The 230,686-nt window shown below is 59.9% G+C and carries 191 protein-coding genes, 6 tRNA genes and 1 riboswitch; of the genes, 103 read left to right on the forward strand and 94 right to left on the reverse strand.

Annotated elements, in window-relative coordinates; genetic code table 11:
* Window positions 1-176 precede the first annotated feature (176 nt).
* The 6 genes from ACI2KB_RS03215 to ACI2KB_RS03240 form a co-directional block, all read right to left on the reverse strand.
* Window positions 177-1,343 carry a lactonase family protein gene (locus ACI2KB_RS03215; RefSeq protein ID WP_404631293.1) on the reverse strand — a complete coding sequence of 389 codons (1,167 nt, stop codon included), beginning with the start codon at window positions 1,341-1,343 and terminating at the stop codon, window positions 177-179.
* 254 nt (window positions 1,344-1,597) lie between these two features.
* Window positions 1,598-1,888 (reverse strand): DUF5629 family protein, encoded by a 291-nt coding sequence (locus tag ACI2KB_RS03220; RefSeq protein WP_404631295.1) that lies wholly within the window; start codon window positions 1,886-1,888, stop codon window positions 1,598-1,600.
* Between the two features lie 89 nt (window positions 1,889-1,977).
* Entirely contained in the window at window positions 1,978-3,303 is a 1,326-nt protein-coding gene (locus tag ACI2KB_RS03225; protein ID WP_404631297.1) for an MFS transporter, read from the reverse strand.
* A gap of 155 nt (window positions 3,304-3,458) precedes the next feature.
* A complete protein-coding gene (locus ACI2KB_RS03230; RefSeq protein WP_404631299.1) occupies window positions 3,459-5,039 on the reverse strand; it encodes an aldehyde dehydrogenase (NADP(+)) in 1,581 nt (526 codons plus the stop codon).
* A 248-nt stretch (window positions 5,040-5,287) separates the two neighbouring features.
* Window positions 5,288-6,280, reverse strand: a complete 993-nt coding sequence (araD1, locus tag ACI2KB_RS03235; protein WP_404631301.1) for an AraD1 family protein — start codon at window positions 6,278-6,280, stop codon at window positions 5,288-5,290.
* 54 nt (window positions 6,281-6,334) lie between these two features.
* Complete coding sequence (locus ACI2KB_RS03240) at window positions 6,335-7,648, reverse strand: MFS transporter (RefSeq protein ID WP_404631303.1); 1,314 nt, start codon at window positions 7,646-7,648, stop codon at window positions 6,335-6,337.
* 221 nt (window positions 7,649-7,869) lie between these two features.
* Here ACI2KB_RS03240 and ACI2KB_RS03245 point away from each other — a divergent pair, with 221 nt between their 5' ends.
* From ACI2KB_RS03245 to ACI2KB_RS03275, 7 genes are all read left to right on the forward strand, one after another.
* On the forward strand, window positions 7,870-9,618 hold the full coding sequence (locus ACI2KB_RS03245; protein ID WP_404631305.1) for an IlvD/Edd family dehydratase: 1,749 nt from the start codon (window positions 7,870-7,872) through the stop codon (window positions 9,616-9,618).
* A gap of 81 nt (window positions 9,619-9,699) precedes the next feature.
* The gene (locus ACI2KB_RS03250; RefSeq protein WP_404631307.1) at window positions 9,700-10,416 is read left to right on the forward strand and encodes a FadR/GntR family transcriptional regulator; all 717 of its coding nucleotides are present in this window, start codon (window positions 9,700-9,702) and stop codon (window positions 10,414-10,416) included.
* Between the two features lie 250 nt (window positions 10,417-10,666).
* Complete coding sequence (locus ACI2KB_RS03255) at window positions 10,667-11,905, forward strand: alkaline phosphatase family protein (RefSeq protein WP_404631309.1); 1,239 nt, start codon at window positions 10,667-10,669, stop codon at window positions 11,903-11,905.
* A 467-nt stretch (window positions 11,906-12,372) separates the two neighbouring features.
* Window positions 12,373-13,620 (forward strand): HlyD family secretion protein, encoded by a 1,248-nt coding sequence (locus ACI2KB_RS03260; RefSeq protein WP_404631311.1) that lies wholly within the window; start codon window positions 12,373-12,375, stop codon window positions 13,618-13,620.
* Window positions 13,617-14,879 carry a hypothetical protein gene (locus ACI2KB_RS03265; protein WP_404631313.1) on the forward strand — a complete coding sequence of 421 codons (1,263 nt, stop codon included), beginning with the start codon at window positions 13,617-13,619 and terminating at the stop codon, window positions 14,877-14,879. The genes ACI2KB_RS03260 and ACI2KB_RS03265 overlap by 4 nt, the downstream gene beginning before the upstream one ends.
* Before the next feature lie 2 nt (window positions 14,880-14,881).
* Window positions 14,882-17,041, forward strand: a complete 2,160-nt coding sequence (locus ACI2KB_RS03270) for a glycosyltransferase family 2 protein (RefSeq protein WP_404631315.1) — start codon at window positions 14,882-14,884, stop codon at window positions 17,039-17,041.
* A gap of 203 nt (window positions 17,042-17,244) precedes the next feature.
* Entirely contained in the window at window positions 17,245-18,690 is a 1,446-nt protein-coding gene (locus ACI2KB_RS03275; protein ID WP_404631317.1) for an efflux transporter outer membrane subunit, read from the forward strand.
* A 136-nt stretch (window positions 18,691-18,826) separates the two neighbouring features.
* On the opposite strand, the gene ACI2KB_RS03280 is transcribed toward ACI2KB_RS03275, so the two are convergent.
* The gene (locus ACI2KB_RS03280; protein ID WP_404631319.1) at window positions 18,827-19,519 is read right to left on the reverse strand and encodes a sensor histidine kinase; all 693 of its coding nucleotides are present in this window, start codon (window positions 19,517-19,519) and stop codon (window positions 18,827-18,829) included.
* A complete protein-coding gene (locus ACI2KB_RS03285; RefSeq protein WP_404631321.1) occupies window positions 19,516-21,120 on the reverse strand; it encodes a response regulator in 1,605 nt (534 codons plus the stop codon). The genes ACI2KB_RS03280 and ACI2KB_RS03285 overlap by 4 nt, the downstream gene beginning before the upstream one ends.
* A 449-nt stretch (window positions 21,121-21,569) precedes the next feature.
* Here ACI2KB_RS03285 and ACI2KB_RS03290 point away from each other — a divergent pair, with 449 nt between their 5' ends.
* Window positions 21,570-23,210 carry a methyl-accepting chemotaxis protein gene (locus ACI2KB_RS03290; RefSeq protein WP_404631323.1) on the forward strand — a complete coding sequence of 547 codons (1,641 nt, stop codon included), beginning with the start codon at window positions 21,570-21,572 and terminating at the stop codon, window positions 23,208-23,210.
* A gap of 502 nt (window positions 23,211-23,712) precedes the next feature.
* On the forward strand, window positions 23,713-25,362 hold the full coding sequence (gene mqo, locus ACI2KB_RS03295; protein WP_404631325.1) for a malate dehydrogenase (quinone): 1,650 nt from the start codon (window positions 23,713-23,715) through the stop codon (window positions 25,360-25,362).
* 147 nt (window positions 25,363-25,509) lie between these two features.
* On the opposite strand, the gene ACI2KB_RS03300 is transcribed toward mqo, so the two are convergent.
* Together ACI2KB_RS03300 and ACI2KB_RS03305 are read right to left on the reverse strand one after the other, a co-directional pair.
* A complete protein-coding gene (locus ACI2KB_RS03300; protein WP_404631327.1) occupies window positions 25,510-26,004 on the reverse strand; it encodes a GNAT family N-acetyltransferase in 495 nt (164 codons plus the stop codon).
* A 246-nt stretch (window positions 26,005-26,250) separates the two neighbouring features.
* A tRNA-Arg gene (locus ACI2KB_RS03305) sits at window positions 26,251-26,327 on the reverse strand.
* Between ACI2KB_RS03305 and ACI2KB_RS03310 the strand changes: the two genes are divergently transcribed.
* From ACI2KB_RS03310 to ACI2KB_RS03320, 3 genes are all read left to right on the forward strand, one after another.
* Entirely contained in the window at window positions 26,300-26,869 is a 570-nt protein-coding gene (locus ACI2KB_RS03310; protein WP_404631329.1) for a hypothetical protein, read from the forward strand. The genes ACI2KB_RS03305 and ACI2KB_RS03310 overlap by 28 nt on opposite strands.
* A 48-nt stretch (window positions 26,870-26,917) precedes the next feature.
* Window positions 26,918-27,115, forward strand: a complete 198-nt coding sequence (locus ACI2KB_RS03315) for a PA3371 family protein (protein ID WP_404631331.1) — start codon at window positions 26,918-26,920, stop codon at window positions 27,113-27,115.
* A 445-nt stretch (window positions 27,116-27,560) separates the two neighbouring features.
* The gene (locus ACI2KB_RS03320; RefSeq protein WP_404631333.1) at window positions 27,561-27,884 is read left to right on the forward strand and encodes an Arc family DNA-binding protein; all 324 of its coding nucleotides are present in this window, start codon (window positions 27,561-27,563) and stop codon (window positions 27,882-27,884) included.
* A gap of 127 nt (window positions 27,885-28,011) precedes the next feature.
* Here ACI2KB_RS03320 and mgtE read toward each other — a convergent pair whose 3' ends face one another.
* Window positions 28,012-29,454: a magnesium transporter gene (gene mgtE, locus ACI2KB_RS03325; protein ID WP_404631335.1), complete on the reverse strand. Its 1,443-nt coding sequence runs from the start codon at window positions 29,452-29,454 to the stop codon at window positions 28,012-28,014.
* Window positions 29,455-29,776: 322 nt separating this feature from the next.
* Here mgtE and ACI2KB_RS03330 point away from each other — a divergent pair, with 322 nt between their 5' ends.
* Window positions 29,777-30,271 (forward strand): DUF4124 domain-containing protein, encoded by a 495-nt coding sequence (locus ACI2KB_RS03330; RefSeq protein ID WP_404631337.1) that lies wholly within the window; start codon window positions 29,777-29,779, stop codon window positions 30,269-30,271.
* Window positions 30,272-30,313: 42 nt separating this feature from the next.
* On the opposite strand, the gene ACI2KB_RS03335 is transcribed toward ACI2KB_RS03330, so the two are convergent.
* The 7 genes from ACI2KB_RS03335 to ltaE form a co-directional block, all read right to left on the reverse strand.
* Window positions 30,314-30,390 (reverse strand) — tRNA-Arg (locus ACI2KB_RS03335).
* 135 nt (window positions 30,391-30,525) lie between these two features.
* Window positions 30,526-30,602, reverse strand: a tRNA-Arg gene (locus ACI2KB_RS03340).
* Between the two features lie 107 nt (window positions 30,603-30,709).
* A tRNA-Ser gene (locus ACI2KB_RS03345) sits at window positions 30,710-30,800 on the reverse strand.
* Window positions 30,801-30,862: 62 nt separating this feature from the next.
* The gene (gene csrA / locus ACI2KB_RS03350) at window positions 30,863-31,051 is read right to left on the reverse strand and encodes a carbon storage regulator CsrA (protein ID WP_002554426.1); all 189 of its coding nucleotides are present in this window, start codon (window positions 31,049-31,051) and stop codon (window positions 30,863-30,865) included.
* Between the two features lie 182 nt (window positions 31,052-31,233).
* The gene (locus ACI2KB_RS03355) at window positions 31,234-32,466 is read right to left on the reverse strand and encodes an aspartate kinase (protein ID WP_404631340.1); all 1,233 of its coding nucleotides are present in this window, start codon (window positions 32,464-32,466) and stop codon (window positions 31,234-31,236) included.
* A 93-nt stretch (window positions 32,467-32,559) separates the two neighbouring features.
* On the reverse strand, window positions 32,560-35,184 hold the full coding sequence (alaS, locus tag ACI2KB_RS03360) for an alanine--tRNA ligase (RefSeq protein WP_404631342.1): 2,625 nt from the start codon (window positions 35,182-35,184) through the stop codon (window positions 32,560-32,562).
* A gap of 144 nt (window positions 35,185-35,328) precedes the next feature.
* Window positions 35,329-36,333, reverse strand: coding sequence for a low-specificity L-threonine aldolase (ltaE, locus tag ACI2KB_RS03365; protein WP_404631344.1), 1,005 nt, complete (start codon window positions 36,331-36,333; stop codon window positions 35,329-35,331).
* Between the two features lie 181 nt (window positions 36,334-36,514).
* A riboswitch (FMN riboswitch) is annotated at window positions 36,515-36,674 on the forward strand.
* Between the two features lie 125 nt (window positions 36,675-36,799).
* Here ltaE and ACI2KB_RS03370 point away from each other — a divergent pair.
* Complete coding sequence (locus ACI2KB_RS03370; protein ID WP_404631346.1) at window positions 36,800-37,294, forward strand: 6,7-dimethyl-8-ribityllumazine synthase; 495 nt, start codon at window positions 36,800-36,802, stop codon at window positions 37,292-37,294.
* A gap of 120 nt (window positions 37,295-37,414) precedes the next feature.
* On the opposite strand, the gene astE is transcribed toward ACI2KB_RS03370, so the two are convergent.
* From astE to acs, 14 genes are all read right to left on the reverse strand, one after another.
* The gene (gene astE, locus ACI2KB_RS03375; RefSeq protein WP_404631348.1) at window positions 37,415-38,422 is read right to left on the reverse strand and encodes a succinylglutamate desuccinylase; all 1,008 of its coding nucleotides are present in this window, start codon (window positions 38,420-38,422) and stop codon (window positions 37,415-37,417) included.
* 21 nt (window positions 38,423-38,443) lie between these two features.
* Window positions 38,444-38,731, reverse strand: coding sequence for a topoisomerase II (locus ACI2KB_RS03380; RefSeq protein ID WP_404631350.1), 288 nt, complete (start codon window positions 38,729-38,731; stop codon window positions 38,444-38,446).
* A 78-nt stretch (window positions 38,732-38,809) separates the two neighbouring features.
* The gene (astB, locus tag ACI2KB_RS03385; RefSeq protein ID WP_404631352.1) at window positions 38,810-40,156 is read right to left on the reverse strand and encodes an N-succinylarginine dihydrolase; all 1,347 of its coding nucleotides are present in this window, start codon (window positions 40,154-40,156) and stop codon (window positions 38,810-38,812) included.
* A gap of 173 nt (window positions 40,157-40,329) precedes the next feature.
* The gene (astD, locus tag ACI2KB_RS03390) at window positions 40,330-41,799 is read right to left on the reverse strand and encodes a succinylglutamate-semialdehyde dehydrogenase (protein ID WP_404631354.1); all 1,470 of its coding nucleotides are present in this window, start codon (window positions 41,797-41,799) and stop codon (window positions 40,330-40,332) included.
* On the reverse strand, window positions 41,796-42,821 hold the full coding sequence (gene astA, locus ACI2KB_RS03395; protein WP_404631356.1) for an arginine N-succinyltransferase: 1,026 nt from the start codon (window positions 42,819-42,821) through the stop codon (window positions 41,796-41,798). The genes astD and astA overlap by 4 nt, the downstream gene beginning before the upstream one ends.
* A 129-nt stretch (window positions 42,822-42,950) precedes the next feature.
* A complete protein-coding gene (gene aruF / locus ACI2KB_RS03400; RefSeq protein WP_404631358.1) occupies window positions 42,951-43,982 on the reverse strand; it encodes an arginine/ornithine succinyltransferase subunit alpha in 1,032 nt (343 codons plus the stop codon).
* 176 nt (window positions 43,983-44,158) lie between these two features.
* Window positions 44,159-45,379 (reverse strand): aspartate aminotransferase family protein, encoded by a 1,221-nt coding sequence (locus ACI2KB_RS03405; protein ID WP_404631360.1) that lies wholly within the window; start codon window positions 45,377-45,379, stop codon window positions 44,159-44,161.
* A gap of 322 nt (window positions 45,380-45,701) precedes the next feature.
* Complete coding sequence (argR, locus tag ACI2KB_RS03410; protein ID WP_404631362.1) at window positions 45,702-46,685, reverse strand: transcriptional regulator ArgR; 984 nt, start codon at window positions 46,683-46,685, stop codon at window positions 45,702-45,704.
* Window positions 46,686-46,835: 150 nt separating this feature from the next.
* A complete protein-coding gene (locus tag ACI2KB_RS03415; RefSeq protein ID WP_404631364.1) occupies window positions 46,836-47,600 on the reverse strand; it encodes an ABC transporter ATP-binding protein in 765 nt (254 codons plus the stop codon).
* A gap of 21 nt (window positions 47,601-47,621) precedes the next feature.
* Window positions 47,622-48,734: a succinylglutamate desuccinylase/aspartoacylase family protein gene (locus ACI2KB_RS03420; RefSeq protein WP_404631366.1), complete on the reverse strand. Its 1,113-nt coding sequence runs from the start codon at window positions 48,732-48,734 to the stop codon at window positions 47,622-47,624.
* A gap of 1 nt (window position 48,735) precedes the next feature.
* On the reverse strand, window positions 48,736-49,434 hold the full coding sequence (locus ACI2KB_RS03425) for an ABC transporter permease (protein WP_404631368.1): 699 nt from the start codon (window positions 49,432-49,434) through the stop codon (window positions 48,736-48,738).
* Window positions 49,431-50,120 (reverse strand): ABC transporter permease, encoded by a 690-nt coding sequence (locus tag ACI2KB_RS03430; protein ID WP_404631370.1) that lies wholly within the window; start codon window positions 50,118-50,120, stop codon window positions 49,431-49,433. Before ACI2KB_RS03430 ends, ACI2KB_RS03425 begins: the two co-directional genes overlap by 4 nt.
* 90 nt (window positions 50,121-50,210) lie before the next feature.
* Window positions 50,211-50,987: an ABC transporter substrate-binding protein gene (locus tag ACI2KB_RS03435; protein ID WP_404631372.1), complete on the reverse strand. Its 777-nt coding sequence runs from the start codon at window positions 50,985-50,987 to the stop codon at window positions 50,211-50,213.
* A 684-nt stretch (window positions 50,988-51,671) separates the two neighbouring features.
* The gene (gene acs / locus ACI2KB_RS03440) at window positions 51,672-53,627 is read right to left on the reverse strand and encodes an acetate--CoA ligase (protein WP_404631374.1); all 1,956 of its coding nucleotides are present in this window, start codon (window positions 53,625-53,627) and stop codon (window positions 51,672-51,674) included.
* A gap of 451 nt (window positions 53,628-54,078) precedes the next feature.
* Between acs and ACI2KB_RS03445 the strand changes: the two genes are divergently transcribed.
* Window positions 54,079-54,345 (forward strand): DUF2790 domain-containing protein, encoded by a 267-nt coding sequence (locus ACI2KB_RS03445; RefSeq protein WP_404631376.1) that lies wholly within the window; start codon window positions 54,079-54,081, stop codon window positions 54,343-54,345.
* Window positions 54,346-54,471: 126 nt separating this feature from the next.
* Here ACI2KB_RS03445 and ACI2KB_RS03450 read toward each other — a convergent pair whose 3' ends face one another.
* Window positions 54,472-56,028: a sigma-54-dependent transcriptional regulator gene (locus ACI2KB_RS03450; protein ID WP_404631378.1), complete on the reverse strand. Its 1,557-nt coding sequence runs from the start codon at window positions 56,026-56,028 to the stop codon at window positions 54,472-54,474.
* 277 nt (window positions 56,029-56,305) lie between these two features.
* On the opposite strand from ACI2KB_RS03450, the gene phhA reads away from it, so the two are divergent.
* The 12 genes from phhA to ACI2KB_RS03510 all read left to right on the forward strand — a co-directional run bounded on the left by phhA (window position 56,306) and on the right by ACI2KB_RS03510 (window position 65,856).
* Window positions 56,306-57,109 carry a phenylalanine 4-monooxygenase gene (gene phhA, locus ACI2KB_RS03455; RefSeq protein ID WP_404631380.1) on the forward strand — a complete coding sequence of 268 codons (804 nt, stop codon included), beginning with the start codon at window positions 56,306-56,308 and terminating at the stop codon, window positions 57,107-57,109.
* Between the two features lie 15 nt (window positions 57,110-57,124).
* Complete coding sequence (locus tag ACI2KB_RS03460) at window positions 57,125-57,481, forward strand: 4a-hydroxytetrahydrobiopterin dehydratase (RefSeq protein WP_404631382.1); 357 nt, start codon at window positions 57,125-57,127, stop codon at window positions 57,479-57,481.
* Window positions 57,482-58,678, forward strand: a complete 1,197-nt coding sequence (locus ACI2KB_RS03465; RefSeq protein WP_404631384.1) for an amino acid aminotransferase — start codon at window positions 57,482-57,484, stop codon at window positions 58,676-58,678. It abuts the gene before it with no gap.
* Between the two features lie 203 nt (window positions 58,679-58,881).
* The gene (locus tag ACI2KB_RS03470; protein WP_404631386.1) at window positions 58,882-59,475 is read left to right on the forward strand and encodes an NAD(P)H-dependent oxidoreductase; all 594 of its coding nucleotides are present in this window, start codon (window positions 58,882-58,884) and stop codon (window positions 59,473-59,475) included.
* Window positions 59,472-59,996 (forward strand): DUF2867 domain-containing protein, encoded by a 525-nt coding sequence (locus ACI2KB_RS03475; RefSeq protein WP_404631388.1) that lies wholly within the window; start codon window positions 59,472-59,474, stop codon window positions 59,994-59,996. The genes ACI2KB_RS03470 and ACI2KB_RS03475 overlap by 4 nt, the downstream gene beginning before the upstream one ends.
* Window positions 59,997-60,035: 39 nt before the next feature.
* Window positions 60,036-61,226 carry an AfsA-related hotdog domain-containing protein gene (locus tag ACI2KB_RS03480; protein WP_404631390.1) on the forward strand — a complete coding sequence of 397 codons (1,191 nt, stop codon included), beginning with the start codon at window positions 60,036-60,038 and terminating at the stop codon, window positions 61,224-61,226.
* Window positions 61,223-62,371 (forward strand): NADH:flavin oxidoreductase, encoded by a 1,149-nt coding sequence (locus tag ACI2KB_RS03485; protein WP_404631392.1) that lies wholly within the window; start codon window positions 61,223-61,225, stop codon window positions 62,369-62,371. Before ACI2KB_RS03480 ends, ACI2KB_RS03485 begins: the two co-directional genes overlap by 4 nt.
* An 11-nt stretch (window positions 62,372-62,382) precedes the next feature.
* Window positions 62,383-63,156, forward strand: a complete 774-nt coding sequence (locus ACI2KB_RS03490; protein WP_404631394.1) for an SDR family NAD(P)-dependent oxidoreductase — start codon at window positions 62,383-62,385, stop codon at window positions 63,154-63,156.
* Window position 63,157: 1 nt separating this feature from the next.
* Window positions 63,158-63,922 carry an SDR family oxidoreductase gene (locus ACI2KB_RS03495; protein WP_404631396.1) on the forward strand — a complete coding sequence of 255 codons (765 nt, stop codon included), beginning with the start codon at window positions 63,158-63,160 and terminating at the stop codon, window positions 63,920-63,922.
* A gap of 145 nt (window positions 63,923-64,067) precedes the next feature.
* Window positions 64,068-64,205 (forward strand): hypothetical protein, encoded by a 138-nt coding sequence (locus ACI2KB_RS03500; RefSeq protein WP_404631398.1) that lies wholly within the window; start codon window positions 64,068-64,070, stop codon window positions 64,203-64,205.
* Between the two features lie 80 nt (window positions 64,206-64,285).
* Window positions 64,286-64,465 (forward strand): hypothetical protein, encoded by a 180-nt coding sequence (locus tag ACI2KB_RS03505; RefSeq protein WP_404631400.1) that lies wholly within the window; start codon window positions 64,286-64,288, stop codon window positions 64,463-64,465.
* A 176-nt stretch (window positions 64,466-64,641) separates the two neighbouring features.
* Window positions 64,642-65,856 carry an MFS transporter gene (locus ACI2KB_RS03510; protein ID WP_404631402.1) on the forward strand — a complete coding sequence of 405 codons (1,215 nt, stop codon included), beginning with the start codon at window positions 64,642-64,644 and terminating at the stop codon, window positions 65,854-65,856.
* Window positions 65,857-65,905: 49 nt separating this feature from the next.
* Here the strand turns inward: ACI2KB_RS03510 and arfB are convergent, their stop codons facing one another.
* From arfB to ACI2KB_RS03550, 8 genes are all read right to left on the reverse strand, one after another.
* Window positions 65,906-66,319 (reverse strand): alternative ribosome rescue aminoacyl-tRNA hydrolase ArfB, encoded by a 414-nt coding sequence (gene arfB / locus ACI2KB_RS03515; protein ID WP_404631404.1) that lies wholly within the window; start codon window positions 66,317-66,319, stop codon window positions 65,906-65,908.
* An 11-nt stretch (window positions 66,320-66,330) separates the two neighbouring features.
* Window positions 66,331-67,755: an amino acid permease gene (locus ACI2KB_RS03520; protein ID WP_404631406.1), complete on the reverse strand. Its 1,425-nt coding sequence runs from the start codon at window positions 67,753-67,755 to the stop codon at window positions 66,331-66,333.
* Between the two features lie 373 nt (window positions 67,756-68,128).
* Entirely contained in the window at window positions 68,129-69,277 is a 1,149-nt protein-coding gene (gene rluB / locus ACI2KB_RS03525) for a 23S rRNA pseudouridine(2605) synthase RluB (RefSeq protein WP_404631408.1), read from the reverse strand.
* Between the two features lie 183 nt (window positions 69,278-69,460).
* Window positions 69,461-69,649, reverse strand: coding sequence for a DUF1289 domain-containing protein (locus ACI2KB_RS03530; protein WP_404631410.1), 189 nt, complete (start codon window positions 69,647-69,649; stop codon window positions 69,461-69,463).
* Window positions 69,650-69,887: 238 nt separating this feature from the next.
* Complete coding sequence (gene scpB, locus ACI2KB_RS03535; protein ID WP_404631412.1) at window positions 69,888-70,679, reverse strand: SMC-Scp complex subunit ScpB; 792 nt, start codon at window positions 70,677-70,679, stop codon at window positions 69,888-69,890.
* A gap of 11 nt (window positions 70,680-70,690) precedes the next feature.
* On the reverse strand, window positions 70,691-71,389 hold the full coding sequence (locus tag ACI2KB_RS03540; RefSeq protein WP_404631737.1) for a segregation and condensation protein A: 699 nt from the start codon (window positions 71,387-71,389) through the stop codon (window positions 70,691-70,693).
* A gap of 116 nt (window positions 71,390-71,505) precedes the next feature.
* Window positions 71,506-72,138: an L-threonylcarbamoyladenylate synthase gene (locus ACI2KB_RS03545; protein ID WP_404631414.1), complete on the reverse strand. Its 633-nt coding sequence runs from the start codon at window positions 72,136-72,138 to the stop codon at window positions 71,506-71,508.
* Window positions 72,139-72,151: 13 nt separating this feature from the next.
* Window positions 72,152-73,012: a PHP domain-containing protein gene (locus ACI2KB_RS03550; protein WP_404631416.1), complete on the reverse strand. Its 861-nt coding sequence runs from the start codon at window positions 73,010-73,012 to the stop codon at window positions 72,152-72,154.
* Window positions 73,013-73,077: 65 nt separating this feature from the next.
* Between ACI2KB_RS03550 and ACI2KB_RS03555 the strand changes: the two genes are divergently transcribed.
* The 6 genes from ACI2KB_RS03555 to ACI2KB_RS03580 all read left to right on the forward strand — a co-directional run bounded on the left by ACI2KB_RS03555 (window position 73,078) and on the right by ACI2KB_RS03580 (window position 77,425).
* Complete coding sequence (locus ACI2KB_RS03555; protein ID WP_404631418.1) at window positions 73,078-73,686, forward strand: septation protein A; 609 nt, start codon at window positions 73,078-73,080, stop codon at window positions 73,684-73,686.
* Window position 73,687: 1 nt separating this feature from the next.
* Window positions 73,688-73,987 (forward strand): YciI family protein, encoded by a 300-nt coding sequence (locus ACI2KB_RS03560; protein ID WP_404631420.1) that lies wholly within the window; start codon window positions 73,688-73,690, stop codon window positions 73,985-73,987.
* 241 nt (window positions 73,988-74,228) lie between these two features.
* Entirely contained in the window at window positions 74,229-74,648 is a 420-nt protein-coding gene (locus tag ACI2KB_RS03565; RefSeq protein ID WP_404631422.1) for a translation initiation factor 2, read from the forward strand.
* A gap of 7 nt (window positions 74,649-74,655) precedes the next feature.
* Window positions 74,656-75,333 carry a response regulator transcription factor gene (locus ACI2KB_RS03570; protein WP_404631424.1) on the forward strand — a complete coding sequence of 226 codons (678 nt, stop codon included), beginning with the start codon at window positions 74,656-74,658 and terminating at the stop codon, window positions 75,331-75,333.
* Between the two features lie 231 nt (window positions 75,334-75,564).
* Complete coding sequence (locus tag ACI2KB_RS03575) at window positions 75,565-76,002, forward strand: Spy/CpxP family protein refolding chaperone (RefSeq protein WP_404631426.1); 438 nt, start codon at window positions 75,565-75,567, stop codon at window positions 76,000-76,002.
* A 91-nt stretch (window positions 76,003-76,093) separates the two neighbouring features.
* A complete protein-coding gene (locus tag ACI2KB_RS03580; protein ID WP_404631428.1) occupies window positions 76,094-77,425 on the forward strand; it encodes a sensor histidine kinase in 1,332 nt (443 codons plus the stop codon).
* A gap of 149 nt (window positions 77,426-77,574) precedes the next feature.
* On the opposite strand, the gene ACI2KB_RS03585 is transcribed toward ACI2KB_RS03580, so the two are convergent.
* Window positions 77,575-78,132: a nitroreductase family protein gene (locus tag ACI2KB_RS03585; RefSeq protein ID WP_404631430.1), complete on the reverse strand. Its 558-nt coding sequence runs from the start codon at window positions 78,130-78,132 to the stop codon at window positions 77,575-77,577.
* Between the two features lie 174 nt (window positions 78,133-78,306).
* Between ACI2KB_RS03585 and ACI2KB_RS03590 the strand changes: the two genes are divergently transcribed.
* Window positions 78,307-79,761, forward strand: coding sequence for a TrkH family potassium uptake protein (locus ACI2KB_RS03590; protein ID WP_404631432.1), 1,455 nt, complete (start codon window positions 78,307-78,309; stop codon window positions 79,759-79,761).
* A 121-nt stretch (window positions 79,762-79,882) separates the two neighbouring features.
* Here the strand turns inward: ACI2KB_RS03590 and ACI2KB_RS03595 are convergent, their stop codons facing one another.
* Entirely contained in the window at window positions 79,883-80,890 is a 1,008-nt protein-coding gene (locus tag ACI2KB_RS03595; RefSeq protein WP_404631434.1) for an AraC family transcriptional regulator, read from the reverse strand.
* Between the two features lie 136 nt (window positions 80,891-81,026).
* Here ACI2KB_RS03595 and ACI2KB_RS03600 point away from each other — a divergent pair, with 136 nt between their 5' ends.
* On the forward strand, window positions 81,027-81,338 hold the full coding sequence (locus ACI2KB_RS03600) for an Mpo1-like protein (protein WP_404631436.1): 312 nt from the start codon (window positions 81,027-81,029) through the stop codon (window positions 81,336-81,338).
* Between the two features lie 56 nt (window positions 81,339-81,394).
* Here ACI2KB_RS03600 and ACI2KB_RS03605 read toward each other — a convergent pair whose 3' ends face one another.
* From ACI2KB_RS03605 to recQ, 6 genes are all read right to left on the reverse strand, one after another.
* Complete coding sequence (locus ACI2KB_RS03605; RefSeq protein WP_404631438.1) at window positions 81,395-82,207, reverse strand: UDP-2,3-diacylglucosamine diphosphatase; 813 nt, start codon at window positions 82,205-82,207, stop codon at window positions 81,395-81,397.
* Between the two features lie 122 nt (window positions 82,208-82,329).
* Window positions 82,330-83,229, reverse strand: coding sequence for a bestrophin family protein (locus ACI2KB_RS03610; RefSeq protein ID WP_404631440.1), 900 nt, complete (start codon window positions 83,227-83,229; stop codon window positions 82,330-82,332).
* A 112-nt stretch (window positions 83,230-83,341) separates the two neighbouring features.
* Window positions 83,342-83,638, reverse strand: coding sequence for a SelT/SelW/SelH family protein (locus tag ACI2KB_RS03615; protein WP_404631442.1), 297 nt, complete (start codon window positions 83,636-83,638; stop codon window positions 83,342-83,344).
* A 5-nt stretch (window positions 83,639-83,643) separates the two neighbouring features.
* Window positions 83,644-85,938, reverse strand: coding sequence for a FimV/HubP family polar landmark protein (locus ACI2KB_RS03620; protein WP_404631444.1), 2,295 nt, complete (start codon window positions 85,936-85,938; stop codon window positions 83,644-83,646).
* A gap of 124 nt (window positions 85,939-86,062) precedes the next feature.
* Window positions 86,063-86,497 carry a MarR family transcriptional regulator gene (locus tag ACI2KB_RS03625; protein WP_404631446.1) on the reverse strand — a complete coding sequence of 145 codons (435 nt, stop codon included), beginning with the start codon at window positions 86,495-86,497 and terminating at the stop codon, window positions 86,063-86,065.
* Between the two features lie 270 nt (window positions 86,498-86,767).
* Window positions 86,768-88,894 carry a DNA helicase RecQ gene (gene recQ, locus ACI2KB_RS03630; protein ID WP_404631448.1) on the reverse strand — a complete coding sequence of 709 codons (2,127 nt, stop codon included), beginning with the start codon at window positions 88,892-88,894 and terminating at the stop codon, window positions 86,768-86,770.
* A gap of 211 nt (window positions 88,895-89,105) precedes the next feature.
* Here recQ and ACI2KB_RS03635 point away from each other — a divergent pair, with 211 nt between their 5' ends.
* Together ACI2KB_RS03635 and ACI2KB_RS03640 are read left to right on the forward strand one after the other, a co-directional pair.
* Window positions 89,106-89,693 carry a UPF0149 family protein gene (locus tag ACI2KB_RS03635; protein ID WP_400597151.1) on the forward strand — a complete coding sequence of 196 codons (588 nt, stop codon included), beginning with the start codon at window positions 89,106-89,108 and terminating at the stop codon, window positions 89,691-89,693.
* 10 nt (window positions 89,694-89,703) lie between these two features.
* On the forward strand, window positions 89,704-90,117 hold the full coding sequence (locus tag ACI2KB_RS03640; protein ID WP_404631450.1) for a YbaN family protein: 414 nt from the start codon (window positions 89,704-89,706) through the stop codon (window positions 90,115-90,117).
* 198 nt (window positions 90,118-90,315) lie between these two features.
* Here ACI2KB_RS03640 and ACI2KB_RS03645 read toward each other — a convergent pair whose 3' ends face one another.
* Window positions 90,316-96,054 carry a retention module-containing protein gene (locus tag ACI2KB_RS03645; RefSeq protein WP_404631452.1) on the reverse strand — a complete coding sequence of 1,913 codons (5,739 nt, stop codon included), beginning with the start codon at window positions 96,052-96,054 and terminating at the stop codon, window positions 90,316-90,318.
* A gap of 419 nt (window positions 96,055-96,473) precedes the next feature.
* On the opposite strand from ACI2KB_RS03645, the gene ACI2KB_RS03650 reads away from it, so the two are divergent.
* From ACI2KB_RS03650 to ACI2KB_RS03660, 3 genes are all read left to right on the forward strand, one after another.
* Window positions 96,474-97,829 (forward strand): TolC family outer membrane protein, encoded by a 1,356-nt coding sequence (locus ACI2KB_RS03650; RefSeq protein WP_404631454.1) that lies wholly within the window; start codon window positions 96,474-96,476, stop codon window positions 97,827-97,829.
* A gap of 105 nt (window positions 97,830-97,934) precedes the next feature.
* Entirely contained in the window at window positions 97,935-100,082 is a 2,148-nt protein-coding gene (locus ACI2KB_RS03655; RefSeq protein WP_404631739.1) for a type I secretion system permease/ATPase, read from the forward strand.
* A 12-nt stretch (window positions 100,083-100,094) separates the two neighbouring features.
* Window positions 100,095-101,438 carry an HlyD family type I secretion periplasmic adaptor subunit gene (locus tag ACI2KB_RS03660; RefSeq protein WP_404631456.1) on the forward strand — a complete coding sequence of 448 codons (1,344 nt, stop codon included), beginning with the start codon at window positions 100,095-100,097 and terminating at the stop codon, window positions 101,436-101,438.
* A gap of 231 nt (window positions 101,439-101,669) precedes the next feature.
* On the opposite strand, the gene pap is transcribed toward ACI2KB_RS03660, so the two are convergent.
* Complete coding sequence (pap, locus tag ACI2KB_RS03665; RefSeq protein ID WP_404631458.1) at window positions 101,670-103,169, reverse strand: polyphosphate:AMP phosphotransferase; 1,500 nt, start codon at window positions 103,167-103,169, stop codon at window positions 101,670-101,672.
* Window positions 103,170-103,336: 167 nt separating this feature from the next.
* Between pap and mnmC the strand changes: the two genes are divergently transcribed.
* From mnmC to ACI2KB_RS03705, 8 genes are all read left to right on the forward strand, one after another.
* The gene (mnmC, locus tag ACI2KB_RS03670) at window positions 103,337-105,313 is read left to right on the forward strand and encodes a bifunctional tRNA (5-methylaminomethyl-2-thiouridine)(34)-methyltransferase MnmD/FAD-dependent 5-carboxymethylaminomethyl-2-thiouridine(34) oxidoreductase MnmC (RefSeq protein WP_404631460.1); all 1,977 of its coding nucleotides are present in this window, start codon (window positions 103,337-103,339) and stop codon (window positions 105,311-105,313) included.
* A gap of 330 nt (window positions 105,314-105,643) precedes the next feature.
* Window positions 105,644-106,312, forward strand: coding sequence for an ABC transporter ATP-binding protein (locus ACI2KB_RS03675; protein WP_404631462.1), 669 nt, complete (start codon window positions 105,644-105,646; stop codon window positions 106,310-106,312).
* Window positions 106,312-108,792: an ABC transporter permease gene (locus tag ACI2KB_RS03680; protein WP_404631464.1), complete on the forward strand. Its 2,481-nt coding sequence runs from the start codon at window positions 106,312-106,314 to the stop codon at window positions 108,790-108,792. Before ACI2KB_RS03675 ends, ACI2KB_RS03680 begins: the two co-directional genes overlap by 1 nt.
* Window positions 108,782-109,867, forward strand: a complete 1,086-nt coding sequence (locus ACI2KB_RS03685) for a lipocalin-like domain-containing protein (RefSeq protein ID WP_404631466.1) — start codon at window positions 108,782-108,784, stop codon at window positions 109,865-109,867. Before ACI2KB_RS03680 ends, ACI2KB_RS03685 begins: the two co-directional genes overlap by 11 nt.
* A 355-nt stretch (window positions 109,868-110,222) precedes the next feature.
* Window positions 110,223-111,995 carry an N-acetylglutaminylglutamine amidotransferase gene (locus ACI2KB_RS03690; RefSeq protein WP_404631468.1) on the forward strand — a complete coding sequence of 591 codons (1,773 nt, stop codon included), beginning with the start codon at window positions 110,223-110,225 and terminating at the stop codon, window positions 111,993-111,995.
* Window positions 111,996-111,998: 3 nt separating this feature from the next.
* Window positions 111,999-113,747 carry an N-acetylglutaminylglutamine synthetase gene (ngg, locus tag ACI2KB_RS03695; RefSeq protein WP_404631469.1) on the forward strand — a complete coding sequence of 583 codons (1,749 nt, stop codon included), beginning with the start codon at window positions 111,999-112,001 and terminating at the stop codon, window positions 113,745-113,747.
* Window positions 113,748-113,887: 140 nt separating this feature from the next.
* Entirely contained in the window at window positions 113,888-115,075 is a 1,188-nt protein-coding gene (locus ACI2KB_RS03700; protein ID WP_404631470.1) for an osmoprotectant NAGGN system M42 family peptidase, read from the forward strand.
* Between the two features lie 335 nt (window positions 115,076-115,410).
* Window positions 115,411-115,641 carry a YheU family protein gene (locus ACI2KB_RS03705; protein ID WP_404631471.1) on the forward strand — a complete coding sequence of 77 codons (231 nt, stop codon included), beginning with the start codon at window positions 115,411-115,413 and terminating at the stop codon, window positions 115,639-115,641.
* A gap of 24 nt (window positions 115,642-115,665) precedes the next feature.
* On the opposite strand, the gene csrA (ACI2KB_RS03710) is transcribed toward ACI2KB_RS03705, so the two are convergent.
* The 3 genes from csrA (ACI2KB_RS03710) to ACI2KB_RS03720 all read right to left on the reverse strand — a co-directional run bounded on the left by csrA (ACI2KB_RS03710) (window position 115,666) and on the right by ACI2KB_RS03720 (window position 117,274).
* Window positions 115,666-115,869 (reverse strand): carbon storage regulator CsrA, encoded by a 204-nt coding sequence (csrA, locus tag ACI2KB_RS03710; protein WP_404631472.1) that lies wholly within the window; start codon window positions 115,867-115,869, stop codon window positions 115,666-115,668.
* Window positions 115,870-116,069: 200 nt separating this feature from the next.
* Window positions 116,070-116,402, reverse strand: coding sequence for a YnfA family protein (locus tag ACI2KB_RS03715; protein ID WP_404631473.1), 333 nt, complete (start codon window positions 116,400-116,402; stop codon window positions 116,070-116,072).
* A gap of 59 nt (window positions 116,403-116,461) precedes the next feature.
* The gene (locus ACI2KB_RS03720; RefSeq protein WP_404631474.1) at window positions 116,462-117,274 is read right to left on the reverse strand and encodes an SDR family oxidoreductase; all 813 of its coding nucleotides are present in this window, start codon (window positions 117,272-117,274) and stop codon (window positions 116,462-116,464) included.
* Window positions 117,275-117,530: 256 nt separating this feature from the next.
* Between ACI2KB_RS03720 and ACI2KB_RS03725 the strand changes: the two genes are divergently transcribed.
* Window positions 117,531-117,689: a DUF3309 family protein gene (locus ACI2KB_RS03725; protein ID WP_404631475.1), complete on the forward strand. Its 159-nt coding sequence runs from the start codon at window positions 117,531-117,533 to the stop codon at window positions 117,687-117,689.
* Between the two features lie 67 nt (window positions 117,690-117,756).
* Here ACI2KB_RS03725 and ACI2KB_RS03730 read toward each other — a convergent pair whose 3' ends face one another.
* From ACI2KB_RS03730 to ACI2KB_RS03740, 3 genes are all read right to left on the reverse strand, one after another.
* On the reverse strand, window positions 117,757-119,415 hold the full coding sequence (locus ACI2KB_RS03730) for a cation acetate symporter (protein ID WP_404631476.1): 1,659 nt from the start codon (window positions 119,413-119,415) through the stop codon (window positions 117,757-117,759).
* The gene (locus ACI2KB_RS03735; protein ID WP_404631477.1) at window positions 119,412-119,723 is read right to left on the reverse strand and encodes a DUF485 domain-containing protein; all 312 of its coding nucleotides are present in this window, start codon (window positions 119,721-119,723) and stop codon (window positions 119,412-119,414) included. The genes ACI2KB_RS03730 and ACI2KB_RS03735 overlap by 4 nt, the downstream gene beginning before the upstream one ends.
* Window positions 119,724-120,095: 372 nt before the next feature.
* Window positions 120,096-120,953 (reverse strand): glycine betaine ABC transporter substrate-binding protein, encoded by an 858-nt coding sequence (locus ACI2KB_RS03740; protein WP_404631478.1) that lies wholly within the window; start codon window positions 120,951-120,953, stop codon window positions 120,096-120,098.
* 1,149 nt (window positions 120,954-122,102) lie between these two features.
* Here ACI2KB_RS03740 and ACI2KB_RS03745 point away from each other — a divergent pair.
* From ACI2KB_RS03745 to ACI2KB_RS03755, 3 genes are all read left to right on the forward strand, one after another.
* Window positions 122,103-123,401 carry a serine/threonine protein kinase gene (locus tag ACI2KB_RS03745; protein ID WP_404631479.1) on the forward strand — a complete coding sequence of 433 codons (1,299 nt, stop codon included), beginning with the start codon at window positions 122,103-122,105 and terminating at the stop codon, window positions 123,399-123,401.
* Window positions 123,394-124,197 carry a VacJ family lipoprotein gene (locus ACI2KB_RS03750; protein WP_404631480.1) on the forward strand — a complete coding sequence of 268 codons (804 nt, stop codon included), beginning with the start codon at window positions 123,394-123,396 and terminating at the stop codon, window positions 124,195-124,197. The genes ACI2KB_RS03745 and ACI2KB_RS03750 overlap by 8 nt, the downstream gene beginning before the upstream one ends.
* A gap of 219 nt (window positions 124,198-124,416) precedes the next feature.
* Window positions 124,417-125,271, forward strand: coding sequence for a pirin family protein (locus ACI2KB_RS03755; protein ID WP_404631481.1), 855 nt, complete (start codon window positions 124,417-124,419; stop codon window positions 125,269-125,271).
* Window positions 125,272-125,492: 221 nt separating this feature from the next.
* Here ACI2KB_RS03755 and ACI2KB_RS03760 read toward each other — a convergent pair whose 3' ends face one another.
* Both ACI2KB_RS03760 and ACI2KB_RS03765 read right to left on the reverse strand, forming a co-directional pair.
* Window positions 125,493-126,683, reverse strand: a complete 1,191-nt coding sequence (locus ACI2KB_RS03760; protein ID WP_404631482.1) for a patatin-like phospholipase family protein — start codon at window positions 126,681-126,683, stop codon at window positions 125,493-125,495.
* A gap of 64 nt (window positions 126,684-126,747) precedes the next feature.
* Complete coding sequence (locus ACI2KB_RS03765; protein WP_404631483.1) at window positions 126,748-127,680, reverse strand: lipid A biosynthesis lauroyl acyltransferase; 933 nt, start codon at window positions 127,678-127,680, stop codon at window positions 126,748-126,750.
* 156 nt (window positions 127,681-127,836) lie between these two features.
* On the opposite strand from ACI2KB_RS03765, the gene minC reads away from it, so the two are divergent.
* The 6 genes from minC to ACI2KB_RS03795 all read left to right on the forward strand — a co-directional run bounded on the left by minC (window position 127,837) and on the right by ACI2KB_RS03795 (window position 134,582).
* The gene (minC, locus tag ACI2KB_RS03770) at window positions 127,837-128,583 is read left to right on the forward strand and encodes a septum site-determining protein MinC (RefSeq protein WP_404631484.1); all 747 of its coding nucleotides are present in this window, start codon (window positions 127,837-127,839) and stop codon (window positions 128,581-128,583) included.
* Between the two features lie 197 nt (window positions 128,584-128,780).
* Window positions 128,781-129,593, forward strand: coding sequence for a septum site-determining protein MinD (gene minD / locus ACI2KB_RS03775; RefSeq protein WP_404631485.1), 813 nt, complete (start codon window positions 128,781-128,783; stop codon window positions 129,591-129,593).
* Window positions 129,593-129,847 (forward strand): cell division topological specificity factor MinE, encoded by a 255-nt coding sequence (gene minE, locus ACI2KB_RS03780; RefSeq protein WP_108235596.1) that lies wholly within the window; start codon window positions 129,593-129,595, stop codon window positions 129,845-129,847. Before minD ends, minE begins: the two co-directional genes overlap by 1 nt.
* A 119-nt stretch (window positions 129,848-129,966) precedes the next feature.
* Complete coding sequence (locus tag ACI2KB_RS03785) at window positions 129,967-130,602, forward strand: RluA family pseudouridine synthase (RefSeq protein ID WP_404631486.1); 636 nt, start codon at window positions 129,967-129,969, stop codon at window positions 130,600-130,602.
* A gap of 187 nt (window positions 130,603-130,789) precedes the next feature.
* Window positions 130,790-132,079 (forward strand): M18 family aminopeptidase, encoded by a 1,290-nt coding sequence (locus tag ACI2KB_RS03790; RefSeq protein WP_404631488.1) that lies wholly within the window; start codon window positions 130,790-130,792, stop codon window positions 132,077-132,079.
* Between the two features lie 313 nt (window positions 132,080-132,392).
* Window positions 132,393-134,582: a mechanosensitive ion channel family protein gene (locus ACI2KB_RS03795; RefSeq protein WP_404631490.1), complete on the forward strand. Its 2,190-nt coding sequence runs from the start codon at window positions 132,393-132,395 to the stop codon at window positions 134,580-134,582.
* A gap of 168 nt (window positions 134,583-134,750) precedes the next feature.
* Here ACI2KB_RS03795 and ACI2KB_RS03800 read toward each other — a convergent pair whose 3' ends face one another.
* Complete coding sequence (locus ACI2KB_RS03800) at window positions 134,751-135,665, reverse strand: glycine betaine ABC transporter substrate-binding protein (RefSeq protein WP_404631492.1); 915 nt, start codon at window positions 135,663-135,665, stop codon at window positions 134,751-134,753.
* A gap of 208 nt (window positions 135,666-135,873) precedes the next feature.
* On the opposite strand from ACI2KB_RS03800, the gene ACI2KB_RS03805 reads away from it, so the two are divergent.
* Window positions 135,874-137,910 (forward strand): FAD-dependent oxidoreductase, encoded by a 2,037-nt coding sequence (locus ACI2KB_RS03805; protein ID WP_404631494.1) that lies wholly within the window; start codon window positions 135,874-135,876, stop codon window positions 137,908-137,910.
* 151 nt (window positions 137,911-138,061) lie between these two features.
* Here ACI2KB_RS03805 and ACI2KB_RS03810 read toward each other — a convergent pair whose 3' ends face one another.
* Both ACI2KB_RS03810 and ACI2KB_RS03815 read right to left on the reverse strand, forming a co-directional pair.
* Window positions 138,062-138,841 (reverse strand): pyrroline-5-carboxylate reductase family protein, encoded by a 780-nt coding sequence (locus ACI2KB_RS03810; RefSeq protein ID WP_404631496.1) that lies wholly within the window; start codon window positions 138,839-138,841, stop codon window positions 138,062-138,064.
* A complete protein-coding gene (locus ACI2KB_RS03815; RefSeq protein ID WP_404631498.1) occupies window positions 138,831-139,547 on the reverse strand; it encodes a TetR/AcrR family transcriptional regulator in 717 nt (238 codons plus the stop codon). Before ACI2KB_RS03815 ends, ACI2KB_RS03810 begins: the two co-directional genes overlap by 11 nt.
* Before the next feature lie 117 nt (window positions 139,548-139,664).
* On the opposite strand from ACI2KB_RS03815, the gene ACI2KB_RS03820 reads away from it, so the two are divergent.
* From ACI2KB_RS03820 to ACI2KB_RS03830, 3 genes are all read left to right on the forward strand, one after another.
* A complete protein-coding gene (locus tag ACI2KB_RS03820; RefSeq protein ID WP_404631500.1) occupies window positions 139,665-140,645 on the forward strand; it encodes a LysR substrate-binding domain-containing protein in 981 nt (326 codons plus the stop codon).
* 328 nt (window positions 140,646-140,973) lie between these two features.
* Window positions 140,974-142,218 (forward strand): SRPBCC family protein, encoded by a 1,245-nt coding sequence (locus tag ACI2KB_RS03825; protein ID WP_404631502.1) that lies wholly within the window; start codon window positions 140,974-140,976, stop codon window positions 142,216-142,218.
* 9 nt (window positions 142,219-142,227) lie between these two features.
* Complete coding sequence (locus tag ACI2KB_RS03830; RefSeq protein ID WP_404631504.1) at window positions 142,228-143,370, forward strand: FAD-binding oxidoreductase; 1,143 nt, start codon at window positions 142,228-142,230, stop codon at window positions 143,368-143,370.
* Window positions 143,371-143,409: 39 nt separating this feature from the next.
* Here the strand turns inward: ACI2KB_RS03830 and ACI2KB_RS03835 are convergent, their stop codons facing one another.
* Window positions 143,410-144,129 carry a UTRA domain-containing protein gene (locus ACI2KB_RS03835; RefSeq protein ID WP_404631506.1) on the reverse strand — a complete coding sequence of 240 codons (720 nt, stop codon included), beginning with the start codon at window positions 144,127-144,129 and terminating at the stop codon, window positions 143,410-143,412.
* Between the two features lie 380 nt (window positions 144,130-144,509).
* On the opposite strand from ACI2KB_RS03835, the gene ACI2KB_RS03840 reads away from it, so the two are divergent.
* The 10 genes from ACI2KB_RS03840 (at window position 144,510) to ACI2KB_RS03885 (ending at window position 159,888) form a co-directional block, all read left to right on the forward strand.
* A complete protein-coding gene (locus tag ACI2KB_RS03840) occupies window positions 144,510-145,586 on the forward strand; it encodes an ABC transporter substrate-binding protein (RefSeq protein ID WP_404631508.1) in 1,077 nt (358 codons plus the stop codon).
* Window positions 145,587-145,756: 170 nt separating this feature from the next.
* On the forward strand, window positions 145,757-146,563 hold the full coding sequence (locus ACI2KB_RS03845) for an alkaline phosphatase family protein (RefSeq protein ID WP_404631510.1): 807 nt from the start codon (window positions 145,757-145,759) through the stop codon (window positions 146,561-146,563).
* Entirely contained in the window at window positions 146,560-147,402 is an 843-nt protein-coding gene (locus ACI2KB_RS03850) for an ABC transporter permease (RefSeq protein WP_404631512.1), read from the forward strand. Before ACI2KB_RS03845 ends, ACI2KB_RS03850 begins: the two co-directional genes overlap by 4 nt.
* Window positions 147,389-148,186: an ABC transporter permease gene (locus ACI2KB_RS03855; RefSeq protein WP_404631514.1), complete on the forward strand. Its 798-nt coding sequence runs from the start codon at window positions 147,389-147,391 to the stop codon at window positions 148,184-148,186. The genes ACI2KB_RS03850 and ACI2KB_RS03855 overlap by 14 nt, the downstream gene beginning before the upstream one ends.
* Window position 148,187: 1 nt before the next feature.
* On the forward strand, window positions 148,188-149,177 hold the full coding sequence (locus ACI2KB_RS03860; protein WP_404631516.1) for an ABC transporter ATP-binding protein: 990 nt from the start codon (window positions 148,188-148,190) through the stop codon (window positions 149,175-149,177).
* A gap of 174 nt (window positions 149,178-149,351) precedes the next feature.
* The gene (locus tag ACI2KB_RS03865; protein WP_404631518.1) at window positions 149,352-150,005 is read left to right on the forward strand and encodes an HAD family hydrolase; all 654 of its coding nucleotides are present in this window, start codon (window positions 149,352-149,354) and stop codon (window positions 150,003-150,005) included.
* A 136-nt stretch (window positions 150,006-150,141) separates the two neighbouring features.
* Entirely contained in the window at window positions 150,142-151,485 is a 1,344-nt protein-coding gene (locus tag ACI2KB_RS03870; protein ID WP_404631520.1) for a hypothetical protein, read from the forward strand.
* Window positions 151,436-154,672, forward strand: coding sequence for an RCC1 domain-containing protein (locus tag ACI2KB_RS03875; protein WP_404631522.1), 3,237 nt, complete (start codon window positions 151,436-151,438; stop codon window positions 154,670-154,672). Before ACI2KB_RS03870 ends, ACI2KB_RS03875 begins: the two co-directional genes overlap by 50 nt.
* A 169-nt stretch (window positions 154,673-154,841) precedes the next feature.
* Window positions 154,842-155,027, forward strand: a complete 186-nt coding sequence (locus tag ACI2KB_RS03880; protein WP_404631524.1) for a hypothetical protein — start codon at window positions 154,842-154,844, stop codon at window positions 155,025-155,027.
* 355 nt (window positions 155,028-155,382) lie between these two features.
* The gene (locus tag ACI2KB_RS03885; protein WP_404631526.1) at window positions 155,383-159,888 is read left to right on the forward strand and encodes a hypothetical protein; all 4,506 of its coding nucleotides are present in this window, start codon (window positions 155,383-155,385) and stop codon (window positions 159,886-159,888) included.
* Between the two features lie 39 nt (window positions 159,889-159,927).
* On the opposite strand, the gene ACI2KB_RS03890 is transcribed toward ACI2KB_RS03885, so the two are convergent.
* From ACI2KB_RS03890 to ACI2KB_RS03905, 4 genes are all read right to left on the reverse strand, one after another.
* Window positions 159,928-162,369: an autotransporter outer membrane beta-barrel domain-containing protein gene (locus ACI2KB_RS03890; protein WP_404631528.1), complete on the reverse strand. Its 2,442-nt coding sequence runs from the start codon at window positions 162,367-162,369 to the stop codon at window positions 159,928-159,930.
* A gap of 254 nt (window positions 162,370-162,623) precedes the next feature.
* A complete protein-coding gene (locus ACI2KB_RS03895; RefSeq protein WP_404631530.1) occupies window positions 162,624-164,618 on the reverse strand; it encodes a hypothetical protein in 1,995 nt (664 codons plus the stop codon).
* Between the two features lie 67 nt (window positions 164,619-164,685).
* Window positions 164,686-166,011 carry a hypothetical protein gene (locus ACI2KB_RS03900; RefSeq protein ID WP_404631532.1) on the reverse strand — a complete coding sequence of 442 codons (1,326 nt, stop codon included), beginning with the start codon at window positions 166,009-166,011 and terminating at the stop codon, window positions 164,686-164,688.
* A 161-nt stretch (window positions 166,012-166,172) separates the two neighbouring features.
* Window positions 166,173-167,135, reverse strand: coding sequence for an NAD(P)H-quinone oxidoreductase (locus ACI2KB_RS03905; protein ID WP_404631534.1), 963 nt, complete (start codon window positions 167,133-167,135; stop codon window positions 166,173-166,175).
* A 167-nt stretch (window positions 167,136-167,302) separates the two neighbouring features.
* Here ACI2KB_RS03905 and ACI2KB_RS03910 point away from each other — a divergent pair, with 167 nt between their 5' ends.
* Window positions 167,303-169,384, forward strand: a complete 2,082-nt coding sequence (locus ACI2KB_RS03910; protein WP_404631536.1) for a carboxy terminal-processing peptidase — start codon at window positions 167,303-167,305, stop codon at window positions 169,382-169,384.
* 271 nt (window positions 169,385-169,655) lie between these two features.
* The gene (locus ACI2KB_RS03915; protein WP_404631538.1) at window positions 169,656-171,428 is read left to right on the forward strand and encodes a bifunctional diguanylate cyclase/phosphodiesterase; all 1,773 of its coding nucleotides are present in this window, start codon (window positions 169,656-169,658) and stop codon (window positions 171,426-171,428) included.
* 157 nt (window positions 171,429-171,585) lie between these two features.
* Here ACI2KB_RS03915 and ACI2KB_RS03920 read toward each other — a convergent pair whose 3' ends face one another.
* The 4 genes from ACI2KB_RS03920 to ACI2KB_RS03935 all read right to left on the reverse strand — a co-directional run bounded on the left by ACI2KB_RS03920 (window position 171,586) and on the right by ACI2KB_RS03935 (window position 174,306).
* Window positions 171,586-171,960, reverse strand: coding sequence for a hypothetical protein (locus ACI2KB_RS03920; protein WP_404631540.1), 375 nt, complete (start codon window positions 171,958-171,960; stop codon window positions 171,586-171,588).
* Complete coding sequence (locus ACI2KB_RS03925; RefSeq protein ID WP_404631542.1) at window positions 171,957-172,301, reverse strand: helix-turn-helix domain-containing protein; 345 nt, start codon at window positions 172,299-172,301, stop codon at window positions 171,957-171,959. The genes ACI2KB_RS03920 and ACI2KB_RS03925 overlap by 4 nt, the downstream gene beginning before the upstream one ends.
* Before the next feature lie 340 nt (window positions 172,302-172,641).
* The gene (locus ACI2KB_RS03930; protein ID WP_404631544.1) at window positions 172,642-173,091 is read right to left on the reverse strand and encodes a YkvA family protein; all 450 of its coding nucleotides are present in this window, start codon (window positions 173,089-173,091) and stop codon (window positions 172,642-172,644) included.
* Window positions 173,092-173,517: 426 nt separating this feature from the next.
* Entirely contained in the window at window positions 173,518-174,306 is a 789-nt protein-coding gene (locus tag ACI2KB_RS03935) for an FKBP-type peptidyl-prolyl cis-trans isomerase (protein ID WP_404631546.1), read from the reverse strand.
* Window positions 174,307-174,686: 380 nt separating this feature from the next.
* On the opposite strand from ACI2KB_RS03935, the gene ACI2KB_RS03940 reads away from it, so the two are divergent.
* From ACI2KB_RS03940 to ACI2KB_RS03975, 8 genes are all read left to right on the forward strand, one after another.
* A complete protein-coding gene (locus ACI2KB_RS03940; protein WP_404631548.1) occupies window positions 174,687-175,739 on the forward strand; it encodes an ABC transporter substrate-binding protein in 1,053 nt (350 codons plus the stop codon).
* 11 nt (window positions 175,740-175,750) lie between these two features.
* Window positions 175,751-176,677, forward strand: a complete 927-nt coding sequence (locus ACI2KB_RS03945; protein ID WP_404631550.1) for an ABC transporter permease — start codon at window positions 175,751-175,753, stop codon at window positions 176,675-176,677.
* Complete coding sequence (locus ACI2KB_RS03950) at window positions 176,678-177,475, forward strand: ABC transporter permease (RefSeq protein ID WP_404631552.1); 798 nt, start codon at window positions 176,678-176,680, stop codon at window positions 177,473-177,475.
* A gap of 270 nt (window positions 177,476-177,745) precedes the next feature.
* On the forward strand, window positions 177,746-179,206 hold the full coding sequence (locus ACI2KB_RS03955) for an NAD-dependent succinate-semialdehyde dehydrogenase (protein WP_404631554.1): 1,461 nt from the start codon (window positions 177,746-177,748) through the stop codon (window positions 179,204-179,206).
* A 138-nt stretch (window positions 179,207-179,344) separates the two neighbouring features.
* Window positions 179,345-180,433 carry an ABC transporter ATP-binding protein gene (locus ACI2KB_RS03960; protein WP_404631556.1) on the forward strand — a complete coding sequence of 363 codons (1,089 nt, stop codon included), beginning with the start codon at window positions 179,345-179,347 and terminating at the stop codon, window positions 180,431-180,433.
* Between the two features lie 383 nt (window positions 180,434-180,816).
* Window positions 180,817-182,106, forward strand: a complete 1,290-nt coding sequence (gabT, locus tag ACI2KB_RS03965; RefSeq protein ID WP_404631558.1) for a 4-aminobutyrate--2-oxoglutarate transaminase — start codon at window positions 180,817-180,819, stop codon at window positions 182,104-182,106.
* Window positions 182,107-182,203: 97 nt separating this feature from the next.
* Window positions 182,204-182,890: a hypothetical protein gene (locus ACI2KB_RS03970; RefSeq protein ID WP_404631560.1), complete on the forward strand. Its 687-nt coding sequence runs from the start codon at window positions 182,204-182,206 to the stop codon at window positions 182,888-182,890.
* A gap of 47 nt (window positions 182,891-182,937) precedes the next feature.
* Window positions 182,938-183,429, forward strand: a complete 492-nt coding sequence (locus ACI2KB_RS03975; RefSeq protein WP_404631562.1) for an Lrp/AsnC family transcriptional regulator — start codon at window positions 182,938-182,940, stop codon at window positions 183,427-183,429.
* 126 nt (window positions 183,430-183,555) lie between these two features.
* On the opposite strand, the gene ACI2KB_RS03980 is transcribed toward ACI2KB_RS03975, so the two are convergent.
* The 4 genes from ACI2KB_RS03980 to ACI2KB_RS03995 form a co-directional block, all read right to left on the reverse strand.
* Window positions 183,556-184,284, reverse strand: a complete 729-nt coding sequence (locus ACI2KB_RS03980; RefSeq protein WP_404631564.1) for a cupin domain-containing protein — start codon at window positions 184,282-184,284, stop codon at window positions 183,556-183,558.
* Window positions 184,281-185,564 (reverse strand): NAD(P)/FAD-dependent oxidoreductase, encoded by a 1,284-nt coding sequence (locus ACI2KB_RS03985; RefSeq protein WP_404631566.1) that lies wholly within the window; start codon window positions 185,562-185,564, stop codon window positions 184,281-184,283. Before ACI2KB_RS03985 ends, ACI2KB_RS03980 begins: the two co-directional genes overlap by 4 nt.
* A gap of 182 nt (window positions 185,565-185,746) precedes the next feature.
* Window positions 185,747-186,454, reverse strand: coding sequence for an HAD-IA family hydrolase (locus ACI2KB_RS03990; RefSeq protein ID WP_404631568.1), 708 nt, complete (start codon window positions 186,452-186,454; stop codon window positions 185,747-185,749).
* A 141-nt stretch (window positions 186,455-186,595) separates the two neighbouring features.
* A complete protein-coding gene (locus ACI2KB_RS03995) occupies window positions 186,596-187,543 on the reverse strand; it encodes a LysR family transcriptional regulator (protein ID WP_404631570.1) in 948 nt (315 codons plus the stop codon).
* Window positions 187,544-187,690: 147 nt separating this feature from the next.
* Here ACI2KB_RS03995 and ACI2KB_RS04000 point away from each other — a divergent pair, with 147 nt between their 5' ends.
* Window positions 187,691-189,118: an aldehyde dehydrogenase family protein gene (locus ACI2KB_RS04000; RefSeq protein WP_404631572.1), complete on the forward strand. Its 1,428-nt coding sequence runs from the start codon at window positions 187,691-187,693 to the stop codon at window positions 189,116-189,118.
* A gap of 161 nt (window positions 189,119-189,279) precedes the next feature.
* Here the strand turns inward: ACI2KB_RS04000 and ACI2KB_RS04005 are convergent, their stop codons facing one another.
* The 3 genes from ACI2KB_RS04005 to ACI2KB_RS04015 all read right to left on the reverse strand — a co-directional run bounded on the left by ACI2KB_RS04005 (window position 189,280) and on the right by ACI2KB_RS04015 (window position 193,291).
* A complete protein-coding gene (locus ACI2KB_RS04005; RefSeq protein ID WP_404631574.1) occupies window positions 189,280-190,977 on the reverse strand; it encodes a GMC family oxidoreductase in 1,698 nt (565 codons plus the stop codon).
* Window positions 190,978-190,992: 15 nt separating this feature from the next.
* Window positions 190,993-192,045 carry an ABC transporter substrate-binding protein gene (locus ACI2KB_RS04010; RefSeq protein WP_404631576.1) on the reverse strand — a complete coding sequence of 351 codons (1,053 nt, stop codon included), beginning with the start codon at window positions 192,043-192,045 and terminating at the stop codon, window positions 190,993-190,995.
* A gap of 334 nt (window positions 192,046-192,379) precedes the next feature.
* A complete protein-coding gene (locus tag ACI2KB_RS04015; RefSeq protein ID WP_404631578.1) occupies window positions 192,380-193,291 on the reverse strand; it encodes a LysR substrate-binding domain-containing protein in 912 nt (303 codons plus the stop codon).
* Between the two features lie 111 nt (window positions 193,292-193,402).
* Here ACI2KB_RS04015 and ACI2KB_RS04020 point away from each other — a divergent pair, with 111 nt between their 5' ends.
* Window positions 193,403-194,482: a tartrate dehydrogenase gene (locus ACI2KB_RS04020; protein WP_404631580.1), complete on the forward strand. Its 1,080-nt coding sequence runs from the start codon at window positions 193,403-193,405 to the stop codon at window positions 194,480-194,482.
* Between the two features lie 109 nt (window positions 194,483-194,591).
* Window positions 194,592-195,518 carry a 2-hydroxyacid dehydrogenase gene (locus ACI2KB_RS04025; protein WP_404631582.1) on the forward strand — a complete coding sequence of 309 codons (927 nt, stop codon included), beginning with the start codon at window positions 194,592-194,594 and terminating at the stop codon, window positions 195,516-195,518.
* A 140-nt stretch (window positions 195,519-195,658) separates the two neighbouring features.
* On the opposite strand, the gene ACI2KB_RS04030 is transcribed toward ACI2KB_RS04025, so the two are convergent.
* Together ACI2KB_RS04030 and ACI2KB_RS04035 are read right to left on the reverse strand one after the other, a co-directional pair.
* Complete coding sequence (locus tag ACI2KB_RS04030) at window positions 195,659-196,117, reverse strand: REP-associated tyrosine transposase (RefSeq protein WP_404631584.1); 459 nt, start codon at window positions 196,115-196,117, stop codon at window positions 195,659-195,661.
* A gap of 248 nt (window positions 196,118-196,365) precedes the next feature.
* A complete protein-coding gene (locus tag ACI2KB_RS04035) occupies window positions 196,366-200,163 on the reverse strand; it encodes a molybdopterin-dependent oxidoreductase (RefSeq protein ID WP_404631586.1) in 3,798 nt (1,265 codons plus the stop codon).
* Between the two features lie 516 nt (window positions 200,164-200,679).
* Between ACI2KB_RS04035 and nirB the strand changes: the two genes are divergently transcribed.
* Window positions 200,680-203,238: a nitrite reductase large subunit NirB gene (gene nirB, locus ACI2KB_RS04040; RefSeq protein WP_404631588.1), complete on the forward strand. Its 2,559-nt coding sequence runs from the start codon at window positions 200,680-200,682 to the stop codon at window positions 203,236-203,238.
* Window positions 203,235-203,612 (forward strand): nitrite reductase small subunit NirD, encoded by a 378-nt coding sequence (gene nirD / locus ACI2KB_RS04045; RefSeq protein WP_404631590.1) that lies wholly within the window; start codon window positions 203,235-203,237, stop codon window positions 203,610-203,612. Before nirB ends, nirD begins: the two co-directional genes overlap by 4 nt.
* A gap of 318 nt (window positions 203,613-203,930) precedes the next feature.
* Here nirD and ACI2KB_RS04050 read toward each other — a convergent pair.
* Together ACI2KB_RS04050 and ACI2KB_RS04055 are read right to left on the reverse strand one after the other, a co-directional pair.
* Window positions 203,931-204,007, reverse strand: a tRNA-Asp gene (locus ACI2KB_RS04050).
* 20 nt (window positions 204,008-204,027) lie between these two features.
* Window positions 204,028-204,103, reverse strand: a tRNA-Val gene (locus ACI2KB_RS04055).
* A gap of 160 nt (window positions 204,104-204,263) precedes the next feature.
* Here ACI2KB_RS04055 and rdgC point away from each other — a divergent pair.
* A complete protein-coding gene (gene rdgC / locus ACI2KB_RS04060; RefSeq protein ID WP_404631592.1) occupies window positions 204,264-205,184 on the forward strand; it encodes a recombination-associated protein RdgC in 921 nt (306 codons plus the stop codon).
* Window positions 205,185-205,329: 145 nt separating this feature from the next.
* Window positions 205,330-206,292 (forward strand): bile acid:sodium symporter family protein, encoded by a 963-nt coding sequence (locus tag ACI2KB_RS04065; protein WP_404631594.1) that lies wholly within the window; start codon window positions 205,330-205,332, stop codon window positions 206,290-206,292.
* Window positions 206,293-206,466: 174 nt separating this feature from the next.
* Here ACI2KB_RS04065 and ACI2KB_RS04070 read toward each other — a convergent pair whose 3' ends face one another.
* Complete coding sequence (locus ACI2KB_RS04070; RefSeq protein ID WP_404631596.1) at window positions 206,467-206,949, reverse strand: GAF domain-containing protein; 483 nt, start codon at window positions 206,947-206,949, stop codon at window positions 206,467-206,469.
* The gene (locus ACI2KB_RS04075; RefSeq protein WP_404631598.1) at window positions 206,946-207,839 is read right to left on the reverse strand and encodes an ATP-binding protein; all 894 of its coding nucleotides are present in this window, start codon (window positions 207,837-207,839) and stop codon (window positions 206,946-206,948) included. The genes ACI2KB_RS04070 and ACI2KB_RS04075 overlap by 4 nt, the downstream gene beginning before the upstream one ends.
* A 102-nt stretch (window positions 207,840-207,941) precedes the next feature.
* Between ACI2KB_RS04075 and ACI2KB_RS04080 the strand changes: the two genes are divergently transcribed.
* Entirely contained in the window at window positions 207,942-210,263 is a 2,322-nt protein-coding gene (locus ACI2KB_RS04080; RefSeq protein ID WP_404631600.1) for an ATP-binding protein, read from the forward strand.
* A 90-nt stretch (window positions 210,264-210,353) separates the two neighbouring features.
* Here ACI2KB_RS04080 and ACI2KB_RS04085 read toward each other — a convergent pair whose 3' ends face one another.
* Window positions 210,354-210,839 (reverse strand): glutathione peroxidase, encoded by a 486-nt coding sequence (locus ACI2KB_RS04085; RefSeq protein WP_404631602.1) that lies wholly within the window; start codon window positions 210,837-210,839, stop codon window positions 210,354-210,356.
* Between the two features lie 86 nt (window positions 210,840-210,925).
* Complete coding sequence (gene msrB / locus ACI2KB_RS04090) at window positions 210,926-211,324, reverse strand: peptide-methionine (R)-S-oxide reductase MsrB (protein WP_404631604.1); 399 nt, start codon at window positions 211,322-211,324, stop codon at window positions 210,926-210,928.
* Between the two features lie 191 nt (window positions 211,325-211,515).
* Here msrB and ACI2KB_RS04095 point away from each other — a divergent pair, with 191 nt between their 5' ends.
* Both ACI2KB_RS04095 and htpX read left to right on the forward strand, forming a co-directional pair.
* The gene (locus ACI2KB_RS04095) at window positions 211,516-212,727 is read left to right on the forward strand and encodes a pyridoxal phosphate-dependent aminotransferase (RefSeq protein WP_404631606.1); all 1,212 of its coding nucleotides are present in this window, start codon (window positions 211,516-211,518) and stop codon (window positions 212,725-212,727) included.
* A gap of 282 nt (window positions 212,728-213,009) precedes the next feature.
* Window positions 213,010-213,897, forward strand: a complete 888-nt coding sequence (htpX, locus tag ACI2KB_RS04100; protein ID WP_404631608.1) for a protease HtpX — start codon at window positions 213,010-213,012, stop codon at window positions 213,895-213,897.
* Window positions 213,898-213,996: 99 nt separating this feature from the next.
* Here the strand turns inward: htpX and ACI2KB_RS04105 are convergent, their stop codons facing one another.
* The gene (locus ACI2KB_RS04105; RefSeq protein ID WP_404631610.1) at window positions 213,997-214,653 is read right to left on the reverse strand and encodes a thiopurine S-methyltransferase; all 657 of its coding nucleotides are present in this window, start codon (window positions 214,651-214,653) and stop codon (window positions 213,997-213,999) included.
* 105 nt (window positions 214,654-214,758) lie between these two features.
* Here ACI2KB_RS04105 and ACI2KB_RS04110 point away from each other — a divergent pair, with 105 nt between their 5' ends.
* Window positions 214,759-215,526 carry a DODA-type extradiol aromatic ring-opening family dioxygenase gene (locus tag ACI2KB_RS04110; protein WP_404631612.1) on the forward strand — a complete coding sequence of 256 codons (768 nt, stop codon included), beginning with the start codon at window positions 214,759-214,761 and terminating at the stop codon, window positions 215,524-215,526.
* Between the two features lie 87 nt (window positions 215,527-215,613).
* Here ACI2KB_RS04110 and ACI2KB_RS04115 read toward each other — a convergent pair whose 3' ends face one another.
* The gene (locus tag ACI2KB_RS04115) at window positions 215,614-217,281 is read right to left on the reverse strand and encodes a DEAD/DEAH box helicase (protein WP_404631614.1); all 1,668 of its coding nucleotides are present in this window, start codon (window positions 217,279-217,281) and stop codon (window positions 215,614-215,616) included.
* Between the two features lie 415 nt (window positions 217,282-217,696).
* Here ACI2KB_RS04115 and ACI2KB_RS04120 point away from each other — a divergent pair, with 415 nt between their 5' ends.
* Window positions 217,697-218,488 carry a crotonase/enoyl-CoA hydratase family protein gene (locus ACI2KB_RS04120; protein WP_404631616.1) on the forward strand — a complete coding sequence of 264 codons (792 nt, stop codon included), beginning with the start codon at window positions 217,697-217,699 and terminating at the stop codon, window positions 218,486-218,488.
* Between the two features lie 6 nt (window positions 218,489-218,494).
* Here ACI2KB_RS04120 and ACI2KB_RS04125 read toward each other — a convergent pair whose 3' ends face one another.
* Window positions 218,495-219,250, reverse strand: coding sequence for a spermidine synthase (locus ACI2KB_RS04125; protein ID WP_404631618.1), 756 nt, complete (start codon window positions 219,248-219,250; stop codon window positions 218,495-218,497).
* Window positions 219,251-219,414: 164 nt separating this feature from the next.
* On the opposite strand from ACI2KB_RS04125, the gene ACI2KB_RS04130 reads away from it, so the two are divergent.
* Window positions 219,415-220,761 (forward strand): class II 3-deoxy-7-phosphoheptulonate synthase, encoded by a 1,347-nt coding sequence (locus tag ACI2KB_RS04130; RefSeq protein ID WP_404631620.1) that lies wholly within the window; start codon window positions 219,415-219,417, stop codon window positions 220,759-220,761.
* Between the two features lie 98 nt (window positions 220,762-220,859).
* On the opposite strand, the gene ACI2KB_RS04135 is transcribed toward ACI2KB_RS04130, so the two are convergent.
* Both ACI2KB_RS04135 and ACI2KB_RS04140 read right to left on the reverse strand, forming a co-directional pair.
* On the reverse strand, window positions 220,860-222,092 hold the full coding sequence (locus ACI2KB_RS04135) for a winged helix-turn-helix domain-containing protein (protein ID WP_404631622.1): 1,233 nt from the start codon (window positions 222,090-222,092) through the stop codon (window positions 220,860-220,862).
* 236 nt (window positions 222,093-222,328) lie between these two features.
* Complete coding sequence (locus ACI2KB_RS04140; protein ID WP_404631741.1) at window positions 222,329-222,562, reverse strand: DUF1127 domain-containing protein; 234 nt, start codon at window positions 222,560-222,562, stop codon at window positions 222,329-222,331.
* Between the two features lie 97 nt (window positions 222,563-222,659).
* Between ACI2KB_RS04140 and ACI2KB_RS04145 the strand changes: the two genes are divergently transcribed.
* A complete protein-coding gene (locus ACI2KB_RS04145) occupies window positions 222,660-223,514 on the forward strand; it encodes a LysR substrate-binding domain-containing protein (protein ID WP_404631624.1) in 855 nt (284 codons plus the stop codon).
* Between the two features lie 3 nt (window positions 223,515-223,517).
* Here ACI2KB_RS04145 and ACI2KB_RS04150 read toward each other — a convergent pair whose 3' ends face one another.
* Entirely contained in the window at window positions 223,518-224,249 is a 732-nt protein-coding gene (locus tag ACI2KB_RS04150) for a sulfite exporter TauE/SafE family protein (protein ID WP_404631743.1), read from the reverse strand.
* Window positions 224,250-224,504: 255 nt separating this feature from the next.
* Between ACI2KB_RS04150 and ACI2KB_RS04155 the strand changes: the two genes are divergently transcribed.
* From ACI2KB_RS04155 to ACI2KB_RS04165, 3 genes are all read left to right on the forward strand, one after another.
* The gene (locus tag ACI2KB_RS04155) at window positions 224,505-224,978 is read left to right on the forward strand and encodes a MarR family winged helix-turn-helix transcriptional regulator (RefSeq protein WP_404631626.1); all 474 of its coding nucleotides are present in this window, start codon (window positions 224,505-224,507) and stop codon (window positions 224,976-224,978) included.
* Between the two features lie 287 nt (window positions 224,979-225,265).
* Entirely contained in the window at window positions 225,266-225,685 is a 420-nt protein-coding gene (locus tag ACI2KB_RS04160) for an organic hydroperoxide resistance protein (protein ID WP_404631628.1), read from the forward strand.
* A gap of 26 nt (window positions 225,686-225,711) precedes the next feature.
* On the forward strand, window positions 225,712-226,731 hold the full coding sequence (locus ACI2KB_RS04165; RefSeq protein WP_404631630.1) for an alpha/beta hydrolase: 1,020 nt from the start codon (window positions 225,712-225,714) through the stop codon (window positions 226,729-226,731).
* Between the two features lie 128 nt (window positions 226,732-226,859).
* Here ACI2KB_RS04165 and efp read toward each other — a convergent pair whose 3' ends face one another.
* Together efp and earP are read right to left on the reverse strand one after the other, a co-directional pair.
* Window positions 226,860-227,429, reverse strand: coding sequence for an elongation factor P (gene efp / locus ACI2KB_RS04170; RefSeq protein WP_404631632.1), 570 nt, complete (start codon window positions 227,427-227,429; stop codon window positions 226,860-226,862).
* 87 nt (window positions 227,430-227,516) lie between these two features.
* Complete coding sequence (gene earP, locus ACI2KB_RS04175; protein ID WP_404631634.1) at window positions 227,517-228,650, reverse strand: elongation factor P maturation arginine rhamnosyltransferase EarP; 1,134 nt, start codon at window positions 228,648-228,650, stop codon at window positions 227,517-227,519.
* Between the two features lie 113 nt (window positions 228,651-228,763).
* On the opposite strand from earP, the gene ACI2KB_RS04180 reads away from it, so the two are divergent.
* From ACI2KB_RS04180 to ACI2KB_RS04195, 4 genes are all read left to right on the forward strand, one after another.
* Window positions 228,764-229,156 carry a hypothetical protein gene (locus ACI2KB_RS04180; protein WP_404631636.1) on the forward strand — a complete coding sequence of 131 codons (393 nt, stop codon included), beginning with the start codon at window positions 228,764-228,766 and terminating at the stop codon, window positions 229,154-229,156.
* A 26-nt stretch (window positions 229,157-229,182) separates the two neighbouring features.
* Window positions 229,183-229,665 (forward strand): transcription elongation factor GreAB, encoded by a 483-nt coding sequence (locus ACI2KB_RS04185; RefSeq protein ID WP_404631638.1) that lies wholly within the window; start codon window positions 229,183-229,185, stop codon window positions 229,663-229,665.
* A 120-nt stretch (window positions 229,666-229,785) separates the two neighbouring features.
* On the forward strand, window positions 229,786-229,992 hold the full coding sequence (locus ACI2KB_RS04190) for a hypothetical protein (protein WP_404631640.1): 207 nt from the start codon (window positions 229,786-229,788) through the stop codon (window positions 229,990-229,992).
* A gap of 74 nt (window positions 229,993-230,066) precedes the next feature.
* Window positions 230,067-230,618, forward strand: coding sequence for a DUF1003 domain-containing protein (locus ACI2KB_RS04195; protein WP_404631642.1), 552 nt, complete (start codon window positions 230,067-230,069; stop codon window positions 230,616-230,618).
* Window positions 230,619-230,686: the final 68 nt, after the last annotated feature.

The following is a 230,686-nucleotide window of genomic DNA, read 5'->3' on the forward strand; positions in this document are numbered from 1 at the left end:
CGGTGTCGTGTTTCGTTTCAAGTCTTGACCGTCGTGGCCGTGGAATGAAAGTTACGCCCGAGACGCTTTCAGAAAAAATCTTTTCTGGCACTAGCCCATATCACGCCAATTAATACATGGCTGCAGCCCTTGATTTTCGGGGGCTGCAGCCTGCGTCAATGTGTCACTGGCAGTGTTCAATGGCTTAGAAAACGGAAATCCGAAGGGGAATCGACGTCGATTTTCTGCACGGTATCGCCCAGAAGACCGGTTTTAGGGTCGAAACGCACGGTGACGATCTGGTTGCTTTTCTGGTTGGCGATCAGCACGAAATGGCCGCTGGGGTCGAAAGCGAATTCCCGTGGTTCCTTGCCCTCCACAGAACGCCGCTGAATTTCCTTCAATTGGCCATTGCCGGCGTTGATGCTGAACGCCAACAGTTCGTTGACCTCTCCACGGTTGGCGACGTAGAGGAATTTGCCGTCTGGCGAGGTGTGCAGGCCACCGGCTGCGCGGTATTGCTGGCCCTCCAGTTTTGCCAGATCCACCAGTTGCGTGCGTTTGAACACGCCGTCCTTGTAATCGAACACGGCCACTTGCGCGCTCATTTCCAGGGTCAGCCAGGCGTGCTTGCCGTCTTTGCTGAACAGCAAATGGCGCGGGCCGCTGCCCGGTGGCAGGTCGACCGAAGGCACTTTCGCAGGTTTGAGGGGCTGGGTCTGTTTGGCGTCGTAGCTGAAGACAAACATCTTGTCGGCGCCCAGGTCCATGGCGATCAGGTATTTGCCGTCAGGCGTTGGGACCGCTGAGTGAACATGAGACGACGCCTGACGCTCCGGGTTGACCTTGCTGGCTTCATGAGTCGCGGTTTGCACGACGGGCGAGAGTCTGCCGTCTTTGCCTACAGGCACTACCGCCAGCGAACCGCCCGGATCGGGATGAACGGCGTAGTTGGCGACGAACAGGAAACGACCGTCAGCGCTCAGGTTGGAATGCGTCGGCTCCTCGCCTTTGCTCTCGATCTGGTTGATGAAGGAGACCGCGTGGGTTTTCGGGTCGATGGCGAAACTGCTGACCTTGCCCACCACGTCGGTCTGGCCGGGGCCGTTTTCATTGACGGCGAACAGATGGCGCTGGTCTTTGGAGAGGGTCAGCCAGGAGGGGTTTTCGCTTTTGATCACCTGACGCGGCGTGGCGTCGAGCTGGCCGGTCTGGGTATTGAAGCCATAGCGATAGATGCCTTCGCTTTTGCCAGCGGTGTAGGCGCCGACCAGCACGTCGTAATCGGTCATGGTATTGGCCTGAACGGAAAGAGCGGTAAGGCTGCTGGCGAGCACCAGCCAGGGCAGGAATTTGGGAGTCATGGGAGTGATCTCGTTGTTGGAGTTGTTGGCGCGTGGTTCACGCGGGAATCAGGGGTATGACAGCGGTTGGCGCAACGTAGTTGCCATTCAGGCACAGCGGAACTGTAGGAGCGTGCCTTGTCCCGCGGACGGCTGCGAAGCAGTCGCAAAATCATCGAACTCGATGTGCCTGAAACACCGCGTGCGTAGCTTTTACGACGACTGCGTCGCCGATCGTGGGCAAGCCACGCTCCTACAGGAATGGTGGCGGATGCTTATTCGTCTTCCTCGTCATCCCCCGCCGAGAACGCTTCGAGTACCACGATGCGGTGGTCGGCGTTGCCATCGTTGATGACCCAGCTTTGCAAGGTGCTATCGAATTCGGCGGCGTCTACCTGCGCCAGCGAGAAGCGCCAGACTTTGCGCTCGCGACCGTCCATGCTCTCGACCTGGAACATCTCGTCCAGCGTGAATTCGAAGGCGTGCAGACCGTCGATTTCCAGCATGCCGTGGGAGGTCAAGGCTGTTTGCAGGGCGGCGCGGAGGGTTTGGGAGGCGGTGGTCATGGCAGAAGTTCGCATCGGTTGAAAGCGCGAATGATAGGCCAAAAGACGCCGTCGTGTACGACCGGCGCCCGATGACCTTGACCGGTTGATCAGCCCTGCACAGCCTCCTTGGCGTAATACCGAGCCGGAATCCCCCAGACGATCAAGGCAATCGCCAGCACGCTCACGGCAAACAGGGCGAACAAAGCAGGCGTTGCCGTGCCGGTCAGGTCCTTGATCCGCCCCACCATGAACGGCGCGATGATGCCGCCGAGCTGGCCCAGCGAGTTGATCAGGGCGATGCCCGCTGCGGCGGCGATGCCCGTGAGGAAGCGTGGCGGGATGGTCCAGAAGATCGGCATCCAGGCGATGATGCCGGTCATGATCAGGGTCATACCGATCATCAACGGCAGCAGTTGCGCTGGCGCCAGCGCGCAGACCAGATAGCCGATCGCCGTGAGAGTCGCGCAGCCCGCCATGTGCCAGCGGCGCTCGCCATGACGGTCAGAACTGGCGCCAATCAGCAGGTTGCCGATCACCGCGCCCACGTAGGGGATGACCGTGAGCAGGCCGATGTTCATGGTGTCCACCACACCCGCGCTCTTGATCAGTTGCGGCATCCAGAACAACAGGCCGGTCAGGGCCATGACCAGGCACAGGTAGATCGCCGACATGACGTAGGTGGTCGGGTGTTTCCAGATATCTTTGACCTTCTGCGACGCAGCAGGCTGCGGCTCGCTGGCCATGCGCGACAGCACGACCTGTTTTTCCTGAGCGCTGAGCCAGGGTGCGTCTTCAATACGGTCTTTGACCAGCCAGAACACCACGCCGCCGAGCAGCACAGACGGAATGCCTTCCAGCAGAAACAACCAGCGCCACCCGGCCATGCCCATCACGCCATCGAAGTGACCGAGTATCAGCCCGGCAATTGGACCTCCCACAATCCCACACAGGCAAATGGAGCTTTTGAAGTAGGAATTGACCCGTGCCCGGCGCGTACTGGGGTACCACTGGGTGAAGAAATACAGCACGCCGGGAACGAAGCCCGCTTCCATCACACCGATCAGAAAACGCAGGGTGTAGAACCAGAATTCGGTCTGCACGAACATCATGCACGCCGATGCGATGCCCCAGGAGACCATGATCCGGGCGATCCAGATTCGCGCGCCGATCTTGTGCAGCAGCACGTTGCTGGGGACTTCGAAGAGGAAATAGCCGACGAAGAACAGGCTCGCGCCCAGACCGTAAACGGTTTCGCTGAAACCCAGATCGCTGGCCATTTGCAGCTTGGCGAAGCTGATGTTGACCCGGTCCAGGTAGGCGAACAGGAAGCAGCAGATGAACAGCGGCACGATACGCCAACTGACTTTGCGGTAGATGCGGTCTTCCAGGGCGTCGGAGTCGAGCTGTTCCAGCGGGATGGCGTTGGCGGTCATGGGGCGCACCTCGGTTATTGTTATGGCGGGTGTCGGTGTTTCAAGCGCTTGATGATCGTTCCCACGCTCCGCGTGGGAACGCATTGCGTCACCGGGACACGGAGCATCCTGAGCGGCATTCCCACGCGGAGCGTGGGAACGATCATGTAGCCGCGCTAGATGGCGGCGGTGGTATTCACCCCATCCACCAACCGCTGAATCCCCAGCGGGTTGGCGTTTTTCAGGGCGTCGGGCAAGGCGTTGTCGGGGTAGTTCTGGAAGCACACCGGGCGCAAATAGCGGTCGATGGCAAGCGTGCCGACCGACGTACCCCGAGCATCGGAGGTCGCCGGGTACGGGCCGCCATGAACCATCGAGTCCACCACTTCCACGCCCGTCGGGTAGCCATTGATGAGGATGCGCCCTACCTTCTGCTCCAATAGCCCAGTCAGTTCACTGAAGCGCTGCAAGTCATCGCCGTCCACCAACAAGGTCGCGGTGAGCTGGCCATGCAGACCGAGCAAGGCCTCAGTGAGCTGGGCCTGATCGGCCACTTCGACGACGATAGACGTCGGGCCGAAGACTTCCTCTTGCAACAATTCATCCCCTTCGAGCAACAGGCTGACATCCGCCTTGAACAACTGTGGATGGGCCTGATCGCCCTGCTGTTCGCTGCCTGCCAGATGCTCGATACCTGAGTGGGCATGCAGCGCTTTCAGACCCCGGCTGTAGCTGCCCAGCGTGCCTGCATTGAGCATGGTTTGCGGCGGCTGATCGTTGATCTGATCGGCAAGGCGTTTTTGGAAGTCGCTGAACGCAGGCGAGCGCAAGCCGATCACCAGGCCGGGGTTGGTGCAAAACTGCCCGCAGCCTTGCACGATGGAAGCGGCCAGTTCCGTGGCGATGTGTTCGCTGCGCAGGCCCAACGCCTGGGGCAGAACGATCACCGGATTGATGCTCGACATTTCCGCGAACACCGGGATCGGTTGCGGACGCGCGGCGGCCATGTCGCACAGCGCGCGGCCCCCCTTGAGCGAACCGGTGAAGCCAACCGCCTGAATCGCCGGGTGCTTGACCAGCCACTCGCCAACCCCACTGCCGTAAATCATGTTGAACACGCCTTTGGGCATGCCGGTCTTTTCGGCGGCGCGCAGCAAGGCGCCCGCAACGATTTCCGCTGTTGCCATGTGGCCGCTGTGGGCCTTGAACACGACTGGACATCCAGCGGCCAGCGCTGATGCGGTGTCGCCGCCTGCCGTGGAAAATGCCAGTGGAAAGTTACTGGCGCCGAACACCGCGACCGGACCGAGGCCGATGCGGTATTGACGCAAATCAGGGCGTGGGGCGGGCTTGCGGTCCGGCAGCGGCAAGTCGATGCGCGCACCGTAGAAATCGCCCCGACGCAGCACCTTGGCGAACAGGCGCATTTGCCCGGTCACCCGCCCGCGTTCACCTTGAATGCGCGCGCTGGGCAGCGCGGTTTCACGGCACACGGTGGCGATGAAATCGTCGTCCAGCGCGTCGATTTCGTCGGCGATGGCGTCGAGGAAGTGCGCACGCTTTTCTGCGCTCAGCGAGCGGTAGGCAGGATAGGCAGCAGCGGCGGCTTTGGCGGCGGCGTCCACCTCCTCCACCGTCGCTTGATAGAAGTCGTAGGGCAGGTTTTCGCCGGTGCTGGCGTCGACGCTGTAGACGATGATGGTGCCCGCAGCGCTGCGGGTGCCGTTGATGAAGTTGTGGCCAAGAATCTTAGACATAGGTCAGGTCCTGCGATGCAAGGTTGTCAGGCAAACGGCGGTCTGTGGGAGATTCCGTGTTAATTGGCCAACCGCTTTCGCCACCAAGGCGGCTCCCACAAGGATTACGCCGAATCCAAATCTCCAGTTCGACGCTGAACTTTGTGGGAGCCGGCTTGCTGGCGAAGGCGGTGTGTCAGGCACCGTCAACGCGACGGGCCGGCCGCATTCGCCAGCAAGTCGGCTCCCACAGGTCCCGCGCATACGTGTTAAAGCTGGGTAATCCCACCCGGCTCAAACACCGCTTCGGTCGCCGCAATGCCATTCATCAGCGGGGCACCGAACTCGCTCTGGCTGATTTCGAAATGATCCCCCGGCTGGGTCTTGATGCCATCCGCGAAGGACAGCGTCGCGGTGCCGAAGAAATGCACGTGCACGTCCCCCGGACGCAGGAACTGGCGGTATTTGAAGTGGTGGTATTCGAGGTTTTCCAGACTGTGGCACATGTTGGCCTCGCCGCTGAGGAACTCCTTCTCCCACAGCACTTGGCCGTCGCGCAGGATGCGACTGGTGCCCGCCAGATGTTGCGGCAGATCGCCCACGCGCAGCTCAGGGCCGAACGAACAGGCGCGCAGTTTCGAATGGGCGAGGTAGAGGTAGTTTTTGCGCTCCATGACGTGGTCGGAAAATTCGTTGCCGATGGCGAAGCCCAGTCGATACGGTTTGCCGTCGTTGCCGATCACGTAGAGGCCGCTCAGTTCGGGTTCTTCACCAGCGTCTTCTGAGAACGGCGGTTGCGGGAAGGCCTCCCCCGGGCGCACGACAATGCTGCCGTCGCCCTTGTAGAACCACTCCGGCTGCACCCCCGCTTGCCCCGCTGTCGGTTTGCCGCCTTCGATGCCCCATTTGAAGATGCGCATGGTGTCGGTCATGGCTGCTTCGTCAGTGCCGTGCTGGTGCATCTTGTCGCGTGCGGAAGCACTGCCCAGATGGGTCAAACCGGTGCCGCTGACCAGCAGGTGCGCCGGGTCCGGGTGGTCAAGCGGCGGCAGGATGCGTAGGTCAGCGCGCAGTTGCGAGTAATCGTGGCTGTCGCCAAGGCCCAGGCTGTCGACCTGTTCGGCCAGGGAAGTCTTTTTGTCGATGGCCGTCAGCGCCAGCTCGCGGGTGCTGGTCGCGCCCTGAATTTCCCGCACCAGCGCACCGTCGACCAGACCGACACGACGCTGGCCGTTACCCAATTCGAATTGAACCAAATGCATGTGAAGACTCCTCTTTATGAGCTATGCCACGCTCCTACAACGCGCGGACCACGGTTACCGCGAACGGGCGCTGGACGAAAATTCGCTTTCCGGCAATACGTGCTTGCGCTCCAACACGCGGTACACCACGCCGGTCAAAATCAACCCAAACACCATCACGCCCGCGAGGAAGTACAGACCGGTAGCCAGATTGCCGGTGATTTCCTTCAGCCAGCCGATGACGAACGGCCCAATGTAGCCGCCCAGGTTGCCCACCGAGTTGATCAGCGCGATGCCCGCAGCAGCACTGGCCCCGGCGAAGAAGCGGCCCGGCAGCGTCCAGAAAATCGCGGTGCAGGAAAACAGCGAGAATGCCACCAGGCACAGCGCCGCCAGTTGCAACACCGGGGCATTCAGGAAGGCGCTGAAGAACAGGCCCAACGCGCCGATCACATAAAGGAAAGCCAGGTGGCCGTAACGGTCATTCAGGCGGTCGGAACTGCGCGGCACGATCAACAGGCCGACGATGCCGAAGATATAAGGCACGGCGGAAACGAAGCCGGTCACCAGATCGCTGCCGCCAAACTGTTTGATCAAGGTCGGCAACCACAGGCCCAGGCCGTAAATGCTCAGGGTCACCGGAAGATAGAACAGCGCCAGCAGCAAAACCCGCGAGTCTTTCAAGGCATGCAGCGGGTTGCCATGGCGGGTCTGACCGTACTCTGCCAAGTCGCGTTGCAGCTCACCGGCCAGCCATTCCTTCTCGACGGGGTCCATCCATTTCACGTCTTTCGGGCCATCAGGCAGCCAGCGCAATACTGGCCAGGTCAGCAGGATCGCAGGCGCGCCGATGCACAGGAACAGCCACTGCCAGCCGTGCAGGCCGCCGATGCCTTCCATGCCCAACAGGCCACCGGAAATGGGACCTGTGATCATCATGGCGATGGGTTGCGAGAGGATGAACAGACCCAGGATCTTGCCGCGATGGCGCACCGGGAACCATTGGGTGATGTAGTAAAGGACGCCGGGAAAGAACCCCGCTTCGGCCGCGCCGAGCAGAAAGCGCATCACATAGAAACTGGTCGGGCCTTGAATGAAGGCCATGCCCATGGTGATCGCGCCCCACGTGATCATGATCCGCGCGAACCAGCGCCGCGCGCCGAAGCGTTCGAGCATCAGGTTGCTGGGGATTTCCAGCAGAAAGTAGCCAATGAAGAACAGCCCCGCGCCCAGACCGTAGGCCGCGTCGCCAATGCCGACATCTGCGCCCATGTGCAGTTTGGCGAAGCCCACGGCGGAGCGGTCCACGTACGCGATCAGGTACAGCAGGATCAGAAACGGGATGAGTTTCAAGGTGATGCGGCGAATAAGCCTGAGTTCCTGGCTCATGCAAGCGGTCTCCACGTTGTTTTTGTTATGGAAGGCTCGGGGATCGCCTCTGACTTCGTGTGTGCCGGTGAATAGCAATGCGCGGCTGGCAGGATCGTCCCTCGATGGTAGACGACTATATAGTATTACTATTTAACGTTTCAACACTTCACACCAAGCGTTTTTAGGCCTATTTTAGTCAGCACGATAAAAATTAAGTCTTACAATAAGAGTGCTGATTTATGTCTGATTCCCAGTCCAACAAAAAACCTGTCCTGCGTTCAGCCCAATGGTTCGGGACCGCTGACAAGAACGGCTTCATGTACCGCAGCTGGATGAAGAACCAGGGCATCGCCGACCATCAATTCCAGGGCAAGCCCATCATCGGCATTTGCAACACTTGGTCCGAGCTGACCCCGTGCAACGCCCATTTCCGCACCATCGCCGAGCACGTCAAACGTGGCGTCATCGAAGCCGGTGGTTTCCCCGTGGAATTCCCTGTTTTCTCCAATGGCGAATCGAACCTGCGTCCGACCGCCATGCTGACGCGTAACCTGGCCAGCATGGACGTGGAAGAAGCGATTCGCGGCAACCCCATCGACGGCGTGGTCCTGCTGACCGGTTGCGACAAAACCACCCCCGCCCTGCTGATGGGCGCCGCGAGCTGTGACGTACCGGCCATCGTCGTGACCGGCGGTCCGATGCTCAACGGCAAGCACAAAGGCAAGGACATCGGCGCCGGGACCATCGTCTGGCAGATGCACGAGTCCTATAAGGCAGGCCAGATCAGCCTCGACGAATTCCTCTCTGCCGAAGCGGGCATGTCGCGCTCGGCGGGCACCTGTAACACCATGGGCACCGCCTCGACCATGGCCTGCATGGCTGAAGCGCTGGGCACTTCGCTGCCGCACAACGCCGCCATTCCCGCCGTGGATTCGCGCCGTTACGTGTTGGCCCACATGTCCGGCATGCGCGCCGTGCAAATGGTCAACGAAGACCTGCGCCTGTCGAAGATCCTCACCAAACAAGCCTTCGAAAACGCCATCCGCGTGAACGCCGCCATCGGTGGTTCGACTAACGCGGTGATCCATTTGAAGGCCATTGCCGGGCGCATCGGCGTCGACCTGGAACTGGACGATTGGACCCGCATCGGGCGCGGCACGCCGACCCTCGTCGACCTGCAACCGTCGGGGCGCTTCCTGATGGAGGAGTTCTATTACTCCGGTGGCTTGCCTGCCGTACTGCGTCGCTTGGGTGAGAACAACCTGATTCCCAACCCCGAAGCCCTGACCGTAAACGGCAAAACCCTGTGGGAAAACGTGCAGAACTCGCCGATCTACGGTGACGACGAAGTCATCCGCGCCATCGACAATCCACTGGTGGCCGACGGTGGTATCTGCGTGCTGCGCGGTAACCTCGCACCGCTGGGCGCGGTGCTGAAGCCATCCGCTGCAACGCCTGCGCTGATGCAGCATCGCGGGCGTGCGGTGGTGTTCGACAACTTCGATATTTATAAAGAGCGAATCAACGACCCGGATCTGGACGTGGATGCCAACAGCATTCTGGTGATGAAGAACTGCGGGCCGAAGGGATATCCGGGCATGGCCGAAGTGGGCAACATGGGCCTGCCTGCCAAGCTGCTGGCTCAAGGCGTGACAGACATGGTGCGGATTTCGGACGCGCGCATGAGCGGCACGGCGTACGGCACCGTGGTCTTGCATGTCGCGCCGGAAGCCGCAGCGGGCGGTCCATTGGCGGTGGTGCGGGAAGGCGACTGGATCGAACTGGACTGCGCAACTGGCCGACTGCATTTGGACATTCCGCAGGAAGAGCTCGACGCTCGTCTGGCCGACTGGCAAGCGCCGCAGAACACGCTGATCGGTGGCTATCGCCAGTTGTACATCGACCATGTGATGCAGGCCGATCAGGGTTGTGATTTCGACTTCCTGGTAGGCACACGCGGATCGGAAGTGCCGCGGCATTCGCATTGATCACCGCTATCACGCAAACGCACCCTCACCGTAACTTGCTATGATGCGCCGCACTCATCGCTCAGGATTGCCTCGCGCCCCATGGATTACCGTAAGCCCTCAGACCGCAAAAGCATGCATTCGCGCATCGTTCAGGACATCGGCATGCAGATCGTCTCAGGCCGCTTCAAGCCTGACGACAAGCTCCCCGCCGAAGCACTGTTGTGTGAGGAATACGCGGTCAGTCGCCCGGTTCTTCGCGAGGCGACGCGGGTGTTGGTGGCCAAGGGGCTGGTGTATTCGCGTCCTCGCGTCGGCACCGTGGTCAAGCCGCGCCGCGAATGGCACATCCTGGACCCTGACGTGCTGCACTGGCTGATGCAAAGCTCGCCGCAAAACGAGTTCTTCGCCCTGCTCACCAGCGTGCGCAGCATCATCGAACCCGCTGCCGCTGCCCTCGCCGCTCAGCACGCCACCCCGGCTGAAGTCGCCGCCATTGGCGAGGCCTACGATCGCATGGCCGCTGCGCCGACCGTTGAAGACGTGCTGCAACCCGACCTGGATTTCCACAGCCGCATCGCCGACGCCACCCACAATGACCTGCTCGCGCACCTGTGCAACATGCTGTCGCTGGCACTGCGTGAGGCGTTGAAACACTCCAATCAGCGGCCGAACCTGCACGAACTGGCGCTGCCCCGACACAAGGCGATTCTCACCGCTATCGAAAACCGCGACGCCCTCGGCGCCCATCATGCGACGCTGGTGCAGCTGGACGATGCGCGCAATGCGTTGAATGTGGTGTTGGGGAAAGGTTTGTAGCCGCTCGACACATTACTTGTGGGCGTGAGCTTGCTCACGATGGCATAGGGTCAGTCATGTCAGTCACTGCCTCCGTGACGGCCAATCCCTAATCGTGAGCAAGCTCACGCCCACAGGGGAGAGTGCTGCCGCCCTCCCACCTCGCCAAATCTCCGCTATAACCAATAGATCCCGATCTTCAATCGACACGGACCCGTCGCCTATCCATGCCTTATTGCTCGCGACCTCAGTGCAAAAAATGAGGCTCAACATGTATCCGATCGCCAGGCTGTGCGGCATAGGCTTGCTTTTGGGGCTGTTGGCCGCGCTGCTGCTCAAAAACATGCTGATGGGCAATGACGTCGATTTTCACCGGCACAAAGCCTTGCTGATCGGCATCGACGGCGTGCAATACGAACAACTCAAACACGCCATCGAGGCCGGCAAAGCTCCGGTGATCGGCCAGTTCCATCCGGCGATGAGTTACACAGGCGGGATCGTCGGCAGTTCGACGCAACAACCCACCCTCAGCGGCCCTGGCTGGGCCACGGTGTTGACCGGCGCCTGGGCCAACCGTCATCGCATCTCCAGCAATGACAGCAGCCTGCGCAACAAAACGGACAGCCTGTTCAAGCTGATCAGCCTGTCCTCGCCGACTCGCCACAGCGCCAGCATCGTCAGCTGGAACCCCATCAACGACAACTTCGTCGACGACATCAGCGCCGGTTTCATCGAACTGGGAGTCAAGTGCGGCGGTGATGATCAGTGCGCCACTGACCGCACCGTTCAGGAACTGCGCACCGGCAATTTCGATTTCATTTTTGTGCACCTCGACCAACCCGACAGCGCCGGGCACGAGAACGGTTTCGGGCCGCATTATCAGGACGCGATCGTCCACTCGGATCAGCAAGTCGCGCAGATACTCGCCGCGCTGGGTCAGCGAGAGAAGGAAAATCCTGAAGAGGACTGGCTGGTGATCCTGACCACCGACCACGGCAGACGCCCACCGGACGGCTTCGACCACGGCGAGCAAAGCCGCAGCGAAAAGATCACCTTCATCGCCCTCAACAAGCCCGCCAACGCCGAACTGGCACAGCCCGTTCCCGACCCCATCGCGCCGGGGCTGGACGGCTTGTACGGCGTCGCCAGTGTGGCCGACATCACGCCCACCATTCTTGCCCACATGGGTATCAACAGCGACATCGATCGTTATGGCATCGATGGTGTGCCCCTGATCGGCCCGCTCGGCGTGCGGCAACTCACGGCCACGCTGAACAGCGCCAACCGCAGCGTCCTGTTGCAATGGCGGGTCAACGAAGGCAGCAAACAGCCATTGCGCATCTACCGCTCGGGTCAGTTGATCGCCAAACTCACCGACTCCTCCCATGAATACCTGGACAGCGACCTGCCGCAGCCCATTGGCCAGTTGAACTACACCGTCGTGCTCAATGACGTTCCTGTTTCGAGGCTGGTCTCTGAACCGGTGACCAAGCGCGGAGAAGCGCAATAACGGACCGGGTGCTTATATTATTTTCTGCTTAACACGAGGCCAATTAACCTTAAAACGCTTGATAGCCAGTCGCTGCAGCCGCCAATCGCTCTGCAAAAACGCTGAAAAATGAACAGGTTAGTTTTCGTTCCCTGAAGTGCCGACCACTCATCGCGTCAAAATCCCGTGTCGATTAACCGACGCCAATCTCTCAGCGCTCGCAGGTCATTGACACTAAAAGGCTTGGCGCCTAGCGTAGACCTGTGATCGTTTTCTCCTGCCTAGATCACTGCTGCTGTATTTCAACAAGACGGGACGTTGCCCAGCCTTCTCAGTCCTGCGCCTCACTCAAGAACGTCGTACATCGCCTTTGAACGGGCGAGGTTTTCGTATGCCCTGGTTTAGCTGTCGTCTAACTGACGCACTCATGACGCCTGTGCGCGTGGCTGCGAACCGATTTCTACACGCTTGGCCTTGAGGTGCTGGAGATGACCAACCTATCGGTCGAACCGATTGCGATGACGTCGGGCGTGCCCGCCAAACCGCAATTCTTCACGCTGTCGCTGCTTCCCCGTCTCGTGGGTTTCAGCGTGCTGTTTTTCATCGTCTGGCTGCTGTTTTCCACCTTGTTCATGCCGCTGATGTCGTCCACCGCTACGCGGGCGATCCTCAATGCGCCGGTGATTCTGCTGACCACCCCCATCGATGGCGTGGTCAGTTCGCTGACGATCAAGCCCGGCGAAGGCTTCGAGAAAGGCCAGACCATCGCCACCATCGAAAACCCTCGGGCCAATCAGGAAACCTTGCTGACCCTGCAAACCCGGCGCCTGACGCTGGAACAGCAACTCGCCTCGCTCAAAGGCCAGGCAGAACACGACCAACAGTTCTACGACGCGCTGGAGAAAACCAGCCAGCAATACCAGAAGGCCTATCGCACCCGGCAACAGTTCACACAGCGGGCCTTGAGGGCGGAAAGCGCGGCCGCAGATGCTCGGCTACAGGACGCCCAATCAACGGTGGCGCGCAATCTAGAGCTGTTCCGGCAAGGCGCGGTGAGCGAGGCGACAGTCGCCTCCTCCAAGGCTCAACTGGCGTCGTTGCAAGGGGCGGCGGAGTCGGTTCGCTCGCAGTTGCGCATCAACAGCGGCGATGCCTCGGCGGCCAGCGAGCAGGTGTACCTCGACCCCGATCAGTTGCGCCTTTACGACCTGCAGACTCAGATGACCACGCTGCAACTGAGCCTGGCCAATCAGGCCAAGCATCAGGCGACGCAACAGGAAGAACTGGACAACCTCAATCGCCTGATCGAGACCGAGCAGAATCGGGTCAGCCTTATGGCCGCCTACAACGTGATCGCCTACGCCCCCGGCACCGTACAGGAACTGGTCGCCCCCGAAGGCACGCTGGTACGCGCAGGCTCGACGCTGGTGAGGGCCACCCATTGCAATCAAAGCAACGTCATTGCCGTGTTTCCGGAACGCATGGCCAGCAAGATCACGCGCGACACCGTGCTGACCGTGGACGTCGCAGGCTTGAACCAGCCGCTTCGGGCCCACGTGACGCAATTACTGTCCAAACCCAGCGACACGCTATCGTCGAATTACAGCGTGCCCTTCCCCTTCGCCGAGCAGAATTCGGTGTACGTCGTCGGTGCGTTCGATGACGACCTGTCGGAAAACGAGCGAGCGCGTACCTGCAATCCCGGCAACTGGGTAACCGTCGAGGTGTCGCGATGAGACGTGCTGCTCTCGCCCGAATCGGGATGCTGTCCGGGCCACTGCTGTCGATGCTTTTCATCACCCCAGCTCACGCCGAACAGAGCCGCCCGCAACTGGAGCAGGTGACCTGCGCCGCCCTCGACCGCGCCGTGCAATCCCTCGCCGACGGCCCGGTTTTGCTGGCCAGTTACCCGGCGTTCGAAGGCCATCCTCCGGCGATCATCGCCTTGCGCGGTGTGGCGTTCACCTACGACAACGCACTGGCCAGCATCGCCCTGTTTGGCTGTGGCAAAGCGCTGTCAGCCAGCCGTATCGCCGACGCACTGGCCTACGCGACGGACAATGACCCCGACTATCACGACGGACGCCTGCGTAACGCATACGCGGCGGGACCGGTCAAACCCCATGGCCCGATTCTGCTGCCCGGCTATTGGAGTCAGGAACGCAATGCCTGGAATCAGGACGCCTATCAAGTGAGCAGCGCCACCGGCAACCAGGCCTGGGCTGCGCTGGCGTTGCTCGAAGCGTTCCGTCAGACCCAAGCCCCGCGCTACCTGCAAGCCGCCGAAAGAGTACTGCTGTGGACGCAACGCAACACCTACGACAGCCAGTCGCCAGCGGGCTTCATCGGCGGCTTTTACGGCTACCCGCCCAACCCCTTGCGCCAGGGCTGGAAATCCACCGAACACAACGTCGACCTCGCCGCTGCGTGGGCGGCGCTGGACCGCATCAACGCCAGTGCCGACAGCGCCGCGCAGGCGCAGATCGCGAGGGATTTCGTTGACAGCCAATGGGTCGCCACCGAAGGCCGCTTTCTGATCGGCACCCTGTCCGATGGCCGCACCGCCGAGCACCAGCGCTCAGGCCTCGATGCGCAGATCTGGCCGTTGATCGCGGTGAGCAACCCGTCCGCCGACTGGGCGCGGGTGTTCACCTTCATCGATCAGGCCCATCGCTTTGGCGCGGGCTATGGCTTCAGTCGCGATCCCGATGGCCTGTGGACCGAAGGCACCGCACAAGCCGCCGCCGTTGCACAGTTGACCGGCGCCACTGACAAGGCCAAACAGCTGTGGCCGGTATTGATGGCCCAGCGATCCGCCGACGGCTGGCTGTTCGCGACCCCGCAAGCGCAAATCAGCACGGGCCTTGCCATCGGTCCGGACTCCACCAGCAACGACTTTTTCTACTACCACCTGCCCCATCTGGGCGCCACGGCATGGGCAGCCATCGCGGCCAGCGGCGTCAACCCATTCACGGGCGCTCAGGAGGCGAACTGATCATGCACGCACTGGATTCGCTGCAACTGTGGCAACTGAATCTGGGCACGCTGGCCATGGTGCTGCTGTTCGCCAGCCTGACCCACCGCGACCAATGGCCCGCCCGTGCGGTGTTCGGAATCATGACCGGCCTACTGCTGATCAATTACGTGGTCTGGCGGGTGCGGGAAACGTTGCCGGACATTCACTCGGGGTTCGCCACACTATGGTCCTACACCTTCCTGTTCTTCGAATTGCTGGCGATCACCTACACGCTGGTGTCCATTGTCGTCATGTTGATGCGCAGCGATCACACGGCCACCGCCGACGCCGGAGAAAATCGGTTGCGCAGCGCAGGTCGGCACGTACCCGCTGTGGACGTGTTCATCTGCACCTACAACGAAGGCCTCGATGTGCTGGAGAAAACCATCATCGCGGCCAAGGCCATGGATTACCCCAACTTCAACGTCTGGGTGCTGGATGACACCCGCCGCGACTGGCTACGCGATTACTGCGCGCTGATGGGCGTGTACTACGCGCGACGCCCGGACAACAGCCACGCCAAGGCGGGCAACCTGAACAACGGCCTGCGCCAGTCCGAAGCCTCGACCAATGCGCCCTACATTCTGGTGCTGGACGCCGACTTCGCGCCGCAGCAGCCCATTCTGATGCGCACCTTGGGGCTGTTCGAAGACCCGAAAGTCGCACTGGTACAGACCCCGCAGTTCTACTACAACCCGGACCCGATCCAGCACAACCTCGGCTCGTCGACCTGTTGGGTGGACGAACAGCGGGTGTTCTTCGACGTTTTCCAACCGGCCAAGGATGGCTGGGATGCTGCTTTCTGCGTGGGCACATCCTTCGTGGTACGACGCGACCGGATCAACGAAATCGGCGGTTTTCCTACAGGCTCTGTCTGCGAGGACATCTACACCACCTACCGCCTGTTGCAACGCGGCTATGTCACTCGTTGGCTCAATGAGCGGCTGTCGATAGGCCTGTCCGCCGAGGGCCTGACCGAGTACATCAACCAGCGAGGACGCTGGTGCCTGGGCACGATTCAGGTGGCGTTACTGGAAGAGGGTCCATTGCGCGGGCGCGGCTACACGCTCAACGATCGCCTGCATTACATCCACGGCATGCTGCACTGGTTTTCCAAGCCGTTCATTTTGATGATGCTGATTTCGCCGATGCTCTACTGGTACTTCGGCATCGCGGGGTTCTACGCCAAACCGATGGACTTTCTGGCCTTCGGCATGCCCGCACTGATCGCCTTCTGGGGGTACGGCACCTGGGTGACCGATCGACGAACCCTGCCCATTTTCACCGAGGTCACGCAGATCGTCGCGTCGCTCGCGGTCACGGCAACCATCGTCAGCGCGATGATTCGCCCTTTCGGGCGGCCCTTCAAAGTCACGGCCAAGGGGCTGGACCGCACTAAAGCGATGGTCCACTGGAAGCTGTTCGGGTTCTTTTTCTTTCTCACGCTGTTTGCCCAGATCGGCGCGTTCACGGCGATTGCCACGGCGGATACCTTCGATGGCAACGTGCAGTTCAACCTGTGCTGGACGGTGGTGGCGCTGGTCTACAACGTGGCGACGCTGGTGGCCTGTGTCGACCGGCCACGGCTGCATGGCGAGGAGCGCTTTCCGTTCGTCAAACCGGCAGGGCTGCACCTGGCCGGGCGGATGTTCGCCGGGAAGCTGACCGACATTTCCATCAGCGGCGCTTCATTTGCCTGCGAGCATGCGGCGCGGATCCGGCCGGGGCTACGCGGCACGGTGTGGGTCAACAAGGTGGGGCGCGTACCGGTGGAGGTCAAACGCCAGACCGGGGACGGGCGCTTGGGCCTGCAATTCGTCGATCTGGATGAAAAGCTGCGCCAGCGCTTGGTTGGTCGCCTGTTCAGCGACGCCAACACTAACGTTGCGGGCAGGGCACAGCCGTCCGTGGCGTTCAGCAGCTTGTTGCGGCGCTCGTTGATTGGTGAGAAACGCCCACCTGCGTCACTGCGCGCTCGTCGCGGACGTCAGCAACGCAAACAGCGCAGGCCCATGCCCAGCTTCAAGACTGTGAACATGCGCCTGCCCGACGGGCCCGCACCCAGGATGTCGGCACCAAGGGGCGATCTTTGGTCGCTGCTGCTGGCGCCATTGCGGGCGTTGTTCGGGATGCGGTTGTAGAGATTCTGGGTCACCGTTTTTCGGATCACTGATGATCCCCTGTGGGAGCGAATTCATTCGCGATGGCGTCAGCACACCAAACAACACCTTGGCCTGACACTCCGCATCGCGAATGGATTCGCTCCCACAGGGGCTCAGTGCAATGCCGAACGCTACGCCACACGTTGAGATTGCAGGTATGTCATGCACACGAGAACACGCCGATGAACAGCCCATTGCCCCTCACCTGCCTCACCCTCCTCCTGCTCACCGGCTGCTCGCTGGAACCCACCTACGAACGCCCTGACACCCCCATCGACCAACAATGGCCAAGCAATACCCAAGGCGCTGGCGCCAGCGAATCGAAGCAGGCGTTTCAAGAAGACTGGCACACCTTCATCACCGATCCTCGTCTGCGTCAGATCATCGATCTGGCCCTTGAAAACAATCGCGGTCTGCGCCAATACGCGGCGTCGGTTGAGGAGTCCCGCGCCGGATCCGACGGTGCTCGCGCCTCGCTCTTCCCCTCCATTGGCGTCAACACCTACGCCGGGCGCAGCAAAATCCCGCCACTGGTGCGCACACAAGGCGGGGGCGTCAGCTCGGGGAGTATCGACAACACCTTTCAGGCCACTGCCGGTTTTACCTCGTACGAACTGGACCTGTTCGGGCGCCTGCGTAGCCAGCGCAATGCCGCCGATGCGCGCTTCGAAGCCAGCGAAGCGGACTACCAGACCGCACGCCTGGGCCTGATCGGTGAAGTGGCCAGCACCTGGCTGACACTGAAGGCCAACCAGACCCTGCTCAACCTGGCTCAAAGCACCTTCGAGGCCCAAAAGCACTACGGAGAGTTACTGCGCAGCAGCTATAACGCAGGCTCAACGGCGCGCATCGATGTGCATCAGGGCGATGCCATGACCAACACCGCCGCCGTGCAACTCAACACCTACCGCATGAAAGTCGCGCAGAACCTCAACGCCTTGCGCGTATTGGTGGGCCAGCCGATCCCGGATCATTTACTGCCCGTCGGTGATCTGGGCAAGACCCTGGCCACCGCTGACGTGCCTGCCGGTTTGCCATCGAGCCTGATTCAGCGACGCCCGGACATCATGGCCGCCGAAGCCTCGTTGCGCGCCGCCAATGCCGACATCGGGGCGGCCCGCAGCGCGTATTTTCCAACCTTGTCGTTGACCGGCGCCTTGGGCAGCCTCAGCGGGGACTTTTCAAAACTGCTGACCGGGCCTGCCGAGTTCTGGCAACTGGCGGCGGCAGGCTCGATGACCCTGATCGACGGCGGCCAGCGACGGGCCGTGGTGGACGCCGCCCACGCCCGCTATGACGCACGCACCGCTGCCTATGAAGGCACGATTCAGAATGCCTTTCGAGAGGCCGCCGACGCCCTGAACGCGCGACAGGAAATGCTCGGGCAGGTGGCGGCGCAGCAGCGTCTGGTTGAGGATTATCAAGAAGCCTGGCGCCAGTCGCGCCTGCGTTTCGAGGCCGGGCTGGACAGTTATTTCTCGACCATGGACGCCCAACGCTCACTGTTTGCGGCGCAGCAGGAATGGCTGAATCTGGAACTGGCGCGGGAGGTCAATCAAGTCACACTGTACAAGGCGCTTGGCGGCGGGTGGTTCCCACCGAAAATGAAGGTGGCGGATGCGAAGTGAAGGCTGATCGGCCACCGGAATCAGATCTGTGGGAAATTCTATGTTGGCTGATCAACTGCTTTCGTCGGAACGCCGCCCGCACCAAGCCGGCTCCCACAGCGATCGTATTACCAAGTCCCGGTACTACCGCGCCCAATCACGGCAAATAAACCTTGAACAACCCGCCGCCCAACTCTCCACCATTGGCGATTTCGATATGGCCGTGCACGCCCTTGCGCTGATGCTGCCGAGCAATGTTCGCTGCGAAATACAACCCCAGCCCGGTGCTGCCACTGCTCTGGTTGATGCCCAGCACGTAGTCGGTCTGGCGCTCGATCATGTGCTCGGGAAAGCCCGGGCCGTCGTCGTTGATGCTGATCACCAACTGCTCACCCACCTGCCCCGCCGAAATCAACACGTCCTTGCGCGCATAGCGAATGGCGTTGATCAATACGTTCGACACCACCGAGCCAATCAGCTCGCGGTCGAAGAAACCAGGCAGACCGAAGTCTTCCACCTCGTAACGCGCCACGATGCCACGGCTGGCGAGCACTTCCTCATGGAACGCCAGTTGCGCTTCGATGAAATCGTCCAATTCGTGGTAGTCCGGGCGCAGCGGCAGTTGATTCACGCCCAGTTTGTACAGCCCCAGCAACTGCACCAGCATGCCGTTCAGGTGCGCGAATTCGTAGTCGATCACGCCCTGTTCTGCCGTGCCACGCTGGGCCTCTGGCAATTGCCTGACCCATTGACCATGGGCCTGAATCAGCGAGGCCAGCGAGTTTTTCATGTCGTGGACGGTGGAGGCGATCACCATTGAGAAATCCAGCCCCTGTTCCTGATCCGTCATCCGCCGAACGCCTTGAGCCGCAATTTCTGATAACGCTCGTACCGAGGATCGGTCTCAGGCATTTTGCCCACCATTTTCAGGCTGTTCTGGCACTCTTGCAGGCTCGCCGCGTCGAGGTTCTGCACGCCCATGTGCAACAGCGATTGCGCCATGTTCAGCGCGATACTGATGTTCTTCGGTTGCAATGCCAGGCCCTGACGGAACAGGTCCTGAGCCTCGCCCAGTTTGCCTGCGCGATAACTGCGAATGCCTTGCATGTTCAGGTCGATGGCCGCCTTGCCTGCACTGAGGATTTCCGGGTCGTCGGTCTGTTTGGCGATGCTCTGCATGACCACCGGGTCGTCGCCGTAAATCTCTGCGCAGCTTTTCAGAATGCCCGCGCCCGCTGATTCCTGCCCCAACTGTTTGAGCTGCGACGCCACGGCGAGCGCGGCATCGGCGCTGAGAAACTGTTCCATGCCCTCCAGCCGGGCCATGGCCTGCTCGGTGAGTTTGGCGGCCATTTCCGGGTCGGAACTGACGACACTGGTGGCTTTCATCAGGCGTGCACGGACCTGAAGCCCCGCGTCGTCCGTATATTCCTTGGCAACCTCGCCCAAGGTCTGGTTGATCTCGACACGGGCGCGCGCATCCAGACCGCGATCGCCGCCCTTGCTGATCAACGCCTGCGCCAACCCCAGATTGGTTTCCGGGTCCTTGAAGCGAGAGAACTGACCTTGCGACACCGCCTGACGATAGGCTTTGGAGGCACTGTCGAAGTCCTGATTTTCCAGCGCCAGTTTGCCCAGCAGCCGCTGGCGACGCACCGCGTAGGGCGATAGACGCACCGCCTCTTCCAGCATTTTCTGCGCACGGCGGCTGTCGCCGCTGGCGATCAGCACATCGGCCAGGCCGTCGAACAACACGGGCATGGTGTTAAAGGCACGAATCGCGTCTTCATAAACGGTTTGCGCTTCGGCATTACGCCCACGCTTGAGCAACAGCTTGCCCAACGCCGAATAGGCCCACGGCTGTGGACGGTCGGCGAGAATCGATTTGAGAAAGGCTTCCAGCGGTTCGAACTGATTAAGATCTCGCAGTGCATCAGCCTTGTAACGCAGGCACAACGGCGCGAAACGTGGGTCCTGTTTGGTCAGGTTGACGCACGCGGCCAGCACTTCAGCAGGCTTGCCGCGATCCAGTGCCTGAAGAATCGGTTTGAGCAGGGTCTTGCGCTGCACGATCTTTTCCAGGCGCTGGGCCAGGCTCGCGCGGTTGAACGGCTTGGTCAGGTAGGCGTCAGGCTCCCATTCCAGCGCACTCATGACCATCGCCTGGCTGTTTTCGGCGGTGACCATGACGAACACGCTTTCGTGGCTGATGAGCCGGTCGGTCATCAGGTCTTCCAGAACTTGCTGACCGTTCTTCTTGCCATCCCCCAGGTTGAAGTCGTGAAGAATAAAGTCGTAACGCTTCTGCGAGCAGGCCTTGATCGCCTGCTCGCCGTTGTCTGCGGTGTCTACTTCCTTGACGCCCAACTCGCGCAGCATCGACCTGACCGAGCTACGAAAATCGGAGAAATCATCGACGATCAGAAAGGTTTTTTGGTTCCACGCCAGCATCGAGATTCCTGTCACGGGAGAAAAAATCAGCCCAGGGGCAATTACAAAACGGGTCAGCCATGCTGCCCGTTTCGGCGGGGCAGATGATAGCCAACATCAATTTGCCATCAAGCTATTTCATACCAGCTTTGGCCACTTGCGGTGCGACGAGACGCCGCTTGTCCGGGTTATCGGCGGCGATGGGGTAAAGCTTAGGTGATGGTTGCGGGAAAAAGCGACCTTCATACACAGATTTACCGATTCCTGCCGAGACCTTCTGTTGCAGGTCAAAAGCCATTACTGGGGTGATGATTGCGCAGTGATCGTGGATCCAAAATCCGCAAATAGCGCGTTAAATGATGGCGTTCATCGTAGTTATTTCAAAACGTGTAAAGTCCATCACGGCGCCGCCGATACGCAAGGAAAGCGGCCCCTGCGTCGCGACATCTCCTCCTGCCCGAGTACTGCCCATGTCCTGGCTCTCCCATCTGAAACTCAAGACCAAACTGTTGTCCGCTTTTTGTCTGTGTGCGCTGATCACGGTCGTGGTCGGTGTATTAGGCCAGGCTGGTATTTCGCGTCTGTACGACCTGTTTCAAGACACGGTTGAAAACAACATGTTTTCGATCACCAAAGTCGACTCGGTCAAAGCCAACGTGATCGCCACCAACCGCGACTTCTTCAAAGTCATCGGCCTGAGCGCCATCAAGGCCAGCCCGGAAGAAATCAACGCGGTCATTCAGTCGTTCAAGGAAAACCAGGCCCAGGCAGACACCGATTTCAAGGCCTATCGCAATACGCCGCTGGAAGCAGACGAAAAAGCGGCGGGCGATGATTTCGAACGGGATTGGGCAGCCTACGTCTCGGCTGCGCAGAACACCTTCGCCGTCATTCAGAGCGGCGATCTCGAACAGGCCAGCAAACTGGCCGCCAGCAGTGTCACCCCGACCTACCGCAAAACCATGGGCGAGCTGAAGATCATCATCGAATCCAACGCCCGTCAGGCTCGCGAATCCGCGCAAGCAGGTATCGAAACGGATCAGCAGGTCACGTGGATACTGATCGTCGGTTCGCTGATCGCGGTGATCTGCGCCATCGCACTGGGATTGATCGTGACCCGAATGATCACCCGCCCCATCTATCTCTCGGTGGACAGCGCCGCACGGGTGGCCAGCGGTGACTTGACTCAGGCCATCGCGGCGGGCGGCGAGGATGAAACCGGTCAACTGCTCAAAGCCCTGTCGAATATGCAGGGCAATCTGAAGAACACCGTGCAGCAGATTGCCAACGCCTCAGACCAATTGGCCTCCGCCGCCGAAGAGCTGACCGCCGTGACCGACGACAGCAGCCGTGGCTTGCAGCGCCAGAACGACGAAATCCAGCAGGCCGCGACCGCCGTCAACGAGATGACCGCAGCGGTCGAGGAAGTGGCGCGCAACGCCGCCAGCGCTTCGCAAGTCTCGACCCAGACCGCCAATGACGCACAGAAAGGGCAACAACAGGTGCAACAGGCTGTCGCGGCGATGAACACCATGACCGTGGAAATCAACGACTCGACCCAGCGCGTCGAAGCACTGGCGGGGCAGATTCGCGACATTACCAAAGTGCTGGACGTGATTCGCGGCATCGCCGAACAAACCAACCTGTTGGCGCTCAACGCTGCCATCGAAGCTGCCCGCGCGGGTGAGCAAGGCCGTGGTTTTGCGGTGGTGGCTGACGAAGTTCGTGCTCTGGCCGCGCGCACTCAGGCATCGACCGGTGAAATCGAATCGATGATCACCCTGGTGCGCAACGGCGCCGACGAAGCCGTGCAGGCCATGGGCAAGAGCCAGGCGATTGCCGTCAACACCCAGAGCCTGGCCACCGAGGCGGGGCTTGCGCTGGAGCGCATCAGCGAGGGCGTCAGCCAGATCAACGAACGCAACCTGGTGATCGCCAGCGCGGCCGAGGAACAGGCGCAAGTGGCCCGTGAAGTGGACCGCAACCTGGTCAACATTCAGGACCTCTCGGCGCAGACCGCTGCGGGCGCCAATCAGACCAGCGCATCGAGCCAGGAACTGTCGCGACTGGCGGTGTCGTTCAATTCGATGGTGGGCAAGTTCACCCTTTAGTTGAGGCGCTCGGCCTGGCTTCTGGCGGAAGGCCGTGGGAGCCGGCTTGCTGGCGAATGCGTTCACTCAACCCACACAGATAGATGTGAATGTTCAAACGCCTTCGCCAGCAAGCCGGCTCCCACAACGCGGTCGGCAATCCAACCCGGGCAAGCCATCTGTTTGCCACCTGTGACACATTGGCGTATTGACTAAATTGGCACATGTTTTGTCGTAAATAACATTTCAGGTACAATCGCCGCCCCTCGCAGATCACTTGGACCTGATGACCGAGTCCTGCGGGATATTTGTTGTTTACTCAAGCTGCTGAATCCAATGATCTAACAAGAAGCCAGCGCGGAGGGACACAGAACTCAAGGTCCGTTTCCATCGACCTTGAACCCTACCCTCGCCCGCCGGGCGCGACACCGGGCCTTCTCATACGTCGGAGCAGACGTGAAGCCTCGGGTATCGCCTCGACCAAGCGGCAGGCGGATAACGTTCTATCAACTGGATGCGTGCAATGATCAAAACGACGAGCAAGGCGCTGCTGGGCCTGGCAATTTCTTTGGGGATGCTTCAGGCACACGCTGCTGAAAGCAAAAAAGTGGACGTGCTGCTGATCGGCGGCGGCATCATGAGTTCGACCCTGGGTGTCTGGCTGAATGAGCTGGAGCCGGGCTGGTCGATGGAAATGATCGAGCGTCTGGACGGCGTCGCCGAAGAAAGCTCCAACGGCTGGAACAACGCCGGTACCGGCCACTCGGGCCTGGCCGAGCTGAACTACACGCCGGAAGACAAAGACGGCAAAGTCAACATCTCCAAAGCCATCGAGATCAACGAAGCGTTTCAGGTCACCCGTCAGTTCCTGGCCTGGCAGGTTCGCAGCGACGTGCTGAAGAACCCGCACTCGTTCATCAACACCACGCCGCACATGAGCTTCGTGTGGGGTGATGACAACATCAAATTCCTGAAAAAACGTTACGAAGCCCTGCAAGCGAGCCCGCTGTTCCGCCCGATGCAGTTCTCCGAGGACCACGCGCAGATCGCCAAGTGGGTCCCGCTGATGATGGAAGGCCGCGACCCTAACCAGAAGCTGGCCACCACCTGGACGCCAATCGGCACCGACGTCAACTGGGGTGAAGTCACTCGTCAATACGTGAGCGCCCTGCAGACCCGCCCGAACTTCAACCTGAAGCTCTCCACCGAGGTCGAGGACATCACCCGTAACGAAGACGGCAGCTGGCACGTCTCGTACAAGAACCTGAAAGACGGCACCACCAGCGGCACCGACGCCAAGTTCCTGTTCATCGGTGCAGGCGGCGGCGCGCTGAAACTGCTGCAGAAATCCGGCATTCCGGAAGGCCGTGACTACGCGGGCTTCCCGGTCGGTGGTTCGTTCCTGGTCACCGATAACCAGGACGTTGCCCTGCAACACATGGCCAAAGCCTACGGCATCGCGTCCACCGGCGCGCCACCCATGTCGGTTCCGCACCTGGACACCCGCGTGCTGGACGGCAAGCGCGTGATTCTGTTTGGCCCATTCGCCACCTTCTCCACCAAGTTCCTGAAAGAAGGTTCGTACCTGGACCTGTTCAGCAGCATGACCACCCACAACTTCTGGCCAATGACCAAAGTAGGCATCGAGCAGTACCCGCTGGTCGAGTACCTCGCCGGTCAGTTGATGCTGTCTGACGACGACCGCTTCAAAGCGTTGCAGGAATACTTCCCGCACGCCAAGAAAGAAGACTGGCGCCTGTGGCAAGCCGGTCAGCGTGTACAGATCATCAAACGTGATGCCGAGAAAGGCGGCGTGCTGAAACTGGGCACCGAAGTCGTTTCTTCTCAGGACGGCAGCATCGCTGCTCTGCTGGGCGCATCGCCAGGTGCTTCGACCGCTGCGCCGATCATGCTGAACGTGCTGGAAAAGGTCTTCAAGGACAAGGTCGCGACCCCTGAGTGGCAAGCCAAAATCCACCAGATCATCCCGAGCTACGGCACCAAGCTGAACGACTCGCCGGCCGCTGTTCAGCAGGAGTGGAACTACACCGCTGAAGTCCTGCAACTGGAAAAACCGCCGGTCATCGACCAGAGCGTTGGCACCAGCATCTCCAACGACACCGGTTCGACCAAGCCGCTGGAAAGCAAGCCTGCAAACGACATGGCGCTGTGATCTCGCCGCATCGATGATGCAGTGAACGCGAAGCCACGGGGCGCAAACCCCGTGGCTTTTTTTTGAGCATCGGTATCGCCTACGCCCTCCCCCTGCACGCGGTGCCGAATCGGTTGCCGAAGTCTTTCTACCGCACCGAGAGGTGAATCAGAGCGCGAGGGTGTAAAAGCGGGTATCGACCTTCATGAGAGGAAAACTGGACGGCAGGTGTTCGGGTTCGATCAACTCGAATCCGTGCTTTTCATAGAAACGATGGGCCGCGAGGAATTTGGCCGTCGTGCCCAGATAGATCGCGCGCACCCCGCGTGCCTTCGCTGCCTCGATCAGGCATTCGAGCAAACGCTTCGCCACGCCAAACTCCCGGCCACGCCACTCGGCCCCCACAAACATCTTGCGCAAGGCGACATCGCCATTGCCGATGTCTTTCATGCTGATGGTGCCGATCACTTCGCCTTGCGCACGCGCCACCCAGAAGTCGCCAGCACCCGCCTGGTAAAAAGACGGAATGTCCATGAGATCCGGCTGATCTTCCGCCGAGATCGCAATGCCGAACTCTTCGCGCTGAATGGGCACGATGAGCGCGACAATGCCCTGCTCGTCGCCTGGGGAATAACGTTCGATCGTAATGCTCGGCGAGGCCATGGAGTTTCCTTGAAGTGTTGGCACGTGTGAGTGCCCTATCATCGGCGATCAAGCCTAAAAACGATAGGGCAAAGGCATGATCTAGACACCTCGCACCAGCGTAGATCCGCCGAATCGAATGATGGGCAGCCGATTGGGCTTGACTGAACTGGTTGGACCACTTAGGGCCATCGAGCGAATCACTGAAGGGCAGAGGCCAGAGGTGTCGGCGTGAAAATGGGCGAGAGAAGTCAACAGGAGAAAGGGTGGTGTCCCAGGCGAGGTTCGAACTCACAACCTTCCCCTTAGGAGGGGGATGCTCTATCCAATTGAGCTACTGAGACACGGTGCCAACGCGCGGAATGGCGCTGGCGAGACGGCGAGCATGTTAACGGCAAGCCATTGTTTTGTCATGTCGTCATTGTCTTTTTGGGCTGTAGTCCGCCGGGCATTTGACTGGCACGAAAAGGTCATCATGCAAATTGCAATGGTGCAAAATGGCATCATTGCAAACTGCAATCCACAACACGATCATTTAAAACTTAACTTATTGATTTTTAAAATATTTTTTATTCAATTCGCTTGGCATGCGCACTGCATTATCACTCTCGTGCCCCCCCTTCATAGATCAATTCAAGCGAAGGTAATCGAGATGAACATCACGCTCTCCCTATTGAACGCCGCAGCCTTCGCCGCGTTGGTAGCCTTCCACTTTCAGGACGATGGCCGCAAAACCGAGAGCGTTGCCGTTCAGGCTCAACCGCATTTTCTGATCAAGCAGACCCCACGCTACGCCACAATCCCGAGCCTCCGTTCCGACGCCATGCTGGCCAACGATACCGACGAGGCCATTCCCGTCGAGCGTACCGAGCGCTGGGTGTTCTGATTCAACAACCTTCACTGAGTTGCCTGTTTGTCTTTTACGAGAACCGTCATGTCAAAAGCCGCTTTATCCTTTCTGATCCTGACCCTCATGGCGCTCGCCGCCGACCAATTACTCACGCCTTCAATGGAGCCATTCGGGATGATCGCCAAGACGTCTGCGGGCGTTTTTGCCTCGCTGTTCCTTTTGGCATTGGTTGCCGGGCGACGGATCAAATTTGACCCGGTGCTGCGTCAGGCAAAGCCCTAACTGGAGAAAAGTTCTACACTGTTCGCCCTGTTTCCCGCTGCCCGATCTGACCTTCTGCTCGCGTTATTGACTAGCTAACACCTCGCCGACAGACCCTTCGTCTCTTTCTTGGACGCTTTCTCGAATTTTTTCGTGGACAGTTCTACCCTGAAGACAGATAGCCATCATGGCGAAAACCCGCGTAATCTGTGGCTATCGCCCGGATAAGCGATACCTCGGAACTTTGCAAACCAGAACGCATTTCTGATAATTGGTGCTGGCTAAACGCCTTTATCTAGTTCAATATTTGTCACAGATTTGACGCCAAGGTTCCGACGGATTGATGCATGATGACGGACCTTTATGTTGGGCAGGTTGAACATTTCGCCGAAATGATAGTCAGACGATGACATCTCGCGGCCAAATGCATGAACCGCCTCCCTTTTGAACTAAATCGGTTAAATATATGAGCCCTATGAAACAGGCCAATTATTCCAGTCGCACAGCTGACAAGTTCGTTGTCCGTCTTCCGGAAGGCATGCGCGAGCGCATCGCCGAAGTCTCCAAGGACAACCATCGCAGCATGAACTCTGAAATCATTGCGCGCCTCGAACAAAGCCTGATTCAGGAAGGCGCCTTGGGTGACGAGCCTAAACTGCGTCTGGACAGTCCTGAACTGTCGCTGCATGAGCGCGAATTGCTGCAACGCTTCCGCCAGCTCGCTCATCGCCAGCAGAATGCTCTGGTGTCGCTGATTGCTCACGACACCAGCCTGGGCGACGAGGAATAAGCCCTCCCGGCCAACGACCAAAACAGCCAGCGTATCGCTGGCTTTTTTGTGCGCGTGTAAGCGCGCACCCGACTGTTGCGCCCAATAAAAAACCGCCCTGCTGGGCGGTTTGCTTTGTCTCACAACGTTAGAGCAGGAACAACGTCGCAAGCCCCAGGAAAATGAAGAAGCCGCCACTGTCAGTCATGGCTGTGATCATGACACTGGAACCCATCGCCGGATCACGCCCCAGCCGGGCCAGCGTCATCGGAATCAATACCCCCATGAAGGCGGCCAGCAACAGGTTAAGCGTCATCGCTGCCGTCATCACCACACCCAGCGACCAGCTGTGATAGAGCATGTAAGCCACAACACCAATCACGCCGCCCCAGATCAGGCCGTTGACCAATGCGACACCCAGCTCCTTGCGCATCAAGCGTGACGTATTTCCGGTGCTCACCTGGTCCAGCGCCATCGCGCGAACGATCATGGTGATGGTCTGATTGCCTGAGTTGCCACCAATCCCGGCCACGATCGGCATCAGGGCCGCGAGCGCGACCAGCTTCTCGATAGAGCCTTCAAAGAGGCCGATCACACGCGATGCGATGAACGCCGTGATCAGGTTGACCGCCAGCCAGGACCAACGGTTGCGCAAGGAGCGCCATACCGAAGCGAAGATGTCTTCTTCTTCACGCAAACCGGCCATGTTAAGGACTTCGGACTCGCTCTCTTCACGAATCAGGTCGACCATTTCGTCGATGGTCAAGCGGCCAATCAGCTTGCCGTTCTTGTCTACAACGGGCGAGGAAATCAGGTCATAACGCTCGAAAGCCTGCGCAGCTTCGTACGCATCGCCATCCGGATGAAAACTCACAGGGTCACTGGCCATGACCTCCGATACCTGTTTTTCAGGATCGTTGACCAGCAGGCGCTTGATCGGCAACACGCCCTTGAGCACCCCGTCGTAATCGACCACGAACAGCTTGTCGGTGTGACCCGGCAACTCCTTGAGGCGACGCAGGTAGCGCAAAACCACTTCGAGGCTGACGTCTTCGCGGATGGTGACCATCTCGAAGTCCATCAAGGCGCCGACTTGCTCTTCATCATAGGAAAGCGCTGAACGCACACGCTCACGCTGCTGGCTGTCCAGCGCTTCCATCAATTCATGTACGACGTCGCGCGGCAATTCCGGCGCGAGGTCGGCGAGTTCGTCCGCGTCCATTTCCTTGGCAGCGGCCAACAGCTCGTGATCGTCCATGTCGGCGATCAGCGTTTCACGAACGGAGTCGGACACTTCGAGGAGGATGTCACCGTCGCGCTCGGCCTTGACCAGTTGCCAGACCGTCAGACGGTCCTCAACAGGCAAGGCTTCGAGAATATAGGCGACGTCGGCGGAGTGCAGATCATCGAGCTTGCGTTGCAGCTCGACCAGGTTCTGCCGGTGAACCAGATTTTCAACACGGTCCTGGTGCTGGCCTTCCTGGCGATGGGTCAGGTCCTCGACAACACGCTGGCGCTGCAGCAGATCAACGACTTGAGCGAGGCGATCCTGAAGGCTTTCCTGCGTTTTCTTTACTTCTACTTCGGTCATAGGCGAACTCCACTCCCAGCAGTGGAGCACGCCGGAAGATCAATCAGTCGATTCTTGATTGGTACAGCTTGGTTCTAAGTTGCTACTGGGTAAGTCCATGGAGGTATTCCACAAGCCCCGGCGGGGCTGACGGGCGCAATGATACACCGCTTGCCGGGTCTGCATGTTAAAAATTCAACGCGGAACAATCGCTTGCAACACAATGTTAAGCATTGTCCGAGTCGTTATTGCTACGACGTCACATCCCGAGAAGAAAACACGCTCGCCGAAAAAAATACATCTGGCTAGCCTCCTCTGACATCCCGTCAAGGAGGACTGCATCATGCGCTTCGACACCCGCAAAGCCATTTTTGCTGCGCTGTTTTTTCTGCCTGCGTGTACGTGGGCAACAACGGTCAACCGCTGCGAAGACGAACGCGGCCACGTCACCTTCACGACCTTGAGCTGCCCCTTCGGTCAATCCGCCAGCTCGCAAAACGCGAATAGCCCACCTCCCGGAACACGCCTTCCCTCGCCGCCTCACAGCAAGCCATCAGCAAAAGTGCCGAACAATGAGCTAGTGATTGTCGGGCAACGCGACGATGGCTGTGGAAACGTGCTCAGCCCGGAGCTGCGACGCAAGGCGATCATCAATCAGCAAACGCCAACGGGCATGACGAAACGGGACGTGGAAAGCCTGCTGGGAAAACCGGACAAGATCATTGGCCGCAACGGCGAGGTGCGTTACGTCTACGCCGAAAAGAAGGGACGAAGCCGGCAGGTCACGTTTGACGAACACGGCTGCGTAAAAAGCGGCCGCTCAAAAAGCAAACCGTAGAAAAGCAAAAAGCCCGCATTTGCATGCGGGCTTTTCGTTTTATGGTGCACTCGACAGGATTCGAACCTGTGACCGCTCGGTTCGTAGCCGAGTACTCTATCCAGCTGAGCTACGAGTGCAATTGGCGCTTGTTAAACCAGCTCACCTCTGGTCAATGCATTTTACTTCTGGAAGTGAGTGGTGCTTCCGAAGACCTGTTGAAGCCAGGCTCTTTCTTAAAGCTACTACCTGTATCACTACAAGTAACGCTTAAATGGTGCACTCGACAGGATTCGAACCTGTGACCGCTCGGTTCGTAGCCGAGTACTCTATCCAGCTGAGCTACGAGTGCATTTGTTGCCGCGCATTATAGGCCGTTAAATCTCTTGGTCAAGCACTTTTTCTAGTAATTTCAACAACTTACAGAAGAAGCCAGATTACAACGTACTACGCAAATAATGGCGGAGAACGGGGGATTCGAACCCCCGACACCCTTGTGAGGTGTACTCCCTTAGCAGGGGAGCGCCTTCGGCCACTCGGCCAGCTCTCCGCAACACGGGGCGTATAATAACCACCCTTTTCCCCGTTTGCAAACCAAAAATTCAAATAAAATTAATGGCTTGGTTCCTCGTCCTTCTCTTTCTTGATGCGCAGGTAGATCTCCTCACGGTGAACAGCCACTTCCTTGGGCGCATTGACCCCAATTCGTACCTGATTACCTTTAACGCCGAGCACGGTCACGGTGATCTCACCGTCACCAATAATCAGGCTCTCCGCGCACCGACGGGTCAAAATCAGCATACCTATCTCCTCAACCTCAATTCAGGGACTGCAGTCTGCACAACCGAAAGGCATCGGCCCGCGCCGCAAGCGGCAACAGGCCAGCACCCTGAGTATTGACTAGCGCCGGGAAAAAATCAGTTTTCTCGTGCACGTCAGAAACACAAAAGGCGCGGTCTCGACCGCGCCTTTTGCTTCAGCTCTTACTCGCCCTGGCGGGGAGCGTCGAGTTCGAACGCCGTGTGCAGCGCGCGCACGGCCAGTTCCAGATACTTCTCTTCGATCACGACCGAAACCTTGATTTCAGAAGTGGAGATCATCTGAATGTTGATGCTTTCCTTGGCCAATGCCTCGAACATGCGGCTGGCAACGCCCGCGTGAGAACGCATGCCGACGCCAACGATGGAGACCTTGGCAATCTTGGTGTCACCGATCACTTCGCGTGCGCCGATTTCCTTCGCGGTATTTTCCAGCACGCTCAGAGCCTTCTCGTACTCGTTGCGGTGCACGGTGAAGGTGAAATCGGTGGTGTTATCGTGCGCAACATTCTGCACGATCATGTCCACCTCGATGTTCGCGGCGCTGATCGGGCCCAGAATCTTGAAAGCAACGCCTGGAGTGTCAGGGACGCCACGAATGGTCAGCTTGGCCTCGTCACGGTTGAAGGCGATGCCCGAAATGATCGGCTGTTCCATGGATTCCTCTTCATCGATGGTAATGAGGGTACCCGGACCCTCCTTGAAGCTGTGCAGCACGCGCAGCGGGACGTTGTACTTGCCGGCGAATTCCACCGAGCGGATCTGCAACACCTTGGAACCGAGGCTGGCCATTTCCAGCATCTCTTCGAAGGTGATCTTTTCCAGACGCTGAGCCTGAGGCACCACACGCGGGTCAGTGGTGTAGACACCATCGACGTCGGTGTAGATCTGGCATTCATCTGCCTTCAGCGCCGCAGCCAGGGCCACACCAGTGGTGTCGGAGCCGCCACGGCCCAGGGTCGTGATATTGCCGTTTTCGTCGACCCCCTGGAAACCTGCAACCACGACCACTCGACCGGCTTTCAGGTCAGCGCGAATTTTCTGATCGTCGATCTGCAGGATACGCGCCTTGTTGTGCGCGTTGTCGGTCAGGATGCGCACCTGATTACCGGTGTAGGACACCGCAGGCACACCGCGCTTGATCAGGGCCATGGCCAGCAGGGCAATGGTGACCTGCTCGCCGGTGGAAACGATCACGTCCAGCTCACGAGGATCCGGATTGCCGTTGATCTGCTTGGCCAGATCGATCAGGCGATTGGTCTCGCCGCTCATGGCGGACAGCACCACTACCAGGTCATCGCCCGACTCGCGGAATTTTTTGACTTTGTCGGCCACCTGCTCGATGCGCTCGATCGAGCCCACGGAGGTGCCGCCAAATTTCTGTACGATTAAAGCCATCTCAAAGCCGCCTCGGCCCGTAAGGGCGCCCGTTAAACATTCAAACCGCGTAGCGCCGCAGCCTCCCTTTGAAGAAGGCTGCGATGGGTCGACTTAAATTCCCTGTTCGGCGAACGGAACCGCGAGCGCAAGCGCTGCGTCCAGGCCTGCGGCATCAACGCCACCGCCTTGTGCCATATCAGGACGACCGCCACCTTTACCGCCCACGGCGGCAGCCGCTTGCTTCATCAAATCACCGGCTTTGAGTTGGCCAGTCAGGTCTTTGGTGACACCCGCCACCAGCACGACCTTTTCCTCATGCACACCGCCGAGCAGGATCACTGCGCGGCCGAGTTTGTTCTTCAACTGGTCCACCAGCGCCAGCAGCGCCTTGCCATCCTGACCGTCGAGACGGGCAGCGAGGACCTTGGCACCCTTGACGTCCACCGCAGCGTTCGACAGATCGTCGCCCGCCGCGCTGGCCGCCTTGGCCTGCAGTTGTTCCAGTTGTTTTTCCAACAGGCGATTGCGTTCCAGGACAGCGGTCAGCTTGTCCAGCAGGTTGTCGCGATTACCTTTGATCAGGCTCGCGGCTTCCTTCAGTTGTTCTTCAGCGGTATTCAGATACGCCAGCGCAACGGCACCGGTCACCGCTTCGATACGACGCACGCCAGAGGCCACGCCGCCTTCGCTGATGATCTTGAACAGCGCGATGTCGCCGGTACGATCCGCGTGGATACCGCCACACAGTTCCACCGAGAAGTCGCCACCCATGCTCAGCACGCGAACGGTGTCGCCGTACTTCTCGCCGAACAGCGCCATGGCGCCCTTCTTCTTGGCGGTGTCGATGTCGGTTTCTTCGGTTTCGACGGCGGTGTTCTTGCGCACTTCAGCGTTGACGATGTCTTCCAGCGCTTTGATCTGCTCAGGCTTGATCGCTTCGAAGTGACTGAAGTCGAAGCGCAGGCGCTGGCTGTCGACCAACGAGCCTTTCTGCTGAACGTGATCACCCAGCACCTGACGCAATGCAGCGTGCAGCAAGTGAGTGGCGGAGTGGTTCAGCGAAGTGGCCTTGCGTACGTCAGCAGCGACTTCGGTCTGCAGGGCAGTACCGACCGACAGGCTGCCCGAGGCTTGTACGCCGTGGTGCAGGAATGCGCCGCCGGTCTTGGTGGTGTCACGCACGTCAAAGCGCGCAGCACCGGCAGAGAGATAGCCGCAGTCACCGATCTGACCACCCGATTCCGCGTAGAACGGGGTCCGATCGAGGATCACCACGCCCTCTTCGCCTTCGTTCAACTGCTGAACCGACTGGCCTTCCTTATAGATAGCCACAACTTTCGCGTCGCCGCGCGTCGCGTGGTAACCCGTGAACTCGGTGGCGACGTCCACTTTGACCAGGCTGTTGTAGTCCATGCCAAAGGCGCTGGCCGAACGCGCGCGCTCACGCTGGGCGTCCATTTCACGCTCGAAGCCAACTTCGTCGAGGGTCAGGTTGCGCTCACGGGCGATGTCGCCGGTGAGGTCCATCGGGAAACCGTAGGTGTCGTACAACTTGAACACCACATCGCCCGGCACCACGGTGCCTTTCAGTTCAGCCAGATCCTGTTCGAGAATCTTCAGGCCCTGTTCCAGGGTCTTGGCGAATTGCTCTTCTTCAGCTTTCAACACGCGCTCGATGTGCGCCTGTTGGGATTTCAACTCAGGGAACGCTTCGCCCATTTCGGCCACCAGCGCCGCGACGATCTGGTAGAAGAAGCTGCCCTTGGCACCCAGTTTGTTGCCATGACGGCAAGCGCGGCGAATGATGCGACGCAGCACGTAGCCACGGCCTTCGTTTGATGGCAGCACGCCATCGGCAATCAGGAAGCCACAGGAACGAATGTGGTCAGCCACGACTTTCAGTGACGGCTGATTGTCATTGGTGCAACCGATGGCCTTGGCGGCAGCGGCCAGCAGGCTCTGGAACAGATCGATCTCGTAGTTCGAATGCACGTGCTGCAATACGGCGCTGATCCGCTCCAGGCCCATGCCGGTGTCCACCGATGGCGCTGGCAGCGGATGCAGCACGCCGTCGGCAGTGCGGTTGAACTGCATGAAAACGTTGTTCCAGATCTCGATGTAGCGGTCGCCGTCTTCTTCTGGCGAACCGGGCGGGCCGCCCCAGATGTCAGCGCCGTGATCGTAGAAAATCTCGGTGCACGGACCGCACGGGCCGGTATCGCCCATGGTCCAGAAGTTATCGGACGCGTACGGCGCCCCCTTGTTGTCGCCGATGCGAACCATGCGCTCGGCCGGCACGCCGACTTCCTTGGTCCAGATGTCGTAGGCTTCGTCGTCCGTGGCGTAGACCGTGACCCAGAGCTTTTCCTTGGGCAGATTCAGCCATTTCTCGGAGGTCAGGAACGTCCAGGCGAAGGTGATCGCATCGCGCTTGAAATAGTCACCGAAGCTGAAGTTACCCAGCATTTCGAAGAAGGTGTGGTGACGGGCGGTGTAACCGACGTTTTCCAGGTCATTGTGCTTGCCACCGGCACGCACGCATTTCTGGCTGCTGACAGCACGGGTATAAGCCCGCTTCTCCTGACCCAGAAAGCAGTCCTTGAACTGGTTCATGCCTGCGTTGGTGAACAGCAGGGTGGGGTCATTGCCCGGAATCAAGGAGCTGGAGGCTACACGGGTGTGGCCTTGCTCTTCGAAGAAGCGAAGGAAGGCTTCACGGATTTCTGCGCTTTTCATAGGTTCTTCCACGGGAACTGCGGCCGGAGCCAGGTGCATAACGTCATTCGACGAAACGACGGCAAAGGGCCGCATTATATAGGCGTTGCAGCTACGGTACAGTCACTTTGTACGATAGAAGCTGCCAATTGGTTTATAGGGCGACTATCGGCTGCCAAATTCGGCAAATGCCGCGACCACCTGTTCCATTTGCGCAGCCGAGGCATCCAGGTGCGTCACCATGCGCAGACGCGGCGCCGCGCTCAGGACGATACCCCGCTCAGCGCAAAAGGCCTTGAGTTTCTCGGCTCGCTCACCGACCTGAACATAGACCATGTTGGTTTGTACCGGCTCGACGTCAAAACCCAGCTCGCCCAACGCCTTGCCCAGAAACGCAGCGTTGGCGTGGTCTTCAGCCAGACGCTCCACCTGGTGCTCCAGCGCATATAACCCTGCGGCGGCCAGCAAGCCGGCCTGACGCATACCGCCACCGACCATCTTGCGCAGACGCCGCGCCTTGGCGATGAACTCACTCGATCCGCACAACACTGACCCGACAGGCGCGCCCAGTCCTTTGGACAGGCAGACCGACACCGAATCGAAGTGGCGAGTGATTTCACGAGCATCGACGCCCAGTTTGACCGCCGCGTTATAGAGACGGGCGCCATCCAGGTGCAGGCCCAGCCCCTTCTCGCTCGTCAGCGTGCGCGCGGCTCTCAGGTACTCCAATGACAGCACTTTGCCCTGCATGGTGTTTTCCAACGCCAGCAAACGGGTGCGAGCGAAATGGAAATCGTCGGCCTTGATGGCGGCCTGCACATCATTCAAGTCGAGCGAACCGTCGGGCTGATTGTCCAGCGGTTGTGGCTGGATCGACCCCAATACCGCCGCACCGCCGCCTTCGTATTTGTAGGTGTGCGCCTGCTGGCCGACGATGTATTCGTCACCGCGCTCACAATGCGCCATCAGGCCCAACAGATTGCTCATGGTGCCGGTGGGTACGAACAGTGCCGCCGCAAACCCAAGACGCTGCGCCAACCACGACTCCAGCTTATTGACTGTCGGGTCTTCGCCATACACGTCGTCACCCAGTGGCGCGCGAGCCATGGCCTCGCGCATGCCTGCGGTGGGTTGGGTCACTGTGTCGCTGCGCAGATCGATAACCGTCACGATGAAGCTCCCTGATAGCTGGTTGAACCTCAGTCTTGAGGTCTGAGCCGAAGATAATCAAGGCTGCGCCAGGGATTGCCAAGCCACGCTTATAAGAAAAGCTGATGAAACCCATCCAAAAGGCTCCATGCACATTCTGAAAATCTGTGTTACAAACTGCACGCCGACGAGAAATCGTCGGTAACGTTCTCAGGGCGGGGTGCGATTCCCCACCGGCGGTAATGGCGTGCAAAGCGTCTAGCCCGCGAGCGCTCTTGCAGGGTTGTGCCTGTGCAGGAGGTCAGCAGATCTGGTGTGATTCCAGAGCCGACGGTCATAGTCCGGATGAAGAGAGAACGGGATAGGTACACAGGATCGTCTCGCAGCCTCATCACGGGTGCGTTTTACCCGGATGGCTGACGACCGTACCCTGGCATCCCCTTCGATCCAAACGCCCTGTTTTTTCATTAAACAGGAGTCAGAACAGATGCAACCCACCGCTATTCACGCTCATGAGCGCATTGCCTTCATTCAAGCTTGCTGGCACAAAGATATCGTCGATCAGGCACGCAAGGGCTTTGTCGCCGAGATGGCCAACCACGGCTATGCCGAGAGCGATATCGACTTTTTCGAAGTCGGCGGCGCTTTTGAAATCCCCCTGCATGCCAAATTGCTGGCCAAGACCGGTCGCTACGGCGGCGTCGTCGCGGCAGGTCTGGTGGTCGATGGCGGTATATATCGTCACGAGTTCGTTGCGCAATCGGTGATCAGCGCCTTGATGCAGGTTCAACTGGAAACCGAGGTGCCGGTGTTCTCGGTGGTTTTGACCCCGCACCATTTCCACGCGGGTGAAGAGCACCACAACTACTTCTTCAACCACTTCGTGCACAAGGGTCAGGAAGCGGCGAAGACCTGCGCCGATACGCTGACCAAATTGCGTGCAGTGCGCCGTTTGGCAGAGCCGCAGAAAGCAGCAGGTTGATGGAATGGCGGCGCTCTCAGGAGTGCTGCCATTTTTTGTGAAAGATTCTATGTTGCCCCGTCAACTGCCTTCGCCACCAAGGCGGCTCCCACAATGATCGAGACAATCGTCGTAGCTCTGTCAGCCCAACTGCTCATCCGTCGTCGGCACGATCAGAATCCCTGCGCGCAGCCCGTTCTTGACCTTCGGGTTCGGGAAGATGATGCGGGCGCCCTCTTCTTCCACCACCCAGCGTGAATCGGCCAGGTCTTCGGCCAGCACAAAGCCTTTATCCAGCTTGGTAAAGTTTTCGATGTCCGCGGGCAAATGCAGACGGAATGCATCGCTGTGCTTGATGATTTCCCGGGCAACACTGAACAGTTTCAACCCGTCTATTTCATCGCCCACCAACGGTTCGGTGCCTTGAATCAGGTTTATCAGCGTCGTTCGCAAGCGCGACAGGTCGACCTGCTGGTTCTGTCCGAATGGCCGCGCCTTGCCCAGTTCAAGGGTGAAGGCCTCTGCCCCCAGCTTGTCGTAGGTGTAGGCGCTGAACACCACCGAAGGCTTGTTCTGCAGCAGCACCGCTTCCATTCCCGCACCGTGCAGACGCACGAGTTCACGGCGCGAGTGTTGGCGCCCTTCTTTCCAGGGATACAGCGCGAATTGCTCGATCTTCGAGCCACGAATGGCCGTGTGCAGGTCGTAATGCAGGCGATAGCGATCGGGAATGTTGAAAAAACTCGCCGCCAGACGCTCCAGCTCACAGGCGCGAATGGCTTCGTTGCCGCTGCTCAGCTCGTGGCGGCCGTTGAACAGCCGGTTGACGTCCTGTTCGATGTAACGCTCGCCGCGACGCATCGCTTCGGGGTTGCCGAACAGAAACAGAATCCGCGTCCGAGGTTTGAGTTCGCTGCGGGCGATGGCATGGATCAGGTCATCGAGCAGCTCGATGGGGGCGGTTTCATTACCATGGATGCCTGCGGACAACAGCAGGTCAGTGCCGTTGTCTTTCGCTTCGGGGGGCCGGACTTCCAGCGCCCCCTCGGCCAGCCAGCGCATGCGCACGCCTTCGACGGTCAGTTGAGTCTTTTCGGCGGGTTCACGACCTGCCAGGGTCAGTTCAAGCAGTTTGCCGAGGGCGAGCATGGGGCGGATTCCTGCTAAAGCTTAGTGGTTGCAGTCCGGACCGTGTACGTGGCCGTCTTCTTCGTCATCTGCGTCAGCCGCTTCCATCTCCAGTTGCAGGCTGACCAGGTTGGTGGCCATCGGACGCAACAGCAGGTTGGCGTACTCGGTGTCGCCCTCTTCGACGTCCACGCCGATCAGCAACTGGCCACGACCGTCCTGTTGAATCCAGACTTCCTTGCCCTGCCAGATCACGGCAAAGCGAGTGCAGGAGGTTTCCAGCTGGGTGCCGTCGGTGTCTTCAAGGATCAAACGCAGGGCGTCGCTCATGACAAAAATTCTCTCTCTAAAACGCGAAGACATTGCCTGCCTGACACCAATCAGGCGAGACGCAATGTCGCAAAGGGCTCAATTGATCTGGAAAGGATAGACCGCACCCAGTTTCAGGTGCTGTGTCAGTTCATCCAGCGCCGTACGGCACTCGATCAGCAGTTGGGGATCTGCGAGATCACTTTCGCTCAGACGATCGCGATAGTGCTTGTCCACCCACTGGGTCAGCGTGTCGTACAGCGGCGCGGTCATGATAACCCCTGGATTGACCGCCGCCAGTTCCGTTTCATTCAACGCCACTCGCAAACGCAGGCACGCCGGCCCGCCGCCGTTCTGCATGCTTTGCTTGAGATCGAAGACCTTCACTTCGCGAATCGGGCTGTCGTCGGCCATCAGACGTTGCAGGTAATGCCAGACGCGTTCGTTGCTGCGGCATTCTTCCGGCACGATCAGCAGCATCGAGCCGTCCGGGCGCGACAGCAACTGGCTGTTGAACAGGTAAGAACGCACGGCGTCCTCGACGCCCACTTCAGTGCGCGGCACGCAAATGGCCTGGAAACGCCCGCCGCGACGACTCAGTTTGTCGTGCAACTCGCTGAGCATATGCTCGGTATTGAGAAAAGCATCTTCGTGATAGAACAGCACTTCACCGTTGCCGACCGCGATCACATCGTTATGGAACACGCCCTGGTCGATCACCGCCGGGTTCTGTTGCGCATAGACCACGCCCTCGTCACTCAGGCCGTGCAGACGCGCCACGGCTTGCGAGGCTTCCAGGGTCTGGCGCGCCGGGTATTTCTGGGGCGTCGGGAAGCGGGTGTCGAACGCTGCACGCCCGAAGACGAAAAACTCCACCCCGGCCTCGCCATAGCTGCGGCAGAAGCGCGTGTGGTTGGCCGCACCTTCATCGCCAAACTGGGCGACGGCAGGCAAGGCGGCGTGATGCGCGAAATGCGCCTGATTGGCGAACATCGCGCCCAACACGCGACTGGTGGTCGGATGCTCGATGCTGCGGTGGTATTTGCAGTTGAGGTTGGCGGCGGTGAAATGCACACGACCGTCAGCGGTGTCGGCACTCGGGCTGACGGTGGCCGCGTTGGCAACCCACATGCTGGATGCCGAGCAACTGGCGACCAGCAACGGCATGGACTCTTTGGCTGCACGCTGGATGACCTGCGCATCGGTGCCACTGAAACCCAGCTTGCGAAGACCCGCGACGTCCGGACGCTCCTGTGGCGCCAGCACGCCTTGGGTGAAGCCCATGTCCATCAGCGCTTTCATCTTCGCCAGCCCCTGCAACGCGGCCTCGCGCGGGTTGGACGATTGCTGGCAATTGCTCTGGGACGCGACGTTGCCGTAGGACAACCCACCGTAGTTGTGGGTTGGCCCCACTAGACCGTCAAAGTTGACTTCACAGGATTTCATCGGTGAGGCTCCGTGGATCTGTTTTTATAAACATCAATGTTCGTTTGGCACTGCTGCTGCACAAAACCTGTGGGAGCCGGCTTGCTGGCGAAGGCGGCGTGTCAGTCGACATTGATATATCTGGACCGAAGCATTCGCCAGCAAGCCGGCTCCCACAGATCAAGCGTCAACCCTCAAGTCAATGTGATGCCCGGCGTCAGGCTTGCTGGCAACGCCAACGCCCCCGCCTCCAGCGACGCCACCGGGTACGCGCAATAATCCGCTGCGTAATACGCACTGGCGCGATGGTTACCCGATGACCCCACACCACCGAACGGCGCGGTGCTCGCGGCACCCGTCAATTGCTTGTTCCAATTGACGATGCCCGCCCGGCTTTGCAGCCAGAACTGCTGGTAACGCGCTTGCGAATCCGAGAGCAACCCCGCCGCCAGGCCATATTGCGTGTTGTTGGCTTCAGCGATGGCTGCATCGAAATCTACGTACCGAATCACCTGCAACAAGGGGCCGAACAGCTCTTCATCTGGCCGATCGTTCACGTCGCTGACGTCAATAATGCCCGGCGTCAGCAACGCGGCGTTAACATCTGGCTGGGTCATTTCCAACAACGCTATCGCGCCATTGGCCAGCAACTGCTCTTGCGCATCGATCAGTGCCTGCGCAGCACGCAGGGAAATGACCGAGCCCATGAACGGTGCGGGCTGCTCATCGAACGCGCCCACTTGAATGGTTTTGCTGACCTCTACCAAACGCGTCACGAACGCATCTCCCCACGAACCTTGCGGCACCAGAAGACGACGAGCGCACGTGCAGCGCTGACCTGCCGAAATGAACGCCGACTGAATCACGGTGTACACCGCCGCATCGACATCGGCCACCTGATCCACCACCAGCGGGTTATTGCCGCCCATTTCCAGCGCAAGGATCTTGTCCGGGCGACCGGCAAATTGCTGATGCAGCGAATTGCCGGTGCGGCTGGAGCCGGTGAAGAACAGGCCGTCGATTCCCGCGTTGGCGGCCAGCGCGATACCGGTGTCCCGAGCACCTTGCACCAGGTTCAGCACCCCCGCTGGCAAGCCTGCTTCAATCCAGCACTTCACGGTCAGTTCGGCGACCTTCGGCGTCAGCTCGCTGGGCTTGAACACCACCGCATTGCCCGCCAACAGCGCCGGGACGATGTGCCCGTTCGGCAAATGGCCGGGGAAGTTGTAAGGGCCGAACACTGCGACCACACCATGGGGCTTGTGCCGCAGCACTGCCGTGGCATCGCCCAGCGGACCACTTTTCTCGCCCGTGCGCTCGCGGTAGCTCTGGATCGAAATCGCGACTTTGTTGACCATGCTGGTCACTTCCGTCGCAGACTCCCACAGGGGCTTGCCGGTTTCCTCGCCGATGCAGTGAGCGATCTCATCGGCACGTGTTTTCAGCGCGGCAGCGAAGGCTTCGAGCACGACAATGCGCTCTTCCAGTGTGCGGGTCGCCCACGCGGGAAACGCCTGACGCGCCGCTATCACCGCAGCGTCCACCTGTTCAGTCGTCGCGCTTTGCCCAGTCCAGATCACCTCTTGGGTCACCGGATTCAGCGACTCGAACGCCTCGCCCTGCCCGGCCTGCCAGGTGCCGGCGATATACAAAGTCGACATCACACACCCTCCCGAGCTGGAGACAAAGGCACGGCTCGCACCTGATCGCCTGCGGTAAGACGCAAGCGTTTGGCGGTCATCGGATCGACCACCAGCGTGCCCGCCGCAAAACGCGCAGGCGCTGCGGTGATACGGCAGTCTTCGCGCTTGCGGTTGTGAATGAGGAAAGGCGTCGCATCGTCGCCCGGCGTGCCTACGGCCAACACCAGCGCCTGACTGTCACGCACTGCTCGGATCTTGCCGGTTTCGCATTCAATAGCCGGGCCTGCGTCGAAAATGTCGACGTAGCCTTGATAGCTGAAGCCCTCTGCCTTGAGCATGGTCAGCGCAGGCTCGGTGCTGGTGTGCACCCGCCCGATGACGTTGCGCGCCGCTTCCGACAGGAAGCAGCTGTACAGCGGAAATTTCGGCATCAACTCGGCGATGAACGCGCGATTGCCAACGCCCGTCAGGTAGTCGGCCTGGCTGAATTCCATCTTGAAGAAGTGACGACCCAGGCTTTCCCAGAATGGCGAGTGGCCTTGCTCGTCGGACATGCCGCGCATCTCAGCGATGATCTTGGCGCCAAACAGCTCGGGAAATTCAGCGATGAACATCATCCGCGCCTTGGACAGCAGACGACCGTTAAGACCATTGCGCGCATCGGCGTGGAGGAACAGCGAGCACAGTTCCGAGTTGCCGGTCAGGTCGTTGGCCAGGAACAGCGTCGGGATTTCGCGATAGATGTTCAGTTCTTGCGACGCGCTGACCGTCAGGCCCACGCGGTAGTTGTACCAGGGCTCACGCAGGCCCACTGCACCGGCAATGGCCGAGATGCCGACCACACGCCCGTCGTCGTCCTCCAGCACGAACAGGTAATCGGTGTCGCCCCGCTCGGCTTCGCCACGGAAGCTTTTTTCGGCCCAACCGACCCGGTGCGCCAGGCGCTCCTCATTGGCGGGCAGCGTGGTCAGGCCTGCGCCTGTGCTGCGCGCCAGGTCGATCAGCGCCGGAAGGTCACTGCTGCGTACGGGACGAACGATCATGCTTTCTCCTCATGCCGATCCCTCGCTGGGAAACCGGCCAACTCGCTAATCTGCGACACGGCGACGCTTTTTTTGCAGTACTTCGCAGTACGTTGCGGCCACCGATGACTCAACCGATAAACAAAACCGTCAGACCGCGACGATGCGCACGCTGGCGCCCTCGCCGACACCCAGGGCTTCGGCGGCTGCCACGCTCAGGGTCACCGGCTTGCCGGGCACCCAGTCGAGTTCCAGCATCACCGCGCGGTAATCCTGCAACTGGCTGTTGGCGACCAGATACGGACGCCCGCCCTTGACGGCGTCGCCGCTGTCCACCGGGTCGACTTTCACTGGCACCACGCGGCTCTGGGCAATCGAGCGAATGCCGGACACCCGCGCATGCAGGGTCGGACCACCGTCGAAGATGTCGATGTAATGGTCGGTTTCAAAGCCTTCGCGCATCAGGATGTCGAAGGTGATCTGCGCACGCGGATGCACCTGGCCCATGGCCTCTTGGGCCTCGTCCGGCAGCAACGGCACGTAGATCGGGTAATGCGGCATCAGTTCTGCGAGGAACGTCCGGCTTTTCAGGCCACACAGACGCTCGGCTTCGGCGTAGTTGAGGTCGAAAAAGTTACGGCCGATGGCGTCCCAGAACGGTGAGTCGCCGTTTTCGTCGCTATAACCGACGATTTCGGTCACCACCGAATCGGCGAAGCGCTCGGGGTGCGCGGCGACGAACAGCAGTCGGGCGCGTGAGTTGAGTTCAGACCATAACGTACCGACCAGTTCGGGCAGCACGTAGAAACTGGTCAACAGGCTGTTGCCGGTCAGGTCGTGGCACTGGGACAGAACGTGAATCTTGTTGTGAATCTTCAGTTCGCGGGAGGCGTGAACGAAAGTCTCGTTGCGAAAGCTGTAGAACGGCTCTGAATACCCCGCCGAGGCGACGATCCCCGAACAGCCCACCAGCCGACCGGACTCGGTGTCTTCCAGCACGAAAAAATAGGTTTCCTCGCCGTTGAAGCTGACCTCGGCGGCAAACGACGCCTCGGACGCGGCGATCTTGTCACCCAGACGGCCAGCGTCATCCGGCAGAGACGTGACACCAATCGGGCTGTCCGCAGCGAGTCGCTGGACCTCGCTCAGATCCGCCATTTGCGCAGGGCGCATTACCAGCATGGTGTCACTCCTTGGAAAAAATCAGGCCGGTTACCCGGCGAGAGAAAACAAAATGTGAGACTTGCGCGATCCGTGGGAGCCGGCTTGCTGGCGAAGGCGTCAACCCAGACACATTGATGTCTACTGACACACCGCTTTCGCCAGCAAGCCGGCTCCCACATGGAATGCAGACGCTGTTAGGCCGCAGCCAGCTTGGCGACAGCACGCTCGAAACGGTCCAGACCTTCGTTGATATCGGCATCTTCGATCACCAGACTCGGCGCGAAACGCACCACGTCAGGACCGGCTTGCAGAATCATCACGCCTTCATGCTCGGCCGCGTTGAAGAAGTCCTTGGCTTTGCCTTTCCAGGCGTCAGTCAGCACACAACCGATCAACAGGCCCATACCGCGCACTTCGCTGAACACGCCGTATTGCTGGCCGATCTTCTCAAGCCGCGTCTTGAACAGGTCATGCTTGGCCTTGACGCCCTTGAGCACTTCAGGGGTGTTGATCACGTCGATCACCGCCTCGCCCACCGCGCAGGCCAGCGGATTGCCGCCGTACGTGGTGCCGTGCACGCCGACCGACAGGTGCTTGGCCAGCTTGTCAGTAGTCAGCATGGCCGCCATCGGGAAACCGCCGCCGATGCTCTTCGCGCTGGAAAGGATGTCCGGGGTCACGCCGTAATGTTGATAGGCGAACAGATGGCCACTGCGCCCCATGCCGCTCTGCACTTCGTCGAAAATCAGCAGCGCATTGTGTTCGTCGCACAGTTTGCGCGCGCCTTGCAGGTATTCCAGTTCGGCAGGCAACACGCCGCCTTCGCCTTGAATCGGCTCCAGTACAACGGCGCAGGTCTTGTCGCTGACGGCCGCTTTCAGTGCAGCCAGGTCGTTGTACGGGACGTGGGTGATGCCGGTGATTTTCGGGCCGAAACCGTCGGAGTATTTCGGCTGGCCACCGACGCTCACGGTGAACAGGGTGCGACCGTGGAAGCTGTTCAGTGCAGCAATGATTTCGTACTTCTCGGTGCCGTACAGGTCATGGGCCACACGACGGGCCAGTTTGAAGGCCGCTTCGTTGGCTTCGGCGCCGGAGTTACAGAAGAACACGCGATCAGCGAACGTGGCGTCGACCAGTTTCCTGGCCAGGCGCAGTGCCGGTTCGTTGGTGAAGACGTTGGAGACATGCCACAGCTTGTTGGCCTGTTCGGTCAGTGCACCGACCAACGCCGGATGGGCGTGGCCCAGTACGTTGACCGCGATGCCACCGGAGAAATCCACCAGCTCACGGCCCGACTGATCCCAGACGCGGGAACCCTGGCCGCGCACGGGAATGAACGCTGCGGGGGCGTAGTTGGGGACCATCACCTGGTCGAAATCGGCACGTTGCACCGGTACTTGCTCAACGGACATCGGAGTCTCCTGAAGAGGAACGCCTGCCTGGGACTGGCGAGCGATGGAAGGATTGTAAGGACTGATTTCAGCCCGGCCTTGCCGCCAAGCGACAACTTCTTATAGCGCAAAACCGGCTTTTTCCGAGGCTTTCGGCAATGCGACAAATAGCGTCGGAAAGGCGCAGTTTAAACGTTGGCGCGCCGTTGTAGCAGCGGTCTGTCGATTTGATTTGATCGCAACGCACGCGCAATAACCTGTGGGAGGCGGCTTGCACGGCCTTCGGCCAGAAGCAGCGACCGTTGCCACCGGCAGCAATCAATTCGGCAAATCGCCGTCGGTGTCAACCGCGCTCGGCGGGAACCGACGACAACTCGAACGGACTGCTGCTGCGTCGCTGGTTGCGGTCTTCGCGGGGGGTGGCACCAAAGAAATTGCGATAGGCACTGGAGAAATGCGGGCCAGAGGAGAAGCCACAGGACAGGCCGATCTGAATGATCGACTTGCTGGTTTGCATCAGCATCTGCCGCGCCTTGTTCAGACGCAGCTCCAGGTAATACTGGCTCGGTACACGATTGAGATACTGCTTGAAGATGCGCTCCAGTTGACGACGGGACACGCACACATGCTGGGCGATTTCGTCGGTCGTCAATGGCTCTTCAATGTTGGCTTCCATCAACAGCACAGCCTGGGTCAGTTTCGGATGGCTCGACCCCAGACGGTTCTGCAATGGAATGCGCTGACGCTCGCCCCCTTCACGGATGCGCTCAACCACCAGCTCCTCGGAAACCGCTCCGGCTAATTCAGCGCCATGATCCCGAGCCAGTACGGCCAGCAACAGGTCCAGCACCGACATGCCGCCGCAGGCCGTCAGACGATCCCGGTCCCAGTCGAACAAATGGCTGGTGGCGATCACTTTCGGAAAGCGCTCGGCGAAATCATCTTGCCAGCGCCAGTGCACAGCTGCGCGGTAACCGTCCAACAGCCCCAGTTGCGCCAGCGGGTAAACCCCCGCTGACAAGCCACCAATCACACAACCCGCGCGCACCAGTTGTTTCAGCGCGCCAGCGAGTGCCGACGCCATGGGCGCAGGAGGCTCGTCGGCCAACAGGAACACTTTCTGACACCCTTCCAGACGCCCCACCCACGACTCGCCCGGCAATTGCCAGCCGCCATTCGATTCCGCCGGCTCGGCGTGCATGAAGGTCAGCTCATACGCGACTTCGGGATGAACGCGCTGAGCGACACGCAAGGCTTCCTCCGCCAGCGCCAGAGTCAGGGCTTTGGTGCCGGGCCAGATGAGAAATCCGATTCGATGGGCAGTCATGGCGTGCAATCCGAAACGTGTCGCTGTTAGGGGTCACACGCCCGCGCGTGTGAAGTGAACCCGTTGCTATCAGTTCATGCCAGCGGTCAAGGTGACGCGCAGCATGAACTGTTCTGACGCAAAACGCACCGTCCGGGACGGCGCGTTTCGCTACTTCAAGCTGCCGGAGAGGAACTGCTGCAAACGTTCCGACTTCGGATTGAGCAACACTTCGCGGGGATCGCCGCTTTCTTCGACCAAGCCTTTGTGCAGGAAAATCAACTGATTGGAGACTTCGCGAGCAAAGCCCATCTCGTGGGTCACCACCACCATGGTGCGACCTTCCTGAGCCAGTGCCTGCATGACCTTGAGTACATCGCCAACCAATTCAGGGTCCAGCGCCGAGGTCGGCTCGTCGAACAGCATGACTTCCGGCTCCATCGCCAGCGCGCGAGCGATCGCCACACGCTGCTGTTCACCCCCGGACATATGACCCGGGTAGGCGTCCTTGCGATGAGCCACGCCCACCTTGTTCAGGTAGTGTTCGGCCTTTTCCAGCGCTTCCTTTTTGGGCACGCCGAGGACGTGAACGGGCGCCTCGATAATGTTTTCCAGCGCCGTCATGTGTGACCACAGGTTGAAATGCTGAAACACCATCGACAGGCGCGAACGCATGCGCTGCAGTTGTTTCGGATCGGCAGCCTTCAAGCCGCCGTCCTTGCTCGCCACCAGCTTCAACTCTTCGTTGTTGAGCAGGATGCGACCGGATTTGGGCTGCTCCAGCAGATTGATGCAGCGCAGAAAGGTACTTTTTCCCGAGCCGCTGGAGCCGATGATGCTGATCACGTCACCTGCTTTGGCGGTCAGCGAAACGCCTTTGAGCACTTCGTGACTGCCGTAGCATTTATGCAGGTCCTGGATTTCCAGTTTGTTCATGTTCTCGGTTCTCACAGGTAATCAGTCGCTGAGCAGGCGGCCGCTGCGCAGCGGGGTACGTCCCGCCACCTTGGCCATCCAGAAACCCGGTTGGGCGTAACGCAGTTTTTCGATGGCGAACAATACGCCAGCCGTTGCGGTGCAGACCGTGGTGACGCGGTCGGTCAGCGGATCAATCACTTCGAACAGCGGCTCGCCCGGCTCGACCCAGGCACCCGCCGGGCGCAGGAAGGTCAGCACGCCGGGGTGCGGCGCGTAGATCATTTCGGTGCCTTCGAAGGGCATGCCTTCGCACGCGTCATGAGTCGCTTGCGGCCACTCGCCGCCAATCAACCCCTGCTCGGCGAGGAACGCCAGAATGCCTTCGGCATACGCCTCGGCTTCGGCCTTGCCGGTGTTGGACTGTCCGCCGAGTTCGAGCGTGGTCGACATGCACGCCAATGGAATTTGCGCTTCGGGGAACTGCTTGCTCAGGCGCAACCAGGGCAACGAACAGGCTTCGTCGAACGAGCTGCCGCCCGAATCTTCGGCCAGCAACCCGACGCTGACGCCCAGATGCGCCGACAGTGAACGCCATTGCGGCCAGTGCTGCGGCAAGGCATACATGTGCAGCGAGGCATCGGTGTCGCAATGCAGGTCGAGCACAATGTCGGCGTTGCAGGCATGGCGCAACAGCACCCGCTGCATACCCGCCAGCTCGCTGCCCGCAGGCGGCAATTGGTCGAGCACATCAGCCATGGCCTGGCGGATCAGCTTCACATTGGCGTGAGGATCATCGCCCAGTTTGCCCATCAATCGCTCGGCCACAGGCTCGCTCAACTCGGTGAAATCGCGGTTGAAGTTCTTGCCGCTGCCGTATTCGAAACGCCCCTGATGATTGCCTTGCAGCAATTGCCCCAGGCCAATCGGGTTAGCGACGGGCACCAGTTCGATAACGCCCTTGAGCAAGCCTTGGGTTTCGAGTTGCGTCAGCCGCTTTTTCAATTCCCAGGCCGTACGCATGCCCGGCAGTTCATCGGCGTGCAGGCTGGCCTGAATGTAAGCCTTGCGCTCGCCCTGACCGAAGCAGAACACGCTCAGCGTGCGCTGCGTGCCAAGATTGCCCCATGGCAAGTCGTGATCGATGCGTTGCATATCAGTGCTTCCTCGGTGCGAGGTAACCGAGCCAGCGGCGCTCGGCCAGCTTGAACAGTTTCACCAGAATGAAGGTCAGGCACAGGTAGAACACGCCCGCCGTGATGTACGCCTCGAACGGCAGATACAACCGGGCGTTGACATCACGCGCCGCACCGGTGATGTCCATCAAGGTGACGATGGACGCCAGACTGGTGGTCTGCAGCATCATGATCACTTCGTTGCTGTACTGCGGCAGTGCACGGCGCAACGCGGACGGCAGCAGAATGCGACGGTACATCTTGGCCTTGGACATGCCCATCGCCCGCGCCGCTTCGATCTCGCCCGGTGGCGTGGATTTGAGGCTGCCCGCGATGATTTCCGCGGTGTAGGCGCTGGTGTTGATGGCGAAGGCCAGGCAGGCGCAGAAGGTCGCGCTGGACAGCCACGGCCAGAAAATGCTCTCGCGCACCGCTTCGAACTGGGCCAGGCCGTAGTAGATCAGGAACAACTGCACCAGCATCGGCGTGCCGCGAATCACGTAGGTGTAGCTCCAGGCCAGCAGGTTGACCCAGGCGACTTTCGAGACGCGCATCAGGGCCAGCGGCAAGGCCGTCAACAGTCCGAAGAACAGCGACAGCGCGAGCAGCTTGAGGGTAATCAGTACGCCGCTGAAGTACAGCGGCAGGTTGTCCCAGACGACGTGGTAATCGAAGATCATAGGTCTGCCGCCCTTACGCCTGCCGAGTAGCGTTTTTCGATATGCCGCAGCACCAGCAGCGAGACACTGGTGATCACCAGATACATGGCCGCGACGGCGAGGAAGAAGGTGAAAGGCTCACGGGTCGCATCAGCGGCCTGCTTGGCCTTGAACATCATGTCTTGCAGACCGACCACGGAAATCAACGCAGTGGCCTTGGTCAGCACCAGCCAGTTGTTGGTGAAGCCGGGAATCGCCAGACGGATCATCTGCGGCACCATGATGCGGAAAAACACACGCATTCTGCTCATGCCATACGCCATGCCCGCTTCGGCCTGGCCTTTGGGAATGGCCATGAAGGCGCCACGAAACGTCTCGGAAAGATAGGCCCCGAAAATGAATCCCAGCGTGCCGATACCGGCCATCAGGGGGTTCAGGTCGATATAGTCGTCGTGCCCGAGCAGCGGCGCAACGCGGTTGAGCAGGTCCTGACCACCGTAGAAAATCAGCAGGATCAGCACCAGATCAGGAATGCCACGAATGACCGTGGAGTACACATCGCCCAGCCAGGCCAGCCAGCGCACCGGGGACAGACGCAGCGACACGCCGATCAGCCCGAGCACGATGGCCAGTGCCATGGAGCACAGGGCGAGCTGCAGGGTCAGCCATGCACCGTCGAGGATGACGGCTCCGTAGCCTTTCAACATGTAGTGTGGCCCTCGAGCGCGGGATAGAAAAATGGCGCAATCAGAAGGATCGAAGATCCGCTGACTGCGCCATTGCGTTCGGAATTCGACTTACTTGCCGTAGATGTCGAAGTTGAAGTACTTGTCTTGAATCGCTTTGTATTTGCCGTTTTCGCGGATGGCCGCAATGGCTGCGTTGAGCTTGTCCAGGTCAGCCTTGTCGCCTTTGCGTACCGCGATGCCAACGCCGTCGCCAAAATAGTTGACGTCGGTGAACGCCGGACCAACGAACGCGTAGCCTTTGCCAGCGTCAGTGTTCAGGAAGCCGTCTTGCAACAAAGTGGCGTCGGCCACGGTGCCATCCAGACGACCGGCGCCGATGTCCAGATAGATTTCGTTCTGCGAGCTGTAAGGCTTGATTTCAGCGCCCAACGGAGCCAGGACTTCCTTGGCGAAACGCTCGTGGATCGAGCCACGTTGCACGCCGATGTTCTTGCCTTTCAGTTCGCTCAGGCCTTCGCTGACGACCGTGCCCTGCTTCATGACCAGACGGGCCGGGGTGTTGTAATACTTGTTGGTGAAGTCGACGGATTTCTTGCGGTCTTCAGTGATGGACATCGAGGACAGGATCGCGTCGATCTTGCGCACTTTCAGCGCCGGGATCAGGCCGTCGAATTCCTGCTCGACCCATACGCACTTGACCTTCATCTCTTCGCACAAGGCGTTGCCAATGTCGTAGTCGAAGCCGACGATGCTGCCATCCGGCGCTTTCGAAGCGAATGGAGGGTACGCCGCTTCGATACCGATTTTGAGAGGCCTTTCATCAGCGAACACAGGCTGTGCCAATACGGACAGCGCCAGTGCGCCCAGCAGCATGAGCTTTTTCATTCTTGGAACTCCATCGGTCTAACGCAACAAGTGGCAGTGAGCGAAACGCTCAATGGGCAGAAGGATGCTTTGAAATTGCGACGCGAGGCGCCATCGAGTCTCAAGGCTCGGCGGGCCTTCGGCGAGTGATCGGCATTTTAGCGGCAGGCTGTAAGTCGATATTTCTTCAATGCGACAACTAGTTACAGAAGCGCCGAGAAAGTCGATCAGACTGATTGACAGCCCAAGCATTTCATGCACGGGCAATTAGCAGCAAACCCATCAACGAAGCAAATAACGCGCCCATTATTGGCAAAGCCTTCTAATCCGGCAAGCCCAGCATGTCGGGAGGTAGATTCAGGCGATCGAATGCGACGGTTACGGGGTGTTTCGCCCCATACCGGCGCAACCGGTTACAGGGCGCACTCGCTAGGTAACAAATCGATATATATCTTTCAAACTTCAGCCCGTGGGGGATTCTGTGTTGGCTGGTAAATGGCCTTCGCCACCAGAGGCGGCTCCCACAATGATCGCGCAGGGTCCAAGCCCTACGTTCGACACCGAACCTGTGGGAGCCGGCTTGCTGGCGAATACGTTGGGGCAGCCCCAACCTGAATGCAACACCGCCTAATAGGCCCAACCAACCATAAAAAACGCCCCGCCTGGCTTTCACCGGACGGGGCGTTGTTTATCACAGGGTGGCTATCAGGCCGCCGTCATGGTCTTGTGGGTCTCGACCAGATGCGCCACGACACTCGGGTCGGCCAGCGTCGAGATGTCGCCCAGTGCGTCATACTCGCCGGTAGCGATCTTGCGCAGGATGCGGCGCATGATCTTGCCGGAGCGGGTTTTCGGCAGGCCAGGCGCCCATTGGATGACGTCCGGCGAAGCGATCGGACCGATCTCCTTGCGCACCCAATTGCGCAGTTCGATACGCAACGCTTCGTCCGGCACCTCGCCACCGTTCAGGGTGACGTAGACATAAATGCCCTGTCCTTTCAGGTCGTGCGGCACACCGACAACCGCAGCTTCAGCGACTTTCGGGTGAGCCACCATCGCACTTTCGATCTCGGCGGTGCCCATGCGGTGGCCGGACACGTTGAGCACGTCATCTACGCGGCCAGTGATCCAGTAGTAGCCGTCTTCATCACGACGCGCACCATCACCCGTGAAGTACATGCCACGGAAGGTCTTGAAGTAGGTATCGACGAAGCGATCGTGATCGCCGTACAGGCTGCGGGACTGGCCCGGCCACGAATCGAGGATCACCAGATTGCCTTCCGCCGCACCTTCGATCAGGTTGCCAAGGTTGTCCACCAGCGCCGGAATCACACCGAAGAATGGACGGGTTGCTGAACCCGGCTTCAGAGCCGTTGCACCCGGCAGCGGGCTGATCAGAATGCCGCCGGTTTCGGTCTGCCACCAGGTATCGACAATCGGGCAATTCTGTTTGCCAACGGTGTTGTAGTACCAGTTCCAGGCTTCCGGATTGATCGGCTCGCCCACCGAACCCAGCAGGCGCAGGCTCGAACCGTCGGCGCCTTCGACTGCTTTGGTGCCTTCGGCCATCATCGCGCGGATCGCGGTCGGCGCGGTGTAGAGGATGTTGACCTTGTGCTTGTCGATGATCTTCGACATGCGGGTGATGTCCGGGTAGTTCGGAATACCTTCGAACAGCAACGTAGTCGCGCCATTGGCCAGCGGGCCGTAGACGATATAGCTATGACCAGTGACCCAACCCACGTCAGCGGTGCACCAGTAGATTTCACCCGGTTTGTAGTCGAACACGCGCTCATGGGTCAGAGCGGCATATAGCAGGTAGCCTGCGGTGGTGTGCAGCACGCCTTTCGGTTTGCCGGTGGAGCCGGAGGTATAAAGGATGAACAGCGACTCTTCGGCACCCATTTCTTTCGGGGCACAGGTGCTCGATGCCACTTCCAGCAGCGCGTGATACCAGATGTCGCGATGGCGGTTCCACTCAATGTCGCCACCCGTGCGTTTGCACACGATGACCTTCTGCACACTGTTGGTTTCGGGGTTGGTCAGGGCACGGTCGACGTTGGCTTTCAGGGCTGTTTTCTTGCCACCCCGCAGGCCTTCGTCAGCGGTGATCACCACTTTCGATTTGCAGTCGATGATGCGACCGGCCAGCGCCTCCGGCGAGAAGCCGCCGAACACCACGGAGTGAATCGCGCCGATACGGGCACAAGCCAGCATCGCCACCACAGCTTCCGGAATCATCGGCATGTAAATGGTCACCACATCACCCCGGTGCACGTCCTGACCGCGCAGCGCGTTGGCGAACTTGCAGACTTCTTCGTGCAGTTCGCGGTAGGTGATGTTGCGGCTTTCGGAAGGATCGTCGCCTTCCCAGATGATTGCGACCTGATCGCCACGTTCAGCCAGATGGCGGTCCAGGCAGTTGTAGGAAACGTTCAAGGTGCCGTCGGCGAACCACTTGATGTCGACGCGATGATCGTCGAAGGAGGTCTGTTTGACGTGGGTGAAAGGCTTGATCCAGTCCAGGCGCTTGGCCTGCTCGCGCCAGAAACCATCGGGGTTGACCACCGACTGCTGGTACATGGCCTTGTAAGTCGCCTCGTCAGTCAGCGTGTTTGCTGCCACTTCAGGGCGAACGGGGTACAGGGAAGCCGCACTCATCTTTCTTACCTCGGTGGAAATGTTGTTTTTGTATGGACCACTTGTATCCGCCGATGGCTCAGAAAGCCATTCGACGATGGTCTTACCGGCCTTCAGCATAACGCCGAAACGCTCCGACAGGCCCATTTTCTGGCGAATCTTCATGTGCGGACTACGACCAAAGAACGAGACCGCCGAGCGCTCAAACGCCCAATTCGACGATTGTTACCGAAACGCTCAACAGTCTTTATCAAAATAGTTTCTATATAACCTTAGTGCAGAGGCATAGAATTCATTCCGCCAACACGGCAAATGATTGACAACTTAAAGCCCCCACACACTGGCTTGTCGATCGAGTAACTTAACCCAGTAATGACTGGCTTCACACAAAGCCCCACAAGGGTTTTGCGCACCCTGCCGAACGGAATACCTGTTCGACCGAGTTGACGAAGCAACTTAGAGGAAACATGTAATGAAAGCTGCAGTGGTTGTAATGGCTCTTTGTGGTTTCAGCGCCATGGCAATGGCAGAAGAATCGGGTGCGAAAGTAGCGGCCCAACAGCAACGCATCGAGCACTACACTTACACGACCAAACTGGACATCGCCAAGGTCATCTCGGTGGACGAAACGCCTAATGTCTGCGCCGTCGTGCCGCAACACATGACCTACGAAGACTCCCAAGGCCAGCGCCATGTCATGGAATACATGGTGATGGGCAACGGCTGCAGCAACGGCTGATTGATAGGCAACGCTCCGCCCTGTAGGAGTGAGCGTGCTCGCGATAGCGGTCCATCAGAACACTTTTATTGATTGACCGATCGCTATCGCGAGCACGCTCACTCCTACAATTTGATCTACGTCATTTCAACTATCGTGACCGACGCCGTAACTTTTTAACTTATTGGCAATCGTCGTATGCGAAACACCTAAACGTTTTCCCAATAAGCGACTGCTCGGATATTCCCGATACAGGTGTTCCAATACCGATTTCTCAAAACGCCCGACTATTTCTTCCAGCCCTCCGTCCAGAGCAAACTCACCCAAGGGTTGACGCACGCCATAATCGGGCAAACGAATATGCTCGGCATTGACCTGCCCGCCCTCACACAGCGATACCGCTTGAAACAATACGTTTTCCAATTGCCGGATATTACCCGGCCAATGGTATTGATTCAGCCGCACCATGGCAGCGGGGGCGATTCGGGGAAGTGGGCAGCCAATCTGCCGACTCGCCTGGTCGAGAAAGTGCTGAACCAGCGTTTCAAGGCCGTCGAGGCAGTCACGCAGCGGCGGAATGTGCAGCGACAGCACGTTCAGTCGATGATAGAGATCCCGGCGAAACTCACCGCGTGCACACAGTTCGGACAGGTCAACCTGCGTCGCGCAGATCACTCGCACGTCCAGGTACACCTCTTCATCACTCCCGACGCGCCGGAAGCAACCGTCTTGCAAATAACGCAACAGTTTCGCCTGCAACCGTGGGCTGATTTCCGCTACACCATCCAGAAACAGCGTACCGCCCGCCGTCAACTCCAACAGCCCGAGCTTGCCTTCGGCACGAGCGCCTTCGAACGCCCCCGGCCCGTAACCGAACAACTCAGTCTCGGCCATGGACTCGGACAATCCCGCGCAATTGAGCGCCATCATCGGCGACTGGCCGCGAGGGCTCGCCAAGTGGCAGGCCCGCGCCAGCAACTCTTTGCCGGTCCCGGTCTCGCCTTCTATTAATAGCGGCGCATCCAGAGGGGCCATGCGCCGCGCTTCTCGCACCACCGCTGCCATGACTTTCGAACTTTGGAAAATGCTGTCGAAGCCGCGCAACTCCTGTTTGCGCACATTGTAAATGTGCTCGCCGACGCGATCCGCCCGATGCAGCGTCAACACCGCGCCGGCCATGGCTTCACTGTCTTCGTGCTCGGACTGCAAGGGCGCGATGTCCGCGAGAAAAATATCGCCTTTCACTGTCACCCGCAGCCCGTTGATGCGAGAGCGGTTGGCGCGCACCAGTTGCGGCAGGTCGAAGTCCTCGGTGTAACGGGACAGCGGAATGCCCGGCACTTCATCGACCCGCACGCCGAGCAACTGCGCCGCCGCTCGGTTGGCCGCGACGATCGAGCCGCCCATGTCGATGGACAGGACTGGAAACTCCAGCGCTCCCAGCAACGCATTCAGTTCCAGATGCCGACGTTCGCTGGGAATCAGTCCTACGCGCTTGACACCGAAGACGCCGGGAATCGTTTCGAACTTCGGCACCAGTGCCTGAAATTGCAGGTTGATCAGGTTTGGGCAACGCAGGTAAATCGCATCGCCCCGCTCGCCTCCCACCTCCCCTCCCGAGACGTTGACGCCATAAGAGACGAGCAGATCGAGGATGTCGCGCAGGATCCCGACGCGGTTTTGACAGTGCACTTTGATGCGCATGGCAGGTCGACTCTTCTGAACAGGCTGAGTTTTTGTAGGACCGTGAAGTTTATCGTCAAGAATACGTTACAGCGCAACGGCACATATCCCGCTCAAACGGCATATTTGTGAGGGCGTCGTAAAAATCGTCAGGAATTCTTTACAGCATCACGCGCAAATCCTAGAACCGGATCGATTTCACCTCACTGCAAGCGGCTGCAAAACCGTTATCTATACCCACAGGCGGGCCATGAACCCGTTTCGCTCCAGATAACAAAAAGCCATTCAGGAGAGCAGCATGAGCACGCAGTATGTCGCCCGCGAACCGGACGTCAGCGGCTTTATCGACTACCCCGACGCCGAGCATCGGGTCTGGAACACTCTGATCACTCGACAGATGAAAGTGGTCGAGGGACGCGCCTGTCAAGAATACCTCGACGGCATCGAACACCTGAAACTGCCCCATGACCGAATCCCGCAATTGGGCGAAATCAACCGCGTGCTTGACGCCACCACGGGTTGGCAAGTTGCACGGGTCCCCGCTCTCATTCCCTTCCAGACCTTTTTCGAACTGTTGGCCAGCAAACGATTTCCCGTGGCTACGTTCATCCGTACCGAAGAAGAACTGGATTATTTGCAAGAGCCCGACATCTTCCATGAAGTTTTCGGACACTGCCCGCTGCTGACCAACCCCTGGTTTGCTGAATTTACCCACACCTACGGCAAGCTCGGTCTGGCAGCCAGCAAAGAGCAGCGGGTGTATCTTGCCCGTCTGTACTGGATGACCATCGAGTTTGGTCTGGTGGACACCCCTCAAGGTCGCAAGATTTATGGCGGAGGCATTCTGTCCTCGCCCAAGGAAACGGTGTACAGCCTGTCCACGGAACCGACGCACCAGGCATTCGACCCCATTGAAGCCATGCGCACGCCCTATCGAATCGACATCCTGCAACCGCTTTACTTTGTGCTGCCGAACCTCAAGCGCCTGTTCGACCTCGCCCACGAGGACATCATGGGCATGGTCCAGACGGCCATGCAGGCAGGCCTGCATGCGCCACGCTTCGCGCCGAAGAACCCGACACCCAAAACAACTGCCGCCTGAACAAGGACCCTCTTCATGACATCCCTGAGCCAAAACCACTGCGAAGCCTGCCGCGCCGATGCCCCGCAGGTCAGCGAAGCCGAATTGCCTGAACTGTTGCGCCAGATTCCGGACTGGAACATCGAAGTCCGTGATGGCGTGATGCAACTGGAAAAGGTCTGGCTGTTCAAGAATTTCAAATTTGCGCTGGCGTTTACCAACGCGGTCGGCGAAATTGCCGAGTCCGAAGGTCATCACCCCGGTCTGCTGACCGAATGGGGAAAAGTGACCGTGACCTGGTGGAGCCATTCCATCAAAGGGCTGCACCGCAACGATTTCATCATGGCTGCCCGCACCGACGAGGTGGCCAAGAGCGCCGAGGGCCGTAAGTAAATGCATTTTTCACAGATTCAGCGTGTGCCGGATGATCCGATCCTGGGCTTGATCCAGGCCTACGCCAAAGACCCGAACCCGAACAAGTTCGACCTGGGCGTGGGTGTCTACAAGGACGCCCAAGGCCTGACCACCATTCCCCGTGCGGTCAAACTGGCCGAACAGCGTCTGGTGGACTCGCAACCGACCAAGACCTACATCGGCGGTCATGGCGAGCCGCGTTTCGGTACGCTGATCTGTGAACTGGTCATGGGCGCCGATTCGTCTCTGATCCAGCAAAAGCGCGTCGGCGCCACGCAAACGCCCGGTGGCACAGGCGCACTGCGACTGTCCGCCGACTTCATCGCCAACTGCCTGCCCGGCAAAGGCATCTGGCTGAGCGACCCGACCTGGCCGATCCACGAAACCATCTATGCCGCAGCGGGCCTGAAGGTCAGCCACTACCCCTACGTGGGCCGTAATAACAAACTGAACGTTCCGGCCATGCTGGAAACCCTGAACACCGTGCCGGAAGGCGACGTGGTGCTGCTGCACGCCTGCTGCCACAACCCGACCGGCTTCGACCTCAGCCACGACGACTGGCATGAGGTGCTGAAAATCGTCAAACGTCGCAACCTGCTGCCGCTGATCGACTTCGCGTATCAAGGCTTTGGTGACGGTCTGGAAGAAGACGCGTGGGCTGTTCGCCTGTTTGCCGCCGAACTCCCTGAGCTGCTGATCACCAGCTCCTGCTCCAAGAACTTCGGCCTGTACCGCGAGCGCACAGGCGCGCTGCTGGTGTGTGCCGACAACAGCGAGAAACTGGCCGACGTGCGCAGCCAGCTTTCGGCCACTGCCCGCAATCTGTGGTCCAACCCGCCGGATCATGGCGCGGCGGTCGTGGCAGAGATTCTGGGAGATCCCGAACTCAAAGCACTCTGGGCCGACGAAGTGGAAGAAATGCGCAGCCGTATCGCGCAACTGCGTCTGGGCCTGGTCGAAGCGCTGACGCCTTTAGGCTTGGGTGAGCGCTTCGCTCACATCGGCGTGCAACGCGGCATGTTCTCGTACACCGGCATGAGCGACGATCAGGTGGCTCGTTTGCGCAACGAGCACAGCGTGTACATGGTCGCAGCCGGCCGCGCCAACGTCGCAGGCATTGACGCCACACGGCTGGATGCGCTGGCAGCGGCCTTTGCAGCCGTCTGCCAAGACTGATCGCCCTGGGCCCGCTTACATCGCAACGATCGTAAGCGGGCCTCTCCTGATATTAAACATGAGTTTTAATTAAAGACGCATTACGTCAGAAGCAACGTGCGCATCAAGTCAACACTTTCCCACGCACTTTTCCGTTGCCAGAAAAACTCAACTTACTCAAACTAAGGCCCTCTACTTCCCCCCCAACCAACTAGAGAGGCCTTATGAAAACTCTGGCAATCGTCGCACACCCCCACATTGAACACTCACGCGTTAACGCCCGCTGGATGAAAGCACTTCAACAGGCCCCTGACATTCAAGTAAAGGACTTGATCACACTGTACCCTGACTATCAGTTTGATCTGGATCAAGAACAGGCTGATCTTATTCAGGCAGACCGCATCATCTTGCAGTTCCCGTTGTTCTGGTACTCCTGCCCTGCGCTGCTTAAAAAGTGGATAGACGATGTCTTCACGCCGGGTTTCGCCTACGCCCGAAACGGTGACAAGTTAAAAGGAAAAGAGTTGATGTTGTGCATTTCCGTTGGTGCCCCGGAAGACGGTTATCGCGCCACCGGGTTCAATCATTTCACCCTCGACGAGTTGCTGCGTCCCTTCCAGCAAACCGCGAACTACATAAAGGCACGCATGGTGCCGCCGTTCATTTTCTACGAATCAGTGTTTGCCAGCGACGAGCAGATCGAGGCTTCCGCGCAAGCCATGCTGGCCCACGTTACAGGCGTTTGCGAGCCCGCCAGTGTTGTCTACGAGAAGCTGCTGCTGACCGCCGAGGTCATGAACGTTGCCCTCGTTTCATGATGCGTTCAGCCACCTCCGCGGGCCGTCGGGTGCGTCCACCTGCGTCCTGTTCACTGACGGAACACTTTGACGCCGCTTATTATTCGGATTGTTTTACACGCCACTTTTATTATTCATCGGATGATCCGGCGATTGCGATCTACCGGAAAATGACCCATCGAACACCGGCCTGGATCCATAGACTGCTGCGGTGGCGCGACACGCTTGTAAAACCGCTGAACATGGGGGCAACACGGGGTTTCAATCAGAAAAAAGAATCCTTTTCAACGCAACTAAGCCCCGGCGATCCGCTGGACTTTTTTGAGGTCGTACGCTGTGAGCAAGACGAACTGTTACTCGTTCACAACGACCCTCATTTTCATGTCTCGCTTTCCATCAACATGGAACGCCGCGCGCGCACACATGTTATTTATTTGAGCACGCTCGTGACCCCTCGCAGCGCAACAGGAAAGTTCTACACCCGTGCTATTTCGCCCGTTCATCGGCGCATCGTCAACAGCATGCTCAACACCCTGATCTGACTCTGCACTTCCCGCAATACGCTTTAAACAAGGACGAACATGATCGACACCCTACGGAAACTCGACAAACACATCGTGCATAAATCACACGACGACGATGTGCTCATTTATGACCCTCGCCATTTGCTCGCCGCCTGGCTGCCCCTTGACGTCTTGCAACAGGCGGAAAGCGATCCTGAAGTCTTGAATGCCTTGCACGAGGCTTATCGTGTCGACGGTGAACGGCTCATTCTGCGCTCGCTGCCGGGTGTCATTCACAGGACACAACTCGATCAAAACGGCCTGGACTCGCTGGGCGAGTATTACGAACCCTCCGAGGAAGGACGGGTACTGAGCAGCCAGTGGTTACCCGAACATCTTGAGGCACTGTTGAGCGCTCAGTGCTCGAATACCCGGTCACCACTGGACATCCCCGCTCGACAGCGCCTGCACGAATGCTTCAAACGCCTGCCCGGCTACCCCGCCAACAGCCCGGTTTGCTACACGATGTACAACGACACCTCGAATTACTTCTTCTACCGCAAGCACCACGAACATGTGCCGGGGTTGATGCTGATCGAGGTGGCGCGTCAGGCGATGTACGCCGAGTTCTACGCACACAGCGACTTCAAGCGCGGCGAAGTGTCGATTTCAATCCTCGATCTGGATTCGCGGTCCCCTCGCTACACCGAATCGTCCTACCCGGTCAGCGTCATGGTGTCGGATTACGACGCCCCCATGGAAAAAAAACCGCGCAAGATGGACAAGCGCGGGGAGTTTTTCCAGAACGGGCACAAAGTCGCCGAGATCCACTTGCTGGGCGAAGTGATCAAGATGCCGGTGTTCAAACGCATGCGAAACATCAGCATCGATCCAACGCACTGGTTCCGCCCTCTCAAGGGTATCCGCAGGGAAGCCATGATTCGCCTGACCTGCGGTCGGCACCTGACCGGAGAGATTGCACTGTTGTCGATGAACGGCCTGCAAGTACGCTACACGCCACAAACCGGCGATGCGTGGCAGGAGGACGCGGGACATGTCTATCTGTATCTGGAAAACGACGGCTTGATCACCCTGCCTGTCGCGTCCATTCAGGACCGCGAGGACGCCCACGGATCGACCCTGCACTTGCAATTGGCCTCGCTCGACAGCAGGCAGCGTTTCAACTGGCGCGAAGTGCTCAAGCAGTTCAGCTATTTCGCCCACAGCGACGCCCCTCCCGCCGAAACATGGGTGGAGGCGCAAGCGTGAACCGGCGTTATCCACTGTCCACTCGGCCACTGCGATTGAGCGATGACCTGGTGCTGAAAAACCGCCTGGCTTTCACCTCGATGGGGGTCGATCTGGCGGACGAAAATGGCTGCGCCACTCCCCAGATGACCGCTTTTTATAAAGGTGTCATCGAGGGAGGCTGCGCGATGGCCTTTCTTGGCAACGCCACCGTCAGTGCAGGATCACGCCTGCACAGCCGAGGCCTGGCACTGTTCAATGACGCGCAGCGGCAGTCGATGCGCGCCGTACAACGCATGGCCTCAGCAGCCGGTGTGCCAGTTGCCGTGCAGTTGCAACACTATGGCGGCCAAGGCGCACCGCTGCCTTCAGGTGCACCGTTGCTGACACCCAGCGGCATCGGTTGTTCAAGGGCGGCACGGCAGTCGCCCGGTTATCGCGTACAGGCCATGACACCGGAGCACATCGCGCAGGTGATCGACGAATTCGCGTCGGCTGCCTGGCGAGCATGGCAAAGCGGTGCCAGGGTCGTGCAATTGCAGGCGGCGAACGGTTATCTGCTGAGCAGCTTTCTCTCGCCCCGCTTCAATCAGCGAACCGATGCCTATGGTGGCAGCGAAGAGAACCGTGCACGCCTGTTATTGGAGGTTATCCGGGCCATCCGCGCACGTACCGACAATGGGTTGATCGTGACGGTCCGATTGGGCATCGATGACCTGCTCGGTGATGAGGGCTTGCAGTTCACGGAACTGGAAGAGACCGTGCAAGCGCTCAATCAAAGCGGCATTTGTGCGCTGGAATGCTCAATGTCTGTGGGGGCGAGCTTCCATCGGCTGTTCACCCCTTCCCGGGAAATGGACAACTACCTGCATACCGGCGTGAAGGTCATCAAAGGCAGCGCCAACGTACCCGTGGGTTTTGCCGGATTTATCGACGGCCTCGACAAGGCAGAACGCCTGCTGGGCGACGAGGTCTGCGACTGGGTGGGCATGTCGCGGGCATTGTTCGCCGATAACCAGTTGATCAACAAGACACTGCAAGGGCGCGCCCGGGATGTCGACCGCTGCCTGTGGGACGGCCGGTGTTTCAGTGACAAAAGCGATCCACGCATGAGCCGGGTGTTCTGCTGCGTGAACCCGAACTACCCACGCCCCACCTTCAATTAAGGGATTTCTCGATGTATGACTTCACAGGAAAAGTGTGCCTGATCACAGGCGGCACCCACGGCATCGGGCTGCGCGTCAGCGAACGGTTGATCGAAGCCGGGGCTGAATTGATCGTGCTTGGACGCGGCGAGTCCAGAGGCCGGGAAGTGGCTGAGCGGCTGGGCGACAAGTGTCGTTCGCTGACGTGCGACGTGGCTGACACCGATCAGGTCGAGCGAGCCTTTCAGACGATACGCAGCGACTATGACCGACTGGACTGTGCGTTCAACAACGCCGGGATCACTGCGCAATACGCCCCTGTCGTCGACTCCTGCAGCACGGACTGGAACAGCGTGATCGGAATCAACATCACCGGCACCTACGAATGCATGAAACACGAACTGCGTATTATGCAAGCTCAAGGCAGATACGGCGCCATCGTCAACACCTCCTCCTGCGCGGGCGTCTTGCCCCTGGCCGGGCAAATGGCCTACAGCGTCAGCAAACAGGCTATCAACACGATGACGCAGGTGGCGTCCATCGAAAACGCACAGTTCGAGGACGGCGGTTGCATTCGGGTCAACGCCATTGCGCCCGGCCCGATTCTGGGGGGCATGAACACGCCGCAACGGCTGGAGGCTGCGCCTGAAAACACTCGACGCAAGATCGGCGTCACGTCCATGAAACGCTTCGGCACTCAGGACGAGGTCGCCAACGCGGTCCTGTGGCTGCTCAGCGATCAGGCGTCTTACGTCACGGGAACGATCCTGTCAGTGGACGGTGGTTATGCCAGCGGAAAATTCTGAAATGCAGACGGCATTCGTGACCGGGGTCAGTCAGGGTTTTGGCAAGGCCATGGCGCAAAAACTGCTGGATGAAGGCCTGACAGTGTTCGGCTGCTCGCGCACACCGCCTGATTCACTCTTGCCACATGAGCGGTTCCATTGGGCGCCGCTGGACCTGAGCGACCTTGTTTCTCTTGAAGCCCGAGCGAGCCGCATGCTGGCCGGTTGGGGGATCGTGCATTTCGATCTGGTGTTCCTCAATGCTGGACGCTTCGGACCTTCACCACGTCCGGCGACTGACGTTTCGCTAAGCGATTTCGTTGACGTGTTGAACCTGAATCTGGTGGCCAACAAGGCGCTGCTCGATGTGCTGTTGAGGGCGTACGCCATCGGGCACTGCGTGCTGTCGGCGTCCATAGCAGGCGTGCGTCTGCGCGCCGGAGCCTTGAGTTATGCCGTTTCCAAGGCCGCCCTCAATGCGCTGGCCGGGGTCTATGCGCTGGAACATCCCGACACGTTTTTTGCCGTTGTCGGTCTGTGCAATCTGCACACCCGGCTGTTGCGCGATGCCTTGGCGGGCGAGCATGTCGACGGCCTTGCGGATTTTGCCGCATTGCGTGAACGCGCGCGTAATGCAGCGTACGTCACATCCCCCGCAGTGCGCGCCGAGCAGCTCTGGACGTTGTATCGACAGGGCTTCGAGCACCATCTGACGTCAGGTATTTTTCAGGATATTCGCGAGGTTGCGAGATTCGATGGCCACTACATGACCAACGGCCATCATTAATCGTCGGACCGTCATGTGATGTGGGGTATGCTCCCTTTGCGTTTTATGGACGCGCTGCCTGATCGGCAGCTCAGGGAGGTCCGCAAACCGGTGTACAACGCCTAACTGCGGATTGAACGAAGCCACTTGTGAGGAGCGACAGACGATGCACGAAATCCCAAACTTCCCCTTCCCAAGCCAAACCCAGCAAAGCGCAGCAGCCCGTCAGGAACTCGGTCAGCCGATCGAGATGAAAGCCGGTGCGAAAGAAGATGACAGTAAGAAAGCCCAAAGCCACGGCTGAGGGATGAATGTTCAGCCCCTATGCAAGAGCGTCTTTGAGGCGTACTTCCATAAGGGCTGAATACTCCGAGACTACAACCCATGACCGACTTCACAGAAACCCAGGCACAGGCACTGATCGGCACCGCCGAGAAGATGATCGAAATCTGGGCACGCTTGACCCCGGAAAAGCAGCAAGCGTTGCTGACCCGTTTCGGCACTCAGGAAAATGCCCTGGCTGCGCTGATCACCACACAACTCGTGTCCCCTGCCACCGAATGACCGCCAGCGTCTGACGCCAGATAATCCGCTTTCCATTCAACACAGATTCAACCTTCGACTGCCATGAACGGGAAAGCCCCGTTATCATGTGGCATCGCTTGACGTTCAAGCGTCTACGCTTCATTCAGTTTCCAGCCCCGCTTCTCCTCTCCAGCCGCAATCGTGGATTGATACCCATGCCAGACGCTTCAAGCGCCGCACCACAACGCCGTGTCGCCGTGACACTGCAGGTCGTTTCCATCGTTCTTTTTACCTTCATCGGTTATCTGAACATCGGCATTCCGTTGGCCGTCCTGCCCGGCTACGTACACACCGACCTTGGTTTTGGCGCCGTAACGGCGGGCCTGGTGATCAGCGTGCAGTACCTGGCCACACTGCTCAGCCGCCCTCAAGCCGGTAAAATCATCGACAACAAAGGCCCCAAAAAAGCGGTGATTATCGGCCTGTTCGGCTGTGGCCTGAGCGGCGTGTTCATGTTGCTGGCAGGCTGGCTCGACGCCTGGCCGATGGTCAGTCTGGTGTGCCTGTTCATCGGGCGGTTGGTGCTGGGCAGCGCGGAAAGCCTCGTCGGTTCCGGCTCCATTGGCTGGGGGATCGGCCGGGTGGGTGCGGCGAACACCGCGAAAGTCATTTCCTGGAATGGCATCGCCAGCTACGGCGCACTGGCGATTGGCGCGCCGCTGGGGGTACTGCTGGTCAAGGCATTGGGCCTGTGGTCGATGGGCATGAGCATCATCCTGTTGGCAGCGTTGGGCATTGCACTGGCCTGGAAGAAAACCCCGGCGCCCATCGTGCATGGAGAACGGATGCCGTTTCTTCACGTGCTGGGTCGCGTGTTGCCCCACGGCACTGGACTGGCGCTGGGTTCGATCGGTTTTGGCACCATCGCCACCTTCATCACCCTGTATTACGCCAGCCACACCTGGCCGAATGCCGTGCTGTGCCTGAGCTTGTTCGGCGCCTGTTTCATCGGCGCGCGATTGTTGTTCGGCAACATGATCAACCGCATTGGCGGTTTTCGCGTGGCCATCGCCTGCCTGTCGGTGGAGGCGCTGGGCCTGTTGCTGCTGTGGCTGGCGCCGAATCCCAATCTGGCGCTGGCGGGTGCGGCACTGACCGGTTTCGGTTTCTCGCTGGTGTTCCCGGCGTTGGGCGTCGAAGCTGTGAATCTGGTGCCCGCCTCCAGCCGTGGCGCGGCAGTCGGCGCGTATTCGCTGTTCATTGACCTGTCGCTGGGCATCACCGGCCCTGTTGCAGGCGCAGTGGCGTCGGGCTTCGGCTTCGCCTCGATTTTCCTGTTCGCGGCGTTGGCGTCGTTGGGTGGGTTGGGGTTGAGCGTCTACCTGTACAAGCAGGCGAAGGTGATGCGGGAGAAAGTGACCACACCCTGAGGAATACATTTAACCCTGTGGGAGCCGGCTTGCTGGCGAAAGCGGTACTTCAAAAATCCACCTTCCCCCGCCCCGCCTTGATCGACCCGCGTTTGGATTTGGCTTCCAGTCTGCGGGTCTTGGACCCCAGCGTCGGCTTGGTCGGGCGGCGCTTTTTATCGACCTTCGCCGCACTGACAATCAATTCGCTCAAGCGCTCCAGCGCATCGGCTCGGTTCTGCTCCTGCGTGCGGTATTGCTGTGCTTTGATGATGATCACACCGTCGCTGGTGATCCGGCTGTCGCGCAGCACCAGCAGCCGCTCTTTGTAGAACGGCGGCAGTGACGAAGAATTGATATCAAAACGCAGATGCACCGCGCTGGACACCTTGTTAACGTTCTGCCCACCCGCGCCCTGAGCGCGAATCGCGGTCAGTTCGACTTCGTGGTCGGGCAAGTGAACGTTGTTGGAAATGATCAGCACAGTACTCGCCTTTACTTGATGATCGAATTGCGCTGCGCCATAGACTCGCCGTCAGCGTGGCGCTTGTTCTTCATTACGTAGAACACCCACATCGCTACCAGCCAGACCGGGATCGCATAGACCGAAATTCGGATCCCCGGAATCATCAGCATGATCCCCAGAATCAGCACCACGAACGCCAGGCACAGGAAGTTGCCGAACGGATACCACAGCGCTTTGAACGACGGCTGCTGATCCTTGCGCATCAGATACTGACGGAATTTGAGGTGCGAGTAGCTGATCATCGCCCAGTTGATCACCAGGGTCGCGACCACCAGCGACATCAGCAGCTCCAGCGCGTTTTTCGGGATCAGGTAGTTGACCAGCACTGCGATCAGGGTCACTGCCGCCGACACCAGAATCGCCCGCACCGGCACGCCACGGCCATCGACCCGCGCCAGCGACCGCGGCGCATCGCCCTGCTCGGCCATGCCGAACAGCATCCGCGCGTTGCAGTACGTGCCGCTGTTGTACACCGACAATGCCGCGGTCAGGACCACGAAGTTGAGAATGTGTGCGGCCGTGGTGCTGCCCAGCATCGAAAACACATGCACGAACGGGCTGCCGCTGTAGGCATCGCCCGAGGCATTCAGATCACCCAACAATGCGTCCCATGGGGTCAACGACAACAGCACCACCAACGAACCGATGTAGAAAATCAGGATGCGGTAGATCACCTGATTGATGGCCTTGGGAATCACGGTTTTCGGCTGATCGGCCTCGGCTGCGGTAAAGCCCAGCATTTCCAGCCCGCCGAAGGAAAACATAATGAATGCGAGCGCCATGACCAACCCGCTTACCCCGTTAGGGAAGAAGCCGCCGTGGTCCCACAGGTTGCTGATCGACGCCTGCGGGCCGCCGCTGCCGCTGACCAGCAGGTAGCTGCCCAGGGCGATCATGCCCAGAATCGCCACGACCTTGATGATCGCGAACCAGAACTCGGCCTCGCCAAAGACTTTGACGTTGGCCAGGTTGATGACGTTGATCATCACGAAGAACACCGCAGCCGATGCCCAGGTCGGGATTTCCGGCCACCAGTACTGAACGTATTTACCGACGGCAGTCAACTCGGACATACCGACGAGGATGTACAACACCCAGCAGTTCCAGCCGGACAGAAAGCCTGCGAAACCGCCCCAATATTTGTGTGCAAAATGGCTGAAAGACCCGGCGACTGGCTCTTCGACGATCATTTCGCCCAGTTGGCGCATGATCATGAAGGCGATGAAACCGCACAGGGCATAGCCGAGAATCATCGACGGACCCGCCGATTTGAGCACCCCTGCCGAGCCCAGGAAGAGCCCGGTGCCGATCGCGCCACCGAGGGCAATCAGCTGGATATGGCGGTTTTTCAGACCGCGCTTCAAGTCACCTGAATGGGACATGTGTTCACTCATTGCATAGTCACCTTGTTGTTCTTGTCTGTGACGGAATCGAACCCGACGCGCTCATGACGCGGCGGAATGAAAACGGGGTGGGTAAACCCCGAGTAGGATGGCGTTCATACGCCGATGAATCACAGAAAAAACGCGCGGCATTGTACACCTCAAATACCGAGGTGACAGGCACAGCAGGGCGCAATCCGCTCGCTATCGCAAGACCGACGCTTCTGTGGGGGCCGGCTTGCTGGCGAAAGCGATGTGTCATCCCACATCGATGTGCCTGATACGCCGCTTTCGCCAGCAAGCCGGCTCCCACAATGGGAAATGCGCGTCCCGCCAAAAAAAACGCCAGTCACGGGGACTGGCGTTCTTTCATTTCAAGCCTTTATCACTCAGGCTTGCGGCGACCGGCTGGCGCACCACGACGCTTGCCCGCAGGCGCCTTGTCATCACTCAGTTTGATGCCGGGACGCGTGGCTTTCGGCTTGGCCGGACGTTTGTTCATTTCGCTCGGACGCTCTGCCACCGGGGTCGCACGGCCATTGCCGCCACGCCCTTCTGCCGCAGGACGCGGGGTACGAACCGGGCGCCCCGTTTCAGCAGGTTTGCGTGCCGGGCGCTCACCTTCAACCGCCACAGCGTCTTTGGCCGGGCGCAACTGACGCACGCGCTCGTTCTTGCTCAACGGACGCGAATGCTGACGCTGCAAGCGCTCCAGTCGGTCCTTGGTCTTGGCGTTCATCTGCGGCATGGCCACAGGCTTCAAGCCTACTTCAGCGCTGAGGATGTCGACTTCCTGCTGGCTCATTTCGCGCCAGCGGCCCATTGGCAGATCGGAGTTGAGGAACACCGGACCAAAACGCACGCGTTTCAGACGACTGACCACCAGACCCTGGGATTCCCACAGACGACGCACTTCACGGTTACGGCCTTCCATCACCACGCAGTGGTACCAGTGGTTGAAGCCTTCGCCGCCCGGCGCTTGCTGGATGTCGGTGAAACGGGCCGGGCCGTCTTCCAGAATCACACCGTTCTTCAGGCGCAGCAGCATGTCATCGTCGACTTCACCGCGCACACGCACGGCGTACTCGCGGTCCATTTCGAACGATGGGTGCATCAAGCGGTTGGCCAGCTCACCGTCGGTTGTGAACATCAGCAGACCGGTGGTGTTGATGTCCAGACGACCGATATTGATCCAGCGGCCCTCTTTCGGGCGCGGCAGGCGGTCGAACACGGTCGGACGGCCTTCCGGATCGTCACGGGTGCAGATTTCACCGTCTGGTTTGTTGTACATGATGACGCGGCGGACCGTTTCGGCCGCCTCTTCGCGCTTGATCACGCGACCGTCGACGGTAATGGCGTCGTGCAGGTCGACGCGTTGGCCGAGAGTGGCTTCTACGCCGTTGACCTTGATCCGACCTTCACCGATCCAGGCTTCCACGTCACGGCGCGAACCCACGCCAATGCGCGCCAGCACTTTTTGCAACTTTTCGCCGGCTGGACGGATCTCGGTGTCTTGCTTGTCTTGTTCACTCATCTGGGCACCTCCCGGTGTGTCGAATCAGGGCGTGCGCGAGTGGGCACGCCCTGTTGCCCTGCTCTGAGGGTCAGAGCGTCGGGCTGAAACTGGAATCTCTGGCGAGTGTGGATCGCCAAAAGGTCGCGAATCATACGCTCATGACGCGCGTTGCGCATCAGAGACTAGATGAAAACCGATGGCTCATTTCTTTTTCCGCCGACCGGAACCTTTCATCTGCTTCAAGCGGGCCGCCGATTCGGCCAGGACCGAACGCTTCTCGTCCTTGTCCATCTTCTTCCAGGACTTGATCTCACGCTTGCTGCGCCCGCAGCCGAGGCAGATATCGTCGTCGAATTTGCAGAGGCTGATGCAGGGGTCTTTGGTGCTCATTGATGTCCCTGAATTGCACGAACGTGAGGGGATTCTATGGTGTTCGGTCAATCGCATTCGCCACCATAGGCGGCTCCCACAATAACCTCGCCGAATCCAAACCTCCTGTTCAACGCCGAACATGAGGGAGCCGGCTTGCTGGCGAAGGCGGTGTATCAATCACAGCCAGATCGCCTGATATGCCGCTTTCGCCAGCAAGCCGGCTCCCACAACGGATGGCGGTGAACTTGAAGGTCCTTCAGCGCGGATCTTCGTCTTCTTCCGGCGCATCTTCCAATTCAGACGCTGTATCGGGCTCATCGAGCAATAAATCGTCGAAGTCGATCTTCAACCCCTGCTCCATGGTGTCCAGCTCGGCCAGCAGGCTGCGGAAGCTGGTTTCGTCTCTCGGCGCTTCCGGCTCGGCCTCTCCCTCCTCCCCCAAGGCGGCGTCGGCCAGGGCCTGAAGGTGCGCGGGCACGGGCGCGTCGTCGAACTCCAATACCGGCTCCGCTTCCATTTCGCGCAGGTCAGCCAGCGGCGGCAATTCTTCCAGACTTTTCAAGTTGAAATGGTCGAGAAACGCCTTGGTCGTGGCGAACATCGCCGGTTTGCCTGGCACGTCGCGATAACCGACGATCCTGATCCATTCGCGCTCCATCAGCGTCTTGACGATGTTGCTGTTCACCGCCACGCCTCGGACGTCCTCGATCTCGCCCCGAGTGATCGGCTGCCGATAGGCAATCAGCGCCATGGTTTCCAGCAAGGCCCGGGAATAGCGCTGCGGACGCTCTTCCCACAGACGCCCCACCCACGGCGCAAATTTTTCGCGAATCTGCAGGCGATACCCAGTGGCCACTTCCTTTAACTCAAATGCGCGGTTGTCGCAGGATTTGCTCAGCAGCGTCAGGGCCTTCTTGAACACGGCCGGTTCCGGGCGCTCGCCCTCTTCGAACAACTCGTACAGCCGTTCGAGGGATTGCGGCTTACCGGAGGCCAGCAGAAAGGCTTCGAGCAGCGGCGCAAGCTCGCGGGGTTCATTCAGATTCATCGTTCAGTTCTTTACTCGGCTCGCGCCCTTACATGAATGACAGCGAACGGCTCGTTCTGCACCAGCTCGACCAGTTGCTCCTTGACCAGCTCCAGCACCGCCATGAACGTCACCACTACGCCTAACCGGCCCTCTTCGGCGGTGAAAAGCTCGGCGAACGGCACAAACCCGGCGCCCTTCAAGCGCTCAAGCACATCACTCATGCGCTCGCGGGTGGACAACGCCTCGCGGCTGACCTGGTGACTTTCGAACATGTCACCCCGGCGCAGCACTTCGGCCATGGACGTCAGCAGTTCTTCCAGCGCCACGTCCGGCAACAGCTTGCGCGCGCGGGCTTGCGGGGCATCGAGTTTCGGCACGATGACTTCACGCCCCACACGAGGCAATTCGTCGATCCCTTCGGCGGCGGCCTTGAAACGCTCGTACTCTTGCAAGCGGCGAATCAGTTCGGCGCGAGGGTCGTCCTCTTCCTCTTCGGCGGTTTCCGAGCGCGGCAGCAGCATGCGCGACTTGATCTCGGCCAGCATCGCGGCCATGACCAGATACTCCGCCGCCAGCTCCAGACGCACGGTTTTCATCAATTCGACGTAACCCATGTACTGGCGAGTGATTTCCGCCACCGGGATGTCGAGAATGTCGATATTCTGTTTGCGAATCAGGTACAGCAGCAGGTCGAGCGGGCCTTCGAAGGCTTCGAGAAACACCTCCAGCGCGTCCGGCGGAATGTACAGGTCGACCGGCATCTGGGTGACGGCCTGCCCATAGACCAGCGCAAACGGCAGTTCCTGCTGAGCGTCCGCCTGCGGGTCGACTGCTTCGACTTCGGTCACTCGACCTCAACCCCGAACGGCGTCGGATCGCCACAACCGACGCGCACCACCTGCGGCTCGCCTTCGGACAGGTTGACCACGGTGGACGCCGACACACCGCCGTGTCCAGCGTCGATGATCAGATCCACCTGATGTTCAAGCATCTCACGCATTTCCTGCGGATCACTCATGGGCAGGGTTTCGCCCGGCAGGATCAGGCTCACGCTCATCAGTGGCTCGCCCAGTTCCTGCAACAACGCCTGCGCCACGGGATGACGTGGCACGCGCAGGCCGATCGTGCGACGTTTCGGGTGCAGCACCAGACGCGGTACTTCCCGGGTGGCGTTGAGAATGAAGGTGTATGGCCCCGGCGTGTGAGCCTTCAGCTCCCGGAACGCGGCGGTGTCGACCTTGGCAAACAACCCCAGTTGCGACAGGTCGCAGCACATCAGGGTGAAATTATGTTTGTCGTCCAGTTGACGCAGGCGGCGGATGCGCTCGACGGCACCTTTATCGCCCATCTGACACCCCAGCGCGTAGGAGGAGTCGGTGGGGTACACCACCAGACCGCCGCGCTTGATGATGTCCACCGCCTGTTTTATCAGGCGCGCCTGCGGGTTTTCCGGGTGGACCTGGAAAAATTGACTCACGGTATCTTCCTGTTCAGACGGCAGTAGGCTGGTCATGTTTGAATCGGCGCCACAACGGCGGCAGATCCTCCGGTAAGGGGCGGTAGACACCAATCTCGGACCAGGCGCCAGGGGCATGGAAATCGCTGCCCGCCGTTGCCAGCAGACCGAACTCCCGGGCCAGAATGGCCAGGCTGCCCACCTGATCGGCGGGCTGCAGACCGTTGACCACTTCGATCGCCTGGCCTCCCGCCTGAAGGAAATCGGCGACCAGCTTGCGACGTTTACTGCGAGTGAAATCATAATGCCACGGGTGAGCCAGGCTGACCCAGGCATTGGCAGCGCGCAAGGTCGCCACCGTTTCCTCAAGGGTCGGCCAGTGTTGCTTGACGTCGCCCAGCTTGCCCGCGCCCAGCCATTTGCGAAATGCCTCGGCACGATCTTTCACGAAACCCTCATTGACCAGGAAGTCGGCGAAATGCGGTCTGGCCGGTGCGTTTCCGCTGTCTCCGAGGGACTGCTGGATCGCCCGGGCGCCTTCCAGCGCGCCAGGCATACCTTTCATCGCCAATTTGCGGGCAATTTCTTCGGCGCGCAGCCAGCGACCGCTGTGCAATTGCTCAATGGCATCGAGCAACGGCCGGGCATCGACATCAAAACCGTAGCCCAGAATATGGATGGTGGCACCACCCCAGGTGCAGGACAGTTCGATGCCGTTGATCAGTTGCATGTCCAGCGCACGGGCCGCCACGCGGGCTTCTTCGAGGCCTTCGATGGTGTCATGGTCGGTCAGCGCGAGCACCCGGACGCCGTTCTCATGGGCACGGGCGACCAATGCCGTGGGCGCAAGCGCGCCGTCGGAGGCGGTACTGTGACAGTGCAGATCGACATTCATAGGGGCGCTTTCGCAGTCATCGATGTTTGTTATTATGCCGTCACATCCAGCTTCTGGCTCTTACTGTGAAACAATTCATCGATTTCATCCCGCTCATCCTGTTTTTCATCGTCTACAAAATCAGCCCTCAAGCCGTCGATATCCTGGGCCACAGTGTCACGGTCGGCGGAATTTTCAGCGCCACCGCCATGCTGATCGCCAGTTCCATCGTGGTGTACGGCATCCTTTATGTGCGTCAGGGCAAGCTGGAAAAAAGCCAGTGGTTGACCCTGATCGCGTGTCTGGTCTTCGGCAGCCTGACCCTGGCCTTCCACAGCGAAACCTTCCTCAAGTGGAAAGCTCCGGTGGTCAACTGGCTGTTCGCACTGATCTTCGCCGGTAGCCACTTCATCGGTGATCGCCTGCTGATTCAACGCATCATGGGCCACGCGCTGACGCTGCCTCAGGCCATCTGGGTGAAACTGAACATCGCCTGGATCGTTTTCTTTCTGTTTTGCGGTGCGGCCAATCTCTACGTGGCCTTCACTTACCAAGACTTCTGGGTCGACTTCAAAGTCTTCGGCAGCCTGGGCATGACCCTGATTTTCCTGATCGGCCAAGGGATTTTCCTGGCCCGTCACATGCACGATGCCGACGCATCGGCCGAGCCTTCCACCAAAAAAACCGAGGACTGACATGCTTTACGCAATCGTAGCAACGGACGTCGCCAACTCGCTGGAAAAACGCCTTGAGGCGCGCCCTGCCCACCTGGAGCGCCTGACCGCCCTGAAAAACGAAGGCCGCATCGTGCTCGCAGGCCCGCTACCCGCCATCGACAGCAATGATCCAGGCCCTGCTGGCTTTACCGGCAGCCTGATCGTCGCCGAGTTCGAATCTCTGAACGCGGCCCAAGCCTGGGCTGACGCCGATCCATACATCAAGGCGGGTGTCTACGATCACGTGGTGGTCAAGCCGTTCAAGCAAGTGTTGCCGTAATCCCCTGTCAATCCCGTAGACCACAGGTGCTGATCAAGCACCGATTGTGGGGGCCGGCTTGCTGGCGAATGAGGCTCGTCAGTCAACTCATCGGTAACTGACCCACCGCCTTCGCCAGCAAGCCGGCTCCCACTATAGCGATGTTCAACCTAGCCACTGTTACGCCCTCCCTTCCTGACTGCTCATTATTCGCATCGGCTTGCCGATAGCCTGCTAATGCCAAGAAAAGTCAGGAGTTCAGATGCGTCCACGTCCGTGGTGTGTGCTGGCGGCCGCACTGGCCGTTTCGATGATCAGTTTCGGTGTGCAGGCCGAAGAAACCGGCGATGCCATCAGCCATGCATTGCCCCTGCCTAGCGCAGCGAGCCAGTTGAGCGATCTGCGACAAAAGCTGGCCGACAGCGAAAAGCAGCGTGAAGAATTGACCCGGCAACTGCAGAATGCCGACACTGAACGCGAAAGTATTCAGGTGGGACGCCTGCGCCAAGAGAACCAAAGGCTTAAACTGCAGCTCAAAGAGGCGCAGTCGGTATTGCCTGCGCGCATGCTGACCGAGCAACAACAATGGTTCGTCACAGGGGGCGGCGTTGCAATGGTGGCCCTGCTGTGCGGTATCTTTGCCAGCGGCTGGCGTAGACGGCGTCGGCAATGGCTAAATTGAGTGAGTCATGAGCGAGCTGTTACTTATTGATGATGACCAGGAGCTGTGTGAGCTCCTGAGCAGTTGGTTGAGTCAGGAAGGCTTTGTGGTCCAGGCGTGCCATGACGGCCAAAGTGCCCGAAAGGCCCTCGCCGAAACCGCCCCGGCGGCGGTGGTGCTGGACGTGATGCTGCCCGATGGCAGCGGCCTGGAGCTGCTCAAACAATTGCGCACCGACCACCCTGATCTGCCGGTGCTGATGCTTTCAGCCCGTGGCGAGCCACTGGACCGTATTCTCGGTCTGGAATTGGGCGCTGACGATTACCTGGCCAAGCCCTGCGATCCCCGCGAGCTGACTGCTCGTCTGCGCGCGGTGCTGCGCCGCAGCCACCCGACGGCAGTGTCTACCCAGATCGAGCTGGGTGACCTGTGTTTCAGCCCGGCACGTGGCGTGGTCACCATCGACGATCAGGAGTTCACCCTCACCGTCTCCGAGGCCCGTTTGCTCGAAGCCTTGCTCAGCCAGCCCGGTGAACCGCTTGAGAAGCAGGAACTGGCGCAACTGGCGCTGGGCCGCAAGCTGACCCTCTACGACCGCAGCCTGGACATGCACGTCAGCAACCTGCGCAAGAAGATCGGTCCACATGCCGATGGCAGGCCGCGGATCGTGGCGTTGCGTAGCCGGGGCTATTACTACGCGGTTTGATATCCCGAGCAATGACCTGTATCAGTCCGGCTTGCCGGCGGTGGCGGCTTTGAAATCGCTGCCGCCGGCAAGCCGGGCGGCTACAAAGATCATCGAAACGCTCCGCGTCTGTAAGCCCCCTTACAAATCCTCTTTACCCAAGCTTTACCCACGCCTGACCTCGCTTGACCTTGATCTCCCTAAACTGGCCACAACCGGCACAGAGCCGGATCCGAGACAAGGAGATTCACCATGCGTAATACTCTGATGGCTTTGATGTTCGCTGCAGCCCTGCCCACCGTTGCGATGGCACAGCCCGCTGAAGGCGGTCACATGGGTGGCCCAGGTTTTGATGGCCCGGGCATGCAGCATCACCGCAAAGGTCCGTTCGACAAACTGAACCTGACCCCGGAGCAACGCCAACAGATCGGCAAGCTGATGGGCGATCAGTGGCACAGCCGCTCCGAGATCACTCAGAAGTACTTGGCCAAACTGTCGCCAGCCGACCAGAAGGCGATGAAGGATGAGTTTGCGGCCAAGCAAGCCAAAACCCAGGCTGACATCCGTGCGATGCTGACCCCGGAACAGCAGAAGACGTTTGACCAGATGCAGAAAGACCGCGAGCAACGTCGCGCTGATCGTGCCGAGTTCGAAGCCTGGAAAGCGCAAAAAGCGCAAAAAACCCAGTAACCGCCTGCTGGCGGGGCATTACACTCCCCAACCCGACACGCTCTCCCCGGCGTGTCGGGCTTTGTAGTTCATGGGCAGGAGAGAATTTCACGTGCGTTCATTGTTCTGGCGAATCCTGGCGAGCTTCTGGCTCGCAATCGCGTTGGTGGCAGGCCTGTCGATCCTGTTGGGGCACATGCTCAATCAGGACGCCTGGATCCTCAGCCGCCATCCCGGCCTGCACAACCTGCCGCAGAAGTGGACGCAGCTTTACGAAGATCAGGGTGAAGGCCCGGCGCAGGATTTCCTGCAAAACCTCAAGCGCAAGTACCACATCGATGTGCAGGTGCTGAACGACAGCGGCGAGGCGGTGATTCCCGGCACCTTTCCACTTCGTGCCGCAGCCTTCGAAGCGCGCCAGCAGAAAGACGATGAACGCCCATTGCCTTGGCGCCGTCTGACCACCGAATACACCAGCCTCAAGACCAACGAAACCTACCTGCTGATCTACCGCATTCCGCACCCGGAACTGGATGCCTGGCACCGTCAGAGCCTGATGTGGCCGCTCAGTGCGCTGGGAATTGCCCTCGTCGTACTGACATTGTTCAGCTTGCTGGTGACCCTGTCGATCACCCGCCCGCTCAGCCGCCTGCGCGGCGCCGTGCACGATCTGGGGCAAACCACGTATCAACAGAACAGCCTGGCGCAACTGGCGAACCGTCGTGACGAATTCGGCGTATTGGCCAACGACTTCAACCGCATGGGTGCACGCCTGCAAAGCCTGATCGTGAGCCAGCGTCAACTGCTGCGCGACGTTTCCCACGAACTGCGCTCGCCGTTGGCGCGTCTGCGTATCGCCCTGGCACTGGCCGAGCGCGCGGAACCCGCCGAACGCGAAAAGCTCTGGCCGCGATTGACCCGTGAATGCGATCGCCTCGAAGAACTGATCGGGGAAATTCTCGCGCTGGCCCGGCTGGACGCCGACATGGGCAATGCCGCCCCTATCGACCTGCCGGGCATGCTTCATCACCTCAAAGCCGAAACCGAGATGAGCAGCACCGAGCAAAGCATCGTGGTCGACGCGCAGCCTGATGCGCATCTTCAAGGCTGGCCAAACGTGCTGGAGCGGGCTGTGGATAACTTGTTGCGCAATGCCCTGCGCTTTAATCCGACTGGGCACCCCATCGAACTGAGCGCCCGTAACGTCGACGAAGGGCTGCGCATCAGCGTGCGTGACCACGGACCGGGCGTCAGCGCAGAACACCTCGCACAGCTGGGTGAGCCGTTTTATCGCGCGCCAAACCAGACCGCGCCGGGATATGGCCTGGGACTGGCCATTGCCAAACGCGCCGCCGAGAAACACGGCGGGCACCTGGTGTTCGAAAATCACCCGCAGGGCGGATTCGTGGCCAGTATCGTTGTGCCCCGGGAAGTCTTGCCGTAGGCGCTGTTCCCTTGTGGGGGATTCTATGTTGGCGGGTCAACACCATCCGCCACCAAGGCAGCTCCCACAAATATCAGGACGAATCCAAATCCAGTATTCAACGCTGGAATTGTGGGAGCCGGCTCCCACAAATTTGTGCAAGACGTCTCCTACTGCCACGCGCTCACAAATTCCGACACATCCGGCTTGGCCGCCTCACGCGGCGGGTTCAGAGGTGTGCCCAGATAAAGAAACGCCACGACCTCTTCATCCGCCGCCAGTCCCAGCCCCTTCGCGACATGGGGCGAATACGACAACTCCCCCGTACGCCACACCGCGCCCACGCCCATCGCGTAAGCCGCCAGCAACACACCATGGGCCGCACAGCCCGCAGTAATGACCTGTTCCTTCTTCGGCACCTTGTAGTGATCGGTCAGTTTGGCGATGACCACCACCACCAACGGCGCACGCAACGGCCCGAAACGGGCCTTTTCCAGCGCCTTCTCATCCGCTGCGCCGCCACTCTCGACCAGCGCCTGGGCCAGTAAGTCCCCCATGCGATTGCGCGCATCGCCCTCTACAGTGAGAAAGCGATAAGGCCGCAGACCGCCATGGTCAGGGGCTCGTAACGCTGCGCCGAAGAGGATTTCACGCTGTGCCGCATCCGGGGCCGGCTCGATCAGCCGCGGGACGGACACGCGATTGAGCAGTACATCAAGCGCTTCCATTGAATCGTCTCCTGAAATTTGATGGGGCATTGTAGTGCCGCCAACGCCTTCTTGAACTTCAATAACGTATGACAGTAGCAATTACTTACATGACTCTCGGAAAGGGCCTCGGTTTACACCATTCGACCCACGGGTAGAATGTGCGGCTTTCCATCACCTGATCAGAGCGATTGCATGGCGTTGCCGACCCTCCGCATCATCGGTTTCATCATCGGCATCTTCCTCATTACCCTGGCCATCGCCATGGTCGTGCCCATGGCCACTCTGGTGATCTTCGATCGTACGAGCGACATGCCGTCGTTTCTCTGGTCGAGCATGATCACCTTCATCGCAGGTCTTGCGCTGGTCGGCCAGGGGCGCCCGGAACATGTGCACCTGCGCCCTCGCGACATGTACCTGCTGACCGTCAGCAGTTGGGTGGTGGTGTGCATTTTCTCGGCCCTGCCCTTTCTGCTGACTCAGCACATCAGCTACACCGACTCGTTCTTCGAAAGCATGTCCGGGATCACCGCCACCGGCTCCACGGTGCTCAGCGGGCTGGACACCATGTCGCCGGGCATTCTGATCTGGCGCTCGTTGTTGCACTGGCTCGGCGGCATCGGCTTCATCGGCATGGCGGTCGCGATTCTGCCGCTGTTGCGCATCGGCGGCATGCGCCTGTTCCAGACCGAATCTTCCGATCGCTCCGAAAAAGTCATGCCGCGTTCGCACATGGTCGCCAAGTACATCGTGCTGGTGTACGTCGGCATCACCATCCTTGGCAGCCTGGCGTTCTGGTGGGCAGGCATGAGCCTGTTCGATGCGATCAACCATGCGATGTCGGCCATTTCCACAGGCGGCTTTTCGACGTCCGATCAATCCCTCGCCAAATGGCCACAACCGGCGGTGCACTGGGTCGCCATCGTCATCATGATTCTCGGCAGCCTGCCGTTCACGCTGTATGTCGCGACCTTGCGCGGGCATCGCAAGGCGCTGATCAAGGACGAGCAGGTGCAGGGTTTCATCGGGCTATTGCTGGTGACATGGCTGGTGATGACGGTGTGGTATTGGGCGACCACCGACCTGCCGTGGTGGGACGCGCTGCGACACGTAGCGTTGAACGTCACCTCAGTGGTCACCACCACCGGCTTTGCATTGGGCGACTACAGCCTGTGGGGCAACTTCGCGTTGATGTTTTTCTTTTACATCGGCTTCATCGGCGGTTGTTCAGGCTCGACCGCAGGCGGCGTGAAAGTGTTCCGTTTTCAGGTGGCCTACATTCTGCTCAAGGCCAACCTCAACCAGTTGATCCATCCCCGCGCAGTGATCAAACAGAGATACAACGGCCATCGGCTGGACGACGAGATCGTGCGGTCGATCCTGACGTTTTCGTTCTTCTTCACCATCACCATCTGCCTGATCGCGCTACTGCTGTCGCTGCTGGGGCTGGACTGGATGACCGCCCTGACGGGTGCGGCAAGTACGGTATCGGGCGTTGGGCCAGGATTAGGCGAAACCATCGGCCCGGCGGGCAACTTCTCGACCTTGCCGGACGCGGCGAAGTGGATTCTGTCGGTGGGCATGCTGTTAGGGCGGCTGGAAATCATCACCATCCTGGTGCTGTGCATCCCAGCATTCTGGCGGCATTGATCAGGGAACGCACCAGATCAGTTGTGGGAGCCGGCTTGCTGGCGAAAGCGTCAAATCGACCACGTCTTTGCTGATTGATACGCCCCTTTCGCCAGCAAGTCGGCTCCCACGGATTTCAGCGCTACGTCATGCCCTTGCGCAAGCGATACTCTCCCGGCGTCTCATCGAACCAGCGACGAAATGCCCGGAAGAAGTTACTCGGGTCGGCAAAGCCCAGCAGATAGGCAATTTCCAACAAGGTCATCTGCGGCTGGGCCAGGTACTGTTCGGCCAGCTCACGGCGGGTGTCGTCCAGCAGGGTCTGGAAGCTGGTGCCTTCCTCCTGCAACCGACGCTGCAACGTGCGCTGTGACAGGTGCAAACTCTGCGCGACGGCTTCACGCTTGGGTTCACCCTGTGGCAGCAAACGGCACAACACCTGCCGCGCCTGATGGGTCACGCGATTGCTGGCAAAACGCGCCAGAAACTCCCCCGCAAAACGATCATGCAGTTTGGCCATGGCCTCATCGGCGGTCGGGAGCGGCGCTTCCATGTCGACACGCTCAAACACCAGGGCGTCATAAGGAGCGTTGAACGTCAACGGGGCGTGAAAGAACTTCTTGTAAGGTTCGACGTTTTTCGGCATATCGCCCTGAATCAGCACCTGGCGCGGGTGCAGCGGTCGGCCCGTCAGCCAGCCGCAAAAGGCTAGAGCAAACGCGAGGGAGGCTTCGGCGCTTTGCCGAGTCGGGGGAAGCAGGTCGCCATGCACCGTCAGAATCAGTGCATAACCTTCCGGTAACAGACGAAAGCTCAAATCCGCACTGTCGGCGATGATGCGCTGATAACGTACCAGCCGCTCGAAACCTTCTTTGAGGGTGCGACTGGACATCAAGGCATAGCCCGCAACGCTGAACGACGCCGGGCGAACCACTCGCGCCATGTTCAGCCCCACCGCCGGGTTGCCGGAAAGCTCCACCGCACGTTGCCAGAGCCGGGTCATGGCGTCCTGCGGAAAACGGGCGTCAGGGTTCTCCAGATCGGCGTAAACCAGGCCCAACTCCTTGAACAGTGCGCGACAGTCCAGGCCATCCATTTCAAGGGACTTGACGATCCCCATCGCCCAGCTCGAAGAAGTCGTTTTTTCCATGGCGCGTCTTCAGGTTGCAGATCAGGCGCCCCCTGCGACTGATAGCCGAAGGATACTACGTTGGCACCCATTGTCACTGGCCGCGACAAGCACTTCGCTAAACTGAAGACCTGACCAACAATAAGAGAGGCACGCAGTGGAAAACCTCAAAACCTTCGAGCGCTTCGCAGATTTCTACCCGTATTACCTGCAAGAACACCGAGACAGCACCTGCCGTCGCCTGCATTTCATCGGCACCACGCTGGTGATCCTGATCGCGGCGAGCGCTCTGTTCAGCGGTCATTGGTTGTTGCTGTGGGTCTTGCCTCTGGCCGGATACAGCTTTGCCTGGGTAGGCCATTTCTTTTTCGAGAAGAACCGTCCCGCCACCTTCAAGCATCCGTTCTACAGTCTGCTGGGGGATTTTGTGATGTACAAAGACATGCTGACGGGTCGGGTCGCGTTCTGATACCCCACCATCAGCATGGCTTATGCTTCCCCCTGTAGCAGTCGTGACCCCATCGGTCAAACGGTCTCCGCCGCCTGCATTTGCACGCTCTTGGCCTTCACGTGCGCATCGGCCAGGCGGAACAGCTCGATGGTGCCGTCCCAATGCTCGATCAACGCGGTGCAGGATTCGACCCAGTCACCGCAGTTGAGGTACTCCACCTCACCCACCTGGCGGATCTCCGCGTGGTGAATGTGCCCGCACACCACGCCGTCCAGTCCGCGCTTCACGCATTCATGGGCAATGGCCTCTTCGAAATCACTGATGAAGTTCACAGCGGTTTTGACCTTGTGCTTCAAGTACGCCGATAGCGACCAGTAACCCTTGCCGTACTTGGCTCGCCAGTGGTTGAGCCAGCGGTTGAGAGTCAGGGTGAATTCGTAGGCCGAGTCGCCGAGAAAGGCCAGCCAGCGGTGATAACGGGTGATGACGTCGAACTGATCGCCGTGGATCACCAACAGGCGACGGCCATCGGCGGTGACGTGTTCGGCTTCGTCCACCAACTGGATATTGCCCAGGATCAGCTTCGAATAGCGACGCAGGAATTCGTCGTGGTTGCCCGTGACGTAGATGACTTCGGTGCCGCGCTTGCTCATGGTCAGCAAACGGCGAATGACGTTGGTGTGCGCCTGTGGCCAGTACATGCCGCCGCGCAGTTTCCAGCCATCGATGATATCGCCGACCAGATAAATCCTGTCGGCATGATACTGCTTGAGGAAGGTCGACAGATGCTCGGCCTGACAGTCCCGGGTCCCCAGGTGAACATCAGAAATCCACAAGGTCCGGACACGTTGTTTACGACTGGGCTTCACGTTCTCGGCAATGCTCATGGACAGCCTCCGCTCGGGTTTCCACAAGGGTGGACCGGGCCGGTGAAGTGCACATGACGGGGTTGTTGAAGTTTGATGACAAGCGCAAATGCGGCAGAAATCACGCCGAACCCTGAGAGAACTTACGTCAACACAAACTCCACCGGCTCCAACTGCGGCGGCAATGGCCTTACGCCCAGCGCATCGAGAACATCACGCTCGATCACCCGCACCAGCGCATCGAGCGGCAAATCGTTTTCGTCGTAACCAAACGGGTCTTCCAGTTCGTTGCCGATCACATCCAGGCCGAAAAACGTGTAGCTGACGATGGCCATGAACAGCGGTGTCATCCAGCCCAGCGGTTCGGCCATGGCGAACGGCAGCAAAATGCAGAACAGGTAAATCGTGCGGTGCAAGAGCAAGGTGTAGGGGAACGGCAAGGGCGTGCTCTTGATCCGCTCACACGCCGCCAGCACCCGACTCAGCGACGTCAGATGGTTAGCCAGCAGTGTGTAACGCCATTCATTGATCTGACCGCTGTCACTGGCCCTGGAACACTGAAGGCCAATGTCACGCAGGATGCCGTCGCAGAGGTTCGCACAGTCGTCAGGCGGCATCCGGCTCACCCAGGGTTGGGCGGCCTGGTGCACATCAAGACCGCGCAAGCGGGCATTGAGGGCGTGGGCAAAACCACACAAGTCACGCAGAATCATGCTGCGTCCAGCGTCATCCTTGATGACCTGGGTTTCGCGAATGATCGATCGGGTCGCGGTGATCACCTCGCCCCAGGCTTTGCGCGCTTCGTACCAGCGGTCGTAGCAGGCATTGTTGCGAAAGCTCATGAAGATCGACAACGACAACCCCAGCAACGTGAACGGCGTGGCACTGACTTTGGCAAAGTAATCGGGGTGCAGGCTTTCAATCAGTACGATGGCCGCAGCCAGTACGGTGATCATCAGACTGCGCAGGGCGATGCGACGGGCGATGGAGCCTTTGAGGGCCAACAGAACGTTGAGCAGGTTGGGATGGGGTCGTACGATCATGGGTCAGGGCTCGGTAAAGCGTCGGAAAGCCAGACCAGCATAGTGGGGTTGTGCGAACAGCGTCCAATCACTGTTCGCGACTGGCCCATCGACCGTTTCTATCAGGGCCTGTTCAGCTATCGATGCCTTTGTTCCGGTCGTTATGGCCAAGATCCCGATCCGGGTCGATCTGGTCGCGAACCCGCTGTTTAAGCACCTTGGCTTCCGGAAAACCACCGTCCGCCTTGCGCTCCCAGATCTGCACGTCGTTGCAGGTGATGATGAACACGCCACCCGTGCCAGGCACCAGTGACACCTTGCCCAGATCGTCGCCAAAGGTGCTGAGCAGTTCTTGCGCCAGCCATGCCGCACGCAACAACCATTGGCATTGCGTGCAGTAAGTGATGGTGATCTCAGCCTTTTCCGTCATCGAAGTCAGCCCAGTCCGGCCAACAGATCGCGCGCGGTTTGTTGCGGGCCGTCATCAGCTTCGTCGATCACTTCCTGTAACAGCCTGCGGGCCTCCTCTATGTTGCCGTCGTCGATCAGCACCTGGGCTTCGTTGATCTTGCTCAATGGCTCGTCGTCCAGGTCCATCAGGTCGAATTCGGTGTCGTCGGTCATGAAGCTGTCGAGGAATTCGTCGTCCAGCAGGTCGCTGTCGCTCTGAGCCACGGAGTCCGATCGAGGTTCAGGCTCGCGATCGAACTCGGGCTCGAACGCCACCTCGAACGTCGGCTCGGCCTCCTCCTCGGCGAAATCGCTGAGGAATTGCTCGTCCGGCATTTCGAAAACTTCAGGTAACTGAGTGAGGTCCGAAGCGAACGACGGATCGACTTCCGGCTCAGGCGTCGCTTCGGCTTTGCGCGAAGGCGTGCTGTCGAATGGGTCCACCAGATCCCAGTCGGCGTCCAGGGACAGGTCGTCAAGATTGAGCTGAAAATCGTCCACCGGTTCCGAGTTCGGCGACGCCGCCTTTTCGTCCTGCTGCGCGGGTTGATCGTCGCTCGCCGCCGCACTGGCGACCACTGCCGCGGCGGCGCCAGCGAAGACCGCCGGTGTCACCAATGGCGCAGCCTGAGCGGGCGGTGCCGGCACCGGATCGACCTTGAGTTTCGGATAACGCGCGCGAATCTCTGCCAGTTTCTCCGGCTCGATGCCATGGGCCAGCAGTATTTTCTCTTCTTCGTCGAACCCCGCGACATCGCCCTGCTCGCCCAACAGCTCCAGCACACGCATGCGTACGTCGGTGCGCTGCGGTTGGGTCTTCAGCGCGTCACGCAAAATGGCCAACGCCTCGGCAAAACGGCCGTAGGCGATGTAGATGCTTGCGCCATCCAGTGCGTCGGTAGCGGCTCCCGCCAGCCGCTGCCCTGCGGGGGCGGCGGGTGTCGCGGGCGCAGTCGGCGCCGGGCGCGGGGTCACTGCCGGGACTTCAAACAAAGGCGTGACCGTCCCTTGCGCCGGTTTGATGATCGGCTCGACTGGCTCGGGCTCCGGCACCAACGTGTTCTTCATGCGGTTACGCCGCACCGACCAGGCGAGCGCCAGCAACAGCACGATCAGCAACAGCCCTGCGACAATCATCGTCCACGGCAGGTCATCGTCCGCCACCGGCGCTGCGGGAACAGGGGCTGGTGCGGGTGTCGGGGCTGGCGCGGACGCAGCAGGCTCGGTCTTCTGGACGGGCGCGTTGACCGGTACAGGCGCTGGCGCAGGGGCTGGACGGGAGGCCAGCGCCTTCATCTCGGCCAATTGCGTCTGCAACTCGATGATCTGCTTGTCCTTGCCCGCTTCGTCTTCCGAAATCTGCTGAACCTTCCCTTTAAGGTCATCGACCGTTTTGCTCAACGCCTGGTTTTCCATGGCGGTGGCCGTCAGTTGCTCGGCAGCGTTCGATGGCGCTGGAGCGGGCGCCGGTGCAGGGGTGCCCGCAGCAGGCACAGCGGCGGCTGACGCAGAGGTCTTGGGTTCTACAGCACCGTCCGGCAACAACAGGCTCTGCCCGACTTTCAACTGGCTGCGTTCACCGTTGGGAAACGCTTGCGGGTTGAGCGCCTGAATGCCACTGATCAGTTCCGCCGACGACACTTTACTGCCCGGTGCCTGAATCTGCCGTGCAATGCCCGCCAGGGTATCGCCGGACACAACGGTGTAGTGCTTGCCCTGTACGGCCTTGGGCGGCGCGACAGGGAAACGGGATTCATCTTTTTTGCTGGCAACCGCAGGCGACTGTGTACGGCTGCGCGTAGCGGCCAGACCTGCAGGAGAATTAGGCGGGTCCAGCAAAACGGTGTACTCACGCAACTGATCGCCGTTCGGGCGCGAGAGGCGCACCAGGAAATCCATGTATGGTTCGGTCACCGGTTTTTGCGACTCAACATGCACCACCGCGCGGTTGCCGCGAATGATGGGGGTGAAGCGCAGATCGTTGAAAAAGAACAGCCGCTCCACGCCAGCCTTGCTGAACGCCTCTGCCGACGCCAGGGTGACCACGATCTCTTCAGGGGTCAGGCCGCCCGCCTCGATCAGCTCGATGTCCGCATTGAACGGCTGCCCCAACGCCGAGTGCAAATTGATCTCGCCCAGTCCCAAGGCCGCCGCCATGGAGCTGTGCAGCATGGACGCCGAGGCGATGGCCGCTGCCAGCAACCCCGTGCGAAGACCTGACTGAACGCGGCACGATCCGTGACTCTCGCGCCGACTCCCGGCCTGAAAACTCTTCAGCATGCGAACCCTTATGAGGCAGGCTTCCCTGCAAATTTCGTGGTGTGGACAACAGCAGTATGGCTGCAAATAGAACAGGATGTTTCGGCAGGTTCAACGTATTTGTAGCTGGCGCGGGGCCATTGCGTCAGGATTTTTCCAGATTGCGCAGAATTGTCGAGTGCACACGCATGCACACACGCAGCTCTTGCTCGTCGATGCCTTCGAACAATTCATGACGCAGGGCGGTGGCGATGGTTTCGATTTTTTCGATGAGGGGCCTGGCGGTGTCGCACAGCAGAATCTTCTTGGCGCGACGATCCTCGACCACGGCCTGACGCCGAACCAGGCCCTGACTTTCCAGACTGTCGAGCAAACGGGCCAGGGTTGGGCCTTCTACGCCGACGCTTTGCGCCAGCTCGCGTTGGGTGGGGGCTTCCTTGAAGCGTGACAGGTGCAACAGCACCAGCCAGCGGGCCTGGGACAAACCCAGATCGGCCAAACGGCGATCAAGCTCGGCACGCCAGCCTCGGGACAGGTTGGCCAACTGCATGCCAAAGCGGTGTTCTTCAGTCAACGGCATAGGTAACTCAATGGTTAAAGATGATTCCTAATCAATAGGCAGCTAACCATGGGGGGCATTACGAGGCAAGGGGTCAAGCGTGGTGTTTCGTCGCACAGGGCGCTGGCAGAACGGATTGCGGCGGGTTTGGCGCGGTGTCGCTGCGGACGCATACCTGTAGGAGTGAGCTTGCTCGCGATAGCGGTGTGTCAGTCGCTAACGCAGGGCCAGACCAGACGCATCGCGAGCAAGCTCACTCCTACAGTTGGCGTTTGCAACTCAGGAGAATGGTTAAACCTCAAACTCAGACTGCAACGCCGCACGCACGCAATACAGCACACCCTCCGACACTCGCCCGGCGAACATGCCTGCGATGGCGGAAACAGGGGGCAGTTCGCCTTCCCCATCCAAAAACGCGTCCTGAATCTCGCCGAGCAGGTCTTCTGGCAGGTCCAGCGCTTGTTCCAGCGACAATTGCTGGTTGCCAATGGCCTCGGCCAGCATCGTATAGACGTTCTTTTCCGAACATTGCAACTGACCGGCGATCTGCGTCGGGGTCATGCCCGCGCGGGCCAGGCTGATCAGTTCATGACGGACATCGGCGACCGCGCGAGGCGCCGCTGCTCTGCCGCCAAGCACTTCGAGGAAGGCTTCACCATAACGCTCCAGCTTGCGCGCTCCGACACCACCGACGCGGGCCATTTCGACCATGGTGCCCGGCTGGCTGCGCAGCATTTCCAGCAGCGTCGAATCCGGGAAAATGACGTACGGCGGCACGCCATGCTCCTCGGCCAGCTTGCGACGCAGGGTACGCAAGGCTTCCCATTGCTCGCGCTCTTCACCACGGACCAACTGGCTCGCCGGGCTGCCCGACGCTTTCGGCGTGGTCTGAGGCTTGAGGTCCCGGCGCAATTGCAAGGTGACTTCGCCGCGCAGCAGCGGACGGCAGGAATCGCTCAAACGCAGGCCGCCGTAGCCTTCAAGGTCAGTGTCCGCCAGACCACGGGCCACCAATTGACGGAACAGCGAGCGCCATTCGTTCTCACTGCGGCCCTTGCCCACCCCAAACACGGCGAGCTTCTGATGACCGAAGCTCTGCACCTTGTCGTTTTCCTTGCCCAGCAACACGTCCACCAGGTGCCCGACGCCGTAACGCTGCCCGGTGCGATAAATTGCCGAGAGGGCCTGACGGGCGGGTTCGGTGGCGTCCCAGGTCTGTACGTCATCGACGCAGTTGTCGCAGTGGCCGCACGGATTGGGCATGTCTTCGTCGAAGTAGGCCAACAGGGCCTGACGCCGACAGCGGGTTTCTTCGCACAGCGACAACATGGCATCGAGCTTGTGTTGTTCGACGCGTTTGTGGCGCTCGTCACCTTCGGAGTTCTGCAGCATCTGCTTGAGCATGACCACGTCTTGCAGACCGTAGGCCATCCATGCATCGGCGGGCAGACCGTCGCGCCCTGCCCGGCCGGTTTCCTGGTAATAGGCTTCCAGCGACTTGGGCAGGTCCATGTGCGCGACGAACCGCACGTTGGGTTTGTCGATGCCCATGCCGAAGGCAATGGTGGCAACCATGATCAGCCCTTCCTCATTCAGGAAGCGGCGCTGGTTTTCGGCACGCACGTCGATGGGCAAGCCCGCGTGGTACGGCAATGCCGGATAGCCGTTGTCACTGAGGAAGGCGGCGGTTTCTTCGACTTTCTTGCGTGACAGGCAGTAAACGATCCCGGCGTCGCTGCGCCGCTCGGACAAAAACGCCAGCAACTGCTTGCGCGGCTGTTCCTTGGGCACGATGCGGTAAAAGATATTGGGCCGGTCGAAGCTCGACAGGAAGCGTTCGGCGTTCTGCAAGTGCAGGCGCGTGACGATTTCTTCGCGGGTGCGTTTGTCAGCGGTGGCGGTCAGCGCAATGCGCGGGACGTCGGGAAACAGCTCGGCGAGTTGCCCCAATTGCAGATATTCCGGACGGAAATCATGACCCCATTGCGAAACGCAGTGAGCCTCGTCAATGGCGAACAGAGCGATCTTGAGGTTTTGCAAAAACGCCAGCATGCGTGGCTGCACCAGCCGCTCCGGCGCCAGATAGAGCATTTTCACTTCGCCCCGGCGAATCCGGTTGGCCAGATCACGCTGCTGATCGGGCGTGAGGGTCGAGTTCAAGGCCGCCGCCGCGACGCCCAGTTCATCGAGGGTTGCGACCTGATCGTCCATCAATGCAATCAGGGGCGACACAACCACCGCCAGACCGTCGCGCAACAGGCTGGGCACCTGAAAACACAGGGATTTACCGCCGCCAGTGGGCATCAGCACCAGGGCATCACCACCGCTGGCCACGCGCTCGATAATGGCACCCTGGCGACCACGGAAGCTGTCGTAGCCGAAGATGTCTTTAAGTACGCGTTGAGCCTGGTCGAGCATAGATACCCCGGATGGTGCCACTACAGCGGATAAACAACCGCTGTTGAAATCGCAAAGCGCGGCAGTATACCGGAGCGCTCGGACGGATAGGGCAACACCGACACCAGCGGTCGAAATTTGCAGGAATCCTGATTACATAAGCCTCTACGCTGGCATCTACGGCCCCCAGCGCCTAGAATTCAGCATCGTTTATTTCCAAGGTAGTCCTTCAATGTCCTTCGCTGAGCAATTACACCGCCTGCAAGCCTTCCTCGACGCCGATGAGCTGCATGACGAAGCGCTGGACTATGTAGCCGCCCATGGCTACCTGACCGCGCTGTCGATCTGTGCCGAAACCGTGCCGGATCGTGAGTGGATCGACGCGCTGTTCGCCGAGCCGCCGCACTACACCGACAAGGCTCAGCACGAAGAAATCGAATCGACGCTGGTCCAGCTCAAGGCCCACATTGCCCGTCAACTGGCCTCGGACGAAGAGTTCGAACTGCCGTGCGATCTGGATCTGGGCGACGAGCCGGACGATTCCGAACTGCGCGGCTGGTGCATCGGCTTCATGGAAGGCGTGTTCCTGCGTGAAGCGGCCTGGTTCGAGAACGACGAGGAAGAAGTCAGCGAAATGCTGTTGCCGATCATGGTCGGCTCCGGTCTGTTCGACGAGCAGCCTGAATTCGCCGACATCGCGGCGGATGCCAACCTGATGGACGACATGATCGTGCAGATCCCGGAAGCGCTGTCTGCGCTGTTCCTGCTGCTGCACGCACCGGATGAAAAACCGGCGATCCTCAAGCCTCGTCACCACTGAGTCGGCGCCTATGGCGCGCGGTGGGTCTGGTGATTCAACACCCCGTACGAGTCGATCCCGGCTCGTACGGGTTCTTCTGCAAGGCATTGGCTGGCTGAGCATCGCGCTTGGCGTGATCGGGATTTTCCTGCCGGTGCTGCCTACCACCCCTTTCCTTCTCCTCGCGGCCGCCTGTTTCGCTCGCAGCTCGCCGCGCTTCTATCACTGGCTGGTCAACCACCCTCGTCTGGGGCCGTGGATTCGGGATTATCTGGACGGCAGCGGGATACCGCTCAAGGGCAAGGTCTACGCCATCGGTCTGATGTGGGTCAGCATCGGTGTGTCCTGCTGGCTGGTGCCGTTGATCTGGGCGCGAGTATTCATGCTGGCCTCGGCCATTGGGGTGACGGTTTACATTCTGCGGCAGAAGACGTTGCGCACCTGAAGACTCTGATTTAACTGGCACCGCCAAATCCTGTAGAAGCGAATGTATTCGCGATGCAATCGTTTATCCGGCAGAGATGTGTCGGATGTACCGCCCTCTCGCGAATACATTCGCTCCCACAGGGGGCCGTGTTTGCTGCACAACCGCGCCACAGCTACAAAATGGTGCGGTGTTCAAGGCACACCGCAAGCCTTTCGGTTACACCGTATCCGTTTTCAGCGAGTGATCAGCCAGCATGCCGTTGATGATCGTCGCGGTGTCATGCCCGCTCGCAACCATGCCGCCCGCCCCCGTCGCGACGCCGTATTGCTGAGCCAGGTTCACACCCGCCAGATCGATGGTTTGCGTGGTCGCGCCCCCCGCCACACTGCTCACGTCGATGGTCGACACCAACGACGAACCACTGCCACTGACGCTGAAGTGCAGGAAGTTTTCCAGTGAATTGGCGTCACCATGCTCGCCCTGTAGCAGTTGCGACAGGTCGAGCTTGTCGATGCCAAAGCTGAAGTCAGTGATGGTGTCGTGACCCGTGTTGCCCGCCTGATAAAGGAAGGTGTCGTGCCCCTCGCCGCCGGTCAGTATGTTGTTGCCCGGTCCGCCGATCAGGATGTCGTCACCGGCCCCGCCATTGAGCACGTCATTGCCCAAACCACCATTGAGTACATTGTTGCCCTGATCACCGGTCAGATGGTCGTTGTAGTTCGAGCCGATCAGGTTCTGGATATTGACCAGCGTATCGATGCCCGCACCACCGGTATGTTGAGGCCCCAGCTCCGCCGTGCTCACGGTCACTCCCGCCGTCGCCAACGAGTAGTTCGCGGTGTTGTTGCCCGCGCCACCGTCGAGCAAGTCATTGCCCGGACCGCTGAACAGCATGTCGTCGCCGTTGTCACCGAACAGTTCGTTGGTGCCAGGCCCCGCCACCAGCACGTCGTTGCCATCGCCGCCGTGCAGATGGCTGTCCGCCGCCCCCACCAGTACGTCATTTCCTGTCGTGCCCAGCACGGTGTGACCGTCCTGATGGGCGATGTTCACTGCCGCCGTGCTACTGCCGCCATGAGGGTCGGTGACGGTGTAAGTGCTGTGGACATCCGGCGTGGTGTTGACCGCTGCGTAGTCGATGGTGAGGTTCAGGTTGTAGTGCTCTTTGACGCCGGGATCAGCCTGGTTGACCACGATCAGCCGGTACACGCCGTCTTCGGTCGCGGTGAACGTGCCGCCGTCGGCAATGCCGTGATAGGCACCGTCTTCGAACTTCCACGCCATGCCCAGCACGTCGTTGGTCAGGTTGTGATCGACGGTGACGGTTTCACCGGCCTTCAAATGCACGCTGTAAAGGTCCTGTGCATTGGTCGGTGAGCCGTTGACCGCACCGAGATAGCCACTGATCACTAGCATCGCCGTGGTGGCGGTGTTGTTGAAGAAGTCGCTGCGGTCCAGGTTTTTCAGTTGATTGACGGCTTTGTCCTGCGTTCCGGCGAACTGGAGGGTTTTGGCCGAGCCCGCCGTGAAGTCAGCGCCCTTGGCGGTCCAGCCAGTGTTGAACGTGGTGGGTGAAGCCGTCAGCGCGCCGCCGTTTCCAGCGATGTCGTTGGCCGCCAGGGCCACGCCCGGTATGACGATGCTCGACCCGCTCAGGTTGGTGATCACGTTGTCGGCCACGGCAATCGGCGCCTCGTAGACCGGAGGCGGCACGATGTGCACGCTCAGGTTGGCCGACGCCAGGTCGCCGTCGTTGTCACTGAGGACATAGTGGATGTTTTCGGTGACCTCATGACTCACCCCGACCGCAGGCGTGTAGCTGTAGTCGCCGGTGTTCATGTTGAGCACCAGGGTGCCGTGCTCACCGATCACGGTCAGCGTGTGGGTCTGGCTGTTGAAACTGCCGTGGTTGTCGCCGCCACTGCTGACGATGCCGCCCTGATGCTGATTGGCCTTCGGATCGTAGGTGTACGTGGTGCCATCGACGCTGATCGATTTGATGAAGCCCTGATCCGCGCCAAAGGTCCCGCCTTCCAGCAGGCTGCCATGAATTCCGCCCTGCACGGTGCCGCTCAGTACCACGTTCAACTGGCCCAGGTCGGTCACGATCATGGCATTGGTGTTGCTGCCCGTGGCGCCGTTGTACGCCACCGGGTTCAGGTAGGTGCTACTGACCTCGGTGCCCACACCAATGGCAATCGCATTGATGTGATGCGTGTCGAGGAAGGTGGTCCAGGCGTGCTCTTCAGCGGCATCGATGCCGTCGCCACGGGCCGGATTCGGCACATGATCGGGGTCGGAATGCTGTGGCGAGACGGTCGGATTGCCGTCCGAGAAGAAATACGCAAGGTTTTGCGCACCTGCAATGGCGCCCTTCTCGACGAACGCCTGTTGAGCCGCCGCCAGCGCCGCGTCGTAGTTGGTGCCGTTGCCCGCTTGCAGCGCATTGACCATGGCCTTGGCGGTGGCAACATCGACCCATTCGTTGCTGCCGATGTGCGCCTGGCTGTTGAATGTCACCAGTTGCACACGCACATCACCCAAGGCTTCGTACTTGTTCAGCAGTTCGAGGATCGCCTGCTTTTCCAACCCCAACCGGGACAGCCCGTTGACGCCCGACGGCTGGTTCATGCTGGCCGAGTTGTCGACGATCAGCATCAAATTGGTGTTCACGCCCTCGCTGGTCACGGTCTTGTCGATACAGGCGGCTTTCGGCTGATCGTCGACGATGTTGACCACCACCTGCGCCGTGGAGGAATGCCCCAAGGAATCGGTCACTGTGTAGGTGAAGGTGTCGTGGGTGATGTTCGGTCCGTCGTTGGCCGCTGGCGTGGTTTTCGGCGCCGAGGTCAGTGTGTAGGTGTAACTGCCGTCAGCGTTCATGTGCAGCAGGCCATATTGGCCCTGCGCGGTGCCATTGACGGCGCCGTTGACGCTGAACGTCAGCGCGCCATAGCCGCCATGGGCCGAGTCGGCCACCGTGCCGCTGCCGGTTTCATGGGTCGAAGACGGATGGCTGCCGGTGACGTTGCCGGGCGCCAGGTCCTTGCCGTCCTGGTGAGTATCGAGGGCGCTTTCCTTGACCGTGACGTCGTGGTCATCGCAGGCGACGGGCGGGCAAGGCGGCGCAACATTGACCGTCACCGTGGTGGTGCTGGTGTCGCCGTCGGCATCGCGGATGGTGTAGGTGAACACGTCCTGCTCACCGTTGGGGCCGACCAGCTCGGGGTTGCTGTGGTAGGTCGCATTGCCCTGACTGTCGACGATCAGCGTGCCGTACAAACCGGTGATCACCGTATTCAAGCCGCTAGTGACCGGCGTCGAGGTGTCGCCACCGGCTCGCACGCCGACGATCAGACCATTGGGGCCTGCGCCGTCCGCGCCGGCCGAGTCGTTGAGTAAAAGGTTGCCACTGACTTCACCACCCGCCGCCACGTTGCCGATGTCGCAATGGGCCTGTGGCGTGTCATCGAGGATCTTGACCACTACCGTGCCGTCGGCCACGTCGCCATCGTTGTCCACCGCATGCACGGGGATCGGGTCGTTGAGCGAGGTGCCATCGCCCTGATTGTGATTTTCCGCGTTGTTGAGCGTGTAGGTGTAGGTCACCTCGCCCGTGGCGGGGTTGTAATTGAGGATGGTCAGGGTGCTGCCCGATGGCAGCGTGGTCGATTGCGGGCCGGTGATCGCCACGCCATTTTCGATCACGTTGATGCCGCCGACGGTCAGCGTCTGCAGGCCGTCCGGCGCACCGATGGTGAGGGTGCCGGTCTGCGTCAGGGCATCGTGGTTCGGATGCGATCCACCCGGCAGATTGCCCTCGTCCACCGTGCAGTCACCGCCACCAATGGTCACGCCATCGTTGTGATAGACGTTGACCGTCACGGTGGTAGTGCTGGTATCGCCATCGGCATCGCGAATGGTGTAGGTGAACACGTCCTGCGCATCGCCGGTGCCACCTGAGTTGGGGTTGGCATGGTAGGAGGCGTTGCCGTCTGCGTCGACGATCAGGTTGCCGTACAGGCCCTGAATCACAGTGCCCACGCCAGTGGTCACGGGCGTAGATGTGTCACTGCCCGCACGCACGCCGACAATCAGGCCGCCCGCGCCCGGACCATCAGCGCCCGCCGTATCGTTGGCCAGGATGTTGCCGCTGGTCTCGCCGCCTTCTTTGACGTAGCCGATGTCGGGGTTGGCGTGGGGCACGTCGTCGGTGACATGCACGTTGATGTTGCCATCTGCGGTGTCGCCGTCGTTATCCACAGCGTGGACAGCGATCTGCTCGCCGTTCACGGTGCCGTCGCCCTGGTTGTGGGTTTCGGCGCCATTGAGGGTGTAGCTGTAGGTCACTTCGCCCGTGGTCGGGTTGTAGCTGATGACCGTGAAGGTGCTGCCCGACGGCAGCGTGGTCGATTGCGGGCTGGTGATGGCCACGCCGTTCTCGATCACGTTGATGCCGCCGATGGTCAGGGTTTGCAGACCGTCCGGCGCAGTGATTTTGACCGTACTGGTCTGAGTCAACGCCGCTGCATCGGGGTCACTGCCGTAAGGCAGGTGCGACTCGCTGACCGTGCAATCGCTGCCGCCGATCGTCACGCCGTCGTTGTGGAACACATTGACCGTGATCGTGGTGGTGCTGGTGTCGCCATCGGCATCGCGGATGGTGTAGGTGAACACGTCCTGCGCATCGCCAGTGCCACCCGAATTCGGGTTGGCAACATATGAAGCATTGCCGCTGGCGTCGACAATCAGAGTGCCGTAGAGGCCCTGAATCACAGTGCCGACGCCTGTGGTCACGGGCGTAGATGTGTCACTGCCCGCACGCACGCCGACAATCAGACCGCCTGCGCCCGGACCATCAGCGCCCGCCGTATCGTTGGCCAGGATGTTGCCGCTGGTCTCGCCGCCTTCCTTGACGTAGCCGATGTCGGGGTTGGCGTGGGGCACGTCGTCGAGGACGTGTACGTTCACAGAACCATTGGCCACGTCACCGTCGCTGTCCACCGCATGTACGGCGATCTGCTCGTCGAGGGAGGTGCCGTCGCCCTGATTGTGGGTTTCGGGATTACTCAAGGTGTAGGTGTACGACACCTCTCCAGTGCTCGGGTTGTAGCCAACAATCGTCAGCGTGTTGCCCGATGGCAAAGTGATCGACTGCGGGAAGGTCGCCGCCGTGCCATTGGTCACGACGTCGATGCCACCGACGGTGAGGGTCTGCAGGCCATCCGGCGCACTGACCTTGATCACGCCACTCTGGGTCAGCGCTTCAGGGTTGGGGCTGCTGCCATCGGGCAGATTAGCTTCGTTGACGGTCACACCGGTGGTGGTCAGCGTCACGCCGTTATTGACGGGTGGAGGTGGTGGTTCATCCGGAGGCGTCACAACAGGAGGTTCATCAGGCGGCACCACGACGGGCGGCAATGCTGCGTCAGGTGAGCCATTCACGAACAGGCCGATTTCCGGCTCGGGGATGATGAACGTCGGGCTGATGGGCCCCGTGGGAAAGCCGATCACCGGGGTCACCGAACCGCCGGTTTCGGTCAGTAACACGAAGGTGTGACCGCCGCCCAGCGCGGTGGGCGAGCCGCCTGGATTGGCGTTGCCTGCGGCCGGGGCGTCGGTGATCTGACTGGGGTCGGCGCCTGCGGCAATTGCTTTCTGAACCTGTTGCACGTCAGCCAGTTGCTGCTGACTCGGCGCCACGGCATCCGGCGTGTCCACATGGGTGGCGTGGTTGGCGAGGATCTGCGGGGTTAGCGGCATGCTGCTGTCGCGTCCCAGGGTCAGTTCTCCCCCCTGGGCCAGATGCACCGCGACGGCGCCTGTCGGTCCCGTTTCCAGTTGCTCCCCGGCGTACACCTTGCTCCCTTCGATGACCAGTCGTCGGGTGCCGTTGCTCGCCACCGCGAAGACGTCGCCCACCACCTGCTTAACCGTACCGATCAATCTGGCCATGTCCACTCCCTTGCTGCAAATACCGGATCAGAAAATGTTAAGAATCCAACAAAAACTGTTCAATCGGCGCACAGAAATGGTTTGGAGCTGGCATCAAACGACAATTTTATGTCGCTGAATTTTTTCAAGTTTTTTGCTCGAAAAACCACTTGATCGAACGCCGTCAAATTTCCGTTGAAACCCCCATAACAACCATGAGACACCTGTAATACCTTGAATACAGGCAATTCCTGAAATCAACATTCGCTTGATTTGCGGAAATGGCATAAGTTTTTTTTGGAATAAGCGTTATGAAAAAAACGTCTGAGGTTTTCCAAAAGTTGTTCTTAGCTCTGATGTTACAAACCTGATACGGTCTTCATAGCTCGTTTCGCCGGTTTTTTGGCGCAGGTCACAATAAACATCCAGGGAGAAGTTCCATGCGCGATTTGACCCCGCTCTACAGTGCAGTTGTGTTGGCGGTTGCCTGCGCCCAGGCTCAAGCCATGTCACTGAATCAGGCGATTCAGAACACCATCGACAATCACCCGGAAATTCACGCCAACGTGAACAACCGATTGTCGGCAGACGAGGACGTTAAAGTCGCCAAGGGAGGCTATCTTCCAACCGTTGACCTGGTCGCCGCCTACGGGCGCGAGCACACTGACAGCCCCACCACACGGGCCTTCGGCAATCACAACGAAGAAACCCTGAACTACACCCAGTCCGAACTGCGCCTGCGGCAGATGCTGTTCGACGGCTTCAACACCCAGAACGAGGTCGGCCGCACTCAGGCGGTGGTCAACTCCCGGGCGTACTACCTGCGCGGCACCTCGGAAAGCCTCGCCCTGCGGGCCATCGAGGTGTACCTGGAAGTGCTCAAGCGCCGCGAACTGCTGGATCTGGCCAAGAACAACCTGCAAGCCCACCTGCGGATCAACGACCAGATCGGCCTGCGCGCCAATCGCGGCATCGGCAGTAACGCTGACAGCGATCAGTCCAAGGCCCGTCGCGCGCTGGCCGAAAACAACTTCTACACCGCCCAGGTCGATCTGGCTGACGCCGAAGCCAACTTTTTCAGCGCCGTGGGCAAGATGCCTGACGAGTTGGAAGCACCTGCCTCGATCAAGGGTGAAGTCCCCGCCAGCCTGAGCGACGCCCGGCAAAGCATGCTGGTGAACAACCCCTACCTCAAATCGGCCCAGGCCGACGTCAACGCCGCCGAGAAGCAATACGAAACCGCCAAGGCGCCGTTCTACCCTCGTTTCGACGGTGAGCTGGCGGTCGGTGCGAACAACAACATCGCCGGTGAAGAAGGCCACGACAACGAATGGCGTGCCGCTGTGGTGATGAATTACAACCTGTTCAACGGCAACCGCGACAAGGCCCGTCTGAACTCCGATGCGTACAAGACCGGCCAGGCCATGGACATCCGCAACAACGCGCTGCGCATGCTCAACGAGAACCTGTCGCTGGCCTGGAACGCGATGAACAACGCCCGTACCCAGACGCCAATCGCCCGTGAATACGCGGAGACCACCACCAAGGTTCGCGCCGCGTATCAGGACCAGTTCGGCCTGGGCCAGCGCACCCTGCTCGACCTGCTGGACAGCGAAAACGAGCTGTACAACGCCGCCCGCCGCTACACCGAACTGCGCTACACCGAGGAGTTCTCGATGTACCGTGTACTGGCCACCGAAGGCGAGTTGCTGAGCAAGGCGCATGTCGTGATGCCGAGCGCCGCTGTGGCCTTGACTGAAGTCAAAAGCGAAGCGCGTCTGCCGGAGTTGAAGTAGCCAGCACCCGCGGGGAGTACGCGGCGCCACTGAAATCGGGTCAGGCACCGCAGCGAAGAAGTGAAGTAGCAAGCGCGCGAGCGCTGGGAGAAGTCTGTGACCAGCATGGAATTACCGCCATTTGACCCACGTTCGAACTTCGACGACCCGCTGCTGGATGGCCTGCTCATCCTCTGCCGTCTCCACGATTGCAGCGCCAGCCGCACCAGCCTCAGCGCTGGCTTGCCACTGGCGCAACACTCACTGAGCGTCGATCTGTTGCCACGGGCTGCGGCCCGCGCCGGTTTGCAGGCCAGAATCCTGCGCCGTCCTCTCAATGCCATCGACGGCCTGAACCTGCCGGTGCTGTTGCTGCTCAAGGGCGGTCGCTGCGCCGTGTTGCTGCGTTGGGAAGCCGACGGCCGGGCGCTGATCCTGCCCAGCGAGGCCGATGGCGGCGAGCAACGCGTCGGTCGTGACGAACTGGACGCGCTCTACACCGGCCAAGCCTTGTTCGCCCGCCCCCGCCATGAGCTGGAAAACCTGCGTGCGCCGCTGGTGCCACGGGTCAATGCCTGGTTTCGCGACACCCTCAAGTTGTCGCGCTGGCTGTACAGCGACGCGATTCTCGCCAGCTTGCTGATCAACCTGCTGGGCCTGATGGTGCCGCTGTTCGTGATGCAAACCTACGACCGCGTGGTGCCCAATCAGGCGACCTCGACGTTGTGGGTATTGGCCATCGGACTGCTGATCGGCACCGGTTTCGAGCTGACCCTGCGTCTGGTGCGCGCCCACCTGCTGGATCAGGCCGGGAAAAAGACCGATGTGATCCTGTCCGCGACCCTGTTCGAGCGCATCACCGGCATGGCGATGAAGGCACGCCCGGCGACCATCGGCGGGTTTGCCCAGAGCATTCACGACTTTCAGGGCTTGCGGGAATTTCTCACCGCGGTGACCCTGACCAGCATCATCGACCTGCCTTTCGCCGTGCTGATGCTGGCGGTGATCGGCCTGCTCGGCGGCTGGCTGGTGGTGATTCCGCTGGTGGCGTTTCCGATCACCATTCTGTTCGCCTGGATCATCCAGATGCGCCTGCGCGACACCGTCGAGCGCAGCCTGGCACTGGGCGCCGAGCGTCAGGCGCTGCTGGTGGAAACCCTCGGCGGGCTGGAAACCCTGAAAGCCTGCGGTGCCGAGAGCGAACGTCAGCACAAGTGGGAATCGACCCACGGCGCTCTCACCCGCCTGGACAGCCACGCCCGCGACCTCTCAGCGCTGGCCAGCAACGGCACGCTGTTCATTCAACAGTTCTCGGGCATGGCGACCATCGTTGCCGGGGTCTACATCATCATCGCCGGGAACCTGAGCGTGGGCGCGCTGGTGGCCTGCTACATGCTCGGCAGCCGCGTGCTCGCGCCGCTGGGGCAGATCGCCGGTCTGATCACCCGCTATCAGCAAGCGCAACTGACGATGAAAAGCACCGATGCGCTGATGGCCCTGCCGCAAGAGCGCGACCCGGCCAAGCACCCGTTGCAGCAGACCCAGTTGAAGGGCGCCATCGAGGTGGTCAAAGCCAGCTTCGCTTATGCGGGGCCTGGCACCTTGGCAGCGTTGAATGAAGTCAGCATCAGCGTCAAACCGGGTGAGCGCATCGGCATCATCGGTCGCAGCGGTTCGGGCAAAAGCACCTTGGCGCGTTTGATGATGGGCTTCTATGCGCCGGACGAAGGTCAGTTGCTGCTGGACGGTCTGGATCTGCGTCAGGTCGACGTGGCCGACCTGCGCCAGCAAGTGGGCTATGTCGCTCATGACTTGCCATTGCTGGCGGGCAGCCTGCGCGACAACCTGACCCTCGGCGCCCGTTACGTCACCGATTCACGCATGCTCGAAGTCGCGGAACTGACGGGGGTCACCGACCTCGCTCGCAACCATCCGCTGGGCTTTGATCGCCCCGTGGGCGAACGCGGTCAATTGCTTTCCGGCGGTCAGCGTCAGGCCGTATTACTGGCCCGCGCGCTGCTGCTGGACCCACCGATCATGCTGCTGGACGAGCCCACCAGCCACATGGACAACAGCAGCGAAGACGCCTTGCGCATGAAGCTGTTTGACCGCATGCAAGGCAAGACGCTGCTGCTGGTCACCCATCGCATGTCGATGCTCAGCCTGGTGGACCGTTTGATCGTGCTGGACAACGGCAAGGTCGTCGCCGACGGTCCCAAAGAGCTGGTCGTCGAAGCACTGCGCAAGGGCCGCGTCGGCCCGGCCACGGTTTAAGGAGCGTTTCCCATGACTTCCGCTCAGCGCTATTTTCACCCTGGCCGTCAGGTCGATACCGAGTTCATGCCCGAGGTTGCAGGCGTTGCGGCACAGGACTCGTCCCGAGGTTCGCGCATCACGGTGTGGATCGCTGCCGCGTTGCTCATCAGCGCACTGGTCTGGGCCAAATTCGCCGTATTGCAGGAAGTGACCATGGGCGAAGGCAAGGCCATTCCGTCGAGCAAGGTGCAGGTGATCCAGAACCTTGAAGGGGGCATCGTCACCGAGATTTTCGTGCGCGAAGGCCAGATCGTGAACAAGGGCGACACCCTGCTGCGCCTCGACGACACCCGCTTTCTGTCGAACAAGGGCGAAAGCGAAGTCGACAAATACACCTTGATGGCCCAAGTGGATCGGCTGTCGGCGGAGTCCGAAGGCCGTCCCTTCAAACCCTCTGCCGAAGTGCTGAGCAAGGCGCCGCAAGTGGCCGCCGATGAACAGGCGCTGTACGACTCCCGTCAGCGTCGTTTGGCCAGCGAACAGCGCACTTTGCAGGAACAGCTGCGACAGAAGACCCAGGAAGTCGCCGAGTTCCGCTCCAAGCAGGATCAGTACCGCAATCAACTGGGCTTCATTCAGCAGGAGCTGAGCATGTCGGCGCCGCTGGTGAACAGTGGTGCAGTGTCCCCGGTGGAGATCATTCGCCTAAAGGGTAAAGCGTCTGAAGCACGGGGCCAGATGGACGCGACGGCGTTGGCCATTCCGCGTGCCGAAGCGGCGATCAGCGAGATCAAGAGCAAGATCCAGGAATCCCTCGACAGCTTCCGCTCGGATGCCGCGAAGGACCTCAACGACAAACGCGCCGATCTGGCCAAGGCCAGTGCCACCAGCATCGCCATCGACGACCGCGTAACACGCACTACTGTCACCTCACCGGTCAAAGGGATCGTCAAGACACTCAAGGTCAACACCATCGGCGGCGTGGTTCAGCCCGGCAGCGACATGGTGGAAATCGTGCCGTTGGACGACAACCTGCTGATCGAGGCCAAAGTTCGCCCGCAGGACGTGGCATTTTTGCACCCAGGCCAAAAAGCCATGGTCAAGTTCAGTGCCTACGACTACACCATCTACGGCGGGCTGCCCGCGAAACTGGAACTGATCGGCGCGGACACCACCACCGATGACAAGGGCAACACCTTCTATTTGATTCAGGTGCGCACCGACAAAAACCACCTGGGCAGCGATGAGAAACCGTTGTTGATCATTCCGGGGATGGTGGCGACGGTGGACATTATTACGGGTGAGAAAAGCGTGATGGACTACCTGCTCAAGCCGGTACTCAAGGCGCGGACCGAGGCGCTGCGGGAAAGATAAAATCCCGGATTGATGATAGCCCCCTGTGGGAGCCGGTTTTGCTGACGACTGCGCGGGGGTCAGCCACATGAATGTTGAATGGCACGCCGCTTTCGCCACCAAGGCGGCTCCCACAAAGATCGTGCCGAATCCAAATCTTGTGTTAGACGATCAATCTGTGGGGGCCGCTTTGGTGGCGAAGGCGGTGGGTCAGGCAACACACTCGCCTCCTGGAGAGAAAGTGCTCAGTCGCTACTTCTTCTTGTCCCCCTTCTCAAACGCTGCCTGCAACGCATCGTTGATCGTGCGCAGCACCTTCACCCGCGCCCAGCGCTTGTCGTTGGCTTCCACCAGCGTCCATGGGGCGATTTCGGTGCTGGTGCGATCGACCATGTCGCCCACCGCCTCGCGGTATTGCGGCCATTTGCTGCGATTGCGCCAGTCATCATCGGTGATCTTGTAGCGCTTGAAAGGGATCTTTTCCCGGGCCTTGAAGCGTTCCAGTTGAGTCTTGTCATCAATGGCCAGCCAGAACTTCACCACCACCACGCCCGCGTCGGTGAGCTGCTCTTCAAAGTCGTTGATCTCGCCATAGGCCCGCAGCCAGTCCGCCTCGGAACAAAAACCCTCGACCCGCTCCACCAATACCCGGCCATACCACGAACGATCGAACACGGTGAATTTGCCCCGCGCCGGGATCTGCCGCCAGAAGCGCCACAAGTACGGTTGCGCCAGTTCATCCTGACTGGGCGCCGCAATCGGCACGATGTGGTACTGCCGAGGATCGAGCGCCCCCGCCACGCGCTTGATCGCCCCACCCTTGCCCGCCGCGTCATTGCCTTCGAACACCGCCACCAACGCATGACGACGCATGCGCTTGTCGCGCATCAGCCCGGACAACCTCGCCTGCTGGGCAATCAACTGTTCTTCGTAATCGTCCTTTTCCAGCGACAGGGTCATGTCCAGATTATCGAGCAGGCTCAGTTCATCGGTGTTGCTCGGTAACGGCCCGATGTTGACCAGGTTGCCATTGCCTTCCGGGGTCGTGAGGGCATTCTGCAAACCCTCCAGCAGCAGACGGCCAACCGTGAGGCTGCGGTAGTTGGGGTCCACGCCTTCGATCACATGCCACGGCGCATAGTCGCGGCTGGTGCGGCGCAGTACGCGCTCACCAAAGCGCACGAACTTGTCGTAAGTCCGCGATTGCTGCCAGTCCAGCGGGCTGATGCGCCAACTGTGCAGCGGGTCGTCCTTGAGGGTCTTGAGGCGCAGCTTCATCTGTTTTTTGGACAGGTGAAACCAGAATTTGAAGATCACCGCGCCCTCGTCGACCAGCATCTTTTCCAATCGCTCGGCAGCGTTGATGGCCTGGTCCAGCACCGGGTCCTTGAACTGCTTGTGCACCCGCCCCTGAATCATCTGGCTGTACCAGTTGCCAAAAAACACGCCGATCCTGCCCTTGGGCGGGAGTTGTCGCCAGTAGCGCCAGACAGGCGGATGGGCCAGTTCTTCATCGGTTTGCTGATCGAAAGTGCGCACCTCGATAAAGCGCGGGTCCATCCAGTCGTTGAGCAGTTTGACCGTCTCGCCCTTGCCCGCGCCTTCGATACCATTGATCAGCACGATGATCTGGCGTTTGCCTTGCTGGTGCAGCTCGTATTGGGCTTCGAGCAAGGCTTCGCGCAGTGCGGGGACCGCAGCGTCGTAGGTTTTGTCGTCGATGGCGTGGCCGATTTCAGCGGATTCGAACATGTACAACTCCCTGGGACTTATCGCTCAAGACTAGCGGATCGATGAGGGCAATGTGGGCTATGACAACGAATCCCTGCCATGGATCAATCGATGCGCTGCAACTCGGCACGGGCGCTGCGTTAAGATGGCGGCCTCGCACCTGCCACAGCGCCTTGCATCGTTCGATCATGACCACCATCCAGCACGCCCAGCTCGACTGGGACGAAAACGGCAACCCGATTTCCCGGGCCTTTGCCGACGTCTACTTTTCCAACGAATCGGGGCTGGCCGAGACGCGCCATGTGTTCCTGACCCAGAACGACCTTGAGGCACGCTTTACGGCGCTGCCTGCGGACGGGCGTTTGATCATCGGCGAAACCGGCTTTGGCACCGGGCTGAATTTTCTCTGCGCCTGGCAGTTGTTCGAAGCCTGCGCGACACCCGGCGCGCGGCTGCAATTCGTCAGCGTCGAGAAGTTTCCTCTGAGCTACGCCGATCTTGAACGGGCCTTGAGCCTGTGGCCGGAGCTGAAGGCATTGGCCGATCAACTGCTCACGCAATACGTGGCGATTCACGAAGGCTTTCAGCGGCTGATGTTCGATGGCGGCCGGGTCACGCTGACGCTGATGATCGGCGATGCGCTGGAGATGCTGCCGCAACTGGACGGGCAGATCGATGCGTGGTTTCTCGACGGTTTCGCCCCTTCGAAAAACCCGGAAATGTGGACCCCGGAACTGTTCGCTGAACTGGCTCGCCTGGCCGCGCCCGGTTCGACCATCGGCACGTTCACCAGCACCGGCTGGGTGCGTCGCGCGCTGAATGCGGCGGGGTTCAAGATGAAGCGCGTGCCGGGGATCGGCCACAAGTGGGAGGTGTTGAGAGGGGCGTTCATTGGCTGGCCTGAAGAGACGCCTGCCCCGGCCCCAATGAAGCCGTGGTTTGCGCGACCTCGCCTGGCGAATACGACGCGCAAGGCGCTGGTCATCGGCGCAGGGCTGGCGGGTTGTGCGACAGCCGCGAGTCTCGCCGCTCGTGGTTGGCAGGTCAGCTTGCTGGAGCGTCATGACGCTGTGGCGCAGGAGGCGTCGGGCAATCCGCAGGGCGTGCTGTACCTCAAACTGTCGGCCCACGGCACCGCGCTGTCGCAGTTGATCCTCAGCGGTTTCGGCCACACCCGTCGGCTGCTGGAGCGGCTGGAACGAGGTGTCGATTGGGGCGATTGCGGCGTGCTGCAACTGGCCTTCGATGACAAGGAGCGCGAGCGGCAGGCGCAACTGGCGGGGGCGTTTTCCCCGGCGTTGCTGCATGTGCTGGATCGGTCTGAAGCTGAGCGCAGAGCAGGTGTCACGCTGAACAGCGGCGGGCTTTTTTACCCCGAAGGCGGCTGGGTGCACCCGCCTGCGTTGTGCCGACATCAAGCGAGTGCATCGAACATTCGCCTGATGCCGCACACCGATGTGGTCGAACTGCGGCGCGAAGGCGATGTATGGCAAGCATGGGATGGCGAGCAATTGATCGACTCAGCGCCTGTCGTGATTCTGGCCGGGGCGGCAGAGGTCAAACGCTTTCCGGCCAGCGCCGAATTGCCGCTCAAGCGCATTCGCGGGCAGATCACCCGGCTGGCTGAAACTCAGGCCAGTCAATCGTTGAGCACCGTGGTCTGTGCAGAGGGCTACGTTGCGCCGGGTCGTCTGGGCGAACACACCTTGGGTGCCAGTTTCGAATTCAACAGCGACGACCTGACGCCCACCACTGCCGAGCACTTGGGCAACCTGGACTTACTGCGGGAAATCTCCCAGGACCTGACCGAGCGTTTGCAAGCCGATCAGGTGCCTGTCGAACAGCTCGAAGGCCGCGCCGCCTTTCGCTGCACCAGCCCGGACTACCTGCCTATCGTTGGGCCGTTGGCGGATCGTGAGGCGTTTTCGGAGACTTACGCGATCCTGCGCAAAGACGCCCGGCAAGTGCCCGACCTCCCCTGCCCGTGGCTGGACGGTCTGTACGTCAACAGCGGTCACGGCTCACGCGGGCTAATCACCGCGCCGTTGTCGGGCGAATTGATCGCAGCGTGGCTGGATAACGAACCGCTGCCGCTGCCCAGAAGCGTGGCCGAGGCCTGTCACCCGAACCGGTTTGTGCTGCGGCAGTTGATTCGTGGGAAGTGAGTGCTTGATGCTGGCACTGAGCCCGACTGAATCCGGGGAGGGATTTTGATCCTGATCACTGGCCTGACGCAAACCGGGGGCGGCTTTTGATTCTGGGCGCAGCCCGTAGGAGCCTTGCTTGCAAGCGATCTGCCGCGTAGCGGCAGTACAACCAAACGCCCGCGTCGTTTCAGGCACACCGCATTGGTAGGGTTTACTGCCGCTACGCGGCAGATCGCTCGGCAGAAGCAGAGATGCGCATGGCCAAGATGTCGCGGAGGATGCAGACCGTACAACTCTCCCGGACAACCCGGTATCCTCCCCCCCCATCCTCCTTTCAGGTGCATGTCGATGCTGCAAGTCCAAGGCGTGTTCAAGAGCTATGCGACGGCCCAAGGCCCGCTGGCGGTATTACAGGGGGTGGATGTGCAATTGGGCCAAGGCGAAAGCCTGGCGCTGATGGGCGAATCCGGGAGCGGCAAGAGCACGCTGCTGCATCTGGTGGCCGGGCTGGATCAAGTGGACGCAGGCACCATCGAGATCGCCGGGCAGCGTCTGGACACCATGACCGAGGCACAACTGGCCAACTGGCGGCGTACGGCAATCGGTCTGGTGTTTCAGCAGTTCAACCTGATCGGCAGCCTCAAGGTCGAGGATAACCTCGCCTTTCAAGCGCGCCTCGCCGGGCGCTTCGACCCTGAGTGGCAGGCCGAACTGGTCCATCGCCTGGGCCTGGGCGCCTTACTCAAGCGCTACCCCGAACAACTCTCCGGCGGCCAGCAACAACGGGTCGCTATCGGACGCGCGCTCGCCTCTCGTCCCGGTCTTTTGCTGGCAGACGAGCCCACCGGCAACCTCGACGAAAACACCAGCGATGAAGTGCTGCAACTCTTGCTCGACCTGTTGGCAGACAGCCCCACCAGCCTGCTGATGGTCACTCACAGCCCCCGGATCGCGGCGCGTCTGGACCGCCAGGCGGTGTTGCACCTGGGCCGTCTGGCGACTGAAGGCGAACGCTGATGCCGGTCTTTTTCTGGACACTCAAAGCCCTGCTCAGCCACTGGCGGCGCCACCCGGTGCAATTTTTCAGCGTGCTGACCGGCCTGTGGCTGGCCACCAGCCTGCTGACGGGCGTGCAGGCCCTGAACAGTCAGGCGCGGGAAAGCTACGCCAAGGCCAGCCAGTTGATCGGCGGTGAGCCACAGAAAGTGCTGGTGGCGCCGAACGGTGCCAATTATTCGCAAGAACTGTTCGTCAGCCTGCGCCGTGCGGGCTGGCCCGTCTCGCCTGCGCTGCGCGGCCGGGTGACGTTGGCGGACCGTCCCGATCAGCGTCTGATCATGCTCGGTATCGAGCCGGTGACCCTGCCCGCCAACACCGCGTTGGCCGGGCAGACACTGAACACCGAACAGCTCGTGCAATTTTTCACCCCGCCAGGCAGCACCTGGATCTCGCCGCAGACGATGCAAGCTCTCGGCCTGCATGAAGGCGAGCAGCCGCAAACCGATGCTGGCCAGGCCCTGCCACCCTTGCGCGCACAGGCTGACATGGCCCCCGGTCTGCTGCTGGTGGACATCGGCTTTGCCCAGCGAATTCTCAATCAGCCCGACCAGATCTCGCGCATGATCCTGCCCAAGGATTTCGCCGAAGACCCGCCGCCCCTGCCCGACGACATGAAAGGCGAACTGGTGATTCGCAAGAGCGGCGAAGACAACGACCTGGGGCGCCTGACCGAAAGCTTTCACCTGAACCTCGATGCGTTGGGCTTCCTGTCGTTCGTGGTGGGCCTGTTCATCGTTCACGCTGCGATTGGGCTGGCGCTGGAGCAGCGACGTGGATTGCTGCGCAACCTGCGGGCCTGTGGCGTCAGTGCGCGTGGGCTGATCACGAGCCTGATCGTCGAACTGGGCGTGCTGGCCTTGCTCGGCGGAATCGCCGGGGTCGTCAGCGGTTACTGGCTGGCGAGCATCTTGTTGCCGGATGTGGCCGCCAGCTTGCGTGGCCTGTATGGCGCGGAAGTGGCCGGACATCTGAACCTGAGCATCGGCTGGTGGCTGAGCGGTCTTGGCGTCGCCTTGCTCGGCGCCTTTCTCGCCGGGGCCAGCAGTCTGTTGCGCGCCGCGCGCCTGCCGTTGCTGGCACTGGCCAACGAACAAGCCTGGCACGACACTCACGCACGCTGGCTGAAGCGCCAGGGCTGGATCGCCGGGGTTTCCGCCGCCGTCGCCCTGCTCGCCGCACTGTTCGGCAACAGCCTGACGATGGGCTTCGTGCTGATGGCCAGCCTGTTGCTCAGCGCTGCACTGGGCCTGCCGGTGCTGCTCAATGCCTTGCTCAATGCCTTGCTGGGCCACAGCCGCTCGGTGCTGGGCCAGTGGTTTCTTGCGGACTGTCGTCAGCAGTTACCGGCGCTGAGTCTGGCGCTGATGGCCCTGTTACTGGCGATGGCGGCGAACATCGGCGCGGGCAGCATGACCTCGGGTTTCCGTCAGACCTTCACGCATTGGCTGGAACAACGCCTGAGTGCCGAGCTGTACATCAACCCGCAGAACGCCGCGCAGGCCGCGCCCTTGCAAAAATGGCTGAGTGAACAGCCGCTGACGTCTGCCGTGCTGCCCAACTGGCAAGTCTCGCTGCAACTGCACGGCTGGCCCGCCGAGCTGTATGGGGTGATCGATCATCCGCATTATCGCCAGCACTGGCCACTGCTCGAATCGTCAGGAGACGACGCTTGGGGCCAATTGGCCAAGGACGACACGCTGATGCTCAGCGAGCAGTTGGCACGACGCCTCGACGTCAGCGTCGGCGATGAAGTGACGTTACCCGCCCCGGATGGCGACTGGCGTTTGCGTGTAGTGGGCATCTACGCCGATTACGGCAATCCCAAGGGCCACATGCTGGTCAACGCCAATCACCTGCTGGAGCACTGGCCGGATCTGGCGCCGAACCGCTTCAACCTGCGCATCGACACCCGCGCCATCCCGCAATTGCTGCGGGTGTTGCACAACAAATTCACCATCGACGACAACCGCATCGTCGACCAGATCCAGCTCAAGGCCTGGTCGCGACAAGTGTTCGAACGCACCTTTGCCGCGACCGCCGCGCTCAACAGCCTGACGTTGATGGTGGCGGGCGTGGCGCTGTTCATCAGCCTGTTGACGCAAAGTCAGAGCCGTCTGGGGCAACTGGCGCCGCTGTGGGCGTTGGGGGTCACGCGCAGGCAGTTGATGCTGCTGAACCTGGCGCAAACCTGGCTGTTGGCGGTGCTGACGCTGGTGCTGGCAATCCCTCTGGGCTTGCTGCTGGCGTGGTGTCTGGATGCGGTGATCAACGTGCAGGCGTTTGGTTGGCGGCTGCCCACACAGGTGTTCCCGCTGCAGTTGTTGCGTTTGATGTTGCTGGCAATGCTGGCCACGTTGTTGGCGTCGGCCTGGCCGTTGTATCGGCTGTATCGCACCCGCCCTGCCGATTTATTGAGGACCTTTGCCAATGAACGCTAAGGCGCTGGTTCTGGTTTTGATGACGCTGTTGCTGAGCGCTTGCGACAAGCCTGAAGAGGAGAAAGGCTTCGCAGGCCTGGCCGACGATGCTGCAAGCTACGCGCAGGTCACGCCAGGCACCCCGCTGATGTTTCCAAGGGATCATGGCGCGCACAACGATTTCCGCATTGAGTGGTGGTACGTCACCGCCAACCTCAAGGACGCCGACGGCCAGTCGTTCGGCGTGCAGTGGACGCTGTTTCGCAATGCCCTGCCCCGCTCTGCGTCCGCCCCCGAAGACAACCACGGCTGGAGCAACCGCAACCTGTGGATGGGCCATGCGGCGGTGACCTCCGCCGACGAACATTACGCTGCCGAACGTTACGCCCGAGGCGGCGTGGGTCAGGCCGGTGTCACCCTCGCCCCGTTCACGGCGTGGATCGATGACTGGGTGTTAGGCAGCCATGCCAGCGTCGAAAACCCGCTGACCGACATGCAATTGCACGCCCGTGGCCCTCAGTTCAACTACAGCCTGCACCTGACATCGAGCAAGCCGTTGGTGCTGCAAGGCAAACAGGGATTCAGCCAGAAATCCGAGCAAGGCCAGGCGTCGTATTACTACAGCCAGCCGTTCTTTCAGGCTGACGGCAGTATCGAGATCGATGGCAAGGCGTACCAGGTTTCAGGCCCTGCGTGGCTGGACCGGGAATGGAGCAGCCAGCCGCTGACGGAAAACCAGACCGGCTGGGACTGGTTCTCGCTGCACCTCAAAGACGGAGCGGACGTGATGCTCTATCGCATGCGACAGAAGGATGGCGAGCCTTATCTGACGGGCACGTGGATTAACGCCGATGGCAGCACTGAGTTGCTTGCCGCCCGCGACATCGAGCTGACGCCAGAAGACACCACCGAGGTCGACGGCCGTGACATGCCTACCCGCTGGACAGTGAAAATCCCCGGCAAGGGCGTGAACGTCTCGGTTGAAGCGCTCAATCCGCTGGCGTGGATGGATTTGCAGATTCCGTATTGGGAGGGGCCGGTGCAGATCAGCGGGAGCCAGCAAGGTGTGGGGTATCTGGAGATGACGGGGTACTAGCCCATCACGCAAACCCCGCCAACCCTGCTTCTGCCCGCAGGACGTAGGGGTCCATGGCTGCTGACCCACCGCATTCGCCACCAAGGCGGCTCCCACAAGGACCGTGCCGAATACCACATCGTGTGTACGACGCTGAACCTGTGGGAGCCGGCTTGCTGGCGAATGCGGAGCACCTGATACGCATAAGCCGACACTGCAATCACCGGCAAGCCATGCTGCTACAGAGATGCGCGAGCTACTCAAGCGATCGCATTTATAACTTTTAGTTCTAAAACTCTCACATCCCCCACCGGTCAGTCTTTGGGTAGCCGGACTTCCCCGGCCACATTCCCCAACGGAAAACCGGTAAGGACTTATGTGCGGATTAGCTGGAGAGTTACGTTTCGACAACCAACCTGCGGACCTCGCCGCAGTAGAACGCATCACCCATCATCTGGCCCCTCGCGGCCCGGATGCCTGGGGCTTCCATAGTCAGGGGCCGGTTGCCCTTGGCCATCGGCGCTTGAAAATCATGGACCTGTCCGACGGTTCGGCGCAGCCCATGATTGACAGCCACCTGGGCCTGTCGCTGGCCTTCAACGGCGCGATTTATAACTTTCCGGAATTGCGCGCCGAACTGGAAAGCCTCGGTTATCAATTCCATTCCGGCGGTGACACCGAGGTGCTGCTCAAGGGCTATCACGCCTGGGGCGCCGACCTGCTGCCTAAACTGAACGGCATGTTCGCCTTCGCCATCTGGGAGCGCGACAACAAAAGCCTGTTCATTGCCCGCGACCGTCTGGGCGTCAAGCCGCTGTACCTGTCGCTCACCGAAAAGCGTCTGCGCTTCGCCTCGACCCTGCCCGCCCTGCTCAAAGGCGGCGACATCAGCCCGATGCTCGACCCGGTGGCGCTGAACCACTATTTGAATTTCCACGCCGTGGTCCCGGCCCCGCGCACCTTGCTGGCAGGCGTCGAGAAAATTCCGCCTGCCACCTGGATGCGTGTGAGCGCTGATGGCGAGGTCGAGCAGAAGGTCTGGTGGACGCTGCCATACGGCCCTCGTGCCGATGAGCAGCATCTGACCCTCGAAGACTGGCGCGACCGCGTGCTCGACAGCACCCGCGAAGCCGTGGCCATTCGTCAACGCGCCGCTGTCGATGTCGGCGTATTGCTCTCGGGTGGCGTCGATTCCAGCATGCTCGTCGGCCTGCTGCGCGAGGTCGGCGTGAAAGACCTGTCGACTTTCTCCATCGGCTTTCAGGACGCCGGTGGCGAGCGTGGTGACGAGTTCCAGTATTCGGACCTCATCGCCAAGCATTACGGCACGAACCATCATCAATTGCGTATCAAGGAAAGCGAAATCATCGAGCAGTTGCCTGCTGCGTTTCGCGCCATGAGCGAGCCGATGGTCAGCCACGACTGCATCGCTTTCTACCTGCTGTCCCGCGAAGTGGCCAAGCACTGCAAAGTGGTGCAAAGCGGTCAGGGCGCGGACGAGCTGTTCGCCGGGTATCACTGGTATCCACAAGTTGATGGCGCCAGCGACCCGTATGCGGCGTATCGCGATGCGTTTTTCGACCGCAGTTATCAGGAATACGCCGACACCGTGGCGCCTAAATGGCTGACCGCCAATGACGCTGCCGGTGACTTCGTGCGCGAACATTTTGCCACGCCGGGCGCTGAGGCCGGTGTCGACAAAGCGCTGCGTCTGGACAGCACGGTGATGTTGGTAGACGACCCGGTCAAACGCGTCGACAACATGACCATGGCCTGGGGCCTGGAAGCGCGTACGCCGTTTCTCGATTACCGCCTCGTCGAGCTGTCCGCTCGCGTACCGGCGCGCTTCAAGTTGCCGGATGGCGGTAAACAAGTGCTCAAGGAAGCGGCGCGTCTGGTGATTCCATCGCAAGTCATCGACCGCAAAAAGGGCTACTTCCCGGTACCCGGTTTGAAGCACCTCGAAGGCGACACACTGAACTGGGTACGCGATCTGCTGATCGATCCCAGCCAGGATCGCGGCCTGTTCAATCCCGCCGCGCTCGACAAGCTGTTGACCAACCCCGACGGTCAATTGACCCCGCTGCGTGGCTCCAAGCTGTGGCAGCTCGCGGCCCTGAACCTGTGGCTCAGCGAACAAGGACTGTGACCGATGAAAGCCAATGCTTCGATATACAACCAGCGTCTGCTGCGCGGCCAGGCGCCGTCTTATGAGCGCTTGCAGGCGCGCTTCGCCGAAGACGGCAGCACGCCGGACGATGCGCCGCTGGCGCTGCACTGCGGCTGGGGCCGACTGCTGATCGGTCACACCTACCCTGACCCGGCCGCGCTGGCCAACGATCTGCTCAACGAGAAACCCGGCGAGCGCGACATCGCGCTGTACGTAGCCGCCCCGCAGCAGGTCCTGGCGCAGGCGCCCCAGCAGTTGTTCCTCGATCCGTCAGACACTTTGCGTCTGTGGTTCACCGACTATCGCCCGTCCCAGCGTGTGTTTCGTGGCTTTCGCATCCGTCGCGCGCAGAGCCAGGCGGACTGGGAGGCGATCAACCATCTGTACATCGCCCGCGGCATGTTGCCCATCGACCCCACCCTACTGACCCCGCGTCATCAGGGCGGTCCGGTGTACTGGATTGCCGAGGATGAGAGCAGCAATGCGGTGATCGGCAGCGTCATGGGCCTCAATCATCAGAAAGCATTCAATGACCCGGAAAACGGAAGCAGCCTGTGGTGCCTGGCGGTGGACCCGCAATGCACCCGCCCCGGCGTGGGCGAAGTGCTGGTGCGCCATTTGGTCGAGCATTTTCAAAGCCGGGGTTTGGGCTACCTGGACCTCTCCGTGCTGCACGACAACCAACAGGCGAAAAACCTTTATAACAAGTTGGGTTTTCGCAACCTGCCGACCTTCGCCATCAAGCGCAAGAACGGCATCAACGAGCGGCTGTTTCTCGGCCCCGGCCCGCAGGCGGACTTCAATCCCTACGCGCGGATCATCGTCGAGGAAGCCCATCGTCGCGGCATTGACGTACAGGTCGATGACGCCGAAGCAGGCCTGTTCACCCTCATTCACGGCGGTCGCCGCATTCGTTGCCGCGAATCTCTAAGCGACCTGACCACCGCGGTCAGCATGACGCTGTGCCAGGACAAGCGCCTGACCAACAAGGTGCTCAAAGCCGCCGGACTTCATTTGCCGGTTCAGCAACTGGCAGGCAACGGCGATGACAATCTGGCATTTCTGGACGAGCACGAACGCGTGGTGGTCAAGCCGGTGGATGGCGAGCAGGGCCAAGGCGTGGCGGTCGATCTGCGCACCATCGAGGACGTTCAGGCGGCGGTCGAGCGTGCTCGTCAGTTCGATTCGCGGGTGCTGTTGGAAAGTTTTCACGAAGGGCTCGATCTGCGCATCGTCGTCATCGGTTTTGATGTGGTCGCGGCGGCCATTCGACGTCCGGCAGAGATTCGCGGCGATGGTCGGCACACCGTGGGCCAGCTGATCGAAGCGCAGAGCCGTCGACGTGCCGCCGCTACCGGGGGCGAGAGCAAAATCCCGATGGACGATGAGACCCGTCGCACGGTCGAAGACGCAGGGTTTACCTTCGACAGCGTATTGCCTTCGGGGGAGTGTCTGGCGGTGCGTCGCACGGCCAACCTGCACACTGGCGGTTGTCTGGAAGACGTGACCGCGATTCTGCACCCGGTGTTGAAAGACGCCGCCATCCGCGCCGCCCGCGCCCTCGACATCCCCGTCGTCGGGCTGGACCTGATGGTGCCTGCTGCCGACCAGCCGGAATACGTGTTCATCGAAGCCAACGAACGCTGCGGACTGGCCAACCATGAGCCACAACCGACTGCCGAACGTTTTGTCGATCTGTTGTTTCCCCTTAGCCTGCCCGCTCACGGCTAGGCACACATTATCCCTGTAGGAGTGAGCTTGCTCGCGATTGCGTTGTATTAGCCAACAGATGTATCGCTGGCACCCAGCAATCGCGAGCAAGCTCACTCCTACAAGGGGGTGATGTGTACTGTTGAAATGAGGAGCCTCCCATGACCACTGCACCCAAAATCCCTGAACCGGATCTGAATTACCTGCAGAAAGTCCTGCTGGAAATGCTCGCGATCCCCAGCCCCACAGGCTTTACCGACACCATCGTGCGCTACGTCGCTGAGCGTCTGGAAGAGCTGGGCATTCCCTTTGAACTGACCCGTCGCGGCACGATTCGCGCGACCTTGAAAGGCAAACAGAATAGCCCCGACCGTGCCGTTTCCGCGCACCTGGACACCATCGGCGCCAGCGTGCGTGAGGTCAAAGACAACGGCCGTCTGGGCCTCTCGGCGGTAGGCTGCTGGTCGAGTCGTTTCGCCGAAGGCAGCCGCGTCAGCGTGTTCACCGACAGCGGCGTGATTCGCGGCAGTGTGCTGCCGTTGATGGCGTCGGGGCATGCGTTCAATACCGCGGTCGACACCCTGCCCATCAGTTGGGATCACGTCGAACTGCGGCTGGACGCCTATTGCGCCACTCGCGCCGATTGCGAGTCGCTGGGGATCAATATCGGTGATTTCGTGGCCTTCGATCCGCTGCCCGAATTCACCGAAAGCGGCCACATCAGCGCCCGTCATCTGGACGACAAGGCTGGCGTGGCGGCTTTGCTCGCGGCCCTCAAGGCGATCGTCGACAGCGGCGCCGAACCGCCCATCGACTGTCATCCGCTGTTCACCATCACCGAGGAAATCGGCAGCGGCGCGGCGGGCAGTTTGCCGTGGGACGTCAGCGAATTCGTTGGCATCGACATTGCGCCCGTCGCACCGGGCCAGCATTCCAGCGAACACGCAGTCAGCGTAGCCATGCAAGACTCTGGCGGCCCGTATGACTATCACCTGTCACGGCACCTGTTGCGATTGGGCAATGAGCACGAACTGTCCGTGCGTCGCGACCTGTTTCGCTATTACTACAGCGATGCCCACTCAGCGATTACCGCAGGCTACGACACCCGTACCGCTCTGCTGGCCTTCGGTTGCGATGCGACGCACGGCTACGAGCGTACCCACATCGACAGCCTCAGCGCCTTGAGCCGTTTGCTGTCGGCCTACATCCTCAGCCCGCCCGTGTTCGCCAGCGATGCGAAACCGGCGAATGCCTCGCTGGAGAACTTCAGCCACCAGTTGGAACACGACGCGCAGATGGAAACCGATACGCGGGTGCCTGCGGTGGATACGTTGGTGGGCCAGCGGTAGGCACTTCCCGTCCGTACATGAAACTTCTCTTGTGGGAGATTCTATGTTGACTGACCCGCCGCATTCGCCAGCAAGCCGGCTCCCACAGAATCGGCGCCAGGCACAAATCCATGTTTCGACACGCATCACTGTGGGAGCCGCCTTGGTGGCGAAGGCGGCGGGTCAGTCAACATCGATGTGGCTGAAAAAACGCATTCGCCAGCAAGCCGGCTCCCACAACCTGGGCTGCGCGCGAGTCAGTCGACTTGTAAGAAAAATTGGCGCCCCTTGTAGCCCGCATCCCGCGTCCGCGCTAGCATCCCGCCATTCGCCCCATTTGAACATCGAGCCTGCCCATGCTGATCCCCCACGACCAACTCGAAGCCGACACGCTGACCCGCTTGATCGAGGACTTCGTGACCCGCGACGGCACGGACAACGGTGACGACACACCGCTGGAGACCCGCGTGTTGCGGGTCCGGCATGCGTTGAACAAGGGGCAGGCGGTGATTTTCTTCGATCTGGACAGTCAGCAGTGCCAGTTGATGCTCAAGCACGAAGTGCCCAGAGAGTATTTCGATGATTGAGCGGTCAGTCACCCGCTCGATGGCTTAATGCGAGGTGCCCGTCGACTCGGCGGATCGTTCTCGCAAATAAGCATTGATGCGCCGGTAGACTTCGCTGCGATGAATTTTCACATGCTGCGGCGCCTTGATGCCCAGCCGCACCTGATTGCCGGTGATGCCCAGAACCTGCACGGTGATGTCATCACCGATGGAAAAGGATTCTCCTATTTCCCGCGTCAATACCAGCATGTTTCCTACTCCCTGGGTGGTAACCGAGGGGGCAGGTTGCCGTTCTGGATCCCATCCATCAATCCACTTGAGAAAAATCAGTCTTGTCCTTCAAAGGATGGTGAATGACGCTGACAGACGCTTCCTACACGACTGTTTCAAGTATTGATCCATCGGAAAATAGCGGTCGAAATTGCAGGATTTATCGACCCGGACTGTGATCAAGCGCCGGACCATTTCGGCCCTAGCAGAATAATGGTCGCGCCCACCACGCAGAACGCGACGCCGATCCAGTCCGACGTCAGTGGACGCACCCGTTCGATCACGCCCAGCCAGGCGATCGAGGTCACGATGTAGATTCCGCCATAGGCGGCGTAGGCGCGGCCCGCATACGCGGCTTCGACGCGCGTCAGCAGCAGCGCGAACAGGGTCAGACTGATCAGCGCCGGAACGACCCAAAGGATGCTTTTGCCCTGTCGCAGCCACATCCAGAAGCCGTAGCAACCGGCGATTTCAAACAACGCAGCGAGGAAAAACCAGAAGTAATTGAGCACAGAAAATCTCTTCAAGGGTGGCCAGACGAATGCGGGCCACCCTATCAGAATCCATGCTCTCAGTGAGCGGATCTGGCCTTGGCGCGCATCTTCTCGGCCATATTGGCCATCTCGTCGTAGAGCGCTTGCGGGTTGTGTTGCTTGAGTTGCCAGGCCATGCGCCCCTGTTCATGGGGCAGGATCATGAATTCGCCTTCGGCGACGCGCTCAAAGATGTACGCCGCAATGTCGCTGGCGCTGATCGGTGAGCTTTCCAGTAACTTGCCCACCTGCGCCTTCATGGCAGGCGTCGGGCCGCGAAACGAGTCCAACAGGTTGGTCTGGAAAAACGATGGGCAGACCACATGCACGCCGATTTCCTGTTGGCGCAGCTCCACCAGCAGGCTCTCCGACAGCGCCACCACACCCGCCTTGGCCACGTTGTAGTTGCTCATGGCCGGACCTTGCATCAACGCTGCCATCGACGCGATGTTGATGATCTTGCCTTTGCTCTCTTCCAGCAACGGCAGGAACGCCTTGCAGCCTTTGACCACCCCCATGAGGTTGATTGCGATCTGCCAGTCCCAGTCTTCCAGCGACAGCTCGCCAAAGAAACCGCCCGACGCCACACCCGCGTTGTTGACGATGATGTCGATACCGCCCAGTTTGCTTTCGCAGGCCTGTGCGAAAGCGGTCAACTGGCTGTAGTCGCGCACATCACAGCGTTGAATGAAACCGTCTCCACCCGCCTCTCGCACCAGACGCAATGTTTCCTGAAGGCCGCTGTCGCTGACATCGGACAGCGCCAGACGCCAGCCTTCACGCGCCCACCGCAGCGCGATTTCACGCCCCAGACCGGAACCTGCGCCAGTGATCATGATGCGATTTTGCATAGCCGTTGCCTTGTCATTTGCCAGGAAGTGAACCCAGTGTAATCAGAGCGATTGTCAGACAAGCCCTTCATTAGCTCGCTGAATATGCCAGGCAAACCGCTGCATCGGGCGCAAGTTCCCGCGTCGGGAAAATTTAAAGTCCGAACCTTTTAATCAGCCCCAGAGTCGGACTTTTCAAGCGGCTCGTCTTTTGGCCATTGGGACAACGGTCGAGCTTCGAGCCACAAACAACTCAATAAACAAGAAGGAACTCGTCATGGGCATCAGCACCATTCTGATCATCATCCTGATCCTGCTGCTGGTCGGCGGCCTGCCGGTCTTCCCGCACTCACGCAGCTGGGGCTACGGGCCATCGGGCATCATCGGCACGATTCTGGTCATCCTGTTGATTCTGGTATTGCTGGGCAGGATATAAGCGCTTCACCAATGAAAACGCCCCGATATCGATCGGGGCGTTTTCATTTTCAAACCACTCATTCAAATCAATGCGAAACCGCACCACTGGCGCCAAGGCCGGTTTGCGAACGCACGAATTGCGGGTAGAACAATTCACGCTCGCCCTCAGCCGCTTTCGATTTATCGGTCACCGAGAAGAACCAGATACCGATGAACGCGATGATGATCGAGAAGAACGCCGGGTATTCGTACGGGAAGATCGCCTTCTCGTGATGCAGGATCTGCACCCAGATGGTCGGGCCGAGAATCATCAGCACGACCGCGCTGATCAAGCCCATCCAGCCACCGATCATGGCGCCACGGGTGGTCAGGTTTTTCCAGTACATCGAGAGCAACAGCACGGGGAAGTTGCAGCTCGCCGCGATGGAGAACGCCAGGCCGACCATGAACGCGATGTTCTGACTTTCGAAGGCAATACCCAACACGATGGCGACGATGGCCAGCGCGATGGTGGTGATCTTCGACACACGGATTTCATCTTTCTCGTTGGCTTTGCCGGCTTTAATCACGCTGGCATACAGGTCGTGAGACACCGCCGAAGCACCGGCCAGGGTCAGACCGGCCACCACCGCCAGGATGGTTGCGAACGCCACCGCCGAGATGAAGCCCAGGAACAGCGAACCGCCCACGGCATCGGCCAGGTGCACCGCCGCCATGTTGTTACCGCCGATCAGCGCGCCTGCCGCATCCTTGAACGCCGGGTTGGTGCTGACCAGCAGAATCGCGCCAAAACCGATGATGAAGGTCAGGATGTAGAAGTAGCCGATGAAGCCAGTGGCATACAGCACCGACTTACGGGCTTCCTTGGCATCGCTCACGGTGAAGAAGCGCATCAGGATGTGAGGCAGGCCCGCCGTACCGAACATCAGCGCCAGACCCAGCGAGAACGCGGAGATCGGGTCTTTGACCAGACCGCCCGGGCTCATGATGGCTTCGCCTTTCGGGTGAACCTTCACCGCTTCGGAGAACAGCACGTTGAAGTCGAAGTTGACGTGCTTCATGACCATCAGCGCCATGAACGACGCACCGGACAGCAGCAACACAGCCTTGATGATCTGCACCCAGGTGGTCGCCAGCATGCCGCCGAACAGCACGTACAGGGCCATCAGGATACCGACCAGTACCACGGCAACGTTGTAATCCAGACCGAACAGCAACTGGATCAGTTTGCCCGCGCCGACCATCTGCGCGATCAGGTAGAAGGCCACGACCACCAGCGAACCGCAGGCGGACAGGGTACGGATCTCCTTTTGCTTCAGGCGGTAGGACGCCACGTCAGCAAAGGTGTACTTACCCAGGTTACGCAGGCGTTCGGCGATCAGGAACAGGATGATCGGCCAGCCCACCAGGAAGCCGATCGAGTAGATCAGGCCGTCGTAGCCGGAGGCGTACACCAGGGCCGAGATACCCAGGAAGGACGCTGCCGACATGTAGTCACCGGCGATGGCCAGACCGTTCTGGAAACCGGTGATCTTGCCGCCTGCGGCGTAGTAGTCCGCTGCCGATTTGTTTTTCTTCGCGGCCCAGTAGGTCACGCAAAGCGTAGCGCCGACGAAGATCACGAACATGATGATCGCCGCGACGTTGAGGGGTTGTTTCTGCACCGCACCGGTCAGGGCATCCGCCGCCCAGAGGGAAGGTGCAAAGGCCGCCAGGCCCAGGGTTGCTATCAGGCGCCGACTCATTGCTGTGCCTCCTTCAGGATCGCGTTGTTCAGCTCATCGAATTCGCCGTTGGCGCGACGAACGTAGATGGCGGTCAACACGAACGCAGAGACAATCAGCCCCACCCCGATGGGCATGCCCCAAGTGATGGAAGAAGTCGCACTGAGTTTTGAACCGAGAATCTGAGGCCCATACGCAATCAAAAGGATGAATGCGGCATACAGCCCCAGCATGATCGCCGAGAGAATCCAGGCGAATCGTTCCCTTTTCGAGACCAGCTCCTTGAAGCGCGGGCTGTTCTGAATCGAGAGGTAAATGCTGTCGTTCATTGTTTTTGTCCTCGCAGCACAGATGGATGTCACGTCATCCACTTTAGTCGGCTCTGGCACGCACTCCAGACGACCTTAGTATTAGATCGACATTAGTTGATTCAAACGGCGTGTGGTGTTTCAGGGATGAGAAAAAAGTGGAGGCATGTTTGGCGTAAGTGGCGTGTGTGCATGGCCCGGTGTGGAGTGCTTCTGGCCGAAGGCCGTGGGAGCCGGCTTGCTGGCGAAAGCGGCATATCAGGCCCAGGCTATTTGCTGACACACCGCTTTCGCCAGCAAGCCGACCCACAGGGCCAGGTGAACGGCAAATGAAAACCGCCCGACGAGAAATCGCCGGGCGGTTCGGGTCACGCGTGAATCTGTGTCGGCAAATTACTTGCCGGTCCACTCCTTGACGCGCTCTGGGTGCTTGGCCACCCAGTCCTTAGCCGCTTGCTCAGGCTTGGCGCCGTCCTGGATGGCGAGCATGACTTCGCCGATCTCGTCCTTGTCTTTCCACTGGAACTTCTTCAGGAAGTCCGCCACGTCCGGTGCCTTTTTGGGCAGGTCCAGACTACCGACGCTGTCGACGGTTTCAGCAGCGCCGTACACGCCTTTTGGATCTTCCAGGAACTTCAGTTTCCACTTCGCGAACATCCAGTGCGGTACCCAACCGGTCACGGCAATGGATTCTTTCTTGTTTTCAGCGCGGGTCAGCTCGGCAATCATGCCGGCGCCAGAACTCGCCTGAAGCTTGTAGCCGTCCAGACCGTAGTCCTTGATGGCCTGGTCGGTCTTGATCATCACGCCTGAACCGGCGTCGATGCCGACGATTTTCTTCTTGAAGGACTCGTCGGTTTTCAAGTCGGCCACCGAGTTGGCTTTCACGTACTCAGGCACGATCAGGCCGATTTTCGCGTCCTTGAAGTTCGGACCGTAGTCGGTGACCTTGTCCTTGTTCTTGGCCCAGTATTCGCCGTGGGTCACGGGCAGCCAGGCAGACAGCATCATGTCCAGTTTGCCGGTGGCAACGCCCTGCCACATGATCCCGGCAGCAACGGCCTGCAGTTTCACGGGGTAGCCCAATTTTTGCTGAATCACTTCGGCGGCCACGTTGGTGGTCGCCACGCTGTCCGACCAGCCATCCACATAACCGATGCTCAGCTCGGGTTTGTCGGCGGCAAAGGTCAGCGTGGAACTGACGGCGAGCGCCAGAGCGGCACCTACACCCAGGATATTTCGCATCTTCATCGTTACTTCCCCGGTAGTCCTGAACCCGACGGCGGTCGGGTTTCGTAAACGTTTTTATAAGACCGGGCGCTGCGCCCGCATTTGGCGCATCCCCCGACTTTCACGCCTCAACCACTTGCCTGCGCAGCGGCGCTTGCTGCGTTGACGAAACGATCATCAACCCCCACCGCCCTCGCCCCTTTCCTCTGGGCGACACTCAGACAGCGGGAAACGACATCACTAAGCCATCAACGACAGACAGGTCGTAAAAAGGGTCGCAGTCCGTCCGAATCTTGCATGCCTTGCCAGCAGCCTCAGGCTTGACGCTACAAGCCACAAGTCGAAACCGCGCCAGGCATGCCCCTTTTGGTCGTCATTAGCTCCTCAGAACGCCCCGCCTGGAGCTACGTCGTCAGCACGTGGGTCGGGAACACATTGTGTTACCGCTGATGCCATTCCAAAACAGAATACGGGTAACACGGAAACAGAATAGGCCCTTTCCTCACCTGATTTTTTGCCCGATCATTTTTAAATGATTGATTTATATGGTTTTTTAAAAACTGGCACGAGACCTGCTATCTCTTCTGCATAACAAGAACAAAATGTGAAAACCCAATAAAAATAAGATGAATCGGCTCTGACATAACAAGAACAACGGTACAGAGACGCAGCCAACTGATTTTTTTGGAGTAGATGTGCTTTACAGAGGCTCAGGCCTCGCAGCCCGACCGAGAACAATAAAACTGCCCCAAGGCAGCGTCCAGAACGGGTTGGATCAAACGGTCAAGGCAAATCAGCGCTCAAAAAAATACGTTTGCTCTTGTATCCCGTGTGGGGATCACTGAAAAAGCTGTGAAGGGAACGGTTGCCAAAAACAACAACAGACCGCCCTAGAACAATAAGAAAAGAGCACGTGCAACGATTTAAAGGGGGAGCTTCGGCTCCCCTTTATGCTGTCTGGCGTTTGAGATTCTTCCCACCGTTGGCACCCTACCCTTCATAAAAAGCACAACCTGACTCGCCTGTGGTGCCAGAACGTGTATTGTCGCCTAGGATTTGCAGGGGGAACGACCGGGTGTAAATGCAGATTGCCATTACGGCACTTTTTTCACCGCCCTCCTGTCATAGCCTGCGTATCTCAATAGCACTTCTTTCCCAAGGGATTTAGTCATGCTTCGTTTTCTACGCCTCGCCGCCCTGACTGGCGGCCTGTTCTTGAGTGCGTCCGTGATGGCGGTCGACATCGATCCGTCCAGCTATGGCTTCCCTCTGACCAACCCGTTCGAAGCGACCATCGCCACGACACCTCCTGATTTGCGTGCAAAAGTCCCGGAAGATGCCGATATCGACCAAGACGACTACAGCCTGACCTTGCGCCCCGATCGCGAATTCACCCTGCCCGACAATTTCTGGGCCGTGAAGAAACTGCGCTACCGCCTGGCCAAACAGGACCACGCTGCGCCGCTGATCTTCCTGATTGCCGGCACTGGCGCACCGTACAACAGCACCCTCAACGAATACCTCAAGCGTCTGTATTACGGAGCCGGGTATAACGTCGTACAGCTTTCGTCACCCACCAGCTACGACTTCATGAGCGCCGCCTCACGCTTTGCGACACCTGGCGTGACCAGCGAAGACGCCGAAGACCTCTATCGCGTGATGCAAGCGGTGCGCGCCCAGCAAAGCAAGCTGCAAGTGACCGAGTATTACCTGAGCGGTTACAGCCTTGGCGCGCTGGACGCGGCCTTCGTCAGCAAGCTGGACGAGACCCGCCGCAGCTTCAACTTCAAGAAAGTGCTGCTGATCAACCCTCCCGTGAACCTCTACACCTCGATCACCAATCTGGACAAACTGGTCCAGACCGAGGTCAAGGGCATCACCAACAGCACCACGTTCTATGAGCTGGTGCTGCAAAAGCTGACCCGTTACTTCAACGAGAAAGGCTACATCGACCTCAACGACGCGCTGCTGTACGACTTCCAGCAGTCCAAACAGCACCTGTCCAACGAGCAGATGGCGATGCTGATCGGCACCTCGTTCCGGTTCTCGGCGGCCGACATCGCCTTTACCTCGGACCTGATCAACCGTCGCGGCCTGATCACCCCGCCGAAGACGCCCATCAGCGAAGGCACCAGTCTGACGCCGTTCCTGAAGCGCGCACTGCAATGCGATTTCGACTGCTACGTGACCGAACAGGTGATCCCGATGTGGCGTGCGCGCACCGACGGCGGCAGCCTGTTGCAACTGGTTGACCAAGTGAGCCTGTACGCGCTCAAGGATTACCTGAGCACCAGCAAGAAAATCGCCGTGATGCACAACGCCGACGATGTGATCCTCGGCCCTGGCGACCTCGGATTCCTGCGCAAGACCTTTGGCGATCGCCTGACCGTTTACCCGTATGGCGGTCATTGCGGCAACATGAACTATCGCGTCAACAGCGACGCCATGCTGGAGTTTTTCCGTGGCTAAACGTCTATTGCTCCTCGCCGCCTTGCTCTGCGCAGGCGCTGTTCACGCGGCCGACGCGCCGATCGTCTCCAAGGCGGCGCCGGTCAAGCGGGTCGAGACCCCCGACGGTTTCACCGAGCCGTTGAAGTCGCTGAAATTTAACCCCGGCCTGGACCAGCAGGAGTTCGAGCGCTCGACGCTCAACGCCCTCAATGTCTACGATCCACTGGAGTCGTGGAACCGCCGGGTGTACCACTTCAACTACCGCTTCGATGAGTGGGTGTTCCTGCCAGTGGTCGACGGCTACAAATACGTCACGCCCAGCTTCCTGCGCACCGGCGTCAGCAACTTCTTCAGCAACCTGGGCGACATCCCCAACCTGCTGAACAGTCTGTTGCAGTTCAAGGGCAAGCGCTCGATGAACACCACCGGACGTTTGCTGATCAACACCACGCTGGGCATCGCAGGCTTGTGGGACCCTGCGACCATGATGGGCCTGCCCAAGCAGAGCGAAGACTTCGGCCAGACGCTGGGCTTCTATGGCGTGCCAGCGGGCCCGTACCTCGTGCTGCCGATTCTAGGCCCGTCGAACTTGCGTGACACCGGCGGGTTGGTGTTCGACTTCGCGGCAGAGTCGCAGATCAACTTCCTGAACGTCTCGCAGGTCAGCGAGGACCATCCGGAGATTTATCTGCTGCGCGCCATCGACAAGCGTTACACCACCAGCTTCCGCTACGGCCAGATGGATTCGCCGTTCGAGTATGAGAAGGTGCGTTACGTGTACACCGAGGCGCGCAAGTTGCAGATTTCCGAATAACGCGCGCCGTGGGAGCCGGCTTGCTGGCGAAAGCGGTGTGTCAGTCTACGCATTTGTGACTGACACACCGCTTTCGCCAGCAAGCCGGCTCCCACAACGTCCCTGTAATCTCACTTTCTCATCTAATAGCTCGATATATTCCACGCAAAAACGTCACCCATTCATCGCCTCAACCGGCATACCATAGGCGCCATTCCCACCCATTCTGGAGTGAGCCTCATGACTCAATTTCGCAAAGTGCTGTCCATGCAAAGCGGCCAACCGGCGTCGGATGGCGCGGGCGTCAAGCTGACGCGCGTATTCGGCGGCCCTGGCGTCGAGGCGTTCGACCCCTTCCTGATGCTCGACGAATTCGGCTCGGACAAAGCCGACGACTACATCGCCGGTTTTCCCCCGCACCCGCATCGCGGTTTTGAAACCGTGACCTACATGCTCGAAGGCCGCATGCGCCACGAAGACCACATGGGCAACGTCGGTCTGCTGCAAGGCGGTGGCGTGCAGTGGATGACCGCCGCCCGTGGCGTGATTCACAGCGAGATGCCCGAGCAGGAAGAAGGCGTGATGCGCGGCTTCCAGCTGTGGCTGAACCTGCCGGGCAAATCGAAGATGGGTGACGCCGGTTACGACGACATCCAACCGGAGCGCATTCCTCGCATCACCACGCAGAATGGCGTTGACGTCATCGTGATCGCCGGGCAGTTCGACGACGGCCAGGTGCAACAGGCGGGGGCCGTGCAGCGACCGGACACCGACCCGCAGTATTTCGATTTCCACATCCCGGCGGGCAAATCGATCCGTCCGATCATCCCTGAAGGCCATCGCGTGCTGCTGTACGTGTACGAAGGGGAAGTGGAAATTGGCGGGCAAGTGCAGAAACTGGGCAAGAGCCGTCTGGCGCGGTTGTCGGAAAAGGGCGAGGTGCAATTGAGCACATCGACGGGCGCCAAGGTGCTGTTGATTGCAGGCAAACCGTTGGGCGAGCCGATCGTGCAATACGGCCCGTTCGTGATGAACACCCGTGAGGAGATCGAACAGGCGCTACGGGATTTTCGGGATGACAAGCTGACGGCGTGATGACCAGCGCAACGCAACCCGTTTTTGATTCTGCCAAAGGCGTGGGAGATTCGCCACCAAGGCGGCTCCCACAAGGAGCGCGCCGAGCCTAAATCTCATGTCCGACGCAGAAACTGTGGGAGCCGGCTTGCTGGCGAATAGAGTGTGTCAGACAACGCAAGAGTGAATGACACACCGCATTCGCCAGCAAGGCGGCTCCCACAGGTGTATACAAACCAAGATCAATCCAACCGCAAAAACCTCATCAACTCCTCTTGCTGGGCCATCGCATCGCGGCGGCCCAGTTCGATCAATTCACTGCAATACCCCGACTCAAACAGCAGATAACTCAATACCCCTGCCCCACTGGTCTTGGTTGCGCCCGGCCCACGCAAAAAGGTACGCAACGCGGGAGGCAGTTCGCGACGGTGGCGGGCAGCGATTTCATCCAGCGGCTGACTGGGGGAAATCACCAGCACTTCCACAGGCGCCAACGACTGCACTGGAGTCGGTCGCTCGGACACTTGCGGCGAAGGCTCGGGCGGCACCGGCAGCATGCGGCTGAGCAGGTTCAACCGCTCCAGCAACTCAATGTCACTCTCCAGGCTGTCAATGAACGTGCTGTTGAGCATGTGGCCGCTGATCTGCGCCAGACTCGGCTGTACGCCACTGACCGGCCGCTTCACCGCCACATTTGCCCCAGCCCCGCGCGGGTTGCCGCTGACGCCCACGACCAGCACCCGATTGGCCCCCAGATGCAACGCCGGACTGATCGGTGCCGACTGCCGCACGGCGCCATCACCAAAATACTCATGCTCCAGTTTCACGGGCGCGAACAACAACGGAATGGCCGAGCTGGCCAGCAAATGATCGACAGTCAGGCGCGTCGGCATGCCAATCCGGCGATGACGCAACCACGACGCAATCGTGCCCTTACCTTGGTAGAACGTGACGGCCTGGCCTGACTCATAACCGAACGCAGTAATCGCGACGGCGCGTAGGTGTCGAGCCTCGATAGCCTCATCGATGCCGTCCAGATTCAGGCGCTCGGTGAGCAAATCTTTCAATGGCGTGCTGTTGAGCAACGCCACCGGCACCTGTTTGCGGCCAATGCCGAGCAAGCTGCGGCCAAAGAATCTCGCAGCCTGACGAATCACCCCGGCCCAGTCGCTGCGCAGCACTTGATGGCTGCGAAAGCCTTGCCAGAAATCGGTGAGTTCGTGAATGGCGGTTCTGAAATGCGTGGCGCCACTGGCCAGTTTGACTGCGTTGATGGCCCCCGCCGACGTGCCGACGATGACCGGAAACGGGTTCTTGGCGCCCACCGGCAGCAATTCGGCGATACCCGCCAGCACGCCCACCTGATAGGCCGCGCGGGCACCGCCACCTGAGAGGATCAGCCCGGTGACCGATTCCACTGCAACCGGAGCCATTGATGCGCTGTCGACTTCTTTTTGTTCTGATGCGCTCGTCGTCATAAAAGCTCAGTTCTCTGCTTCAACCACGCTTCTTGTATAGCTTGGGCTCGCCCGGCGGTCGACTCTTGAAACGTCGATGCGCCCACAAATATTGCTCGGGACAGGCCGTCACCGCGCGCTCGACCCACTGGTTGATGCGGATGCAGTCCGCCTCGTCGCTTTCGCCGGGGAAATCCGTCAACGGCGGATGAATGACCAGTTTGTATCCGCTGCCGTCGGACAGGCGCTCTTGCGTGAACGGCACGACGAGGGCACGCCCCAGAGTGGCGAACTTGCTGGTGGCTGGCACCGTGGCCGCCTGAATGCCAAACAGCGGCACGAAGATGCTTTGCTTGGCGCCGTAATCCTGATCCGGCGCGTACCAGATCGCACGGCCCTTGCGCAGTTGCTTGATCATGCCGCGCACGTCTTCGCGCTCGACGGCGATGGCGTCCAGATTGTGCCGCTCACGGCCCCGCCGCTGAACGAAGTCAAACAACGCGTTGTTGTGTTCGCGGTACATGCCGTCGATGGTGTGTTGCTGGCCGAGCAACGCTGCGCCGATCTCCAGCGTGGTGAAATGCAGGGCCATGAGAATCACGCCCTGGCCTTCCTCATGGGGACGCTTGAGGTGCTCGAGCCCTTCGATATGGGCCAGCTTCGCCAGACGCTGAGGGCTCCACCACCAGCTCATGGCCATTTCGAAGAAGGCAATGCCGGTGGACGCGAAATTGGCTTTCAGCAAGCGTTTGCGCTCGGCTTCCGAATACTGCGGGAAGCACAGTTCCAGATTGCGCGCGGCAATGATGCGGCGATCCGTGGCGAAGTAATACATGATCCCGCCCAGTGCCCGGCCAATGGCCACGAGTACGCGAAACGGCAACTGCACCACCAGCCAGAGCAAACCCAGGCCCAGCCACAGCGGCCAGAAACGGGGATGAAGAAAGTAGGCTCGAAAACGCGGGCGATCCATTACAGCTTCCATCAGGGCAAAGGCGGGCATTCTACATCGGTTCGGCAGCGTTCGTGACGCTTCCTGGATTGCAAGCGACTTGCCACTCCCTTGCGGCTGACCGGCGTTCTCGTTATAAGTCTCGGCACTTTTAGCGACAAGCCGCTGTATGCCGACATGAGCCAAATCGAATTGCAAGACAAGGACCCCGTGTTCCAGTTGAAGGGCAGCATGCTGGCCATCACCGTGCTGGAGCTGGCCCGCAATAACCTCGAAGCACTGGATCGTCAGTTGGCGGCCAAAGTCGCTCAGGCGCCGAACTTCTTCAGCAACACCCCCCTGGTGCTGGCGCTGGACAAACTGCCGCCCAACGAAGGTGCCATCGACCTGCCCGCCATGATGCGTGTCTGCCGCCATCACGGCCTGCGCACCCTGGCCATCCGCGCCAACCGTATCGAAGACATCGCCGCCGCCATCGCCATCGACCTGCCCGTTCTGCCGCCATCCGGTGCGCGGGAGCGGCCACTCGATCCGACGGAAGGCGAGGTGAAGAAAAAGCCCGAAGTGGTGGAAAAACCGCCCGAGCCGGTCATCAAACCGACCAAGATCATCACCGCCCCCGTGCGTGGCGGGCAGCAGATTTACGCGCAAGGCTCTGACCTGATAGTGATTTCCTCGGTCAGTCCGGGTGCGGAACTTCTCGCCGATGGCAACATCCATGTGTATGGCCCCATGCGGGGTCGGGCGCTGGCAGGCATCAAGGGTGATACCAAAGCCCGTATCTTCTGCCAGCAGATGGTCGCCGAACTGGTGTCCATCGCCGGGCAATACAAGGTTTCCGAAGACCTGCGCAGGGATCCTCTGTGGGGGGCCGGGGTACAGGTCAGTCTGTCCGGCGACGTGTTGAACATCACCCGTCTTTAACGGATACTGCGCCATTTTCAAAGCAACGCTGATTCGTCGTGAAATCGAGGCAAAGGACGTAGGAAATCCGGAGAAACTGCGGTTTTTTCGATCAGGGAAGCCTTCACCGGCTCAACGTTTCCATCTTTGCGCGTCTATCTCGGCATTCGGCGGGGCTCTTCAGGGACTAGCCGTCCTACTTTTAGGGGTGATACACCTTGGCCAAGATTCTCGTGGTTACATCCGGCAAGGGTGGTGTGGGCAAGACCACCACCAGCGCCGCTATCGGTACCGGTCTCGCGCTGCGCGGCCATAAAACAGTCATCGTCGACTTCGACGTCGGTCTGCGTAACCTCGACCTGATCATGGGGTGCGAGCGTCGCGTGGTGTATGACTTCGTCAACGTGGTCAACGGCGAAGCCAACCTGCAACAAGCCTTGATCAAAGACAAGAAGATCGAAGGCCTGTACGTACTGGCTGCCAGCCAGACCCGTGACAAGGACGCGCTGACTCAGGAAGGCGTGGAAAAAGTCCTGATGGAACTCAAGGAATCCTTCGAGTACATCGTCTGCGACTCCCCGGCCGGTATCGAAAAAGGCGCGCATCTGGCGATGTATTTCGCCGACGAAGCCATCGTCGTGACCAACCCTGAAGTCTCTTCGGTTCGTGACTCGGACCGCATGCTGGGCCTGTTGGCCAGCAAATCCCGCCGCGCTGAAAACGGCGAAGACCCGATCAAGGAACACCTGCTGATCACCCGCTACCACCCGGAGCGTGTGAGCAAGGGCGAAATGCTCGGCGTTGATGACGTGAAGGAAATTCTGGCCGTGACCCTGCTGGGCGTCATTCCGGAATCCCAGGCCGTACTCAAGGCTTCCAACCAGGGCGTGCCGGTCATCCTCGATGACCAGAGCGATGCCGGTCAGGCCTACAGCGACACCGTAGATCGCCTGCTGGGCAAAGATCGCGAGCACCGTTTCCTGGACGTACAGAAAAAAGGATTTTTCGAACGCCTGTTCGGGGGTAACTAATGAACATTTTTGACTTCTTTCGTGCCAACAAAAAGCCTAGCACCGCGTCGGTTGCGAAAGAGCGTCTACAGATCATCGTGGCGCACGAACGCGGCCAACGCAGTACCCCGGACTACCTGCCCGCTCTGCAAAAGGAGCTGGTCGAGGTGATTCGCAAATACGTCAAGATCGATGACGATAAAGTACAGGTTGCGCTCGACAACGAGGGCAGCTACTCGATTCTGGAACTCAACATCACCCTGCCTGATCGTTAATCGAAAAGGCAGTCGCCACGGCGGCTCGGTTGCCCGGAACCTGTCATCAGGATCCGGGTGAACGAGCCGCCGTTGGCATTTGCTGAACGCCTGTTTTTTTGCCACGAGGCTGGTTTTCAATGCCGCTGTCCAACGTTCACATTCTCCATCAGGACGACGCCGTGCTGGTGGTGAACAAACCCACCCTGCTGCTTTCGGTGCCTGGCCGCGTCGACGACAACAAGGATTGCCTGATCACGCGCCTGCAAGAGAATGGCTATCCCGACGCCCTGATCGTCCATCGGCTGGACTGGGAAACCTCAGGGATCATCCTGCTGGCACGTGATCCGGACACCCACCGCGAACTGTCGCGACAGTTTCATGACCGGGAAACCGAAAAGGCCTACACCGCACTGGCCTGGGGCCAACCGACGCTGGACAGCGGCAGCATTGACTTGCCCCTGCGTTACGACCCACCGACCAAGCCCCGGCATGTGGTGGATCACGAACATGGCAAACATGCGCTGACCTTCTGGAAGGTGCTGGAACGTCACGACACCCATTGCCGCGTCGAACTGACGCCGATCACCGGCCGTTCGCACCAGTTGCGCGTGCACATGCTGTCGATCGGGCATCCGTTGTTGGGCGATGGGCTGTATGCACATCCCGAAGCACTGGCGGCGTACCCGAGGTTGTGCCTGCACGCGAGCATGCTGACATTCACCCATCCGGTGAGCAAAGAGCGGTTGCGGTTTGAGTGTCCTGCGCCGTTTTGAGGGTTGGCTTGGGATTCTTAATTTGATGCCCTCAGGATCGCGACATGGATGCCCCTCGGGCGCATTCGACAGGGCATCAAAGTAACGATCTCCAGCCAATCAAACCCACATTAAAACCTTTCCACCCCCCACTCGCCCCCACCCGCATACGCCTGTAAACTCCCGCCATTGCTGTCTGGAGTTACTTATGCGCGAAGAGTTGAACCAAGGCCTGATCGACTTCCTCAAGGCCTCTCCTACCCCGTTTCACGCCACCGCCACCCTGGTGCAACGTCTGGAAGGCGCAGGTTTTCAGCGTCTGGACGAACGCGAGCCGTGGCACACCGAAGCCGGTGGCCGCTACTACGTCACCCGTAACGACTCCTCCATCGTCGCCTTCAGGCTGGGCCGTCTGTCCCCGCTGCTCGGTGGCATTCGTCTGGTGGGCGCCCACACTGACAGCCCGTGCCTGCGGGTCAAGCCGCAGCCTGAACTGCAACGTCAGGGCTTCTGGCAACTGGGTGTGGAAGTCTATGGCGGCGCTCTGCTGGCGCCGTGGTTCGACCGCGACCTGTCGCTGGCTGGCCGTGTGACCTTCCGCCGAGACGGCAAGGTCGAGAGCCAGTTGATCGATTTCAAGCAGCCAATTGCGGTCATCCCCAACCTGGCGATCCACCTCAATCGCACCGCCAACGAAGGCTGGCAAATCAACCCACAAAATGAGCTGCCGCCGATTCTGGCGCAGGTCGCGGGTGACGAGCGTCCTGATTTCCGTGCCCTGCTGACCGATCAACTGGCCCGAGAGCACGGCCTGAATGCCGACGTGGTGCTGGATTACGAACTGAGTTTCTACGACACCCAAAGTGCGGCGGTCATCGGCCTGAATGGCGATTTCATTGCCGGTGCGCGACTGGACAACCTGCTGTCTTGCTTCGCCGGCCTGCAGGCGCTGCTCAACGCCGACGGCGAAGAAACCTGCGTACTGGTCTGCACCGACCACGAAGAAGTCGGCTCGACCTCCGCCTGCGGCGCCGACGGTCCGATGCTGGAGCAAGTGCTGCAACGCCTGCTGCCGGAAGGCGACGACTACGTGCGTACCGTGCAGAAATCGCTGCTGATATCAGCGGATAACGCCCACGGCGTGCACCCTAACTACGCTGAAAAGCACGATGGCAACCACGGCCCGAAGCTCAACGCAGGCCCCGTGATCAAGGTCAACAGCAACCAGCGCTACGCCACCAACAGCGAAACGGCCGGGTTCTTCCGTCATCTGTGCATGGCCGAAGAAGTACCGGTGCAAAGCTTCGTGGTGCGCAGCGACATGGCCTGTGGCTCGACCATCGGCCCGATCACGGCAGGACACCTGGGCGTGCGCACCGTGGACATCGGCCTGCCGACCTTCGCCATGCACTCGATCCGTGAACTGGCGGGGAGCCAGGACCTGGCGCATCTGGTCAAAGTGCTGACGGCGTTTTATGCGAGCGCCGAGTTGCCGTAAGGCCATCTTGCGGGTAATACCGATCTGAGGGTGGGGCCAATCCTGTGGGAGCCGGCCGAGCGGCGATCCCTTTGCTGGCGATTGCATTGTGTCAATTACAGGTGAGTTGACTGATCCACCGCGTTCGCCAGCAAGCCGGCTCCCACAATGACCGAGTTGGCCTCATGTCTTTTGTCCGACGCGGGACCTGTGGGAGCCGCCTTGGTGGCGAAGGCGGTTGACCAGGCAACATGGAATCTCCCACACAGTCGATGCCCACACAAATACGCCATGTACAATCAAATCGCCCGCCCGCTTCGAGGTTGATGATTCGGTGACTGCCTTCTCACGTTCCTGCTCCGTATTGCGTCTGTTGTTGATCTGTCTGCTGGCGCTCCTTCCCTTCGCAACCACTCAAGCGGCGGGCCTGCCGAGCCTGTTGGGTGGCAGTCAGAAAACCCAACCGCAAGCGCAAGAACCCTTGGGCCAGTCGCTGGACGAGGTCATCACCTCGCTGGAAAACGACCAACAGCGCGCCAAGCTGCTGGACGATCTGAAAAAGCTGCGCGACGCCACGAAGAAGGCCCAGCCCACTGCTGAACAAGGGGTACTGGGCCTGATCGGCAGCACGCTGTCGGAATTCGAGAAGCAATTCACCGGCGACGACAGCCCGCTCAGTCGTTGGGGCGACGAAGTGTCGCTGGCCGAAGACGAGCTGATGGCGCTGATGCTGCCCGCGAACCAATGGTGGCCGATCATCTTCAGTTTTGCCGTGGTCATTGCCCTGTGGAGCCTGCTGGCGACGGCGCTGATCTGGCTCGGCCATCGGGTGCGGGCGCGTTTTGGCCTGTCAGCGGAGCTTCCGCAACACCCCCGCCCCACCGACATGCTGGTGTTCGCCCTGCGCAAGCTCGGCCCCTGGCTGATCGCGCTGGTGATCACGGTGTACCTGAGTTACTCGCTGCCACCGTCACTGGGCCGCGATCTGGCGATGGTGCTGGCCTATGCGCTGGTGGTCGGCACGCTGTTTTCAGCGATCTGCGTGATTGCATTTTCGCTGCTCGACGGCCCCCATCGTCATCAGGCGTTGTACATCCTGCGTCATCAGGCGTTTCGGCCGTTGTGGTGGATCGGCAGTTTCGCCGCATTCGGCGAGGCCCTGAGCGACCCCCGGCTGGTGGCCAGCCTCGGCGTGCATCTGGCCCACACCACCTCCACCCTGGCCAATGTCATGGCCGCGTTGTCCACGGGCCTGTTCATCATTCGTTTCCGTCGCCCGATCGCCCACTTGATTCGCAACCAGCCACTGGCCCGACGCCTCAAGCGTCGCGCCCTCAGCGACACCATCGAAATCGTCGGCAGCTTTTGGTATCTGCCCGCGCTGGTGTTGGTGGGCGTCTCGCTGTTCGCCACGTTCTTCTCGGCGGGCGACACCAGCACCGCCTTGCGTCAGTCCCTGATCTGCACCGTGTTGCTGGTGTTGTGCATGGTCATCAACGGCCTGGTGCGGCGCCATTCGCAAAGACCCTCCCACGGCCACAAACGCCATGCGCTGTACTCGGATCGACTCAAGAGCTTCTTCTACACCGTCGCGCATCTGCTGGTCTGGCTGGTGTTCATCGAACTGGGCCTGCGGGTCTGGGGCTTGTCGCTGATCCGTTTCTCCGAAGGCGAAGGCCACGACATCAGCGTGCGCATCTTTGGGCTGGCGACCACGCTGATGTTTGCCTGGCTGATCTGGATTCTGGCCGACACCGCGATTCATCACGCCCTCACCCGTTCGCGCAAAGGCCTGGCGAACGCTCGGGCGCAGACGATGATGCCGTTGATCCGCAACGTGCTGTTCGTGACCATTTTCATCATTGCAGTGATCGTCGCGCTGGCGAATATGGGCATGAACGTCACCCCGCTGCTGGCCGGTGCCGGTGTCATCGGTCTGGCCATCGGTTTCGGCGCACAGTCGCTGGTGGCGGATTTGATCACCGGGCTGTTCATCATCATCGAGGACTCGCTGGCCATCGACGATTACGTCGACGTCGGCGGGCACCTGGGCACAGTCGAGGGTTTGACCATCCGCACCGTACGCCTGCGCGACATCGACGGCATCGTGCACACCATCCCGTTCAGCGAAATCAAGAGCATCCAGAACTACTCCCGCGAATTTGGTTACGCGATTTTCCGCATCGCCATTCCGTCGAACATGAACATAGACGATGCGCTGAAGATGATCCGCGACGTGGGCCAGAAAATGCGCACCGATCCGCTGCAACGGCGCAACATCTGGTCGCCGCTGGAGATTCAGGGGGTGGAGAGTTTCGAGTCGGGCAACGCCATTCTGAGGGCACGCTTCAAGACCGCTCCGATCAAGCAGTGGGAGGTGTCGCGGGCGTTCAACCTGTCGCTCAAGCGCTATCTGGATGAGGCGGGTATGGATCTGGCGACGCCACGGTTGAATGTGCAGGTGAGCACCAGCGGCGGGAGTGTGAGTGGGGTGCGTGGCAAAAAGGATGATGCGGCGGGGTAAGCCTTCGCGGCATCTGACCTGACGCGGTCACATTATGGGAGCCGACTTGCTGGCGAATGCGTCGCGTCAGTCGACATGGATGTTGCTGACCCGACGCATTCGCCACCAAGGCGGCTCCCACAGGTTTTGCGTAGACACAGAAATCCGCGATCCGCCACGATCAGTGGGTTAGGGCGTCGTTGAGGCCGTGGCGTTGCCATTCACCATCGCCGCAAAGCGCGCCTTGTTGGCCGCGTAATACTCCGCCACCACCTTCTCTGCCGAGCTTTCCTTGGCTTTCAGCATCAGGTCCTGCAAGTCCGCCGCCGGGATCGAATAGTGAGCGAAGAACTGCGCCACTTGCGGGTACTGCGCGCTGAAACCTTTGCGAGCAACGGCGTGGATCTGCTCGGCGCCACCAAACATATGCTCCGGATCATCCAGATACCGCAGCGGGTATTTGGAGAACATCCAGTGCGGGCTCCAAGCGTTCACCAATGACCACTTGCCGCGTTTGAGGTTGCGGTCCAGCTCGCTGAGCATGCCGCTCTCGGACGAGGCGACCATCTTGTAGCCGACGATTTTTTTGTCGTTGATGACCTTTTCAGTGAGCTTGTACTGGCCGTTGCCGACCTCCGAGGTGAGGATCTTGCCGTCGAACTTCGCGGCGATACCGGGCTTGTTCAGATCGGCGAGACTTTTGACTTCGCTCTCCGGGACGATGTCCGGCACCGCCATGCCGATGCGTCCTTCGTACAACACGCCCAAATCCTCCAGCTTGTCCTGGTACTTGTCCCAGAACGCCTTATGCGTGCCCGGAAGCCAGACCATCGGGATCAGGTCGATGTTGCCGTTGGCCATCGCCTGAAACTGAATGCCGATGTCGGCCTGCACCAGTTTCACCGGCTGCTTGAGCTGGTCTTCGAGCACGACGTTGGCCAGCTTGACGGCGATCTCCGTATCCGACCAATTGACCCAGCCAATGCGCACCGGGGGCTGATCCGCCGCCTGAACGGACAGGTAGCCGAACAGACTCACAGTCGCCAGTGCGACCCCTGCAAACCAGCCAATACGTTTTTTCTTATGCGGTGAATAAGCAACCATCGTGCATTTCCCCTTTCGTGTTTGGGTGTGGCAGTGAAAGCGGTGAATCGTGCCGGTCTGAGCCAGCTGACCGGGCCGATCTTATCCACACAGTCGGTAGGGATGCAAGCGAAATGTACACCAACGTCAGACACTGTTGACACAGGTGTACATTCCTCCTAATTTCAACTCTAACCGAGCCTGAAGTTGACCCGAGGAGCGCCACACGATGTCCAGCGATCCACTGCTGCAGCCCTACACGATCAAGCACCTGACCCTCAGAAACCGCATCATCACCACCTCCCACGAACCGGCGTATCCGGTGGATGGCATGCCCAAAGACCTGTATCGCGCCTATCACGTCGAGCGCGCCAAGGCCGGGGTGGCATTGACCATGACCGCAGGCTCGGCGGCGGTTTCGCGGGACAGCCCGCCTGTTTTCAACAACGTGCTGGCGTACAAGGACGAGGTGGTTGGCTGGCTCAAGGACCTGACCGATGAGTGCCACGAACACGGCGCGGCGGTGATGATCCAACTCACCCACCTGGGCCGTCGCACGCGCTGGGACAAAGCTGACTGGCTCCCAGTAGTCTCTCCTTCGCATCGGCGCGAAGCGTCCCACCGCTCGTTTCCGAAAAAACTCGAAGACTGGGACATCCAGCGCATCATCAAGGACTACGTCGACGCCGCTGAACGCATGAAAGCGGCGGGTATGGACGGTCTTGAACTTCAGGCCTACGGCCATCTGATGGACCAGTTCTGGTCGCCGATGACCAATACCCTCGACGGGCCGTATGGCGGCTCGCTGGAAAACCGCCTGCGCTTCACCTTCGACATCCTGCGCGGCATCCGCAAGCAGTGCGGTGAGAACTTCCTCCTTGGCGTGCGTTACACCGGCGACGAGGATCTGCCTGGCGGGTTCGGCGCCGAGGAAGGCATCGCCATCTCGCACATGCTCAAGGACAGCGGTCTGGTGGACTTCCTCAACGTGGTCAAAGGCCACATCGACACCGACGCCGGGCTCACCGACGTCATCCCGATTCAGGGCATGCGCAACTCGCCGCATCTGGATTTTGCCGGTGAGATTCGTGCCGCTACCGGTTTCCCGACCTTCCACGCCGCGAAGATTCCGGACGTGGCCACCGCGCGCCACGCCGTGGCTTCCGGCAAAGTCGACATGGTCGGCATGACCCGCGCGCACATGACCGATCCGCACATCGTGCGCAAGATCATCGAGAAGCGCGAAGAGGACATTCGCCCTTGCGTCGGCGCCAACTATTGTCTGGACCGCATCTATCAAGGCGGCGCCGCGTATTGCATTCACAACCCGGCCACCGGACGTGAAACTACCATGCCCCACGACATCCCCAAGGCCGCGACCCGACGCAAGGTCGTGGTCATCGGCGCAGGTCCCGGGGGGCTTGAAGCAGCGCGGGTCGCGGGCGAGCGCGGGCATGACGTGACAGTGGTGGAAGTGGCGGACCAGCCAGGCGGGCAGATTCGCCTGACCGCTCAAAGCGAGCGGCGGCGCGAGATGATCAGCATCATCGACTGGCGCATGGCCCAGTGCGAACGGCTGGGGGTGAAGTTTCAGTTCAATACGTGGGCTGAAGCTCAAACGGTGCTGGAGCTGGAGCCGGACGTGGTGATCGTCGCGACCGGCGGCCTGCCGGACACCGAAGTGCTGAAGGAAGGCAACGAGCTGGTGGTGTCGGCCTGGGACATTATTTCCGGCGACGTGAAACCCGGTAAAAACGTGCTGATCTTCGATGACGCAGGCGACCACGCCGCGCTGCAAGCCGCCGAGGTCATCGCTCAAAGCGGTGCACGGCTGGAAATCGTCACCCCGGACCGAGCCTTCTCACCAGAAGTCATGGCCATGAACCTGGTGCCCTACATGCGCACGCTACAAGACCTGGACGTGGTGTTCACGGTGACTTACCGCGTGGAGTCGGTGAAAAAGCGCGACGGCAAACTGGCCGCGATCTTTGGCAGCGATTACGGCAAGGTCAACAAGGAGCGCATCGTCGATCAGGTGGTGATCAACCACGGCACTCTGCCGCTGGATGATCTGTATTTCGAGCTGCGGCCTCATTCGAAAAACGACGGCGCTGTCGAGCAGCATGACCTGATTGCCGGTAAGGCGCAGAACCTGGTGACCAATCCGAATGGGCGTTTCCAGTTGTTCCGGATCGGCGATGCGGTGGCGGCGCGCAATACCCATGCGGCGATTTACGATGCGTTGCGGTTGGTGAAGGATTTGTAGCAGGACACAGATATAACGTGGCACACATCCCCCTGGGGGAGCGAATTCATTCGCGATGCGGTGGTGTGGCCGACAGATGTATGTCGGATGGACCGGCCAATCGCGAATGAATTCGCTCCCGCAAGGGTTAGGTGTGAGGACGGACAAACGGTTACATGCCCTTACGTGCTACGTCAGCCCCCGCCTCAACCGCCCGCCCGATCTGATCTTCAAACCCTTCATCGATCAAGCTCTGCAACGCCGCCGCGGTGACACCTTTGTAAGCCACCAACGAATCGATCATCGCCTGCGGATCGTGATTCACAAGCAACTGGCTGGCTGACACCACCACCCCATGGGCGGCCTGCCGGGCGACGTCTTCAGGAATACCCGCGATCACCGCTTGCCGAGTCAACGCTGTCATCACCAACGCCGGAAACGCAGGGCCAGTGCCCGACAACGCACTGAGGTAATCAATCCCCTCCTCCGTCGGCACTCGGCTGGCCGTACCGACACACTCCAACAACCGTTGAATGAAGTCGGCATCCACATCACTCAACAGCTGCGCGCAGTGCCACGGCGTGAACGACTGACGAATCTGCACCGCCGCGTTGGCCATCGCTCGCACCACCGTCTCAGCCCCGGTCGCCTCACGGATGGTTTGAGATGTCACACCCGCCATCAGGGAAATCACCCGTTTCCCTGACGCATCGACGTTGAGCGCCTTGAACTGCTCTGGCCGCACCGACAGGATTACCACGTCACTGGCATTGACCAGCGCTTGATTGTCCGCCAATAGATGAGCGCCGGTTTCCGCCAGTGGATGACTTCCTGAGCGGTTGGACAACCGAAGACGATCCGCCTCGACAAAACCGCTGTCGAGCAGCGCCCGCGCCAGCGCTGCCCCTAACCAGCCAGTGCCGCCAATGATGCCGATGCGCTCAGTGTTCACTGGGCGATTCCTCCAGCGTGTCCTCAAAGGTTTCAGCCAGCGGTACGAATTCACCCGCTTCTTTTTCGGCGTAACCGAAGGCGCCATAGAAACGGTCCAGCTCGCGCTGCTTCGGCGTCTTGCCGGTAAAGATCGCGACGTAATGGGGAATGCGGCGGAAACGCTGGGTGATGTCTTCGCTGGTCTTCATCGAGATGTAGCCGATCTGCGTCAGATAAATCGTCCGCGCACGGGTGTCAGCGCCATCGGGGTCGTAGCCAAAACGCCGGAACATGGCCGATAACGCATTGATCCGGGTCGCGTCCGCCGCAGCGATTTCCGAAGCGACTTCTTCTGACTGCAACGCCCAACTGCGCACGGCAAATTCGAATTGAGAGTCAAACAGCTCCGGATTTAGCCAACACTCAAAGACGTTGAGAATCGCCTCAGTGATGTTCTCCGCGTAGCTTTCGGATTGCTTGAGCATGCCGCCGGTGTTCTTGTCTTTCCAGCGGGCCAGCAACGCGGCCAGCAGTTGTTCGCGGTCCTGAAAAAACCAATAGAAACTGGTGCGTGACAGGTTGAGGCGCTTGGCCAGCGGCATGACGCGCACGGCATCCACACCGGATTCCTTCAAGGCGTCATAGGCCGCTTCCAGCCAGCCTTCTGCTGAACCGCGCCAGCCAGAGTCCGAGGATTTGCCGCGTTCCTTGCCTGATACCGACATTTGGTGTCGCCTTTGTTTGAAAGTGAGTGAATGAACTGTACGCCCCCGGTCTATTGATGTACACCCATGTACATTTGCACGACACGCAACCTCATTTCCTCCGGTTCAGGCATCCCCATGCAGCTTGAAGAACTCCCAAAAGAAGGCCTGCCGAAAAAGGTCAAAGGCTATCGCCGCCTGATCCCTTCGATGACCGCCCTGTTGGTGTTCGAAGCGGCGGCGCGGCTGAGCAGTTTTACCCTGGCGGCGCAGGAGCTGGGGGTCACGCAAGCGGCGGTCAGCAAGCAGATCCGTTTTCTCGAAGAGACCCTCGACACCCGCCTGTTTCATCGACTGCACCGGGCGATCAAACTGACGAGCGAGGGCTATCTGCTGTTCTCGGTGACCTCCGAGTCATTGCAACGCATGGCCAGTGTGTTCGACCGGGTCCACGAAGGCATTCGCGAACAGGAAGTGGTGCTGGCCAGCACGTCAGCCTTTTCGCAACTGCGGATCTTGCCCCGTCTGAGTGCCTTGCGCTTGAAGCAGCCCAACCTGCAATTGCGCCTGGTGACGCAGATGCTCACCCCGGATTTGCGCAGCGATGACATCGATCTGGCGGTGCGTTACGGCGATGGCAAATGGGACGACGGCACCTCGATTTTTCTGTTCGACGAAGAGGTGTTTCCGGTGTGCTCGCCCGGCTGGCTCGCGACTCACATAGCGCCGGTGCATGCCGAAGATTTTCTGCATGTCGAGTTGATCGACTCCGACGCCACCCTTGAAGGCTGGATGACCTGGCAGACGTGGTTCAAGGAACTGGGCGAGGAACGTCCGAAGCTCAAGTACGCCCTGCGTTGCAGTTCCTACACCGACACGATTCAGGCCGCGTTACAGGGCCACGGCGTGGCACTGGGTTGGCATCGACTGCTGGAGCCACAACTGGCCAGCGGTGAACTGGTGCGCCTGACCGAGTACGTGGTCAGGCCCAAAGAAGCGTATTACGGGGTGGTGCCGAATGGACGTAAGGCGACGCCGTTGGTGCAAGGGTTGGTCGAGTGGCTATGTAGCGGATCGTCCATCGAACACATTGACTCCAATATCACCGACGACCGCTGAACCTGTGGGAGATTCTACGTCGCCACGTCGAGCGCTTTCGCCACCAAGGCGGCTCCCACAGTAATTTGTGTCGGCCGACAGATTCATGATCGACGGCAAACATTGTGGGAGCCGGCTTGCTGGCGAAGAGGGTATGTCTGTGACCAGAGCGTTGACTGACCGACCGCATTCGCCAGCAAGCCGGCTCCCACGCATGACGCGTCACGCATCTCCATCGTTCATGCATAACCCACAGCTATGCGAACCTGAAAATATAGCGCATTGACCATATTTTCAGCCCTCTCGATACTCGATTCCATTATTAGATCGACGCCTGAGAGGTGCAGCCATGATCGAATCCCATCGCCAGTTAGTTGAAACAAGAACACCCGGCCACGGTATGAAAGGCGCCTTGTTCGGGCGCGAAGATATCTTCGACACCGACGTAGATATCTTCTTCACCCAGCACTGGATATTGGTCGGCGTGACCGCAGATATTGCAGAGCCGGGCGATGTTTCAACCATCGACATCGGCAAATCCTCGATCATCCTGCTGCGCGACGATGACGAGCAAATACAGGCGTTTCGCAACGTCTGCCGCCATCGCGGCGCGCGGCTCAAGCCTGCGGGCAAATCGACCGTGGGGATGTTGGTCTGCCCTTATCACCAATGGACGTATGACCTGGACGGCAGCCTGAAACATGCTGCGCACATGGGCAAAGACTTTAACGCGAAGTGCAGAAGCCTGATGCCTGTGCACAGCAAAGTAGTGGGCGCACATATATTTGTGTGTTTGGGCGAACAACCGCCAGAAGACATCGGTTACTTGGCTGAGACCATGAATCCGCGTTTTGCCCCGTACAACATGACCTACACCAAGATCGCCCACGAATCGGAAATCATTGAAAACGGCAACTGGAAACTGGTGATCGAAAACAACCGCGAGTGTTATCACTGCGCGGGCACTCACCCTGAACTGACTGCATCGTTCTTGCCGGAAGACTTCGGTTTCTGCGCCGACGGTTTGAGCGAAGAATCGCTGCAAGCGCTGGACGAATACGAACAGCGCAATGCCGCCGCGAAAAAGAGTTGGGAGGACCAGGGCTTCATCTGTGATGCCGTGGAGCATCTGGAGGTGGACGCGGTGACGCAGTTCCGCACCCAGCGCCTGGTGATTGCGGGCAATGGCGAGTCGCAAACACTCGACACCCGCGTCGCGTGCAGCAAGCTGTTTGGCGATCTGACCCGCCGCGATCTGGGTGACGTGCACCTATGGACCCACAACTCCTGGACCCACGTGATGAGCGATCACGCGGTGATTTCCTACATCATCCCTCTCGCCCCGGACAAAACCCTGGTGCGCACCAAATGGCTGGTGAACGCTGATGCGGTGGAAGGGGTGGATTACAACGTGAACACACTGGTCGAGGTGTGGAACGCCACCAACCAGCAAGACGCCAATCTCGTGGCGATCACCCACAGCGGCACACAAGACCCTGCTTACTCACCCGGCCCGTTTTCGGCGTTCACCGAATCCTACGTCGATCAGTTCTCGCGCTGGTACGCAGCGCGGCTTGCGGCTCACGGTGTGTGAGGAATGATCATGACCCGATTCGAGACTTTGCCTACAAGCGTGGGTACCGCGTCTTCGCAACAACGCTTCACCGATCCTGGGACCTGGAGCGCGTACGGCGCGCAGTGGAACAGCGGCGAGCAGAAGACCCTGCTGTGCTGTGACGTGCGCGATGAAACCCACGACGTGAAGACGTTCAGTTTTCGCTGCGCCGATTTCAGCGCCCTGAGCTTCGAGCCGGGCCAGTTCATCACCGTGTCGCCGGTGATCGCCGGGCAGAGCATCGCCCGTTGCTACACGCTGTCGTCATCGCCTACGCGGCCGTTTTCGTTCTCGATCACGGTCAAGCGCGTGCCGGGCGGCATGGTGTCGAACTGGCTGCATGACAACCTGCGAATTGGCGAAACGCTGAACGCCTCGGGGCCTGCTGGCAGCTTCACCCCAGTGGGGCATCCCGCGAAAAAATTGTTGTACCTCTCGGCGGGATCCGGGGTGACGCCGTTGATGTCGATGACCCGAGCGGGATTCGACATGGCCGCTCAACTGGACATCGTGTTCGTCCACAGCGCGCGTACGCCCCTCGATATCGTGTTTCACGATGAGCTGACGCGGATGCAAGCATTGATGCCGGGGTTGCAGGTATTGAACGTGTGCGAGGGATTGGGTGCGGATAGGGAATGGACGGGCGCGGTGGGGCGCCTGTCGCTGCCCCTGCTGAACGCGGCGGTGCCGGATTTCAAGGAGCGCGAGGTGTTCACCTGTGGGCCGCAAGGCTACATGGACGCGGTCAAAGCGCTGCTGAAGGAGGGCGGGTTCGATTTCCAGCATTACCATCAGGAGAGTTTCGACATATCGGCGCTGGTGGAGGAACCGCTGATCGAACAGGCGCCTGTGAGTGAGCAAACCGAAACGTTGTTTACCGTCACCCTGTCCCGTTCGGGCAAGACGTTCAGCATGTCGGGCCAGCAGACCGTGCTGTCAGCGGCAAAAAAAGCCGGGGCCATCGTGCCGTCGTCGTGCAGCCAGGGCGTGTGTGGCACTTGCAAGACTGCATTGCTGCAAGGGACTGTGGAGATGAACCACAACGGCGGCATTCGCCAGCGGGAGATCGACAAGGGGATGCGGTTGTTGTGTTGCAGCAAGCCGACCTCGGACCTGGTGATTGACTTGTAGCGTCAACGGTCACGCTTCTGGCCGGAGGGCGTAGGAGCTTTAAATCTCCCCTACCACCGCGCTCACATGAATCGCGTCATGCCGCCAATACTCCAGATCGCAATCGATCAAACGGCCGCGTTGATCGTGGTTGACCCGCGCAATGCGTAACCCGGGGCTACCAATCGACACCTTCAACGCCGCCGCCGCTTCAACGGGCAACGCCGTCGGCACCATCTCGAACCGCACCTGCCCATAGCGAATGTCGTAATGGCTGGCATAGAGCAACGTCAGCGACTGATTCAGATCGAAATCCAGCATCTGCGGAAAGTATTCCGGGTTCAGGTAGTGCTCGACGTACAACACCAATCGCTCATCGATACGCCGCACGCGGCAGATCTGGATCACGCTGGATAAGGCAGGCAGTTGCAGCAGCTCACAGATCGCTGCCGAGGCCGGTTGCAAACGCGCCGAGATGACCTGAGTTGCAGGCACACGCCCCTGCGCTTCGACCATCGCGTGAAAGTGGCTGCGGCGCATCAGGTCATAGGCCAGGCGCGGCGGCGAGATGAACCAGCCCCGACGCTCTTCGCGATAAATCAGCCCCTGCGCCTCCAGTTGCACCAGCGCTTCGCGCAAGGTGATGCGGGTGGTGTCGAAGACTTCGCTCAATTTACGTTCAGCGGGCAGTTTGCTGCCGGGAGGCAAGAGACCGTGTTCGATCTGCTCCTGTAAGGCGTTGCAAATGGTCGTCACCGCTCGTGGCACATCTTGGCGCATCGCGTTACCTATCTGGACTAGACCAGTGCATTTCAAAGCCATGGTCTGCAGCGGGGGAGCCCGTTTCAATGGTCTCAAGCCTAGGCAGGCTAGATGACTGTTACGTGACATTCCAGCGCGATCTGCTTGATAAATCAGGCATAAAAAAGAAGTTAGCCTTTTCAGATCAACCACTTGGCCATGGTCTACGCTTGTTTCACAGCGCTATCGATGGCCTGGCGTCACGTCGTCAGCCCCAGCAAGAGTCGGTCCAGACACGAAAGTGTCACGAGACTGGCCTAACTTGGCTCAGGTATTGCTGATCTAGACCAAAGCAAACGCAGCGAACACTTCATCGATCTGATGCACTACCACGTCGAAAAAGACCAAAGGAGCTTCGAATGAAACACCTTTTGCTGGCATCACTCCTGGGTTCGGCCATCGCGCTGAGCACATCGGCCATGGCCGCAGACACTGACCTCAAGACCCTCGAAGCCGCGGCCAAAGCCGAAGGCGCGATCAACAGCGTGGGCATGCCCGATGACTGGGCGAACTGGAAAGGCACCTGGACCGACCTGACCGCCAAATACGGTTTGGTGCACATGGACACCGACATGAGCTCGGCCCAGGAAGTGGCCAAATTCGATGCGGAAAAAGACAACGCCAGCGCCGACATCGGTGACGTGGGCGCCGCCTTCGGCCCGATCGCCGTGTCCAAAGGCGTGACCCAACCGTACAAACCGACCACCTGGGACAAAGTGCCAGACTGGGCCAAGGACAAAGACGGTCACTGGGCACTGGCCTACACCGGCACCATTGCCTTCATCGTCAACAAGAAGCTGCTGCACGGCTCCGACGTACCGAAATCCTGGGCGGATCTGAAAACCGGTAAATACAAAGTCACCATCGGTGACGTGAGCACCGCCGCGCAAGCCGCCAACGGCGTACTGGCCGCCGCCATCGCCATGAAAGGCGACGAAACCAACATCGCACCGGGCCTGCAATTCTTCGCAGACCTGGCCAAGCAGAAGCGTCTGGGCATCAACAACCCGACCATCCAGACCATGGAAAAAGGCGAAGTGGAAGTCGGCATCGTCTGGGACTTCAACGGCCTGAGCTACAAGGCCAAGATGGCCAACCCGGATGACTACGTGGTGCTGATTCCGTCCGATGGCTCGGTCAAATCGGGCTACACCACCATCATCAACAAATACGCCAAGCACCCGAACGCGGCCAAGCTGACCCGCGAATACATCTTCAGCGACGCAGGTCAGATCAACCTGGCCAAAGGCAACGCTCGTCCGATCCGTGCGGAAACCGACCTGAAGCTGCCCGCCGACATCGCGAAGAACCTGATTCCGACCGAGGAATACGTCAAGGCCAACCCACAGCCGATCAAAAACGCCGACGCCTGGGAAAAAACCTCGAAAGCCCTGCCTCAGCAGTGGAACGAACAGGTGATTGTCGAGATGCAGTAAGCCATTCGCCGATGCTTCAGGGATGACGCATGGCGGATTGTGTGGAAGCCGGCTTGCTGGCGAATACGGTGGGGCAATCACCATTGATGTGTCAGACATACCGCATTCGCCAGCAAGCCGGCTCCCACAATTTTCACCGCTCACACCCATTTGCTCCCCCCGGAGAAGCCATGAAACACAACGTCATCCTGATCCTGCTGGACGGCCTGAGCTACAGCGTGGCGCAGCATGCGATGGGGCATCTGCTGGCTTACCGGAACGCGGGCCGGGCCGCCTTGTACAAGCTGGAATGCGAGCTGCCTGCGCTGTCCCGCCCTTTGTATGAATGCATCCTGACGGGCGTTGCGCCCATCGACAGCGGCATCGTGCACAACCACGTCTCGCGCCTGTCCAACCAGCGCAGCGTGTTCCACTACGCCGCAACCGCAGGATTGAAGACCGCCGCCGCGGCCTATCACTGGGTCAGCGAGCTGTACAACCGCAGCCCGTTCATCGCGTCCCGTGACCGACACACCGACGACGTTGACCTGCCGATCCAGCACGGTCATTTCTACTACGTCGATCACTACCCTGATTCCCACCTGTTCGACGATGCCGAGCATCTGCGAACGGCGCATCAACCGAACTTCCTGTTCATCCACCCGATGAACATCGACGACGCAGGCCACAAACACGGCCTGGACACCCCGCAATACCGCAACAGCGCACGCTCGGCGGACATCATCCTGGCCGAGTACCTGCAACGCTGGCTCGATGCCGGTTATCAAGTGCTGGTGACCGCCGACCATGGCATGAACAACGATCGCTCCCACAACGGCATCCTGCCGGAAGAGCGCGAAGTGCCGCTGTTCGTGATTGGCGACGCCTTCAGCCTCGACCCCGGCGCACGGCCCAAACAAACCGAGATGTGCGGCACCGTCTGCGAACTGCTCGGCGTGCCCCACGACAAACCTTTTTGCGCAGAGGTGCTCAAGTGAGTTCACAGCCTCGCGGCAAATGGCTGGGGCTTTTGTGCCTGCTGCCCTTCGCCCTGTTCTTCATCGCGTTTCAGATCGCGCCGCTGGCGTGGGTCGCCATCAACAGCCTGCATTCGGACGCAGGCTGGGGGCTGGACAACTTCATCAAGGCGTTCAACTCACGCTTCTATCGTCAAGCGATGCAGTTCAGTCTGGAGATCAGTTTCTGGTCGAGCCTGATCGGCATTGTCATCGCCATTCTCGGCAGCTATTCACTGCGCAAAGTGCCGTCGAAGCTTCGGGATTTCGTCAGCGCCTTCGCCAACATGACCAGCAACTTTTCCGGCGTGCCGCTGGCCTTCGCCTTCATCATTCTGCTGGGCTTCAACGGCGCGCTGACGCTGATCCTGAAACAGGCCGGGATCATCGATGACTTCAACCTGTACTCGAAGACCGGCCTGATCATTCTCTACACCTACTTCCAGATCCCCCTCGGCGTGTTGCTGCTCTACCCGGCCTTCGACGCCCTGCGCGATGATTGGCGCGAATCGGCCTCGCTGCTCGGCGCCAGCACCTGGGATTTCTGGCGGCACATCGGCATTCCGGTGCTGACCCCGGCCCTGCTGGGCACCTTCGTGATTCTGCTGGCCAACGCCCTCGGCGCCTACGCCACGGTCTACGCCCTGACCACCGGCAACTTCAACGTGCTGCCGATCCGCATCGCGGCGATGGTGGCCGGTGATATTTCCCTCGATCCGAACATGGCCAGCGCACTGGCGATGATTCTGGTGGGCATGATGACCCTGGTGACCCTCGTCCATCAGTGGCTGTTGAAGAGGAGCTACCATGTCTCGCGCTGAACGCGGCCCGGCCGGGCTCTATCACCGTCTGGTGGTGTACATCCTGTTTCTGATTCTGCTGGCACCGCTGCTGGGCACCTTCATCTATTCGATCGCCACCAGTTGGTCGGCGTCGATTTTGCCCGCAGGCTTCACCTACAAATGGTATCTGGCGCTGTGGAGTGACCCGCGTTTCCTGATCGCCTTCGGCCAGTCGCTGCTGGTGTGCGTCGGCGCGCTGATTCTGTCGGTGGTGTTGATCCTGCCGCTGCTGTTCGTGGTGCACTACCACTTCCCGAAACTCGACGCGCTGATGAACATCTTGATCCTGCTGCCCTTCGCGGTGCCGCCGGTGGTGTCGTCGGTGGGCCTCTTGCAGCTCTATGGTTCGGGACCGCTGGCGATGGTCGGCACACCGTGGATTCTCATCGGTTGCTACTTCACCGTGGCCTTGCCGTTCATGTACCGGGCGATCACCAACAACTTGCAGGCGATCAACCTGGTGGACCTGATGGACGCCGCACAACTGCTCGGCGCCAACACCTTTCAGGCGGCGTTTCTGGTGGTGCTGCCCAACCTGCGCAAGGGCCTGATGATCGCCTTGCTGCTGTCGTTCTCGTTCCTGTTCGGCGAATTCGTGTTCGCCAACCTGCTGGTGGGCACCCGCTACGAGACGCTGCAGGTGTACCTCAACAACATGCGCAACAGCAGCGGCCACTTCAACAGCGCGCTGGTGATTTCCTATTTTTTCTTCGTGCTGCTGCTGACTTGGGCCGCCAACCGACTGAACAAGGACAAAGACTGACATGAGCTTCGTCACTGTCGAAAACCTGCAAAAGAACTATGCCAGCACCGCGGTCTTCAGCGACATCAACTGCGTGATCAACAAGGGCGAATTCATCACCCTGCTCGGCCCTTCTGGCTGCGGAAAATCAACGCTGCTGCGCTGCATTGCCGGGCTGACGTCGGTTACCAGCGGCAAGATTTTTCTCGACGGCCAGAACATCGTCCCCATGTCGCCACAGAAACGCGGCATCGGCATGGTGTTCCAAAGCTACGCGCTGTTCCCCAACATGAACGTGGAGCAGAACGTTGCGTTTGGCCTGCGCATGCAGAAGGTCAGCACCGATGAAACCAAACAGCGCGTTGCTGAAGTGTTGAAGCTGGTGGAGCTGACGGACTTCGCCAAGCGTTACCCTCATCAAATGTCCGGCGGCCAATGCCAGCGTGTGGCGTTGGCGCGTTCGCTGGTGACCCGCCCTCGCCTGCTGCTGCTCGACGAGCCGCTGTCGGCGCTGGACGCGCGGATTCGCAAACACCTGCGCGAACAGATCCGTGCGATCCAGCAGGAGCTGGGGTTGACCACGATTTTCGTGACCCATGATCAGGAGGAAGCACTGACCATGTCCGACCGCATCTTCCTGATGAACCAGGGCCGGATCGTGCAGAGCGGCGACGCCGAAACTCTCTACACCGCACCCGTCGACGCGTTCGCTGCTGGCTTCATCGGCAACTACAACCTGCTGGAGGCGGATGACGCCAGCCGTCTGATGCAACGTCCGATCAACAGCCGCGTGGCGATTCGTCCGGAAGCCATTCAACTGAGCCTCACCGGCTCGCTGGAAGGTGAAGTGCGCGGGCACAGTTTGCTGGGCAACGTGATCCGTTATCGCGTTGAAGCACGAGGCGTGGAACTGGTGGTCGACGTGCTCAATCGCTCCGCCAGCGACTTGCACCCGAACGGCCAACGGGTCACCCTGAACATCGAACCGTCGGCGCTCTGCGAAGTGGCGTGATTTCGGCAACACTGCACATCTGCCCCTGTCGGAGCGAATTCATTCGCGATTTGGTCGGTACATACGAAACATTTTTATCGTCTGTACCGACGCCATCGCGAATGAATTCGCTCCCACAGGGTCCAGCGCCTGCCTATGGATGTGCGCACGTACTGAATTGAGAGGATTTACACCATGGCATTAGCCATTTTCGACCTGGACGAAACCCTGATTCACGGCGACTGCGCCAGCCTGTGGAGCGAGCAGATGGGCCGGTTGGGCTGGGTCGACCCGGAGTGGTTCATGAACAAGGACCGCGAACTCATGGCCGCCTACAGCCGTGGCGAACTGGCCATGGAAGACTACATGGCCTTCAGCCTGGAGCCGATGATTGGCCGCACGCCTGAAGAAGTCGAGTTCCTCGTCGGCCCGTGGGTCGAGGACTACATCGAACCGATCATCTTCAGCGACGCCACCAAAACCATCGCCGAACACCGCGCCAACGGCGACCGCATTCTGATCATCTCCGCCTCCGGCGTGCACCTCGTTCAAGCCATCGCCGAGCGGATCGGCGTCGATGAAGTGCTGGCCATTGATCTGGAGGTGGTTCACGGCGTCTACAGTGGCAAGACCCAAGGCGTGCTGACCTATCGCGAAGGCAAGATCACCCGTTTGCTGGAGTGGCTGGATCAGGAAGGCGAAAACCTCGAAGGCGCGAGTTTTTATTCCGATTCGCGCAATGATCTTCCGTTGTTGCAAAAGGTGGATTTTCCCCATGTGGTCAATCCGGATCCGGTGTTGAAGGAGGCGGCAGAAAAGGCGGGGTGGCCGATTCATAGCTGGCGCTAGTCAAGCCTCGACAGCGGGTTGGTCACCCTGTTCAGTCAGAACAGCGGCAGCTTTTACTGTCATTTCTGACAGTAGGCAAACATTCCATCTCGGCGCTCAATTGAGTCTTGGGTTCATTCGACAGGAGTCAAGCGCCATGCCCACCCTCACGCCCCCCGGCAACCTGAAGCAATTCACCCTCGTCAACCCGCTCAAATCCTTCAGGTCGAGCACCCGGGTGTCCGTTTTACTGGACGACCAGCTCTGCCTGTACAAATCCCTCGCCCGCAAGGAGCTGGACGCAGGGTTTGAGATTGTCTTGAACCCACTCGGACAGGGGATATCCACGTTCGGTCTGTCTCCCCTGGCCCTGATCGATCTTGAAATCCCCGGTGCCACCGGCCCGCTGGATGACGGATCCTGGGGTATCAACGTTGCCGCCGCACAGACCAACTTTCCGTTGCAGGGGCTGCAACTCTACATTCAGCCCTGGTCGAGCATGGCGGTGGGCGACAGCTACAAAATCATGCTCAACGGTACGACGCAGGTCGCTTCGGGAACACTGCTCAAACCCGAGGACGTGGGCGCGCGGGTGGTTGCCTTCGTGCCCAGTGCACGCTTGGTCGACGGCGCACACACACTGTCATACAGCATCACGCGCCTGGGGCAAGCAGCCGAGGCATCGGACGCGCTGAACATTCTGGTCAAGCTCACGCTTCCCGGTGGGGTCGATGAGGACGGCAGCGTGCCAGGCCACTCAGAGCTGACATTCGACCTGCCTGACGACATCATCAACGACGGAGTCGATGCAGCCGCCGCCAAGGCAGGGGTTCCGGTCACCGTTCACCCTTATCCGAACATGAGCGTGGGAGACGATATCAAGGTGTCCTGGGGAGGGCACTTCGTGCATCACGCCCCGGTCACCCAGGCCGAAGTCGGTCAGGACATTGAAATCGTGATCGAGGAGGCCACCATTCTCGCGGCAGGTGATTCCGGCTTCGATGGTTTGGCCGTGACCTTTGAAGTCTACGACCTGGTCCTGAACCGCTCAATGGACTGGGCGGCCGAGAAGCGTGTCGTGGTCGACACCGGCAACGCTCGGCTGGACGCCCCCTTCGTGAAAGAAGCGGCCAACGGCGAGCTGGACCTTGATGCGCTGGGTGCTGAACCTGCAACCCTGCAGATCCCGGTCGCGCTTCCCGATTTCGCAGTGGGCGACAGGCTGGTCGGCAAGCTCACGGGCACCACTGCCGACGGGGATGCCGCGGAGTACGAGACCGACGAGGTTGAAGTCCTGACCCTCAATCATATTTATGAAAATCCCAATCCCCAATGCGCTCCTGCGCCGACTTGCCTTGGTGCAGGCCGCCTTTTCCTACACACGTGTCAATGGGAACGGCTCAACGCCGTCGAGAGGCCAGTTCGTCCACATCAAGGGCAGCGGCGTTGGTATGGAGGCCCCCATCGCCAAGGATGCCGCTCAGGGAGCGCTCGATCCTGAACTGGCGAGAACTGCCATCGAAATCCCCTGGGATGACAGCATGGCTGCTGGTGACCAGATTACATTGCGCTGGATCGGCACCCGCGCCGATCTCACGGTTTATGATCCCGCCCTTCCTCCGCACGTCATCACCGGACGTGAAGAAACCAACAAGCTGCCGATCAACATCAACGTCGACGGCACCCATCTCAAAACGCTGGACGGCGGAACCCTGCAGTTGTACTTCGAACTGGCCAAGGATCTGAATGGCAGCATCGTTATCCGGGAGTCTGCCAGAGCGTTCCTGTTGAATGTCGGAACACCCAGAGCCGAATTGCCGATTCCCATTGTGGCCGGGGTCGCTGATGGCGTGATGGACCCCGACCTGCCGGGGACGACATTGACGGTCCCCATCTACCCGAACATGGAGATCGGCGACGAAGTGCACTACCTCTGGAAAGGCAGCAAAACGGAAGAGCTCGAAGACTGGATCAAAATCAACTCCTTCACCAAGGACAAACCCGTTGTCTTTGACATCGATGCGCAATTCATCGCTGACAACGACGAAGGCACCATCGCCGCGTCTTACTGGGTGATCCGTGTGGGAAATTGGCGTAGCGATTCGGAAATTCTCAACTTCCAGGTCGGTGCCGGTGCTGTGCCCCTCATGCCGGTTCCCAAAGTGGCAGGCAGCGAAGATGGCGTGCTGGACTTGGCTGAAATCCCGAAGGGTGCGAAGGTGGTGATCGCCGCCTGGACACCGGACATGAATGTCGGCGATCACGTGTACATGACCTGGGAAGACGATCTCGGAAAACCGCCATTCCTGCTCGACAAATCCATCACGGGTGCCAGCAACAACAAGGACGTCGAATTCACCGTGCCTTTGGCCGAGGTCACCAAAAATGTCGGCGGCAATGTACGTGTCACCTATCGCGTAGAGCTTCTGGCTGGGGATGATCGCTCTTCTCTACCATTGACGTTCGACGTGGAAAACGACCTGCCTGTTCAGTTGCCGCCGCCCGCTATTGTGGAAGCCGTTGGCAGCCTGCTCGATCCGGGCAAGGTGCCCAATGGTGCAAATGTCAGCATCCCAGCCGAGGCGCAACTGAAGGCGGGCGATTCGGTCACCCTGAACTGGGCGGGCCAGCCTGGCGACGGCAGCGTGAGTCCAACAAAATCTGTGACGACCGATGGCGAGTTGCTAATCCCCATCCCCTACGTAAACGTCAAAGCCAACGATGGCTTCAGCGTCACACTGAGCTACACCGTCAAGCGTGCCGATCAAAGCGCCGAAGGCCCCTCGCCGTCGAGCACCTACGACATCAAGAGCGCCATCGTCGCAGGCCTGTTGAACGTGATGGGCGCCAGGTTCAGTCGCTCGGCGTATGAGGCATCGGCAAAGCCTCGCAGGATCAGTGCGTTCGACAAAAACACGGGGGCGACGCTGAACGCCGAGTGGCAATACGAGGGCGATACGGGCTGGACGCAAGCCACTAGCTGGAGAGACAGTCGCCCCTGGACGCCTCTGCATATACGCACCCGTGAAGACCATGTGGTGCTCAGCGCCGTGAATATCATTGGCAATGGATGGGCTCATGTGGCGCACCGTGACAGTGGCGACTTGATCGGTTGGGGATATGCTGGCTTTGGGGGGACGATCCCGCCCTCCATCATCACCCTGGACGACATCGTTGAAGTCTGCAGCAACCGCGCCGCCTACGCAGCACGGAGGAAAAATGGCGACGTCGTTGCTTGGGGAAGCGCAAGGGAAGGCGGGTATCTAGGCACCAACCCGCTGGACAGCTACGTCGCATTGACCAGCAACGGCTTTGCGATAGCCGGTATCCGGACGGATGGCAAAGTCTACGCCTGGGGCGTGGAGATTGCTGGTGGAACGGTACCCGATGCGGTCAAGGCACACAGTGACATCACTCAGGTGATCGGTGGCGAGCACGCGTTCGCGGCCATTCGTGGCACAGGGCAGGTCGTGGCCTGGGGTAGTCCAGCGGACGGAGGAACTGTGCCGGAAGACGTTGCGACGTTAACGGACATTAAAGAGGTTTCAGGAAACCATGGAGCCTTCGCTGCACTGCGTGCCAACCACCGAGTGGTGGCGTGGGGGGCGGTTGATAGGGGCGGCAGGGTGACCATGGAAGTCGCCGACGCGAGCGTTGCCGAACTGGGCGCCGCTTCTCATTATGCATTTTCGTTGATTACCACGTCCGGGCAAGTGCTGGCATGGGGCAACGCCGACCAGGGAGGAAGGGTGCCTGCGGCCATCAAGTCGCTGACCGACATCGTCGAAGTCAGCGCGACCTCTGACGCCATGGCCGCACGCAGGGCCAGTGGTCATGTTGTCGCCTGGGGCACGGCGGCCAGTGGCGGGGAGGTCCCAGCGGACATCGCCACCCTCGACGACATTGTTCAGGTGGTAGGCAACGCGCAAGCATTCGCCGCGCTGCGTCGTAACGGCACAGTCGTCGCCTGGGGTTACCCAGCGCTTGGGGGGGACACCAGCAGCGTCGTGGCACAACTGATCAACGTGAAAGCCGTCTACGCCAACGACCAGAGTTTCGTGGCGCTGCGCTCCGACGGTGAAATCGTGACGTGGGGTAACGCCGATGTAGGCGCAGACAGCAGTGCGGCGCAGCCCTATCTGAAAGGGCGTGTTTCCTACGAAACCCGCCTTGCCGTGAGTACACGGGCCTTGAAGGCACAAGCGGTGGCCAGCAAAAAATCCCGCGTGAGCCGCACGGTTTCGTTCAGTTTCGCTGAATGGGCCAAACCGCAGCTTCCCGACGCGCCGGGCGATGTGTTGGACCCTGGTGACGATCCGGAAAAAATGATCAAGGTACACATCCTTCCGGGCGCGCTGAACTATCAGGATCGCGTCAGGTTGTACCTTGAAGACACGCTGTACGACTGGACAGTCGTGGATCGCAATGGACCCGGCACCGGAATCGATTTCGAGGTCCCAGCCGGCGAGTTCATGGTCGGAGCAGGTGGCCAAGTGCGCGTCTGGTACGGCGTCATCCCCGTGGGCGAAAACGATGAGCAACCTTCCGCCGACCTGTTGCTGACGATCAGTGGCGGCTTTGAAGACGACGTCACGCTGGACCTCACCGCGCACGACTACCTGTTTGCGGAGGCGAAAGCCCCAGCGCAGACTCCGCCGGGGTCGGCACCTATTGGACCTATAACCTGAGCGGCACAGACCCTAACCAGAATGCCAGCGCATCGGACGGCAGCCTGGCAATGCAGGCGGCAGGTATCTCTCGAACAGCGGGACATCGGCAGCGCCCCGGCACGTGAAGCCAGCACCGCCCGGCCGACAAGGCCGGGCGGTCACTTCTATGTTCGTATATGAGGTCAGGATGACCGTGGATACCTGCTCAATCATCAGGTTGTTCGCCGTGGTGTGGCTGCTCGACAGCCTGAACGCAACGGCCAGCCCCACCGGGCCGGAAATCGCGCAACTGATCAACAATCGCTACCCGAGCACAGCCTCCACCTCTGCCGCCAGCAAACCTGCCTGGCAATGCAATGGCGTGCTGATCTGATGACAGCGCGGCCTACTACTGTAACGGCGTCCTGTTTCGCTCCAATCTCGCGACTTCTCAGTTTCACGCCTGGGAACCCAGCCCGGGGTCCATCGCCAATAATGGTATGTCATTTTCCTACGCGCGCCGGGAAGGCGCTCGCTCGATCCTTATTCGGACGAGGCTGCAAGCACGACCTCTGATTGAACGGCCATCCCCTGGGTACCCGCCGACCAGCGGTCGCAAAACCTGTCATTTCTGACAGTAGGCAAAACGGCCCACCCAGCGCCCAATATCAGGACGATTCAGCGAAACCGCAACGCCTGGATGGGCCTGCGCCCTGTCCACCGCGTGCACAACAGAAAGGACTCTAACGATGGCACGGTTCACACCCACCCTGTTTCCTCCCCTGCAACGGGACTCTTCAACGCTGGCGCTGCGCTCGCTACTCATCGGTGGCATAGTGACCCCGGTTCAGGGCGGCGACGGCGGTCTGAACATCGACGTTGTGCTATCCAACCCCCTCGGGGTGTTGGTCGCGGTGGATCCCTGGTTGCGCATGAGCAAGGGAGATCATGTCGATGTGTACTGGGATGACACGCGGGTTGATGGCCGTGATATCGATGACTCAAACCTCGATCAGCGCCTGTTTTTTTTCGTCCCCGCCGCACTGGTCGTGCCTGACTGGGCGGAAAAGGTGTTCTATCGCCTGACACGTCAAGGTTCGATCACACCGGAGGACTCCGTCATGATGCGCATCAGAGTGAAACTCGATGCGCCAGGCGGCGTGGATAAGGACCCCCATCTTCCCGGCCACTCGGAACTCGCCGCTCCCCGCTTGCCCCAAGACGTGATTGACAACGGCGTCGATGAGGACTGGGCAGCCAGAGGCGTACCGGCCGAAATCGCCGCATACCCTGGGCGCGCTGCACGAGACACCATTCAACTGCAATGGGGCGAGGCGTTCATGACCCATCAAGTCACTGACGCTGAGTCTGCGGGGAGTGCGCCGATCATCATGAACGTGGATCAGGCCATGATCCTGGCAGGTGGCGACTCACCCAATCTGCTGGTGCATTACCAGGTTTTCGACGAGGTCTGGAACTTCTCCTCGGACTGGTCGTTGCGCACGTTCATCAATGTCGAGGTAGGCGCACACCGCCTCGATCCGCCGATTATCAAAGAGGCATTCAATGGCGCAATAGACCTCGGCCAACTAGGGACAGATGATGTGACGATTCAGATAGAGGTCCGAGGGCTGCCTTTCGAGTTGAAAGATCAGGTCACCATGACCTGGATCGGTACCCCGAAAACAGGCGACCCGCTGATTTATGAACGCACTGTAACCCTCGACAACATCCCTTCAGTGACCGAGATCAAGGTGCCCAACGCAGAGATCCGCGCCCTTCTCGAAGGGAAAGGGGAAGCCAGTTACGTCCTGAACAAAGCGAACGGCGCGCCTCCACAATCATCCAAACGCGCCTTTGCGACCATCACGGGTAAAATCCCCCTGCCCGCCCCTGGTGTTTTCGAAGCCGTCGGAGACACGCTCGATCCCAGCCTTGAACGGGCACACGTGGTCATTCCCGTGTACGAACAAATGGCCAACGGCGACCTGATCGACCTGATCTGGCTCGGGCTGACACAAAGCGGCACACCGCTGCTCTACGAAGCGCAACACTCCGTCTCGAACAATGAGATAGGTTCTGTCATTTACATGCCCGTGATGGCCGAGCACATCGCTCCGCTTGTCAACGGCACCCTCGATGTCAGCTATCGAGTTTCCAACGACACCCTCGCCCCGCAGGAGGTGAGAGTTTCCAGCCACACCTCACTGGTGGTTGCCCAACGCTTCGCCGAGCTGCCTGCACCGTCTGTGGACGAAGCCGACGGCAACGTGCTCGACCCGGACAAGGTGCCGAACTATGCGACATATCGCATGCCTTACACAGGCACCACAGCGGGAGACATTCTGACCTGGTATTGGGAGGGTGAAGGTCTGGACGGCAGCGCAAGCGACTGGGTGCCCATCTCCAGCGTGGGCGCGGGCAAGCTCATGACATTCAACATCCCGAGGTCATTGATCGAACCCAACATCCACAGCATCGTCAAGCTGTACTACAGCCTCAAACTCGCCAGCACCGGAAAATACCAGTATTCGAGCGTGCTGAATCTGACCATTGGCACGCCGATTGGCGTCTTGCCCGCACCCCAGGTATTGGAAGCCAGCAATGGCACCCTCGACCCCATGCGTGCACAGACGGGTGCGACCGTGCGCGTACGCTACGAGACCATGGACCCGCAGGACATCATCACCTTGACCTGGCTGGGCACTCCAGGCACCGGCAGCCCGCCGGACCAAAGCATGGCCGCCAGTGCGAGTGGTCAGGTGGACTTCCCCATCAGCGCCAATGTGATCGGTGCCAACATCGCCCAAAATGTCAGCGTCTCGTACCGAGTCAAACGCTACACAACGGAAAAAACGTCCGACCTGGCGTTGCTCCACATCGACGCCATCGCCGATGCCCAGTTGCCGTCACCCGTCGTGAAAGAGGCCGATCCACAAAGCAAGATTTTGAACCTGGCCACCTTCACCGGGAACGCAACGTCGACCGTGGCGAAATGGCCGTTCATTGCGCTGGGCCAACGTGTCTGGTTGCGGCTTGAAGGCGAGGCTGAAAACGGCGCCCCACATACCATCGTTTTGCTGGATGGCAAGGCGATTTCAAGCGGGCAAGTCAGCGGGGGGCTATCAGAAACGCTGCTGCGCGCTGAATTGGAAAAACTCGCGCAGGACACCTCGTTAACCGTGGTTTGCAAAGTAGCGTTCAGCGAAACTGCCAACGAGAACATTGCGCTGCCGTTGCCTGCGACGGTTTATCAATTCAAACGTCATCACGACTGGGTCGAACCTGTCATCGTCAGCGTCAAGGACGCCAAGGGCGAAGTCTCCAACGGCGGAACGACGTTTGATACGACACTGAACCTCAGCGGCACTGCAACCCTCGACACCGAGCTGGAAATTCTCGACGGGACCGCCCGCCTGACCACCACACGCACGACGCTCACCGGCACTTGGTCCGTCGCGTTGGCGGCACTGCGGCCCAAAGCGTATAGCGTGACCGCTAAAGCACTGGATGGCAGCGGCCTGATTTCGCAGCCGCGGTCTTGGGAAGTGCTCGCCAATCTGACGCCGACCATTGAGCAGGTGCTGGATTCCAAAGGCCTCGTTAGCAACGGCGGCACGACTGTAGACACCACGCTGACGGTGTCTGGGAAGGCCAGCCCCGATCAACAGGTCGAACTGTTTGACGGAGCCGCTTCGAAAGGTACCGCCATCACGAACTCGATTGGAGAATGGCAGAAAGCCGTTTCTGGATTAGCGGTGGCATCGCATCCACTCAAAGCGCGCGCGCTTTATGGATCAAGCCCTGAATCCACCACGTGGACAATTATCGTTGCGACGGCTATTGCGCCGACCATCAGCAGCATTCAAGATTCGGGAGGGACAGAAATACCCGCCAACGGCTTCACTGTGGACATCAGCGTCACACTCACGGGTACGGCAAACGCCAATCTGGACGTGGAGATCTTCGACGGTGCCACGTCCATAGGAAAAGCAACGGCCAATGGAGCTGGCGTCTGGAGCCTGGCAGCAACAGGTCTGTCCGTGACTGCGCACGCCATGAAGGCCAAAGCCCTGTATGGTACTGGCCCCGAATCAACGGTGCGTCATTTCACTGTCGTCACAGTAGTAACGCCCACGATTACCGCTGTCGTCGATCCGCAAAATCGCCCGGTCCCTCATGGTGGCTCCACTTACGCCAATACCGTGACCGCCTCAGGCCGTGCATCGATCAACCAACCGCTCGAAGTGTTCGACGGCACCACCTCGAAAGGTACCGTCACAACGAACGCCAGCGGCACCTGGACGCGCGCTATCAGTGGGTTGAGTGTTGCCAGTCACTCGCTGACTGCCAAGGCGTTGTATGGGAATAAGCCGGTTTCGGCAGCATGGGCGTTCACGGTGAAAGCGGCCACTGCGCCGAGTATCACCAGCGTCAAGGACGCCAACGGAGAGGTCCAGAACGGAGGGCAAACGACGGCTACCTCAGTGACCGCATCGGGCACCGCCGCGGCCAGCGAACAGGTTGAAGTGTTCGATGGAAATACGTCCAAGGGAACAGCATCAGTTAATACAGGCGGGAGCTGGACGCATGTTGTATCGGGGCTTGCGTTGGGCGCTCATAGCCTGAAAGCCGTTGCGAAGTACGCTGACGGTGCGTCATCTGGCGTACGAACCTTTACAGTGATTTCGCCGGTACCGGAGTTTGTACTGGATCCCTCATCCGCGACACTCAATGGTCGGGTGTACATACTTCCTGGGAATCCTGACCTTGATCCCGTCAGTTGGCCTGCTGGCACCACCCTCACTCGCGTGCCAAGTAGCGGTGTCCAACCCTACACGTACTCATCGAGCAACACGTCTGTTGCTCGGGTCAACGGCAGCGGGACCGTGTATTCCCGCGGTAACGGAACAACGACCATTACCGTGCGGGACAGCCGGGGCCGATCGGGTGCTTACACCGTCACAGTCACTAATGTGATCCAGGTGGTGGGGCTAGGGAACAGCCTGTACTCAGTCGCCAACCGGAATGCTGCGAATCAAGGGAAGCGAATCCCAACACATGATGAACTTATTCAGATCGCCGCAGCCTACCTAGGGCGTTGGCCCATGGGGGACCGTCTTTACTGGTCAACAACACCGGGAGCTGGGCTCTGGACAGTTCGCTGCAAGAATCTGGTGACGGGAGGCTGGGCGGATGTGAGCACCAAGGAATTCCTCGGTGGCGGGCAATACGCCAATGTTGTGGCCATCTAGCAATGGGTTCGCCCCGACCGAAAGGCCGGGGCTTACACGTTACCAGCTATACCGCAACCCCACATTCGCCCCGAAAGGCTGTTCGATGTGCTCGCCATTGGCATAGTCGAAATCGGCGTGCATCTGGAACCTGTCGGTGAACGCTACCGCAATACCGGCGCCCAGCTCACCGCGCGTGCCGGACACGTCATTGTTGAAGACGTTGTTGTTGACCTGCACTTCGTTGTTTTTAGCGAACTCATGAACGCCTGCGACGCGAACATAAGGCTGCAAGACCTTGCCATCCTGCAAGGCGAAATTCCGGCCCACGGTCACACCGACCTTGCCCAGCAATGAGCGGGTACGGTCGCCCTCGGCTTCCATGCCATTATTCAGGCCATAGTCCTTGCCCTGAATGACCACCGTCGACCACTGAGTGAAGGGTTCGACGAAATACCCGTCATCCAGTTTGATGTGGCGCCCGAGCTCCACCGAGCCACCCAGACCGACGTTGTCATAGTCACCCTTGGCGCGGGTGCCATCGCTCATGCTCACTTTGGAATCATTACGGAAACGGTTGAGCTTGAGCACGCCATCGAAGTAGTAACCGGTGTCCTGATCCAGCCAAGTGGTGTAGGCCCCGACGTAGTAGCTCTTCACGGTACCGGAAGTGCCACGGTTCAGATCAAGATCGGACGTGCTGTGACCCGCGAGCACGCCGACCAGCCATTGGCCGTCACCCAGCGGCAGAGGCGCATCGGCACCGAGGGAAAAGCCTTGTTGCGTTTGCTTGTAGCCCAGGCCCGAGGCTTCATCGACGACATACTTGTTGCCGTAGGTACGCATCCAGCCCCCGGCCTGGCCGCCATTGAAGCGCAACTCGCCCATGCGAGTACGCAGGGAAGTCAGTTCGCCGTACCACACGGTGGGCGCCGTGTTGAACAGGGCCAGCACCGAGGCTGTACCGGGGCTGATCGTCGCTTTGCTCGGGTTCAGAAACCAGTCGGTTCCGCCAGAACCATTGGCCACCGAACTCAACGCGTAGGAATAAGTGCCCACGTCAACCGAACGATTGTTGGCCAGGGCGAAGGTTGCATCGCCACCGGCTGTGCGCACCATGGTCAGCGCCTCGGGAGAGACAGGATCAACGCCTGAACCGACGATCGACAAGGTATGGCTGCCCGTCGCGGAACCGGTGATGTTGAGGGTGTCGTGCTGATTGGTCGCGTAATCGACATCCATGATGAAGGTGCCGCTGCCTGACAGGTTGCCCACATCCAGCTGGAAGAATTCATTTTCCGCGCCGAATTTGACGACCCCGGTGTCCATCACCAGAGTGTTGAGTGCGGTGGACGCGGTCATGTTCCAGACCGAAGGATCCCCGACGGTCAACTTATCGACACCAATGAGATTGCCGGTGAACACCGAATCGTTTTGCAGCGACACCACGCCGGTGCCATCACTGGTGATATTGCCGGTCATCGAACTGGCGCTGAGATTGACCGTATCGATGCCACTGATATTTCCGGTGAGCGCAGAACCGTTGTTCAGCGCCAACGAACCGCTGCTGGTGGCGTCGGCGGTGATATCGCCGGTCAATCCACCGTGATCGAATGTCAGGTTGGCGGTGCTGTTGTTGGTGATGCTGATATTGCCGGTGACATCGCTGTTCTGTAGCAGAACATTGCCTGTCGCCGAGTTGGCCACTTCCAGTGCGTTGCCGTTGCCACCCACGAGGGTCGTGCCGTTGGTCAGATTGAAATTGGCGACCATGGGAGTGCCCAGGCCATCGATCCGGATCGCCGCGCCGTTGACGCCCTGCACCCGAGTACTGCCCAGATTGACAGTTCCTGTACGAATATCTGCCGGATTGACCCGATACAGAAACCCGTTCAGCCCGCCCGTGACCGAACTGCCAATCAGCGTCATGTTGGCGCCGATGCCGCGAATGCCATAACTGGTGGCCCCGGTTCCCGTGACGGTCGTACCGGTCATGTTGAGCGAACCGGCAAGTTGAGTGAGGCCACCCGTCGTGCCGCTGACGGACCCACCCGTGAACACGAACGTCGTACCCGGGGCGCCGCCTCCTACGCTCTGGTTACCGGAGACACCGACTCCATTTGTATTAACGATGGTGGCATTGCTCACCGCTACGGAGGCGTCTGTGGCGCTCAGCGCAGTGCCGCTGCTGGCAATGATGCTGGAATCACTGATGTTGCTTACCACACCAGAGTCAAGCGTGACGCTTTGTGCCGTGCTGTTGGCCAGAAGATTGAAGGTGCCAACCGCTCCGCCGCCGGTCAAATTCAGCATCTGCCCGCCACTGACAGTGAGGGTAGATCCGGGCCCCAAGGTCCAGTCCTCCACTGGATCCCCCGGTCCTACGACCACCGATTCACCGGGCAAAAGTTCTCGGGCCTGGGCACCGGAGGCGATGCAGAAAAGCAGGGGGATAAGTGCGGGAGAATTGAAATAGCGAGAAGAACAGCGAGATTTAGCCATGACCAGCTCCTTGGGTTGAATGCCATCCCGCGGAACTACCTAAAGACGCCGAAGGACAAAGGCGCACAAGTTACAATCCTAGATCCGGCGGATATGTAGGATGTTTCCTAGTTACTAGAGAGTAGCTTCCCACAATAGCTATTTAATGCCGTTCATCCTTCAATTCACCTGCCCTCCCCACTCAGACATGACAAAGCCGCACCACTGCGGCTTGTCATATCTGGAATGACTGAAAGAAAAACCACGAACGACGCTCACCGCCTGCGACGTGCGTTGGGAGGACATACCCCCCCAGCGTTTTCGGCACCGGCACGGATGAACGCCTCTCCTTGCATGACAGGCGTAGTATCCGATTCATACGTCAGACGGACAGCCCCGTTGCGGCCCACAGGCATGATGTAGTCATCGAAAGGCCCGGTGTTGAAGCTGTAACCATCGGTCGCTTCAACAGGGCTCAAGGTTTTTATGATTTCCTGGGGCGTTCCGGCCTCAATCGTACCTAGCCGGTCGCTATAACACTGCCAGGTGAAGGTCAGTTTCTCTCCCCCCTTCAGAAGTGGCGCATTCCCCGGAATATCGATGACAACATGCTGATCGGGCCCGATGTAAGAGGAGCAGTTCAGCGCAGGTGAACCATCGGCCGCCTCTCCCGCATCAGGGAACTCTGGTGTCGCCAGTTTGATCGGCAACGCCGCACTGACGTCCACCAATGTCGGAACGCAGGCTTCGATGTTACCCGCTCCGCTGACCAGTCCTACGGTGTAAAACACCGGAATATCAGTCGCGCTGGGCAGGTCCTTGATGTCGTCCCATGCCACGTTGAATGTATAGGGATTCCCTGGATTCCCCGTCACCGGCGACAGCTTGCCCACCTCGTTGTCCAGCGAGTACCAGTACAGAATCATCTGCTCTCCCGGACCGATCGGATCGTACAGGTCAACAGTCACCTCCACGGGCAGACCGACATCCTCCTCATTCAAAACGTTGTCTTCCGGACTTGCCCCTGTCCCCCTGACCGTGACTTGAGGCAAGTTGGGATTTACGGGGCGAGGCCTGTCCGGGTTGACCGGACCCGGTACGAAGAAATCGACACTGATGGTCGTCTCGGCCGACGCGAACGTCTTGTTACCTCGTCTGACCACATATCTGATCGCTGTATCCAGTGGCCCCTTTGCCGCACCATACGCAGGTGCAAGAATCGTCGGGTAGGGAACAATCAGGGTCATGGGGTTTTCAGCGGATAACACCTCATGGGTCGCATGCACCGAAGCCGTTCCCCAAGTGAGTTCCACAATGTCGTGCTCTAGCCAGTTTCCGTACAACGCGACCTTGACCAGATCCTCTCCCTGCGCGACATCGTCAAGATTCAGGATATTGTCATCGGCGATCCGGGGCACCGTAGGTGCGGCCAGAGGCAGTACAGGCAGGGGTTTGATGAATAGACCGGTTTCAGCGTTATCGGAGATTGGCCCCCGGTTTCCCACTTTGTCGACCAGCCGGTAGTACAGATAAATCGTGCCGTCGCGCAAACCATCGAAAGCAGTGGCGGGTATTTTGACCGTCTGCGGCGTACCGACATCGGCACTGTAAACAGGCTGAGTAGGCACGGTATTTTCGTTGTGCACATAAATCTCTACCGAGTCACCCGGCTGTTTATCGCTGTAAGTCGGGATCGTGATCTCCACGCCACCGTTGTTTGCCAGATAATCACCTGTGATGCCATCGGAAATGACTGACGGATCGTCGAACGTCAATGCCGTCGGCGACTGGTTATTGTTGGGTGGAGTTTTATCGATGATAAAGGCCGTTATGGTGGAAAAGTCCTCGGACCCGATATCGATCACGACACGATAACGCAGCTCAAACGTCCCCTCGTCCTTGAACGCGGCCTGGCTTAACATCAACGGCATTGGAAAATCGTCAGGATCCAGCGGACCAGGCACATCGATTGGAGCCTGGGAGTCCGTCCAGGTAGGCGATCCCTGGCGGCGCCACTGAAACGTCAACCTATCTGTCTCCCCTTGACTTGCGCTGCCTGGCCATTCGGGAATGAGGACTTCCATATCACTTTCTTGATCGTCTCGCGGTACCAGACCGGCGAATTGCGTATCACCATTCCACCAGTCAGGCAATATTGGAGCAGCCAACACCAGGATACCCGCGCCGCCTTTGATCTTTTTCTCCTGACTCACCCGGCGCGCCAACTCCCACCGCAGGAAGTCAGGTTTACTCGCTACTTTGCTACCCATGTCGTTTCTCCTTGACGTGATGCGCGCCAGTCGAGCCCGGAACGCCCTGTATTTCCCTGTACTACTGTTATCTACCGCCACGTCCCTGTGCTCGAAACAGGCGCGCGAGAAAACTACGGCATCGACGACAAAAGCTGCACCCCTGGCGGTGACTGGCGCCCTTCAATCCCGTCAGCCGGATCGGCCCACACACCTCGCCGTCGGGCCATTTTCGGTTGATCTTCACCAGTCCCTCGTACGAGCCACCGGACTGGCCACTGAACTTCACCAATTGATAGACCGCCACGGCAGAGCCCTCGATCATGGGCTCGATATGAGGAATGAAGGGCTCTACGAGAATGTCCAGATAGCCGTCCGCCACATTCTGTGCACTGACGGTTCTGAAAAAGGTGCCCTCGGTACCGGCAATGGGGTCTTTGCCGTTCAGGGTTCTATAGCCCTGCCAGAAAAGCGTGATCTCATCCTGAAATTCGAACAGGTTGCGCACGAACGCGATCCTGACCCGGATCCCTTTCCAGGGCTCATGGGAGCAGTTGATATACCCATCAAGCCCTGTGTCCGGGAACTCAGGCTCTGGTAAATCACCGCCAGGCAGGGGTTTGAGCATGACCGACACAAGGGTTTCCCGGGAGAATGTCAGGGACTCGTTCCCTGCACGATCCCGCACCTTATAGGTCGCGTAATAATTGCCATCCCTGCCGGGTGCACGAATGGCATCCCCCGGCAGATTGATCCGGATGTCGGCCGCATCGATTTCTGCCTGAGTCACGGTTTTGTTGGCAACCACGCTCGATGTCGGAGGGTTGTTCTGCGACCAGTAGAGGTCCACCACATCGCCTTCCTCAGCGTCCAGATACACTGGCGTCGGCAAACGCAACTCGACCTGATCGTTGTGACTGGCCAGATAAGCGTCTGTAATGCTGCCCGTCAGATCAGCGGGCAGCAGCAATGCACGCAGTTGCTGGTTATAGCCGGGAGGGCGAGTATCGATCGTCACGATCCTGAAATCAGACGACACGACCGAGCCGACATCATTCGTCACGCTATACCAGGCTTGGTATCGACCATCAGGCTGAAGGAATGCCTTGTCGACACGCATGGACACGGGAAAAAGGCTGGGGTCTATCGGACCTGGAAAGCGTATGGCGTCAGCTGGCTGACCGGACGGATCATTGCTCCAGAAGAGCTCCAGCAGATCGGTCTCTCCCGGATCGGCCGGCACTGCCCAGAGAGGGATTTGCACCTCAAGATCGTCAAGATGAGTGCCCGTCGCAACGACGCCATCAGGATCGTTCGGATCAACGATGGCGGGCACCTCGGGAGCCACCAGATTGGCGCGCGCCGCGCCCCCCGTCAGTGCTTTCCACACACGCCCCATCCAGTCCCTGGCCATCCCGCCCGTCTCCTTGCGATGACACGCGCGGCCGTCCGGTTTCAATCGGTGACCGCAGCGCAACAGGGCTCCATTGAGAACCGTTTGACCGAGTTTTCCTACTGTCAGAAATGACAGTACGGGCTACCGCCGGTCGGGCTGGATGACATGCCGGTAGCGGGTCAGATCAGGTCGCTATCAATCACCAACACGACCTTCCCCGACACCTGATTGCTCGCCAGCTCCGCGAACGCCTCTTCGGCCTCATTGATCGGAAAGCTGCGCGCCAGTTGCGGCTTCAAGCGGCCTTCGGTGAACAGCGGCCAGACGTGTTGACCCAGATCAGTCAGCAGATCGGCCTTGAACTGATCATCACGGCTGCGCAGGGTCGAGCCGAGGATCTGGATGCGCTTGCCCAGCACCAACGCCAAATCGAGTTCGGCCTTGCGCCCCCCCATCAGGCCGATCAATACCAGACGGCCATCAGTGCCCAGCACTTTCAGGTTGAGCGCCGCGTAATTGGCGCCGACCGGGTCGAGGACGACATTGAATGGCCCGAAGTCGCTCAAGCCATCGAGGCTTTCGTCGCGAATGACACCGCCTTGGGCGCCGAGGTCTTCGCAATATTTCAATCGCCCCGCTGAGCCCACACTGACCCAACACGGGTTACCAAAGGCCTTGCACAGCTGAATGGCAGCTGAACCAACGCCACTTGCTCCGGCGTGCAGCAACACTTTTTCGCCGGGCTTGAGCGCGGCCAGTTGGAACAGATTGAGCCAAGCCGTCGCATAAACTTCCGGGATGCCCGCCGCTTCATGCAACGACATGCCCTCTGGTACCGGTAAAACATGCCGTGCGTCGACCACCACTTCCTCGGCCATCGCGCCGCCCGCCACCAGCGCACAGACGCGGTCTCCAGCCTTCCAGGAGGTGCCGGAACCCACCTCGGCAATCACGCCTGAGCACTCCATACCCAGGATGTCGGTGACGCCCGGCGGAGGTGGATAAAGACCGGCGCGCTGCAACAAATCGGCGCGATTGAGACCTGCGGCCGCCACCTTGATGCGGACTTGTCCTACATCGAGCGTCGGTGATGGCTGCTCAACCCATTCCACGTGACCTTCAACGCCTTGCAATGCTTTCACGGTGCCTCCATAGTGACTCTTGGACTGAGCTCGACGCACCTCGCGGCGTTCGGGCTTTTTGCATTATTCGACCGGGTTCCCGTCGAACTTTTTTGCAGTACGACAGGAACCGGCGACCTCAAAGACGGCCTACTATGCGTTATCCATTGTCCACGCGTCGAATCAGCATGAAGCATTTGTTGCCCAGCACCACCCTTGCATTACTCATCGGCCTGGCAGCCTTGCCAATGTCCGCCAGTTCGTTCGCAGCCAATAGCTGGGACAACCTTCAACCTGATCGCGATGAAGTCATCGCCAGTCTGAATGTCGTGGAGCTGCTGAAGCGCCACCACTACAGCAAGCCGCCGCTGGACGACAAGCGTTCGGAAATCATCTACCAGAGCTATCTCAAGCTCCTCGATCCGGCGCGCAGCTACTTCCTGGCCAGCGACATCGCCGAGTTCGACAAGTGGCGTTTCCAGTTCGACGACTTCCTGAAAAGCGGCGATCTGAACCCGGGATTCACTATCTACAAGCGCTATCTGGACCGCATCAAGTCGCGTCTGGATTTTGCCTTGGCGCAGTTGAGCAAAGGCGTCGACAAGATCGACCTGAACACCAACGAGACCTTGCTGGTCGACCGCAAGGACGCGCCATGGCCGAAGAACGAGGCCGAGCTCGACGACCTGTGGCGCAAGCGCGTCAAGGACGAAGTCCTGCGCCTGAAGATCGCGGGCAAAGACCCGGCGAAGATTCAGGAAACCCTGACCAAGCGCTACAAGAACCAATTGGCGCGCCTGGGCCAGACCCGCAGCGAAGACATCTTCCAGGCGTACCTGAACACCTTCGCGATGTCCTACGATCCGCACACCAACTACCTGTCGCCTGACAGTGCGGAAAACTTCGACATCAACATGAGCCTGTCGCTGGAAGGCATCGGTGCCGTTCTGCAAAGCGACAACGATAACGTCAAAATCGTGCGCTTGGTGCCAGCCGGCCCTGCAGCCAAGACCAAGCAGGTGGCAACCGCCGACAAGATCATCGGCGTCGCCCAGGGCGACAAAGAGATGGTCGACGTGATCGGCTGGCGTCTGGACGAAGTGGTCAAGCTCATCCGTGGTCCGAAAGGCTCGGTGGTGCGTCTGGAAATCATCCCGGCGAGCAACGCGCCGAACGATCAGACCACCAAGATCGTTTCGATCACTCGTGAAGCGGTGAAGCTTGAGGAACAAGCGGCGAAGAAATCGATCCTGCACCTGAATCAGGACGGCAAGGATTACAAGCTGGGTGTGATCGAGATTCCCGCGTTCTACCTGGACTTCAAGGCCTACCGCGCGGGCGATCCGGAGTACAAGAGCACCACTCGCGACGTGAAGAAGCTGCTGACTGAATTGCAGTCCGAGAAAGTTGACGGCGTGGTCATCGACTTGCGCAACAACGGCGGCGGTTCGCTGCAAGAGGCCACTGAGCTGACCAGCCTGTTCATCGACAAAGGCCCAACCGTGCTGGTGCGTAATGCCGACGGTAAGGTTGACGTGCTGGAAGATGAAAACAGCGGCGCGTTCTACAAAGGCCCGATGGCGTTGCTGGTCAACCGCCTGTCTGCGTCGGCGTCGGAGATTTTCGCCGGTGCGATGCAGGATTATCACCGCGCGCTGATTATCGGTGGCCAGACCTTCGGTAAAGGCACCGTGCAGACCATTCAGCCGCTGAACCATGGCGAACTGAAACTGACCCTGGCCAAGTTCTACCGGGTGTCCGGTCAGAGCACCCAGCATCAGGGCGTACTGCCGGACATCGCCTACCCGTCGATCATCGACACCAAGGAAATCGGCGAAAGCGCACTGCCGGAAGCGATGACCTACGACACCATCAAACCGGCGATCAAACCGGCAGCCGATCCGTTCAAGCCGTTCCTGGCTCAGTTGCAGGCGCGTCATGACGTGCGTTCGGCCAAAGACGCTGAATTCGTGTTCGTCGAGCAGAAACTGGCGCTGGCCAAGAAACTGATGAGTGAGAAGACCGTCAGCCTCAACGAAGCCGAGCGCCGTGCCGAGCACGCCGACGTCGAAGGCAAGCAACTGGTGATGGAAAACACCCGTCGCAAGGCCAAGGGCGAAGAACCGCTCAAGGAACTGAAGAAAGAAGACGAAGACGCATTGCCGGTGGACGACGACAAGACCAAACCGGAAGACGACGCGTACCTGGCCGAGACTGGCCGGATTCTGCTCGACTACCTGAGTCTGAGCGGGTCTGTGGCAAAGAAGTGAGTCGACAGAAATGATCGTGCCCACGCTCTGCGTGGGAACGCATCCCGGGACGCTCTGCGTCCCCCGGCGTGACGCGGAGCGTCACAGGGCGCATTCCCACGCGGAGCGTGGGAACGATCAACGGACAGTGGTGATCCTGCTACAAGGTTCACATGTTGCTCGTGAAACATGACGGGATGATGGCAAAGCGTCATCAAACAGTCATGAATCTGTCGTGAAATACGGGCTCGGCGCGAAAGCGTCGGGCCCTTTTTCTTGCCTTGAGATTGCCATGACCGTGACCGAACAGCTGAGCGCTTTGAGTGCAATCCTGACTCACCGCGACTTGCACAGCCTGTTCCAGCCCATCGTGTCGCTGTCGGATCGCCGTATTCTCGGCTACGAAGCCCTGACCCGTGGCCCGTCCAACAGCGCCCTGCACTCCCCCATCAGCCTGTTCGCCGTGGCGCGTCAGGCCGGTCGGTTGAGCGAGCTGGAACTGGCCTGTCGCGAATCAGCGTGTCGGCGGTTCAGCGAGCAACAACTCGACGGCAAGCTGTTCCTCAACATCTCCCCCGAATCCCTGCTGGAAGCCTCGCACCCGCCAGGGCGTACATTGCAACTGCTGCAACGCTACGGCATCGCGCCGAATCGCGTCGTGATCGAGCTGACCGAGCAGACCCCCACTGACGACTTCGGGTTGCTCTACAACGCGCTGCACCACTACCGCGACATGGGTTTCTCCATTGCGCTGGATGACTTGGGTGCGGGGTATTCGAGCCTGCGCCTGTGGTCGGAACTGCGCCCGGATTACGTGAAGATCGACCGGCACTTCATCGACGGCATTCATCAGGACGCGGTCAAGCGCGAGTTCGTCGGCTCCATGCTGCAAATGGCCAAGGCCTCCCGTGCGCTGGTGATCGCCGAAGGCATCGAATTGCAGGAAGAACTGGCGGTACTGATCGACATGGGCGTCGATCTGGTTCAGGGCTATCTGCTGTGCCGTCCGCAAGAACACCCGCCCCGCGAGGCACGCGCACTGCTGCCAAAGATCGACCCCGGCGCGGCTGTATTCAACGAGGAAGGCAGCGATCTCAGCGCCCTGCTCGACAACCAGCCAGCCGTGGTGCAGACCACTCCGACCGCGACGGTACTGGAAGCCTTTCGTCGGCAGGCCAACCTGAACTCACTGGCCGTGCTGGATGAACAGCGGCACCCCATCGGCATCGTGCACCGGCATTCGTTGTCGGATGTGCTGTTGCAGCCGTTCGCTACCGAAATCTATGCCCGCAAGCCGATCAGCCGCTTGATGAGCGATGATTTTCTGGCCGTAGAGCTGGGCCAGTCGCTGCAACAGGTCAGCCGTTTGATCACCAGCCGCGCCCGGCAGAGGATCGAAGAAGACTTCATCATCATGCGCAACGGTGTCTACCTGGGCCTGGGGCGAGTGATTGACGTGCTTAAACTGATCACCGAACTGAAGATTCAACAGGCCCGTTATGCCAACCCGCTGACCCTGTTGCCGGGCAACGTGCCGATCCAGCAATGCCTCACGCGCATGCTGCAACAAGGGCAGGAATCGATGATCTGCTACGTCGATATCGACAGCTTCAAACCGTTCAATGACATCTACGGATACGGCCGTGGCGACGAAGTGCTGCTGTGCCTGGCGCACTGCCTGAACGATCGCATCGACCCTAGCCGCGACTTCGTCGGCCATATCGGGGGCGATGATTTTCTGATGGTGCTGGGCTCGGAAGACTGGCGCAAACGTTTGAACCTGCTGCTGGAAGACTTCCAGAACCAGTGCCGCCGCTTCTACCGCGCCGAGCATCTGGAAGCGGGCTGTTTCGTGGCGCTCAATCGTCAGGGGCAGCGTCAGGAGTTTCCGCTGTTGTCGTTGTCAGTGGGCGTGGTGCACCTGCGTCCCGAGGCCTGCGCCGCGCTGGACGCCGGCCAGTTGGCGGAACTGGCGTCACAGGCCAAGCATTACGCCAAGGATGTGATGGGGGCGAGTGTGCATGTGATCGATACGGTAGAAACAAGCGGCAAGCTGAGGCCCTGACACTGGAGAGGCGAAACTGACGCCAACCTTGTGGGAGTCGGCTTGCTGGCGAATGCATTCTGTCAGCCGGCTTATCCCTGACTGACCCAACGCTTTCGCCAGCAAGCCGGCTCCCACATGAATGGCGACATTCTTGCGTCCTTTCGCAGAGGTGAAGCTACTCCGGCTTCGCCTCTTCCGAGTACTCGAATTCAAACACCCGCACCACTTCCGCCGCGTGCCATGACGCCGCAGCGACACCATCGGAAGGCCCCGTAAAACGTCCCAGCCGTTCGGCGCATTCGAAAAAGCCAGTACGCGGCAGGCGGCTGGCGCCCTGACTGATGACCAGCGAACTGCGCAAGGGCTGCTCGGCGCGGGCATCGATAGCCGCCAGGTGCTCAAGGGCGGCAGCCAGGGTTTGCATCGCCGGAGCGGGCAATTGAATACGCTCCAGCAACGCACGGTACGTGACCAGGTGACGTTGCCGACGCGCCAGATCCAGTTCAGCCAGAAGCGCTTCCCAGTGCTGACGGCTGATCCGCACGCTCATGACTCACCTCGCCAGCCCGGCACACCCAACTCCCACGCCAGACTTCGTCGGATCGCCAGATCGGGTTGACGGGTGCCGTTTTCGATCAACTCCAGATACGAAGGGCTGATGCCGACCGAGCGCGCCAGTTGATTCAGCTCAAGCCCCTTGGCCTGACGCAGCGCGCCGAGTTGATCGAGTGCAGGAAGATCCTCAGCAGGCGCCTGATGGGCGGCCTGAGCGGCGTTGGCAGCGGTTTGCGGGCGGGACACCCCGGCGGCCTGTAACAGGGCCTGATACTGCGCCCATGGCAGCACCGCGTATTCTGGTTCTCCATCGCGAGAAATAACCTGAAGATCCATACCACCCCCTGTAGGACGAGAAGCCCTTGCTTGTAAGCTTTTTCTTTGTATTGCGGCATCTTAACAGCGGATGACAGCAGAAGGCGTGCGAACTATCGACAGAGTTTTCTCAGGAGCGACGTTTTGTGAAGATTGAGATGCGCACGACTCTGACCTTTGCGAGATCGCCAGTCGTTCAGACGCCGCGCTGTCGCGCAGCAATCGCGGCCCTGTGGGAGCGAATTCATTCGCGAAAAATCGTTCGGGCGACAGCGCTGCGTCGGTTGCCCCCACGTCTCGCGAATAAATTCGCTCCCACAGGTATTCCGCAAGCCATTTGAAGTTGTGCACTAGGCCCCAATCAATCCTTCTTCTCCTGCTCCAGCAACTGCTGCGTCGCAGGCAGGCGTTCTACCACTGCCAGCTTCTCCGGCGTCTGCCGCTCACGCCAGGCACGGAACGCGCTCAGCTCTGCGTCGAGGTTCTTCATGACCCAGGCCAGCACGGCGATGTCGTCGAGCATGCCCAGCCCCGGAATCCAGTCGGGAATCGCGTCCAACGGACTCAGGAAGTACATCAGCCCCGCGACCACCGACAGAATCGCCTTGCCACTGATGGCCCTGTACTCACCCCGCCAATACGCCAGACACAGCGCCTGCAGCAGCTTCAGATCGTCCTTGAGCTTGCCCAGGCGATTGCCCTCACTGGCCGCTTTGCCCGCCACGGCGAACAACAACGCAGGCAAACGCCCCGCTACCAGCAGGCGCCTGGCGCCGGGCAGAAAACGAATGAAATTCCAGGGTGCTTTCATGATGACTCCAGCAATGTCGATATAGACTCGATAAAAATCGACCAATCGGTCAAACGCCTCAACGGGAACGCCTCACTCGGACATGGCCGTTCACCACGCGTAAAGGGTTATCCACACAAATTGTGGATAACCTTGTGAACAGCGTCGTTTTTCCACGCTGAAACGCCCGTTTTACAGGGCCTTGGCTTAAATCGCGTGTTTTTTACTCACATCGATAAACACAACAAAACGTTGACTTGTGCAGTCGCTGACGCTATCGAGCCTCACTTTGAAACCTGTCGTCGCGATCAACAGTTCCCGACATTTACTCAGTCATGTGACGGTATTGGGACTGCCCGCGCCCTGTCCGGTTCGATCTTATTTCGACACAAATGAAAATGCCCCGTCGAGACGGGGCATTTCGTTCAAGCGGCAATCGGGAGGCGATTACTTCTTGGCAGCAGGCTTGGCAGGTTCGGCGGCCGGAGCGGCCTCCTCTTCCTCGTCAGCACCTGCGGCAGCAGCGTCGTTACCTGCAGCAGCCGGATCCTTGATGCCCAGCAGTTCCAGATCGAAGACCAGCACCGAGTTGGCCGGGATCATCGGGCTTGGGCTTTGCGCGCCGTAGGCCAGATCAGCCGGGATGTAGAGCTTGATCTTCTCGCCAACGTGCATCAGTTGCAGGCCTTCGACCCAGCCTGGAATCACGCCGCTGACTGGCAGATCGATCGGGCTGCCGCGCTCGACGGAGCTGTCGAACACCTTGCCGTCAGTCAGTTTGCCTTCGTAGTGAACGGTCACGACATCCGTCGGCTTCGGTACAGGACCGTCTGCTTTCTTGATGATTTCGTATTGCAGGCCGGAAGCAGTCGTGGTGACTTCCTTGCGCTTGCCGTTCTCTTCGAGGAATTTCTTGCCGGCGGCTGCCGACTCTTCGCTCATCTTGGCCATGCGCTCTTCAGCGCGTTTTTGCAGTTCGCCGAAGGCAGCTACCAGCTCTTCGTCTTTGAGCTTCTGCTCTTTCTTGCCGACGGCGTCTTCGATACCCAGCGCTACCGCTTTGGAATCCAGATCGTCCATACCTTCCTGAGCCAGGCTCTTGCCCATGTTCAGGCCAATGCCGTAGGAAGCTTTTTGTGCCGGGGTTTTCAGTTCAACGGTAGCGGCTTGCTTGTCGCAGCCCGCAAGTACCAGACCGACCAGGGCAATCGCCGCTGCCAACCGATGCTGTTTCATCCTGTTTCCTTGTTCATGCGCCGAAAGGGCAAACGAGTAAAGCCGCGAGCTTATCAGGCCGCCGCGATCAATGGCTACCGGCATGAGAGGGAGAAAACGCAGATAAGTTCAGGTATCCAAAGGTTTTCTTCTTGTATCAAGAAAACTGTTCAGTTTTGGTTCAGACACCTGTCAGAAATGTCAGCCTCGTCTGTGAGCCTTATTCCATCCGAGCAAGCGCAGGAGATGCCGTCGACCTTCACTTTTTCGCAATAAAGCACTTTTGCGCGGCGCATTTATGACCGCTTCCGTTATGGACATGCCGGTACATTAAGTCTCCATGGTCCCGCAGAGCGACCGACACTCCTCCAGACATCTGCCAACCATTCGGAGTCCTGTTTATGACCACACCCCGTAGCAACGCTTTGAAGCTGGCAAGTCTGGCACTTGTGATTGGCAGCACCACCCAGGCCTTCGCCGAGGACATCACATTCGTGTCTCAAGGGGGGGCTTATCAGGAGGCCCAGAGCAAGGCGATTCTGGAACCGGCTGCGAAGAAGCTGGGCCTGACCCTCAAACAGGACAGCTCGCCCAAGGCCTACCCGATCATCAAGACTCAAGTGGAGAGCGGCAAGGTCACCTGGGACGTGGTCGACCTGCCCACCGGCGATTGCGTGCGAGGTCAGCAGGAAGGTTTGTTCGAAAAACTCGACCCGGCGCTGGTGCCCAATGCCGTGCAAATCCCCGCTGCGCTGAAGGACGACTACAGCGTCGGCTACATCAGCTATTCCACGGTCCTGGCCTATCGCACCGACGCCTTCAAAGGCGACAAGGCGCCCAAGACCTGGGCCGATTTCTGGGACACCAAGAAGTTTCCGGGCCAACGCTCCCTGCGCAACCTGCCGCGCCCAACCCTGGAAATCGCTCTGCTCGCCGATGGCGTGCCTGCCGACAAACTCTACCCGCTGGACGTCGATCGCGCGTTCAAGAAGCTGGAGCAGATCAAACCCGACATCGCCACCTGGTGGACGTCCGGCGGTCAGTCCGCACAGCTCATCAGCGACGGTGAAGTGGACATGATTCAGGCCTGGAACGGTCGCATCACCGCCGTGCAAGCCGCAGGCGCGCCGGTGGCGTTCGACTACAACCAGGGCGTGCTGGAAACCAACTCGCTGTGCGTGCTCAAAGGCACCCCGCACAAGGCGGCCGCCATGAAATTCGTCAACGAAGCCATCGACGCCAGGCTGCAAGCCGCGCTGCCGATGATCATCGACTATGGCCCGCTCAACCCCGAAGCCTTCAAGACCGGCACGATCCCGGCAGACCGTGCCGCGAAGCTGCCGTCGTCGCCTGACAACATTTCCCGTCAGGCCCTGCTGTCCGCGCAATGGTGGGCATCGGATGCCGGTGTGAAAGCCGAAGAGCGCTGGTTGTCCTTCGTTCAGAAAAAGTAATGGGAGGTTCTATGTCCAACGCTTATCTCGCCAAATCACTGCCTGACGCAAGCGACCGCGATCCACAGCCCCTGGCCAACGAACAAGCTTTAGCCCGCGAGGAACGCAAGGAGCACACCTCGATGCTGTTGCTGCTGGCTCCGGCGCTGGTGATGGTCGTGGTGCTGCTGATCATGCCACTGTGCTGGCTGGCGTTTCAGTCGGTGCAGACCGAAGACGGTTTCTCGCTGGCCAACTACCTGCGCATCTTTCAGGAAACCATTTACTGGGACACCTTCGCGCTGACCTTCAAGATCAGTTTTCTGGTGACGATCCTGTCGATCGTCATGGGCTTTCCGATTGCCTACGCCGCCTCGCGCCTGCATGGCTTCTGGGCCAATCTGGTGCTGATCTGCGTCATCCTGCCGTTCTGGACCAGCGTGCTGGTGCGCTCCTACGCCTGGCTGGTGCTGCTGCAACGTCGTGGTCTGGTCAACCAGACGCTGATGGACCTTGGCATCATCGACCAGCCGCTGAACCTGATGCACAACACCACCGGCACAGTGATCGGCACGCTGCATGTGATGCTGCCATTCATGGTCTTGCCGCTGTATTCAGTGATGAAAAAGATCCCGCAGGACTTGATGCAAGCCTCGGAAAGCCTCGGCGCCAAGCCGTTCTACACCTTCCGCCGAGTGTTCCTGCCGATGGCTGCGCCGGGGATCATGGCCGGTTCCATTCTGGTGTTCGTGATCTGCCTGGGCTTCTTCATCACCCCTGAGCTGCTGGGTGGCGGGCGCACGATCCTGGTGTCGATGCTGGTGCAACGCAACGTCGAGCTTTATCACGCCTGGGGCGCGGCCAGTGCGGTCGGTCTGGTGCTGCTGTTCGTGGTGTTCCTGATCTTCTGGGGCATCAACCGCTTCATCCCCATCGAACGCATTTTGGGAGCACGTTAAATGAATCCGTTCGCTCAACTGCGTCATCTCAAACTGTCGCACCTGCTGTTCACCGTGGTGGTCATCGCGATCCTGCTGTACCTGATCATCCCGGTGCTGATCGTGGTGCCGATGTCGTTCTCTGAAGCGCGCTTTCTGCAGTTCCCGCCCAAGCAGTGGTCGCTTCACTGGTACGAGGCTTTCTTCACCAGCGTGGAGTGGATGTCGGCGGCCAAGGTCAGCCTGATCACCGCGTTTTTCACCATGGTGATCAGCCTGCCCATCGGCATGGCGGCAGCGTACGCGATCAACAACTCCAGCCTGAAGGTGGTGCGCACGCTGCAAATCGTGTTGCTGCTGCCGATGATGGTGCCGATCATTCTGATCGCCGCCGGGGTGTTCTTCGTTTACGCACGGGTGGGGCTGATCAGCACCATGACGGGCCTGGTGCTGGCGCACATCATGTTGGCATTGCCGTACGTGATCATTGCCCTGCTGGCCGGGCTGCGGAACTTCGACATGTCGCAGGAGATGGTCGCTCGCAGCCTGGGCATGAACCGCTTCCGCGCATTCATGGCCGTGACCCTGCCGCAGATCAAACCGAGCGTGGTCTCGGCGACGCTGTTCGCTTTCATCACCTCGCTGGATGAGACCGTGGTGGCGTTGTTCATCTCTGGTGGCGACAACCAGACGCTGACCAAGCGCATGTTCACTGCGTTGCGCGACGAGATCGACCCGACGATTGCGGCGATCAGCTCGATTCTGATTCTGGCTTCGTTGATTCTGGTGGTGATTGCCGGGCGCAATAAGCAAGGTTGACCGAAATACCCTGTGAGAGCACGACGCAATCTTTGTGGGAGCCGGCTTGCTGGCGAATGCGGTGGGTCATTCAACACCAAGTGACTGACACACCGCTTTCGCCAGCAAGCCGGCTCCCACAACAGCCTCGTCGCTCCGCTCCCCCAGCACAGCCTGCCGTCATTCCTTGCAATTCAGCATCAATCACCCGCTCTCCGGCCCATCTCGGCATCGGCCACTGGCGGGTCGTTTTTAAAATAAAGCCATCCTTCGCACCCAAGGCCCCTGATCATGTTGAAAAGCCAACTGCGTGACCCTTCCCTGCTCGTCGAACGCGCCTACGTCAACGGCCAGTGGATCGATTCCGATGACGGCGCCACCCTCGACGTCACCAACCCCGCCGACGGCAGCATCATCGCCCGCGTGCCTGCCCTGCAAGCCGCCGAAACCCGCCGCGCCATCGAAGCCGCCGAAGCGCGTTTCGTGACCTGGCGCGAAGTGCCTGCCGCCGAGCGGGCGAAGTATCTGGAAGTCTGGTTCAAGCTGATCATGGACAACCAGGAAGACCTGGCCCTGATCATGACCGCCGAACAGGGCAAACCGCTTGCCGAGTCCCGTGGCGAAATCGCCTACGGCGCCAGCTTCGTCAAATGGTTCGCCGAAGAAGCCCGTCGTATCTACGGCGACACCATCCCCGCACCTACCGGCGACCGCCGTATTCTGGTGCTCAAACAGCCGATTGGCGTGGTGGCCGCGATCACCCCGTGGAACTTCCCCAACGCGATGATCACCCGCAAATGCGCACCGGCCCTGGCCGCAGGCTGTCCGGTGTTGGTCAAACCCTCGGAAATGACCCCACTGTCCGCCCTCGCCCTCGCCGTGTTGGCCGAGCGCGCGGGCATCCCGGCAGGCGTATTCAATGTGCTCACCGGCCTGCCTGCTGGCGTCGGTGGCGAGATGACCGCTAACCCCGCCGTTCGCAAGTTGTCGTTCACCGGCTCCACCCGCGTTGGCCAGTTGCTAATGAGCCAGTGCGCCGCGACCATCAAACGCCTGAGTCTGGAGTTGGGCGGCAACGCGCCGTTCATTGTCTTCGATGACGCCGATCTGGACCTGGCGATTGCCGGGGTGATGCAAAGCAAATTCCGCAACGCCGGACAGACCTGCGTCTGCGCCAACCGCATTCTGGTGCAGGATGGCATTTACGACCGTTTCGCCGAACGTCTGAGCGCCGCCGTGGCGGAGTTGAAAGTCGGCGACGGCCTGCAAAGTGGCGTGACTATCGGCCCGCTGATCAACGCGGCGGCGGTGGACAAAGTCGCCCGCCACATCAGCGACGCGCTGGAAAAAGGTGCGAGCATCGCCATCGGCGGCGCACCGCAAGGTGAAGGGTTGTACGTGCAACCAACGGTGCTGCGCGACGCGAACGCCGAGATGCTGTTGGCCACTGAAGAAACCTTCGGCCCGGTCGCCCCGCTGTTCCGTTTCAAGGACGAGGCCGAAGCCCTGGCATTGGCCAACGCCACGCCGTACGGCCTGGGCGCTTACTACTTCACTCAGGACATGCGCCGCGCCTGGCGCGTGGGCGAGCGACTGGAATTCGGCATGGTCGGCCTCAACACCGGGATCATCTCCATGGAAGTCGCGCCGTTCGGCGGCATGAAGCAATCGGGCACCGGTCGCGAAGGCTCCAAGTACGGTCTGGACGAGTTCCTCGAAGTGAAGGCCTGGCACATCGGTGGCCTTGGCTGATCACTCATGCGCGTAAACGCCGACGGGCAGCAGATCGTGTTTTTCCGGCGGCGCAAAACAGCACGAACCGGATCTGCCGCTGTGTTCAGATAACAGGCAGACCTTTTGGGCCCACCCCTTCTGCATAGAGGACGCTCCATGAATTTCACTGAAGGTTTTGAATCGGTCAGCGTCAACAAAGTGTGCAAGCACTACGGCAGCCTCAAGGCGTTGAACAACGTCGATCTGAAGGTCGAGGCCGGGGAATTCATGTCATTGCTCGGCCCGTCCGGCTCGGGCAAGACCACGCTGCTGAGCATTCTCGGCGGCTTCATCCGGGTCAGCTCCGGCAGCATTTTCTTCGGTGAGCGCGACGTCACCCTGATGCCGCCGCACAAGCGCGAAATCGGCGTGGTGTTCCAGAACTATGCGTTGTTCCCGCACATGACCGTGGGCGAAAACGTGGCCTTCCCGCTGCGTGCTCGCGGCGAGAGCGCAGCCAAGAGTCGTGACCGGATCAAGAGCGCACTGGCGACCGTGGAATTGGCCGGTTACGAGGACCGCAACATCGCGGCGCTTTCGGGCGGCCAGCGTCAGCGTGTGGCACTGGCCCGCGCCATTGTCTTCGAACCAAAGTTGATTCTTATGGACGAACCGCTGTCAGCGCTGGACAAACAACTGCGCGAGATCATGCAAATTGAACTGCGCGCCCTGCACAAGCGTCTCGGCGCGACAATGATCTACGTGACCCACGATCAGCGCGAAGCCCTGACCATGAGCGACCGCATCGCGATCATGCGCGGCGGGCAACTGGTGCAGGTCGATACCCCGCGCCGTTTGCACGATCATCCATCCAACGATTTCGTGGCCAGCTTCATCGGCGAAAGCACCCTGGTGCCGCTGCAACGGAGCGCCGACAACGGCCTGACACTGGGCGCCACGACCCTGCGCACCACTCGCCCAGTGCCGACTTCAGGGGATGTGTTCCTGGCCCTGCAATCGGAAAAATTGCTGCTGGACAACGCCGCCTCCGGACCGGAGTGGAACCGTCTGCGGGGTCGGGTTTCGGACATTGTGTTCCAGGGTGAAAGCCTCAAGGTGTTCGTCGACCTCGAAGGCGGCCCGACCGTCAGCCTGCGCCAGGCCAGCCACCACGAAGGCAACCTCAATCTGCCACCGATTGGTTCGCCGATGATGATGCGTTTGCACCCGGAAGACACCATCGTCGTGCCTCGGGCTGGGGTGTAACGCTCATCACCCGTGAGAACCGGCTTGCTGGCGAAAGCGTACGGTCACAAAACATCTTTGAATGACACACCGCCTTCGCCAGCAAGCCGGCTCCCACAGGTTCGGCGGCGAACAAACGGCCTGGATCCGGCGCGGTTATCATGGGAGCCGCCTTGGTGCGGGCGGCGTCCCGACGAATGCAGTTGACCAGACAACATAGAATCTCCCACAAGGGTTCTCCTCCAGTCGCTGCATCGCTACAAATCCCCCGCAGCGAAATATTTCGAAACGCCCCCGCAAAACAACCGATCCCCCCATTCCCCGCCCGAACTTCAGCGCTTGTGGTTCCGGGCAATCCTTATCCTGATTCCATCACCCGCCACCCCGGCATTACGGAGATCGAGATGAATTCTGCACTGACTGAAAACCAACGCCTGCTGGCCCTGCGCGAGCAGCATGTACCCCGTGGAATCGCCACCGCTCACCCGGTGGTCGCTGCGCGCGCTGAAGGGGCTGAGCTGTGGGATGTGGACGGCAAGCGTTACCTGGATTTCGTCGGTGGCATCGGCGTGCTCAACGTCGGCCACAACCACCCCAAAGTGGTCGAGGCGGTGCGCCGTCAGGTCGGTGAAATCTCCCATGCCAGCTTTCAAGTCGTGGCGTACGAAAATTACATTCAGGTGGCTGCTCGCCTGAACGCGATGATCGGCGGCGACGCGCACTACAAAAGCGTGCTCTTTACTTCCGGCGCTGAATCGGTGGAAAACGCGATCAAAATCGCCCGTGGTTACACCAACCGCACGGCAGTGATTTCCTTCCGTGGCGGCTTCCACGGCCGTACCCTGCTGGGCGTGACCCTGACCGGCATGAGCCAGCCGTACAAACAGAACTTCGGCCCCTTCCCGGCTGAGGTCTATCACGCCGTTTACCCGAACGCCTATCGCGGCATCAGCAGCGAGGATGCCCTGGCCGAGCTGGACGAACTGTTCGCCACTGATGTCGCACCCGACCGCGTGGCCGCGATCATCATCGAGCCGGTGCAAGGTGACGGCGGTTTCCTCGCCGCGCCGAAAGAATTCCTGCAAGCCCTGCGCGCGCGCTGCACGCAACACGGCATCGTGCTGATTCTCGATGAAATTCAGGCCGGTTTCGGCCGCACCGGCAAGATGTTCGGTTTCCAGCACGCCGACATTCAGCCGGACCTGATCACCGTGGCCAAGAGCCTGGCCGGTGGCATGCCGCTGTCGGGCGTGGTCGGTCGCGCCGAGATCATGGACGCGCCAACGCCGGGCGGTCTGGGCGGCACCTATGGCGGTAACGCAGTGGCTTGTGCTGCGGCGCTGGCCGTGTTGGACCTGTTCGAAGAGCAGGATCTGCTGAGTCAGGGTGAGACACTCGCCGCGCAGCTCAACGAAGGCTTGCTCGCCTTGCAAAAACGCTACCCGCGCATCGGTGACGTCCGCGGTCTGGGCTTCATGCAGGCCATCGAAATGGTCGCTGATGACGCTCGCCAAAGCCCCGATGCGGCGCTGGCGCAAAAGGTCATCGACGAAGCCCGCAATGCCGGTCTGTTGGTGATCAAGTGCGGCGTGCACCGCAACGTGGTGCGCTTCCTCGCGCCACTGGTGGCCACTTCAGAGCAGGTGGCAGAAGCCTTGCAGATGCTCGACAAGGCACTCGCCGCTGCCTGCTGATCGGCTGCAAAAATCGTCGGACCCGGCCTGCTTCGGCAGTGTCGGGTTCGGGGATGAATCAGGAAGAAACCGTCACTCGTCGTTCAGGAGCACAAGCATGAAAGTCACCCAGTACAAGGCGTTGGGCCTGTCATACGCGACCCTGGTTGACCGCGAACGGGGCATTCTCGAAGGCCTGCGTCCCTTGGCAGTGCAAAGCGATGCCGTGACCAGCGACGCGCAATTGCTCAGCACCTACCGCCATGTGGCGCAGGAGCTGGCGGCCTCGCGGGCACCGGTCACTGCAACGGCGTTTCACGGCCAGCTTTACCAGCGTGTGGCGCAACAATTGCAAATCATTCCCGGCTGGGATGAGAGTGTGGCGTTTGGTAGCTCTTCGGCCCAGTGGCCGATTTTTGAGGACGCGCCGGGTGCCTTGCAGTACCTGAGCAAGTTCTACCGATTGATACTGATCGCCCCACCCCAGGGCATCGATGTGCAGGCACTGGGCCGCCGTTTGCCGGTTGAATTCGATGCGATCATCGAACCCGGCGCGGACGATTGGCACGCCAGCCTCGAACGCGCGTTGCAGCGCCTGGGCCTGGAGCGATCAGAGCTGTTACCGGTGCGCAGTACCGAAAGCGACGACCCGTGGACTGACCGGGTGGACTTTCCGGTCTGCACACTGCGCCGCGGCCTGGACCTGCCGTGGAACCATTCGCCTCAGGCAATGGACGGCAAGCGCTGTGAATACGCCAGCCTCGCCGACCTTGCCCATGCCCATCAAAAGGCATTGCTGGCCTGAGGAAGGTGCCCGGATTCGACCCGAATTGAAAGTGCGAGGATTGATCAATGGACGCTGCAACCAAGCTCGACCGAATCGACATCAACATCCTGGTCCAACTGCAAAAAGACGGGCGCATGACCAACGTCAGCCTCGCCGAGGCCGTGGGCCTGTCGCCCAGTCCGTGTCTGCAGCGGGTCAAACGCCTTGAAGCGGCGGGTTACATCAGCGGCTACGAAGCCCATGTGAACCTGGCCAAATTTGCCAATTCGGTAACAGTCTTCACCGAGATGACACTCTCCGACCACAAGCGTGCCGACTTCGTGAAGTTCGAGTCGAGCATTCGCAACATCGATGAAGTGCTGGAGTGTCACTTGATCAGCGGCGGGTATGACTATCTGGTGCGGTTTCTGTGCAGCAGCATCGCGCATTATCAGGAACTGATGGAATCGATCCTGGACAAGAACATCGGGATCGAGAAGTACTTCAGCTACATCGTGATCAAGTCGCCAGTGGTCAAGAGCACGGTGCCGCTGCGCAGCCTGGTTCGCGCGGTTTGAGCGGATATTGAAACGAACTCGGTCTCTGTGGGAGCCGGCTTGCTGGCGAAAGCGGTGGGTCATTCAAGCTGATTTGTCTGACCTGACGCTTTCGCCAGCAAGCCGGCTCCCACCAGGTGTACATCTTCAAGAGAGGATGCAAAACACCTTACGCACGGTCTCTTCGCTGGACCACGCATTGGTCGCGCCTTTGGGCACGACGACCGTCTCTTTTGCCCTTACGACGTAGCGATCCCCGTTCTCGGCCGTGAGTGTCACAGCGCCTTCCAGGATGAACATCAGCTCGCTGTAGCTCGGCTCGACCTGCTTGCGCGCATAGGCCTCGCATTGCCACAAACCGATCCGCAGATTGGCCGCGCTGAACAACGTTTCGCTCCAGGCCTTGGGTGTCGGGGTCAGCAGTACATTTGCCGCCGGTGGATTGCACGGCGCCAGGGTTTGCGTCAGGTCCAGCTTGATCGGCAGGCGCGGCATGTCGACGCAGGCCTCCAGCCCCGGAAACGCCATGAACAGGCGCCGCAGTTGCCCACGATGATGCCAGCGCACGCTGACGCCTCGGGGCACGACGAAACAATCGCCCGCGCTCAATTGCAGATCAAAGCCATCGCCCTGCAAACGCAATTCGCCACGCTCGACGATGCCCAGTTCGACCCACGGAAACACCTCGATCAACAGGTTCGCGCCCACACTTTCGCTGCTGCCCGTGACGAAGCCCTGTTGCGGTTCATGGAAATGAATCACCCGTCCCGCCGCCAGTGGATCGCCCTGCAATGCGTAGGCCGCACAGGGCAAATCACGGTCGGTCAAGGATTGGGAGTAATGCAGAATCGGCGGCATGTGCTTGAACTCGCTCATCGGCCAATGACATCCAGAAATTGCTGCCAGCCCGCCGCCAGACGAACGCCTGGCGCGCGGAAGGCATGCAACGGAATGGGGTTGAAACCCTCGCCTGCCAACAGGCCCAGTTCGACCCTTTTGCCCGCGGTCATGGCGGACAACTGCTTGCCCATCCACGTCGACATGGCCACCCCGCCACCGTTGTAGCCAATGGCATAGAAACTGCGGTCATCGAGCTGCCCGGCGTGGGGCAAGTAGTCCAGGGTCATGGCGACCAGACCGGACCAGCGATAGGCAATCCCGTAGTCGCGCAAGATCGGAAACACCACGTCCATGCTGCGTTTCAGGTCGTCGAACGCACTTTGCGAATCGTTTTTGCCAAACGCGCCACGCCCCCCGAAAATCAGGCGGTCGCCGACTACCCGGAACCAGCGCAGCATACGTTTGGTGTCACCACAGACCTGCCCGCCCGGCATCAGCGCGGCGAGTACGTCAGGGGGTAATGGCTCGGTGGCGATGATCGCGCTGCGAAACGGAATCAACCGGCGATGCAGCGTGTCGGTGGCGCGGGTCTGGTCGGAATAGCCATTGGTGGCGTAGATCACCTGTTTGGCGCTGACTCGCCCCTGAGGCGTCTGCACAACCACCCTGTCACCCTCGCGTACCACGCGCTCGGCAGCGCTGTTGATGAAGAGTTTCACCCCGCGCTCAGTAAGGTGCCGCGCGATGCCTCGGGCATAGTTCATGGGGTGAATGCCCCCCGCCTTGGGGGTCAGCAGGCCGCCTGCAAAGATCTTCGAACCGGTGAATTCGCGGACCTGATCGGCAGAGATCATCACCGACGACGTGCCGCCGGTTTCCCGCTTGATCCAGTTCGCCGTGCTTTCCAGACCGCCCAACGCGTGGGCATTGTGCGCTGCCGCGATGTGCCCGCCCATGCGCAGGTTGGCGTCGGTCAGACCGAGGGTTTCGACGGTTTCCACCAGACTGTCCACGGCGGCATAACCGGTGCGGTACATCTGCAAAGCGGTATCACGACCAAAGCGCGCCATGAGCGCAGAAAAGCCAACACGAAATTTAGGCGAGACGACCCCGCCGTTACGCCCGCTGGCGCCCCAGGCCAGGGTGTTGGCCTCGACGATCAGCGGCTCGCGGCCACTGTCCGCAATGTGTCGGGCAGCCGAGAGGCCGGTGTAACCGGCGCCGATGATCACCACGTCGCACTGCCGTTCGCCTTCGAGCGATTGCAGCGCGGGTGCGGGTTGGGCGGTGGCCGCCCATAAACTCTGAACAGTCATGCCAGCCTCTGGGCTTCGGATTGGAACTCACATGTGGGTTGCCGGACACTTTCTTTTGTAGGAGCCGGCTTGCTGGCGAAAGCGTCAGGTCAGGCAACCCTTCTTTGATCGACACTCCGCTTTCGCCAGCAAGCCGGCTCCCACAAGAACAGCGGTGAGCCGACATTACGGATTGGCAACGATCAACCCAGCTCTTTTTCCACCGCATCGGCCAGTTGCGCCAGCGAGGTGAAGTGGTAATGCGGCTCGGTGCGCTCGGACTCCAGCGTGCCGCCCGTGCCCTTCTGTGCGAAGCGGCGTTCGATCCAGCAGGTCTGGTAGCCCAGACGCATCGCCACGCCGATGTCGTGGTACTGGCTCTGGGCGACGTGCAGGATCTCTTCGAACACGATGCCCTGAGTCGACGCCAGCACACCACGGGTGTAAGCGAAGAACTGCGGATCAGGCTTTTCGAAACGCACATCGTCAACGGTCACACGCACATCGAACGGCTGATCAAGGGTTTCGGCCATGTGGTTCAAGGCCCAGATCTGCGAGTTGGTGGTGGCCACCAGCTTGAAGTGCTTGCGCAGGCGCTTGAGGGCTTCGACCGAATCCGGGAACGCCGGGAAATTCTTCACCGACTGGGCCAGACCTTTGGCGTAGTCATCGTTGTCCGGCAGACCGAGCTTGCTGGCGATCACGTGATAGCAGCGCTCCAGGTCATCGGGCCACCAGCCCGAATCAGTCTGAGCGCGGGCTTCGCGATAGGCCTTGAGGATGTCGTCATCGCTGTGGGCCTTGCCCGCTTCGCCCGACACTTCGCGCACGTGGGCCAGGATACCGGCTTCGAAATCGATCAGGGTGCCGACGACATCGAACGTCAGGGCTTTGAACTGCTTGAAAGACATAGGGCGCTCCGCAAGAAAGTCATAGGGGTAAAACTGACTGGACAGGCCCATTATCTGCCCGCCTTCTCGCGCAATATTCTGTTTTGCCCTGTCGTGGAGGCATAACCTACTGTTTTTCTACTCGACGTGCCGCAGGTGTGCTCAGAGGGTCGAATCGAGGGTCGCCGCCAGCCCCAAATGCGGATAAAGGGCGTCGATGGCGCGCAGGTCGGCACGCATTTCTTCGATGATCCAGTCGCGTACCTGTTCCACCACCGGGCGCACCGGACGATTGCTCGGCACGACCAGGCAGCAGCGTCGCGACATGACTCGAATTCCTTCGCTCGCAGGCACCAGCTCACCCTTGCACAGCGAGTTGGAGACCACGTTCAACCAGCCCAGCGCAATGCCCTGACCAAGCAGCGCAGCCTGCACCACCACCGCGTAATCGGAGAACACCAACGCGTTATCGGCGCGCCCCGGCGTCTCGAAATCCGCTGCCCAGCTGCGGTCCTGATTGTCCATGCTGATCAGCGTCGGCACCTGCTTTTTGCCCTTTCCCTGCACCACATCGGCGAGGTACTGCGGGTTGCAAACCGGCAGGACGATTTCTGGAATGACCAGTGAATCCGTGGCTCTCAGACTACTGGCTTCCAGATAGCGCATGCCCAGATCGACGTCCACCAAAGGCCCGCCAATGCGTCCGGACATCAGCTGGTAACGCATGTCGACCGTGGGAAAACGCTCGCTGAAACGGCGCATGCGCGGCATCAGCCAGTGGGTGGTGAACGCCGTTGAAACGGACAACGTGACGGTTTCGATCCCGGTGGCGCGGGCTTCGATCTCGCTGATCGCCGACTCGATGGTGCTGAAGCCTTCCTGCACCCGACGGTACAAGATGCTGCCGCTTTCAGTCAGCCGCGCACCACCTCGCACCCGTTCGAACAACTGCACGCCGAGGTGCTCTTCCAGGCGCGACAACATGCGGCTGACCGCCGGTTGGCTGACACACAGTTCATCCGCCGCCCGCGTGAAGCTGCCACATCGCGCGGCCGCTTCGAAGACGAATAATGAGCTGGAACTGGGGAGCTTGCGACGTAAATTAGACATGACCTGAGATTATGCTCAATCCAACTATTAGTAAATTGTCGCCTGAAAAAAACCGAGCCTACTCTTGTCGCGTTCTGCGCGTGAAATCACTGTCGGAAAACAGCAGTCAAACCGCGCCCTCCTTTACCTCATGAGGCTTTCGTTTCTATGGATAACGCGCTGAAGTTTTACATCGATGGCCAATGGGTGAAACCCCGTGGCAACGACAGGCTCGCGGTGATCGACCCGGCCACCGAACAGGCGTTCAGCGAAATCGCCATGGGCACGGTGGCCGATGTCGAAGCCGCGGTGCAGGCGGCCCGACGCGCATTTCCGGCATTCGCCAGCACAACGCCTGCGCAGCGCAAACAACTGCTGCAACGGGTTCTGGAGTGTTTCATGGCGCGGTATGACGAAATCGCCGAGGTCATCGTGCGAGAAGTCGGCGCCCCCAAAGGCTTGTCCCATGGCTGGCAGGCCGGCATCGGCAAGTTTCATCTGGAGCAGTTGCTGAACACCCTCGACACCTTCGAATTTCAGAAAACCCGCGGCACCACGCTGATCAATCAGGAACCCGTGGGCGTGGTCGCATTGATCACGCCTTGGAACTGGCCCATCAACCAGATCGTCTGTAAGGTCGCCCCGGCACTGGCGGCAGGCTGCACCATGGTGCTCAAGCCCAGTGAAATCGCACCGCTCAACGCGCTGCTGTTTGCTGAAGTGATGCATGAAGCGGGCGTGCCACCGGGGGTGTTCAACCTGATCAACGGTGACGGTCCAGTGGTGGGCGCCGCACTGTCGGCGCACCCCGAAGTGGACATGGTGTCGTTCACCGGCTCCACGCGGGCAGGTGTAGAAATTGCGCGTTTGGCTGCGCCGACGGTCAAGCGGGTGCACCAGGAACTGGGGGGTAAATCGGCGAACATTCTGCTGGATGACGTAGACCTGGAATCGGCCGTGACGGCCGGGGTGAACAGCTGCTTCAGCAACAGCGGCCAGTCGTGCAACGCGCCGACGCGGATGCTGGTGCCTGCGGCGTTGCAGGAACAGGCTGTCGAGATCGCCCGTCGTGCGGCGGCGGCGTATCGTGTCGGCGCGCCAAGTGAAGACGGCACGACGCTGGGACCGGTGATCAGCGAGCGGCAGTTCGATGCGATTCAGCGGATGATCGCCATCGGTCTCGATGAAGGCGCGCAACGGGTCTGCGGTGGTTTGGGGCGCCCCGATCACTTGCCAAAAGGCTACTACGTGCAGCCAACAATTTTTGCCAACGTGACCCAGAACATGACCATCGCCCGCGAGGAAATCTTCGGCCCGGTGTTGGTGATCCAGACTTATGAGAACGAAGCCGAAGCCGTGCGCATGGCCAACGACAGCGTGTTCGGTCTGGCCGCGTACGTGCAATCGTCAGACCTGCAACGGGCGCGGAATATTGCCCTGCAAATGCGCGCCGGGAGCGTCTACGTCAACTACCCCGCGTGGGATGCGGCGGCGCCGTTTGGCGGGTACAAGCAGTCAGGCAATGGGCGCGAATACGCCGAGTGGGGGCTGGAGGCGTTCCTGGAAACCAAGGGGATTGTGGGGTGGGGGCCGTGATTCGGTAGCTTCACTGCCGCTTTCGCCACCAAGGCGGCTCCCACAATGACCGTGTTTGGACCCAGTCCTGTTGTTCGACGCCGAACCCGTGGGAGCCGGCTTGCTGGCGAATGGGCCGTCACCCAGTTGATCGTTCCCACGCTCCGCGTGGGAACAATCGATCAAAAAGCCTGCGCCTTGATCAAATCGGCAATTCGCTCAGCCATCATGATCGTCGGCACGTTGGTGTTCGCGCAGGGAATCGACGGCATCAACGACGCATCGCACACGCGCAATCCCTCAACACCGATCACCCGGCCGTCGGCTGTCGTCACCGCCAAAGGATCATCGACACGTCCCATGCGACAAGTGCCCGATGGATGCCAGGTCCCACCGACATTGCGACGCACAAACTCGGTCAACGCCTGATCATCCGTCAGCAGCTTCTTCAGGGTCACGCCTTGGGTCACCGATCCATGAATCAACAGCCCCCGCAGCGGCCCGGCGATGTCCAGCAGCGCACTCAAAAGCCCACGCTGAATCCCATTGAATACCCCAGGCATCGCCACTTTTGCCACGCGCGGCGAATAGCTGGACGGAAACACCACGCTGCGCTGATCGCTCAGCGCATCGTCCAATAAGGTCTGCGCACCGAAGCGTAACGCCTGCTTCATGCGTTCCAGATCCCGCGCATCCGAGAGCATGCCAAAGCTCACATCCGGCTCGTCCTGAGGATCTTTCGACGTCAGACGCAAACGCCCCCGTGAGTAGGATTTATTGACCCAGAAAAAGATCGTGCCCATCCGATAGCCAATCGAATGCCAGCCCGAACGGGACAGGATCGCGCCGTGCATGTCACCGACAGGCGCATCTTGTACACCCGATGAAAACCGCACGATGGCCTGCTCGTGATGCTCATCAGGAAACGGCGTGCGCCCCTGACGCGTGAGCAACGCCGACACCGCAATCGAGGGATGTTCCATCAGATTTCCACCGACGCCGAGACGATCCGCCACCACCGGAATGCCCAGCGCGTTCAACTCCTCGGCAGGCCCAACGCCGCTGCGCAGCAGAATCGCCGGGCTGTGAATCGCCCCGGCGCAAAGGATCACTTCCTTGGCCATCAGTAACTCCACCCGGCTGTCGCTGCCGATGATCTGCGCACCGACAGCCCGACGCGCCTTGAACAGCACACGATCCACCACGCACTGAGTGCGGATGGTCAGATTGCTGCGTCGCCGCACGTCATCGGTCAGGTAGCACACCGATGTAGGAATCCGCTCGCCCTGTTCGCTGACTCCGATCGCCCCCACGTAAGTGCCGTCTTCCCAAGGCCCGTTCTGGTCCGCCTTGTGGGCGAGACCTTGTCCGGCGAGCACCTTGATCACCGCTTTGACGAAGGGAGAAAGACGCTCGGCGGGCGTACGACAAATCCGCACCGGGCCGTGATTACCATGCCGCTCTGCATGCTGCGGGCCACTGAAATCCGTGTCGTTTTCCAGCTTGCGAAAGTACGGCAGGCAGTTGGCCCAGTTCCAGCCTTCGGCGCCGAGTTGTTGCCATTCGTCATAGTCCGCAGGCGCGCCACGGTTGGTCATCAGCGCGTTGATGGCCGAACCGCCACCGAGAATCCGCGCCTGTTCATACCGCCGATTCGCCGTCGCGCCCTTGACCATGAAGGCCGTGAGGCGCTGCCAGATGTTACTGACGTCGAGGTACGCCCGCCCCGGATAGCGACTGCGGATGGCGGCGGGCATGGTATGCAGGGAAATGTCCCGCCCCGCTTCGATCAGGCAGACGTTGACGTTCGGGTCCTCGGAAAGCCGTGCGGCGAGCACGCAACCCGCCGACCCGCCGCCGAGAATCAGGTAATCGATCATCGACTTGCCCCACACTTACTGAACGAACTTCAGCCAGCGATCCTTGGCCGCAATCCCGGCTGCCGACGCCCACCACTCTTCGGACATCAGCGCCTGTTTCGCGGCGTTGTCCGGCGAGCTTGGCAGTTCTTTCGCACGCTGCTCGGTGATTTTTCCAGTGGCGAATGCAGCCGGGTTACCTGGGCCGTAGTCGATGTATAGCGGCAGGTTGGCCTGCAATTCAGGGGACAGCGCTTCGTTGATGAACTTGACCGCCGCCGCGTAGTTCGGTGCGTCTTTGAGGATGCACAACTGGGTGTTTTGTAACAGGCCGTCGTTGTAGGTGAAGGCCACGTCAGGGTTGGTTTTCTGAACGGCGCTGGCGCGGCCATTCCAGATCATCAGCATGTCGACTTCGCCGTCCGCCAGCAGTTGCGCCGACTGCCCGCCGGAGGTCCACCACACCGCGATATTCGGCTTGATCTGCTCCAGGCGCTTGTAGGCCCGGTCAACGTCCAGCGGGTAGAGTTTGTCCCGTGGCACGCCATCAGAAAGCAAAGCAGCTTCGAGGGTGCTCATCGGGTCATTACGCAGGGCGCGGGTGCCGGGGAAGTTTTTCACGTCCCAGAATTCGGCCCAGGTCTGCGGGACTTTTTTCAGGGTTTTCTTGTTGTAGCCGATCACCGACGAATAGAACTCGTAGGCCACCGAATAAGGCGTGCGGTACTGCTCGGGGACCTTTTGCACATTCGGCATCTTGCTCAGATCGAGGGGTTCGATCAGGCCCTCGTTGCCGCCGCGTACGCAGTTCGACGGTGGGGTATCGATCACGTCCCACACCGGCTTTTTCGCATCGCCCATGGCCTTGACCATCGGCCAGGCGTCCGGCGCGCTGTCCTGTTTGATGGTCATGTTCAGGGATTTGGCTGCGGGGTCCAGAATGGCCTTGGTCTGGGCTTCCTGATAGGCGCCGCCTTGGGAGACAAAGGTGATTTGATCAGCTGCCAGCGCCGAAGACGCGCAAGCCACCGACAGGCTCAACAGGGATAAGACGGAACCGAACGCTGCAGCAACAGACAAGGTTTTCATGGCAAATCATCCTGGACGTGATTTAACTCGGCTTGATTCGGCAGCTAAAAAACCTGAAAGACACCCTGCACTGTCATGCGCTGCTCAGATTTTCTTGTTGTTGGACCGAGCGGGACATCTGGACGTTACAAGAGCATGACGCTGGGGGGCAATGCACGAATAGTCAGGGCAAACATAATCTCAAGTCATGCACTTAATATGTGGGAACCGGCTTGCTGGCGAATGCGTTGTGTCAGCCGACTTACCCATCACTGGCCCACCGCTTTCGCCAGCATGCCAGCTCCCACAAGGGGGATGGGCTCTATCTCGGAATATCTAACAGACTCAGAGAAGGTCACCGAATCGCAGCAAACGGCAAGCGCTTGCCCAGCGCTCCGGCCAAGTGCTGCACGAACACCGAGATGCGTTGCGGAATGTGTCGGCGATGCTGATACACCGCGAAGATGTCGCCCCGTGGGGCCTGATGGTCCGTCAAGACGGCGCGCAATCGACCGGATTCCAGATGCTCCTGCACGTCCCAACGTGATCGCAAAATCAATCCATGACCTTCCAGCGCCAGACTCACCGCGACTTCGCCGTCGTTGCTCGACAGCGTGCCACTGACCTTGTGAGAGAACTCCTGACCGTCTTTGTGAAAACGCCAGATCGCGTAATCGCTGCCGAACTGGCGCAACACGATGCAGTTATGCCGCGCCAGATCGGCCACCGATACAGGTTCAGGCATAGCTTCAAGGTATCTTGGTGATGCGCAGAGAATGCGCGGATTCTCCAACAGCCGCACGCCGATCAGACGCGAATCCGGCGGCTCGCCCATGCACAAACCGACGTCGAACTGGTCGTCCAGCAGACTCAAGGGCTGGCTGGTCAGCTCAAGGGATATCTCCAGCTCCGGGTGCAAACGCGCGAATTCCGAGACCACGGGCGCCAGATGTCGTCGGCCAAACCCGAGTGTGCCATTGATCCGCAAACGCCCCCGCAACGTGGCCTGGCGCGCATTGAGTGCGCTTTCCAGTTCTTCAAGCTGACGCAAAATCGGTCGCCCGCCTTCCAGGTATTGCGAACCTTCGGGCGTCAGCGACAAACGCCGAGTGGTGCGCTGCAACAGCTGCACCCCCAGCCGCGCTTCCAGTTGGCTCAAACGCTTGCTCACGGCGGGCAACGACAAGCCCAGATGCCGGGCCACTTCAGTCAGGCTGCCTCGCGTTGCCACGTGCTGGAAGAAACTCAGGTCGTCGATCGCGCTCACGGACTCTTTCCTAAAATCTAAGAATGGCTTTCTTTTCAGACCAATTATTAATCCAGAAACACTGCATACACTGGCCGCCATTGCCTTTCAATCCCCAGCAGGAGAATCCCCATGAGCAAAGCCCAGTACAAAATTGCAGTGATTCCCGGCGATGGCATCGGCAAGGAAGTCATGCCCGAAGGCGTGCGGGTGCTCGACGCCGTGGCCGCCAAACACAACCTGGACCTGCAATGGGACTGGTTCGATTTCGCCAGCGCCGATTACTACCTCGCTCACGGCAAGATGATGCCGGACAACTGGTTCGAACTGCTCAAGGGTTACGACGCGATCTACTTCGGCGCCGTTGGCTGGCCGGATGTGGTGCCCGATCACATTTCCCTATGGGATTCGCTGTTGCAGTTCCGTCGCGAGTTCGACCAGTACGTCAACCTGCGCCCCTGCCGCCTGATGCCTGGCGTGAAAGCGCCACTGGCCCACCGCAAGCCCGGCGATATCGACTTCTGGGTGGTGCGTGAAAACACCGAGGGTGAATATTCCAGCGTCGGCGGCAAGATGTTTCCCGGCACCGAGCGCGAAATCGTGTTGCAGGAAACGGTGATGACCCGCGTCGGTGTCGACCGGATTCTCAAGTTCGCCTACGACATGGCCCAGAGCCGTCCGAAGAAGCACCTGACCTCGGCCACCAAATCCAACGGCATCGCCATCACCATGCCGTACTGGGACGAACGCGTCGCGGAAATGGGCAAGCAGTACCCGGACGTGAACGTCGACAAGTACCACATCGACATCCTCACCGCGAACTTCGTCCTGCACCCTGACTGGTTCGACGTGGTGGTGGCCAGCAACCTGTTCGGCGACATCCTCTCCGACCTCGGCCCGGCCTGCACCGGCACCATCGGCATCGCGCCGTCGGCCAACATCAACCCCGAGCGCACCTTCCCCAGCCTGTTCGAACCCGTGCACGGCTCTGCGCCGGACATCGCGGGCAAAGGCATCGCCAACCCCATCGGGCAGATCTGGTGCGGCGCAATGATGCTCGATCATCTCGGCCAGCCGGAAGCGGGCGCGGCTGTGCTGGCAGCCATCGAAAGCGTGCTGTCGATGGGGCCGCAAGACGCGCCACTGACCCGCGACATCGGCGGCACCGGCAACACCGAAGCGCTGGGCAAGGCCATCGCCGCTGCGGTCTGATTCGGCAGAAAACGCGCAATCTCCCGTTCACAGGCTGTGATTCGGGAGATTGTTGCGTACGGTTCTGGCATCGTGGGGCCTACCTTCCCCGAGTGATGCGAGAAAGCCGATGGCGCTCCTGTTCAAAGTCCCCGATGCCCGCGGTCTCGCGTGGAAATCCCTGTTCGAAACCCACGCTCCGGATATCGACCTGCGCCTGTGGCCAGAAATAGGTGAACCTTCAGAAGTTCGCTATTTTGCCGCCTGGCAGCCGCCGCAGAATCTGCATGAGCGCTTCCCGAACCTTGAAGTGATCTTCGCCACATCGGCGGGGGTCGATCAGTTTGATCTGGGTGAATTGCCCGAGCACATCAAAGTCGTGCGCATGCTGGACCCCGGCATCGCTCAGGGCATCGTGGAATACGCCTGCTTTGCGGTGTTGAGCCTGCATCGGGACATCCCGCTGTACCTGCAACAACAACGTGACCAGCAATGGCAGGAACACGAACTGACACCGGCCAGAAGACGCCGCGTTGGCGTGATGGGATTGGGGAATCTCGGCGTGGCGTCGCTGGAGGCTCTGCGCCCGTTCGGCTTCGAACTGAGCGGCTGGGCCAGGTCGCAGAAGGACATTCCGGGCGTGCAATGTTTTTCCGGTTCAGGCCAGTTGCCGGATTTTCTCGCGCACTGCGACATTCTGATCTGCCTGCTACCGCTAACTGACGATACGCGCGGCGTTCTCAACGCCAATACCTTCAACGCGATGCCCAAGGGTGCGCAATTGATCAACCTGGGGCGCGGTGGGCATCTGGTCGAACATGATCTTCTAGATGCGTTGGCCAGCGGGCAGTTGAGCCATGCCGTCATTGACGTGTTGAACGACGAACCGCCCTCGACGGATCACCCGTTCTGGCACCACCCCCACATCTGGCTGACCCCGCACATCGGCGCAAACACCTCACCGGAGACGGCATTCGACGTGCTGCTGGCGAACATCCGACGGCATCAAAATGGGGAAAGGATGGAGGGTGAAATTGCGCGGGATCAGGGGTATTGACCTGTGGCGTCAGATACACCGCTATCGCCAGCAAGCCGGCTCCCACAGGTTATCGCGCCGAATCCATATTTCATTCTCGACGCAAACCCTGTGGGAGCCGGCTTGCTGGCGATACCGGTAGATCAGACAACACATGCTCATCAGACCCACACTGCATCCCACAACGGATAATCCTGCACTCGCTTGACCAACCCTGCTCGAATCGGATTAGCAACGATGTAGCGTGCCACCGCCAACATATCTTCTTCACGACGAATCGCCCGGTCATGGAAACTGCGCTGCCAGAACTGACCAGATCGCCCCAGGTAAGCATTCACAACCCTCGCCGTGCGGGACTTGACCGCCAACACAGCCGCTGCCAGCTCTCCTCGTTTCAGCTCCATCAACCAATGAAAATGATCCGGCATCACCACCCACGCCAGCGAGTCGGCCAGCCCTTCTTCTTGTACCTGACGAAGCTGATGAACCAGTAAGCGGCCCACCCGCCAATCATTGAAAAAATGCGTTCGGTTGTGAGTGGTCGCAGTAATCGAATAGATCTGGCTGGTTTGAGAGTAACGGCCTGTGCGTAGTCGTCTGGATTGGGCGGGTTCCGTCATCCATTTCTTCCTCAAGCGCTGGGTGGCATAACAGGCTAGCGGAGGCATTTACAGCTGGACGGAAAGTCTGGATCAGGATGTAAACAGCTAGACCCTGCTGTGATCTCACCGACGCTATCGCCAGCAAGTCGGCTCCCACAATGATCTGCGTCAAGCCGTAAATTCGGGATCAACACGAATCCTGTGGGAGCCGGCTTGCTGGCGAAAGCGATTTATCAAGCAACACAAATCGCCAGAGAGCGATCAGCTCAATACACATCCCGCACGTAACGCTTCTGCGCCGCCATTTCCTGCAAATGCTCGGCAGCACGTTCCGCGCTCATCCCGCCCTGCTCGCCAATCACATCACGCAGGGCCTGATCGACATCCTTGGCCATGTAAGTCGCGTCGCCACAGATGTAGATCCCCGCGCCCTCCTGCATCCAACGCCACAGTTCGGCGCCTTGCTCGCGGATGCGGTGCTGGACGTAGATTTTCTCCGCCTGGTCCCGCGAGAACGCCAGGCTCAGGTTCGTCAGCAAGCCGTTTTTCTGCATGGTTTCCAGTTCATCGCGGTAATAAAAGTCGGTCGCCGCATGCTGTTCACCAAAAAACAGCCAGTTACGCCCCCGATCCCCGCGCGCCTGGCGCTCCTGCAAAAACGCGCGAAACGGCGCGACGCCAGTGCCAGGTCCGATCATGATCATCGGCACATCCCCGTCAGCGGGCGGGCGGAAATGCTGGGTGGGTTGCAGGAAGATCGGCACCTCGCAATCCTCGGCCCGGTCCGCCAGAAAGGTCGATGACACACCTTTGCGTTTGCCATAACGCACTGCCGAAACCGTCAAATGAACGGCATCGGGATGAACCTTGGAACTGGACGCAATCGAGTACAGCCGAGGCTGTAACGGCTTGAGGTGTGTAAGCAAATCCTGAGCCGAGCAGCGCAGGGGAAACTCGCGCAGCACATCCGCCAGTTGCCGCCCCCACAGCCAGCTTTTCAACTCACCCTTGAAAGGTTCGCTAAGTAACGTTTTCAGCTCCTGACTGCCGCTGCGCTGCGCAATGAAACCCAGCGCTTCGGCAGCAGGGCGGGCAATCTCGAAGTGCCCCGATAACGCCTCGCGCAGCGAGACATCCCCCGCCTTGGCCACGTGGACCGCCTGTTCACCCGACAACCCCGTCAGTTCCAGCAGTTCATCCACCAACGCCGGGCAGTTGCGCGGCCACACGCCCAGCGCATCGCCCGCTTCATAGGTCATGCCCGAATCCCCCAGCGTCAGGGCGAACTGGCGAGTGTCCTTGCCTGCGCCCTCCCCGTTCAATCGGCGATTAATAGAAAGCCGGGCGGCATGGGGACGCGAGCGAGTGGGCTGTCCATTCCGAGGTTCAGCCGCTTCGATATCCGGTACATTCAACGCCAGCGCCTGTTGCAAGGCCTTGAACCAGCCCTTGGCCTGATCCTGAAAATCCCCGTCGCAATCCACGCGCGGCGTCAGTGGCAATGCGCCCAATGTCGCCAGACGCAGATCCAGATTCTTGCCGTGCTGGCAGAAACTTTCATAACTGGGATCGCCCAGCGCCAACACGGCATAACGCAGCGATTCAAGGCGCTCTTGCCGTGCAGTCAGTGCCTGCCAGAACCCTTGCCCATTGTCCGGTGAATCCCCGTCGCCAAAGGTGCTGCTGATCAGCGCAACATACTTCGCCTCGCTCAAACGGCTCAGCGGATAGCTGTCCATCGCTGACACCTGTACTGGCACGCCTGCTGCTCTTAACCGGCTGCCGAAGCCCTTGGCCAGTGTCTCGGCGTTGCCCGTCTGCGAGGCCCAGAGCAGGGTCAGCAATGGTTCACCTTCCAGTGCGGCTTCCTCGTCATCATCGGCCTGCGGCAAATCGAGAAAACGATGGCCAATCAACTCGACCTTCTTCAACGCCACCGCGCAACACTTGAATTCGGGCTGCTGGGAGATCGGATCGATGGCGTCGCTGGTCACAGCGTTGATGGCCAGATTCTCGCCGTACACGTCGTTCCAGTGAAACGGCGTGAAGCAGTTGCCGGGCAGCACCCTGTCCGTCACCACAGCAGGTAATACGGCGTGACCTCGCACCGAACGCACTTCCACGGCGTCCTTGTCGACAATACCCAGCCTCTCGGCATCCTCGGGATGAATCTCGACGAAGGGGCCGGGATTGAGTGTGTTCAGGGTCGCGACTTTGCCGGTCTTGGTCAGCGTGTGCCACTGGTGCTGCACGCGGCCGGTGTTGAGCACTATTGGAAAGGCATCGCTGGGCATCTCGGCGGGCAGCCTGTGCGGGCGCGGCAGGAACTGCGCCTTGCCGGATGGCGTGGCAAAAACAATGGCCGGGCGCCGGCCCTGTTCGTCGTGCTTCACGGTTTGGCTGGTGCCATTGTTGAGGTAGCGAATCGGGTTGCGCGTGCCCTCGGCGTCGAGCGCAATCGGCCATTGCAGCGGTTGCTCACGCAAGCGCGAATACGAGGCGCCACGAATGTCGTAACCGGTCTTCGGATTCCAGGCCTGTTTGATTTCCTCGAACACCGCTTCGGCAGACGCATAGCTGAACGCCTCGGCAAAGCCCATTTCGCAGGCCACGCGGGCGATGATCTGCCAATCCGGCAACGCATCGCCGGGAGCATCGACGGCTTTCTGCGTGAGGTTGATATTGCGCTCGGAATTGATCATCACGCCCTCCGCCTCAGACCACAGCGCGCCGGGCAGAAGAATGTCGGCGTAGCGATTGGTTTCGGTGTCGAGAAAGGCATCTTGAGTGATCACCAATTCGGCGGTTTGCAGCGCATCGATCACGGTCGAGCGATTGGCGACGCTGGCCACCGGGTTGGTGCAGATGATCCAGCAGGCCTTGATCACGCCGTCGCGCATCTGCTGGAACATGTCGAGGGTGCCGCCACCGAGCGCATGACCGAGGCTGCCTTGGGGGATCGCCCACAGGCGCTCAATAAAGCTGCGGTCTTGTTCGACGAGCACCGAGCGCTGCCCTGGAAGTCCTGGCCCCATGTAGCCCATTTCCCGGCCGCCCATGGCGTTGGGCTGGCCGGTCAGGGAAAAAGGTCCGCTGCCAGGACGACAGACCGCCCCCGTCGCCAAATGCAGGTTGCACAGCGCATTAGTGTTCCAGGTGCCGTGGGTGCTCTGGTTCAGGCCCATGGTCCAGCAGCTCATCCATTCAGGCGCCTGGCCGATCATCTGCGCCGCCTGACGAATGTCGCGCTCTGCCAGACCGGTGAGTTGCGCGACTTTTTCCGGCGTGTAGTCGGCGAGAAACTCGGGCATCACCTCCCAGCCTTGGGTGTAGGCCGCGATGAACGCCGCATCGATGTCACCATTGATCAGCAGCAAGTGCAGCAGGCCGTTGAGCAAGGCCAGATCGGTGCCGGGTTTGATCTGTAAAAACAGATCGGCTTTATCGGCGGTGGCACTGCGGCGGGGATCGACAACGATCAGCTTCGCCCCGGCCTTGACCCGGTCCATCATGCGCAGGAACAGGATCGGGTGACAGTCGGCCATGTTCGCGCCGATCACGAAGAACACATCGGCCTTGTCGAAATCATCATAGGAACCGGGCGGACCGTCCGAACCGAGGGACAGTTTGTAGCCACTGCCCGCACTGGCCATGCACAGCCGCGAGTTGGATTCGATGTTGTTCGTGCGCACAAAGCCCTTGGCCAGCTTGTTGGCCAGGTACTGAGCCTCCAGCGACATTTGCCCGGAGACATAAAAGGCCAGCGCGTCAGGCCCGTCGCGGTCGAGGATCGCGCGCAGGCGCCGGGCGGTTTCGCTGATCGCAGCGTCGATGCCGGTTTGCACCGGGTCTTGCTGGCGTTGATCGCGAACGTAGGCCGATTCCATGCGCCCTGACTCGGCAATCGCCTGACCGCAGGTCGTGCCCTTGGTGCACAGACGGCCGAAGTTGGTCGGATGGGCCTTGTCGCCGCTGACCTTGATCACCCGGTTGTTCTCGACCTGCATCACGATGCCGCAACCGACACCACAATAAGGACACACACTTCGCACGCTGCTCGCCATACCCACCTTCCCGAAAACAAAAAAGCGCCTTGTTCTCCACCGTCGAAAACGGGGAGCACACGGCGCCTTTGTCGTGAAGTGGGCAATCGGCGTTGATTGCCTGTGTGGAGGGGGTTGCAAACAGTAGGCCAGTTATCCTGCACATGATGTGACATGGGCGCGCGGCTCGCGACGCCGGATATTGAAGGCCGTCCTCGCCACAACCTGGGGCGACTCAGCGGATAAATGCACCTTTTATGTGCCGACGCAGTGACGTTTCTGGCCGTAGGCCGTAGGAGCGTGGCTTGCCCGCGCTCTGGCACACCCATTGCTTCCCTCATCCCCAAGCCCAGCCACACACAACGCTGGCAGCCCCGGCCAGTCAACGACGATTCGCCCTCGGGCCACATAGGTTCCGTCGACAGCGTGGTCGGGCGGCACCGCATAACAGAACAGGCAAAGGCGCCTGGAACCCAACGGTTCCGGGCGCCTTTTTTTTGCTTTCAAAAAACCTGACGAGCCGAGGCCGGATTCGATATGAACACCCCAGTCGCCCCTCTTGACGCTGTGCAAACCCTGATCGTGGTTGGTAACGGCATGGTCGGACACCACTGCGTCGAACAATTGATCGCCGCAGGCGCACTAAACCGTTATCGCATTCACGTCTTTGGCGAGGAAGGTCAGCGCGCCTACGACCGCGTGCACCTCTCCGAATACTTCGGCGGGCGCGATGCCGAATCCCTGGCCCTGAGCGACGCTTCTTTATATGAGCAGGCCGGGCTGACCCTGCATCTGGGCGTTCCGGTGCTGGAAATCGACCGGGTTCGGCGCGAGGTCATCACTGCCCAAGGCTGCTTCAGCTACGACAAGCTGGTCCTGGCGACGGGCTCTTACCCGTTCGTGCCCCCAATTGAAGGCGCTGAGGGGCACTCGCGTCTGGTGTATCGCACCCTCGACGACCTGGACACCCTCCGCGCCGCTGCCAGCCAAGCGAAACGCGGCGTGGTGGTCGGCGGCGGGCTGTTGGGACTGGAAGCGGCCAATGCGCTGAAATCCCTTGGCCTGGAAGCTCATGTCGTCGAATTCGCCCCACGCCTGATGCCGGTGCAACTGGACGATTTCGGCGGTGCCGCATTAAAAACACGCATCGAGGCCCTCGGCGTCGGCGTGCACCTGTCCCGCGCCACGCAGTCGATCACCCGAGGCGAGGAGTACCGCTATCGCATGAATTTCGCCGAGGACGAATTCCTCGAAACCGACCTGATCGTGTTTTCCGCAGGCATTCGCCCGCAAGACGCCCTCGCCCGCCAGTGCGCACTGGAACTCGGGCCGCGCGGTGGCATCGCCATCGATGAGCACTGCCGCACCAGCGACGCCGACATCTTCGCCATCGGCGAATGCGCCGCATGGAATGGCAGCGTGTTCGGCCTGGTTGCGCCGGGGTATCAGATGGCGCGCAATGTCGCCGCGCAGTTGTGTGAGCAGGACGCCCAGCCGTTCTTCGGCGCTGACATGTCGACCAAGCTCAAGCTGCTGGGTGTGGACGTCGCCTCGATTGGCGACGCCCACGGCGCATTGACCGGTGCACGCAGTTACCGCTTCATCGACGAAGCCACAGCCAGTTATCGGCGTCTGGTCGTGTCGGCGGATGGCAAACAGGTGCTGGGCGCTGTGCTGGTCGGCGACAACAGTTACTACGACACCCTGCTGCAATACGCCCAAAACGGCATCAAGCTGCCCGCCGATCCGTCGAGCCTGATCATGCCGCAAAGCGAAGGCGCGCCGACACTCGGCGCCGACGCCTTGCCTGCGACGGCCACCATCTGCTCCTGCCACAACGTCAGCAAAGCCTCGATCTGCTCGGCCATCGACGGCGGTTGCACCGACCTCGCTGGCATCAAGGCCTGCACCAAGGCTGCCACCGGTTGCGGCGGCTGCGCGGCGTTGTTGAAAAGTGTGTTCGAACACGAACTGACCGCTCGCGGCGTGGCCGTAGACAAAAGCCTGTGCGAGCACTTCGCCTACACCCGTCAGGAGCTATACGCCTTCGCTCGGGTCGAAAAAATCGAAACATTCGAAGACATGCTCACTCGTCACGGCAAGGGCCATCTTGGTTGCGACATCTGCAAGCCAGCGGTCGGCTCGATCCTTGCGTCTTGCTGGAACAAGCCGATCATGGACCCATCGCTGGTGCCATTGCAGGACACCAACGACACGTTCATGGCCAACATGCAGAAGAACGGCACCTATTCGGTGGTCCCGCGCATTCCGGCGGGTGAAATCACCCCCGAGGGCCTGATCGCCATTGGTGCCGTGGCGAAGAAATACGACCTGTACACCAAGATTACCGGCGGGCAGCGCATCGACCTGTTTGGCGCGCAGTTGCACGAATTGCCGGACATCTGGGCCGAACTGATCGCCGCCGGGTTCGAAACCGGGCATGCCTATGGCAAATCGACGCGCACGGTAAAGTCTTGTGTAGGCAGCACCTGGTGTCGCTATGGCGTGCAGGACAGCGTGCAAATGGCTTTGAACATCGAGGATCGTTACAAGGGGCTGCGCTCGCCTCATAAATTGAAGTTCGCGGTGTCGGGCTGCACCCGAGAATGCGCCGAAGCGCAGAGCAAGGACATCGGGGTGATTGCCACCGAGAACGGCTGGAACCTGTATGTCTGTGGCAATGGCGGCATGCGCCCGCGTCACGCCGAGCTGTTCGCCACGGACCTGGATGACGAAACGCTGATTCGCTACATCGACCGGGTGCTGATGTTCTACATCCGCACCGCTGACAAGTTACAACGCACGTCGGTATGGCGCGAATCGCTGGAGGGCGGGCTGGATTACCTCAAGGCCGTGGTCATCGACGACAGCCTGGGGCTGGCCGCCGAACTGGAGGAACAGATGCAACTGGTGGTCGACCGTTACGAATGCGAATGGGCCAACGCCCTCAAGAGCCCGGAAAAGCTCAAGCGCTTCCGCACGTTCGTCAACGATAAAAGCGCCGACCCGGACATCCATTTCGTCAAGGAACGCAGCCAGCGTCGTCCGGCGCGCAGCCATGAACTCAACCTGATTCCTGTGGAGATCGCACGATGAGCCCGACCGGTGCAGTGATGATGGACCTTTCCAAGACCCAAGCCTGGCGCGCGGTGTGCGCCCGTGACGACCTGGTGCTCAACTCCGGCGTCGTCGCGCTGGTGGGTAACCAGCAAGTGGCGTTGTTTTACGTCGCCTGCATCAGCGGGACGCCGCAGTTGTTTGCCGTCGATAACCGTGATCCGGTGTCGGGTGTGAACGTGATCGGGCGCGGACTGGTGGGCAGTGTCGCGGGCAGCCTGGTGATCGCCTCACCTCTATATAAACAGCATTACCGGCTGGAGGATGGGTTGTGCCTGGAAGATCCGGCGTTGAAGTTGAGGACCTGGCCGGTGCGGTTGAGTGGCGATGTGGTGGAGGTGGATGTGGGGTAGCGGCAGGTCCACAACCTGTGGGAGCCGGCTTGCTGGCGAATGCGGTGCCTCTGATACGAAAGTATCGCCTGACACGACGCCTTCGCCAGCAAGCCGGCTCCCACAGGTTCGGCGTCGAACAAAAGGCATGGAGCCGACTCGGTCATTGTGGGAGCCAACCGGGAGGGGAAGGCGGTTGACCAGGTAACATAGAATCTCCCAAAAGGGTTATTCCCCAAGGTATTCCTTCCCACCCACCAAATCCCAGGCACAAAAAAAGCGACCCTAAGGTCGCTTTCTCTGTCGTATCGAGGAGTTCAAGGGCCTCGATACTCAATATGGCGCAGCGGACGGGACTCGAACCCGCGACCCCCGGCGTGACAGGCCGGTATTCTAACCGACTGAACTACCGCTGCGCGTAACACCTTTCAACGAGTGGTGGGTGATGACGGGATCGAACCGCCGACCCTCTGCTTGTAAGGCAGATGCTCTCCCGGCTGAGCTAATCACCCTTGTCTCTCGGTGTGGCGCGCATTCTACGGAGCGATCCCACCTCTGGCAAGCACTTTTTCAAATAATTTTTATAATCCCGCCAAAGGCTTACATCAGGGTTGGCCGAAGGGTCGCGGCAGCGAATAATGCCCCCCTTTGTATAAAGGAGAGATGTAACCCATGTGGTTCAAAAACCTGCTCGTGTATCGCCTGACCCAGGACCTGCCATTTGACGCCGAGGCGCTGGAAGCCGCATTGGCGACCAAGCCTGCACGCGCGTGTGCCAGCCAGGAGTTGACCACTTACGGTTTTGTCGCGCCATTCGGCAAAGGTGAAGACGCACCACTGGTACACGTCAGCGGCGACTTCATGCTGGTCTCGGCGCGCAAGGAAGAGCGCATCCTGCCGGGCAGCGTGGTCAATGACGCGCTGAAAGAGAAAGTCGAAGAGATCGAGACCGAGCAGATGCGCAAGGTCTATAAAAAGGAACGCGACCAGCTCAAGGACGAAATCGTCCAGGCGTTCCTGCCTCGCGCGTTCATTCGCAAGTCGTCGACCTTCGCCGCCATCGCGCCGAAGCAGGGCCTGATTCTGGTCAACGCCTCCAGCCCGAAACGCGCCGAAGACCTGTTGTCGACCCTGCGTGAAGTGGTCGGCTCGTTGCCAGTGCGTCCAGTGACGGTAAAAACCGCGCCGACCGCGATCATGACCGACTGGGTCAAGTCCGGCGAAACGGCAGCCAATTTCTTCGTGCTCGACGAGTGCGAACTGCGCGACACCCACGAAGACGGCGGTATCGTGAAGTGCAAGCGTCAGGACCTGACCAGCGACGAAATCCAACTGCACCTGAGTACCGGCAAAGTCGTCACTCAATTGTCTTTGGCCTGGCAGGACAAGCTGTCGTTCGTGCTGGACGACAAGCTGACCGTCAAGCGTCTGAAATTCGAAGACCTGCTGCAAGATCAAGCCGAACAGGACGGCGGCGACGACGCGCTGGGCCAACTGGACGCCAGCTTCACCCTGATGATGCTGACCTTCGGCGAGTTCCTGCCGGAGCTGTTCGAAGCGTTGGGCGGTGAAGAGATTCCGCAGGGGATCTGATTCACCACCGAACCTTGTGGGAGCCGGCTTGCTGGCGAAGGCGTCATTTCAGACACTTAGGGGCTGAATGACACACCGCCTTCGCCAGCAAGCCGGCTCCCACAGTTTCAAACCCCGGTTCATCCAACAATAAAAGGAGCAAGCCATGCGTGCGCTGGCTGCATTGAGTCGTTTTGTCGGTAACACCTTCGCGTACTGGGTGCTGCTGTTCGCCGTGCTGGCGTTCCTGTTTCCGAGCTGGTTCATCAGCCTGAAAACCCTGATCGTCCCACTGCTGGGACTGGTCATGTTCGGCATGGGGCTGACCCTGAAGCTGGAAGATTTCTCCGAGGTCGTGCGCCATCCATGGCGTGTAGCGCTGGGTGTGGTTGCGCATTTCGTGATCATGCCGGGGGTGGCGTGGTTGCTGTGCCAGGTGTTCCACCTGCCTGCGGAAATCGCCGTCGGCGTGATTCTGGTCGGCTGCTGCCCGAGCGGCACCTCGTCCAACGTCATGACCTGGCTGGCCAAAGGTGATCTGGCGCTGTCGGTAGCCATCGCCGCCGTCACCACCCTCCTCGCCCCGTTGCTGACCCCGGCGCTGATCTGGCTGCTGGCCTCGGCGTGGCTGCCGGTGTCCTTCATGGAAATGTTCTGGTCGATCCTGCAATTCGTGATGCTGCCGATCGTACTCGGCGTAGTCGCCCAGCGCGTACTCGGCGAAAAAGTGAGCTACGCCGTCGATGTGCTGCCGCTGATTTCGGTGGTGAGCATCGTGATGATCGTCTGCGCAGTGGTGGCGGCCAGCCAGGCGAAGATCGCCGAATCGGGTCTGCTGATCATGGCCGTGGTCGTGCTGCACAACAGCTTTGGTTTCCTGCTGGGTTATTTCACCGGCAAGCTGTTCAAACTGCCGTTGCCACAGCGCAAGTCACTGTCGCTGGAAGTCGGTATGCAGAACTCCGGCCTCGGCGCCGCACTGGCCGCTTCGCACTTCTCACCACTGGCAGCGGTACCCAGCGCGCTGTTCAGCGTGTGGCACAACATTTCGGGGGCGTTGCTGTCGACGTATTTCAGGAAGATGGAGCCTGAGGCGGCGGTGACAGAAGACAGACCGGTAGCAGGCTGACACCCCGCATCAGCCTATGGGAGCGAATTCGCTCCGGCGGCATTCCGACGATTGGCCCGTACATTCGACAGATCTCTATCGGCTGTAGGATCGCATCGTCGGGATGCCGCCCAGAATGAGTTCGCATCCACAGTTGAATCTGCGTCAGGCTCGGACAAGGCACTGCCCGCCCTCTCAGCAGTCAGTGGCCTTGAGAAAAATCGCCGCCAAGGCTTCGATCCCCGCCTGATCCACCTCACTGAAACGCGCCAGACTCGGGCTGTCCAGGTCCAGCACGCCAATCAAGCGCCCGTCCTTGATCAACGGCACGACCAGCTCGCTGTTCGATGCGCTGTCACACGCGATGTGCCCTGGAAACTCATGCACGTCCAGCACGCGCTGGGTTTCGCGGGTCTGCGCGGCGGTGCCACAGACGCCTTTGCCGAACGGAATGCGCACGCAGGCAATCTGCCCCTGAAACGGGCCAAGCACCAGTTCTTCGTTGCGGTTGAGGTAGAAACCCGCCCAGTTGAGGTCTTCCAACTGGGTATACAGGAACGCCGAAAACTGCGCGGCGTTGGCGATGAAGTCGCGCTCGTCCGCCAGCAGGGATTCCAGTTGGGCGGTCAGCAGGTTGTAGCCATCAAGGCCCTGCCCTGCGGCATTCAAATCGATCATGGATGTTGCTCCAGCATTTTCAAACCAACCCAATAACGGGCGAACTGATAGGCACAACGGCCGTTGCGGTTGCCACGGCCCGTGGCCCAGCGCACCGCCAGAATGTCGAGTTCGTGGTCACGCTGCCATTGCAGCCCGGCCTTGCCCGCCAGTTCGCCGATCCAGTGCTCCACCACGTCCAGGTAATGCTCCTGCGTGAATGGATAGAAGGACAGCCACAAGCCAAAGCGGTCGGACAAGGCAATCTTGTCCTCGACCGCCTCGCTCGGATGAATTTCGCCATCGTCGCCGCGCTGCCAGTGCGCGTTGTCACTTTCCTTTTCCGGCACCAGATGGCGACGGTTGGACGTGGCGTACAGCAAGACGTTATCCGGGGCCTGCTCCAGCGAACCGTCGAGCACGCTCTTGAGGACGCGATAATCCCCCTCACCGGATTCGAACGACAGGTCATCGCAGAACAGCACGAAACGCTGCGGCAGCTTCTGCAATTGCTCAACGACGCGAGGCAGATCGCCCAGATGATCGCGTTCGATCTCGATCAGGCGCAGCCCAGCCTTGGCATGCTCGGCCAGCAAAGCGCGAACCAGCGAAGATTTACCTGTCCCGCGAGACCCCCACAGCAACGCGTGGTTGGCAGGCAGGCCATCGATGAACTGCTGAGTGTTGCGCCCCAGTTGCGCGCGCTGCTGATCGACGCCGATCAGGTCCGACAGACGCATGTCCAGCGTCACGTCCAGGGGCAGAAGATAACCGGTACGGCCCTCGCGCACCCAGCGGGCGGCCAGCGAGGTGTTCCAGTCTACCGGCTCGCGCACGGCGGGCAACAAAGGCTCAAGCCGCGCCAGAACCGACTCGGCACGTTCCAGAAATGCGTTCAACCGAGAATCCACGTTGTCTCCTTGATTTAACTGGTTAAAGCCGGTCTGCGATCAGCTATGCTTGGCCCGCAACGGACACACGAAGTGCAAGTGCCCCTGGGATCAAGTGCCCTTATGGATATACCGATCACTCACCGACTGTCGTTCAAACAGGCCCGTTTGACCGTGCTGATCGGATTCCTGCTGGGAACCCTGTTCAGCCTGGCGCAGATTGCGATCGATTATGCCAGCGAAGACGCCTCCATCGATCGTGAAATTCGCTCTCTGCTGCAAATCAGCCATAATCCGGCCTCGCGCATCGCCTACAACATTGATGCCGAACTTGCGCAGGAACTGATTTCGGGCCTGCTGCACTCACCCGCCGTGGTCAGCGCACGCCTGATCGACAATAACGACGTCCTGCTGGCCTCGGTGTCACGCCCGCTGACGGAAAGCCCCTACCGCATGTTCAGCGACTTCCTGTTCGGCAAGAGTCGTCAGTTCGAGGATGCGCTGCATCTGGATCACATGCCCAACGAGACCATCGGCACGCTGCAACTGGAGGTCGACACCTTCGCGTTCGGCAGCCACTTTCTTCAGCGGGCGGAAATCACCCTGCTCAACGGCTTCGCCCGCAGCCTGGTGTTCGCGGGCATCCTCATGGGGTTGTTTTACCTGACACTGACCAAGCCGCTGACCGGTGTCATCCGCGCCCTGTCCAGTCGCGACTCAAGCAGCCCCGAGCAAGCCCCGCTGCCCTGCCCGCCCGGCCATGAGCGCGACGAAATCGGCGTGCTGGTGCAGGTCGCCAACCAACAGTTCGAAAATGTCGCGTCCGAATTTGGCCGTCGACGGGATGCCGAAAACCGCCTGACCGAGCACCTCAACGAGCTGGAAAACGTGGTATCGGCCCGCACCCAGGAACTCAAGGCCAGCAACGCTCGGCTCAGTCAGTCCAACGAAGAATTGCAGATCGCCCGCAGCACCGCGCTGGACATGGCCCACGCCCGCTCGGCGTTTCTGGCGCACATGAGCCATGAAATTCGTACGCCGCTCAACGGGCTGCTGGGCATGCTCGCGCTCTCGCTGGACGGGCCGTTGAGTGCCGAACAGCGCCAGCAACTGTCGATTGCTCACGACTCGGGCAAGGTGCTGGTGGAACTGCTCAACGACATCCTCGACCTGTCGAAATTCGACGCCGGACAATTGGAGCTGGAACGTATCCCCTTCGATCTGGCCACTTTGATCGAAGACACCGCCACCTTGTTGTCGCAGAACGCCGCCGCGACGGTGGAGCTGGCCTGCCTGATCGACCCGGCGTTTCCGGCCTTGGTGCTGGGCGACCCGACGCGGGTCAGGCAGATCGTCAGCAACCTGCTCTCCAATGCGCTGAAATTCACACGAACAGGACGCGTCGACCTGCGGTTGAGCCAGCAAGGTGACAGGGTGCGCATCGAAGTCTGCGACACCGGGATCGGCATCGCCAAGGATGCTCAGGCCAGGATTTTCCAGCCCTTCACCCAGGCGGAAGCGGCGATCACACGCCAGTATGGCGGCACCGGGCTGGGCCTCACGCTGACCCACAACCTGTGCGAAGCCATGGGCAGCCAGTTGAACATTGAATCCACGCCCGGCGTGGGCAGCCGTTTCTATGCCGATTTGCCCCTCCCCGCCCACACCCCCGCAACCCCATGGCCAAGATTGAAAGGCCGCGTGGTGGTGGTCAGCCCGCTCAACAGCGGCCTGACGGAATTACTGAGCAGGTTGTTGCCTGAATGGGGCATCGAGTATCGCCATTTCTCGACCCCGGATTTACACCCCGACACCCAGCCCGACCTGCTGATCACGGACTGCCTTGAGTGCCTTGTCGGGATTCGCCCGGCCACCCGAATTCCCATTCTGCTGGTGACGGCGTATGGCAATTTCATGCCAGCCAGCCAGGTCGAGGCCTTGGCGCCGTTGCAACAACAGGCGCGCCCACTCTCGCGCGCCGTGCTGCATCAAGCGTTGTCCCGAAGTTTGAAAACAGATGCGCTGATGCCTGACGATTTGCCCGGCAGCCCATTGGTCGCGCCCCATCGCGCGCGGATTCTGTTGGTGGAGGACAACCCGGTGAACCAGTTGGTGGCCAAGGGCATGCTCAGCAAGCTGGGGTGTGAAGTGGTGGTCAGCAGCCACGGCGGGGAGGTCTTGCAGCAGCTTGAGCGCGGACGTTTCGATCTGGTGCTGATGGACTGCAACATGCCGGTGATGAACGGTTATGAAGCCACCCGGCTGATTCGCCAAAGCGGGAAATGGCCTGATTTACCGATCATCGCCCTGACGGCCAACGCCATGCCCGAAGAACGCGAACACTGCAGGACAGCGGGCATGAACGACTATCTGGCCAAGCCGTTTCATCGGGAAGAGTTGATCACCGTGCTGGATCAGTGGATTCCGGTGGTGCAGACGAACTGAGCGCAGTTGTTTGATTCTGCCCGCAAGGCGTAGGAATGGGGCTTGCCCCTACGGCCTCCGGCCAGAATCAAGCACCCGACAGCGATTCAATTATTTAAGCAACGCCTCAATATCCGAGGTCAGCTCTTCCGGCTTGGTCAACGGCGCATAGCGTTTGACCAGTTTGCCGTCCTTGCCGACCAGGAATTTGGTGAAATTCCACTTGATGCGCTCTGACCCCAACAGACCTGGCGCCTGCTTTTTAAGCTGAACGAACAACGGGTGAGCGTTGCTGCCGTTCACATCGATCTTCTTGAACAACGGAAAACTCACCCCGTAGTTCAACTCGCAGAATTCGGAGATCGCACCTTCATTGCCCGGTTCCTGCTTGCCAAACTGATTGCAGGGGAAGCCCAAAACGACCAGGCCTTGATCCTTGTAACGCTGCCATAGCTCTTCGAGGCCTTTATATTGTGGTGTGAACCCGCATTTGCTCGCCGTGTTCACCACCAAAACGGCCTTGCCCGCATAGTCCGCGAGGGTTTTCTGCTCGCCCTTGATCGTCTGCACCGGGATGTTCAGCAAATTGTCGCTCATGGCGAGGCCTCGAAAAGAATCAAACCGCCAAACTAGCGCGCCAGTGATTGGCGCGCCATCGAATTACTCAGCGTGATATCACAGCATCAAGCGTCGCGGGGCACCAGGTCCAGGCAGACCGAATTGATGCAGTAACGCAGGCCGGTCGGTGGCGGGCCGTCCGGGAATACATGACCCAGGTGAGCATCGCACTTGGCGCACACCACTTCGGTGCGAATCATGCCGTGGCTGACATCACGCACTTCCACCACCGCACTGCCTTCGATCGGCGCGTAAAAGCTGGGCCAGCCGCAGCCGGAATCGAACTTGGTGGTAGAGTCGAACAGAGCATCGCCGCAGCACACGCAGTGGTAGACGCCCGGCGTTTTAGTCATGTTGTATTTGCCCGTGAAGGGCCGTTCGGTGGCCTTCAGACGGCAGACCTGATACTGCTCTGGGTCGAGCATCTGCTTCCACTCTTCGAGGGTTTTTTCCAGCTTGTCCACGGGTACACCTCCAAACTCAAAAAGCCCGAACTGTGTCTTTTCCACGGATCGGGCGGCACGTATGATTGCGCCTTCGTCGGACGCCAGTCTGTCACCGGCCTTGAAGGCATACAAATTCATTTTGATGGCGTCGTGCTCATAGATTCGCCTTCGTTGCTTACGGCAAATCGTTCTCTTTGGGATCAATCACCATGCAGTTCAGCAAATCGAACAAGCTCGCCAACGTCTGCTACGACATTCGCGGGCCCGTGCTCAAGCACGCCAAACGTCTGGAAGAGGAAGGCCATCGCATCCTCAAGCTGAACATCGGCAACCCGGCACCGTTTGGTTTCGAGGCACCTGACGAGATCCTGCAGGACGTGATCCGCAACCTGCCGACCGCGCAGGGCTACAGCGACTCCAAAGGCCTGTTCAGCGCCCGCAAAGCAGTGATGCAGTACTACCAGCAGAAGCAGGTCGAAGGTGTCGGCATCGAGGACATCTACCTGGGCAACGGCGTGTCCGAGCTGATCGTAATGTCGATGCAGGCGCTGCTGAACAACGGTGACGAAGTGCTGGTGCCTGCGCCGGACTACCCGCTGTGGACTGCTGCCGTTGCGCTGTCCGGCGGCAACCCGGTGCATTACCTGTGCGACGAGCAGGCCAACTGGTGGCCGGATCTGGACGATATCAAGGCCAAGATCACGCCGAACACCAAGGCCATGGTCATCATCAACCCGAACAACCCGACCGGCGCCGTGTATTCGAAAGAAGTGCTGCTGGGCATGCTGGAGATCGCTCGTCAGCACAACCTGGTGGTGTTCTCCGACGAGATCTACGACAAGATCCTGTACGACGATGCCGTGCACATCTGCACCGCTTCGCTGGCGCCGGACCTGCTGTGCCTGACCTTCAACGGGCTGTCGAAATCCTATCGCGTAGCGGGTTTCCGCTCCGGCTGGATTGCCATCTCCGGCCCGAAACACAACGCCCAGAGCTACATCGAAGGCATCGATATCCTGGCCAACATGCGCCTTTGCGCCAACGTGCCGAGCCAGCACGCGATTCAGACCGCGCTGGGTGGCTATCAGAGCATCAACGATCTGATCCTTCCGCCAGGCCGCTTGCTGGAACAGCGCAACCGCACGTGGGAACTGCTCAATGACATTCCCGGCGTGAGCTGCGTCAAGCCGATGGGCGCGCTGTATGCCTTCCCGCGGATCGACCCGAAAGTCTGTCCGATCCACAACGACGAGAAGTTCGCGCTGGATCTGCTGCTGTCCGAGAAACTGCTGATCGTTCAGGGCACCGCGTTCAACTGGCCTTGGCCGGACCACTTCCGCGTGGTGACCTTGCCACGCGTGGATGATCTGGAAGCGGCGATTGGCCGGATCGGCAATTTCCTGAAAACCTACAAGCAGTAGTGCTGCTGATCGTGCCCACGCTCTGCATGGGCACGCATCCCGTGACGCTCCGCGCCACCCTGCAGGGGACGCGGAGCGTCCTGTGCGGCGTTACCACGCAGAGCGTGGGAACGATCAGTATTACTTGAACGCTCTACCCCCGCCCTCTCGTCCATGGTCCATAATTGCCTTGGCGACGCAAAAAGACACAGTTTGAAATAGTCGCCCGGTTGAATAGCCTCCGACATCACCTTATATACCCGCAACGCGTTACACATTCTTCACGAGGAGAAATTCCAGATCATGATGCGCATCTTGCTGTTTTTGGCCACTAACCTTGCGGTCGTGCTGATTGCCAGCATCACCCTGAGCCTTTTTGGCTTCAATGGTTTCATGGCGGCCAACGGGGTTGATCTGAACCTCAATCAGCTGCTGATCTTCTGCGCCGTGTTTGGTTTCGCCGGTTCGCTGTTCTCGCTGTTCATCTCCAAGTGGATGGCCAAGATGAGCACCGGAACCGAGATCATCACCCAACCCCGCACCCGCCACGAACAATGGCTGCTGCAAACCGTGGAACAACTGTCCCGCGAGGCGGGCATCAAAATGCCGGAAGTCGGGATTTTCCCGGCCTACGAAGCGAACGCCTTCGCCACCGGGTGGAACAAGAACGACGCACTGGTCGCCGTAAGCCAGGGGCTGCTGGAGCGCTTCTCGCCTGAAGAGGTGAAAGCGGTACTGGCCCACGAAATCGGCCACGTGGCCAACGGCGACATGGTGACGCTGGCGTTGGTTCAGGGCGTGGTGAACACCTTCGTGATGTTCTTCGCGCGCATCATCGGCAACTTCGTTGACAAGGTGATCTTCAAGAACGAAGAAGGCCGGGGCATGGCGTTCTATATCGCGACCATCTTCGCCGAAATCGTGCTGGGCTTCCTGGCCAGCGCCATCGTCATGTGGTTCTCGCGCAAACGCGAATACCGCGCCGACGACGCCGGTGCTCGCCTGGCCGGTACTGGCGCGATGATCAGCGCGTTGCAGCGCCTGCGTTCGGAACAGGGTGTTCCGGTGCAAATGCCTGATAGCCTGACCGCTTTCGGCATCAATGGCGGCCTTAAACACGGCCTCGCAGGCCTGTTCATGAGCCACCCGCCGCTGGAAGACCGTATCGAGGCCTTGCGCCGTCGCGGTTGATTCGCAGTGCTGTAATGAGAAAGGGCGACTTCGGGTCGCCCTTTTCTTTTGCCAAGATAAACCGCTCCAACTCCGGACGGCTACAGAGACAAACAGTTACTATCGGCGAAACATCCGGTAGGCGTATTCCATCAACTGCGTCACTCCCGCCTGCTTGAACTTGGCGCTCTTTTCCAGCACGTCCCACTCTCCCACCTGCTTCACTCGCCACTCTGGCGACAGCAGTTGCTGCACCTCGTCGCCATCCACAGCGAAGGGAGGCCCGTCGATCCGAGATTGGTCGTAATCCAATGTGATCAGCAGGCCGCAGGAATCCTCTCCCATGAGTCGATTCAACTGTTGAACGTACTGCCAGCGCATGCTTGCGGGCAGCGCGATCATCGCGGCGCGGTCGTAAAACGCTGTGCATTCGCCGATGTTTTCCGGTTTGAGCGCAAAGAAATCGCCGCACCAGATCTCACACGCTCCGTAGCGGTACAGTTTGAAATCTGCGTGCTCCTCGACCCTGGGAGTCAAACCCGCTTCGCTGAACCACGCAGCGACGGCGGTTTCGGACAACTCGGCGCCGACGACGTAATGGCCTTGATCCAGAAGCCAGTGGATGTCGATCGTCTTCCCGCAGAGAGGCACGAAAACACGCTCACCCGACTGAACCGTCAGCTCTGGCCAGAGCTTCACAAGATACGGATTCACCTCCGATTGATTGAAACCTATCTGATTGATCGCCCAGCGCTCATGCCAAAACTGCGGCTCCATAAATGCTCCTGATATTTCGATCAAACGGCACTAAAACTTATATTAGATTTAGATCAATGATCTGCCTGATCATGGCCACTATCTTATACGCTCAGGACGTTCGACATGTTCCCCAGCCTGTTCATTTCTCATGGCTCCCCCATGCTCGCTCTGGAACCCGGTGAAAGTGGCCCGGCACTGGCGCGTCTGGCCGCTGAACTGCCACGGCCCAAGGCGGTGGTGATCGTGTCAGCGCACTGGGAAAGCAACGATTTGCGGGTCAATGGCAATCCGCAACCGGAAACCTGGCACGACTTCGGCGGCTTCCCCGCGGAGCTCTTCGCCGTGCAATACCCGGCATCCGGGCAGTTGGCCACGACACACCGGGTCATGGAGCTGCTGGCTGCGGCCGGCCTCCCGGCGCACATGGATTCCCGCCGCCCGTTCGACCATGGGGTCTGGGTGCCGCTGTCGCTGATGTACCCGAAAGCGGACGTGCCAATCGTGCAGGTGTCATTGCCGTCGCGCATGGGGCCTGAATTACAGACCCGCGTCGGCGAGGCATTGAGCCCGTTGCGTGAAGAAGAAGTGCTGGTGATCGGCTCAGGCAGCATCACCCATAATTTGCGCGAGCTGGATTGGCACGCAGGGCCAGAAAGCGTCGAGCCTTGGGCGCTGGTGTTTCGTGACTGGATGGTGGAGAAACTGGCGGCCAACGATGAAGTGGCCTTGCACGATTATCGTCGGCAGGCTCCGAATGCCGTGCGCAATCATCCGACCGACGAGCATCTGCTGCCGCTGTATTTCGCGCGGGGTGCGGGCGGTGAGTTCAGCATCGCGCACCAAGGCTTCACCATGGGCGCGTTGGGGATGGATATTTACCGGTTTGGGTAACGCTCCTGCATATACGCATTCTGCGACGCAAAAAAATCCCCGGACCAGCCGGGGATTTTTTTGTTCAGACGATCAGCTCAACGCCAATCAGTCTTCGCGGTAGCGACGCAGCTTCAGCTGTTTGCCCGCAACGCGGGTGTCTTTCAGCTTGGCCAGCAGACGCTCCAGACCTTCCTCTGGCAGCTCGACCAGACTGAAACTGTCGCGCACCTGGATGCGACCGATGGCTTCGCGAGCCAGGCCACCTTCATTGAGGATGGCGCCCAGCAGGTTCTTCGCGGCGATACCGTCACGCGCGCCCAGCGCAGTACGGCAACGGGCACGGCCTTCAGCCAGCGGCATCGGCGCGCGACGCTCGCGGTCGCCACGATCAGGACGGTCGCCCGACGGACGATCACCACGTGGCGCACTGTTCGGCACCAGTGGACGCTCTTTCTCGATGGCCGCCAGGTTCAGCGCTTGACCGTTGGTCGCCTTGCGCAGCAGCGCAGCGGCCAGGGCACGCGGGCTGCAGCCGATGTCAGCAGTCAGACGGTCGAGCAGGTCACCATGGCTGGCTTCGGCGTCGGCAACCAGCGGCGCGAGGCTGTTGGTCAGTTTCTTGATGCGGGCATCCAGAACAGCTTGCGAATCGGGCAGGCGAACCTCAGCTACCCGCTGACCGGTCACACGCTCGATCACTTGCAGCATGCGGCGCTCACGTGGCGTGACCAACAGCAGCGCACGGCCTTCGCGACCGGCGCGGCCGGTACGGCCGATACGGTGAACGTACGACTCCGGATCGTACGGCATGTCGACGTTGAACACGTGAGTGATGCGCGGAACGTCCAGACCACGGGCCGCGACGTCGGTGGCGACGACGATGTCCAGACGGCCGTCTTTCAGCGAGTCGATCACGCGCTCACGCTGGTTCTGGGCGATGTCGCCGTTCAGCGCAGCGGCCTTGTAGCCTTTGGCTTCCAGAGCGCTGGCCAGGTCCAGAGTGGCCTGCTTGGTGCGTACGAACATGATCAGGGCGTCGAAATCTTCGACTTCCAGCAGGCTCAGGACAGCCGAGGTCTTCTGGTCAGCATGAACCAGCAGGTGAGCCTGCTCGATCGCGGTGACGGTCTGGGTCTTGCTCTGGATCTTGACGTGTTTCGGGTCTTTCAGGTGACGCTCGGCGATCGCACGGATCGACTGCGGCAGCGTGGCCGAGAACAGTACGGTCTGACGGCTTTCAGGCATGGCGTTGAAGATGACTTCCAGGTCATCCATGAAGCCCAGCTTGAGCATTTCGTCAGCTTCGTCCAGCACCAGATGGTTCACGGTGGCGAGGACTTTTTCGTCGCGACGCAGGTGGTCGCACAGGCGGCCCGGCGTGGCGACAACGATTTGCGCGCCATTGCGGATGGCTTTCAGTTGTGGGCCCATCGGCGCACCGCCGTAGACGGCCACGACATTTACGCTTGGCATCTGCTTGGCATAGGTTTCGAAAGCGGTGGCCACTTGCAGGGCCAGTTCGCGGGTCGGCGCGAGGATCAGCGCTTGCGGCTCGCGTTTGCTTGGGTCGATGCGGTTCAGGATAGGCAGTGCGAAGGCTGCGGTTTTACCGGTACCTGTCTGCGCCTGACCGATCATGTCGTGACCGGCGAGGATGATCGGGATCGATTGTTGCTGAATCGCCGACGGCTCTTCGTAGCCGGTCGCGATGACGGCAGCAACAATATTCGGATTAAGGTCAAGAGCGGCGAAGCCGCCGGTTTCCTGGGTCATGGGTCTGCCTCTGAGTGCATCCGCAAAGACCCATGCTTCAAAGCTGCGCGTGCCGTGTAAGACCCGAAGGTCACCCTGGCTGCTTTGTCGGCGGGGATTTGCGAAAACGTATTGATGAATGGATCGTCAAGGATAGTTCGTGGGGGAACCGGCTTGCGGAGAGTGCCTCGCAAACACACGCCATGACGACGGCCCTATGAAAGACCGGCGCGCACTATACCGGAATTGCCAAAAAAAAGGAGCATTTTTTTCACACAACCAAGTCCTTGCGGCCAACGGTCACAGGCTTTGCGCAAACCTGTGCCAGTGTCTATTTTTTCAAGGCCCGGTATTACTGGCGGCGGGGGCTTAAACGTTTCACCTCATCAGTCAGGCAGCCCACCCTCCTCTCCTACTCAGCAGCAGGATTCTGGACATGACCTCTTCGATCAAAGGCCACGTCACCCGGGAACAGCGCGGCGCCATCATGCTCATCGGGCTGGACCGCGTGGCCAAACGCAACGCCTTCGACATGCACATGCTCAATGAACTGAGTCTGGCCTACGGCGAATTCGAACGCTGTGAACAGGCGCGGGTCGCCGTGGTGTTCGCTCACGGCGAGCATTTTACTGGCGGGCTGGATCTGGCGGAGACCGGCCCTACGCTGGTCAACGGTTGGCAATTGCCGGATGGCGGTTACGACCCGTGGGGCGTTTTCGCAGGCCCGCGGGTCAGCAAACCGGTCATCGTCGCCGCCCAAGGCTACTGCCTGACACTGGGAATTGAGTTGATGCTGGCCGCCGACATCAATCTGTGCGCGAGCAATGCGCGCTTTTCGCAGATTGAAGTCCAGTGCGGTCTGTTCGCGTTTGGCGGCGCAACGCTGCGCATGCATCAGATCGCCGGATGGGGAAACGCGATGCGCTGGCTATTGACCGGCGATGAGTTCGACGCTCACGAAGCACTGAGCATGGGACTGGTGCAAGAGGTCCTGGTGCAGGAGGATTTGCTGGCTCGTGCGTTGCAGTTGGCCGGTCGCATTGCCGAACGTGCGCCACTGGGCGTTCGGGCCACCTTGGCGTCAGCGCGTCTGGCGGTGCGAGAGGGCGAGGAACAAGCGGCCAGACAACTGTTGCCGCAAATTCGGGAGGTGATGTCCAGTGAAGACGCCAAAGAAGGCCTGCGCGCCTTGATCGAACGCAGGCCGGGCCAGTTCACCGGCCATTGAGCGTTTTCAGGTCGCTGCACGCAGGGTCTTGATCAGCGGCAGCATCGAATAGCCGAGCTGCGGGGCAAGGGCTTCGGCGCGGGCAGTCAGCGCGCCGATGTCCAGCGTCTGGTCCAGATCGGACGGCACGATAAGGATCACGTTGCCTTCCTTGACCGGCAGCTCCCAGTAATGCCGGTGGTAAAGCCCGCGCAATAGCGCCGCACCCAAAGGCTTGCCGTCATCAGAGGCCCACTGGTTGATGATCAGCCAGCCACCGGGATTGAGGTGTTGCTGGCATTTCTCCAGAAAACCCCATGCCAGATGACCCGCCGCAGGGCCGGTGTCGGTGTACAGGTCGACGAAGATCAGGTCGGCGGTTTCAGCCGAGGGCAACAGCTCAAGGGCGTCCCCCACTCTTATATAAAGACGGGGGTCATCGGTCAGGCCCATGTATTCCATGGCCAGACGCGGTACATCCGGGCGCAGCTCGATGGCTTCGACGTCCTCCAGTGGCAAAAAGCGCAAGCACGCCTGGGTCAGTGTTCCCGCGCCCAACCCCATGAACAACGCACTTTCCGGCGCGTCATGGCACAACGCGCCGATCAGCATCGCGCGGGTGTAGTCGTACTCCAGCCAGCTTGGGTCAGAGGTGAAGGTGCAGCTCTGCTCGATGGCATCGCCGAACTCCAGAAAGCGATAGTCCTCCACTTCCAGCACGCGAATCATGCCGAAGTCGTCGTGAACTTCGGCCAGTACGCGCTCTACACGCTGCTCGGTCATTACGGCTCTCTTGCAACAAGTGATGGACACCCTGCGAGCGCTGGCAGCCAGGCACCCAGTGTGTGGAAAGCGCGGATTGTCAGCCATGCGCCCCCCGCAGGTCACGCAAATTATCGGGGCGGCTGCTACCATGGCCGTCCCCTTGCTTTGATTTCGAGAAGAAGATGAGCCACCCGTGGAGCCCCGATAGCTGGCGGACCTTGCCAATCCAGCAACAACCCCAGTACCCCGATGCCGAGCACGTGCTGCGCGTGGAGCAGACGCTGGCCAGCTACCCGCCGCTGGTGTTCGCCGGAGAAGCCCGCGAACTGCGCCGACAGTTTGCCGAGGTGACAGAGGGGCGCGCGTTCCTGCTGCAAGGGGGCGACTGCGCCGAAAGCTTCTTCGAGTTCTCCGCCGCGAAAATCCGCGACACCTTTAAAGTGCTGCTGCAGATGGCGATCGTCATGACCTTCGCGGCCGGGTGCCCGGTGGTCAAGGTCGGGCGTATGGCCGGTCAGTTCGCCAAGCCGCGCTCAGCCAACGACGAAACCGTGGATGGTGTGACATTGCCCGCCTACCGTGGCGATATCGTCAACGGCATCGGTTTCGACGAGAAGAGCCGCGTGCCCGATCCGGATCGCTTGTTACAGGCCTATCACCAGTCCACCGCCACCCTGAACCTGCTGCGTGCCTTCGCGCAGGGTGGTTTCGCTGATTTGCATCAGGTGCACCAGTGGAATCTGGACTTCATCGCAGGCTCGGCGCTGTCGGACAAGTACAGCCAGCTCGCCGACCGCATCGACGAGACCTTGGCCTTCATGCGCGCCTGCGGTATGGACACCTCACCGCAGTTGCGCGAAACCAGTTTCTTCACGGCCCACGAAGCCTTGCTGCTGAATTACGAAGAAGCCTTCGTGCGTCGCGACAGCTTGACCAACGACTTCTATGACTGCTCGGCGCACATGCTGTGGATTGGCGACCGCACCCGCCAACTGGACGGCGCCCACGTGGAATTTCTGCGCGGGGTGAAGAACCCGATTGGCGTGAAAGTCGGCCCAAGCATGAACACCGATGACCTGATCCGCCTGATTGACATTCTCAACCCGGACAATGACCCCGGCCGCCTGAACCTGATCGCCCGCATGGGCGCGAACAAGGTTGGCGACCATTTGCCAGGGCTGATTCGCGCCGTGGAGCGTGAAGGCAAGAAAGTGCTGTGGAGTTCCGACCCCATGCACGGCAACACGATCAAAGCCAGCAGCGGCTACAAGACCCGTGACTTCGCGCAGATTCTGGGCGAGGTAAAGCAGTTCTTCCAGGTGCATCAGGCCGAAGGCACGTATGCCGGTGGCATCCACATCGAAATGACCGGGCAGAACGTCACCGAATGCATCGGCGGCGCACGTCCAATTACTGAAGATGGTTTATCGGACCGTTACCACACGCATTGTGATCCACGGATGAACGCTGATCAGTCGCTGGAACTGGCATTTTTGATTGCCGAAACGTTGAAGCAGGTGCGTCGATAAGTCTGCGCAGCCCTCTGTAGGAGTGAGCTTGCTCGCGATAGCGGTGTATCAGGTTCATTTTTATGATTGAAGCACCGCCATCGCGAGCAAGGTCACTCCTACAGAGAATGCATTTGAGCCCGCAACCGGGCACCACTGGCCCGCTGGCAGTTGATCAACACCTCCGGCAACCCCAGCCAATCGGCCAGAGTTCTGAGGTGCTGCGCCAACGCCTGCATCCCTTCGTCGTCCAGCCCCGGCTCCTCCTCATGAACGGCATGCACGGCCAGCCGTCCCGCCGCTCGCTCGGCACGCAGGTCAACACGCGCCGCGATCCGTTCGTGATGCAAAAAAGGCAGTACGTAGTAGCCATACACTCGCTTGTGGGCAGGGGTGTAAATCTCCAGTCGATAATGAAAATCGAACAAACGCTCGGTGCGTGCCCGTTCCCAGATCAGGGAATCAAAGGGTGAAAGCAGCGCACTGGCCGCCATTTTTCGCGGGATCTTGAGTTCCGGCAGCACATAAGCGGGCTGTTTCCAGCCTTGCACCTGAACCCGCTCAATAGCGCCCTCTTCCAGTAACTCGGCGATCCCGGTTTTGGCCGGGACCGGGTCCAGACGGAAGTAATCGCGAATATCTTTCTCGACGGCAACACCCAGCGCACCGACGGCACGCAGCAACAAGCCGCGCTGGGCCTCGGCTTCGCTCAGTTCGGGGTGATCGATGATCGCAGACGGCAGCACCCGCTCCGGAAGGTCATACAGCCGCTCAAAGCCACGCCGCCCAGCGACCGTCACTTCGCCCGCGGCGAATAGCCATTCCAGCGCGTGCTTTTCATCGCTCCAGTCCCACCACGGGCCCGCGCGCTCCTGGCGGGTGTTGAGGCTCCCTGCCCCCAACGCCCCCTGATCGCGCACCGCTTGCAGCACGTTTGCAATGGTGGATTGCCGTTCCCGACCGAACTTGGCCATTTGTTGGTAGATGCCTTCGCCTTGAGCAGCACGCTTCATGCGCCAGCGCATCAGCGGGTACAGCGCCACCGGCAGCAACGACGCTTCGTGGCCCCAATATTCGAAGAGTTTGCGCTGCCGCCCCTGACTCCAGGCGGCCTGGTCCAGCAGCTTCTGCGGGTAGTTGCCCAAGCGCGAAAACAGCGGCAGGTAGTGCGACCGCACCAAAGCGTTGACCGAATCGATCTGCACCACACCAAGGCGTTCGATCAACTGGGTAACGTGGCGAGACGTAATCGTCGCGGTAGGTTGGCGGCCACTGAAACCTTGGGCCGCCAGCGCCACACGGCGCGCTTGCTTGATGGACAGTTGCTGTTGCGTCGGCAGTTCTGCGGGCATGCGAGACCTCCTGGTCGGTCCACAAAACTACCTGACTGCGCCGCGTCTGTGTAGCAGTAGGCCGTGCGCATGCTTGTGGGCGATTCTATGTTGTCTGGTCAACTGCATTCCTCGAACGCCGCCCGCACCAAGGCGGCTCCCACAATGTCCGCGCTGGAGCACAACCTCCTGCTCGACGCTGAACCTGTGGGAGCCGCCTTGGTGCGGGCGGCGTTCCGACGAATCCGTGGGGCCTATTAATGCTTCATTGGATCATCCCAGAACGGCCGCTCGGACTCTTCGATGACATCCGCTCGCGACAAGCCCATGTCTTTCAACGCGGCGTCGCTCAAACTGGCCAGTTGCACACGTTCACGATGCAACTTGCGCCAGCGGGCAATTTGGCCAATGGCGGCATGCCAGGCGCGCTCAATTGCTGAATCATGGGACAGGGTTTTCAGAACCAGTACGTAACCTTTTTGACCTTTCATCGTCTTGCCCTCCAAGTGGGGATGGGCAGATTGTTGCGCCGAGATTAAGATCAATCCAACGAATGTTTCTGATGCACTGCATCTGGGAGATTGATCCATGGCCACCTACCCCAGCATCGACAGCGAACTGCTGCGCACCTTTGTCGCCATCGCCGATCAAGGCGGGTTCACCAAAGCGGGTGAGGTCGTGAACCGCACGCAATCGGCGGTCAGCATGCAGATGAAGCGGCTGGAAGATGACGTGGTGCAGCGCCCGTTGTTTCAGAAAGACGGCCGCGTGCTGAACCTGACGGCGGAGGGGCAGGTGCTGCTGGGTTATGCGCGGCGCATCCTCAAACTGCACAGCGAGGTGTTCAATACCCTGCGCGAGCCGCACATGGTCGGCACGGTGAAGATCGGCACACCGGATGATTACGTCATGCGCTTTCTGCCCGGCATTTTGTCGCGCTTCGCGCAGGCCTACCCGTTGATTCAGGTGGAAGTGCATTGCGAATCGTCGGCACAGTTGCTGCAACGGCAGGATCTGGATTTGAGCATCGTGACCCGCGAACCGGGCAAGGAGATCGGCCAGATTCTGCGTCAGGAACGGTTTGTCTGGGCCGAGGCGGCAGGCTTCTATCCGCATGAACAAACGCCGATGCCGCTGGCGATGTTCAACAGCGATTGCTTCTGCCGATTGTGGGCAAGCAATGCACTCGACGCCTCGGGCCGCGAGTACCGCATCGCCTACACCAGCGCCAGCTTGTCCGCCATCATGGCAGTGGTCAGCGCAGGTCTGGCAGTGACGGCCCAGTTGGAAAGCCTCATCACCTCGGACCTGCGAGTGCTTGGCGAGGCGGAAGGACTTCCGCAACTGCCCTCGGCGAGTATCGTGCTGCTGCGCAACCCGAACAATCCTTCGCCGATCACTGAATGCCTGGCCGATCACATTGCCGAGGGGTTCAAACTGTAAGCGTCAGATCCTGAAGCACAGCATGATCGCGCAGATCACCAGAAACACGCAGAACAGCGAGCGCAGCAGGCGTTCCGCAAGGCTGTGGGCCAACGCAACGCCCCAACTGATGCTGGCCAGGCCGCCGATCGCCAACGGAATTCCCATCAACCAGTTCACATGACTGTGCAGCGCATAGGTGAAGAGCGTGATGGTCGTGGCCGGAGCTGCCAGTGCCAGCGCCAGACCTTGGGCCACCACTTGGGTGGCGCCAAATACGCCGGTCAGGATCGGCGTGGCAATCACTCCGCCACCAACGCCGAACAAGCCTGCCGTCACGCCAGAACCCACGCCCAGCGCCCACAGCCAATTACGGTGACGCAGCTCGGTCCCGGCGTTGCCCTTGCGCCAGTACATCTGGATCAGGTTGAAGGCCGTCAGGACGATCAGGAAGCCCACGAAGCCGATGCGCATACTCTGGGCATCGACTCGCACCGCCCACAACGACGTCAGCCAGGACACAAAGAAGCTCGGCACGATCAACATTAACGCATTGCGCACCGAAATTCGGTTGCGCTGGTTATAACGCCACAACGCCAGCAGCACGTTCGGCAATACCATCAGCAGCGCGGTGCCTTGCGCCAGTTGCTGATCCAGACCGAACAGCACACCCAATGCCGGGATCGCCACCAATCCGCCACCAATTCCGAACAGGCCACCCAATGTGCCCATGGCGGCGCCCAACAGCAGGTACATCACAACATCGACAATCACGCTCGGTCCTCTATATGAATCTGCGCGCATGCTACGCAGTCAAATCGATCGGCGAAATCGGCAGACGGCCATTAACGTGCACGATTCGTGAAATATCGATTCACGCATCGTGCAGAGAAGACTGTCGCACAACGGTGATAGATAAGTGTCGCAAGGCCGATTACCGAAATTACTTTGTGCATTAAAGATCGCCACGCTAAATTAGTCATCACTATCGATCCACCGAGGACGCTTTCGATGAACGCCGACCCAAGCTGCACCACGGCGGGCGCTGGCAGTTGCGAAGATCTGCTGCTGGACAACCAGCTGTGTTTTGCCCTGTACTCCACTTCCCTGATGATGACCAAGGTCTACAAGCCGTTGCTTCAGGAACTGAATCTGACCTACCCACAATATCTGGCGATGCTGGTGCTGTGGGAACAGGATGGACTGACAGTAGGAGAAGTCAGTACGCGATTGCTGACCGATCCAGGTTCCCTGACACCTTTGCTCAAACGACTGGAAAGCGAAGGCCTGATCAGCCGTACCCGCAGCAAGGAAGATGAACGTGTTGTCCTGCTGACCTTGACCGACCAAGGCAAGGCGCTGCACGAAAAGGCTCGCCGGATTCCGCAATGCATCCTGGCGGCCAGCGGGATCAACATGGAACAACTTCAGGCGTTGCAAAAAGATCTACTGGGGCTGCGCGCAAACCTGCACAGCAGTCTCTGACCCGCTACCTCCCCTCCTCCCAAGGCCAGCCATTCGTGCTGGCCTTTTTCGTTTTTCTCTTAAGCTATTCATCGCTGGAAAGCCGAGCATTTCGATTTTTTTAAAAAAATATTCACTTAAAAATCAATCAGTTAAACAAAAAAACGATTTCCTTCAGAAAAATCTCGAAAATTTATCTTGCACGCAAAACATTATCGCACTACATTTCATCTCACTTGCTTAGCGCACAAAACTTTAGCGCAAAGCACAACAGGCTTCAGGCCAACATCATCAAGTGAGGAATTACCATGAAAGCGCTCTATACCGCAGTCGCAACCGCAACCGGTGGCCGTGATGGCCGTGCTGTTTCCAGCGACAAGATTCTCGACGTGAAACTGGCCACGCCAAAAGAACTGGGCGGCGCCGGTGGTGAAGCCACCAACCCTGAGCAACTGTTCGCTGCTGGCTACTCGGCGTGCTTCATCGGTGCACTGAAATTCGTTGCGGGTCAGAGCAAACGCAGCATCCCTGCCGACGCCTCGATCACGGCCCATGTCGGCATCGGCCAGATCCCTGGCGGTTTCGGTCTGGACATCGACCTGAACATCAACCTGCCAGGTCTGGATCAAGCCGACGCTCAAGCGCTGGTCGACGCCGCTCACCAGGTCTGCCCTTACTCCAACGCCACTCGCGGCAACGTTGACGTTCGCCTGCACGTGACCGTCTAACCCACCCGACCGGAAGGAGAAAGAACATGAACACATTTGGCAAAATTCTGGCGGGCTCGCTCCTCGCGCTGTCGATCGGCAATGCCTTTGCAGCAGGCGATACCGGCGTCGAGCACAACACCCAGGCGTTTCTCGATGCCTTGAATTCGGGCACTGGCAAGCCGATCGAGCAACTGTCGCCCAAGGACGCACGCGCTGTTCTGACCGGCGCTCAGGCCGGGGTCAAACTGACCCTGCCCAAAGCCGATGTCAGCCAGAAGACCATCTCGGTCGATGGCCAGAACATCAGCCTGACCATCGTGCGTCCGGCAGGCGTCAAGGGCACATTGCCTGTGTTCATGTTCTTCCACGGTGGCGGCTGGGTACTGGGCGACTTCCCGACCCACGAGCGTCTGGTTCGCGATCTGGTAGCGGGTTCCGGTGCGGTGGCGGTGTTCGTCAACTACACCCCTTCGCCTGAAGCGCACTACCCGACCGCAATCAACCAGGCCTATGCCGCGACCAAATGGGTGGCCGAGCACGGCAAGGAAATCAACGTCGACGGCAAACGTCTGGCCGTGGCCGGCAACAGTGTGGGTGGCAACATGGCGGCGGTCGTCAGCCTGATGGCCAAAGACAAGGGCACGCCGGCGATTCGTTATCAAGTGCTGCTGTGGCCGGTGACTGACGCCAACTTCGACACAGGTTCCTACGACCAGTTTGCCGAGGGTCACTTTCTCACCCGCAATATGATGAAGTGGTTCTGGGACAACTACACCACCGATCCGAAACAACGCGCCGAGATCTACGCCTCACCGCTGCGCGCCACCACGGATCAGTTGAAAGGTCTGCCGCCAGCGCTGGTACAAACCGCCGGAGCCGACGTACTGCGTGATGAAGGCGAAGCCTACGCTCGCAAGCTGGACCAGGCCGGTGTGCCGGTCACTGCGGTGCGCTACAACGGCATGATTCACGACTACGGTTTGCTGAACGTGGTTAGCCAGGTGCCGGAAGTGCGGTCTGCGATGTTGCAGGCTTCCCAAGAGTTGAAAGAGCATCTGAAGTAATACGACATCTCCCCCTGTAACAGTCCGGCCGGGCGGCTACAGGGGTTCATCTTTCCAACGCAAAACCATCACCCACAAAAAAGCCCGACTCAATGGTCGGGCTTTTTTGCATGCGGGGTTAGCGCATATTACTTCTTGGTGCGGCCCTTGAAGGAGCTGTCACGGGTGTCGATATCGATCCACTCGTCGATTTCGATGAAGTCAGCGACCTGGATTTCAGTGCCGTTGGCCAGTTTGGCTGGCTTCATGACTTTACCGGAAGTGTCGCCACGGGCCGCATTCTCGGTGTAGATCACTTTACGGCTGATGGTGGTCGGCAGTTCTACGGAAACCAGACGGCCTTCGAAGAAAACGGCTTCGCAGACGTCCTGCATGCCTTCTTCGATGAACGGCAGAACAGCTTCGATGTCTTCGGCGTTCAGCTCGTACATGGTGTAGTCGGTGGTGTCCATGAACGTGTAGGAGTCACCGCTGATGAAAGACAGGGTGGCTTCTTTACGGTCCAGGATCACGTCGTCCAGCTTGTCGTCGGCGAAGTAGACGGTTTCAGTCTTGTAGCCGGTCAGCAGGTTTTTCAGCTTGGTCTTCATGATCGCGCTGTTACGACCCGACTTGGTGAATTCAGCTTTCTGAACCAGCCAAGGATCGTTGTCGATACGCAGTACGGTACCGGGTTTAAGCTCTTTACCAGTTTTCATTGCGAGTATCCGAATTTGGATTGAAGTTCTTTCTAAGCCCTGTACGAAAAGCCACTTTTCGTACAGGGCTTACTACAAGGCCGCGTATCATAGCCAATTTCGGTAAAAGTGTACTAGCGCAGTCGTCAGATCATCCTGCAAGGCCCGTTCCAGACACCAACGTTCGGCGTGATTGGCCAGTTCACTGCGGTGTTTTTCCAGCGCGTCCCAGCTATGTGTCATGTCTTCTGCGGCGTTCCAGTTACGCCACACCTGAGTCAGCGCCTGCCCTGCCGCATCGGAGAGGCCCGCTCGGTACAGCTCCAGGAAAGCGTCGAGCTTGGCCCAATGGGCATCGTCGTCCTGCTCGTAAATGTGCCAGATCATCGGTCGCCCCGCCCATTGCGCCCGCACGAAGGAGTCTTCGCCGCGTACCACGTTAAAGGCGCAGCACCACAACAACCGGTCATAATCTTCCTGACGCACGAACGGCAGCACTTGAATCGTCAGGCTGTCGCGCACCTGCAGCGCGCCCGCTCTCAAGCCCTCGACACCCAGCCATCGCTCGACATCACCAAGGATGCGCCCTTCAGGTACCAGCAAATGGGTGGTCTGGGCGTCCGCGGCCAGCCGCTCCAGCCACGACCCCACCCCTGCGTGCTCATAGGCAAACAGCGACATCAGGCGCGCTTGCGACTGTGGATACACCCCCAGATCAGCCAGAAACGCCTGTTGCGCAGCAGGGTTCTGTTCGAAGGCGTGACGCCGTTCGATCAGACCGGCCTCCCGCAAAAGCCCACCGGTCGTGGGACGAAAACCCGGAAAAAAGAAGAACTTTTGAATGCCGCTCGATTGCAAGGATGGCAAACCATGGCAACCGGTGACCCACTCTTCGGCACTCAGATAATCGAGATTCAGCCACAACGGTTTGGGATCGCGCGCTTTCATGGCGTCGATCTGCGTCGGCGGCAAGTGGCAGCCAAAGGCTTCGATCACCACATCCGCAGGTTCCACGGGCTGCCAGTCCTTGGCCCAGAAACGCACGTCGATCCCCTCGCGCCACTGTTGTGCCGCCTGAGCATCGGCCCCCGGACACAAACGGGCGAACGCCGTCAGATCATCAATCCACAACCGCACGCTCATGTCGTGCTCGGCCACCAGTTGCCGCGCCAGGCGCAATGTCACGCCCACATCACCGAAGTTATCCACGACGGTGCAGAAAATATCCCAAGAGGCTTTCATCCCGGCTCCTTGAGGATGTTCAAAAATGCGAATTGTCCTTCATAACGGCGCAGAATCGCCAGCCCGGTCGTGCGACAATCCGCGCTACGTCCACTGCAAGTAGGGAGTCTGCCATGTACGTCAACCATCGCGAATTGTCCGTCACCCTTCGCCCGGTCAAACTGGTGCTGTCGATTGCCGCAGGCATCTGGCTGGGATTTCTGGCCGTGCTGCTCACGGGCTGGTTGATCTACAAGGTACTGCCCGCCGAGCAGACGCAGGCTCTGACAAACGCCGCAACACAATTGACCACGCCTGCGGCCAAAGCCAGGCCTGAAAGCGACAACCCAATGTTTGATCAGTACCGGCAGATCCTGCGCGACAGCGAAGCCCGCCAAGCCCAGGAAGCGGAACGGGCCGAGCGCGCACGCAGCTTCAACGGCCCCAAATGCCAGTTCTGGATGCAACAGAACCAGACGGCCCCCAGCGAGAAAAGCCGCGCAGCGATTTATCAGTTCTGCGGCTGATTGCCTTGACGAGACACGCGCCATCCATGAATAAGCAACAGGTCCTGCAACGGATCATCGAGCGGCTGCAAATCGATCTGGACGTCGCCATTCGCGCCGCCCAGACCGCGTACGAAACAGCGACCCACGAAGAAAACATCGCCGAGAACAAATACGACACACTGGGCCTGGAGGCCTCGTACCTGGCCGCCGGTCAGGCACGTCGCGTGGAGGAGATCCGTCAGGCGCTGGCGTTGTATCAGCACCTGACGCTCAGGCCTTTCGATGAAGATCGGGGTATCCAGCCCGGTGATCTGATCGTGCTCGAATCCGCCAACGGCAACGAACAGTGGCTGTTTCTCGGGCCGGACGCCGCAGGGCTGAAGGTTCAAGTCGATGACAGGCTGATCACGGTCATCACCGCTCGCGCACCGCTGGGACAGAACCTGTTGAGCAAACTCGACGGGGATGAGGTGCAGATTGTGGTCAACGGCGCTCAGCAATCGTTCGAGATCACGCACGTGCTGTGATCCGTTAAACAATTTCAGGGTTGAAGCCCGCAAGTCATTGTGGGTAAGGTGCGCAGTCGCATGACAAAGGTGTCCCCGGATATGGAGCCGGGCACAAGGATTTTATCAAGGAGATATTTCATGACGAACGTCATCACCTTCCCTGACGCCCATGAACGTGATCGCCTCAAATCCCGTGACCGCCAAGGTTTGAGATACCTGAACAAGAAAGAGCGACAACTGATCGACTGCCTGCGCATGACCAGCCACGCAGGCCGCCAATACGTGTATGACTACGCCAACATCATGCACCGTTCCAAGCCGCTGTACCCTCACCCGCAGGAGTGATCCTCCTGCCGAGTACAAAGCCTCCGGGCACGGGCCTATAGTGGGCAGATGTTTTTTGCCTTCAGGAAATTCCCATGCCCGCTGCAACACCTGACTCCGCCGCTCGCGACACTGCCTCCCACGCCAGTGTCGATCACCTGCGCTTTCACAAGGCCCATGCGCATCTGGCGCCCACGTTCGGCAACGATGCCTTCGCGCTCAAGGCCGAGGCATTCGCGCGATTCTTCGGTACCCCCACCTTCCTCGGCGCTCAAACGCTGGTGGTGTTGCTCTGGGTGGGCGCCAACCTCACAGGGCTGGTGACGTTCGACGTCTACCCCTTCATCCTGCTCAACCTCGCCTTCAGCCTGCAATCGGCCTACGCCGCGCCACTGATTCTGCTCGCCCAGACCCGTCAGGCCGCGCGGGACAAAGCCAGCGCCGATGCTGATGCTCAACACCGTGAAGCCCTGGCTGTCGCCAATGAAGAACGCATGGCCCGCGCCGCGCAGAATACGGCGCAAATGCTCGAACTGCTGGAGCAGAACACGCGCCTGACGGAAATGACCAAAGTGCTGACAGAACGGGTCGAAGCCCTCACCGCAGACATGCACAAGCACTTTGTGAAAAAGGATGGACACGCCTGACTGAGCGCTTTAGCCATTGGGTGGACATTTATGATATTGCGAGCGTCATGAATGCACGGGATTATGAG

Source organism: Pseudomonas sp. NPDC088444 (assembly GCF_044900175.1).
In the GTDB taxonomy this organism is placed as follows: Bacteria; Pseudomonadota; Gammaproteobacteria; order Pseudomonadales; family Pseudomonadaceae; genus Aquipseudomonas.

Bases quoted from the DNA above. Each gene is read 5' to 3' on its own strand.
- ACI2KB_RS03215 (WP_404631293.1), bottom strand. From the start codon at position 1,343: ATGACTCCCAAATTCCTGCCCTGGCTGGTGCTCGCCAGCAGCCTTACC.
- ACI2KB_RS03220 (WP_404631295.1), bottom strand. From the start codon at position 1,888: ATGACCACCGCCTCCCAAACCCTCCGCGCCGCCCTGCAAACAGCCTTG.
- ACI2KB_RS03225 (WP_404631297.1), bottom strand. From the start codon at position 3,303: ATGACCGCCAACGCCATCCCGCTGGAACAGCTCGACTCCGACGCCCTG.
- ACI2KB_RS03230 (WP_404631299.1), bottom strand. From the start codon at position 5,039: ATGTCTAAGATTCTTGGCCACAACTTCATCAACGGCACCCGCAGCGCT.
- araD1 (WP_404631301.1), bottom strand. From the start codon at position 6,280: ATGCATTTGGTTCAATTCGAATTGGGTAACGGCCAGCGTCGTGTCGGT.
- ACI2KB_RS03240 (WP_404631303.1), bottom strand. From the start codon at position 7,648: ATGAGCCAGGAACTCAGGCTTATTCGCCGCATCACCTTGAAACTCATC.
- ACI2KB_RS03245 (WP_404631305.1), top strand. From the start codon at position 7,870: ATGTCTGATTCCCAGTCCAACAAAAAACCTGTCCTGCGTTCAGCCCAA.
- ACI2KB_RS03250 (WP_404631307.1), top strand. From the start codon at position 9,700: ATGGATTACCGTAAGCCCTCAGACCGCAAAAGCATGCATTCGCGCATC.
- ACI2KB_RS03255 (WP_404631309.1), top strand. From the start codon at position 10,667: ATGTATCCGATCGCCAGGCTGTGCGGCATAGGCTTGCTTTTGGGGCTG.
- ACI2KB_RS03260 (WP_404631311.1), top strand. From the start codon at position 12,373: ATGACCAACCTATCGGTCGAACCGATTGCGATGACGTCGGGCGTGCCC.
- ACI2KB_RS03265 (WP_404631313.1), top strand. From the start codon at position 13,617: ATGAGACGTGCTGCTCTCGCCCGAATCGGGATGCTGTCCGGGCCACTG.
- ACI2KB_RS03270 (WP_404631315.1), top strand. From the start codon at position 14,882: ATGCACGCACTGGATTCGCTGCAACTGTGGCAACTGAATCTGGGCACG.
- ACI2KB_RS03275 (WP_404631317.1), top strand. From the start codon at position 17,245: ATGAACAGCCCATTGCCCCTCACCTGCCTCACCCTCCTCCTGCTCACC.
- ACI2KB_RS03280 (WP_404631319.1), bottom strand. From the start codon at position 19,519: ATGACGGATCAGGAACAGGGGCTGGATTTCTCAATGGTGATCGCCTCC.
- ACI2KB_RS03285 (WP_404631321.1), bottom strand. From the start codon at position 21,120: ATGCTGGCGTGGAACCAAAAAACCTTTCTGATCGTCGATGATTTCTCC.
- ACI2KB_RS03290 (WP_404631323.1), top strand. From the start codon at position 21,570: ATGTCCTGGCTCTCCCATCTGAAACTCAAGACCAAACTGTTGTCCGCT.
- mqo (WP_404631325.1), top strand. From the start codon at position 23,713: ATGATCAAAACGACGAGCAAGGCGCTGCTGGGCCTGGCAATTTCTTTG.
- ACI2KB_RS03300 (WP_404631327.1), bottom strand. From the start codon at position 26,004: ATGGCCTCGCCGAGCATTACGATCGAACGTTATTCCCCAGGCGACGAG.
- ACI2KB_RS03310 (WP_404631329.1), top strand. From the start codon at position 26,300: ATGCTCTATCCAATTGAGCTACTGAGACACGGTGCCAACGCGCGGAAT.
- ACI2KB_RS03315 (WP_404631331.1), top strand. From the start codon at position 26,918: ATGTCAAAAGCCGCTTTATCCTTTCTGATCCTGACCCTCATGGCGCTC.
- ACI2KB_RS03320 (WP_404631333.1), top strand. From the start codon at position 27,561: ATGAGCCCTATGAAACAGGCCAATTATTCCAGTCGCACAGCTGACAAG.
- mgtE (WP_404631335.1), bottom strand. From the start codon at position 29,454: ATGACCGAAGTAGAAGTAAAGAAAACGCAGGAAAGCCTTCAGGATCGC.
- ACI2KB_RS03330 (WP_404631337.1), top strand. From the start codon at position 29,777: ATGCGCTTCGACACCCGCAAAGCCATTTTTGCTGCGCTGTTTTTTCTG.
- csrA (WP_002554426.1), bottom strand. From the start codon at position 31,051: ATGCTGATTTTGACCCGTCGGTGCGCGGAGAGCCTGATTATTGGTGAC.
- ACI2KB_RS03355 (WP_404631340.1), bottom strand. From the start codon at position 32,466: ATGGCTTTAATCGTACAGAAATTTGGCGGCACCTCCGTGGGCTCGATC.
- alaS (WP_404631342.1), bottom strand. From the start codon at position 35,184: ATGAAAAGCGCAGAAATCCGTGAAGCCTTCCTTCGCTTCTTCGAAGAG.
- ACI2KB_RS03370 (WP_404631346.1), top strand. From the start codon at position 36,800: ATGCAACCCACCGCTATTCACGCTCATGAGCGCATTGCCTTCATTCAA.
- astE (WP_404631348.1), bottom strand. From the start codon at position 38,422: ATGCTCGCCCTCGGCAAACTGCTTGAACTGACCCTGGCAGGTCGTGAA.
- ACI2KB_RS03380 (WP_404631350.1), bottom strand. From the start codon at position 38,731: ATGAGCGACGCCCTGCGTTTGATCCTTGAAGACACCGACGGCACCCAG.
- astB (WP_404631352.1), bottom strand. From the start codon at position 40,156: ATGAAATCCTGTGAAGTCAACTTTGACGGTCTAGTGGGGCCAACCCAC.
- astA (WP_404631356.1), bottom strand. From the start codon at position 42,821: ATGATCGTTCGTCCCGTACGCAGCAGTGACCTTCCGGCGCTGATCGAC.
- aruF (WP_404631358.1), bottom strand. From the start codon at position 43,982: ATGCTGGTAATGCGCCCTGCGCAAATGGCGGATCTGAGCGAGGTCCAG.
- ACI2KB_RS03405 (WP_404631360.1), bottom strand. From the start codon at position 45,379: ATGTCCGTTGAGCAAGTACCGGTGCAACGTGCCGATTTCGACCAGGTG.
- argR (WP_404631362.1), bottom strand. From the start codon at position 46,685: ATGACTGCCCATCGAATCGGATTTCTCATCTGGCCCGGCACCAAAGCC.
- ACI2KB_RS03415 (WP_404631364.1), bottom strand. From the start codon at position 47,600: ATGAACAAACTGGAAATCCAGGACCTGCATAAATGCTACGGCAGTCAC.
- ACI2KB_RS03420 (WP_404631366.1), bottom strand. From the start codon at position 48,734: ATGCAACGCATCGATCACGACTTGCCATGGGGCAATCTTGGCACGCAG.
- ACI2KB_RS03425 (WP_404631368.1), bottom strand. From the start codon at position 49,434: ATGATCTTCGATTACCACGTCGTCTGGGACAACCTGCCGCTGTACTTC.
- ACI2KB_RS03430 (WP_404631370.1), bottom strand. From the start codon at position 50,120: ATGTTGAAAGGCTACGGAGCCGTCATCCTCGACGGTGCATGGCTGACC.
- ACI2KB_RS03435 (WP_404631372.1), bottom strand. From the start codon at position 50,987: ATGAAAAAGCTCATGCTGCTGGGCGCACTGGCGCTGTCCGTATTGGCA.
- acs (WP_404631374.1), bottom strand. From the start codon at position 53,627: ATGAGTGCGGCTTCCCTGTACCCCGTTCGCCCTGAAGTGGCAGCAAAC.
- ACI2KB_RS03445 (WP_404631376.1), top strand. From the start codon at position 54,079: ATGAAAGCTGCAGTGGTTGTAATGGCTCTTTGTGGTTTCAGCGCCATG.
- ACI2KB_RS03450 (WP_404631378.1), bottom strand. From the start codon at position 56,028: ATGCGCATCAAAGTGCACTGTCAAAACCGCGTCGGGATCCTGCGCGAC.
- phhA (WP_404631380.1), top strand. From the start codon at position 56,306: ATGAGCACGCAGTATGTCGCCCGCGAACCGGACGTCAGCGGCTTTATC.
- ACI2KB_RS03460 (WP_404631382.1), top strand. From the start codon at position 57,125: ATGACATCCCTGAGCCAAAACCACTGCGAAGCCTGCCGCGCCGATGCC.
- ACI2KB_RS03465 (WP_404631384.1), top strand. From the start codon at position 57,482: ATGCATTTTTCACAGATTCAGCGTGTGCCGGATGATCCGATCCTGGGC.
- ACI2KB_RS03470 (WP_404631386.1), top strand. From the start codon at position 58,882: ATGAAAACTCTGGCAATCGTCGCACACCCCCACATTGAACACTCACGC.
- ACI2KB_RS03475 (WP_404631388.1), top strand. From the start codon at position 59,472: ATGATGCGTTCAGCCACCTCCGCGGGCCGTCGGGTGCGTCCACCTGCG.
- ACI2KB_RS03480 (WP_404631390.1), top strand. From the start codon at position 60,036: ATGATCGACACCCTACGGAAACTCGACAAACACATCGTGCATAAATCA.
- ACI2KB_RS03490 (WP_404631394.1), top strand. From the start codon at position 62,383: ATGTATGACTTCACAGGAAAAGTGTGCCTGATCACAGGCGGCACCCAC.
- ACI2KB_RS03495 (WP_404631396.1), top strand. From the start codon at position 63,158: ATGCAGACGGCATTCGTGACCGGGGTCAGTCAGGGTTTTGGCAAGGCC.
- ACI2KB_RS03500 (WP_404631398.1), top strand. From the start codon at position 64,068: ATGCACGAAATCCCAAACTTCCCCTTCCCAAGCCAAACCCAGCAAAGC.
- ACI2KB_RS03505 (WP_404631400.1), top strand. From the start codon at position 64,286: ATGACCGACTTCACAGAAACCCAGGCACAGGCACTGATCGGCACCGCC.
- ACI2KB_RS03510 (WP_404631402.1), top strand. From the start codon at position 64,642: ATGCCAGACGCTTCAAGCGCCGCACCACAACGCCGTGTCGCCGTGACA.
- ACI2KB_RS03520 (WP_404631406.1), bottom strand. From the start codon at position 67,755: ATGAGTGAACACATGTCCCATTCAGGTGACTTGAAGCGCGGTCTGAAA.
- rluB (WP_404631408.1), bottom strand. From the start codon at position 69,277: ATGAGTGAACAAGACAAGCAAGACACCGAGATCCGTCCAGCCGGCGAA.
- ACI2KB_RS03530 (WP_404631410.1), bottom strand. From the start codon at position 69,649: ATGAGCACCAAAGACCCCTGCATCAGCCTCTGCAAATTCGACGACGAT.
- scpB (WP_404631412.1), bottom strand. From the start codon at position 70,679: ATGAATCTGAATGAACCCCGCGAGCTTGCGCCGCTGCTCGAAGCCTTT.
- ACI2KB_RS03550 (WP_404631416.1), bottom strand. From the start codon at position 73,012: ATGAATGTCGATCTGCACTGTCACAGTACCGCCTCCGACGGCGCGCTT.
- ACI2KB_RS03560 (WP_404631420.1), top strand. From the start codon at position 73,688: ATGCTTTACGCAATCGTAGCAACGGACGTCGCCAACTCGCTGGAAAAA.
- ACI2KB_RS03565 (WP_404631422.1), top strand. From the start codon at position 74,229: ATGCGTCCACGTCCGTGGTGTGTGCTGGCGGCCGCACTGGCCGTTTCG.
- ACI2KB_RS03570 (WP_404631424.1), top strand. From the start codon at position 74,656: ATGAGCGAGCTGTTACTTATTGATGATGACCAGGAGCTGTGTGAGCTC.
- ACI2KB_RS03575 (WP_404631426.1), top strand. From the start codon at position 75,565: ATGCGTAATACTCTGATGGCTTTGATGTTCGCTGCAGCCCTGCCCACC.
- ACI2KB_RS03585 (WP_404631430.1), bottom strand. From the start codon at position 78,132: ATGGAAGCGCTTGATGTACTGCTCAATCGCGTGTCCGTCCCGCGGCTG.
- ACI2KB_RS03590 (WP_404631432.1), top strand. From the start codon at position 78,307: ATGGCGTTGCCGACCCTCCGCATCATCGGTTTCATCATCGGCATCTTC.
- ACI2KB_RS03595 (WP_404631434.1), bottom strand. From the start codon at position 80,890: ATGGAAAAAACGACTTCTTCGAGCTGGGCGATGGGGATCGTCAAGTCC.
- ACI2KB_RS03605 (WP_404631438.1), bottom strand. From the start codon at position 82,207: ATGAGCATTGCCGAGAACGTGAAGCCCAGTCGTAAACAACGTGTCCGG.
- ACI2KB_RS03610 (WP_404631440.1), bottom strand. From the start codon at position 83,229: ATGATCGTACGACCCCATCCCAACCTGCTCAACGTTCTGTTGGCCCTC.
- ACI2KB_RS03615 (WP_404631442.1), bottom strand. From the start codon at position 83,638: ATGACGGAAAAGGCTGAGATCACCATCACTTACTGCACGCAATGCCAA.
- ACI2KB_RS03620 (WP_404631444.1), bottom strand. From the start codon at position 85,938: ATGCTGAAGAGTTTTCAGGCCGGGAGTCGGCGCGAGAGTCACGGATCG.
- ACI2KB_RS03625 (WP_404631446.1), bottom strand. From the start codon at position 86,497: ATGCCGTTGACTGAAGAACACCGCTTTGGCATGCAGTTGGCCAACCTG.
- recQ (WP_404631448.1), bottom strand. From the start codon at position 88,894: ATGCTCGACCAGGCTCAACGCGTACTTAAAGACATCTTCGGCTACGAC.
- ACI2KB_RS03635 (WP_400597151.1), top strand. From the start codon at position 89,106: ATGTCCTTCGCTGAGCAATTACACCGCCTGCAAGCCTTCCTCGACGCC.
- ACI2KB_RS03640 (WP_404631450.1), top strand. From the start codon at position 89,704: ATGGCGCGCGGTGGGTCTGGTGATTCAACACCCCGTACGAGTCGATCC.
- ACI2KB_RS03645 (WP_404631452.1), bottom strand. From the start codon at position 96,054: ATGGCCAGATTGATCGGTACGGTTAAGCAGGTGGTGGGCGACGTCTTC.
- ACI2KB_RS03650 (WP_404631454.1), top strand. From the start codon at position 96,474: ATGCGCGATTTGACCCCGCTCTACAGTGCAGTTGTGTTGGCGGTTGCC.
- ACI2KB_RS03655 (WP_404631739.1), top strand. From the start codon at position 97,935: ATGGAATTACCGCCATTTGACCCACGTTCGAACTTCGACGACCCGCTG.
- ACI2KB_RS03660 (WP_404631456.1), top strand. From the start codon at position 100,095: ATGACTTCCGCTCAGCGCTATTTTCACCCTGGCCGTCAGGTCGATACC.
- pap (WP_404631458.1), bottom strand. From the start codon at position 103,169: ATGTTCGAATCCGCTGAAATCGGCCACGCCATCGACGACAAAACCTAC.
- mnmC (WP_404631460.1), top strand. From the start codon at position 103,337: ATGACCACCATCCAGCACGCCCAGCTCGACTGGGACGAAAACGGCAAC.
- ACI2KB_RS03675 (WP_404631462.1), top strand. From the start codon at position 105,644: ATGCTGCAAGTCCAAGGCGTGTTCAAGAGCTATGCGACGGCCCAAGGC.
- ACI2KB_RS03680 (WP_404631464.1), top strand. From the start codon at position 106,312: ATGCCGGTCTTTTTCTGGACACTCAAAGCCCTGCTCAGCCACTGGCGG.
- ACI2KB_RS03685 (WP_404631466.1), top strand. From the start codon at position 108,782: ATGAACGCTAAGGCGCTGGTTCTGGTTTTGATGACGCTGTTGCTGAGC.
- ACI2KB_RS03690 (WP_404631468.1), top strand. From the start codon at position 110,223: ATGTGCGGATTAGCTGGAGAGTTACGTTTCGACAACCAACCTGCGGAC.
- ngg (WP_404631469.1), top strand. From the start codon at position 111,999: ATGAAAGCCAATGCTTCGATATACAACCAGCGTCTGCTGCGCGGCCAG.
- ACI2KB_RS03700 (WP_404631470.1), top strand. From the start codon at position 113,888: ATGACCACTGCACCCAAAATCCCTGAACCGGATCTGAATTACCTGCAG.
- ACI2KB_RS03705 (WP_404631471.1), top strand. From the start codon at position 115,411: ATGCTGATCCCCCACGACCAACTCGAAGCCGACACGCTGACCCGCTTG.
- csrA (WP_404631472.1), bottom strand. From the start codon at position 115,869: ATGCTGGTATTGACGCGGGAAATAGGAGAATCCTTTTCCATCGGTGAT.
- ACI2KB_RS03720 (WP_404631474.1), bottom strand. From the start codon at position 117,274: ATGCAAAATCGCATCATGATCACTGGCGCAGGTTCCGGTCTGGGGCGT.
- ACI2KB_RS03725 (WP_404631475.1), top strand. From the start codon at position 117,531: ATGGGCATCAGCACCATTCTGATCATCATCCTGATCCTGCTGCTGGTC.
- ACI2KB_RS03730 (WP_404631476.1), bottom strand. From the start codon at position 119,415: ATGAGTCGGCGCCTGATAGCAACCCTGGGCCTGGCGGCCTTTGCACCT.
- ACI2KB_RS03735 (WP_404631477.1), bottom strand. From the start codon at position 119,723: ATGAACGACAGCATTTACCTCTCGATTCAGAACAGCCCGCGCTTCAAG.
- ACI2KB_RS03740 (WP_404631478.1), bottom strand. From the start codon at position 120,953: ATGAAGATGCGAAATATCCTGGGTGTAGGTGCCGCTCTGGCGCTCGCC.
- ACI2KB_RS03745 (WP_404631479.1), top strand. From the start codon at position 122,103: ATGCTTCGTTTTCTACGCCTCGCCGCCCTGACTGGCGGCCTGTTCTTG.
- ACI2KB_RS03755 (WP_404631481.1), top strand. From the start codon at position 124,417: ATGACTCAATTTCGCAAAGTGCTGTCCATGCAAAGCGGCCAACCGGCG.
- ACI2KB_RS03760 (WP_404631482.1), bottom strand. From the start codon at position 126,683: ATGGCTCCGGTTGCAGTGGAATCGGTCACCGGGCTGATCCTCTCAGGT.
- ACI2KB_RS03765 (WP_404631483.1), bottom strand. From the start codon at position 127,680: ATGGATCGCCCGCGTTTTCGAGCCTACTTTCTTCATCCCCGTTTCTGG.
- minC (WP_404631484.1), top strand. From the start codon at position 127,837: ATGAGCCAAATCGAATTGCAAGACAAGGACCCCGTGTTCCAGTTGAAG.
- minE (WP_108235596.1), top strand. From the start codon at position 129,593: ATGAACATTTTTGACTTCTTTCGTGCCAACAAAAAGCCTAGCACCGCG.
- ACI2KB_RS03785 (WP_404631486.1), top strand. From the start codon at position 129,967: ATGCCGCTGTCCAACGTTCACATTCTCCATCAGGACGACGCCGTGCTG.
- ACI2KB_RS03790 (WP_404631488.1), top strand. From the start codon at position 130,790: ATGCGCGAAGAGTTGAACCAAGGCCTGATCGACTTCCTCAAGGCCTCT.
- ACI2KB_RS03800 (WP_404631492.1), bottom strand. From the start codon at position 135,665: ATGGTTGCTTATTCACCGCATAAGAAAAAACGTATTGGCTGGTTTGCA.
- ACI2KB_RS03805 (WP_404631494.1), top strand. From the start codon at position 135,874: ATGTCCAGCGATCCACTGCTGCAGCCCTACACGATCAAGCACCTGACC.
- ACI2KB_RS03815 (WP_404631498.1), bottom strand. From the start codon at position 139,547: ATGTCGGTATCAGGCAAGGAACGCGGCAAATCCTCGGACTCTGGCTGG.
- ACI2KB_RS03820 (WP_404631500.1), top strand. From the start codon at position 139,665: ATGCAGCTTGAAGAACTCCCAAAAGAAGGCCTGCCGAAAAAGGTCAAA.
- ACI2KB_RS03825 (WP_404631502.1), top strand. From the start codon at position 140,974: ATGATCGAATCCCATCGCCAGTTAGTTGAAACAAGAACACCCGGCCAC.
- ACI2KB_RS03830 (WP_404631504.1), top strand. From the start codon at position 142,228: ATGACCCGATTCGAGACTTTGCCTACAAGCGTGGGTACCGCGTCTTCG.
- ACI2KB_RS03835 (WP_404631506.1), bottom strand. From the start codon at position 144,129: ATGCGCCAAGATGTGCCACGAGCGGTGACGACCATTTGCAACGCCTTA.
- ACI2KB_RS03840 (WP_404631508.1), top strand. From the start codon at position 144,510: ATGAAACACCTTTTGCTGGCATCACTCCTGGGTTCGGCCATCGCGCTG.
- ACI2KB_RS03845 (WP_404631510.1), top strand. From the start codon at position 145,757: ATGAAACACAACGTCATCCTGATCCTGCTGGACGGCCTGAGCTACAGC.
- ACI2KB_RS03855 (WP_404631514.1), top strand. From the start codon at position 147,389: ATGTCTCGCGCTGAACGCGGCCCGGCCGGGCTCTATCACCGTCTGGTG.
- ACI2KB_RS03860 (WP_404631516.1), top strand. From the start codon at position 148,188: ATGAGCTTCGTCACTGTCGAAAACCTGCAAAAGAACTATGCCAGCACC.
- ACI2KB_RS03865 (WP_404631518.1), top strand. From the start codon at position 149,352: ATGGCATTAGCCATTTTCGACCTGGACGAAACCCTGATTCACGGCGAC.
- ACI2KB_RS03870 (WP_404631520.1), top strand. From the start codon at position 150,142: ATGCCCACCCTCACGCCCCCCGGCAACCTGAAGCAATTCACCCTCGTC.
- ACI2KB_RS03875 (WP_404631522.1), top strand. From the start codon at position 151,436: ATGGAGGCCCCCATCGCCAAGGATGCCGCTCAGGGAGCGCTCGATCCT.
- ACI2KB_RS03880 (WP_404631524.1), top strand. From the start codon at position 154,842: ATGACCGTGGATACCTGCTCAATCATCAGGTTGTTCGCCGTGGTGTGG.
- ACI2KB_RS03885 (WP_404631526.1), top strand. From the start codon at position 155,383: ATGGCACGGTTCACACCCACCCTGTTTCCTCCCCTGCAACGGGACTCT.
- ACI2KB_RS03890 (WP_404631528.1), bottom strand. From the start codon at position 162,369: ATGGCTAAATCTCGCTGTTCTTCTCGCTATTTCAATTCTCCCGCACTT.
- ACI2KB_RS03895 (WP_404631530.1), bottom strand. From the start codon at position 164,618: ATGGGTAGCAAAGTAGCGAGTAAACCTGACTTCCTGCGGTGGGAGTTG.
- ACI2KB_RS03900 (WP_404631532.1), bottom strand. From the start codon at position 166,011: ATGGCCAGGGACTGGATGGGGCGTGTGTGGAAAGCACTGACGGGGGGC.
- ACI2KB_RS03910 (WP_404631536.1), top strand. From the start codon at position 167,303: ATGAAGCATTTGTTGCCCAGCACCACCCTTGCATTACTCATCGGCCTG.
- ACI2KB_RS03915 (WP_404631538.1), top strand. From the start codon at position 169,656: ATGACCGTGACCGAACAGCTGAGCGCTTTGAGTGCAATCCTGACTCAC.
- ACI2KB_RS03920 (WP_404631540.1), bottom strand. From the start codon at position 171,960: ATGAGCGTGCGGATCAGCCGTCAGCACTGGGAAGCGCTTCTGGCTGAA.
- ACI2KB_RS03925 (WP_404631542.1), bottom strand. From the start codon at position 172,301: ATGGATCTTCAGGTTATTTCTCGCGATGGAGAACCAGAATACGCGGTG.
- ACI2KB_RS03930 (WP_404631544.1), bottom strand. From the start codon at position 173,091: ATGAAAGCACCCTGGAATTTCATTCGTTTTCTGCCCGGCGCCAGGCGC.
- ACI2KB_RS03935 (WP_404631546.1), bottom strand. From the start codon at position 174,306: ATGAAACAGCATCGGTTGGCAGCGGCGATTGCCCTGGTCGGTCTGGTA.
- ACI2KB_RS03940 (WP_404631548.1), top strand. From the start codon at position 174,687: ATGACCACACCCCGTAGCAACGCTTTGAAGCTGGCAAGTCTGGCACTT.
- ACI2KB_RS03945 (WP_404631550.1), top strand. From the start codon at position 175,751: ATGTCCAACGCTTATCTCGCCAAATCACTGCCTGACGCAAGCGACCGC.
- ACI2KB_RS03950 (WP_404631552.1), top strand. From the start codon at position 176,678: ATGAATCCGTTCGCTCAACTGCGTCATCTCAAACTGTCGCACCTGCTG.
- ACI2KB_RS03955 (WP_404631554.1), top strand. From the start codon at position 177,746: ATGTTGAAAAGCCAACTGCGTGACCCTTCCCTGCTCGTCGAACGCGCC.
- ACI2KB_RS03960 (WP_404631556.1), top strand. From the start codon at position 179,345: ATGAATTTCACTGAAGGTTTTGAATCGGTCAGCGTCAACAAAGTGTGC.
- gabT (WP_404631558.1), top strand. From the start codon at position 180,817: ATGAATTCTGCACTGACTGAAAACCAACGCCTGCTGGCCCTGCGCGAG.
- ACI2KB_RS03970 (WP_404631560.1), top strand. From the start codon at position 182,204: ATGAAAGTCACCCAGTACAAGGCGTTGGGCCTGTCATACGCGACCCTG.
- ACI2KB_RS03975 (WP_404631562.1), top strand. From the start codon at position 182,938: ATGGACGCTGCAACCAAGCTCGACCGAATCGACATCAACATCCTGGTC.
- ACI2KB_RS03980 (WP_404631564.1), bottom strand. From the start codon at position 184,284: ATGAGCGAGTTCAAGCACATGCCGCCGATTCTGCATTACTCCCAATCC.
- ACI2KB_RS03985 (WP_404631566.1), bottom strand. From the start codon at position 185,564: ATGACTGTTCAGAGTTTATGGGCGGCCACCGCCCAACCCGCACCCGCG.
- ACI2KB_RS03990 (WP_404631568.1), bottom strand. From the start codon at position 186,454: ATGTCTTTCAAGCAGTTCAAAGCCCTGACGTTCGATGTCGTCGGCACC.
- ACI2KB_RS03995 (WP_404631570.1), bottom strand. From the start codon at position 187,543: ATGTCTAATTTACGTCGCAAGCTCCCCAGTTCCAGCTCATTATTCGTC.
- ACI2KB_RS04000 (WP_404631572.1), top strand. From the start codon at position 187,691: ATGGATAACGCGCTGAAGTTTTACATCGATGGCCAATGGGTGAAACCC.
- ACI2KB_RS04005 (WP_404631574.1), bottom strand. From the start codon at position 190,977: ATGATCGATTACCTGATTCTCGGCGGCGGGTCGGCGGGTTGCGTGCTC.
- ACI2KB_RS04010 (WP_404631576.1), bottom strand. From the start codon at position 192,045: ATGAAAACCTTGTCTGTTGCTGCAGCGTTCGGTTCCGTCTTATCCCTG.
- ACI2KB_RS04020 (WP_404631580.1), top strand. From the start codon at position 193,403: ATGAGCAAAGCCCAGTACAAAATTGCAGTGATTCCCGGCGATGGCATC.
- ACI2KB_RS04025 (WP_404631582.1), top strand. From the start codon at position 194,592: ATGGCGCTCCTGTTCAAAGTCCCCGATGCCCGCGGTCTCGCGTGGAAA.
- ACI2KB_RS04030 (WP_404631584.1), bottom strand. From the start codon at position 196,117: ATGACGGAACCCGCCCAATCCAGACGACTACGCACAGGCCGTTACTCT.
- ACI2KB_RS04035 (WP_404631586.1), bottom strand. From the start codon at position 200,163: ATGGCGAGCAGCGTGCGAAGTGTGTGTCCTTATTGTGGTGTCGGTTGC.
- nirB (WP_404631588.1), top strand. From the start codon at position 200,680: ATGAACACCCCAGTCGCCCCTCTTGACGCTGTGCAAACCCTGATCGTG.
- nirD (WP_404631590.1), top strand. From the start codon at position 203,235: ATGAGCCCGACCGGTGCAGTGATGATGGACCTTTCCAAGACCCAAGCC.
- rdgC (WP_404631592.1), top strand. From the start codon at position 204,264: ATGTGGTTCAAAAACCTGCTCGTGTATCGCCTGACCCAGGACCTGCCA.
- ACI2KB_RS04065 (WP_404631594.1), top strand. From the start codon at position 205,330: ATGCGTGCGCTGGCTGCATTGAGTCGTTTTGTCGGTAACACCTTCGCG.
- ACI2KB_RS04070 (WP_404631596.1), bottom strand. From the start codon at position 206,949: ATGATCGATTTGAATGCCGCAGGGCAGGGCCTTGATGGCTACAACCTG.
- ACI2KB_RS04080 (WP_404631600.1), top strand. From the start codon at position 207,942: ATGGATATACCGATCACTCACCGACTGTCGTTCAAACAGGCCCGTTTG.
- ACI2KB_RS04085 (WP_404631602.1), bottom strand. From the start codon at position 210,839: ATGAGCGACAATTTGCTGAACATCCCGGTGCAGACGATCAAGGGCGAG.
- ACI2KB_RS04095 (WP_404631606.1), top strand. From the start codon at position 211,516: ATGCAGTTCAGCAAATCGAACAAGCTCGCCAACGTCTGCTACGACATT.
- htpX (WP_404631608.1), top strand. From the start codon at position 213,010: ATGATGCGCATCTTGCTGTTTTTGGCCACTAACCTTGCGGTCGTGCTG.
- ACI2KB_RS04105 (WP_404631610.1), bottom strand. From the start codon at position 214,653: ATGGAGCCGCAGTTTTGGCATGAGCGCTGGGCGATCAATCAGATAGGT.
- ACI2KB_RS04110 (WP_404631612.1), top strand. From the start codon at position 214,759: ATGTTCCCCAGCCTGTTCATTTCTCATGGCTCCCCCATGCTCGCTCTG.
- ACI2KB_RS04115 (WP_404631614.1), bottom strand. From the start codon at position 217,281: ATGACCCAGGAAACCGGCGGCTTCGCCGCTCTTGACCTTAATCCGAAT.
- ACI2KB_RS04120 (WP_404631616.1), top strand. From the start codon at position 217,697: ATGACCTCTTCGATCAAAGGCCACGTCACCCGGGAACAGCGCGGCGCC.
- ACI2KB_RS04125 (WP_404631618.1), bottom strand. From the start codon at position 219,250: ATGACCGAGCAGCGTGTAGAGCGCGTACTGGCCGAAGTTCACGACGAC.
- ACI2KB_RS04130 (WP_404631620.1), top strand. From the start codon at position 219,415: ATGAGCCACCCGTGGAGCCCCGATAGCTGGCGGACCTTGCCAATCCAG.
- ACI2KB_RS04135 (WP_404631622.1), bottom strand. From the start codon at position 222,092: ATGCCCGCAGAACTGCCGACGCAACAGCAACTGTCCATCAAGCAAGCG.
- ACI2KB_RS04140 (WP_404631741.1), bottom strand. From the start codon at position 222,562: ATGAAAGGTCAAAAAGGTTACGTACTGGTTCTGAAAACCCTGTCCCAT.
- ACI2KB_RS04145 (WP_404631624.1), top strand. From the start codon at position 222,660: ATGGCCACCTACCCCAGCATCGACAGCGAACTGCTGCGCACCTTTGTC.
- ACI2KB_RS04150 (WP_404631743.1), bottom strand. From the start codon at position 224,249: ATGTACCTGCTGTTGGGCGCCGCCATGGGCACATTGGGTGGCCTGTTC.
- ACI2KB_RS04155 (WP_404631626.1), top strand. From the start codon at position 224,505: ATGAACGCCGACCCAAGCTGCACCACGGCGGGCGCTGGCAGTTGCGAA.
- ACI2KB_RS04160 (WP_404631628.1), top strand. From the start codon at position 225,266: ATGAAAGCGCTCTATACCGCAGTCGCAACCGCAACCGGTGGCCGTGAT.
- ACI2KB_RS04165 (WP_404631630.1), top strand. From the start codon at position 225,712: ATGAACACATTTGGCAAAATTCTGGCGGGCTCGCTCCTCGCGCTGTCG.
- efp (WP_404631632.1), bottom strand. From the start codon at position 227,429: ATGAAAACTGGTAAAGAGCTTAAACCCGGTACCGTACTGCGTATCGAC.
- earP (WP_404631634.1), bottom strand. From the start codon at position 228,650: ATGAAAGCCTCTTGGGATATTTTCTGCACCGTCGTGGATAACTTCGGT.
- ACI2KB_RS04180 (WP_404631636.1), top strand. From the start codon at position 228,764: ATGTACGTCAACCATCGCGAATTGTCCGTCACCCTTCGCCCGGTCAAA.
- ACI2KB_RS04185 (WP_404631638.1), top strand. From the start codon at position 229,183: ATGAATAAGCAACAGGTCCTGCAACGGATCATCGAGCGGCTGCAAATC.
- ACI2KB_RS04190 (WP_404631640.1), top strand. From the start codon at position 229,786: ATGACGAACGTCATCACCTTCCCTGACGCCCATGAACGTGATCGCCTC.
- ACI2KB_RS04195 (WP_404631642.1), top strand. From the start codon at position 230,067: ATGCCCGCTGCAACACCTGACTCCGCCGCTCGCGACACTGCCTCCCAC.